The organism is Pedobacter psychroterrae (assembly GCF_004331695.1).
GTDB classification, from domain to species: domain Bacteria; phylum Bacteroidota; class Bacteroidia; order Sphingobacteriales; family Sphingobacteriaceae; genus Pedobacter; species Pedobacter psychroterrae.
In genome coordinates, this window is record NZ_SJSL01000007.1 from 57672 (window position 1) to 232442 (window position 174771).

Genomic DNA, 174771 nt, shown 5'->3' on the forward strand with positions numbered 1-174771 from the left:
GCAAATGGGAAATATAACCTATTCTGAATTTGTCAATACAGGTGAAAAACTAGTTATTGCAGGCTACAACACCGAAAAATACACCTACAAAGACAATTCCGGTACCTCACATGAATTATGGGCTACCAATGACATTAAGCTTTCAGCTGGTGCTTTACCCTACGGCCTTGAGGCCCTTAAAGGCGCTACCCCAATCAAATATTCGAGTGTACAAAATGGGATCAAAACAACAGCCACTATAAAAAATATCAAAGAAGAAAAAGCAGGCCCTTTTTCTTTAGATGTACCTAAAGGATACGAAGAAAAGACTTTGGCAGAACTTCAGGCAATGCAGGGCGGTGGGCAATAAGCTTAGGTAAATGTCTAAAAGCCTGCTGTTTTTTGTTAGGTTCTTCGCATTTTGGATACTTTTCTTCTTCCTCGACCGCCTGACATTTCTGATTATTAATTATAAAAAGATTGCTGTGATTCCGCTAACGGAAATCATGGCAACTTTTTTTCATGCCATCCCCCTTGATATTTCTATGATCGGGTATCTGATGGTCATACCCTTGTTTCGTTACATATTTTACCTTTTTTCTGGTAAACGGGAAGTAAATATAAAGTGGTTGTTCTGGTATAACTCGGTGCTCATAGCGCTCTTTTGCATTATATCTGTAATCAATTTTAACATTTACAGAGAATGGGGAAGTAAAATCAATGCAAGAGCTGTTGGATTTGCTATTCATACCCCAAATGAAGCATTGGCATCGGCTGCATCCTCTCCTATCTTTTTGACTTTATTTGTGCTTGCAATGCTAATAGCAGGTGGACTTTTACTCCAGCGCCACTTCATTCTCAGAAAACTTAATTTTTCAGACAGCTCTGTCTGGCAAAAAGGCATTTTAGTAATATTGCTATTTGGATTAAGTTTCGTCATGATCAGGGGTGGTGTAAGTGGCTCCCCCATCAACCAAAGTATGGCCTATTTTTCGAAGAATCAGTTGCTGAACAATGCGTCCGTCAATACCGAATGGAACCTGATGAGAAGCATTATTTCTTCACGCATGACCAAGGCCAATCCTTACCTGTTTCTTAGCAAAGAGGAAGCTGACAGTTTTGTAAGCAAGCTGTTTCAGGTTGAAAAAGATACCACTATCAGTATCCTAAAGACACCAAGACCAAACGTAGTATTGGTGATTATAGAGAGCTTTACTGCTGATCTAACCATGACATTAGGAGGTACCCCGGATATTACCCCAAATTTTGACAGTTTGATAAATAAAGGGGTGCTGTTTAGTAACATCTATGCCGCCGGAAACCGAACTGATAAAGGATTGATTGGTACTCTCGCAGGCTTTCCTACACTTGCTGTGGGAAGTATTGTAAAATGGCCTGAAAAAATGCAGAAAATACCTGCTATCTCCCAATCATTCTTCAACAATGGGTATCAAACCTCTTTCTATTATGGGGGAGAATCTGAATTTGACAATTACAAAGCCTTTATTTTAAGTCACAATTATCAAAGACTGGTAGACAGAAATAGCTTTGCGGAGGATAAAGGAACAAGTTGGGGCCAATATGACGAGGCTACCTTTGCACGTCAGATAACAGACCTGAACAAGGAAACACAGCCCTTCTTTTCTACTTTACTGACACTCACCAACCATGAACCATATGGGCTGCCGGACAAATACAAATTCGGGAAAGCTGACAACATAGCAAAGTTTAAAAGTACAGCCTACTACACCGATTCATGTATCAATGCTTATTTAAACATTGCAAAAAAGACAGACTGGTATAAAAACACACTGTTCGTATTCATAGCAGATCACGGACACCTGCTGCCAAAGAACAGCCATGACATCTTTGAACCCCAGCGTTACCACATCCCGCTGCTTCTTTATGGTGAGGTAATAAAAGATGAATACAGGGGCGTAAAAATGCCGCAGACTGGCAGTCAGAATGATGTGGCAGCCACAGTTTTAGCTCAGTTGAACATCAGTGCCAAAGAATTTGTATGGAGCAAAAACCTGCTCAACCCATATACTAAACCTTTTGCTTTTTTTAGCTGGGATAATGGAATGGGCTTTATCAATACCAAACAATGTGTTACATTTGATAATGTAGGCAAAACGGTTTTGTATAACAGCAATGCTAAGGACACAGCACAAACTGATGAGATACTTATCAATGCTAAGTCTTACCTTCAAAACGTATATCAGCAATTTATAGAATTTTAAAAAATGAACTTCAGAAACATCTTTTTTAAGCTGGCCCTGGTCTTATTAACAGGCTTTTGTGGACAAGCTGGCGCACAGGAAATTAAATGGGCCAGTGATGGAAATTCTTATTATCAGATCAGCAGCGGAGAGCTGGTTTCGATAAGTTTACCACTAAGTGAGCAGCGAAATGTGATAGACCGAGATGCACTTTATTCAGCCGGAAACAATGCCGGGCTTAGCAATATTAAAGATTTTCAGATTTCCGAAGATGGCACTAAGGTGTTGCTCTATACAAATAGCATGAAGGTATGGCGCTATGAAACGCGCGGCAACTATTACGTAGCTGATCTAAAAACCAATAAGATTGTACAGGTAGGGAAAGACAAGCCTGTATCTTCACTGATGTTTGCCAAGTTCTCTCCTGATGGAAATAAAGTAGCTTATGTAAGTGGCCACAACCTGTATGTGGACGATCTGGCGGCTGGCACCAGCAAAGCATTAACTACCGACGGCACAGACAGGTTGATCAACGGAACTTTTGATTGGGTATACGAAGAAGAATTTGATTGCAGAGATGGCTTCAGATGGAGCCCTGATGGAAAATCTATTGCCTACTGGCAGATTGATGCTTCGAAAATTAAAAACTTTTTAATGATCAATAATACAGATTCCAATTATTCATATACCATTCCTGTAGAATATCCAAAGGTTGGAGAAGATCCTTCTTCCTGTAAAGTTGGCATTGTAGACATCGCAACAGCAAAAACAAACTGGCTGAAGGTACCGGGCGATCAGGTACAAAACTACATCCCTAGATTGGAATGGATACCTGCCAGTAACGAGGTAATTTTACAGCAATTGAACCGCGAACAGAATGTGAGCAAACTTTTCGTGGCCAATGCAGCAACAGGGGCCGTTACAAATATCTACAGTGAAACTGACAAGGCATGGATCGATGCGGCTAAAGGCTGGAAGTGGATAAACCAAGGCAAGGAGTTTTTATGGACCAGCGAAAAAGATGGCTGGAGACATGTTTACCGGATCAGCAGAGATGGAAAAAAGCAGACGCTGGTCACAAAAGGCGATTATGATGTAATAGAACAAACTTTCACCGACGAAAAAGAAGGATGGTTGTATTTTATGGCCTCCCCTGCTAATGCCACTCAAAAATACCTGTACAAAACAAAGTTGAGCGGTGGTGCCAAGGCTGAAATGGTAACACCCTCTATTCTTCCGGGTACCCACTCGTATGATATTTCCCCTAATGGCATTTTTGCACGCCATACTTATCAAAGTGCTTCCATACCTCCGCTGACGGAGTGGATGAAAATGACTACCTTAAATCCCCTGACAATGCAGGGCAGCATTACCAATCAGCTTGGCACCGTAAGGCCTGTAAAAAATAAAGTTGAATTCTTTAAGGTAACTACTGAAGATGGCATTGAACTGGATGGCTGGATGAAGAAACCTGACAATTTTGATCAGACAAAAAAATATCCCGTTGTATTTTATGTGTACGGAGAACCTGCCGCACAAACTGTGACAGACACCTATGGTGCAGGCAGAAATTTTCTGTATGCCGGCGACATGCCTAAAGACGGATATATCTATATATCCATTGAAAACAGGGGTGCTCCTGCGCCTAAAGGCAGAGAATGGCGCAAAAGTATTTTTCAGAACATAGGTACATTAAATATCCGCGATCAGGCGATGGCAGCAAAAAAAATCCTTACATGGCCTTTCGTCGATAAAGACAGGGTTGCGGTATGGGGCTGGAGCGGCGGCGGTTCATCTACTTTAAACCTGATGTTCCAGTATCCTGAAATTTATAAAACAGGAATAGCCATAGCTGCTGTAGGCAATCAGTTGACCTATGACAACATATACCAGGAACGTTATATGGGTTCACCATTAAAAACAAAAGAGGCCTACATTAAGGGCTCACCGGTAACCTATGCCAAGAACCTGATGGGAAATTTACTATATATCCATGGTACAGGGGATGACAATGTACATTATCAGAATGCAGAGATGCTGATCAATGAGCTGATCAAAAACAGAAAAGTATTTCAAATGATGGCTTACCCAAACAGGACACACAGCATCAATGAAGGAATGGGAACTTCTGAACATTTGGCACTGACATATACTCAGTTTTTGCAAAAGAACTGCCCACCAGGAGGTAAATAGTAACAAATACATAGTGAAACATCAACAGAGTTTCACATCAATACCATTTTTGTTAGCGACCAGGTGATTATTTATAAAATGGCGCATAATTTGATGGGGAGTGTTCGCTGTTCATAAACAAACTGGGCCGCAGAGATTATAAACAGACTGTAATGAGATTAAGCCACATAAATGGACACAAAAGCTGAAGACCTGACAATTCAAAAAGAAATTAAAGGTCCGGGAAGGCTATTCAGGATATTTATCACACTGTATGATGTTTTCCAGTTCATAGGGCGTTTTTTTAAGGAAGGTTTTCTGCCACCCTATGAAGGAAAAGAACTGATGAAGCAATGTTATGACATTGGTTACCGCTCGCTTGCCTTAATATCCCTGACAGGTTTTATCACCGGTGTAGTATTCACCAAACAGTCAAGACCCTCTCTTGCAGAATTTGGGGCCACGTCATGGCTCCCTTCTCTGGTAGGAATCGCATTACTCAGAACACTGGCCCCCTTATTGACTTCATTAATCGCTGCCGGAAAGGTAGGATCAAGTATAGGGGCTGAATTGGGATCTATGAGGGTAACAGAGCAAATAGATGCCATGGAAGTATCTGCTACCAATCCATTTAAATTCCTAGTTACCACCAGGGTACTCGCTGCCACGATAACCATCCCAATCCTTACCTTTTACACGGCCCTGGTAGGAATGCTTGGCTCTTTATTAAACGTTTCTATGGGTGAAGGAACCAGTGCTAAACTATTCTTTCAGTCATCTTTAGAATCCATCACATTTCTCGATATTACGGCATCTACGGTCAAAGCAATAATCTTTGGCTTTACCATTGGTATGGTGGGTTGCTATCAGGGTTATAATTCGTCAAAAGGTACAGAGGGTGTAGGAAAAGCTGCCAATGCATCGGTGGTAATCGGTATGTTCCTGATCTTTATAGAAGAGGTGATCTCAGTCCAGTTTTTTGGCTTATTCAGAACTTAAGTTATGGAAAAAAAGAAAGCAACATCAGATCTGGAAAAAGTAATAGAGATCAAAGGGCTGTACAAATCCTTTGGAAACTATCACGTACTAAAAGGTGTGGACCTGGATTTATACAATCGTGAAAACCTGGTAGTACTGGGGAAATCGGGTACCGGTAAATCTGTATTGATCAAAATAGTAGTGGGCCTGCTCACACCTGACAGCGGAGAAGTGAAAGTACTGAATCAAATAGTGGATCAGATTACTTACAAACAGCTGCTGGCACTTAGGCTAAAAGTTGGCTTTTCTTTTCAGAACAGCGCCTTGTATGACAGTATGACTGTAAGAGAAAACCTCAAGTTTCCACTGGTGCGTAATCAGAGAAAACTTACTAAAGGGGAAGTAAACAGTGCTGTAGAAGAAATGCTGGATGCCGTAGGCCTGCTGAGCACCATCAATCAAATGCCTTCCGAACTTTCAGGCGGACAAAGGAAACGGATAGGAATAGCAAGAACATTGATCCTTAGGCCTGAAATTATGCTTTATGACGAACCAACGGCAGGTCTTGACCCCATTACCTGCCTGGAGATCAATAGTCTGATCAACGAGGTACAGGAGCGCTTTAATACCAGTTCCATAATTATCACGCACGATTTAACTTGTGCAAAAGCCGTTGGCAACCGAGTAGCCATGCTACTGGATGGCAAATTTGAACGCCAGGGGACTTTTGACGAGGTATTTAACACAAACGACGAACGGGTAAAACCATTTTACGATTACAATTTTATTCAATAGAAATTATGCAGGTAACAGACAATCGCCGCAAAATAGTAGTAGGAGCATTCATCCTTTTAGGCCTGGCGATCTTTATATTAGGTGTTTTTACATTAGGAAGTCAGAAAAAAGCATTTGTTAAAAGTTTTACAGTAGACGTCATTTTCAATGACATACAAGGACTAAAAACAGGCAATAACGTTTGGTTTTCCGGAGTTAAAATTGGGACTATCAAGAAAATCCAGTTCTATGGAAACTCACAGGTGCAGGTTCTTTTAAATATAGAAGAAGAAGCCCACAAGTATATCCATAAGGATGCTTCAGCAAGCATCAGCTCTGATGGATTGATTGGTAATAAAATTATTGTGATCAATGGAGGAACACCTAAGTTTCCATTTGTAGAGGACGGCGATCGTCTGCGTGTGAATACTACCCTGTCTACAGACGATATCATGAAAACCTTTCAGGTAAACAACAAGAACCTGGTAGACGTAACTTCCGATTTTAAAATACTGGCCAAAAGCCTGGTAGAAGGTAAAGGAACCGTAGGTGCTTTACTAACTGATCAGCAGATTGCTGAAGATTTTAAAGCGATTGTAATAAACCTAAGGAACACTACTGCATCAGCAAACAAGATGGCGACAGAACTGGATGCTTTTACCAAGACATTGAATACAAAAGGCGGATTGGCAGATAAACTATTGACCGACACCGCTGTATTTGCAAAATTGGAAGCATCAGTATCAGAATTGCAGAAAACAGCAAATGCTGCTGCTTTGATGACAGAAAACCTAAACAAGGCCTCTGCTAAATTTAATCAGCCGGACAATGCTGTCGGTATCTTGCTCAATGATCAGAAAACAGGTGAACAAGTAAAAGCAATCATGCAAAACATAGAAACCAGCAGCAAGAAGCTGGATGAAAACCTGGAAGCTTTACAGCATAATTTTCTGCTGAGGGGATTCTTTAAAAAGAAAGCAAAAGAAGAGGAAGCCGCAAAAAAACCTTAAATCGGACTATTTAAAATAGATCATAAATTTGGTTCCCTTAGCAGGGGTACTTTCTACAAGGACTTTACCCCCCATGGCATCTATCTGATTTTTTGAAATAAACAGGCCCACTCCTTTTGAGTCCGGATTTCCATTGAATGTCTTGTACATTCCAAACAATTGATCTCCATGCTTGGCCAGATCTATTCCTACACCATTATCTGCTATCTGAAACACGATTTGTCCCCCATCAATGAATGTACTCAGATCTATTTCCGGAGCCCTGTCAGGATGACTATACCGTATCGCATTAAAAATAAAATTCAATAAAATACTTTCCAGATAGGCAGGATTGTAATTGACCATTATACTATCCTGCACATTATTTTTGATAACTGCCTTTTTCAAAACCACCTGATCATTTAAGATATCCAGTGTTTTTCTGATAAAAACTGACAGGTTTAGGGGTTCAGTGGAGACATCTATGCTTGTCTGAATATTGACTACTTTGTTCAGGTTTAACATGGCATCATTCAACGACCCTGAGACAGTTTTTAACAGATCTACCATTTCCTTTCTCTCCGATTCAGATTCTGTGATCTCTAGTAGATTGGTGATAGCCTGTATGTTACTCGCGTGTGATCTGAGGTTGTGTGATACGATATAGGAAAAGTTCAGCAACCGTTTATTTTGCTCATTAACCAGGTCATCCGCAGCTTTACGGTCTGTTATATCTTCAATGATCAAAATATTGCTTTTTGGCTGTTCGTCTTCATTCCATAAGGGAGTTTCGACTATATTGGCCCATTTTATATGACCTTCTTTATGGATATATCTGGTCTGCATCCTGAACTCAGTAATCAAACCCAGCCTCAGACTGGTTATTTTATCAATTTCCGATGCTATATCATCAGGATAAGTAACGCTTTGCAGGCTCTGATCATTTAATTCATATTCATTATAACCGAGGATTTCGCACAGTTTTTTGTTAACCTGCAAAAAATTGCCATTCCGCGAATTTACCACTGCAATACCAATCGCAGCTTCATCAAATATGGTCTTAAACTTTACTTCTGTTTCCAGCAACTTTACCGCTTGAAGATCTACCAGGCGCTGTAGTTCGGCTGGTTTCTTTAAAAGCTTTGTCACCAGTACAGCACATATCACAGCAAGGAAAAGCCCAAGTAACAAAGGATACAAAACCTGGATAATAGCATTATGGTCATCACTGGAAACAATATACAACCTCCAGTTTCCATCAGGAAAAATTGCCGTTTCATAACTACTATTTTTTAAATCTGTATTCCCTGGCAGATAAAATTCCTCCTTGCCGCTCGTAATGTTAAACTTGGAAAACTGGAAATAAAATCTTTTATCTTTCACATTCAATGCGCCAACATCACTCAGGAATGTATTAAGATTAATGACAACGGCGGAAAAACCCCAAAACTTGTTTTCCATATATACAGGCAGTCTCCCCACGATGCCTATCCCGCCCTGCAATAACTTATCAGGACCCAGGAAGTACATTTTTCGGTTTTTTACTGACGAATATGCCCTGTATTTATTATCTTTTTTTGCAATGAATACATTTGAATTTAATGCGCCTTCATTACCCTTTAGCGGGTAGATGTATTTGATGATTCCATTGGGCACCAGCTGAACAGCCTTAAATTTGGTATTGGTGCTGATTAACTGGGCGGCAACTGCCTCAAAGTTCCTAGGTTCTCCCTTATCATCAATGGTCAAAGCCAAAGTCAGGGCAGCCGTATAACTATTTTTGAGAGATTGTTCAATGTTCTGCTTAACGACATTCAATATGCTGAGCATCTCACGGTGCTCATTTTCTTTAACGATTTTATACCGCTGATTGGTAATAAGGCCGATCAGCAGCAGTAAAAACAAAAAGACAAAAAAACCGGTTAGTTTAGGTCTGCTAAGTAACCATCCTGTTATTTTTGCCAACTTTACATCAAGATTCATAAAAGTCCCTGCAAGGTTGGAGAATTATAAATCCTCAAACAAATTTCCACCTTGTTAATATAAACTTAAACAATTAAATCAACCTAACAAAGCCGACAATTGGTATTCATTGTTTTTATTTAATTTAGCAACTTATAAAGCCATTATGATCACTATTGAAAATGAATATATAAGTGCTGATTTTGCAGCCAAAGGTGCCGAACTTCAAAGCCTTAAAAGCAAAAAACACAACCTGGAATATATGTGGAGCGGAAATCCGGAATTTTGGGGTAAATATAGCCCGGTCCTTTTCCCCGTTATAGGAGCCCTAAAAGATGGTATTTATTATTTTGATGGAAAGGAATATCAACTTCCCAGGCATGGTTTTGCAAGAGACAAAACATTTAAGGTTGAGCAATTGAATCAAACCGAAGTGTTGTTTACATTAAACCAGGACGAAGAAACCCTAAAGAGCTACCCTTTTGAGTTTATACTACAACTGCATTATAAAATTTCAGGTGCAGAACTTACCTGCACCTGCACAGTTATAAACCCTGCCGACAAACACCTTCTATTCTCATATGGCAACCATCCGGCTTTTGCTACGCCCGTTACCGCTGGCTTAAAGTACAATGATTATTACCTTCAGTTCAACAACGATAGTACACTCACTTACCATAAAATCAACAACGATCTTATTGACAATGAAACCCTAACGATAGTTCTTGAAAACAATATCCTGCCACTGCAGCATAAACTTTTCTATGAAGATGCCCTGGTTTTTAAAGCACTCAAAAGTGACCAGATCTCATTGCGCAACACGCAGAATGATCATGGAATACACTATCATTTTAAAGATTTTCCCTATTTTGGGATCTGGGCTGCCAAGCATGCAGACTTTGTATGCCTGGAGGCCTGGTGTGGAATTGCTGACGGAATAAATCACAACCAGCAACTGAAGGACAAGGAAGGTATCATTACTTTGCCTCCAGACGATAGCTGGGAACGGAGCTGGTCGGTAACCTGTTTTTAGTCCGGTATCGTGGCAGTCCTGCGGCTAGAAGTGTAGGCACTGAATACTCCCAATGCACCATTACTGAAGTTTGATGGCGGATTACTTGGCGCTATCGGCGGGCCACCTCCACCCATATTTTGAGACAAACTATAAAAATACCGATATACATTTCGGTCTATACACAAGAATTCCACATCTATCTGATCGTCACGTTCTAAATCGCTGAGGTCATAGAATATCGTATTGGCCACTTCGTTACCATCATTAAACCGGTCCTCACTAACAACATCCTCTTCAATTTTTCCTTTTACTCTGAGTATATACCTGTAATAGTTTGGTGCACCCCGCGGGTCAAGATAATTGACATCGACGAACCTGCTTTTCTCCCCGAAGAAATTATAGTCTTTAAAAGTTAACGAATCTATATGCACTTTATCAGGCATAGTGGAAGTGGCAATATAGGTTTTACCTTCCAGATTAACTGTTAGCGTATATTTTACTCCCGACCTCCCGCGAATTCTCGGACTATTATATATTCCAGGTTCTACTTCCGTATAGTTCACAACATTTCCGGTATTGGATGTTAAAACAACCGTAGCACCAGAAGCCCCGTTAAATTTATTGGGCTGCGTAAAGTCATAGGTCTTGGATAATCTTACTACCTGAATTTCACCCTGATCACTCAATCCTGCATCGATCACTACGGCAGCACCCGCGTTGTCCAGTTCCAGTGTGATTATTTTCTCACAACTTGTGAGCAAAAGCACGGCGGCGAATAAGCCCGTTAAAAATGTATAGGTAAGTCTCATGAATTAAAATTTAAAGTTCCATGTTACGGAAGGTATTATTCCAAATAATGTAGTCTGAGTTACTCTTGTTCTTGTTAAATCATCAGGATCGTCCTCAAAATCAATAGAGAAGGCATTCTGTCTGTTGTACAGGTTGTATATGCCGAAAGACCAGCTCGACTGAAGTTTCTTCCCAGGCTTACCTTCAAGCGTAGCTGCTACGTCCAGTCTGTGGTATGCAGGTGTTCTGTATCCATTCTTTTCTGTATAATAAAACACGGTACGCCCATTGATCTGATACTTCCCACTCGGATATGTCACCGCATTTCCTGTATTGTATACAAAAACCGACGAGAATGTCCAGCGAGGACCAGCTTTGTATATTCCTACCAATGAAAGGTCATGTGTTCTGTCTTGCTTTGCATAAAACCACCTACCATCATTGATTCCATCAAAGAGTCTTTCCGTTTTTGACCAGGTATAACCAATCCAGCCATTGAACTTTCCAAACCTTTTCTTCAGGAACAGCTCCAATCCATATGCGCGCCCGTCTCCATAAAGAAGGTCAGCTTCTACATTTGCGTTTCCTCTCAAATCTGTTCCGCTCCGGTATTCAATCTGGTTCTGCATCCATTTATAGTAAATCTCGGCCGAGAACTCATATTTGTCATCGTTGAAATTACGAAAGTATCCGGTAGCGATCTGATCAGCGATTTCAGGCTTCACATTGTTACTGTTCATGATGTAAAGATCCGTCGGTGAAGTTGAAGTAGAATTAGACATCAGGTGGATATTCTGGATATTCCTGGTGTACGCACTTTTAATAGAGCTGGAAGGTGATAGTTGATAACTAGCGGATATCCTTGGCTCCAGATTAAGATAGGATTTAACAAATTCACCGGACTTGTAGGGCGCGGTAGCGGTGATATTTCCATCCTCGTCATAGGACTTTATATTTCCCGGACCGAGTAAAGAAAAACTACTCAGCCGAAGTCCATAAACGAGGTTCAGCGTTTCGGTCACCGTCCACTCATCAGACAGGTATGTAGCTAGTTCGATGCCTTTGCGATCCTCATAGTTGGTTTGATTTACACTGGACGAACCTGAAGATGTTAGCTTACCAGGTGCAATGGTATGATGTATGGCATTAACACCAAATTTCAGGTTATGCTTATTACTTAAACTATATTCAAAATCTTGTTTGAGATTGAAATCCTTGATCGAGGAGTTGACCTCAAAATTGTTGTCTTCAGACAAATTCTGAATTACATAATTATAATTACTGTAAATCAACGATGTATTAGAAAAAAGTCGGTTGCTGTACAAATGGTTCCAGCGCAGGGTGACAGTTGAATTCCCCCAGTTAAACCCGAAAGAGTCCGCAATGCCAAGTTTGTCCCTTCCAAAGTAACCAGAAAGAAACAGCGTATTCTTTTCATCCAGCTGATAATTTGCTTTGGCATTGAGATCGTAAAAATACAGTGTATTGTTGCTGATTGCACTGTCCGGGGCAAACGCGAGAAATGCATCCAGATAAGTTCTTCTCCCACTGACCATAAAAGAGCCCTTGTCTTTCACAATCGGCCCCTCTACCTTTAGTCTGGAGGAAATCAGGCCTAGCCCACCTTCAGCGGTATATTCCTTGCGGTTTCCATCGTTCATCTTGATATCAAGGACTGATGCCAGCCTGCCCCCATATTGTGCCGGCATACCGCCCTTGTAAACACTGACATCCTTGATGGCATCGGAGTTGAAAGTGGAGAAAAATCCAAGCAGATGTGAGGCATTGTATACAGGCGCTTCGTCTAGGAGAATGAGGTTTTGGTCTGTGGCACCGCCCCTTACATAAAACCCACTATTTCCCTCCCCTGCAGATTTTATACCCGGAAGCAGCTGCAAAGTTTTCAGCACGTCACGTTCGCCGAACAGTACCGGCACGCTATTGATCTCCCGAACATTCACTTTTTGCAGCCCCATTTGTGCACTGCTAATGTTTTCATCCCTTTTAGTAGCCGAAATCACCACCTCATCCAGCTTATTATCTTCGATAAGAATGAAATTCAACTTGGTGTCTTTGGTTATGGATATAGTCTGCCGCACAGTGTTGTAGCCTATAAAGCTTACAGAAAGTTCATAGTCGCCCAATGGCATACTGGCTGAATAAAAGCCATAGGAATTGGTTACTGCTCCCCCGTTAAGCGTTCCGCTGAGCCTGATACTTGCCCCTATCAGCGTCTCCCCTGTTTCAGAGTCGGTTACATTCCCACTAAGGGTAAATTTATTTTGAGCTGATGATGGCTTACAAAAAGATAAAAGAACTACGACAAGAAGTAAAAATCTCAGTATTTTGGGCATGGATAAACATTAGTTTGGTAAAAGTAACAAAGAAATGTTACATGCACACTACCAGATAGTTTTTTAACATATTCCCCAGCCTTCTTTCCTTGCCGATCCTGCTCTGGTTGTACTTTTGTAGATCCTTTCAAGGTATGCAGATCTATAAAAGATTGATCAATGTTCTATCCATTTTCGATTTTTTTATATTAATCCAAAGCTGGCATGCTATCGTTCCATTCTCTATAGTGGATAAAACTTTAGGTAGCTAAAAGATGTTGTTAGGAAATGGCACTCATCACTTTCACCAACAAAGGCATTTATTGCAAACAGGGGGACTTTTATATAGATCCCTGGAAACCTTTAAACCTTGCCGTAACCACACATGGACATGCTGACCATGTAAAGTGGGGAAACAATGCTTATCTATGTCACACGCTGACCAAGCCTGTCCTAGATCAGCGACTAGGCGAAGGCCTGAAAATAGAGACTTTGCCCTATGACAAAGAAATTAGCATCAATGGTGTAAAGATAAGCTTTTTTCCTGCAGGTCACGTCATCGGATCTTCACAGGTCAGATTGGAATATAAGGGTGAGGTATGTGTGATATCAGGAGATTATAAAACTGAAAACGATGGCATCAGTACCCCATTTGAACCAGTAAAATGCCATACTTTTGTGTCTGAAAGCACATTTGGCCTGCCCATTTATAAATGGCAGCCACAGGAAACAGTCTTTGAAAGGATAAAAGACTGGATATCTGGCAATCATGACAACAACAAGACCAGTGTACTGATAGCTTATAGTTTAGGAAAAGCACAGCGCTTAATAAATGGACTTGCTGGGTACAGTGACATTTATGTGCATAATTCAATAGCCAATCTAAATGAAAGGTTTATTGCAGCAGGCGTAAATCTACCAGAAACACATAGAATCACTGCCGATATTAAAAAGGAAACCTTGCAACGTGGAATTGTAATCGTACCACCAGCACTTGCTGAAGGCCGCTGGATAAAAAACTTAAACCATGCAGCCACAGGAATATGTTCGGGTTGGATGCAAGTCCGTGCAGGCAGAAGGTGGAGAAGTGCTGATGCAGGCTTTGCCATGAGTGACCATGCCGACTGGCCTGGTCTGCTATCGGCCATTAAAGCCACTGAAGCCGAAAAAGTATATGTAACGCATGGCTATACTGCTACTTTTTCTAAGTACCTCAATGAAATAGGCATAGCATCGGAAGAGGTAAAAACCCAATACGGAAATGACGAGGAAGATGAAAAGCTGGAGGAAGTGGCATGAGGCGTTTTACCGAACTGATACAGCAGCTTGAAATGAGCAATAAAACAAATGATAAGATCGCTGCGCTGGCAGAATATTTCACCGAAGCTGATGATCTTGACAAGCCATATGTGATCGCTATGTTTACCGGTAAACGGCCCAAAAGACCTGTAAATACAGCACTGGTAAAACAATGGGCTATAGAACTGAGTGGAATCCCTGAATGGTTATTTGCAGAGAGCTATCACAATGTGGGCGACCTGAGTGAAACAATTGCATTGGTGCTGCCTCCCCCGGCACATGTTACCAATCGAAAATTACATGAATGGATCAATGACCTTGTTTCCTTGAATAGCAATGACGAGGCGTACAAAAAAGCTTTTATACTAGATGCCTGGGATAGCCTGAATACCCAGGAACGCTTTATCTTCAATAAGCTTATTTCCGGGAACTTCCGGATCGGGGTTTCCAATAAAATGTTGGTAAACGCCCTTGCTAAACAAAGTGGTACAGAAAGCAACAAGATCATGCACAGCATAATGGGTAAATGGCAGCCTTCAGAGATCAGCTATATAGACCTGATAGCCGGTGCTCATGTCAATACAGACAATTCCTGGCCCTACCCGTTCTGCCTGGCTTATGCGCTGGAAGCAGAACCAAGCTCATTAGGTGCGGTATCTGACTGGCAGGCGGAATGGAAATGGGACGGCATCCGCGGACAGATCGTAAAGCGGAACGGAGAATTGTTTATATGGTCGAGGGGCGAGGAACTGGTCACAGAGCAGTTTCCCGAACTTCATTTCTTGCTGGATGAACTGGAGGATGGTACAGTACTGGACGGAGAGATACTTTCTGTTAAAGACGGCAACGTTCAGGCCTTTAGCATTTTGCAGCAAAGGCTAAACAGGAAGACGATCAATAAGTCCCAATTAAATGATGCACCCATCGGCTTTTATACGTACGACCTGCTAGAACATCAAGGGCATGATCTCAGAGAAGATACGCTGGCAGTTCGCAGGGAGCTATTGGAAAAAGTAATAGCTGCGTTAGCTACTAAAAATGTGGTAGCACTTTCACCTGTTGTTGATTTTAAAAACTGGGATCAGCTTGCTGAGATCAGGCAGGATGCACGAAACATCAATAGTGAAGGTATTATGCTTAAGAAATTGGATTCATTGTATCATTCCGGCAGAAAACGTGGCGACTGGTGGAAATGGAAGATCAATCCGTATACGGTAGATACCGTAATGATTTACGCACAGAAAGGCAGTGGCCGCAGGGCCAGCTTCTTTACTGATTATACATTTGCTGTAAGAGATGGCGATAAGCTGATCACGGTAGCTAAGGCTTATTCCGGCCTTACGGATAAGGAAATTAAAGAAGTCAACTCCTTTGTAGTAAAAAATGCGGTAGAAAAATTCGGGCCTGTACGAACAGTAAAACCTGAACTGGTGTTTGAGATTGCTTTTGAAGGTATTGCAGAAAGTAAGCGGCATAAAGCAGGCCTGGCATTGAGGTTTCCACGCATTGCCCGATGGAGAAAGGATAAGAAAGCTGATGAGATCAATACACTGGATGATCTGAGGCAGTTATTAAATACGACTTTGTTATACGGCCAGCCATGATTTTAAAGTCGAAAGATCAAGTTTCATCTTTTCAATCACTACTTCTTCGGCAATGGTAAGTTTAGTGCTGCCAGATTCTGCACCACCCAAAGGATATTCATAGTGTACTGAAATGGGCCTGGAAATATTGAGTTTTTTTAACAGCTTGAAATAGGCTTTAAAATCTACCATTCCTTCACCCAGGGGTGCATTTATTGCTTCCCATTGCTTTCCTGTATTTTTCCAGTAAAAGTCTTTAATAGCAATTGATGCAATGTAATCTTTAATCAACTCAACACTTACCGGCCATGATTCAGCACCATCGAGGGTGGCATGTCTGATGTCAAACTGGCTTCCTATCCATCTGGGGTTGAGGTCTTTTAAGGCCAGCCATAAGTCCCATATAGGGGCACCAAAACGACCATGATGGTTTTGGTAGCCTCCATGTATCTGATATTCTTCATTTACCGTAGCCAGGGCTTTCAGGTCTTTTTTGATGTTGTCAATATTAACCATGGGTGCAATTGCGGTGTTGTAATTATACCAGCCCATTCTATAATTTGTGATGTCCAACTTGGCAGCCGTCTTCAATATGTCTCTTGTATGCGGATCATCCGCCCGCTTTATGTCTGTAGTAATGGTAAACACATTAATTCCCGCATCCCTGATTGCTTTAACTGCGAGAGGAAGATCCCTTAGTACATTCTCCGGGCTAACATGCCCCCCTTGTCGAACAGTCAGGTCGATTCCATCAAAACCCATTTTAGCTGCCAAAGCAGCCATGTGGTTGAAGTTTGTCCACTGCAGGTTTTTGGAGAAAATACTGATGGTAGTTTTATCTGAATTCAGGTAAGGCTGAGGAAAATTATCTAAAGGAAATGAGGACAGGTCGGGCAGTGCAAATGGTAATGCTGCCATTGCAACACCAGAAGACCGTAAAAAACTTTTGCGTGAAATGGATTTCATAGTTCCAAATTACAACATCTTACTGGAATTATGATATTGATTTTTTTACATAAATACTTTCCAATACCTGAACGGAACGTTTTGGAATTGAATATCGTAAAGCGTTAGGTTGGCTAAAAGCGACAGACATTTTGAATTTAACGAATTATTCACTAAATTCATTATTCAAATCCTATTGATTATGAATTATTTAAAGAACATTTCGTTGGCATTACTGTGCATGTTTTGTCTTTCATTTGCCTGGTTTCATCATGGCTGGTCCGAGTACAATCAAAAGAAAGTACTCAATTTTAAAAGTATGATAGAAGAATCCGTTTATGAAAACCCGCATGCCCTGGCCCGGGTCAAATATAAGGGCAAGTTGTACCTCGTGTACCTGGCGCCTACCTCCCGGATGACGGATCGTGGTCTAACTGCTGAAATGATCCAAAAGGGAACGCCGGTCAGGGTGGTCGCTTATCCCCACAAAACTAAAAAAGATGAAATGCGGGCCGAGCGAATCTTTGTAGCTGATGTAAAATACGAACTACGTTAAGCGTGCCATTGGTACTTTCTGATCTTTTTGCCTGGCTGGAGGACACCTCATTGGCTGCTTTCATCAGGCAGTCAATGTGGCTCTACCCCATACTTGAAATAATCCACATCGTCGGTATTACGGTATTGGTTGGTGCTGCTTTAATGTTTGACCTCAGTCTATTAGGTTCAGCAAAGCAGGTAAGGCTGTCTGGCCTGGCACAGCATTTACTGCCTTGGTCGCAAAGAGGCTTAGTATTAATTCTTCCCTCAGGGATATTGCTTTTTATTACCAATTCGAAAGCACTTGGAGTGGATCCGACTTTCTGGTTAAAGATGATTTTACTGCTTATTGCAGCAATCAATGTATTGGTATTTCACAGGCTGATCTTTCGTAAAGGCAATTTTTCAAACCCGGATATTGATCTGGTACCTGTTTCGGCAAAGATATCAGCTGTTATTTCAATAGCCATATGGTTGGGGATCATTGCCTGCGGTCGTTTGCTAGCTTATTGATTACTGATCAAAATGACATAGCAGCCAGGTATACTACATATTTTTATTCCACATCGTCATTCTAGCTGAAATTGTTCCAAAATAATAGGAAAGAATCGTTGCCTTCGTTGAAGATATATGTGAATGGCCGCTCATTTATTCCGGAAACGGCGGAGTGTACAGCATAGCTTACTTGCACAGTATACATCATTGGGTTTATGGAACACTACTAAATTACAAACTTTCTTCATAAGTCGGCCCATACAAACCCGGTACTTTGTTTCCCGTAGCGCGCAGGTAAACGATCATCTCGCCGCGATGGTGATATATGTGATTGAAAAGAAATCCACGGGCCACAATGCCCCTTGGCATGGGGCCAAGGACTACCTTTTCGCCAACTTTCATTGTCCAGTTGTTTTGCAGGTCATCCTGGGTAAGCGACTCTAATGCAGCTCTGGCTTTCTCTACATTACTTTCAAAAAGTGCCAGGGTAGCCTTGATATCATTTACGTCACCTCGCTCCAGATGGTCGGCCGCCATATCGTAAACATCTTTAGTCAGCGTGCCCACATACCAATAGTAAATGGTGGCAATATGCTGGGCCAGCTGGCCCATCGTCCAGGAAATTTCGGAAGGCTTATAATTGAGGTCTTTTTCAGGAACTGCCTGTAATAATTTACGGGTGCTGTTTGTTTCCTGTTCAAATTCTTGTTTCAGGTATTGCAGTATCATATCTCAATGGCTTATAACTACATAGACAACAAATTAAATAACAGTAAGTTTGGTACTAAGCATCCGGTATTTCAGGTTCTACCAGTTTAATCAGTTTTTCCAGTGACTCCTGCCAGCCCAGATAACACATTTCGGCTGGTATCACATCAGGTATTCCTTCCTGCAATACTTTTAGCTCTGTACCTACTGATGTTTTTTGAAACCAAACAGAAGTGGTCATGACACCAGGCAGGTTTGGGTCGTCAAATTTGTCTGTATACTTCAGAAACTCGCTAGGTTTCACCTCTAGATATTCCCCACCAAATGAATGGCCGTTACCGGTTGTGAAATTTTGAAACGACATCCTAAAACTACCCCCTACTTTAACATCTATGCTGTGCACCGTACAAAGGAAACCATAAGGTGGCAGCCATGAAGCGATCGCCAGGCTTTCTGTGAACGCGCGATACACCTTTTCAGGTGATGCCTTAATAACTCTGTGCAATGAAACTGTGTTGTCTGACATAACATTATTTTTTTAATATTCCTACTCATCTGGCTTTTCGGCTCGCCCGTTTTTGATGTGGTAGCTGCTCCACCGTACATTGATTTACTTTAACAAATATGCAGGTAAAAAAAGCTATTGAACAGGGTCATATACGACAATTTAATAGCCAATTTGCGACAGGCCGCCACAACACAGAATTTCCAGCTATATTACATACGGTAGCGGAGGGACACTGATCTTCCTATTGCTAAGACAAAATTAGCCGATAAAGCAGTCTGCCCGCTCCCTAGTGTCCAGATATTTTTTTCGTTCTTAATCAGTGTAAACTGGTCTCCGTTAAAAAGAATGGTGAACTCAGTTGTGTATTTATTTATCGATTTACCATCTATAATCTCAAATACATAGTCAGTATCCTGATAGGTAATCCGCATTTTTAATCCCATATGTCCAATTTATGCAAATCAATAAGTTTTTGATGTATTACCTGATAGCGCTACTTTATTCAGCATTCTCGTCATTGCAACTATTAAACGACAGATTTGGATTAAAGTTGCGTGAAAATCACCCCTTAAAATAATACAACAATAGATAGGTGATTGCAGCTACGATAATGATTACAAAAAACCTCTTCATTGAGGTAAAGGATTGTTTATCGTTCATACAATAAAGGTATAAAAAATTCGCATTAACTATTCATTAGTCAATAAGCTGTTCAGGTTTTGGAGTTTTTCTCTTTAAGATTAAGGCTGTAATAATGGCTACTAAAAGGCCAACAGGCAATATTTCCATGTAAGTAGCACCTGCAACGCCAAACGGAGTGCTATACCATACTTTAAACATTTCTATTTGTTTACTAATCTCTGCTACCTGTTCTGTGCTCATCTGGTTTATTTTAGTCGGACTCAGCTGGTACGCTGTGAGTCTCTCTAGGAAATCAGGGAAGAAATTATAATAAGCAATCATCCAACCAACAACATACAGGGTTGATGCGATGAGCGCCATGTATATCGACATCAAAAATGCTTTACCAAAGCTAATCACACCACCGCTAAATTTGTCACGGTAGTTTTTTACGCCTACAAATATTAGCGAGAAAGACAGTATCATGGCCGTATAGCCAAGCAGCATACTGCCTTCAAAGGAATTTTTATTATAGCAATACGCAATGGAGGCGGACATAAAGGTAGCCACGCAGATACCCGATATCAATCCGTAAATAAGTACATTTCTTTTCATGTTGATTTTATTTAGAGTTTACACTACAAATTTGAGCTTTCGCTGCATCTTCTTCCTCATACTTTAGGATGATTTTAATAAAAACAGTAATTTTAATACTAAATTGTGAGCTGTATTACGGAATGATGTTTAGCTGCCTTGCCTTTTCGACAGCCTGGGTACGGCGCTGCACCTCTAGCTTTTCAAACACTTTTGACGAATGGGTTTTAATGGTGTTTAACGATAAAAATAACCGCTCTGCAATCTGTTGATTGCTCAGCCCGTCGGCCATCGATTGCAACACTTCCAATTCGCGTTTGCTCAGACTCAGGCGGGCAAGTTCCACTTCGTTCAAGACAAAATCTTTAGTTCTGACCAGTACCTGCTTCTCTATGACTACGGTATTGGTTTTGGGACGGGTTAACTTATTAGCCAGCCAAATGCCCAGCAAGGTAAATAATATGGCAACGACACCTGCATATAACTCAAATGCATGGTCAATAACAACAATACGCCACTCCAGCCATTTCATTGTCAACAACAAAATGGCTAAGGATACCCCATACAGTATAATCGAACGGTTACGCGCAATGAATTTCAAAGTATTTTAATTATTTATTTCAGCCCTAAAAATAACGGAATTTCTTGTATCCTCATCAAACGAACCTATATTCGTGTATGCATCGGGAATTTGAGCTAAATAGCTACTATTTGAAGGAAGAAGAACCAAACAGGAGTTGCCTGCTTGCCTTACGGAGTATTATACTTGGCCAAGACACTAATATCACAGAAACAATAAAGTATGGAATGCCTTGCTTCTGCTATAAGAAAAAGATGTTTTGCTACTTGTGGACAGATAAAAAAACGCGGGAACCCTACATGCTTATGGTAGAAGGCAAGTTCCTTGACCATCCACAACTAGAAATTGGTGAACGTTCGAGAATGAAAATTTTTAGAGTTAACCCCAATAAAGATTTACCTGTAAAAGCCATAATGAGCATTTTGACAACAGCATTGGACTTATACAGGAAAGGGGTAATAAAAATCAAAGACTAAATATTGACCGTATTTCGATCCTACGCAAGTTTTTTTCGCAACCATTTGCGAACAGGCTCATCATACCATTTCAATGTGACATAGGCTAAAATAACGCTCCCTATTAAAATGAGTAAGGCATATGGCCAGGCCTGCACGATCGTTACACCTTTGTTATTGCTGACCCAGGCAACGTAAAAATAGACCAATGGATAATGTACCAGGTAAAGCGGATAAGAGATGTCGCCTAAGAATTTGCATATCCTGTTCTCTCTTTGACTTTGCATCAGGCCACTGGCACCAAGATATACGATAAACGGGAAAACGATGATAATGCAAATAGATTCATATATCCCGTTCATCCAAAGATGCTCAGCGCCGCCAATGCGCGGCATATATAGTACGATAGCTATTAAAAGGCTGCACCATAAAAAAGCATTTTTAATTCGAGTAGGCTTAGCTATGCGTGAAAGTAACAGACCGGCAAAGAAAGGGTACATGGTACGGGTTAACCCTATGTGTACCTGTTCCACATTCAGTGTCCAGCCACCACTGACGTCTCCTCTTGTGATGGCCAGGTGTGCAAGTGCGATAGCAGCGATACCTACAAGGATAGTTAATGCTGTTTTGGAAAATTTCCTGATCCAGATAGCATAAAGAATGTTGGCAATGTATTCAAAGAACAATGACCATCCCACGCTGTTCAGGGGATGCATCTCTTGCCAGCCACGTATGTCAAGCGATAATGGTATGGGCAGGATCGTATAACTGATCAGCAGCACCAGCATCATCTTCCAGACAGGAATAGTATGAATTAGCGGCCAGATCGTTGAATCTGTAAAATAGAATCCGATAGCGCCGAGGGTCATCCCAAAAACCACCATTGGTTGAAGACGTACGATACGGCGTTTGAAGAAATTGCCCACCGTCATTTTATGACATCTGTCGTCATAGGCATAGCCCATCACAAAGCCCGACAATAAAAAGAAAAAGTCTACAGCGAGATAACCGTGATTGACAAGAATATCTAATTTACCGATAGCTAATGGCTCTGCCAGGTGAAAGGTTACGACGATAATTGCTGCGACACCACGAAGGCCATCTAATATGGGGTAATGTGGCTTGGTGGCCAATTCATTGGTTAGGTCAGTTGTCATGTAAAAGGCTGTAAAAATTCATACTGTTTCATCCTGTTTCTCAGGAGCACCGTAGCTTGCTTAACTAAGAAAATTCTCCGAAATGCCAAAGTATCCCTGAAGGATCGTGAAGAAAACATTCCTGTCCCCAGCTTTCTATCCTGATAGGGACAAGTCTGACTTCAGGGTATTTGATGTTTAATTCCATCGAAATCAATGTATCCCAGACCTCCTGTACATTTTCAACCTCTATGAACAACATGGTGTTGTCTACCCATTCCTTTACATAGGCATTCTGCAAATAAAAACCCAGTTCTCCCCATCTGAATAATGACAGCCCCGTGTCTAAAACAGTTTCATTGAAGCCCAAATCGTTATAGAAATTTCTTGACCTTTCAAAGGTTTTACTACCGATGAACGGCCGGATCGACACGGGTTTATTTTGACTAAGATTATTCATTACTTACTGTATTTATATAATAATGCTGCTATCATTAATCCAAATATAAAAAAATCTAGATACCCCTACGCCGAATATGTTAAAATGCAGACCGGTCATATGAATTTAATTACTTTTTATAGTTCACAGAAAACGGGAAAGCAGGTAAATTATCACCATTATACAACTGTACCTGGATGGTATTCCGGTATAGATACCGGACATGTTTCGGCTGGCTGATGGAAGGATGGAATACCTCTAGTTCAGACTTTACTATTTTCGCCTCGGCCTGTACGAATTTGCCATCTGCACCTGCAATATAAACCTCCTCCATTGGCCCATCCTTTATATGCAGACCTTTCGCGTGATCAAAGCCGATGAAAAACCGATTGCCCCGTGCCTTTATATATTTAAAAGCGGGACAAAATGCGGCTATGTTTTTCTTCCCATAAACCTGGTTCAGGGCCATTCCGGCAAATCGCAGGCCATAGGGTTGCTTATTGGTCGGATGCACATCGTCCAGATTCCCCAGATCCATGTTGCATACCACATACACATTATTCAACAGGCTTTGGCGAAGCTGTGCATCTCGAAGCTGGTAGGCTTTTGCTTCATCCTCATAGGTAAATGCCGTAAGCTGGCCAACAATCACTGGGAGGTTTGGCTGATCAAACGCGCCCCGCCAGGAGGTAATCAATGCGGTCAACTGCAGTTCATATTCTTCAGCCCATGCCACACTGCTGGTTCCCTGGTACCAAAGCATTCCTGACAATGCAAATGGCGTCACAGTGGCTGTCATACCATTGTATAAAACGCCATGCTGCCGGTGCGGACGTCTCATCATGTACATACTTTGTGGCACTTTAGGCTTGCTTCCTTTCTTTGTTTTTGCATACTCCTGCACTGCCTTTGTGTACTTGATACTATCAGCTTCGTAAGCCGCCGTCCATTGCTTCCATCTGGCAACACTGTTTTGTAAAACAGGATCTTCGGAAAGCGTAGAGCCCGGCAACCAGCTCTCGATGCTTACTCCGCCCCAGGACACATTGATGATACCTACAGGAACTTTTAGTTTTTTCTGCAATTCTACTGCGAAATAATAGGTCATTGCCGAGAATTCTCCCAAACTTTCCGCTGTGGAAATTTCCCATTTGCTTTCCTTAGCTGAATAACTATGCATTTCTTTCCGGGAGATCGCCCTTTTAGGTTTAAATAACCGGATTTGAGGATGATCTACTTGCAACTGCGTAGTATTCCACTGGGAATCCTGGCGCAATCGAAAGGCCATATTTGATTGCCCGGAGCTAATCCAAACTTCACCAAGCAATACATCTGTCAGTTTTACACTATCTTTTCCAATGATCGTGAGGTCATAAGGTCCTCCGGCTGCCGGTGTATTTACCATCACTTTCCAATTTCCGCCGGCATCGGCAACTGTTTGATAATTCTTTTTATCCCATCCGGTTAAGATGGAAATTTTCCGGCCCGGCTGCTCCATTCCCCAAAGCGGCACAGCACTTTTCTGCTTCAAGACCATGTGACTGGAAATGATATCCGGCAGCACTACCTGGGCATAGCCAGATAATACTACCGAAAAGTTGAGTAATGATATAAATAGCGATATTTTTTTTATACGGGAAGTTTGCATGCGTTATTTATGAGGATGTTGCATTTCAATCATTTTTTCGGCAAACCGACGGCCTAAGCTGTTTGCTGAAGTTGCATCAAGATGGGTGCTGTCACCCTTGTGAACCAAACCTTCTGAACTGACAAGTCCGGTGACCGGAATAAGACCGGGTACTTTTGCCAGTTCCGTATTGATCAATGCGTACTGCGGCCTGTACCTGCCCAATTCTCCAACGACGAAGGGCACATTCGGATCACCAACTTCTTTTCTAACCCTGCTGACGAGCGTGTCCAGTTGCATTAAATAAGTTTTTGATTTCTGTACGGAGCTGTTCCCTTCGCCCTGATGCCAGAGGATGCCTTTAACCGTTCCGGATTTCATGGCCTCTTTGATCCTTGTCAGGGCATCATCATAGGGATGTGTCTTTGTGGCCTTATCATATGCACCCGGCTGCCAAAGCTCGATGGAGGTACCCCCTACCGCGCATGGAACTAATCCGATTGTAACATTAGGGTTGGCCTCAGCCATCGCTACTCCAAAGGCTAGTCCGGGTCCTACACCAGCAGCCTTAGGCTTATCAAAATGTAAAGGATGTTTGGCAAGTATCCAGTGGTAATCCTTGTCCAGCATAAAAACTCTGGGATTCCCCGCAAGTTGCTCTTCTGGGGTAATCACCCCTCTTCCTGCCATATTCGATTGCCCGATGAGGATATAGAGCTCAAAATTTGGATCGATCTTTTCCTGTCCTGCGACGCTGCTAATGATTAGGACTAAAAGACCCATCAGTGTAATTCGGAATTTCATCATTATTTTAATTGAATGCTTACTTTTTTAATGGCATTGGCTTGAACATCTGCTTTAACGTCCACAATGGAATAGGCGCCGCTATCAAACTGCTGATGCACCAGACCACCAGTCACCGTATATACGCCTTTTTTCATAACAAAGCGAACCCTGCAAGAGGGTAGTAATGCCGACAGTTTGTTATCTATAATCGCTTCATTGCTAACGGCGGTACCGGTATTACCTGCTTTAAAGTTTAGTGTTAGGTTTAGTTTGATCTTATCATAGGTTTCAATAGGGTTCGAGCAAAAACGGAGCGGTTCACTGTATTCAAATTTTTCGCCATCAATGCGGATGATCCGGAAAAGTCCGAGGATTTTTTCCCATCGGTGGTTTTCACCGCTTCTTGCCACCACGCCCGGACGGATCCGAATGGTCGGAGTCCTTCCCAAGGTGTCTGCATGCGGTGTGTGGATGTGGCCGTTGACAATCAGTCCAACTTTCTGCTGATTGATGAATGCGGTATCAGCTCTATCATGCCGGTGCTGGGCCATGATCCGGAGCTGTCCTTTTCCATAGGTGTTTAGAAAGTTATGCAGTGCTTTTCCCTGCAGTCCGGACATCGGCTTTTTATTGGGTATGTCATTTACCGGGTCTCCCAGGTAGTCGTCGATAAACATAAACCGGGTGCCTGCGTAGGCAAGTCCGGATACCCGGATACCGCACAGGACATTCCATTGGGCAGCTTTGGCGGGGTGATCATCTTCCTTCATCCCGTAAAAATCATGGTTGCCGGGAACAGAAAACACCGGGGCGTTGATGTACTGAACACCGCGGTATCCTTTGGCGCCTTCAAAATAGTTCCTGTATTTTTCTTCTATTGTAGGCAGTTTGGTGTATCCTTTAATGGTATCGCCTCCCCATCCGCGCGCATCTTTATTGAAGCGGGTATAGTCATGTATCAGGTCCCCGGTAACAACAACCAGATCGGGTGAAATGATATTGGCAACGGTGATAAAGCGATCCAGAAGTTGGAGTTCTTCAGCAAAACCATCGTCTGCCGGCCCGACCCAATTGCGGGAAACATGCGTATCGGTGATGTGTATGAAACTATGTTTGGCAGAGAATTCCCTGAGCAGCTTCACGGAACGGCGCGACACCTCCACCGTTCCCGCAGTGTACACCACCAGGTCATACATGTCCTCCGGGCGACCAGCCGGAACGGCTACCCATATTTTATTGTTGGTGTACATTCTGGTGTAAGAGTCATACTCGAACCTTCCTTTTGAGATAGAATCTACTTTGAGCCTGACCTGGCTATAGGGCCCTTTCAGAACCACCGAGTCTATTGGGTATTGCCCTTTATTGTTGTACAGGATGTGAAACTGGGTGCCTGTTTTTACAATAGCAGGTGATGCCCTGAAGGGATAAACGATGCTGCCTGCCGGAATGAAAGACTGTGCAAAAGCGCTCAGATTTATCAGGCAGAGTACAGTAAAAGATAAATTTTTAACGGTATTGAATACGCTCATGGTTCTATAGTGATTTCGATTTCCTTTACAGCCGTCTTCTTTCCGTCGATCCGATGGTTGGACGTAGCGAATACAGCCTTATATTTCCCTGGCTTGGTGTATACATGACTGTAAACCGGCACTAATGTCTCAGAAATAGATTTAATTGGAACACTTTTATCAGGCCCTAATATTACTGTATTTAAATCAACAGCTTTACTGATGGCCCAGGCCTCGGTCTCTACCAATTTTCCCTCTGTCGTGGCGTTGCCACGAAGGGTAACCAATCCGCTGTTTACATTAACCGTATTTCGCCCTGCTTCCAAAACTGCACCACTTTCTACCAAAGTCCAGGCTCCGGATAGCTGATCAATTGCGGTAGTCTGACCTATATCCGTTAATGTTTTCAGCTCCAACTCTCTCACATCCCAATTTCTCTGTGTTCCGTTCGGGCCGCTTGCAGCTGTCTGGGGCTTCGTGATGTAACGAAACCCTACATAAAGGGGCTTTGCTTTATCTGTTACGAGCGGCGTAAGGTCTACTTCTCCTGAAGAGGTCCACACCGTATTTACCGTGGATAAGGTAACCAGCTGGGTGATGTCTTTAAAATCCCCCGCCCTGACCGATTCAATATCGAACTTCCCATTGAAATCGTTCGATACATGAACGCTGAACTGATTTGGCTGGTTGCCGTTCCTTACACGTGTCTGAAAGGCAAGACTAAAGGATTTGATATCCAAAGTTCTCCCGCCAATGTAGGCATAGTCATTTCCGTATTCACCTGAGTAAAACGAAATGAAATCGGGATTGCCTTCCATATTGAAAACCACCGTGTCACCCACTTTGGCGGTTGGTGTATTGACGGTGGCATTAAATTCGGGTGTTTCTATGTTGTCTTTCTTACAACTGATCATTAACAATGCCACCAGCACCATTAATTTTCCTGTTAGATATTTTGTGTTCATATACAATCTGTTAATAGCCTGGGTTTTGTCTCATTAAACTATTTAAGTTCAATTCTATAGTTGGAATGGGAAGCAGCAGATTACGCGCCTTTACATTGGTGTATCCTGTTGCGCCATATTGAAGATTGGTGGGTGCATTTGATAAAATATCATTTTCCACATCCTTCATTACTCCAATAAATATTCCCCATCTGATCAAATCGAATTTACGGGTTGCTTCATAACAAAGTTCTCTCGACCGTTCATCCTGGATAATTCTTCTAAAACTATCTTTATCTGAAGCATCTGAAGGGGTAAAATCTCTGGCTTTGGCCCTGGCCCTTACCTGATTAAGTGCTGTAAAAGCGGCGGCCGTTGGGCCGTTTATTTCATTTTCTGCTTCTGCATACATCAGCAGCACATCAGCATAACGCAACAGTGGAAAATTAGTGGGACCCGCATTCGAATTCCTGCTGCCCGATATTTCTTCCTGAATGCGCCATTTTCCTGTATCCCTGATGTATATAGCTGTAGCAGGATGAGGGAGCGTATCGTTTAATGACTCGCTTTTAATGTCCGGGAAATAATACGTAGCGATATTCCTGTCCCTGCGCACATCATGCGGATCATCATATCTCCGGTACAATATTCCTGTCGCACCTACTTCGGCATAACCATATAATGGGCCAGACTGATTGCGGACAGATAACTTCTTGGCAAACCAGCCACCTGTTTGTAGTGGATTGCCGATTCCGTTTCCGGCGATCTCTACTTCCCAGATACACTCTGCAATATCATATTTATCCTGGGTGAGGTTGATGAACACCTGCGCATAATTGGGGTTCAAGCTGTGTACACCGCTTTGGATCACCTTGTCTGCCCACATTTTCGCATCCTCAAACTTAGCGACATCGTTTAATGGAGCACCCGCCATTTTAAGGCAAACGCGTGAAAGGATACCCCAAACAGCGGCCTTAGTTACCCTGCCAGAACCATCTTTTCCAATACCGGCATTTACCAGTCCTTCTGCAATGATCATATCGCCAAGGATCTGATCGTAAACCTTAGTTTGCGGAGTACGCGCATTTTTTACGTAGATACCGGATTTTGTGGGTTTTAAGATGAGGGGTACATCACCCCATAGATGTACCAGCTGGAAATAAAGGAATGCCCGTAAAAATAAAGCTTCTCCCCTTATCCTGCCTCTTTCTGTCTCGTCCATTACGGGACGGTTTATATTTTCAAGCAATAAGTTCGCATTGTTAATTCCTTCATATAAGGAACTCCAGGTAGCGGTAATGGTAGAATTAGAGCCGTCGGCATTATACACAATCGGATCTACTTGAGCGGTGGACCGCTTATAAAATGCTTCGTCTGTACCAAAGGCCAGGTCAAATACCAGGTTTCTGCTATAGGTGCCTGTATTGTTAAGGATGCTATATATCCCCGTAAGGGCCTGATCCAGGTCTTTTGGCGACTCAAAAAATGTCTCTGGCGTAGTAAAATCTGTGGGATCTACCGCCAGATACTTTTTACAGGAGCTTACCGTAAGCAGGATAATAAAGATGGGTAGTAAATATTTAGCTTTCATGACTTATATTAAAAAGTAAGATTAAGACCAAGGGTTAATGTTCTGGCGCGGGGATAAACAGACCAGTCGAATCCAGGGGTTAATGCCGAATTATACGCAGAAACCTCAGGATCATATCCTTCATATTTGGTCCAGGTAAACAAATTCTGAGCAGATGCATTGACCCTTAATGAATTAATCCTTAATGATCTTACAAATTTCTGCGGCAACTGGTAGCCTAATGACACTGTTTTTAATCGTAAGAATGAACCATCTTCGATAACCCGGCTGGAATACGCATATGGCCCCCAACCGCCTGTTCTATAGTATTTGTTACTCGGATTTTCCGGCGTCCACCTGTCGGCATAAGTAGCAAACATATTTTGCGACGCACGACCATGACCTTCAAATACCAGCCTGTTTGCGTTGAACACATCGTTTCCAGCCGACCATTGAAAGAATACATTCAGATCGAAGCCTTTGTAAGCGAAATTATTGGAGAAGCCACCGATATAATCAGGGTTGGGATCACCAATAATGGTATAGTCGGCAGAATTGGTAATTCCGTCACCATTCATGTCACGGTACTTGATGTCCCCGGGCTGAATGTCTTCGCGGTCATCGCCGTTTGATGGCTGATCTGCCTTTAGCAGATATTTTCCTGAAGGGAGCAGGTTAAAATCGTTTACCTGGTAATTGCCTTCCCAGATCAAACCATAAAACATCCCAATAGGTTCTCCTATTTTGGCAACAAAGCCTGCGAGGTTTCTGTAATTGGTGTCCCAGTTGATCTGGCTCACAAGCGCCTGCTCATTTTCTGCAAGTTCAAGCACCTTGTTCTTATTGAAGGAAATATTGAAACTGGTGGTCCATGAAAATGCTTTGGTCCTGATGTTCGTGGTTTCTAAAGTAAACTCCAACCCATCATTCCTCACCCTTCCGATATTTTTATAGGAGCTTGAAAATCCCAGCGTTGGTGGCAAACGCGCATCCAACAATAAATCATTGGTAGTCTTACGGTACGCATCTACCGTAAGATTTGCCCGGCTGTCAAAAAAAGAAAGTTCTAAACCGATATCTGTTTGGACAGTAGTTTCCCATTTCAGCTCATCGTTACCCAACTCTACAGGGATAAGCCCCCGGGAAATACCATTGCCGAATGGATAAATGGCGCCATTAGACAAGTTGAGGGTAGACCTCCAGGCATGGTCGTTTACCCGGTTATTACCTGTTGCCCCTATGGTAGCTTTTAGTTTGGCATCTGAGATAACTTTTTGCAGCGGCTTCATAAATTTTTCCTTGCTGAAGCGCCATGCTAAGCCTCCGGCAGGAAAATAACCCCATTTAAGGCCAGGGGCGAACTTGGATGAGCCATCCGAACGCATGGAAAATGTAGCCAGGTACTTCGATCCGTAATTGTACTGTACCCTGCCTAAGAAAGAGGCAAGTGTGGATGAGGTAGACCTCGATGCAATGCTATTTGGAATCCCCTCATCCAAACCGGATACACCAAGTGGTTCGTTTGGAACGAAGATGGCGGTTGCCCCAAAAGCGCTGGAAGTCCTGCCCTGAATGGTAAATCCGGCCACAGCATTTAGCTGGTGATATTTTCCATACTTCTTATTGTAAGTGACGGTATTCTCATTTAAATAATTGTTTACTTCCGAAAACGATACACTACCACTGACACCGGTTGCCTGCCCCTGAGGGGTAATCGGACTGCCGGCGCGGGTATTTGAACCATCAAATGAATTAAATTTTGTCATCTCCCTGGTGATGCCCCCGGACAACCTGAAGGTAAAATCATTTAATTTGTATTCTCCATAGCCATTAGCTGTCAGCACATTCCCCAACCGATCCCTTAGCATATTTTCGTAGTTCTTTAGCGGATTGAAACGCTGATCATTTATCATATCAATAGAAAGATCCATATCCTCCTCCCCTACGTCAATTCCCGGGTTTCCGTTTACTGGCCTGTATCCCCACACACTATACATCAGCGCTTCGGACAAGAATGATCCTTCTCCCGGAATAGGTGAACCTCCGAACTGTTTGGTAGCACTGTAATTTACGTTCCCGCTTACCGTAAAATTATCACTTACCTTTTGCGTTAAACGGAGGCGCCCCTGATAGCGGTTGAAACCAGAGGAGACCATGATCCCCTGCTGATCTAAGAAGTTGCCTGAAAATGCATATCTGGTACCTTTTGTTCCGCCATTAATCGATAAACTGTGGCTTTGCTGCGGTGAATCTTCAAACATACGGTCCTGCCAGTTTACAGCTTGTACGTTACGGTACGCGTCGAGGTTTGGACGTTCATCATTGAAATACAAGGTATCGTACATGATTGGATCCAATCTTTCAGACTGGTACCTGACAAACTCATAGGAGTCAAATACGCTAATTCGCTGAATGACCCTCTGGTTTCCGTAATTTCCATCATAAGAAACAACCGCTGTGCCCTCTTTACCAGATTTGGTGGTCACAATGATGACTCCGTTAGAGCCCCGGGCTCCGTAAATTGCCGTGGCTGCGGCATCCTTCAAGACTTCAATCGATTCCACATCATTCGGATTGATCGAGTTATTGTCGGGATTTTCAATGGGAAATCCGTCAATTACATAAAGCGGGGCATTGGTACCCGTAATGGAGTTAGCCCCTCTAATGATGATATTTATGTTAGATCCAGGCTGCCCATCTACCGAAGTTACCTGGACACCTGCAACACGGCCCGCTAAAGCCTCCTCAAAGGACCTTACCGGTGCCTTTTTCAGGTCATCCATGTTTACTGAACCCACAGAACCTACCAGGTCCCTTTTGGTAGCCCTGCCATAGCCGATCACGACCATCTCTTCAAGCTGCGAGACAGATTCTTTGAGCATCACATCCACAATTCTTCTTCCCGCCAGCGGGATCTCTTTCGTCTCAAAGCCAATGGACTTAAATATCAGTACCTCATTTCCTGCGGGTACGTTTATCACATATTTTCCCTCTCCATCGGTGGTTACGGCAATGGTGCTGCCTTTGACCGTAATGACGACCCCAGGTATGGAACGGCCGATAGTGTCTGTCACCCTGCCCCGGATTTCAGACTGGATTGCTACTATTATTTTCTTTTCTTTGATAATTACTGTTTTTTCCTCGATTATGAAAGTGTATGGCTGATTTTTAAAGCATTGCTCCAATACTTCTGTAACCGACTGATTTTTTACATGGATATCCACCGGACTGGCCTTTTCCAGCATCTTGATGTTATATATGAAATGATATCCTGTTTGTTTTCTGATATCAGTTAAAATCTGAGAGAGCGAAGCCCGTTTGAGGGACAAGGTCACCTTTTGAGCAAAGCCGGCCGCGGTAACCTGCATTAGACAAACCGTTACTAAAACGAAGGTTAATTTAGCGCGCATAATCCATTTTTTTTTGTTTGGCGTTATTGTACCGGGTGAAGCGTCATTGATTCGTACATGAAAATTCATACATTTGTTGTGTTTTGTCTGGTTTAAATTTGTTATGATGGCAATATTTTAGGCTTTCAAAGCATCTGCCGGGGGTGGTTCGAAGCACTCCTGGCTCTTTTTATCCGAAAGCAGGCATAGCTGGTAGCGTTATGGCATAACAGTTATCCTCCTTCCTTTGGCCTTAAAGTGTACAGTTCCGGTATATTCCAGCATCTTCAGCACTTTTGCCGCCTCCTCAAACCTGGATACTGAACCTGTGAAGCGCTGGTTGACAAAGTCTTCCGTATACTCAACTTCAATGTCATACCAGCGGGAGAGTTTACGCATGATACTTTTTACATCTTCATCGTTGAACTGGAAATAACCATGTCTCCAGGCCAGGGCCTCTTCAAGATCTGTATTTTTTACACTGATTTCCTTAGTATGGTTGTTGAACAGCGATTGTTCCCCGGGTTTGATGACCACTGTGCTTTTTCCGAAACTAACTTTAACTGAACCCTCAAACAGCGTAGTTTTGGTTACTCCTTCTTCTGGATAGGTGCTGAGGTTGAAATGCGTGCCCAAAACTTCAATGGTCTGTCCTGAGCTGACTACCTTGAAGGGTTTGTGTTTATTTACTGCTACTTCAAAGTAAACCTCTCCCGACACTTCTACGACTCTTTCCGTTCCATTGAACATTGTTGGAAATTTAAGGAAGGATGCGGCGTTCAGCCAAGCCCGGGTCCCATCTGGCAGCTCAATCTGGTATTGTCCACCTCTTGGGGTTCTCAGTGTATTGAACCTCACTTCCTGGTTGTTTGCAGCGCCGGAAGCTGCATAGCTCAGTCTGCCGTCCCCAAGTTCTGTGATGACAGCCCCGGTTTGCTTAGTCAGCAGCCCGGTGTGATCCTGTGCAAGCGGCATAACCGAACCATCTTCTAAAATCAACTCTGCTTTATTACCCCCCGGTAAGATCTTATTAGTGCTAACCTGGGCTGGCTTTTGCATACCTGTTTGCTGATCGGAATAATAAAAAAAGGTGCAGAGCAGCAGACAAGCCGCGGCAGCAGCAATCAACGGCCAGTGGTTTTTTCTAACCGGTTTGCCCGATTTCTCCAGTTCTTTCCAAATCTCCTGGTCAAGCAGTTCATAATCTATAAGGTCGTTCGCATTGTCGTCAGAGCCTGCTGCCGAATTGTACCAAGACTCCAGCAGCGCACGTTCCTCCGGCGTACAGGTATTGTCGAGGTATTTTTTAATTAACGCTTCTGATTTTCTGCTCATAACTTATCCGCATATCGGGCTTGTATGGTAGAGTAGGTTTACCGGAAGGAAAGTGGTAGAAGAATTATAAAATTATTTTAGAGAATCCAAAAAAACAGGAATAAACATATTCCGCCAAGTTTAGGGCGCAGAATCTTAAGCGCATTATAGATTTGTTTTTTTACTGTTTGATGGGAAATATCCATCTCTGTACTGATTTGCTGATGGCTGAAATGTGATTTGCGGCTGAGCTCAAATACTTCACGCATTTTTGCAGGCAGCATGGAGATTTCACGCTCAATGATCTTGCTCAGCTCATTTTCCCTTATTGTATCATCAGTGGTGTATTCCCCCTGATGGATGAAGCTTTCCAGGGACTGCAAATGCCGGTCCTGAACTTTACGTTTATCAATGAGATCAAAGACCTTATACCTGACCATTCCATATAAGTAAGCAGAGAAGGTAGATTGGATGACCAGATGCCCTGACTTATTCCACAGGATTACAAAAAGGTCTTGCACCAAGTCTTTTGCCTCTTCATCATTTGAAAGCATTTTCCTCGCATGCCGAAACAGGATTGCCCAATAACGGTGATATAATTCCTCATAGGCAGTTCGATCGCTAAATTTCAGCAATTCCAGCAACGCTTCATCAGCGAGATTTTTATAAGCCTTCAAACGATGCTCCATTTTACCTTCCATTTGGTCAACAAAGATAAACTCAGTATGTTAAGTTAGAATTAATAAATTAGTTAGCGAAAATTAATTTAAGAATTTTTTCAGGAGTAAAGCTGAGACGAAAAAGAACGCTATGGAAGGACTGGAACTATTTATTGAACACACGCAGCTGCTTACGGATATAAAGTCCCGCAGGGGTCAGTTGCTCCGGGGTCCAGTTGCCCTTTACACGGGCACCAGGAAACAGCAGCGCTGTTGTCTCCTTTTTATCTGTGATATTCCAGTTTGCTGAGCTCAATTTGTTTTTCTCCATCCAGTTCCACCAGGCTGTAGTTTTCGCAAGGTCAAATACACCGTTACCATTTGCCTCTCCTACTCCCCATTCAGTTACAAATAACGCCAGACCTGCTTGAATAGCTGCATCTGCTTTGGCCATTAGCTTCTCCTGATGATTGGGATCAGATGCATAAAAATGAAAAGAATAGGCAATATTTTTAAAGCCCGTAACCGGATCTTTGGCCGCTATATCCACATCCTGGTCCCATCTTGGTGAACCTACCACTATCACATTTTTCGGGTCGTTTTTCCGGATTTCTGTAATCACCTCTACGGCATAGGTCTTCACAATCTTCCAATCGATCTTTTCCGGTTCGTTCCAAATCTCATAGATCACATTGGGCACACCGGCATATCTTTTACTCATTTTTCTGAAGAAAGCTTTTGATGCTTCGAGATTGACATTGGCATGGTGGTCATGCCAATCGATCAGCACATAAATACCGGCTGCAATAGCCGCATCAACTACCGAGGTTATCATTTTTTCCTGTACTTCAGGTTGCTGAAGGTAGCCGCCCCGAGGCTCGACTGCCATAGAAACACGGATCAGATTGATGTTAAAATCAGCCTTCAGCCAGCGAACTACGTCCGGGTTATAATATTTCTTTCCTCCCCATACACTCCAGGACAGACTGATTCCACGCAATTGGGGTGGCAGACCATGGCGATCAAGCATTTTACCATTCTCAATATGTAAAGCACCATGCTGTTTCAGCGCGTCAGTTTGCGCATCGCACCATACACTAGAGCTTACAAGCAGTATCGTCAGCATGCAACGCGTTACAGCAGTGAAATTGATTACCATAATCTAATAAATTAAATGCTAATTTAGGCATTATCCTATTGTCATTTGCTTAAAAAACCATCCTTAAATGTTAAATTACTATTCTGAAAAACATTGATCTCCATAAAAATGACTTACAACCAAAAAAATCGTTACCTTTAAGTAACCGATCACAACCTTATGAAAGTTCTCACCATAATCATCGCACTAATTACTGGTTTTTCTGTTACAGCACAAATTAAAACAACAACTACTGCGACTGCTGATGGTTCTAAATCCGCTAGTTTTAGTCTTGAATTAGGAAAGCCCAGCACTACTATTACTGCCCAGGTCAATTTTGAATATCCCAATGGCATCACTCCCGAACCTTTAGTTTATAAGAAAGGTGGCAATCGGAAAACCTATATTTTAGTAGCAAATGAGACCGTAGCGGGTATGTCAAAATTTGAGATCGATATTTTCACAGGTAATAAAACACTATCAAAGTCGACACTTTTGGTATGGTTGTCTGCTACTAGTCCTAGTAAAGGAAGTCTAACTAACGGGACATATAATTATAGTACCAAAGGCCCAGCAGAAAGGCAGGAGTATGAATTTTCTGGGACTGTTAAGCTTGGAGATGTTGATGTACCAATAACAGGCGGATCGTTTTCAGTGAGCAGCTGGGATAAACGTATCGCTATCAAGTACAATCTGACCTTGAACAACGGAGTTAAAACTACCGGTGAATATAATTCTGACTATGAAAAAGAAGATAGGCGTAAGTTGTGACATCGATCCAGTTATAACTAAATCGGCGCGAGGTACCAGTCAAACCACTTCCTGATCCAGCCTACCCTTTCTTTGATAAACCTTGGGCCAAAAAAGAAGTTGGACCAGTCATCGAAATTATCATAGTGAAAACCGAAATAAAAGACCCACCAGCAAAAGCCGAAATAGGGAATTGCCTCAAACTCAGCCTCAGATAATGGCCGGACACTTCGGTAGCCCTTTATGAAAACAGCAAATGCACGATCGGCCTCTTCCTGACTGATCTTTTGATGTAAAATCAACAAGAAATAATGCGCATAAAATGATGCAAGGTCATTTACCAGGTATCCCTTTCCGGCGAAGTCAAAATCAAAAAATGTTACTGCTCCATGTTGGTCAAAATGAAAGTTCTTGGGGAGCAGATCGTAGTGGCAATATCCCTTAGCAAAGGAATCAAGATCCATTGCGACAATTTTTTCGGTAACCTGTCCAGCCATTGAGACCAGGTCTTCATATTCTGCTTCCAGGCCTTTGAATGAAGGTTTTATTTGTTTAAGTGGCTCAAAAACCATGGAGTTAAGATCAAAATCCTTTCTGGAATGTGAAAGTTCCAGTTTAGCGCTGATCCCATGAATTATGGCAACCTCACGGCCTAATGTAGTAAGCTGGCCATCGTTCAACTCCTGTATCACCTGCCCATTTGCATAAGTAAAAAGCACACCATGTCTTGTCCCCTCAGCAGCATTAAAAGCCTGTATCAAATTTCCCTTAAGATCCTGAATGGGAATAGCAACCCTCGCCCCACCGCGGTGTAGGGCGTTTAAAAGTTCGAGTTCGCCTTCGATCTCATCAAGCTTACGGTGCGAATCTCTGTAGATCTTAAATATGTATTTTGCCTTCAAAGTTTCCAGCAAATAAGTATCTCCTACATTGTGGATCAGGAGCTTGCAGATAGCGTTGCTTAACCCGTATTTTTCTTCGAGTTCATCTTTTAATGCGACAGCAGAAAGTAAAGAGTATTGGGTAGGAAAGATTTGCATGGCTTAAACCCCAAAGCCTACTGCCATATTATATCGCATACGAACAGGTATATCTTTGTAAATCGCAGGGCCTTCAAAGGACATTTTTTTGATTGCCTCTACAGCTGCTTCATCACATCCTTTTCCTAGTTTCCTTAATACTTTAACATTGGAAATACTGCCATCTAGTTCCACGATGAAGGTAACAAAGACTTTCCCATAATGACCGGTTGCCTTAGCTTCTTTTGGGTATACCACAGTCTTTTGGACTTTTTTCTGAAAAGCCGACATACCGCCTTTGAACGGCGGCATTTTATTCACACTGATAAACTCAATTACAGTTGAGTCAGTTTGGAGATATGATCGCTCTGCAATTGATTCTGTAAGGAAAGGTTGATTTTGTTGATCCTTGACACCTTCTTCTGCCATATTGCTTAGGCAAATCGCGGAGCAAGCGAGCGTTAATAGTAATTTCATAAAATATTTGATTAGATTGATTCCTTAAAATTAAGAATTAAATGCGAATCAACAAAACACTTCCCTAGGCGATTATGGTGTCCAATATATCATACCAGGTGGTTTCGAGAGATTAATTTTGTGTGTCTACCAATAGTAAAAGTGTATGGAATTGACTATTCTGGAGCTGGCATAGCATAAAAAAATGCCTCCGGATATCCCGGAGGCATTTTCTATAATAAATATTGAAGTTTTAATGAGCCTTGGTTGCTACCACCGCCTTTTTCTGCCAGAAGTAGAATATCGTAAACAACACGATCAATATGCATGGGAACCAAAGCATCTTAACCAGTGTATCCTGACCTGCCGCAAGTTGTAACGCATCACCTGTAAGGCCGGCAGCTGTATGCACAGCTGTTGAAGAATCAATCCAGCTACCGATAAAAGGCTGGAAAATAGAAGTAGAAAACATCCCTACACCGCCGACAATTGACATCCCTAATGCACCACTTACCGGAACCCGCTGGGCTACTACTGCGATGATCACCGGCCAGTTGAAACATACTCCAAGCCCGAAGATAACGGCCGCTAAATAAGCAATCGGACCGGTAACTGTACTGAACATGTAAATTCCTATGGCTGCAAGGAAAGCCCCGCCCAGTAAAACACCTGTTTGACCCAGTTTATCCACAACAGGACCTGTGAAAATCCTTCCAATCGTCATGACACCGAAAGTTAACGCCAATATAATCATCGCATCTGCGCCACTGCTGCTCAATACTACCGCTACCCATTGGTTGGGGCCAAACTCTGTAATTGCTGTCATCGCCATACAGCAGAATATAAAGATGTAAAGCGGACTAAGCATGGCTTTGAAATTCTTTGAAATAGAGGTTACCCCTTCCACGTGTGCCTTTGGAAACGCTTTTCCATAAAACAAGATTGCATAAGCCACAGTTGGTATCATTAGAATCCAGATCTGAGTCTGCCAGGTTGAACCGGCATCAGTCATGAACTTGGAAATCAAACTACCCAGCACAATTCCTCCGGGGAACCACATGTGGAACCTGCCAAGCATTTTATTTATTTTTTTGTCGTCATACATATCAGCGATCATCGGATTACAGGCAGCTTCAGTGCAACCGTTTCCAAAACCAATGAAAAATGTAGATATCAGCAAGCCAGTATACCCGCCAGCGTAAATGGTAAGCAAAATACCCAGTGTATGGGTTATCACAGCTACCTGCATAATAATTTTAGGTCCAACAGAGTGATACACAAGACCGCCAATAATCATGGAAATGGGGAATCCGAAAAAGAACATTGAATTGATAAAACCTAATTGTTCGGCTGTAAGGCCAAATTCAGTTCCCAACTGAGGAAGAATACCAGCCCTGATACTAAAAGAAAAGGCCGTTGTAATGATGGCTAGACAACTGCCGTTGAATAAAGCACTTCTGTTAATGTTTTCGTTCATAATTTAATGGTTATTTGGTTTGTAAAATTTCAAAAGAGATTAGATAAAGTATTCACGAAATATACAAATTAATTAGAAATCTATATCTGTTGAACAAATTAAAAGAAATTTCCTTTAAATCATGCATTACTGACTCTGTAATAAAAGCGATACGTATTTATCTGGGCATTTATGAGACAGTTATAAAAACTTTTTTTATAAAAGGCCAGAGAAAACTCGTCTGAACTATTGCCAATGGCCGCCATATACTGGCTACTCTTGCGATAAGCCACTTTCTCTTACCAGTTCCTTCAGCCTGGCCCAGTCAATAGTTCTTGTTTTTCAACAGCTACTTCTATAATGTCGAATCCCAAGTAAAAGGTGATTTCCATTGAAATGTACTTACTCCAAATTGCATAGGTGATAAATAAATATGTAAACTAGATTTGGAAATCAGGTATGCTGATGCGTTTTCCGCCGTTCATTGCAGATTCGTGTGCGCAGATGCCCGCACAAGTGTAATTGGCTGCCAGCGCCGCATCAACAGCGGAGTCCCTGCCTTCGACGATCGCGGCAACGAATTCCTGTACTAAATGCGGATGAGAACCTCCGTGACCAGCGCCTTGTAAAAATGATACGTGGTTAGGATCATCTATTTTTTCTCTCTTTGTAAAATTGGCGATCTCCGGAATCAGCTGCTCATCTGTATCAGGCACACTTATTCTGCGTGCATTTTCGCCGCCATCAAATATGATGTGTTCTTCATCCTGGAGCTGCTCCCATTCAAATGACATTTTGGTACCGTAAACATCATAGCTTTCACGATATTGACGAACTACATCAAATAAAGAACGGGTGGCTTCGGCTACTACATCCGAGTTCTTTAAGGTGAAGGTGGCAGTTTCAACCGCGAAAGGTGAGCCGTATCTGCTGGTAAGGTCTTCGCTTAAGCGTCCTGAACCATGACATACTACCGTTTCTGCTGTGGTATTATTGATTTTTAGAAGTGGTGAGATTGCATGGGTTCCGTTCAGCATTGGGGGATATCCTTTCCAATATTCTCCCCATCCGTCCATACTCATATCTTGAATATGTGAACCACGTACAAACTGTATCCGACCCAGTTCGTCGTTTTCTGCTAATTTCAGTCCGTAAAGAAACTCCCTGGTATACAGGGCGGTCTCCATCATCATATATACCTTGTTCACTCTTCTTTTCGCTTCAACAATGGCGGTACAATCTTCTACAGTCATTGCCATTGGAATGGTACAAGCGGTATGTTTATTAGCATTAAGCGAAGCAAGGGTCATTTTTGCATGTTCGGGAACAGGCGTTACAATGTGGATAGCATCCACGTCGTCACGCTTTGGAACGTCTTCAAAATTTGTAAAACACAGGTTTCTATCCAGGTTAAACTTAGTGGCAAGTTCATCTATAGTGTCCTGGTTGCGTGTACAGATGCCAACTGCTTCAATATCCGGGTGATTCTGATAAATAGGAATAAACTCCTTACCAAATCCCATTCCTACTATTACTACGGTGATTTTTTTCTGGTTCATATTTTTTAAGTTAAAATTAGCGGTTATTAAATTGTATGGATTCTATTTACGGCTTACCCACTTCACAGCATTGCGGAGAAGGGTGTGATAAGCAGGCAGGTCATGGGATGAGGAATCATGCCCCAGGGCTAGGCCAATAATACGGGCTTTGGAATTATTGATCACGAATACCGAAGGATAAACCACATCAGAATCCTGCACACTGGCACTTGCCAAAACTTTTATTCCAGGTCCTTTAGGATCTGCTCTATAATAGTAAAGCTCATCGTTTAAGCTGAATTTTTCAGGTACACCGCTGGTAACCGGATGTTTGGCATCGACAACCGTAACCTTGAAAGGCCCATACTTGTCATGGCCGTTGGAGCCGCCAGCTGCCAGCTGAAGGTTGTATTCCGGCCAGTCTTTCCAGTTGTACCAGAGGCCAGCATGTGCTAAAACCAAGCCTTTGCCTGCTGCTGCAAATGCAAAAATGGCTTTGCGTAGAGCGGGGTCTTCCATCGGCTGGTTATTTGCAAGGATCAGCACATCAAGCTCTGCCAGTTGCGGAAGAATCTCGCTTACGTTACTGGTATATTTAACATCTGCGAATCCGTCCTTTGCCAGTGTGGCTACATCGACTTCCTTATACCATTTATCAAAATTATGCGAGGAACCGCCACCAACAATTAAAGTGCGTATGGCAACAGATTTCTTTTGGGCATTGGCGGGAGATTGCACGCTACAGCCGCTTCCCAGTACAGCAAGCATGAACAGAGTTGCCAGCATAATTCTACCTGAGAGGTACCGGATTAAAAATACATTTGATTTCATATTAATACGTTTTTGATTATATAAATTATTTTGTTACGCTCATTATTCCGTTCATTCAATGCCAGTGCCTCGGAAAGGTACAGATTTCGTAGAATACAGAAGCAGAAACGACATAAAGTATATGGCTACGTTATGAGGAACTATAAAGACACGATAAGCTGTGGAGGTAGCGTCGCTGGTAAGTATATTGAATCTGCCTGCAAGTTGCTAAAAAAAGGAAATATGAATATTGACCAGATCGGTTGTTAATGCGGCTTCCAAACGCTGTAAAATTTTAATAAGCAGTTTAAGACAGTCATGGGGAAACAGCCAAATCAATATAGAAATGAGTTTTTGAAGATAACGATATCTTTTGCCTGCCTTAGATAAGTGTTACGATTGACACCAAAATTTAGTCATGATAAGTAAATAGCTAGTCCAACTATTTTCAGTAATAGTTGGACTATACTTGGACTCAACTTGGACTGAACTTGCATTCAGTCAGAATGCTGTACACACTGCAATCAGACTTAATTAGGTTTAAAGAGACTGTCTGATATTCAGCTTCCAGGGGTTTTCAATTGAGGTGACCGACCTTGTATTAATTAGTTTTGCCATGGTTTCACCCATCAGTTTAAAATCGGTGGATAGTGTTGTGATACCTCCCGCAAGCATTTCTTTAAGCGGGGTATCATTATAAGAGATTATACCAAAGTCGGTACCTGCACTAAGATTCTGAAGGGCAGCCTGCTTGAGCAAATCTACCAGGTCCCGGTCCTTCACCACGATAAACAAATCACCTTTTTCTATTTTCCTCTTACCAGTTGCGGAAATGTAGTCATGGTCAAACGCATTCTGAATGCAGAAAGTTTTCAGCCCGTCATATCTTTCTAGCGGTTCCTTCTCCTCTTTCTGAACCATGAAAATACGCTTATATTTCCTGATTTGCTGAACGGCAGACTGCAAAGCTTCATAGGTGTCTTTCTCAAAATTCTGGGCCACAGATGAATATTTACCATTCAGTTCAGGGTGAAAATGGTCCAGTAAAAATGCCCTGCCAGACAAGCCTGCCAGCAATGGATCAATCCCCTGAAATTTTCCTGACATGATGATATAATCTGTGTACTTATTATTGGCATCATTGATCAATGTTTCAAAAACCTTGCGGTTATAGTTATGAAAATAAAGATCGACCGTAACTGAGTTTCCGGTTGCTGCTGTAAATGAATTGAACAGGTCTTCTTTAAATTCATTGAATTCATTGAAAAGAAGGAAAATATGATGGCCTGTCTGCACCTTAGTGCTCGTCACAAAATAGCCTACACCTTGATTCGAACTAATGATGCCCCTCGACATCAGTTCCCGCAGGCCGGCAAATACCGTATCACGCGATAATCCATACTCAGTCCGGAAGTCGTTGATAGAGGGAATACGGTCACCATTCCTGTACTCTTCTGATGCGATGCGGTTAACCACATGGCTGACAACCAGTTTATATTTTGATTTATTTTCTTTCAAACCTCATAAATTACTCCCAAATATACTGACTCATCAGTCAATTAAACAAGGAATTAAATAAATTAGTCATACCAGTTCGTACCAGTTGAAAATATTTATATATTTGGACGTCTAATCATACACAATGAAAAAGAACCATTTCCTTTTAACCCTGGGCTTGACTGCCCTCATCACGAACAGCATGGGACAAAATTCAGGCAACAGCCAGAAAATCCAGCTCGATCAGTCACTCAAAGCCAATATCAATGATGCTTTTTGGAGTCCAAAAATGGAAATATGGAGCACCACCACTGCCACTGATGTACTGAATAAATTTGAAGGACAGCACCTGCCCTTACAGGAAAGGAAAGCCAACAATGTGTTTGAAAACTTTGATAAGATCGCTGCGGGAAAAAAAGGCACAGGTGGCCATGCTGGTCTCCCCTGGTTTGACGGACTGATCTATGAAAGTATACGCGGCATAGGTGATTTGATCGGACAACGGCCTGACCCCGCGCTGCAAGCAAGACTGGATGCTTATATAGACCGTATTTATGCGGCGCAGAAAGCAGACCCTGAAGGCTATATCAATACCTATACCGACTTGATGGAGCCCACTCATCGCTGGGGAGATAATGGCGGAATGCTTAGGTATCAGCACGATGTTTATAATGCAGGAATGCTGATTGAAGCCGGTGTACATTACTACAAGGCGACGGGCAAGACCAAACTTCTTGAAGTAGCTACCCGTTTTGCCAATTACATGAGTAGCCTGATGGGCCCTGTGCCGAAAAGAAATATTGTACCTGCCCATTCCGGTCCTGAAGAAGCAGTTATGAAATTATACCTGCTTTATAAGGACAACCCTGCCCTTAAAAAGACCATAGGTATTCCGGTAGACGAAAAAGCCTATTTTGACCTCGTAAAATTCTGGATCGAAAACCGTGGTAACCATATGGGCTTTCCGCTTTGGCAGACTTGGGGCAATGACAAAGCCGAAAAGTGGATCAAAGATGTAAAATATAATGAAGGAACAGTAACAAGTGCTACCCGGCCTACCTGGGGAGACTATGCACAGGATTCGATATCTGTTTTTAAGCAGAAAACCATTGAAGGACATGCAGTGCGCGCCACATTGCTGGCTACAGCCATTACTGCAGTAGCCCTGGAAAATCATGACCCTCAATACATTCAAACTGCTGATCAGCTCTGGGACAATATGGTGGGCCGTCGCATGTTCGTAACAGGAGGGGTAGGTGCTATAGCGCACGACGAGAAGTTCGGACCAGACTATTTCCTGCCTACTGATGCCTATCTGGAAACCTGTGCGGCCGTAGGAGCTGGCTTTTTCAGTCAGCGAATGAATGAACTCACCGGAGACGGTAAATATATGGACGAGTTTGAACGGGTACTCTACAACAATGTCCTTACCGGTGTTTCGCTATCGGGAGACAAGTATACCTATCAGAATCCGCTAAACGCGCATGATCATTCACGCTGGGAATGGCACTCCTGCCCTTGCTGTCCGCCGATGTTTCTTAAAATGGTGTCTGAACTACCCAATTATATCTATGCTTCTTCGGGCGATCGCCTGTATGTGAACATGTTTATAGGCAGTGATGCCAATATCTTACTGGCTAAAAAAACCAAAGTAAGCATCTCACAGAAAACCAATTATCCATGGGAAGGTAAGGTAACGATACAGGTGGATCCGGAAAAGCAATCGGCATTCAGCCTAAGCGTCCGTATTCCCGGTTGGGCACGTGGTAGAGAAAACCCTTACGATCTTTACCGTTCAGACCTTGCAGCATCATATACCATCAGCTTGAACGGAAATCCTGTAAACGCTCAGTTGGAAAATGGGTATGCGACAATTAGCAGGAAGTGGAAAAAAGGCGACAAAGTAGAACTGGAACTGCCTGTGAAGCCACGCCTGGTAACGGCGAACAAACAGGTAAAGGACCTGAGAGGGATGGTGACCATTGCCTCCGGCCCCATCGTATACAGCGTGGAAGTTGCTGACAATGAAAATATTGACCAATTACAGATCGACACCAATACCTCATTACAATTGCAACACCGCAAGGATCTGTTGAACGGTGTGAATGTAGTGACCGGCAAATCAGCGGGTGGCAAGACTTTTACCGCCATTCCATATTATGCGGTAGGCAATAGGGAACAAAAGGGTTATAAGGTATGGATACCTGTTCCCCAGACCTCCCGTATCAAGGTAAATGGCAGCCGGATTGAAAATACAGTGAGTCCGCTATTATACGGTTCAAATATTGAAGATGTAAACCACGAGATCTATGGGGGTTTTTACGACCAGCGCATTTTTGGGGAAAGCTTTGAGGAACCATCGACCGGTGTAAATTATAACGACTGGCAAAAATATACTGGCTACTGGACGGCCAAAGATGGTGCAGTGGAGATTATTCCCGGCCGAAATACGCATAGTGATGTGGAGATGAACGGCAACCACAAAATCGGCGTAGAACCTGACCATAGTGCCAAACTGATCTATCAGTCCAGGGGATTTGCCAATGGTACGGTGGAGGCCGAAATGAGGTTCACGGGAAAAGGCGAAAGCGCAGCGCTGCTGGTACGTGTAGCAAACGCAGGTGTTGGTAATGATGTCTTTGACGGATATGAAATCAGCCTTAACCGTGACGGAAAGCGCTTAATGATAGGCAAGCATCTGCAAAACTTTGAACTGCTAAAGGAGGCTTCGGTAAATTTTGATCCGCTGGTCTGGAACAAACTAAAAGTAATACTGAATGGCTCTAAAATAACAGTATCCCTGAATGGTCAGTCTGTACTTTCTTTTACAGACGAGCGCAATCCGTTGCCTGCAGGCAAGATAGGTCTGCGTACCTGGAGATCGGCTGTGGAATTCAGGAATGTGAAAATCCAGGAAGAAGGAAAGACAACATTATTAAAGCTGGTAAACGCGGCAAGCGATCAGATAAGTTATAATTGGGACATCATCCGTTCTGGCAATGTAAAAGCGAGTTTTGCATTGGACAGCACAACTGCGTATAATGGGAAGAAATCGCAGGTGATTACCTTTTCAGCCGGCATTGGGAAGGCGGGTATTGCCAATCGAAGTCTGAACCGCTGGGGCATCGCCCTGCACAGTGGTCAGGTGCTGCAGGGAAGACTTTACCTGAAAGAGGCAAAGTCTGGCGGACAGGCTACTATAGCGCTGGAAAGTGCAGACGGCAGTAAGACGTATGCTGTAAAAAAGATAACAGGGATAGGTACTTCCTGGAAAAAATTTCCCTTCAGCCTTACTGCAAATGCTAACGATCCTCATGCCAGACTGACTGTATATTTAAATACACCGGGCAAACTGTGGGTGGATCAGGTAGTATTGACGGGAACAGGCAGCGAGCAATTTAAAGGTTTGCCTGTCAGGGCTGATATCGGCAATATGCTTGTGGCTCAGGGCCTGACATTTTTGCGCTATGCGGGCACAATGGTAAATTCACCTGAATATAAGTTTAAGAACATGATCGGTGATCCGGATAAGCGCCCCCCGTACCGTGGGCATTGGAACCACTATACCACCAATGGCTTTGGGATTGAAGAGTTTCTGCAGTTTTGTGAGGCTACCGCTATCACCCCTTCTTTTGCAGTCAATATTTATGAAACTCCTCAGGATATGGCCGATATGGTGGAATATATGAACGGCGACGTATCGACCCTATGGGGTGCAAAACGGGCTAAGAACGGGCATCCTAAACCATATGGTGTAAAATACATCGAGATTGGAAACGAAGAAGTCATCTTTAATGGTGACAACAGGAAAGCCTACGAAGACTATGTAACCCGGTTTAACCTGCTCTATCAGGCCATGAAGCAGAAGGACAACTCATTGAGCTTTATCCATGCGGCATGGTGGCGTCCGGAATCGCCCAATATGGAATATGTGTTTCGTGAGCTAAATGGCAAAGCTGACTACTGGGACCTGCATGTAGGCGGAGACGATCCGAAGGCTGGCCTGGAGACTGACAAACAACTGACTGCAATGCTGCGTCAGTTTAAGCAGTGGGACCCGCAGACAACTATGAAGATAGCGGTGTTTGAAGAGAACGGCAGCAAGCACGGCATTCAGCGGGCACTGGGGCATGCGACCAATCTAAATGCCATCAGAAGGCATAGTGAATCGGTACTGACTTCCAGTCCGGCCAATGCTTTGCAGCCCTACCTGCAGAATGACAATGACTGGGACCAGGGGCAGATTTTCTTTACTTCAGACAAGGTATGGGGTATGCCTCCGTTTTATTCACAAAAAATGCAGGCCGAAAATCATCTGCCCCTGCGGGTGCAGGTGGAAGCAGATGGCTTACTTGACGTAACGGCTACCCGTAATGAACCGGGAGATACTTTAGCGCTGCATGTAGTGAACACGGGACCTGAACTATTGAGTACATTGGAAATTGCCGGATTTGAGAACCGCAGTGACGATGCTGAAGTATATGTGCTAGATGGAGACCTGAATGCCAGAAATACCCCACAAGATCCTGAAAGGTATAAGACCAAGTATAATCGGATAATAATAAGTGGCAACACTCCAAAATATGCATTCCCTGCAAATTCCTATACGATATTGAAGTTCAGCAGACGTCGATAATGAAGCTATTTATGTTTGGAAAGGTCATTCTTTACAAAATCGACCCACTTCCATTGCGGCAGGACAGAGAGGTCTACCTCCGGAATAAAACCTGTCTGATCTATCGGAGCTTTATCCGTCCAGCTTGATTTCGTGTCTGGAATTACGAGATGGTAGTCCTTAAACGGCAGGGCTGTCCGTTGCGGCATACCCAAATAGTCCATCATTCCGAATGTGCGGTCGCCATACCTGGTGATTTTGTCACTTTGTCTGGATATGTGGAAAAAATATTCAGCAGAACTGCCGCAGAGGTCATCAAAAATGAGGGCAATCTTTTTAGGGAACTTAGCCACCGAATCAAGCGGTATAGTAATGGAAGGTATCGGATAATAAACCTCTTTGGAAACTGGGATCTCTTCATAAGCCCTGAGTAATGTAAGCATATATGCAGGAGTAAAATACTTTTTCATCTCATCTGATACCGGGTTTTTAACTACAGGCTCCATTTCAGCAAGGTTCCTTTTAATATTGTCGGCCGATAACCGCAAATAACTTTCACCCTGATCGATTGGCCTGGTCATAAAATAAGGAAGCAGGTAGGACCAGCCTGTGTTGCCCCCGCCGTTACCTCTCAGATCCACGATCAGGTACGAAGCCTTTTTGATGCTGGCATCATTGTCAGCTATCAGTTTCTGAACTAAATTATCCCGACTGAACGTAGGTATCTTCAAATAGGCTGTTTTCTGATCCAGCATTTTAAACTGCAGTCCAAAATTATAGTTTCTCCATGTAGTAAGTTCCGTCTGCTCTCCAAGTGTCATCTGACCTGGAAACACCTTACCCCAGAGTTCTATATTCCAAAGCCTTAGCAAACCACCGTGCAACCTGGCTGGATATGCGGCAGTCATGAAATTGTACTTGGTAAAGGAGTATCCTTCCGGTGTTTTCGTTAAGTTAGCATATACAAGACCTATAGGGGTTTCTTTTACAGTGCTCTTTATGACCACGGCCTGGTAGTTATCTTTTCCATTATTCTGAACAGCAATGCTGACCGAAGAATCGGGATTGGTCCAGATGCCTTCAATGCCCCTGGCTGGGTTTTTCTGCAGGGATTTCCGGTAATCACTTTCTGTAAGTTTGGAAAACACCTTGTCACCCTCATTGTGCAATGAAAGGGCAACATCAAAGTGCCTGTCTTTAAAGAAAGTAACGTAGGTACTGATTAGAGAAAAGCAACGTTTAGGATCTGTTTCCTTTGCTGCTTTCTTTTGAAGGTTTGTGACCATAGCCTGGTAAGCGGGCCTTGTTTGTGCAGTTACTTTGTCAGGGAAACCGGCATAATTCGCCTCTGTTTTTTCGAGGGTAAGATTGAAGTTTTCCAGGCAATTGCAAGTATCATTCTGAGAAACCACATTGGATAACAGGCCTGTAAAAAGCAAAAAGAGCATAAAAGTTTGTTTCATAGAATCTAAATTAGCACAAAAAACACTGACTTTAGTGAAATTTTTTTACTGCGAAGATCCCTGAAATTTTTCCCTTTTTGATTTTGATCAATTCAATGCACAAGTTTAAGTAAATTAAATACGTTATTTGTACTTCAAGTTTTAACACTATTTAACACTAAGAGTTTTACGTTTTTTTTGATCTTTATCACATGTTTAAAGAAATTCGCAATAAGTACATTCGTTATCCAAGCATAGCCCTTTTCTGTATCATCATTTTCTTTTGCGCATTACAGCTTAATTTCTTATGGTTATTTGGCTACTCCCCTTCCAAAAAAGATGTTAAATTCCCAACACTCCGGGTGGGTTCGGAACTGTATACTGCCGACGGCAAGTTAATAGGCCGGTATTTTAAAGAAAACCGTACCCCAGTTAATTTCGGGGAAATATCGCCCAGTGCAATCAATGCACTGGTAGCTACCGAAGATGTGCGTTTTTACAGCCATATGGGCATAGATTTTCGTTCCTTATTGTCGAGCGGAATTTCTACAGCTACGGGCGACAGAAGAGGCGCCAGTACTATCACCCAGCAACTGGCTAAAAATCTTTATCGGACACGTTACAACAAATCGCAGGGATTTTTGAGTAAAATACCCCTGTTGAGAACCCTCATTCCTAAACTTAAAGAATGGCTGACTGCTGTAAAACTGGAGGCTAACTACAGCAAAAATGACATCCTCACCATGTACCTGAATACAGTATCGTTTGGAAACAATACCTATGGGATTAAAACCGCTGCAAGGATCTATTTTGATAAAGAAACAAATCAGCTGGATGTTCCTGAATCTGCCTTGCTGATCGGCATGCTAAAAGGCACCTCCCTATATAACCCGATCAAAAATCCTGAAAAGGCGCTGGAACGCCGTAATGTGGCACTGGCCCAAATGAATAAATATGAATACATTACCTCAGAACAGTTAAAAACGCACAAAGCTGCGCCACTGAAGCTCAAAGAAGGAAGGGTGGACGCGGGAAGTGATGGTGATTCTTATTTAAGGGCTGCTGTAGATAAGTACCTGGAAAAATGGTGTAAAGAGAATAATTACGACCTATATGAGGATGGCCTGAAGATCTATACAACCATAGATTCTAAACTGCAGCTTTACGCGGAAGAAGCTGTAGCTGAACAAATGAAGACACTGCAAAGGCGATTTTACAGTGTTTGGGGAAATGAAGACCCCTGGGAAGACTCTGAAAAGAAAAAGGTAGACTATCCAGCCCGTGCTATGAAAAAACTGCCAGTCTATGCCATGCTGGAAAAGAAATACCCGAATAATCCAGATTCGGTAGCGGCTTATTTCAACCGGAAAAAGAAGATGAAGATCTTTACCTGGAAAGGTGATCGGGATACGCTTTTTTCTACACTTGATTCTATCCGCTATTATGGCAAGATTCTAAATACCGGCATGATGACCTTAGATCCTTTCAATGGCAAGATTAAGGTATGGGTAGGCGGTATAGATCATAAATTTTTTAAATATGACCATGTAAATCAGGCTAAGCGTCAAGCAGGCTCTACTTTTAAGCCATTTGCTTACCTGGCTGCGCTTGAATCGGGCATGAGCCCATGCGATAAGTTTACGGATAAACCTGTTAAAATAGAATATCAGGAAAATGGTAAGACGGAATATTGGGAGCCTAAAAATTCAGACTGGAACATTACTTACAGAGAAATGTCGCTGCGCTGGGCCATGGCAAAATCGGTGAATACCATTACCGCTCAGGTAACTGAAAAAGTTGGTGCCGATAATGTGGTAAAATGGGCGTATGAATGTGGCATAGACAGTCGACTTGCATCTGTACCTTCGGTAAGCCTTGGGCCTAATGATGTGTCAGTTTTTGAAATGGTAAAGGCATACGGCACATTTCTGAACGGCGGCCTCCGTACCGAACCGATTTTGGTAGAAAAGATTACGGATCTGGACGACAATATTATCAAGGAATTTACAGCAAAGACTAAAAGGGTACTAACAGAAGAGATCGCGTGGCTAATGCTTTACATGTTTAGGGGTGGAATGGAAGAGCCGGGCGGAACGTCGCAGGCGCTATGGGAATGGGACCTTTGGAAAAACAACAACCAGATCGGCGGCAAGACCGGTACCTCTTCGGATTATGTTGATGCATGGTATATGGGAATCACTAAAGACCTGGTGACGGGTGTATGGGTAGGCTGTGATGAGCGTACCGCACATTTTAAAAATGGTGAAACGGGTGAAGGATCGAGAACTGCCCTTCCAATTTTCGCTAAATTTATGGAGAAGGTGTACAAAGATCCTGAATCGGGATATAAAGAAGGTCGTTTCCCTAAATCGGCAGTCAAAATCACCCGTGACATTGACTGTCCGACACCAAGAATTGAAGTGGATACTACGTTAACAGACAGCCTGGCCGTTGACTCCACCGAATTTGAAATTCCTGTGATAGAAGATCCGCAACCTATTCAGAAGGAGGAAATTCCTCAAAAGCAGGAACAAAACAAAACTACTCCTGATCCTGTTAAACCAACTGTAGTAGCGCCAGAGCTAACCAGAAAAGAAGAGCGTCTACTGAAAAGAAAGCAGCGCCAGGAAGAGAAGGAGAAAGAGAAGGCAGATAAAAAACCGGGAGAATAATTTATGATTGCTTCAAAATCAATAAAAAAGAAAATACTTACTACTGAAAAATTCGTAAATTTAATACTGACTAAAAACTAAATTCATATTATATGATAATGACTGCTACATTTTTAAGGAAACTGATTCCCCTGTTAGTAATCCTAATAGTATCTGTCCTTTCTGTCCAGGCACAATACTTTGGACAAAATAAGGTAAGATACAAGAATGAGAAGTTTAAAGTGCTGCAAACCCCACACTTTGAATTGTATTATTACCTTAAAAATGAAAAGCTGATTGAGAAGTTTGCTCAGGATGCGGAAACCTGGTACAAAATGCACCAGGAAATCTTCAGAGATACATTCCTGACTAAAAATCCGATCATACTGTACAGCAATCATCCAGATTTTCAGCAAACAACTGCGCTTCAGGGTGATATTGGTATCGGTACAGGGGGTGTGACCGAAGCGCTCAAAAACAGGGTAATCATGCCAGTTATGGAACTGAACAACCAGACTAGGCACGTACTTGGGCACGAGCTCGTACACGCATTTCAGTATCATATCCTTCTGGAAAAGGATTCTGTAGGCCTGGAAGGTGTGAGCCAGATACCTTTGTGGATGATCGAGGGTATGGCAGAATACCTGTCTGTAGGAAAGGTCGATGCATTTACCTCTATGTGGATGCGGGACGCCTTGCTAAACAGGGACATTCCCTCTCTTAAAGACCTTACCAATTCAAATAAATACTTCCCATATAGGTACGGACAGGCATTCTGGACCTTTGTAGGATCTGTATATGGCGATACAACGATTGTTCCGCTATTTAAAGCAACAGCAAGATTTGGCTATGAAAATGGCTTGAGGTATACTTTTGGCTATGACGACAATACGCTTTCAGGCCTTTGGAAAAATGCCATTGAGTCTCACTATCGGCCTATGCTAAAACCCGACAGCTCGCAGATCAGGATCAGTGGCACTAAGATCATCGACAATAAAAATGCGGGCAATATGAACGTAGCACCTTCGTTAAGTCCGGATGGTAAGTACGTCGCATTTATGTCTGAAAAGGATCTCTTTGGTATAGACCTCTTTCTGGCAGATGCGAAGACTGGAAAGATTCTCAGGAAGCTGAGCAGCCAGATCTCGAATACGCACATCGATGATTTTAATTTTCTTGAATCTGCCGGCACATGGTCGCCGGATGGTAAGCAATTTGCCTTTAGTATCTTTAGCAAGGGAAAAAACCAGCTGATGATTATTAATATAGACAATGGCAGTGTAGCACTGCGTGCAGATATGGCTCAGGTAGCCCAGTTCGGAAATCTGACCTGGTCACCAAATGGTGAGGAAATAGCGTTCTCAGGCATGGTAGAAGGCCAGAGTGATATCTTTTCGTATAATCTTAAGACTAAGAACATTTCTCAGATCACCAACGACAGCTACTCTGACTATGCACCAAACTTCTCTCCGGATGGAAAGAAAATCGCTTTCTCATCAGACAGGGCTTCAGTATTGAAGAAAGAAAACAATGCAGTTCATCCCATTAACCTAACGATATACGATATAGAAAGCAAATCTTTAAGTGATGTTCCTGTATTTCCAGGCGCCAACAATTTGAACGCCCAGTTTTCTGGCGACAGCAAAAGATTGTTCTTTTTATCAAACCGAGATGGTTTTAGGAATTTGTATGAATATACCCTGGCAGATAATTCCGTGAAACAAATGACTGATTATTTTACCGGCATCAGCGGGATCACAGAATTCTCTCCGGCGATCTCTGTATCCAGAAATGATGACATCGTATATAGCTATTACAGGTATCAGAGATATACACTTTACAATTCGCCGCTCAGCAATTTCAGGTCGAAGTCTGTTGACGCCAACGAGGTAAACTTTGATGCAGCAGTATTACCACCCAAAGAAAGTATTGGGGTCGATATTGTAAATTCAAACCTGGGCAACTTTGAGCGTTTTGAAAAAACGGTTGCCGACTCCATGAAACTGGTTGAGTACAGGCCTAAGTTTAAACTGGATTACCTGGCCAATAGTGGCGTGGGTGTATCAACCAGCAGATTTGGAACAGGTGTTCAAGGCGGTATTGTCGGCATGTTCAGTGATATTCTGGGTAGAAACCAGATCATAGCTAACTTGTCGGTAAATGGCGAGATCTATGATTTTGGAGGCTTGGTAGGATACATCAACCAGGCAAGCAGGATCAATTGGGGCGTAGCAGTATCACACATTCCTTATGTCACAGGTTTTAGAGACCTGGCGATTGAGCAGATCGACAGGGGGGATGGGACCAGCATCAATGTGATTAGCGACCGTACTAATTTAATCCGGACTTTTGAAGATCAGGTTCAGTTGTTCGGTGCATACCCTTTCAGTAAAGTTCACAGGTTTGAAGCGGGGGGTGCTTTCTCGCATTATAGCTATCGCATTGATCAGATAAGCAACTACTATGAGGACCTTGGAGGTTATCCTGGCTACTACCTGGGCTCCGAAAGAAAAAAGGTGTCTAATGCAGAGGCTTCAACTCAACTTAATGCTTCTTTTGAAGCCTTTACCATTTTTCAGCTAAATGCGTCTTTTGTTGGAGATAATTCAATCACAGGAATCACTTCACCACTGGATGGATTTAGATATAGGATAGGTGCCGAACAGTATTTTGGCGACTACAACTTTTCTGCGGTCACAGTAGACGTCAGGAAATATGTACGTGTTAAGCCCTTTACTTTTGCTGCCCGGTCTTACAATTATATCAGAATTGGTAGGGATGGTGAAAACCTATACCCATTGTATGCCGGATATCCATACCTGATAAGGGGTTACGAGGCAAATTCGATGTATAAAAGCACCAATATAGGCTCTGGAAACTTTGATATCAACCAGTTGTCAGGAAGTAAAATAGCGGTGGCAAACTTTGAGGTACGCCTGCCTTTTACCGGCCCTAAAAAACTTTCCCAGATTCCATCAAAATTCTTATTTACGGATTTAAATCTATTCTTTGATGCAGGTCTGGCCTGGGATGAAGACTCCAGCATTGCTTTCAAAAGTCAGCCTAATGGAGAATTACTGGAGAATGGCAAACCTGCCGAGCGTGTACCTGCTTTAAGTGCCGGTATTTCATTGAGAGTAAATGTATTTGGATATTTCATCCTTGAACCTTATTACGCCTTCCCTTTCCAGCGTAAAGATGTAAAAGCCGGAGTGTTTGGCCTGGCTTTCGCACCGGGATGGTAATTGGTGATCATAAAGAAATTAATATTGAACAGTAGAAATTCAGTTTAATACTTAAACTAATATAAAACTTAATAGCACATCGTAACTGGTGTGCTATTTTATTTTGTACTATCTGGTACTGAAATTTTATGACAGCATAAAAGGCAGGTTTACCTGATTGATCATCTTCTTGCTGGAAGTAATGTGCTCAAAATCCAATCCTATAGTAAGATCGATCCAGTCAGGGTTACATGACCTTACCACACGTTCTTTCTGCATTCTTGTAAATTTGCTCATCAGTTTAAAACGGCTTAAAGCCTGTGCCTCCGTCTTGAACTCCTCGAAATACACCAGTCTTGTCAACTGCTGACCGCTGTCAAAAAACAAACAAGGCATTTGCTTATAGAAATCCAGTGTCTTAATCAAATCTGAACTCATCCCAACATGTAAACTGGTCCTGTTTCTGTCTGTAACAATGTAAACGAATTTTTTCATGGCCTTCGGCTTTAAATTTAAACTAATTTAATTAGTAGCACTATTGGATATATCAATAAGTATTACTAACTTTATTGGCACAATAATACTAACTATTTTAGTAAAAACAAATAAATTTTAAAATTTTATTTTATGTCAAACATTTCCTCCAATCTTAAGTACCTAAGAAAGAAAAAAGGCCACACACAACAGCAATTCGCTGATGCTATGGAAATTAAAAGATCACTCATCGGAGCTTATGAAGAAGACAGGGCAGAACCGAAATACGATTTACTAAAAAGAATAGCAGAGTACTTTGACCTGACCATAGATGAATTCATTAATGAAAACATCAACGATAGCTGGAAACCTAAACTAAAAAGCCAGGGTTCCAATCTTAGGGTACTGAGCATATCAGTAGACAAGGATGACAATGAAAATATCGAAATGGTACCAGTAAAGGCAAGCGCAGGTTATCTTAACGGATTCTCGGATCCACAATATATCAAAGACCTCCCTAAATTTCAGCTGCCCCTGCCCTTTTTAAAACAAGGAACGTTCAGGGCTTTTGAAATAATTGGGGATTCGATGCTGCCTATTCAATCCGGAAGCATCATACTGGCGGAATACCTGGACAACTGGAACGACGTAAAGACAGGCGAAACCTATATCATTATTAGCAAAAATGAAGGTGTAGTATACAAAAGGGCTGGAAACAGATTTAAAGACAATAAAGAACTAAAATTGATTTCTGACAATAAAGTATACGATCCTTACTCCGTATCGTCTGAAGATATCCTGGAAATATGGAAAGCCAAAGCCTATATCTCTTCTACACTCCCCGACCCTACACCAGAGCCTACAATAGAAACGCTGACCAATATGATGTCTCAAATGCAGAAGTCAATCTCTCAGTTAAATAAAAACTAGGTGACGTGCACAAAGCAGCGCAATTTATACAAGATAGATTACAAGTCAGAACTGAAAATGGTTCGCTAAGAAAACTATCTAATACGGAAGACCTCATCGATTTTTGCTCAAATGACTACCTCGGATTTGCAAGATCTGCGAAATTAGTAAGTGCAATTGACGAGGCAATATCCAGAATTACCGGTCATTTACATGGTGCGACAGGTTCCCGGCTAATAAGTGGCAACCATCCTTTTACCGAAGCTACTGAAGCATTTATAGCTGATTTTCATCAGGCTGAAAGCGGGTTAATATTTAATTCAGGATATGATGCCAACGTCGGCTTGGTATCAAGTCTGGCGCAGCGGGGCGACACCATTATATCCGATGAACTGATCCATGCCAGTTTAATTGATGGCGCAAGGCTTACCCATGCCAGCCGTTTTACCTTTAAACACAACAGCCTTAAGGACCTGGAGGCCAAACTAAAATCAGCTAATGGGAATATTTATGTACTGGTAGAAAGTGTATACTCTATGGACGGCGACACTGCACCTTTACAAGAGATCAATATGCTGTGTGAACAGTACCAGGCAAACCTTATTGTCGACGAGGCACATGCCCTTGGCATATTTGGCAATAACGGAAAAGGCCTGGTTCAGGAATTAAACCTTGAAAAGAAAGTATTTGCCCGTGTGGTTACTTTCGGCAAGGCTTTAGGTTGTCATGGCGCCATAGTACTGGGCAGCAATTCGCTCCGCGACTATCTGATCAACTTTGCCAGGTCTTTTATTTATACTACAGCGGCCCCTTTGCATACCATTGCCGCCATCAAATGTGCTTATGAGACATTAATCGAACTGGACCATAGCCCATTGATCAGCAAAAAAATCAACTTGTACAGTTCTTTAATGGAACAGACAGGATTAATCCCTTACCCTCTTAGCGTAAGCGCAATACAAACAGTTTTGTATAGTACGAATGCCGCTGCGAAATCAGCTGCCATTGCTTTACAGCAGAAAGGCCTGGACGTACGTGCTATCCTTAGTCCCACCGTTCCCCAAGGACGGGAAAGATTAAGGATCTGCCTTCATTTATTCAATAAAGATGAAGAAATCAGCACCCTTGTCGGCGAACTTAAAAGATTAACATCCATTTCATGAGCAATATCTATTTTATTACAGGCATCGGCACAGGTATAGGCAAAACAGTTGTGAGCGCTATTATAACAGAAAAGCTACAGGCAGACTATTGGAAGCCCATTCAGTCAGGAGACCTGGACATCAGCGACAGTTTATTTATTAAAAATCTTATCAGTAATAAAAAAAGCATTATTCGCCCTGAAAAATATAGATTAAGTCGGCCACTATCCCCTCATTTATCTGCGCGGCTGGACGGTATTGAAATTGATCTTTCATCCATAGTGCTTCCAAAGGCTAACGGAGACCTGGTGATAGAAGGCGCAGGTGGACTAATGGTGCCTTTGAATAATAAAGAACTAATTCTAGACCTGATAAAGAGACTGAACCCGAAAGTTATTGTCGTTTCTCAAAACTACTTGGGCAGTATTAACCATACTTTACTTACGTTGGAAACACTAAAGGCACATCAGATTAAAGTTGCGGGCCTGATATTCAACGGAACGGCCAACGCTGAAAGCGAAAACTATATTGAAAGTTATACTGGTGTTAAGATTATTGGCAGAGTACCTTCCATGAATGTTATTGATAAAGAAACTGTGAGAAAAGCAGGTCAGTATATTTCTTTATAATACAAAAAAAGGGAGCTTTATGGGCTCCCTTTTCTATTAAATAAAGTTTATCTCTATTTTACTGCATCAATTACCGCTTTAAAAGCTTCTGGATGGTTCATAGCTAAATCTGCTAAAACCTTACGGTTTAAACCGATGTTTTTAGTAGCCAATTTACCAATTAACTGAGAGTAAGATATACCGTGCTGACGTGCTCCGGCGTTGATACGCTGAATCCACAATCCACGAAATTCTCTTTTCTTAACTTTACGGTCACGGTATGCATATTGCAAACCTTTTTCTACCGTATTTTTAGCAATGGTGAAAACCTTGCTTCTTGATCCCCAATAGCCTTTGGCTAAATTAAGAACTTTTTTCCTTCTTCTTCTCGAAGCTACTGCGTTTACCGAACGTGGCATGTTTTAATTGTTTTTGATAAACGGTGTTGCGTATTACAGCAAACTTACTACCGGTTACCTGGTTAAAAATTTAATTATTTACCGATTGCAAGCATACGTTTAACGTTGCCCATATCAGCATCAGACACCATCGAAGTCTGACCTAAGTTACGCTTACGTTTAGTCGACATCTTTGTTAAGATGTGACTTTTGTATGCGTTCTTTCTTGCGATTTTACCTGTTCCAGTAAGCGAAAAACGCTTTTTAGCACTGGAATTGGTTTTCATTTTTGGCATAACCTGTTTTTATTTATTTAATTAATATTATTTCTTAGCAACTTTTGGCGCAAGTGTTAAAAACATACGCTTTCCTTCCAGTTTAGGCAGCAATTCTACCTTGCCTATATCTTCAAGAGCCTGGGCAAACTTCAATAACAGGATTTCTCCCTGTTCTTTGTAAACAATAGCCCGGCCTTTAAAGTGAACATAAGCCCTAACTTTCTCACCGTTTTCAAGAAAACTAACCGCATGTTTTAGTTTAAACTGAAAATCGTGGTCATTGGTATTAGGCCCAAATCTGATCTCCTTAATAACAGTTTGTTTAGCATTGGCTTTAATCTCTTTCTGCTTTTTCTTTTGCTCGTAAACAAACTTGCTGTAATCAATTATTCTGCATACAGGTGGCACTGCATTTGGAGAAATCTCTACAAGATCCAGTTCCAACTCATCCGCAAGCGCCAAAGCTTTCGCCAAAGGATAAATCCCCGGTTCTACATTATCCCCAGCTAATCTTACCTCTTGTGCTCTGATAAACTGATTAATATTATGTTCTGCTTCTTTTTTCTTAAAAGGAGGACGTGGTCCCCTATTAAATCCTGGTCTGCCTAATGCCAAATTTGTATCCTGTTAAACTGTTATTTCTTTAATTAATAATTCGCTAAATTCCTGCAGGGTCATTTCACCTAAATCTCCCTCACCATGTTTCCTAACTGATACCTTTCCTTCAGCACTCTCCTTCTCTCCTATGATCAGCATATACGGTATTTTTTTAACCTCTGCATCCCTAATCTTCCTTCCGATCTTTTCATCACGAAAGTCAATCAGCCCGCGAATATCGGAATTATTTAGTTCATCTGAAACTTTTTTTGCATATTCTTCATACTTTTCAGAGATGGGAAGAATAATAAACTGTTCAGGTGAAAGCCATAAAGGAAAGTTACCTGCACAATGCTCTATCAAAACTGCAATAAAACGTTCCAATGAGCCAAATGGTGCCCTGTGGATCATTACCGGTCTATGTTTCTGGTTATCACTTCCGGTATACTCCAGTTCAAAACGCTCCGGCAAATTATAATCCACCTGGATAGTACCCAGCTGCCATTTTCTGCCCAGGGCATCTTTCACCATGAAATCCAGCTTCGGCCCGTAAAATGCCGCCTCACCATATTCAACAACAGTTGGTAAACCTTTTTCCTCAGCAGCTTCAATAATTGCAGCTTCTGCAAGCCTCCAGTTTTCATCATTGCCAATATATTTGGTCTTATTTTCCGGATCCCTTAAAGAAACCTGTGCTGTATAATCATCAAACCCTAAAGATTTAAATACATAAAGTACCAGGTCAATCACCTTTTTAAATTCTTCTTTTACCTGGTCAGGCCTGCAAAACAAATGCGCATCATCCTGCGTAAAGCCACGTACACGGGTTAAACCATGCAGTTCCCCACTTTGCTCATAACGGTAAACCGTTCCGAACTCCGCAAAACGCAAAGGAAGATCCTTATACGAGCGTGGTTTTACTTTATAGATCTCACAGTGGTGCGGACAGTTCATCGGTTTTAAGAAGAACTCCTCTCCTTCCTGAGGTGTTTTAATAGGCTGAAAAGAATCTTTACCGTATTTTTCATAGTGACCTGAAGTAATGTACAGATTTTTGTGCCCGATGTGCGGGGTAACTACCTGCTCATATCCTGCCTTACCTTGTGCTTTAGTCAGAAACTGTACCAGTCGCTCACGCAAAGCGGCTCCTTTTGGCAGCCACAAAGGCAAGCCCATACCTACCTTTTCTGAAAAAGCAAACAACTCCAGTTCTTTACCTAATTTTCTGTGGTCACGTTTCTTAGCCTCTTCAATCATATGAAGGTATTCAGTCAGCTCACTTGCTTTTGGAAAAGTAACACCGTAGATACGGGTCAGCTGTTTCCTTGTTTCATCACCACGCCAGTAAGCCCCGGCCACGTTCATCAGCTTTACAGCCTTTACGAAACCGGTATTAGGAATATGAGGGCCACGACAAAGGTCTGTAAATGCGCCTTGTGTGTAAAAAGTGATCTTTCCATCTTCCAGCCCTTCCAAAAGGTCCAGCTTGTACTCATCGCCTTTTTCATTGAAGTAAGCAACAGCATCAGCTTTTGAAACTGCCTTACGCTCAAATACTTCTTTTTGTTTGGCCAACTCCAGGATCTTGCTTTCTATCGCTTTAAAGTCGTCCGAAGAAAACTCTCTGTCGCCAAAGTCCACATCATAATAAAAACCTGTTTCGATGGCTGGTCCGATACCGAATTTTGTACCTGGATACAGCGCTTCCAGGGCTTCAGCCATGATGTGTGCAGAGGAATGCCAGAAGGTAGCTTTGCCACTGGTATCATTCCAGGTCAATAGCTTTACAGTAGCATCATTGTCAATTGCTCTGGAAGAATCCCAGATCTCTCCGTTAACTTCTGCTGCTAAAACATTGCGGGCCAGGCCCTCCGAAATGGATAATGCAATTTGATGGGCGTTTGTGCCCTTTTCGTACTGACGGACCGAGCCGTCAGGTAATGTAACGTTAATCATCTACAACTATGATTTAAAAAATTAATAGAATATCTGTTTTAATCACCTACAATGTGATTTTCGAATGCAAAGCTAACTAATATTCTGTACTTTCCAGCCATCCGTTTGCCAATACGTCTGCCAAATGCATAGTTTTTAACGGAATATTGTTCTTATCGATGTAACCCTGAAGGTGCATCAGACAGGACAGGTCAGTAGAAATGATATATTCCGCGCCCTGTTCCAAAGCATTATTTACTTTTTGTTCGGCCATTGCCGATGAAATGGCATCAAATTTTACCGCAAAAGTACCTCCAAAACCGCAGCACATATCTGTTTCCTTCATCTCTACCAATTCCAATCCGTGTACTTTAGATAGCAATTGCCTGGGCTCATCTTTGATCTTGCATTCCCTCAATCCGCTGCAGGAATCATGGTATACCGCTTTGCCGTCCAGCTCTGCGCCGAAATAGTCCCGCTTAAGCACATTGACAAGAAAATCGGAAAGCTCGAAAATATTAGCTTGTATATTCCTGCATTTATTATGCACCATTGTATTGGTAAACAAATCATTATAACCCGTTTTGACCATACCTACACAAGATGCGGAGGGTGCGACAATATAGTCTGTTTCAGAAAAATCCGTAAGAAACTTATTTCCAATATCTTTTGCTGCTTCCCAATAGCCTGCATTGTAGGCGGGTTGGCCGCAGCAAGTCTGCGCGGAGTTGTAGTACACTTCACACCCGGCCTTTTCCAATACTTTGATGGTATTAAACGCAGTTTCAGGATACAGCTGATCCACGAAGCATGGCACAAATAGTTCTATTCTCATTAAATCTCCTTAAATATTATAAAGCTGAGTTCAGCTTCCGCTCCACTTTTCTAAGCAGCAGCAAAAATATCAAACCTACGATAAAAAATGATGCCAAAGCTATGATAGAATTTCGCATACTGCCAGTAGCCTCTTCAATAAAAGCAAAACAAAAAAGTCCAATCACAATGGCTACTTTTTCCGTTACGTCATAAAAACTAAAAAAAGAAGTTGTATCTGGTGTATTTTCCGGTAAATACTTGGAATAAGTAGACCTCGACAAGGATTGAATCCCGCCCATGATCAAACCTACCACTGCTGCCAGAACATAAAACTGCAATTCAGTAGAAATAAAATATCCGCAAACACAGGCCCCTATCCAAATAATCACCACGCTAATAAGTACGCGTACATTGCCCAGTTTCTTTGCTAAATAAGACATCATCATCGCTCCCACTATCGCCACCAGTTGAATAATCAAAATTGTGATGATCAGCTTTGAAGTACCCAGCTTTAATGTCTTTTCACCAAATCCGGCAGCGGCAAGCATGATAGTCTGCACGCCCATAGAATAGAAGAAAAATGCAAAAAGAAACAGTTTCAAAAACTTCATGTGCTTGAGTTGTTCCCAAACTTTGGAAAGTTCCTGAAAACCACTCCTGATCACACGTTTATTAATGGAGGAATAATTTGGACTGCCTGCCGGTAATTTCCTGAACGGGATCTGCGCAAAAGCAATCCACCATACACCTACCAGCAAAAATGACAGTCTTGGCGGAAAGGAAGCATCTGAAATGCCAAATAATTCTGGCTTTAATACGAAAACGAAACAGATAACCTGCAAAACAACACTTCCTACATAACCATAAGCATAGCCTTTCGCGCTCACCCTATCCTGTTCATCAGGAGTGGCTATTTCGGGCAAATAGGAATTATTAAACAATACCCCCCCAATATATCCCATAGCGGCGATGACAAAACAGATCATCCCAAACTCTAAAGTATCCAGCTTAAAAAAGTAAAGCCCCATACAGGCAATCCCGCCCATATAGGTAAAGAATTTCATAAAGACCTTTTTATTTCCCCTGTAATCTGCAATGGAAGAAAGGATCGGTAATGCCAGTACCATGACCAGATAGGCAAACGACAATGCGTAATTGGACAATGCAGTATTTGTAAAAGACCACCCAAAAAACGAAACCCTGTCACCAAGCGCAGCATTGGCAGTAATGGCTACATAATAAGCAGGAAAAATAGTTGACGTTATAACAAGGTTGTAAGCGGAATTTGCCCAGTCAAAAAATGCCCAGGAGCGAATGATCTTCTTATCGTTCTTTTGTTCCATATAGTATATTAGCGTGCTAAAGTAGAAAAAAAAGGTTAATTTACTTTTTCCAATTTCGCAGCTCCTGATTTTTTCTCTTTAACGTTCTTAGGGTTACCCTTATAATAAACCTCGCTTGAACCTTCTGTCTTCACACTAAGCTCATTCAGAACGTTTATATTGACCTTTGCGCTTCCAGTAATGTCCAGATTATAAACTCCTGCTGTAAAACCAAATGCCTCAATAGTAGCTGTGCCCTGGGTAGACAACTCATGAACACCTGCTTGTCCTGCCAATGCCAGTTTACCTGCACCATCCATATATGTGCTTAGTTTACCTGCATTGATTACCAAGTTAATATCTGAACTCCCTGAAAAATTTAGTTCCACATCGTTTGCGTAAATGTGCCCGTCTGTACGCAAGCCTACTGCACCAGCCGTTTTTAGCCTCTTCAATTCCCCTATGCCAATCTGGATGACAATGGAATCGCTCCCGCAATAGCTACCCTCTTCCATCTTTATCTGCAGTTCACCGCTGCTAACATCTATTTTAATGGCACTCATTAAATTGGAATCTGTTTCGATCTTCAATGCATAACTACTGTCCTGCCTTAAGATTACTTTAAACGCTCCTGAAATATCCATTTTATCAAAAACTTTTACAACTGTATTTCTTTTGATGTGATTTCCTGAATCTTCAATGCATTTTGACTTACAGCCAGCTAACAGGATTAAGCTGGCAAACAGAGTGATTATTAGTTTGTTCATAGGATCATTGTTAATTTATTAAAGATAATAATTTTTACCGTCTGTTTTTATTTTGCCGGCATCCAGCAATTCCCTTATCCGCTCTATTTTATCACTTTCACTACCTTTTTTGATGGAATTTACAAGCCCGGGCAGCGCATATGACTGGCTTTGCAGCAGCGTTGCTATTTCAAAATCTATCTGATCAGTAAACTGTTCAGCATCATCGTTTTTTTTATCCTCAAGGCAAACATCGCATACGCCACATTTTACTGCGTGAGGCTCATCAAAATAGGTCAATAACTGAATGTTACGGCACTGCTGCCTGCCGGCATAGGCCAATACGGCTTTAATCTGATCTGTTTGGATTTTTTTCCTGAGTTCAACAAATCTGGCATCTATATCCAGGTGCAAAAAATCCACCCTGGCCCTTACATATGTCAGCTGTGGTTCATCGCTCTTTGGCAGATAAGAAAGGATTTCCTGTTCCTGCAAATTACCCAGTAGCCTTACCACATCATTATAAGAAGCCCTGATCTTCTTAGCGATATCTGCTTCATTCACTTTCACATACTGCTCAAAGGCTCCTCCGTAAGATCTTAGAATGGCTTTAATAAGCGGGTCATACCCTGCCTGTTCTATCTGAAAACGATATACATCTTCATTACCCATCAAAAAAAACACCCTGGATGGTAAAAACACATTTTCAGATAAAGCAATATATCCCTCACGTTCCAGAAACTTCAAAGCCGAAAGCGTTTTTATAACACTCAGGCTAAAACGCTTGCAAAACTCTGCAAGGTCAAAGTTAAAACTCAGGCCTTCTCCTGCACCAAAAGCAAGCTGAAAGTAATTGCCAAGGTAATGGTATACTTTTTTTATTTCGTCAACCGAAGGGAAACTGTTTAAATAGCGCGCCTCCAGAGCCATTTGGTCTGATCGGTTGGCCAAAAGCACGGCATAAGCGCGCTTTCCATCCCGACCCGCCCGTCCGGCTTCCTGATAATAGGCCTCTAAGCTTTCCGGCAAATCTAAATGCACCACAAAACGGACATCCGGCTTGTCTATCCCCATACCAAAAGCATTGGTAGCCACCATTACACGCAAAATATTCTGCTTCCAGTCGGCCTGCTTCTTAAAACGTTCTTCCCGTTCTATACCAGCATGATAGAAGTCAGCAGCTATGCCATTCCTTTTCAAAAACAAAGCAATTTCAGTTGTTTCCCTTCGGTTGCGCACATAAACCAGTCCGCTGCCAGGTACATTGTTGACAATCTTCAACAATTTCTTGTGCTTATCCTCATCTGTCTGAACGATATAGCTCAGGTTCTTTCGGGCAAAGCTTTGCACATATATCTGTGGATCTTTAAAGTTTAACTTCTCTGTAATATCTTCCCTGACACTGCGGGTAGCCGTGGCAGTCAATGCCAAGACAGGTACCGCCGGATGTATGTCCCTGATCGCGCTGATTTTTAGATAGGGTGGCCTGAAATCGTAACCCCATTGAGAAATACAATGCGCCTCATCTACAGCGATCAGATTTACATTCATATAAGAAATACGCTCCCGTACCAGTTCTGACAGCAACCGTTCCGGAGACAGGTATAAAAATTTGATGTTTCCGTAGATGCAGTTGTCGAGCAGGATGTCAATTTCACGTTTTCCCATTCCGGAGAAAATGGCGACAGCTTCTATGTTCTTTGATTTGAGTTGCTCCACCTGATCTTTCATTAAGGCAATAAGCGGTGAGATCACGATACATATGCCTTCCATTACCATAGCCGGAACCTGGAAACAGAGTGATTTCCCTCCTCCTGTTGGCAATAAGGCTAACGTATCATTCCCATCCAAAACTGATCTGATAATGTCATCCTGCAGCGGCCTGAAACTGTCATATCCCCAGTAGTGCTTTAATATCTCTGCTTCATTCATAAAAAGGTAGCATCAAAACTAATAAAAATGAACTGATATTATTAAATTGCGGCCTAATTAACTTTGGCTGCTATGAGAACATCATTTTTACTAATATGTTTCCTGTTCATATATCATATTTCCTCTTCTCAGGAAAAAAAATGGGATATCGAAAAGTATCTTGGCCCTACAAAAAAATTTACGATCAATACGGATGAAGGCACCTGGATGAACCTGGATGTAAGTGCTGACGGTAAAGACATTGTTTTTGACCTGTTGGGTGATATCTATACCATGCCCCTGGCAGGCGGAACTGCCGTACTGATAAGCGGCGGAATAGCATGGGACGTTCAACCACGTTTTAGTCCTAACGGTAAGTTTATTTCCTATACCAGCGATAAAAATGGAGCCGATAATATATGGATCATGAACCGGGACGGCTCCAGCAAAAGGCAGGTTACCAACGAGACCTTCAGGTTGCTGAACAATGCCACATGGATGCCAAACAGCGAATACCTTATTGCACGCAAGCACTTTACCGGTACACGTTCTTTAGGTGCCGGAGAAATGTGGATGTACAGCATATATGGTGGCGAAGGGGTGCAGCTCACCAAAAGAAAGAATGACCAGCAGGATGCCGGTGAACCCAATGTTTCTCCAAATGGAAGATACCTGTATTTTAGCGAAGATGTTTCTCCAGGTCCTAATTTTGAATATAGCAAAGACCCTAACGGGTTAATATATGCCATCAGGCAATTGGATATGACTACAGGCAAACTGACAAATCTGATAGCACAGGCAGGTGGAGCCGCACGTCCGCAGGCTTCGCCAGATGGAAAAATGATCGCTTATGTAAAAAGGGTAAGGTTAAAATCAGTCCTTTTTGTGCAAAACCTGAACACAGGCGAGGAATGGCCGCTCACGGAAGACTTATCACATGATCAGCAGGAAACATGGGCCATATTTGGTGTGTATCCCAACTTCGCTTGGACACCAGATGCTAAAAGCATCCTATTTTATGCAAAAGGCAAGATCAAAAAAATCGAATTGAGTTCCCTTGTTATTTCAGAAGTTCCGTTCCAGGTTACCAGCAACCAGGTCATACAGGAAGCATTACACTTCCCTCAGCAGGTCTTTACTGAAGAATTCACCACTAAGATGATCCGGCATTTAACCACCTCTGCGGATGGCAAATTTGTAGTTTTTAATGCTGCAGGATTTTTATACAAAAAGGAATTACCTAATGGTAATGCCGAACGGGTAACCAATGGCATAGATTTCGAATTTGAGCCGGAGATCAGCCCTGATGGAAAGTTTGTAATCTATGCTGCCTGGAGCGATGAATTTAAAGGCGCCATCAAGAAAACCGATCTTAAGACCGGAAAAACCATAGCGCTGACGGAAGAAAAAGGTTTTTATTATTCTCCTAAATTTTCCAGCAAAGGTGATAAAATCCTATTCAGAAAGGGAATAGGCAATGATGTATTGGGCTATGCTTACGGTCGCGGTACCGGGATCTTTATCATGTCGGCAAATGGAGGCCCTAAAACGCTGATCTCTGAAACCGGAATAAGGCCCAAATTTAATACCGATGACAGCCGCATTTATTTTCAGGCCAGTGAGGGTGGCAAAAAGGCCTTTAAAAGTGTAGACCTCAACGGAGGAAATGAGCGCACTCATTATACTTCCACCTATGCCACGCAGTTTTGTCCAAGCCCGGACGGGAAATGGATGGCATTTACAGAACTCTTCAATGCTTACATCACGCCAATGGTCACCACTGGTACACCGCTGGAGTTGTCGGCTTCAAATAATTCAATTCCGCTAAAAAGGGTTACAAAAGATGCAGGAACCTACCTGCACTGGAGCAGTGACAGCCAGAAACTACTCTGGACACTTGGTGAACAATACTTTAGTCGGGAAATCAAAAACACTTTTAACTTTATCGAAGGTGCGCCACAGGAACTTCCAAAACCAGACAGCATTGGCATAGCTATGAACCTGAAACTCAAAACTGACCTTCCAGTAGGATTAACTGCACTAAAAGGGGCAAGGATCATTACAATGAAAGGCGATGAAGTGATTGAGGAGGGTACCATTCTAATTGAGAACAACAAGATCATTGCTATAGGAAAGGCAAGTGAAATGGTCATTCCTGAAGCAGCCAAGCTGATAGATGTAACAGGCAAAACCATTATGCCGGGAATGATTGATGTACACGCGCATTTGCGTACCAGCCCTGACGGCATATCACCACAGCAGGACTGGTCTTACCTTGCCAATCTGGCTTTCGGGATAACTACCTCCCACGATCCTTCCAGCAATACTGAGATGGTATTCAGCCAGTCAGAGATGATCAAAGCAGGTAGAATGGTTGGCCCGAGATTATACTCTACAGGGTCTATTTTATATGGTGCCGATGGTGATTTCAAAGTAGTGATCAATAGCCTCGACGATGCCTTATCACACCTAAGACGGTTAAAGGCGGTAGGTGCATTTTCTGTAAAATCCTACAATCAGCCACGCAGGGATCAGCGCCAGCAAATACTGGAAGCAGCCCGGCAATTGCATATGGAAGTTGTCCCTGAAGGGGGTTCCACTTTCTATCACAACATGAACATGATTGCAGATGGACACACAGGCATAGAGCACAGCATACCTGTTGCACCGGTATATAAGGACGTCAACTCCTTTTGGAACAATACAAAGGTGGCCTATACGCCAACGCTAATCGTTAGTTATGGTGGTCAATGGGGAGAAAACTATTGGTACGACCGTACAAATGTATGGGAGAATGAAAGACTCCTGGCTTTTACGCCGCGTCCGATCATCGATGCGCGTTCAAGAAGAAGGACAACTTCAGAGTATGGGGATTATGGACATATCGAGGTTTCCAGAACTGCCAAACAGATCGCTGATGGAGGTACCAAAGTCAATCTTGGTGCACATGGGCAGATCCAGGGTCTTGGTGCGCATTGGGAACTCTGGATGTTGGTCCAGGGTGGCATGACTCCATTACAGGCCATTCGTGCGGCCACAGTCAATGGCGCTGCCTATCTTGGAATGGAAAGAGAACTAGGATCTATTGAAGCCGGCAAGCTTGCAGATTTGGTAATCATGGACGCAAACCCACTTGAAGACATCAGAAATTCTGAAAAAATTAAATATGTAATGGTGAACGGCAGACTGTACGACAGTTTGTCAATGAATGAGATTGGCGGTCGTGAAAAGCTGCGTGGAAAGCTCTGGTTTGAAATGGGAAAAGGCATGGTATACAGCTTCCCTACAGGCATTGCTGAAACATGGACCTATACCATTCCCAATTGTGAGTAAACCAGAGGTATTTAACAATCTTTAACATTTCTCAATAACTTAATGCTTAGTGTTTTAGTTAGTTTTGATTAACCTAAACCACTAACCATGAAGTATTTTCAAAAGATCAACAACCTCATCGGATTCCTGCTGTTTACCATTGCGGCAACTGTTTACTGGCTTACCATGGAGCCCACCTTAAGTTTTTGGGATTGTGGTGAATTTATTGCAGCTTCCTATAAATTGCAGGTAGGCCACCAGCCGGGCGCCCCATTGTTTTTAATGATAGGCAAGCTCTTCTCCATGTTTGCTATGGGCGATACTTCAAAAATACCTTACTGGATAAATTTCAGCTCTGTACTCTTCAGCGCCGGCACCATAATGTTCCTTTACTGGACAATCACCTTAATCGCGTCAAAATTATACACAGTGACCAGATCGGTAAATGATTCACTCACCATAATTTCCGCAGGCGTCGTAGGGGCGCTCGCCTATACTTTTTCTGATACTTTTTGGTTTTCCGCTGTTGAAGCGGAAGTATATTCACTTTCCACAATGTTTACAGCCGTTGTATTTTGGGCAATATTCAAATGGGAAAGCAACCAAAACGACCGCTGGATCGTATTCATCGCATTTATAGTGGGTCTTTCTATCGGCATCCACTTGCTTAGCCTGCTTTCTATCCCTGCGGTGGTCCTAGTATACTATTTCAAAAAAACGCCCAAACCCAGTTTTATTGGTATACTGAAAGCGCTCGGAATAGCAGGACTGTTGTGGGTAGCGGTACAGTTCGTCATTATACAATACTTTGTCCTTTTTGCTGCAAGAATGGATATCTTTTTTGTAAACACACTGGGTTTTACTTTCGGATCAGGAGCAATATTCTTTCTAGCTGCATTGTCAGGTTCAATTGCTTATGCAATTTATTATTCCATAAAACGCAACAAGTACTACCTAAATCTAGGACTGATATGCCTCAGCTTTGTTCTGCTAGGCTTTAGCTCGTATTTTATGATCATCATAAGAGCTAATGCCAAACCATCGCTCAACTTATCTAATCCCGACAATGCATATTCTCTGTATAACTATCTGGGAAGGACGAACTACGGACAGACTCCATTGCTATACGGACAAACTTTTGATGCACAACGTACAGGCGTTAAAGAAACCGGCACCGAATACAGAAGGGGAAAGGAAAAATATGAGGTCGCAGGAAAATTACTTAAGGCAGAATATGATAAGAACCTGCTATTCCCGCGCACGTACAGCAATAAAGGTCAGCATCCTGATTTCTACAGGCAATGGCTCAATCTTTCTGATGGTGAAACTCCTTCCTTTGCACAAAATTTGAGTTTCTTTACTTCTTATCAAATGGGTTATATGTACTGGCGGTATTTCTTATGGAATTTTGCAGGTAGACAAAATGATGTACAGGGTCAGGGAAGCTATAGCGAAGGCAACTGGATCACAGGCATTAAATGGCTGGACGCAATCCGCTTGGGCAACCAGAACGCACTGCCTCAAAGCATCACAAGCAATGCAGGATACAACAGGTATTTCGGACTGCCCCTTATACTGGGTCTGGCAGGTTTGATTTTCCTTTACCGTAAAAACAAGAAGGATACCCTCGTAGTGACTGTGCTGTTTGTTTTTACCGGACTGGCCATTATTGTTTATCTAAACCAAGACCCGCTCCAGGTTAGGGAAAGGGATTACGCCTATGTAGGGTCATTTTATGCATTTGCCATATTTATTGGTTTCGGTGTATTTGCCATCAGGGAGGGCCTGACTAGGTTCAATGCACCTAAATTAAGTTTAATCGTAGCAGCTCTCACAGGATTAATTGTTGCTCCTGCCATTATGGGCTATCAAGGCTGGGACGACCATAACCGGTCAGGCAAAACTACTGCCATGGAATGGGCGGCAAACTATTTAAACTCCTGTGCTCCAAATGCGATACTGTTTACAAATGCCGACAATGATACCTTTCCATTGTGGTATGCACAGGAAGTCGAAGGTATCCGCACAGATGTCAGGGTAGTAAACCTTCAGTATCTTTCCGACGGGGCTTATATAGCGCAAATGAAAACCCAGTCGGGGAAATCAGCACCGCTCCCAATTAAAACAGCACCTGAGAAATTGGTTAAAGGTTTACGAGAGGGTATGCCTTATGTAAATTATGGATTCACAGACAGCGTGGATCTGAAAGATATATTAGCGATTTTAACATCAGACGATCCTGATGATAAGGTGCAGATGTCAGATGGAAGCTATGAAAACTTCCTGCCAACAAAAAAGCTAAAACTGGCAGTTGACCCTACTGCAGTCATCAAATCTAATACCATTCCCGCTAAATATAAAAACAGCATTGCAACTGAAATGGAATGGACATTTAGTGAGAATTTTGCCAGTAAAGCTAACCTGGCCATGTTCGACATCCTGGTAAACAACAACTGGGAGCGGCCTATATATTTCGGAGCGGGAATTTCTGACGACAGTTACATCGGCCTCGAAAAATATTTGTATCTGGAAGGGTATGCGCACCGGTTGCTGCCCATAAAAGCAAATCCAAAGGACACAAGAGATAAAGATGAAATTACCCATTCTGATGTAATGTTCACCAACATCATGCACAAGTTCGATTTTAGCGGCTTTACTTCCGCTAAATATCTAGATCTTGAAAGCAGAAGAATAGCACGGGGCGCCTGGCGTGCTGTAAACAACCTTAGTACCAATCTGATTATGGAAGGAAAATCCGGCAAAGCGAGGCAGCTCATTACGAAGAGTATTAAGGAACTTCCTATGAGAAACTATTCAGTTGAGGATACGCTGAATAAATTTCAAACGATTCAAAATTTGTACCTCATCCATGATATAAAAACAGCAAATCTGCTGGCTAAAGAAACCGCAGATTACCTGGACCAGGAACTTATCTATATCGCTTCTTTAGATCCTCGCCGTTACAACGCATACCTCAGCGATATTAAAGTAGGTTTATTTGTTTTAAATAACCTGGAAAAAATCACAGCTAACAATAAACAGCCAGCCTTGAATAATGACATTAAAAACATCTATGAAAGACTAAAAAGTAATTTCATATAGCTGCAAACACAAATAAAAAAAGGCCACCCATTGTAGGTGGCCTTTTTCATTAATGTATTTGCTCGTTATTTATTAGGCTGTGGAGTGGTTCTTAAATATGGTTTTATAACCTTATGCCCCTTTGGAAATCTTGCAGGGATATCTTCAGTTTTGATACTATTCATGACTACCACATCCTGTCCGTCTTCCCAGTCTGCAGGAGTAGCTACGCTGTATTTTGCTGTCAGTTGCAGTGAATCAATCACCCTCAGCACTTCGTTAAAATTACGTCCTGTAGATGCAGGATAAGTGAGCATTAGTTTCACTTTTTTATCCGGAGAGACCACAAACAATGAACGTACAGTTAGCGTTTCAGAAGCATTTGGATGGATCATATCGTATAGATCTGCGATGGATTTATCTTCATCAGCAATGATCGGAAATTCAACATTGGTGTTCTGTGTCTCGTTAATGTCGTTTATCCAGCCTCTGTGTGATTCCGCCGAATCCACACTTAAAGCCAGCACTTTAACATTTCTCTTTTCAAATTCACCTTTTAATGAGGCCGTGCGACCAAGTTCAGTAGTACATACCGGCGTATAATCTGCCGGATGTGAAAATAAAACACCCCAGCTGTCGCCAAGGAACTCATAAAAGTCAATTTTACCAATGGATGTATCTGCCTGGAAATTGGGAGCAGCATCCCCTATTCTTAAACTCATAATATGATATTTTAATTGTTAATGATAACGTGATAAATAAAGTCTACAAGTTAACTATACTATTTAAAATAATTCTGTTTCTTTTGTAATAAATTTTACCTCCGGCACTTTTGCACCCAAATGCTTGTTAAATTGCTGAATAGTATAATTTGCCAGAATGGGGGTATCTTTCTCATCATGCTGATGTAAAAAGAAGTAAACCTTCTCCAGTCCGCTATCCAGCCAGGTCTTTATTTTAGCTGTCCACTCATCAATCCGCGCAAAATCTGATTCCTTATGCTTTTCTCCATTTCCTACAAAGCGAATAAATATTTGCGGAATGGTCAGCTCCATGTGTACACAATCCCTTCTGCCGGTTGCATCTGTGATCACAGCCCCTTTTTTGAGCCTTCCGAGCATTTCGAACAATTTCTTCCTGAGCACCGCATCAGCAAACCAGCTTTCATGACGCAATTCTACAAATACTTCAAGATCCTGCGGCAGATGGGTTAAATAGTTCTGCAAAACTTCAAAGCTATTTGGTGAGAAATTATCGCCCAGCTGAAGAAAGCAGGGCCCAAGAAACTTTCCAAATTCAGAAATGCTGGACAAATAAAGATCTGTTGGCACTTCTGCGTCTTTCAGTCTTTTTATGTGACTGATGGTTCTGGAAAATTTAGGACAAAAAACAAAACTACCTATGGCATTTTCTTCTGCTTTTGCCTTCCACTTTTTGATCAGATCAGCGTTAGGGATACTGTAAAAAACTGCGTTTAGTTCAATAGAATTAAAATGCTTTACATACTCATCCAGAAAGTTAGCTTCTTTGGTCTTTAAAGGATAGATCATGTTCAACCACTCTTTTCTGCCCCATTTGGCGCAACCTATATAAAACTCCGGCTTTTTAAACGGTGTGCTGCCCTCCAGGGTTTTGCCAGTCTGCGTTCCGTCAGCCGGCAATGTAAAATTGACCGAAGGAATGAGATGATCTGCAACTTTTCCAAAATCCATATTTAAACGATATAATTAAAAAACCCCGAAACTAACTAGAAGTTTCAGGGTTCTCAAATTTATGTGTTTAAATATAATTACAAACCTTTTACCATAAAAACATATTCCTGGATTTTAGAAACTTGCTTGGAAGGTTCTAACCTGTGCTTCTGAATTTTCTTTGACGAGATCTTTCCTACTACAGAATCCTGTGGAATGGAACTCAAAGCGTCCTGAAGATACTTGGCCTTTACCGCAAAGGTAGCTCCGTCAGTATGGCTTTCTTTAGCATTGATAATACCAATAATATTTCCGCTATTATCCAGTAATGGGCCACCGCTGTTTCCCGGATTTACATCTATTGCCACCTGGTAAGCCAGCGTATCGCCATTAAAACCGCTCTGAGAACTTAAATACCCTTTGCCAAATACAATGTCTTCCTTCGGATATCCAAGCGTATATACACTTTCACCCATCCCTACTGCACTTCTTTTTAAGGAATAAGGTAATGCACTAAGGGAGAATTTTTTATCAATTATTTTCAGGATCGCAATATCATTAACAGGGTCCTTATAAGTAATTTCCACTTTATATTGTTCGCCCTTATTGTTCTGAACATATACCGTATCTGATTTCTCGATTACATGATAACTGGTCAGGATATAGCCATTAGAAGAGATCGCGAAACCAGTGCCTCCAAATTTAACAGGCTTTACTGGGGCTGTGCTATGATGCTGGTTGGATTTTACATTTCTGATCAGACTATTCGTAGAACTTTTAAGCCTGTTGAGCTCTACACTCATTTTTTCATAGCCAGTTGTCTGCTGGGTTGTTAGTTGAATAGAATAGATCATCACTGTAGTCAGCAGTATAAATGAAGCAGCAACAGCGATAGCAGCGCGGTTTTTACGCCAGATATTTACAATAATCGACGGATGCGGGCCCAGTTTCCGGCTCAATTGATCTACATCAATCATAGCATGTGCAGCATCCATTTTGTTCTTTAATTCAAGTGTATTTGCATAGGATGCTAAAGACTCCACAAACGTCTTGTGTGTCACTACCCGGTGATCTACCGAAGGATCATTACGGCGCAACTCTTCAAAAGCATTTTTCTCCCCTTCTGTAAGTTTATCGTTTAGATAATCTTCAATTATACCTTCTAATTCAATCTCGTTCCTCATGTCAACTATACTTGAAAAAATAATTTCTTTAACCTTTGCAGACATTTATACTTTTGCGTTTTGGCATTATCAGTGTTGGTATAGCCAAACTTTTCACAAATATCCTGCATAGACAGGTTGTTAATATAAAAGTCCTGAATAATGGTCTTGCAGGGTTCTCCAAGAAGCAGTAAAGCAGATTGCATTTTATCAAACTGCCTGTCTTTCTCTTCATGATGCTCTACATCCTCATCCACCACCAGTACATCTTCAAAATCTGCAATGTTATTGGTTTTCTTACGCTGCTGGGTAAGCTTCTTTAACCAAATACGCCTGCAGACTGAATATATATAGGTCTTTAGTTTACTGCTTAACTCGAAATCCCCGCCTTTAATTTTATTATATAAAACGATTATGCCTTCCTGATACACATCTTTTGCATCATCTTCATTACCATTGTTATTTAATATAAACTGTAAAACCATCGGAAAATACCCTGTATACAATTTATTTAGCGCTTCCTCCGAGTTATTTAAGATCCCTAAAACTACCTCTCTATCTGTTGGAACTGAACTGCTTAACTTATTACTCACCAATTAATACATTTAAACGTGAATGGTAACCCAATGATAGTAAAAAAAGATTAAAAATATTTTTCATTTTTTTTAGGTTACCTGGGTTACCTTTTGAACTTTGTGGTATTAACCTGTAAAATTAATTAATTTATTTAAAACAGAATTAGAATGAAAAACGCATTTAAATTTGGCTTTTTAGCTTTAGCAATTTCTTTATCAGTAGCAGCTTGTAACTCAGAAAAAACTGGTGATTCAGCAGATACTACTTTAACTGACTCTTCTACAGTTGTTACTGAAGTTGATACTACAGTTACTGATTCAACTGTACAAGATACTACAGTTACTACTACAACTACTACTACTGATTCAGCTGCTCACTAGTCAAAATTTATTACCAATAAAAAAGGCCTTGGGTATTCCCAAGGCCTTTTTTATTGGTAATAAATGCTACATTTGTGACTGTAAAAAAGTCAAACCCATGAATTTATCTTCGCTTCAAGCCATTTCTCCAGTAGATGGCCGCTACAGAAACACCACTGAAAACCTTGCCAAATATTTCTCCGAATCTGCATTAATTAAGTACAGGGTCTTCGTAGAAATAGAATACTTCATTGCGCTTTGCGAAACAGAACTACCCGGTTTGACCACATTCGACAAATCCAGTTACAACAAGCTTCGCGCTATCCATGAGCAATTTGATGACACCCATGCTCAGGAAGTAAAGGACACAGAAAAAATCACCAACCATGATGTTAAAGCGGTAGAATACTTTATCAAAAAACAGTTTGACCTTCTTGGACTACAGGAATACAAAGAATTTATTCATTTCGGACTAACCTCTCAGGACATTAACAATACCGCCATTCCATTTACGTTTAAACTTGCCCTGGAAGAAGTGTATTATCCTAACCTGCAGAAATTGATAGGTCACATCCAGTCGCTTGCTACAGAATGGAAAGATGTGCCTTTACTAGCACATACGCATGGTCAACCTGCCTCTCCTACCAAACTGGGCAAAGAATTTACTGTATTTGCAGAGCGTTTGGAAATACAGCTAAACAACCTGAAAAACATCCCTAACAGCGCTAAATTTGGTGGTGCCACAGGCAATTTCAACGCACACCATATTGCTTATCCAGGTATCAACTGGGTAGACTTTTCAAATATTTTTGTAAATCAGATACTGGGACTTACGCGCGCGCAACACACCACCCAAATTGAACATTATGATCAGTTCGCTGCACAATGCGATGCGCTGAAAAGAATAAATAACATTATTATTGATATGGACCGTGATATATGGGCCTATATATCTAAAAATTATTTCAAGCAAAAAATAAAAGAAGGCGAAGTAGGCTCTTCTGCAATGCCTCATAAAGTAAATCCTATTGATTTTGAAAATGCCGAAGGAAATGCAGGTATAGCAAATGCTCTGTTCGAATTCTTTGCCGCAAAACTTCCCATAAGCCGTTTGCAAAGAGACCTTACAGACTCTACTGTCTTAAGAAATGTTGGCGTACCTATGGCACATACTACCATAGCTATTGCCTCAACACTAAAAGGATTAGGCAAATTATTGTTAAACAAAGAAGCAATTGATGCCGACCTGGAAAACAACTGGGCTGTTGTGGCGGAAGCCATCCAAACTGTGCTCAGGAGAGAAGCCTATCCCAATCCCTATGAAGCACTAAAAGACCTGACACGCACCAACCAAAAGATCACCGCCACTACCATGGCTGATTTTATAGACAGCCTGGATGTCAGCGATTGCATAAAAGCAGAATTAAAAAACATAACTCCTTTTACTTATACGGGCGTATTTTAGATATAATGACCTAAAACAGACATCAAACCCTGAATAGCATCTGTGAATTATTTATTTTTGCATAAAAAAAGAAGACAATGACTATCAACGTATATACAGAACAAACGCCAAATCCTGCAACGATGAAGTTTATGGTCAATAAATTATTGATCAACGGCAGTGAAGATTTTGCCACCAAAGCGTCGGCAGAACATTCTCCTTTTGCAAAGGAACTCTTTAAGTTCAACTTTGTAAATGGTGTTTTTTTTGCAAGTAATTTTGTCACCGTAACAAAAACAGAAGATGCAGACTGGGCAGATATAGAGCCGATCTTAAAAGAGTTTGTTAAAGGTGCCGTAGAGTCTGAATACAAAATAAAAGAAGAGACTACTGATGAAGCTCCTGCATTTGAAGGTTCAGATTTGGAGATTAAAATTCAGCAGATCCTGCATGATTATGTACGCCCGGCTGTAGAACAGGACGGCGGCGCCATCAGCTATAAATCATTTGATGAAGGTGTGGTAACTGTAGAGCTTAGAGGTTCTTGCAGTGGATGTCCATCTTCTACCATCACCTTAAAATCAGGCATTCAGAACTTGTTGCAAAGAATGGTCCCTGAAGTTAAAGAAGTGGTTTCAGAAGCATTGTAGTTTAGACAATATTATAAAAACCTTTGTACTTTTCAGACCCAAAATCTTTTGAAGGAAAGATTTTACATGTCCTCAAAATACAAAGGTTTTTTTATGCGCTTAGTTTTGTGTGCCTGCTTCCGAAAGAACTATAGATTAAAGTGCCTGTCAATAGTCTCAAGCAATTCCTTATCAACCTTAGCATTCGTGGCTAAAATCTCCCTTTTTTCAATAAACTCGTCCCCTCCTCCAAAATTCAAAATGTTTCCACCGGCCTGTTGTACCAAATAGGCTCCTGCAGCTACATCCCAGGCATTAAGATTATACTCAAAGAAAGCGTCAAACCGGCCACAGGCCACATAAGCCAGGTCTACAGCAGCAGAACCGATGCGCCTTAACCCATGGCATTTCTGCATCATTTCCGAAAGCAACGCCATATAGTTAGCTTGCTTATCAAACTGATAGTATGGAAATCCGGTGGCCAATAAACAATCTGATAGAGATTTTCTCTCTGAAACCTGTATTTCGCGGTTATTTAGGAAGGCTGGGCCTCCCTTATAAGTATAAAACATTTCACCTCTGTTGATCTCGTACACCACACCCAGCACCGGCTGGTCATCCTCATACAAAGCAATGCTGATGGAATAGGTCGGAACACCATGAATAAAATTAGTTGTCCCATCCAGGGGGTCTATGATCCAGTTAAATACCGCTCCCCTGCTATTAATGGTTTCTTCCTCAGTAGTAAAACCTGCGTCAGGCAGCAATTTACTCAAGTTCCTTACCAATTGTTTCTCTGCTGTTTTATCAACATAAGAAACCAGATCGTTCAATCCTTTAAATTCGATAGCCTTGGCATCAAAACCAATTGATTCCTTTCTTATAAAATTGCCTGTTAACCGTGTAACAGCAATTACTTTTGAGCATAACAGTTCGTAATCCAAATCATTAAGATTTTAGTAGTTGGCCAGCTTTTCTTTATTTTTAACGGCATTTATCACCAATGCCAGGCCTGATAAAAATAACAATAGAGAGATCAGTTCCGCTTGTGTGAACTGGATACCGGCAACGGTATATTTCGTATTTACCCTAATCAGCTCAATAAAGAAACGCTCCGTACCATTCATCATTAAATATACCCCAAATAGCATGCCCGGTAATTTAATCTGGTGACGGATGCGCCACAGTATCAAAAACAGGATAAAGCATACAATTGTTTCATAGATTGGGGTTGGATATACCGGCATTGGCAGTTCATTGCAAAACCTGCCCACGCAACCGACTATGCGCTCTCCTTCATTTGCTACGTTGTTTGGATAAGTATACCCCCACAACCAGTCAGGAAACCAGGCAAAAGGTTTTGGATGTACATTTACAATACCCCAGTCGCCATCGCCCGACATATGACAGCCTATACGGCCTACACTATATGCCAGCATCATGCCCGGGCCACCAATATCCAACATATGAAGTGGCTTAATACCATTCTTTCTGGCAATATATAGTACCGCTGCCCCGCCGCAGATGAGTCCGCCATAAAAGGTCAGCCCGCTGAAGGAAAGCAAACTTCCTATTGGGTCTTTTACAAAAGTATCCCAGTGCTCCAGGTTGTCAAATATTTTGGCGCCAAGAAAACCCCATACTGCTGCCCACACAATGAGCGTACCCATTAGCTCATGCGGATGCTGCACTACTTCAACCGTTTTTGGTTTCGGTAATTTATTGGCATTCTTTTCTTTGTAATCCCAGTACGCAAATAATCCCGCAAAGAACAACCCGCCTATGAAATTTCCCTGCAGGGAAAGTAATACCGTCTGTGCATCACTTACAAAAAGCTGGTAATTCAGCAATGCGTAGACTAGCTTATAGCCTATTAAAAACCCAAAAACACCATTTAATATCAGTTCATTGGTGCTGGCCGGCTTTCCGGTAACGATAGACTTCTTTACAGTTTGCAGCTTCCCTAAAGCTTCTTTTCGCTTTGCTTCCTGACTAAACGCCCAGTACCCGGCTACGAAAGCCAGGGCTACAAAAACACCAAAAGTATTAAAAGGAAGCGGGACCTGAATACCGAAAAGATATTCTATAAAATGAGATACTGTAGGAAACATATAAAAAATAAAAGTTTAATGCGAATATAGGATTAATGTGCTAAAATTGCTCCTGTTTCCTCAACTTCTACCTCGCCGTCTGCAGAAAGTTCAACCAGCCTTACGCTTTTGATCTCATTGACCATTACCGGATCATATTTGGCTTTTACTTTAACGTAATTTTTGGTAAAACCGTGCATGAAACCATTCTTCTGATCATCTTCAAAAAGCACTTCGCCTATGCTGCCTATCTGCGACTGGTAAAAAGCACGTCTTTTCTTATCAGAAAGGATGTGCAGCATTTTACTGCGGTCTGCTCGTGTGCTGCCTGCCACTACCCCCTTCATTTCCGCAGCAGCGGTCTGCTCACGTTCAGAATAGGTAAACACATGTAAATAAGATACATCCATCTCATTCAGAAACTGATAGGTCTCTAAAAAATCCTCCTGCGTTTCGCCTGGAAAACCAACTATTACATCCACGCCTATGCAGCAGTTTGGCATTACTTCTTTGATCTTTGCTACCCGTTCAGTATACAAATCCCGCTGGTAGCGCCTGCGCATCAGGCCCAGTATTTTGTCAGATCCTGACTGCAAAGGAATATGAAAATGAGGAACAAACCTTTTCGACGAAGCAACAAATTCAATGATCTCATTGCTCAGCAGATTGGGTTCTATGGAAGATATACGAATGCGTTCTATGCCTTCTACTTCATCCAATGCCCTTACCAGGTCAAAGAACTTATCCTCACGCTGACCGTTCCGTATTCCAAAATCACCCAGGTTCACACCTGTCAGTACGATTTCCTTCACCCCGCTTTCGGCGATCTGCCGTGCACGGTTCAGCACATTCTCTATCGTATCACTCCTGCTCCCCCCTCTTGCCAACGGAATGGTACAATAAGTACAAGGATAATCACAACCGTCCTGCACCTTAAGAAAGGTACGGGTCCTGTCGCCTATAGAATAAGCGGCTATAAAATTATGGTTTACTTTTTCAATGTTCTGCTGATGAATGACTGCTTTAGGCTGTTTGGTCAGGTCAGAGATGAATTCCACAATGCGAAATTTCTCTGCTGCACCAAGCACCATATCAACCCCCTCTATTTCAGCGATCTCTGCAGGCTTTAACTGTGCGTAGCATCCTACTATGGTCACATACGCATTGGGTGAATATTTCAATGCCTCTTTCACCACCTTGCGGCATTTTTTATCCGCATGCTCTGTAACGGAGCAGGTATTGATTACATACACATCCGCACCAGCTGTAAATTCCACAACCCCATATCCGGCATCGGTAAATAACCTGCCGATTGTTGAAGTTTCAGAGAAGTTCAACTTACAACCTAGTGTATAAAATGCAACTGTTTTCATTGAATTCGCAAAGATAGCAAAAACTATTCATTCCAGCGGTAGCTTTCCTGCTCCAGTCCGGCCAGATCAATCACCCTGCTTATTACCGTCTGTGCTACCTCCTCAATGCTTTTGGGTAATGAATAAAAAGAAGGATTCGCCGGACAGATAATCCCACCTGCTTCGGTCACCGTTTTCATATTATTGATGTGGATCAGACTAAACGGTGTATCGCGAACCACCGCAATCAGCTTTCTGCGTTCTTTCAATATTACATCTGCCGCCCTTGAAATCAAATCATTCGAAATGCCATGCGCAATTCTGCCCAATGTGCCCATAGAACAGGGAACAATGATCATCGTGTCAAATTTGGCAGATCCTGAGGCAAAAGGTGCATTAAAATCCATTTTCTGATAAAAATCAAAGGGATATTTTTCATATCCGTTGTGCTCCAACTCAAAACGCCACACCTCTTTGGCATTGTCAGACATGACCACCCCTATCTTTTCTATCTGATCAGACAGTTTCACCAGATTGTCCAGCAATAATTTGGCATACACAGCACCACTCGCACCGGTGATCGCAACAATGATTTTTTTCTTATTCATAGCTATTTTCAAAGGTACATAACCTTATCAAAAAAAAAGGGCCGAAAAATTAATTTCGACCCTACATCTACCTATGAAAAACATACCCCCGAAAGGGTAAGCTCAAATGTAATTATCTTTTTGAATAAATGAAAGTTTAAACATACTTTTTTACAGTAGAATATTAAACCTGACATTAAAATAATCTATTTTGTATGTTATTAAAAAAATTCCAATTCTGCCAACTGCATGTATCCTACAATTCTCAGGGCAAGTTTGATAAAACCTTTGTGCATTTTTCATTGTTATCAATTAAATAAAATCAGTATGGAAACGTCAGAAAATAAGAAATTCACAGTAAATATTAATAAAGATGGCTCAAATGCCCAATCCACTGAAGTTACCCATAAAGAAACAACAGATGGCCTGTCCTATTATATATGTAAAATAGGTGAAAATGAAGTCCAGCTTCGTAAAGATGATCACTGGGAAGTAATATGGGGCGAACTAGACCCGGAAAAAGTAGCCACACTTGGTGCAGAAATAGACAAACACATCCTTAAACATTCATAATAACACAAGTTTCAATATATTATTAAACGAATTTGGCAATATTTCATCAGAAATATAAAGATTGGGGTATTTATAAAAGATTTTTATACTTTTATGTATTAATATCTAACCAATACACATAAACTGATGAAACCACAATTACTTAAAGTCACCAGCAATCCTGTGGGCTCTTTTAATGTACGAAGGGACAACATACCCTACCTCAATAACCGCTGGCATTATCACGCAGAAGTGGAACTGATCTTTTTCAAAGAAGGCAATGGCACGCAATTTATTGGCGACAGCATCAAACGCTTCAGATCGGGCGATGTAGTGTTGGTAGGTGCGCAACTGCCACATTATTGGAGATTTGATGACGCTTATTTCAACGGAGAAAAGACGCAGGCTGATATTGCGGTTGTACATTTTTGTGAAGATTTCTGGGGAAGTTCTTTTTTAAATTTACCGGAAAACAAATCTATCAAAATGATCCTGGAAAAGGCACAGCGCGGCATTCAGGTTCAGGGCAGCAGCAAGGAAAATATAGGCAAACTCATAGAATCACTGTTGACCGCAGAAGGCCCTAAAAGGATTATGCTGCTGATGGAAGCATTAATGGAAATAGAGAAATCGGCCAGTAACGTAACACTTTCTTCTATGGGCTTTCACCATGATTATGCCGAAACTGAAAACGACAGGATCAACGCGATCTACAATTATTCCCTTGCAAATTTTAAACGTAAAATCCAAATGGAAGAGATGGCCTCAGTGGCAAACATCAGTCCCAATTCATTTTGCCGGTATTTTAAATCCAGAACAAGAAAAACCTATACCCAGTTTATCAGTGAAATAAGGGTAGGCCATGCCTGCAAGCTGCTCATAGAAGACAGTATGAATGTCAAACAGATCTGTTATGAAAGCGGGTTCCATAACTTTGCAAGTTTCCATAAGCATTTTAAAATGATTACCGGAAAGAGCCCGCTTTCATATCAGAAATCTTTTCTGCAGAAATAAAACCTATTTTACACTTCTTACCGTGGTATTGCCACCACCTTCCAGTGTCAGGCCAACAGGTTTATTTTTTTGCCAGCTTCCTCTGGTAAAATCAGGGATATCTACACTTGAAGATCTCTTGGACACAGATTTCTTGCTCAGCGGAACGATGCAGCTCCATGAAGCAGCATCATATACATCCTGATCTAAAGGAAGCCCGTTGCGCAGGCAGTCAATCAGTCGCCAGTCCATGATAAAGTCCATTCCACCATGTCCGCCTATTTTCTTTGCTATTTCACCTACGTGTTTTATGATCGGCGGACTATAAGTATCATATAATTTCTTCAATTCTTCCTCTTTAACCCATTCTTCTCCAAAAGAGATACGTGCAGGGTCAGGCCATTTACTTGCAAAACCTTTGGTTCCGCTCAGCAAATGGATTCTTGAGTAAGGTCTAGGTGATGTTACATCATGCTGCAGCATCATGGTTTTACCATTGGCAGTCCTGATGGTCGTGGTATTCATATTGCCACGGTATTTTTTACCAACAAATTCATTGTAAAAAGCATCCGTTTTAGCTTTCTCCACCGCTTCCGGCCCCATCTGAAAATCATTGGTAGACATAGATACCAGATAGTCCATTTTATCACCCCTGTTGATGTTCAGACACTGTGCTATCGGGCCAAGGCCATGTGTAGGATATAAATTTCCGTTGTAGTCAATGTTCTCTTTTAGCCTCCACATGCTTTCATACCCTTTTTTATTGAAGTTAAGGCCCAAAAGGTTGTGGATATATGCCCCTTCTGCATGCAGCAATTCTCCAAACATACCATTGCGGGCCATGTTTAAAGTCAGCATCTCAAAAAAGTCGTAACAGCAGTTTTCCAGCATCATGCAATGCTTGCGGGTCTTTTCAGAAGTTTCTACCAGTTTCCAGCAATCGTCGATGGTCAGTGCAGCGGGCACTTCCGTGGCCACATGCTTACCACTTTCCATTGCATAAACTGCCATCGGAGTGTGCAGGTGCCATGGTGTACAGATATAAATAAGATCAAGGTCTTCCTTATCGATCATGTCTTTCCAGCCATTCTCACCGGAATATTCTGTCGCTTTAGGCAGTCCTTTAGCGGTCAGGCTTTTCTGGGCAGCAGTAGCTCTTTCTGGTAATTTATCACACAGTGCTTTTATTTCTACACCTTCTATAAACGACATCCTTCCTACAGCACCCGGTCCGCGCATTCCCAGACCAATAAAACCAATCCTGACTTTGTCAATTTTCGGAGCTGCATAGCCGCTCATATTAAATCGCTGAGCACCAGTTATGTTACTTAGGTCTGAAAGCAAATGATCATTATCTGATCCATTTTCTTTGGCAAATGATGGAATGCCGATAGCCATTGCTCCGGTTCCTACTGCAAGCTGTTGTAAAAATTTTCTTCGGTTAGGTTTCATTTTATTTTTGTTTATCTACCAGACCAATATACAGCGCTTCAGCTCCGCTTTAAAAAGTTTTCTTTACACAAACGGTTGCGTAATACGAATATTTCATTACTACCTTCCCATCCATCCTCCGTCTACCGTCATCACGGTACCGTGCATATAGGCTGAAGCATCAGAAGCTAAAAAAACTACAGGCCCTTTAAAGTCCGCAGGTTCGCCCCATCGGTTTGCTGGAATCCGTTCCATAATAGAGCGGCTGCGGTTTTCATCAGCCCTAAGGGCCGTAGTATTGTCTGTAGAGATGTATCCGGGTGCAATGGCATTTACGTTTACGCCCTTCGCGGCCCATTCATTGGCAAATGCTTTGGTCAGCTGTCCCACTGCCCCCTTGCTCGCTGCGTATCCAGGCACGGTAATCCCGCCCTGAAAGGTGAGCAGGGATGCTGTAAAAATGATTTTACCGCTTCCGCGCTGAACCATCTCACGTCCTATTTCCCTTGTCAGGATAAAGGGCGCAGTCTGGTTTACAGCTACCACCTCATCCCAATATTCATCAGGGTGCTCAGCTATGGGATTGCGTAATATCGTTCCTGCATTGTTCACCAGTATATCTATTACAGGATGGTCTTTTTTTAACTGCTCACAAAAACTCTTAAGTGATGTTCTGTCGCTAAAATCGCACTGATAGGCATAGAATTTTTTTCCTAACCTGTTGACAGACTGCTCCACCTCACTGCCTGAAAGCTCCAGGTTTGCGGATACACCGATGATATCGGCACCTGCCTCTGCAAGGGCCTCGGCCATCGCTTTTCCTATCCCCCTCTTACACCCTGTAACCAGGGCCAGTTTGCCCTTTAAATTAAATAAATCAAGTACTGCCATTATTTTTATTATATCTGTAATTACTGTACGCTAACCACCAGGGGCTGCAGCAGTTTTTGTTTATAGTTATTTAAGTAATCGAACCAGACCGTGGCACTGGTGACTTCATTGGCTTTGTCCCAGGCTGCCCCATTGTAGTAAACAATTGGCTGCCCGCTTTTTATAGCGGTATGGCTTAGTAAATGCATACGGTCGGTATTCATGACCAATGCATCACCCGGTACGATCGTACCTACCCCGGTAATGCCATCTGCACCATGTTTCGGCTCCCAATACCCCATCACTCCCTGCAGCTCGTTCATCAGAACGGTACCGGGTTCTTTCCGCTTCACAATACCGATCACCACCGGCAATGCTTCCTCACCTGCATACGTATAACTTACTTCCACCCTATTCAACCGTGAGCCGGCGTCCAGTGAGATGGTTTTTGTTACCTTCACAGCCTTGCCTGCCACGTTCCAGTCATCATATCCCAGTTGAAAGGTACTGCGCAAAGGCCCGTTGTCAAGCACTTTCCAGTGATGGTAGTTTTTGGAAAAGTAAATAGAATCCTTCACAAAAGGAGCAATATCACCCGCACCCAGCGTAAGTCCCACACTATAATAGTCCATTCCTTCACCATGATCGGTATGATAATCACCTGATTTATACCAATTGTTTATCACTAGTTTGGTAGTCCTTTTCCCCCATACATCAGTACCGAAAGCATTGTCCTTCCTCGTTTCCAATGCTTTCCCATACATCCTGAAGGCTACTTTATCATTTTCCCAGGCAAAATCATCAAAACGCTCGGGTACAAAACGGGCATAGGTTTTTTTAACAGGGGCGACCGGTTTGCCGGGCACTAATGAGAGTTTAACTATGCCACTTGCTGCTACATTAACCTGCACCAGCAGATTCTGAACCGTCTTTTGTCCTAGGTATTCCAGTTGAAAGGAAAGCTCTTCCTTGGTAGTGAGGTCTGTTACTTTAAAATTAGCGGTATCTATACCCGGGTATTTAGCGGTTATGTCAGCCCATTTAATAGCTACCACTGCACCTGGCCGCTGTAGTTTTGAAGAATTACTGATAGTAATCGTAGCTTTTGAAACTGTCTGGGCAGCTGCCAGAGCCGAAAGCCCGCAAAACATCAAAAGAAAAAAGCTTGTTTTGTTCATCGGAGGTTTTATTTGTCTTTAAAACTATTTTAATTCGTTGATGGCACAATGATCCATATCCCCATAGTCGAGGTTCTCCCCTGCCATGCCCCATATAAATGTATAGTTGCTGGTTCCGGCACCTGCATGTATGGACCAATTTGGAGAGATGACCGCCTGCTCATTCTGCATCCAGATATGTCTGGTCTCTTGTGGTTGTCCCATAAAGTGGCAAACGCTCTGCCCTTTAGGCACTTCAAAATAAAAATACACTTCCATCCTCCTGTCGTGCGTATGTGCAGGCATGGTGTTCCATACGCTACCGCTTTTCAATTCTGTCATACCCATTTGAAGCTGGCAGGTAGGAAGCACACTGTTTACCAATAATTTATTGATCACACGGTGATTCGCTGTTTCCGCCGAACCCAGTTCTACGATCTCAGCTTCGGCTTTTGAAACTTTTTTAGCGGGATAAGTATGGTGTGCCGGTGCAGAATTGATATAAAACTTAGCCGGGTTTTGAGGATCTGCAGATATAAAGCTGACTTCCTTGGTGCCTTTTCCAATATAAAGTGCTTCTTTGAAATCCAGTTCATAACTGGTACCATCCGCCACAACAGTTCCTTTTGCCCCTACATTAATGATCCCCAGTTCTCTCCTTTCCAGGAAATAATCCGCTTTCAATGCATCTGGATTGGGCAATACCAGCGTATTGTTAACAGGCATTGCACCGCCGGCAATATATCTGTCATAATGTGTCAGCGTAAGGCTTACTGTATCGGCATCAAATATGCGTTCTATCAAAAAATTATCCCTCAGCCGGGTCGTATCCATTTGTTTGGTTTCGTCCGGACTAAGGGCATACCTGCTTTCAAAAAGTGTTTGTATCATGTAGACATTCGTTTTATTAGTTGTACGGGTGTTATAATCGGAGGTGTAACCACGCTGATCCCCTCTTCTTTATTTCTTAAAAGATCTATCAGTACCCTTACTATGGTATCTCCTACCAATTTAGGGAATTGTTCTATCGTGGTAATAGAAGGGGTAATGATGGCTGTACGCGGGTCATTCGAGTAACCCACTATTTTAAGATCTTCAGGTACTTTTATGCCCTGCTCTTTTGTAAACTGCAGCACGGCTATTGCGCTTGAATCGTTGTCTGTACAGATACCATCAGGAACTGTCCCGGACTGAAACAATTTAGCAATAGCAGAAAGGGCATTGTCATGAGTCAGCTCCTGATGAAAAATCCAATCGCGGTTGACTTCAATGCCATTCGTTTCCATCGCTTTAAAAAATCCCGCTGAACGGTTCTGGTACAGATTGGATGTAAGGGGGCCAGAGATGTGCGCTATGCGCTTGCAGCCTGACTCTATCAGATGTAATGCCGAAAGATATCCCCCATTAAAATCATCGCCCTTAATGATCGTTGCACCGTGATCGGTCATCGGTGCACGATCATAAAAGATCACAGGCTTGCCATCTTCAATCAGTTTGTCAAAGTGGCCAAAATCGGTGGTAAACAAAGTACATGCTGCAATCAGTGCATCTACCCTGGATGAAAAAAGTATTTCTGTTAGCGCCGTTTCCATCGTCAGCGAATCGTTTGACTGGCAAATGATCAGGTTAAAGCCATGTTTGTGCAGGTTATTCTGAATGGTGGTGATCACCTCGGCATGGAAAAACATAGAGATCCTCGGTACAATCAAGCCTATCGTATGTGTCTTATTGCTTCTCAATCCGGAAGCCATCTGATTTCGGCGATAGTTTAACTGGGCAGCCATATCAAGTACGGCAGTCTTCGTTTTTTCCCGTACATACGGATGATTGTTGAGGGCACGCGAAATAGTTGCTGGTGAAAGCTTCAATGCTTCCGCAATATCAAGTATGGTATTTTGCTGCGACTTCTTTTCCTTGGCCATATATGCAAGCTAGTAAATTATTTGCAATACTATGAAAACGTTTTCATAATAGATACACATCATACTTAAAAAAGCTGTTTTACTGTGCTAAAATCGCTTACTTTTTTGCCAATATACTAGAATATGAGGTATACTAATCTACTATATTTACCCCCCTTGAACAATGATTATATGACCGTAGGACTATTTATACCTTGCTATATTGACCAGTTTTATCCAAATGCTGCCATCGCCACTTTAAATCTATTGAAGAAATTGGGTGTCGACGTGGTGTACCCTACCCGGCAGACCTGCTGCGGACAGCCCATGGCAAATTCTGGTTTTGAGCACCTCACCCAGGGCTGCAATGATCTTTTTATTGACAATTTTTCTCAATTCGACTATATCGTATCCCCATCAGGAAGCTGCGTACTTCATATAAAAGACCATCTTCATGCCGAAAACAATGAGGAGAAAGCTACAGAAGTAAGAAAAAAAGTGTATGAACTGACGGAATTCTTAACAGATGTACTTAAAGTTGAGCAGCTTACAGCAAGTTTTCCACATAAGGTGGGGGTGCATCAGAGCTGCCACGGACAACGCGGCCTGATGCTGGCGCAAATGACCGAGCTGGTGGCCGCCCCCTATTCCAAACCCATGCATTTGCTAAATATGGTAGCGGGCTTGGAAATTGTGACGCTTAACCGTCCTGACGAATGCTGTGGCTTTGGTGGTACCTTTTGCGTGGCGGAAGAAGCCGTGTCTGTAAAGATGGGCAAAGACCGGGTATCCGATCATCTGCACAATGGTGCGGAGTTTATTACCGCAGCAGATATGTCCTGTCTGATGCATATGGAAGGGATTTTACGGAGACAAAAAAGCAATGTTAAGGTAATGCACATTGCAGAGATCCTTAATGCACAGGAATTTAATTAAATACAGATCAGCCAAATGAATACAGGAACTAAAGACCATGCGCAACTATCAGATGCCTTTAACGCTGATGAAGCACGTGTAAACTGGCATGATGAGACCTTGTGGTTTGTCCGCGCCAAGCGCGATAAGGCGGCGCACAATATTCCGGAATGGGAAGCACTGCGGGAAAACGCTTCGCAGATAAAGGACAATGTGCTGTCCAACCTGCACGATTATCTGGTAGCATTCGAAGCCAATGCCCAGGCCAATGGCATCAAAGTTCATTGGGCTGCAAATGGAGCAGAGCACAATCAGATAGTATATTCAATTTTACAGGAACAGGGTGTGGACCGCATCGTAAAAAGTAAGTCTATGCTTACCGAAGAGTGCCACTTAAACGAATACTTGGAGGAAAAAGGAATAGATGTGGTCGATACTGACCTTGGGGAAAGGATTGTACAGCTGGCTAAAGAACCGCCCAGCCACATTGTACTTCCCTGTATCCACAAGAAGAAGGAAGAAATAGGTGAGCTTTTTCACGAACACCTGGGTACTCCCGAAGGGATGTCAGACCCGGTGTTTTTAACCGCAGCGGCGCGTGTGCACCTGCGCGAAAAATTCATCACCCGCAAAGCGGCCATCACCGGTGTAAACTTCGCCGTAGCAGAAACAGGAGAATTTGTAGTGTGCACCAATGAAGGAAATGCCGATATGGGCGCGCACCTGGCTGATGTACACATTGCCTGCATGGGTATCGAAAAGATCGTACCCGAGCGCAGTCAGCTATCGGTGTTTTTAAGGCTGCTGGCCCGAAGTGCCACGGGACAACCCATCACCACTTACTCCAGTCATTTCAAAAAACCAAGACCTGGACAGGCTATGCACATCATCCTGGTAGACAATGGCAGGACCACACAGTTGGGAAGACCTGATTTCAGAAATTCCTTAAAGTGCATCCGCTGTGGCGCATGTATGAACACCTGTCCGGTATACCGCAGAAGCGGTGGCCATAGTTACCATACCGCCATTGCCGGCCCTATTGGTTCTATACTGGCCCCCAATCTGGATATGAAGCAATATGCAGATCTTCCATTTGCCTCTACCCTATGCGGATCATGTACCAATGTATGCCCGGTGAAGATCAATATTCACGAGCAACTGTACAAATGGAGGCAGGTAATTGTAAAAGAGGGTTATGCAGACCCTAAAAAAACGGTGGCAATGAAGGCAATGGATTTTACTTTATCCAATCCTTCGGTGTATAAAACAGCGGGTAAAGCAGGTCGTTTTGTCTTGAAACACCTTCCTTTTGTCGTAAGCAATAAACTCAATCTTTGGTACAAGCAGCGTGATATGCCCCAGCCCCCAACACAATCATTTGGAGAATGGTACCAACAGAATGAGCTAAAAAACATAAAAAAACATAACAATGACCAGTAGGGAACAGATATTAGCAAAGGTTAAAAGCAGTCAGCCTGACTGGAGGCCGCTACCACCAGCATTAACAAACGTACAAAATGCACTAAGCAACCCCGTTGAGGAATTTCGTACGGTACTGACCAATATCGGCGGGGCAGTTATTGAAGTTGACAGCTATGAGGCGATTGCAGCTTATATTCAGCAGGAGTTTAAAGATAAAAAACGGATCATAGCTACGATTCCGGAACTCTCCATGATGCCGGAGCTGTCAGGAACTATAGAAACCGGCTGGGAGAACCAGGACCCGCATAGTTATGAGAACGTAGACCTGGCCATTATCGGCGCGCACTTTGGTGTAGCAGAAAATGCTGCGCTATGGATCACAGAAGCCCTGATGCACCAGCGTGTGATTCCTTTTATCTGCCAGCAACTGGCGGTCGTAATCAGAAAAACTGAAATTATACCTACCATGCATGAAGCTTATGCAAGAATAGGAAACGATGAGTACGGCTTTGGGGCCTTTATAGCAGGGCCCTCAAAAACCGCAGACATTGAACAGTCCTTAGTTCTTGGTGCGCACGGACCAAAAAGCATGACTGTATTTTTATTGGCTTAGCCATTAGGCTAGACCTTGCGGTCTAGCCTAAATTAAAATACGCTTCTGCATTGTAATAACAGATATCACTCACAATCTTTCCTATCCATTTTTCATCATCCGGCAGTTGCCCATTTTCCATCTCGGCACCAAACATATTACAGAGGATCCTTCTGAAATACTCATGTCTCGAGTACGAAAGGAAGCTGCGTGAGTCGGTCAGCATGCCCACAAAATTACTCACCATACCCATATTTGAAAGTGCATTTAGCTGTCTTTCTATTCCTTCTTTCTGATCCAGGAACCACCATCCCGAGCCATATTGCATTTTACCTTTCATCCCACCACCACCAAAATTGCCGATCATGGCAGCAAACATCTCATTGTCTGCCGGATTGAGGTTATAAATGATCGTCTTTGTCAGTTCATCCGTCAGGCTCAGGTTTCCAAAAAAGCCTGATAATCTTTCGGCATGTTTAAAGTCGCCTATAGAGTCAAAACCTGTATCCGGCCCCAGCTTGTTGAACATCCCAAGGTTATTGTTTCTTAAAGCACCGAGGTGAAACTGCTGTACCCAACCCAGTTCGTTATAGACCTTGCAGAGTTCAGTCAGCACATATCCTGCAAAAGCATCCGGATTAGAGAACACCCCATCAGGTGATTTAAGGAACGCAGCAAATTCCCTTTTCTCAGCATCCGTAAGGCTATATACCGCAGGCAAGGCCGACAGGCCGTGATCTGAAATGCTGCAATTGTGCGCTGCAAAAAAGTCTACCCTGCTTCTTAGGGCAGCCAGCAACGATTCAATGTCCGTAATCTCAATTCCTGATACCGAAGAAAGCTGCTTCATATAGGCTTTAAACTGACCGGTCTTGTCGATCAGCAATGCCTTATCAGGTCTGAATGAAGGCTTTACCTTAGTAGCAAAACTACTTTCGCCAATTTGCTTATGGTATTTCAGGTCATCACAGGGATCGTCTGTAGTACCTACCATTTTCACTTTATAGTGGGTCAACAGGCCTTGCGTGGAGAATCCGTCTTGTTGCAGCAGCTCATTGCAATGTGCATAAATCTCCGCTCCTGAATCTGCATTGAGATAAGAATTGATACCGAAAGGATCTTTCAGCTCCATATGTGTCCAGTGAAACAATGGGTTTCTTACCGTAGCCGGAACAATTTTGGCCCAGGTCATAAACTTATCTTCATCAGAAGCAGCACCTGTGATCAGGTCTTCATCTACTCCAAGTGCACGCATGCCCCGCCATTTATAGTGATCGCCCTTCAGCCAGATCTCTGTTAAGTTTACAAATTTCTTATTCTCAGCAATCTCCTGCGGAGGCAGGTGATTGTGGTAGTCAACTATGGGCAGGTCCCTGGCATAATCATTAAAAAGTTTTTTAGCAGTCTCATTATTGAGCAAAAAATCTTCAGGTATAACTGATCCTTGTTTCATCTTATTTTTTTAAATATTCATTAACTATACCATATTCCAGTCCGCGCAGTTCAGCCAAACCTTTTAGTCTGCCGATAGCCGAATATCCGGGATTGGTCTTTTTATTCAGATCGTCGAGCATCTGGTGACCATGATCTGGTCTCATCGGGATGCTTATCTTACGTTCCTGCTGAATGGTTACCAATTGCTTTACCACTCCATACATATCCACATCCCCTTCCAGGTGGTTGTCCTCGTAAAAGTCGCCGGCCTCATTCCTTTTCGTACTCCTCAGGTGTACAAAATGTATCCTTTCTGCAAAGATCTTCACCATTGCTACCAGGTCGTTATCAGCCCTTACACCAAAAGAACCTGTACAGAAACAAAGTCCGTTGTTTAATGAAGGTACCGCTGAAAATAGCTTTTGTACCAGCGTGGCAGTACTTACTACCCTGGGCAGGCCAAATATCGCATAAGGCGGATCATCGGGATGGATGGCCAGCTTAATCCCTGCTTCATCAGCTACCGGAACGATCTGAGAAAGGAAATAGATCAGGTTGGCCGAAAGCTTTTCCTCATCAATGTCTTTATATTTATCCAGTGCCTGCTGAAACTGGGCCAGTGTAAAACTCTCCTCACTACCCGGTAATCCGGCGATGATGTTTCTCTGCAGCACTAGTCTGTCGGCTTCGCTCATTTGATCAAACCGGATTTTTCCTGCTTTTAGCTCTTCGGCTGAATAATCAGCTGAAGCATTTGGCCTGTTCAGCATATGCACATCAAAAGCTATCAGCGCTGCCTTCTCAAACTTTAGCGCTCTGGCTCCATTTGGCAGTTCGAAGGCCAGATTGGTCCTTGTCCAATCCAGCACCGGCATGAAATTATAGGTGACGACATATACACCACAAGCAGCCAGATTTCTTAATGAAACCTGATAATTGTCTATATATTGTTCATATCCAGCATCCTGGGTTTTGATAGCCTCATGTACTGGTACACTCTCTACCACGTCCCAGGTCAGTCCGGCGTTTTCAATTAAAGATTTATGTTTGGATATCTCGGCTACTGTCCAGATTTCCCCATTGGGAATGTGGTGCAATGCACTAACGATACCAGTGCAACCAGCCTGCCTGATATCTAACAGGCTAACAGGGTCTTTAGGGCCAAACCAGCGCATGGTCTGTGTCATTCTATATATATCGCTCATATTTATATTTAGTGTCTACACCCTGAAAGCTTAAAAGCCAACCTCGCATAAACACTAAATATATAGGATGTTTATAACAATAAATGCATGTTTAACACCATTTATTATCGAAAACGTTTGCGCCAAAAGAATTTGGCATCGATCTCATTATTTAACTTCGTAACGGTAAACTTGTCTGCCCAGCAAACCATCGGCATTGATACCCTCTACCACTACTCGGTATTTTCCTTTGCTATCGCCGTTAAAGAAATTGAGCTTAACTTTTCCGTCCTGAGCTACAGCTACACCTGGATTCCAGTAGATAGTTGTCCTAAGGTCAGGAACTCTCGGGTCGTTTCCGTTATTATTGTATTTCGGAGCGTAAAATTCTTTTGCAGAATCAAATCCTCTAGGATTAAAGAAAGCCAATGAAGGATTGTAAGTGGTGCGCAACTGGCCAATTCCTCTTTTTGTGATGATAGAAATAGCTGGTCCGCCAGCCATACTCATCAGCGCAAGGTTAGAACGGATCATATCCACACGCTCCACGTCGAGGGGATCAATATGCCATAAGTCCTGCGTTTCGCAAGGTGTTAACTTTCTACCGTCTACAAATACGACCATCTTTTCATTCCTGCTAAAAGGCATCATGATCTGGTAGCATTCCGCATCACTGGTCTCCTTAAATATAACGCCTACTAGTTTAAATTTAAGCCAGTCCAGCAGGTTAAGATAGTTGTCTGTCTTGTCATTACGAAGTGTCAGATCGGCATGGCCATCCAGTATATTCAAGCCTGTGTACACCCGCTTACGCTTTTCTGCACGGATTACCACTTCTTTCAACTGCTGTGTCCTGCCCAGTTGCCCGTTCTTTGTCAGTTCCTGATCCTGTCTTCTGCTGTTCTCAAACGAAGCCTGCATCACCATTCTCATATCCGAAGACAGATCAGGTATGTTCGGATTCGGAGAAACATCTTCCTCGCGGATCTTGTCCATTTTAACTTCCACTTTATCACTTTTCCCTCTCCTTCCCTGAACAGAGAACTTAATTTCACTGGTAACCAGAAGATTACTAAACTTGAATCTACCATTTGCATCAGTAACCGTGTCCATGGGCAAGGCATCAAGCTTGTTGGTTAAGAGCAAGATGTTTCCTCCCGCAATCGGAACCGGTTTATTAGCAAGGTTAACCAATGTCCCTGTGATGTCCATTGTCAGTTTTTCAGGTTTAAATTTAGGATGAAAAGGTATTTCTCCGATTAGGTCTTTCCACACAAATCTTCTGTAACCTTGTGTCATCATCAGCAGATCAAGATTTGCTTCTGTATCGGGCGTAGGATTGGTAAAATAGTAGTTTGGCTGTTCAATATAACCTTTGATGTCTGAGCTGAGCAGAATATGTGATAAAATAGTACTTTCTTTAGCTTCATCTATCGGAACGGCATCTTCACTGATTACTGAAACTGAAAAATTACCCCTGATCGGCTTACCTTCAAAGTCAGCAGCTTGCAGATCCAGCTCCACCTTCTCTCTCGCAGCATATACTTTTTTAGCGGTCGACAGTTTTAAATCCATCTGATCCTTGTTTTGAATAAAGATGATCCGCTCATTAATTGGTGTTCCTGTAGCAGAAAAAAGTGTGAACTGAACAATTCCAGACGGGAGATCAAGCGCCGGAATAGAGAAAGATACAGCTGTTTTATTCACAGGCATAGTTGTAGCGAAGAATACCGCACCGCCCGATTGTACCACCAGGCTCAACTGCTGCGCACCGTTTTTAAGGGCGGCCTCACTTGCATTAATCCTAACGAGCACCGTATCGGTTTCGGCATCATTAAACACACCCAATACATACCCATTATCTATCGCTGAAGGGAGCTTAACTATGTTTTCTGAACCATCCGGATAAGTCACTTTAGCCTGATAGCTTTTACCGGCTTCTGGTAGCAGTCTGAAAGAGCCCATTCCCAGGTGCAGCGCTTCGAAAATTGCCACCTCTTTATTTTCGTTATCCAAAACAACGCCCTTAACAGGCACTCCCAATCCATTCGTACCTGTTGCCTTGAAGGCAACCCTGGTGCGAAGGCCATTGACCATCGAGCCGCTTTCCGGGAAAAACTGTACATCTGTTTGTGTTGACACCAGCTTTACAGCAAATTTCTTTAAGGTAAGGTCTTTTGGCGCTGTTTCAATTTTCGTCACCAAGTTTATGTCACCCAGCTTTCCGGATTTGCCCAACTGCAGTGGTATTTTAATCTGTCCGCTGGCATCGGTAGTCTTCTTATCCAGGTGAAGGGAATTGTATCCCTCTCTGATGTCATAATTGACAGGCTTATTCATTAGCGGCTCACCTTTTTCATTGGTATAGGTGATCACTGCAAGAGTGCTTACTTTATCACCTACCTTTGCATACTCATAGTCAATTTTAGCGAATACAGGATCTACTATGGAGTTACCTATCGTGATCACTTTATCAAAATAGTATTCGGGCCCAGCATTGCGCATCCATTGGGTATAGCCTCTCAAGCGGTAATTACCTTCCTTGAAGCTACTGTCGGGCAGCACAAAATTTCCTTTACTCATACCTGATATAACCGGCAATTTTATGGATCTGGTCAGTGAGTCTGTCTCAGAGATCAGGTCTACATACAACGCGCCGCTCAATGCAGAGAGCTGATGCTTACTACCTATCGTTACATAACCTTTAAACCAGATCGTATCGCCTACTATATAGTAAGGCTTGTCTGTATGCAGGTAAACTTTTTCCTGTGGATTGGTATCTGCCCAGCGCTGTAATGCCGCAGCAATCTTCTCTACAGGATCTGCATTTTTTGGCACAAAAGAAAGTGTAAGGATAAATACCCCGAAGAGCAAAGAAAGGGCAATAACTGAACGTTTTGAAGCGCGTTTAAAAGATCGCTTAAGAGCGCTTTTGAGAGACTGTGTTAATTTCATAATGGGATATTATTTGGTTATAAGTTATTTATAAATCCCAGAGGGATTTGCCCGGCCATTCAAGCCCTTAAATATAGTAAAAATTACATATATCAAAATATTGGTGTGGTTATCATTCAAAAAAAGCAATCCTGATCCATGAACTATTCTTTTAATTAAATGAACTATTCCACTATTTTATAAAATAAAAAAATATAAAATAACAGCGAATAGACAGTTTAAATCATCACAAATGAAATATTTATCAATAAAGCATAAACTATCCGACAAATATCATGCTTTGAATTCAACCTAAAAAATACTATCATTGACCGTCAAATAAAACTCATGAATATGCCATATCACCGTTTAGTTGCCATAATGATTTTACTACTCTGCTGTCATAGACTTGCATCCCAGAGCCTCGATAGACCAATTTCAGCTTTTGACATTGCAGGAAATCATGGAATTACCTACCAAAAGCCCGCACCAGGCTTTTTTGAAGGCGGACTACTCGGCAATGGAGGAATGGGCGTAGTAGTCACTACACGTCCTGATGCGGTAGTGCTTTATTTTGGGCACAACAATGTTTGGGATATCAGGATCGCCGAAAACAACTTGGCCAAACTTGGCACTTTCGCAGAAGTTTTTGACAAAGTGAAAAAGATCCCTACTACATTGAAAAACCTTACCGACGATCTCTGGTACAATGAGTATAATAAAATGTCGGGCGAGAACTATAGTAAACCTTATCCGAGGCCTTTTCCCTGTGGCTCGGTTGTCTTAAGTTTCGACAGGAGAAAACTTCAGCTAACTGGTCATCAACTTGACATTGCCAAAGGCGTATGCACCGTAAATTTGCTTACGCAAGACAAGAAGAAACTTCAATTAAAGCTATTCACAGATATGGTGCAAGACCGGCTTATGATGGAACTGACTGATCTGCAAGGAAAACCTCACATAAACATGTTCGACAGGATTAAAGTAATCCCGGATCCATCCACCCCGCAGGAATTTCCTGTCAGACAGGAAGCTGAAGACCTCAATGCAGGGACTCTCTCCTTTCGTCAGACCCTTCCGCATCAAACGGGTGAACGCGATGATAATTCCAAAGCTAAAGACAAAGCCTTTCGCCTGCTGGTACAGACCAACAGCCGGATGACTAAGAAACCGAGAATAAACTGGGATGGCAACACGCAGCAAATGCCCACTCTGGAGGCTGCACTGGATCAGACGACTAATTTCCATGCCGTGATCAGCCTGTCAGAAGGATTGAATTCAGTAATTCCAGATCAATTATCGGCAAAACCAATGCCCGCAGGTAGCCTTATTAACGAGGTATTTACCGCCAACCTTAAGGTATGGAAGGAATATTGGAGCAAATCTGCTGTTCAGCTAAGTGATCCCTTTCTGGAGCAGATCTGGTACAGGAATCTTTACTTTTTTAATTGTGCAGCCAAAGCCGGGGTTACATGTCCGGGTTTATTTGCCAACTGGAGTTACAACAACATCGGCACCGCCTGGCATGGCGACTATCACATGAATTACAATACACAGCAGCCTTTCTGGATGACCTTTTCCAGCAACCACCTGGACAAAAACTTACCCTACGTGAGCCTCGTCGAATCCCTGATACCTGTCAGCAGAAAATGGGCAAAAGAGTATTATGGCCTGCCAGGTGCTTATTTTCCTCATTCCGGCTATCCTGTTGAAATGACGATGAACCCCTATCCCATTCCCGATTGGGGCTGGGAAGTAAGTGAAACACCGTGGACGGTTCAGGGTTTGTGGTGGCATTACCTGTATTCAGGGGATAAGTCATTTTTAACGGAACGTGCATACGAACCGATCAAAGCAGCCGTGGAATTTTTGGTGGCCTATATGAAAAGACCGGATGCACATGGCGGCGATAGATGGAAAGACGACCGCTACCACATATTCCCTACTGTCCCGCCTGAACTTTACGGACTAAGGCCGGGATTCAAATACAACTACGACTGTGCCGTAGACCTTACGCTGACTAAATTCATATTCAAAGCGTTCCAGGAGGCGACGAAGATCATCGGTACTAGCCCTGAAGAACGTACGCTTCTTAAGGGCGTCAGCGATATACTGGCCCGGTTCCCGGAATACCCCACAGCACAGTCTGAAACCTATGGAAAGGTATTTGTGTCTGTTCCGGAAGAGCACGACCAGGTAGTTTATAATGTACCTAACCCACTGATCGCTGTTTTTCCTGGTGAAGATTACGGCCTTCATTCAGACAAGGAAACCTATGAAATCATTAAAAACACTTATAAAAACCAGCAAAATGAAGGTGGAAATGATTTGGTATTCATCAATCTGCAAGCAGCTCGCGCCGGATTACTGGATCTCGAAGAATTTAAAAGACAGGTAAACTATTGCTTACTCCCCAATGGGACTGCAACCGATATGGTGATGCAAACTCGTGGCAGGTATAGTGAACAAACAGACTATGCCTACATGGCTGGCATGGGAGTTTGGTTTGAAAATTTTGCACTCCCCGCAGTTGTCAACGAATGCCTGATGCAAAGCAATAAAGGCACAATCCACTTGTTTCCAAACTGGCCTAAAGATCAGGATGCCGCCTTTCAAAACCTGCGCGGTGCGGGTGCCTTCCTGATCAGCGCCAAACAACAAAAAGGCAATGTTACATCCCTCACCGTCTACAGTGAGAAGGGCAATGACCTTAAACTAATTGTTCCCTGGGGTGCGCGGGGAACAATTACTAATAAATCAGGCAAGAAAGCGATCAGCACCAGCATCGTGACCCTAAAGACCACGCCAGGTGAACTGATCAGCTTCTCGCCATTCTAACCAGATCTTGCTATTTAAGTTCTAAGCTGTAAGTAGCTCCTTTCCAGGTAGCTTTATAATCTTTGCCATGGTGCTGACCAGGCGTTTTATCCATGTCGCTCACCTCTACTACATAACGGCCGGGCCAGAGTGGTGTAAATTCGAAAGCACCATTTTCGTCCGTATAAAATTCTTTAGACCAACCAGTTGGGGAGAAAACTGTCACTGCCTTTTTACCCGCAGCAACATCCTTTAGTAAAGCTGTCATTTTTATTGGCTGTTTCAACTTTAATGAACTCACATCATCCACATGCAATCTAAGTGCGTTGGTATTTTGTGATACGACAGCTGCACTCTTCCCAACACTTACGCTTGCACTAGAAAGGAAATGATACTTGGTGGTACCACCCAACTCCTTTGCCTCATGGCTTACCATAACGGTATACGAACCATTTTGTGCCGGAATAAAGCTAGCTTCAAAATAGTTTAATCCTTGCGTAACCGCCAACTGGGTTTTCTTTTGGTCAGGACCTACCAGCCAAAGCGTAAATTCCTTTACATCTGAATACCAGGTAGACACGCTATCGCGACCTAAATCCGCATATTCGCCATAAAAAACTTTGACGGTTTGTTTCTGGCCCACCTTGCCGGTAGCAGCTGTTTCAATCCACAAGGCGTGGGCAAATAGGCTTGAAACGCTAAATAGCAGGCCGAGCATTATAAAAATTGTCTTTTTCATTATTTAAAGAATATAATTTAAACTGATAATTGTCTTTTAACAGATCACTGTAACGGGGCATTAGCGGCCAAAACAGGATCTTCTTCTTTTTTGACCGCTTTAAATCTTGGCTTTGCAGGAGGGCCGGCACTACGCTTCACCTCAGGCTCCAAGGAGATTTTACTGGTCTTTTTCTTTTTAAATTTACGGCCGTACCAGATAAGGAATCCTGTAATGGGCAACGAAGCACCTATCAGCGAAGCCAAAAAGGCCAGTACTTTGCCCGGAAAACCCAGGATACTGCCCACATGTATGTCATAATTCATTTTGCGTAGTTTCTGACCAAATGTAGCTTTGGTATATTCCACAGAGTAAGCATCCTGGCGTTTCAACTCCTTAAGTGTATGCTGATCGAAAGTATAGCCCTGACTGTTGTAAAACTGACCGGCACTCGGATAAACGGTAATATCAATGGTAGCTGCTGCACGTTTGCTGTCTGGAAATGAATAGTAAAAACCGGTAGACCTAGGGTGTTTAGCCACCACCTTTGCCCATGCTGCATCCATTGCCTGCACAGGTGTGTAAAACTTGCCTGCCTGCAACGAATCCGATTTCATGCGCCTGAATTCGCCCAATTGCTCACCCCCGCTGGTTACCCAATACAAGCCTTCACTGTACCATTTAATTCCATACACCATCCCTGTAAGCGCGATTGCGGCCAGCAATAAGAGCGAATAAAAACCCAGTACATTATGCAAATCAAGGTTAACCCGCTTAAACGAAGCCCCCCATTTGATCTTGAAGCTTTTATCTGTAGTAGATTTATTCCACTTCTTAGGATACCACCAGATCAGTCCGGTGATCAGCAGCACCACAAATACCAGTGTACCATAGTTTACGATTGGTCTCCCGATCTCAAAAGGCATCCACAGAAACCTATGCCCATTCAGGATAAAACGGAAAAAGTCTGTTTCGCCAGGCTTACGTACTACATTACTGATCACTTCTCCGCTGTAAGGATTAACCTTTAGTTGCACTCCCCCACCACGCCTTCCGCCACCCCCACGACCGCCTTTTTCCACCTTGTTTCTCAGGCTGAGGTTGATCACCTCTCCCTGATGATAATTAGCATAGGCAGGCACCCTATCAGGATACAGATTAGCAGCAATTGCTGTCAGTTGCGATGGACTCAGCACTGGTTTGTTCTGCCATTCTACTTTATTCTCAGGATGCATCAAACCGTCTATCTCTTCATTAAACACCCAGATACAGCCCGTAAGGCAAACAATTAAGACAATGATGCCAGAGCCTAAACCCAACCAGAGATGCAGCCAATTATTGATCCTCTTAAAAAGAGAATCCTTCTGTTTCTTTTTAGGGGCCGGAGTTTTGTTTGAGATCATTGTCTTAATATTTTATGGTTATGTCTGGTTTTACTAATTATTATTGCAAGTGCTGAATAGCAGTGATCACACCACCTTCAACTTTAATTCCCTGTGTAGCGGTAGCAGTAGATGCATCAATCTTATACACATAAGTAGCTCCGCTTGCAAGATTCACACCTACATATCCTGTTTTACCATCCTTAGGGCTGTAGTTAGTAGTGGTTACGCTGGAAATGTCTTTTACTTCAGGAAAACCAGTTACTGCTTTTACAGTTTTGGCGACTACGTCGACAATAGCCAATCGCTTACCTGTAACGTACTGTCCTTTAGTAAGTTTAGGCTCGATATTGGCGATAAATTTGTTCTGGCCAATGTTCAACCAGTTGGTGATCACATATCCGTTTGAAGCTTCTTCAAAATTGAAGAAATAGCTCATATCAAACTCTGTGGTACCTGCTTTAATGCGGGTGATAGCAGAAGGTTTAGTTGAAGTCATTTTAGCATCTACAGCAGTTGTTGCAGGATCATCGTCTGCAGCCACTGATGATGAAAATGCATAACAATCACCATTTTCTACCAAACCTAAACCATCGACAAAGTACCGGCCAATGAAGCTTGTTCTTGTGTCCCTAATGGTTTTTTCATATTGCATTTGCGGATAAGAGAATACAGCAATTCCTGCCTGATCCGGAAACTTGGTAAAGAAACTATTGTATATGCTAAAATAAGGTGCAAACACTTTATTTCCTACCTGCTTGATCCAGCTCAGGTGAGCGATCTCGCCATTACCACTTGGCATGATGGCGTCAACGGTTCCTTTAGCAACTTCTGCATTGGTCGCTGTACTTACACGGTACCATTCGTAAACGGTAGGCGTACCTGCTGCAGCAATTCTTCTTGGTACCCTTACCGTCAGGATATCATCACCAACCGGTGCAAAAGCATGCACAGTAGCAGATGTATAGTCATTCAGCTTGTTCAATTTCCCATCGGTCACGCCATAAACGGTTACCGCACCGGGGCTACCCTGGCCATACAGCATACTGAATAATTTATTGTTGGCAGTCACATAATACCTGTATGTACCATCCTGCTCCACGCCGTTACCGATGATAGAGGCGGCGCCACTTTCCAGACTGCTTGCTGTAAGCAGGTAATCAGCCTTACCAGCAATAGCGGTAGGCGTAACTGCAATGATATAATTTCCTGGATTTTCAGGGATCACTTCCCTGTCAGCTTTCTTTTCGCAAGAAGATAAGACTCCTGCAAATGCCAATGCCAGGAGCGTTTTGGTAACCAATGTTTTCATATTGTTGTTTTAAAATTAATATTGATATGATTATTTAGACTGATTTATGAAGTACCTGAAGTTCAGATAGAATCCCCGACCGGGTTTCTGAAGGGCAAAATTGTCAAACACCGGTTTATCCGCCAGGTTCCTTGCTTCCAGAGAAATGTTATAGCGGCCATTTTTCATGCTATAGACAAAATTCACATCATGCGAAAGTTGCAGGGGAATGGCATTTTTGTCGGCCTCCGTAGGATTACCGAAACTTGGCCAATCCAGCCAGAACCGGTTTACATACAGAAGATTGTACCCAACGGTCAGGTTATTTCCCTTTGCAAATACATTGCGGAACGAGCCCGATACATCTGCATTACCGAACAGGTAAGGAATATTTGGCATTTGGTCAAGATAGACAAGGCTTTCATCAGGATAGTAATCCCTTGTACTGGCATTGTAGTCATGCTTCTGCATGTTTCTCAACATCTGGTAGGTTAACGTTGCCCCTACACTCAACCAGCTTTTGTATGAATACCGGATCTCACTGTCAAAACCCGTGGTACGTACACCATCGCGGTTGTCTGAAGTGGTATAGTCCCTCAGCTGACCAGTTCCACCCACCAATCTACTGTAAATGAAGTCGGTAGAATACCTGTAAATAGCATTAGTAGTGATGGAAAAGCGGTTAACCTCGTTTATTTTGAACCCGTAAATCACACCCAGATTGAAGTTATCACTCTTCTCCGGCTTCAATAAAGGATTGGCGGCCTCATTTTCCAGGTTACCAAAAATCTCGTTTGCTTCAGGCATCCGGTTGGTCAGTTCATAAGAACCACGGATTTGCACATCTGGGTTGATGTAATAAGCCAGGGCAGTGCCATATCCCAATTTATGGTCCATATTTTTCTGGCTGAAGCTATTTACCACGCTTTTTAGCAAAATGTATTTACCAAAAAGGTTCAGGCTCCATTTATTGTCCACATCATATGAATATCCAAAACCGAGCACATTCTTGTCCATTTTCTTTGGAACATTTAATGCATTACGGTCAGGAAATAATAGGTTATCCGATTTCCTGTCAAAAGTAGAAAATACGTTATTGACGGCTACCGCTTGGTGCTCACTGAGCCTGTAGCTGACCATGGTTGTAGCAAGGCCATTGTTATTTTTATACTTAACATGCTGCCCGTTCTCCGTCTCTCCCATACTTACCTTAGGATCACGAATTCCGTCCCAGTCATAATCTGCCTTGGCCGTATCAATGGTGATCTCATATCCCAAATTATAGTTGGCATTGATGGTCACATCCAGTCCCGGGAGTAAGTCTGCTTTTTTGTATTTCAGCGAGGGCATCACAATGTTTCCGCGTCTGTGTAGCTGGCCATAAACAGCCTCAGGCCTGGCCGCAGTCTGCATTTCCTTGTAATTCTGACCCATAGTCATCCCAAGCAAAAGATTATCTGCCCATGACTTACCAACCACGCCCACATTAGCAATCAAGGTTTCATTGTGGTAGACATCATGAAACCTCCTTACCTGCGCCGCCCTTTTATCGTCCTGCATATTGTTCTGCAGCAAGGTCCTGAGGTTGATCTTATAATCATTGTCAGAGTAATTTTGGAAAGCACTCAACTGTACCGTCAATCCGCTCTGGGAAGTAGCGGCAGCATTCAACACACTGCGGTGCGTATTGAATGACCCGTACGAATAGGAAGCATCCACATAGTTGCGGTGCCTGTTGCCCGTAACAATGTTTATGGCTCCGCCCAATGCATCAGAACCCAGCCACATCGGCACGACGCCTTTGTAAACCTCTACACGCTCTGCCACATTGATGGGGATGTTATTTACCTGAAAGGATGAACCAAAGTTGTCCATGGGGATGCCGTCTATAAAATAACGAACATGCCTGCCGGAAAAACCATTCAGGGAAACATTAAAATTAGAACCCACACCTCCTGATTCCCTTACCCTCACGCCGGCAACCCTATCGAGCGCACCGGCAATATCCAGTGTGGTATTATACAATTTGGTAGCATCAATAGCAGTCACATTAAATGCCTGCCTGTTTACTTCTTGTGCTTTGGTACGGCCAATTACATTAACCATTTCCATTTGCTCAGCGCTTTCCGCCAATACAAAATTTAGGCTGCCGCTTTCTCCTGCTGCTAATTTAATCTGTTTATTCTGGGATTTATAACCCATTGCGCTGACCTGTACAATATAATTTGCCGGTTTTACGTTGCTGATTTTATAGTAACCGTTCTGATCAGAAACTACTCCATATCTGGTATTTTGTAGTTTCACGGTAGCGGCAGGGATGGGTTCTCCTGCGCTCCCGGTAAGTCTTCCGCTCAGGCTGGCTTGCCGATCCTGGGCTTTTGTAAAAATTACATAGGTACATAGTACACCTAATAGCAAAAATTTCTTAATTTGCATTGCTTTTAACTGAGATTAAAGGTAAGCCGGTTTATTCCGGCGTTTAGCCGTGCGGGTGCGAACCGTGCGGCTATTTTTTTATGCCAGCAAATATAGGTCTATTTAGAATAAATCCAAATAAATTTAAGGTGTTATTTTATTTTTTTTTCTGATTAGAGAACGGTGACTTCTCCGAGGTACTGACTTGTGCTCTGATTACTCATGTCACTATCTACGAAAGCGAGGTAAACATGATATTTTTTACTCTCAAATTGAGCAGGTAGTATCCACTCGAAGATTTTATTTTGGCGCCAGGCAGCTGAAGTATCTATCAGCGCAGCTCCTGCAGCTATATCATATAAAAGGATCATTGCCTTTTGCATGTTGCCTACGTCTCCACCTGCCCATTTGACAGTGATGGTGAGCGGCTTTTCAGCAGTTACTGAAGCTGTTTCGGCCTGACTAAGCGTTCCGAAACTTACCAATGCGAGTGCAGGGTCAATTCCAAAATCGGGATAAGCACCTGTTACCGCATTTTTAAAGTTATATGATTTTGCTCCGGAAAAGCCCTCAAACCGGGGGTTGTAATGTTATTATTTGGATTTATACCTGTTATGTCCCTATAATGTCCCTATAAAGCCCCTGTTTAAACCCTGTTTAATTAAAACGAAGTCATGACATTATACCAGTGCTTTTGCACTCTTGGTTATTTGAAAGAAATGGAGCTTTGAAAAATTTATTTGCCTTATAAGTTTATGACAGGAGCTGAAATCAGGTTTACCATACGCTGGACAATTACCGGATCGGTGTAATTAATACGATTAAAGGCGGCAATGGAAACCGGAGGATATCTGTTTTTTATGCGATAGAAGAGTTAAAAAATATCAGAACAAGAGACATAAAATAGAAATTATGAAAATTCAATTTACTGAAATATAACCGCTTAAAATATAAATGGCAGGAAATTTCAAAAATATTTGAATAGATTGTTAAAAAACGTACTTTTGTAGCGTTGAAAACACATGGTGGTTTTAGCTCAGTTGGTTAGAGCATCGGTTTGTGGTACCGAGGGTCGTGGGTTCGAGCCCCATATTCCACCCCGTGAGCCCTTTAAGATATCTTAAAGGGCTTTTTTATTTTTAACGGATTTTCAAATCGTTGAATAGAGAAAGTAGAGACCGATTTTTGGTTCGAGCCAATTAAGGGTACCCTGACGGTACAAAAGCTAGTTGCCTTTCGAAAATATCACGTAACTGATTGTCAGTTAGTAATCTATAATTTAAATTCTTTAACTTCTTGGTTCGATGCCCTTAATTTTTGCAGTATTGCAGATTTTCTAGATATAATCCTTGTATAAAGGAGGGATTATGGATTATCCAAAAAGTGTCTTTCATTTTTCCTTTTCTGCTTCAAGCCATGCGGATACAATGCAATAGGATTTCCTATGAGAATCTTCGTGAAATAATATAGCAGTTGATGAGCTATGTTTTGTATAAAAACAAGGGTGGTTCGTATAATAAGCAAAGTAGGGATTGTACTATCTTTTACTTTAGCCCCATCTAATGTAAAACCTTCATTAAAGGGAGGTATCAAGTAAGAAGATCATATGCGTATAAAAATTATTGTATTCCTGCTGTTCAGTTCCTGGCTAAATGCCCAGGCCCAGGAGAATTGGAAATTAAAACAGTGTATCGAATACGGGCTAAAGAATAACCGTAACAATACCATCTATGCCAACCAAAAACTGGCTGCAGATGCAAAGGCCAAGGAGGTGCTGGCTGATTACCTGCCAAAAGTGAGTCTGACATCGACACTAGACAACAACCTTAAGCTCCAACAGAGCGTAATTCCCGCTGGAATATTTGGTCCCGACGAACGCCGGATATCCCTAACCCAGAAATATAACGCCGGTGCCGTTGCTCAATTGGATCAGGTTATTTTCGACCAATCTATGCTCACAGGTCTGAAAGCCAATAAGTATAATAAAATGCAGGCAGATCTCAATATCGAGCAGAGCCAGGAAGCGATAATCTATAATATTAGTACAGCCTATTTCCAAATCTTTGTATACAACCAACAGTTGGATCTTTTGGAATACAATAAAAGTACTTATGAAAAGCAAATGGAAATATATCGGTTGCAGGTAAACAAGGGGACTACACTTCAGAAGGATCTTGATAAGGTAAGTGTCGACTATAACAACACGCTGTCTCAAATCCGTGTTACCCAAAGTAACAGGCAATTGGCAGAAAATGAGCTGAAGTTTGAAATGGGCTTTCCAATAAATGATCGACTACATGTAGATGTTTTTACAAAAATGGAAGTCTCGGTTCCTACCAATGACAGTATCGGGTCATTTTCTCCTGCATCGAGGATCGATTATAAATTAGCGGAACTCAATATAAAGGTTTTAGAAATCGAACAGGCACGTATCAAGGCAGGGGGACTTCCCAAATTGACGGGATATGCTCGTTACGGTGCGGTTGGTTTTGGGAACACACTTAGTGGCGCTTATGATGAACTTCTTCCGTATTCGGCTGTAGGTTTAAAGTTAAGTATTCCAATTCTTGATTTCTATAAGCGTGGCGCCCAGTCCAAACAGGCAAAGTTGAACCGTATGAATGCTGAGGAGAATTTGAAACTGTCAGAAGGTCGATTTAAGGTCGACTATGAGAACGCCCATACGAAACTAGTACAGGCACAGGCAAATGTAGAAAATGATCAGCGAAACGTGACCTTGGCAGAATCGGTACTTAAGGTTACTGACCTGCAGTTTCAGAAAGGCATCACCAACCTTACAGATTGGCTGAACACCCAGAACTCATTAAAGGAAGCCCAGAGCAGTTACCTAAACTCATTATACAGCTATTACCAAGCCCGAATTGACCTTGAAAAAGCAACGGGTACATTAAAAACCTTTTATAATTCACTCTAAAGAACGATGAAACCATCATGAGTTTTATAATCATAAAACTCATGATAGCTTCATCTCAATTGAAAACAACTTTATACGGATGAAAAAAAAACTTATAATAAGCCTGATCTGCATTGCCATCATCGGTTTTATTGCCTACAAATTGGTCACCAACAAAAAGAAAATTGATGAGAAGAACCAACCTGCCAAGGTTAGGAACGTGCTTATACCTGTAACTACCACTATCGTTAAGGAAGAAATACAAGATGTTGGCTTGGTGAAAACAGGTATGTTTGCTCCATTTAAGGAGGCAAAAGTACGCTCTTTAAGCAGCGGAAATGTACAGCGATTGTTGTTCAACCTCGGAGATAACGTAAGACAGGGGCAGACCCTCGCTATCATTGAGACACGGTTGTTGGAACTTGATCTACAGAAATCCGAATCCAATGTGTTTAAACTGAAGCATGACCTGCAGACCTACACAGAACTGTTGGAAGGAAATGCGGCCACACAGGAAAAGGTCAACGATATTCGTCAGACCTATAACGATGCCATGAACCTTTCACAGCAGTTGCGCAGACAGATAGCTAATGCGACCATCAAGGCACCGACCAGTGGTGTCATTGGCTCAAAGACGGTTGAAGAAGGGATGTTTGTCAGTACCAGTGCAGAGATCACTTCGATTGTCAATCTTTCACAGCTTAAGGTGCAAGTATATCTTACCGAAGCCGAAGTATACCAGATCGTACCTGGCCAAAAGATCAAACTGACGACCGATGTGTACCCCGACAGGTCATTTATCGGCACCGTTACCTTTATAAGCCCACAAGCCAATCAGGCCTATAACTATCTGGTAGAGATTGCCGCTGCTAATGAAAAGGACGCCCCTTTACATTCTGGTACGTTCGCATATGCCGATTTTTCAAAGAAAACAGCACAGAAAATCCTGATGATTCCCCGCGAGGCACTCAACTCAAGTACTCAGGATGCTTCCGTTTATGTGGTAAGGGATGGAAAAGCAGTATTGCGCAGCATCAAGGTCGGCGTTGAATATGGCAGTAACATACAGGTGGCAGCCGGGTTGCAAGCGGGAGACCAAATCATTACATCCGGACAGATTAATTTGAAGGATGGTACATTAATTAACATTTCTAAATAAAGAACGGGACTATGTCAATAACCGGAATAGCCATTAAAAGGCCCTTATTACTTATCGTTATCTTTACGGTACTGGTACTTTTCGGGGTACAGTCGTACCTGAGCTTAAACTACAACCTGCTTCCCAAGATCGAAGTTCCGACTGTTACCATTAGTACCTTATATCCGGGTGGCTCGGCAGCTGAGGTACAGACCACAGTGACCAAGAAACTGGAAGATGCTTTTTCTTCTGTAGAGGGGCTTGACCAAATCAATTCAACTTCACAAGAAAGTGTTTCCATCATAGTCATATCCTTCAAGAGCGGAACAGATGTAGACAAAGCGGAACGTGACGTACAGCGTAAAGCTGACCAAGCTATGAATGATTTGCCTGACGATGCTAAGCGGCCACAGGTAAATAAAGTAAACTTAGAAGAAACACCAGTAATCAAGGCAGGAGTTACAGCCAATATGGCATCACGTAATCTGTACGATCTTGTAGACAACCAATTGAAACCTATATTGCAGAATGTGGCCGGTGTCGGTCAGGTAAATATAATTGGCGGGGATAAGCGTGAAATACAAATTAATATCAATCAGAACAAACTGCTGACCTATGGGCTTTCCATTTCGCAAGTTACGCAGGCTATTAATAATGCCAATATTTCTTTCCCTGCCGGTAGTATAAAGACACAGAACCAGCAGCTTTCTATCCGATATGATGCCAATGTAAAGTCGTTGGATCAATTGCGGGAACTAATTGTACTGCAACAGCCCGGACAGGGAGTAGTTTATCTAAAAGATATCGCCGAGGTGGTGGATGCGACAGCCGAGACGACGGCTATCAATCACATTGACGGTATTCCTTCAATTGGGGTTCAGATTGTTAAACAGAGTGACGCTAATGCCGTTGATGTTAGTGAACTGGTGAAGAAGGCGTTCGAAAAAATTGAAAACCAATATAAGGGACAAAAATTGAATTTTAATATTTCTACAGATCAGAGTGTGTACACACTGCACGCGGCTGACTCAGTAATGTTCGATTTAATGCTTGCGGTAATTATCGTGGGTATCGTAATGCTGGCATTCTTGCACAGTTTCCGGAGCTCAATGTTTGTATTGGTAGCATTGCCTGCGTCCATTATTCCAACGTTTATTGCAATGTATTTTCTTGGGTTTTCGCTGAACCTAATGACCCTTATGGCATTATCATTAGTTGTGGGCATCCTTGTAGATGACTCTATCGTGGTATTAGAAAATATCTATCGCCACATGGAGATGGGATCTGATCGACGTAAGGCGGCCCTTGAAGGCCGTAACGAGATCGGGTTTACTGCACTTTCCATTACCCTGGTAGATGTGGTGGTATTTCTTCCGCTGGCTATGGCCGGAGGAATGATTGGTTCAATACTACGTGAATTCTCGCTAGTGGTAGTGATCTCTACACTGATGAGTTTATTTGTTTCATTTACTATCACGCCACTTTTGGCAAGCCGTTTTGGTAAATTGGAACATTTGAGAGGAGATACGCTTTGGGGAAGAATTAATGTTGGCTTTGAACGTTTTATTGACAATATTAAAGAAGTTTATGGAGAACTGCTACAAAAGGTACTCCGTAAAAAAAGATGGCTTTTATCAGGTACAATATTATTAATCATAGGAGCCGTTGCATTGGTTCCAATGGGCTTTATTGGTGCTGCTTTCATTCCAAAGGCAGATCAGAGTAACCTAATTCTAAATATGGAACTTGAACCAACAGCAACCATATACAAAACTAATATGCTGGTACAGCAGGCCGAAAAAATCCTTCTAGAACAGACTGAAGTGCAAAAGGTATTTTCCAGTATAGGTTTTGTAAGCGGTAGCGTATCGGGAACCAGCAGTAATGCCAATCTGGCGGAGCTGACCCTGTCATTGGTAGATAAGAAAAAACGCACAATGACTGCCGAAGAATACGGAACATTTATTCAACAAAAGCTTAGCAGTGCAATTACCGGGGCTAAGTTTACGGTATCATCAACATCTATTACCGGAAATATCAGCAGTGCTCCAATACAAATTGCAGTGAAAGGTGTAGATCTTAATCAAGTTCGTCAGATTGCAGAGGCCTATAAAAAAGTTGTAGAAGAAGTGCCAGGTACCCAATTTGTAAAATTTTCTGTAAAGGATAGAAAACCTGAGGTGGACATCAAACTGAACAGGGAAAAGATGAGTATGTTGAGATTGAATGCTGGTACAGTAGGAGCCACGTTACAGAATTCTTTCAGTGGAAGCGATAAAAGCCAGTTCAAGCAGGAAGGTAATGAGTACAATATCATGGTAAGTCTGGATAAGTTCAATCGTTCCGATATCAAATATGTACGTAATCTGCCTTTTATAAATTCGCAGGGACAAACGATATTGCTGAACCAATTTGCTGAGGTTAGCGAGGCTCTTGGAGAAACAACCTTGCAACGTATCGACCGTTTGGGTTCTATTACTGTTCAGTCGAATGTAACTGGTAGGCCTACAGGAACGGTGAGTGATGAGATCAAGAAAAAAGTGGAGTCTATCAAGGTTCCTGAGGGTATCAACATTGAATTTCTCGGTGATTCTAAAAACCAGGGAGATGCCTTCGGAAGCCTTGGACTGGCATTGATTACTGCAATACTGTTGGTTTACCTGATTATGGTGGCCCTTTATGAAAATGCCGTATATCCTTTTGTGGTATTGTTTTCTATACCGGTTGCACTGGTTGGTGCATTTCTGATCCTAGCCATTACCATGGAAACGTTGAACATATTTACCATTATCGGGATGATCATGCTCCTGGGGCTTGTGTCAAAGAATGCTATCCTTATCGTGGATTTTACCAATAACCTAAAAGCCGAAGGTTATGCGGTGAAAGATGCTTTGATAGAAGCAGGAAAGGAAAGGCTACGACCGATATTGATGACCACCCTAGCGATGATTTTTGGGATGCTTCCCATAGCTATTGCCAGTGGTGCTGCGTCTGAAATAAAAAACGGAATGGCTTGGGTTATTATCGGTGGATTGACCAGTTCCATGATCTTGACGCTATTCGTGGTGCCAAGTATGTACCTTATTATCGAAAACCTCATTTCCAGGTTCTCGAAAGGGAAGGAAGAAAAAGAACATAATCTGCCAGAACCCAAAGCGAATCTAAGCTAATACAACTTATAGCTATTATTGACTAAAAGCATCAGCTCAAAATAGCTGATGCTTTTTAACTGTCTAAGGCGTCTCGGAATTGAGGGTTCCTCCCGAATATAATTTAAAGAAGTCTTTTTTGTATACATCGCCTAGTGGGATTTCTGTTTCGCCGAGGTAGATGTTGTGGTGATCAAATGAATCCACAAGATTGATATTGATGACGTACGATTTGCTGACCCTTAAAAATAGATGTTGGGGAATTTTTTGGTGAATAGTCTTTAGGTTCATGGCTGTAATCAGTTTCTGAGTGCCAACATATATAACCACATAATCTTTCAGCCCCTCTATAAAGCGGATATCTAAGAAATTGATCTTGTAAAATCTCCGATCTGCCTTTATCAATAAAAAATCTCCGGCATTGGCTTCCAGTGTATTTTTTATAGTATCATCAGATAGCAATCCCTTATATAATTTCGCTTTGTTGATGGCTTTCTCCAGTCTAGATTTTACGATAGGCTTCAACAGATAGTCAATCGCATCCAGTTCGTAGCTTTCCAATGCATACTTCGGATAGGCGGTAGTGAAAATGATCAATGAGTCTTTAGGAAGTTGCGCTGCAAATTCCAGTCCAGAAACCATGGGCATTTCAATATCCAGAAAAATAAGGTCTACAGAATTTGTTTTTAAAAAAATAATTGCCGTTAGGGCATTAGTGAATGTACCAAGTATTTCCAAATCGGATACATCCGCTATCAAGGCCTGCATTTCTTGTCTTGCTAGAGGCTCGTCATCTATTATGATACAGTTCATAATGGTATTGTTAATTTAATTTCATATTTGGTCTGGGTCGATTTGAAATCAAGAATATGATTATCCCCATATAAAAGTTCGAGTCGGCGTTTTATATTTCCCAATCCCAATCCGCCGCTTTTTATATTAGAAGAGGGCTTGTAAATAGGATCTTTTGAATTTACACAATCGAAAAAAAGCTGATTTCCAACTACCTCAATGTCGATATGTATGAATGATTCTGAGCCATTGATATCTACACTATGCTTTACCGCATTTTCTACAAAAGTGGTAAAAAGGTTTGGTGGAAGAAAAACACTGTTGATTATTTTAGCTTCTGTCTTACTTGTAATCTTAACCGAGAGATTATCTCTCCTCAATTTTTCCAGGTCTAGAAAGTTGGATAGAAAATTTATTTCAGACTTTAGCAATGTCCTTTCCTCATTGTTCTCATAAAGTTGATAGCGAAGAAACTCGGATAGTTTCATGATAACGGTCGTCGCTTTTTCCGGATCTACACGAACCAAAGACTTGATCCCATTAAGCATGTTGAAAAGAAAATGTGGATTGATCTGGTTTCTAAGTTCATTCAATTCCATTTTGAACGTAACATTGTTCAACTCACGGATCCTTTCATTATCCCTCATCCATCGCTGAAAAAGCTTGATCATTGTGGTTACAAGTATGATCGGGATCAATATCACCATTCCCTCATAGAACCCTCTTTCGGGATCGGGGTCAATTCCTTTGTTTATGAAGTCCTTATGTGGAAAATACACTTGCATAACATTAGAAATGGTTGCGAGGGAAATAAAGACCAATATAAAAAGAGATACAAAATACATCACATATCTGCCCTTAAAGAAAAGTATTGGGACTAGGATATTCATATTGATATAGCACATGGCTACTAAAGGGATGTATATGAACAAAACTTTTAGATACCTAATCGATCCCCTATATTCCGTTGCCTGTTTTGAAAAGAATATGATAGCCAAGATGCCAAGTAAAAGTACAACATGGCGCAGGAGCCTATAATTATCTTCAGTTATAAATCTGATAACCTTTGTGTCCTGAACCTCTTGTTTGCCGTATCCCATAGCCTTTTTGTGAAAAATTAAACGCTAAACAAATATAGGACTAACTAAGCCACGATAATAAGAAATTATACCAACCATACCTTTCTTTATACTAAACCGTTCGGAGCTGGCATTTAGTATAAATTGTAAGTCGGTTGGTATAATAACGAAAATTGCCTTTCCTTTTATTACGTCTTTTGTCCTGTTCATATTTTTAAGCAACGATGAATCTATCATACATGTTTCAGGAATTTATCACACAGATAATGGATGATGGTCTTTTATCAGAAGTCCAGCAAGAGGAAAAGATCATCCAGGTCTTTGACCTGTTCCGTTTTATTCGCATCTACAAGCAGCCATTGACGGTAAACGATTACCGGGATACGATTAATATTGTAGATGAGAATGGTGTTCAAAAGGGAATTTATTTCTGTGACCTTCTTTGTAATACTAGGTATTCTTTTGACAGACTTTTATACATGCCAAGTGAGCTAATCTCTTTGAGAAAAATATTAAAGATCAAAGAATTATGGTTTGTTATTATCGAGGAAAGCTTTTATGCTGGCGATCTAAAGGCTTCAAAAGAATTTATCAAAAACAATAAGGTGGCTAACTTATATGATAAGATCTTTTACTTTAATTCTTCTCAGTCAACAATTAAAATTTTAAAATAGATAAAATGAAAATGATAAAAAAAGCAACATTAATATTAGGTATTTTATTCTTCTCGATGGAATGTTTTGCTCAGGATAGTGTCAGTGTCCCAAAAAGAGCAGTTGTATATGCAGCTGATAAATTTGCAATCGCCCGTCCTTTAAACATCGAGTTCTCAAACGCAGCACCCTATAGTTTTACTTCTAAAAGGGGAGGTACCTCTTTACAAGAAAGTAAAGTCAACAACTTTACTCAAGCAAAGATCAGTGCTAACTTCAACTTTATCAAAAGAAAGACATGGTTATTGGGTGCCACTGTAGGATACAGATATACCAGCGCAGAAGCTGACATGACCGATCCTTTTACGGGAAAATCCACAGTGCTTGATGAAGATTTTCACTACCTTTTTTCATCCTTGAACCTTACTTATTTCTCGAAACTTTTTGGAAAAAGAACGATCTACTCTTCTAGTGTTGTAGTAGATGGTAGCGATAAGCATTTTGAGCGGGTTAGGGGGGTAATAACAGTTGTGATGGTTTTAAAAGCCAATGAACGTACAAAAATGACTTTAGGGTTAGCGGCCAATATTGACCCTACTGCGCAGACTCCTGTAATACCTATATTTACCTATGAACACAAATTCAATAATGGTTTGATTGCCGATATTACGCTGCCAAGAAGTATCTATCTTAGGAAATATGCTTTCAATAATACCGGACGCGTTTCTTTAGGTACTGAATTGGACCAAACCTCATTTTACCTATATAACATAGATGGCACAGATCAGAGATATCAATATAGACAGTTAGATATTAATAGTGGGGTAATCTATGAACATGCAATAGGTAATTTTGTAATCACCGGAAAAACAGGGTTTAAGATGACTCCTTCCGGAAGATTATTTAGAAAACAAGATTCATTCAAGGATGCGATATTTGAAACTAAGCCTGATCCGACATTCTACTTTAACGTTGGGGTTTCCTTCAATCCGTTTACGCTTCTTAAAAAGAACAAATAGAAGTTTTATCAAATAGTCAATGATTATTAGATTTCATTGGTTATTTTAATGTTTGATTGGGAATGTGGATATATGCCCCATTGAGACTTATATATATTGCGACGGTATGGGTAGAATGATTGAAGTAGATTTGCTTATCTTTACGAGCTGAAGACTCTTATGAAAGAAAATCTCTTGCAAACCTCTTTAGAGCCATTATTGGATTATTTCAATGGCTTCATCCCCCTTAGTGGAGAGGAAAAACAATTGGTTACAAAGTTATTCAAACCACGCTTGTACAGGAAAAGACAGTATGTTTTGCAAGAGGGGGATATCTGCGCACAGTTTAATTTTGTGGTTCGTGGATGTTTGAGGATGTATAAGGTTGATGAGAAAGGCAATACCCATATTATACAATTCACTGCAGAGAATTGGTGGCTAATGGACATTGGTAGTTTTCACTTAAAGACACCATCTGAACTCAATATCGATGCACTAGAAGATACTATGGTTTTTCAGGTTAGCCATGAAAATCTGATAGACCTTTACACCAGGGCTCCAAAATTCAATCTCATATTCCGTGTACTGATAGAAAACAGTTTCGTTTCGCTTCAAAAAAGACTGCTGCAGAATATCAGTTCTACAGCAGAAGAACGCTACCTTTCCTTCATGCAAAGCTATTCGCATCTTACCAATCGGCTGCCACAGGTGCAGATGGCGGCATTTATTGGCATTACGCCAGAGTTCTTGAGCCGACTGCGCAATAAGCAGGTAAAGGCAAAATCTTAAACCAGATCAATGTTATTTCTTGATGCAGTTCATTGGAGGAAGCTCTGATGAAACCGCAACTTTGTGTTATTAAATTAATCATTAACGATAAATAGAAATAACATGAAAACATTATTGAAAGTAGCCATCATCGGCTTGGGAAACATTGGCAAAGTAGTTGCCAAAAATTTAGTGAATGGAAATCAACCTGTAATTATAGCCAGTAGAAACTTAGCAGATGCAAATGCATTGGCCAAAGAATTGGGAAGTCTTGCAACTGCTACAGAAACAGCCGAGGCTATTAAGCAGGCAGATGTTGTAATCCTTTCTGTTTGGTTCAATACGATACAAGAGTTCTTCACTACCTACGCAACAGAACTTCAGGGCAAGATTATCATCGATCCATCAAATCCTATCGCTCCAGACGAAAACGGAGGTTTTAAGAAAATTATAGGGGAGAATGAATCTGCCGGACAACTGAATGCAGCAATTCTACCACAAGGAGCAAAATTGGCAAAAGCATTCGGAACATTAGGTGCAGCCTCTTTAGAAACAGCCTCTTCACAAACACCAGAAAAAGCAGTTTTATTTTATGCAACAGACGATAGTACTATTGATACTGTTGTAGAAGAATTGATAGCCGAAAGCGGATTTGATGCGTTGAAAGTTGGCGGTTTAGCGCAGTCTATTCGCATAGAGGTTTTTGGTGATCTACACGAGTTTGGAGCTATAGGCAAACCAGTGAATGTTGCAGATGCAGAAGCAAAATTATAGTAAAAAAGATTAATCATTTAATAAAAAAATCAACATGAAAAAATCAATAACAGGCCTTATGGCCATCCTAGCAGTTGTATTCTTTGCAACAACTGTTAATGCCCAGTCTAAAGATCAAGCCGCGGTTAAAACAGTAGTTCAAAATTACTTTGGTGCCTTAAATGCATCGGACGTTAACAAAGTAGCATCCTATTTCATCACTGATGGAGTTTTATTAGCTCCCGGTGCTCCCACGGCCACAGGCACCGATCAATTGAAAGGTACATTTAAGTATGTGTTCGACAATTTCACGTACATTCTTGCGGTTGCCATCGCCGACGTAACCGTAGAGGGCGACTATGCATTTGTAGCATCGACTTCAAACGGTTCATTTGTAATAAAGTCAAGTAATCAAAAAATCGAAGATGATTTTAGGGAAACCTTCATCCTTAAAAGGGTAAATGGGCAATGGAAAATTGCACGTTACATGTACAATAAATCTAAATAAGAAATCTTAAACTCTATAATATGACAGCAGACCAAATCCTTTCCCATCACCTCGTTGCCTTTGGTAATAATGACCTTGATGAAATCATGAAAGACTACACCGAAGAATCAATCGTCTTTGCCGAAAAGGGAGTTGTTTCAGGTATCGAAGCCATCCGCGAGTTTTTTACGGAAATGTTTCTAATGATTCCGTCGGGATCAGAATTTGAAATGATGCACATGAATGTTGTTCTTAATGTATCGCACATCATCTGGTCGAGCAAATCTAGTACGGCAGATATCCCGTTCGGTACTGATACATTTGTTTTTGAGCAAGATAAAATAAGGTTTCATACGGTATCTGCCTACTTAAAATAGGCATAAATGGACTATCAGTAATTACTCTTCCAAAATTTTCGAAAAACCGCCTATTTCAATCAATTCGTCCACAAAATGGTTCGAATTTCGCACCGTTACTGACCCGTATCTGGGGAAAAGAGTCTTTTAAAGATACTTTTCCCCTTTTTTATGTCCTTGTAACGCCTTGTTTTTCATGTAGGTTGTGGCTGCAATACTTTTGAGATTCGTGGTTCGATACCCATCTTTGTCATAAATTAACATCCCATTAAAAATTGTCTCTACTAGGTATCTCTTGTCCTCAATAGGGGCTGTTTGATAAAGACAAGGAAGATTACATAGTGTTTTTATTGCATTGATAACCATAGGCTGAATATTAATTTTATCCTTAGATCGCTCTTTAAGTGCTGTTAACCGAAGATTTATTGAATTTACTTTATTATGGTAAGCCATTTTCAAGATTTTAAAATCAGATGGTTCGATCTTTCCAGCGAGCAAAAGTTCTCTAGCATTAATAATCTGATCATCTAGTATATGCAATTCATCTATACAGCCCTGTCTCATTGAAGAAGCCGTTTTTCTCACTTCGTTATAAGTGCTTATAATTTCTTGCAAGAATTTTGGCTGATCCCTTTTTGCAATCCTAAAGAGTTTTAGTTCTTCGATAAAATCCTGATTTTCCTGATTGGCGTTAAACCTGACTTTGCATGGCGATTTACAATATGAATAACCTCTCAATGCTTGCTCGTCCGTACTTACACCGAGGTATAAAGTTGCTGTTTTCATAATTTGATTTTTTTATCAATGTTTATACAGCGACGGCCGTGTAGGTCTCGATTGTCTTGCGGGAGGGCACCTTGTCTACGTCGAAAGACATGCCAGCCATCTTGGAGACATCCGTAATATAATACCACTGTAGCTTTTTCCTCAAGGGCTCGTTTTTGGTAACTCCCGTAGTCAGGTTAGTCTCTCCTTCCTGATAGAATATCTTGATCGGTTCAAGAACAAGGTTGTTCCTGACGAGCATGCTGTCGCCCCTGTCCTCGACACCTCCGGGTACCCAAAGCCTCATGCTGCGGACAATAGTGGCATCCGGCCTAGAGCCGCTGTCCGGTATCTTGTCCTGTGCGACGCTTCCGAATGATGCCACTGCCAGCAAAAATGCTAATCTGCGTGTCGCTTTCATATTATTGTCTGTTTTTTATACTGTTGGTGGAATCCTCTGCAAGTAGTTCGAGTATGCCCTCATTCTGAATAATAAGCATCCCCTGCCGGTCTGAAGTAATGCCAGGTTCGAGCTTGTAGGTATATTTTGGTGTATTGCCGGATATTAGGGTTGGCAGATAGACCGCCCGCAACTTTTCATTTTCGATAAGTTTTTCACCTACCTCGATAATATGCGTAGAGATGATAAAGAAACTTTTCTTGTACTCAGAAAATGCTTTAGTCACTTCCAGCGTAGCGTCAAACGCATCCTTCACATTTGTGCCTTTAAACAATTCGTCAAACAGGACAACAAGTCGCAGGCCGTTGCTAACTTGTTCGGCCACGGTTTTGACCCGCAATACTTCAGCATAAAAATGGCTATAGCCGCTGTTTAGGTTATCCGAAACATTGATAGATGAATACAAACCTTGCATTACCGAAAACCGTAGCTTGCCTGCCGGCACAGGAAATCCCATATGAGCAAGGTACACAACGATTCCGAATGCCTTCATTAAGGTTGACTTTCCGGCCATATTGGCGCCGGTAAGGAAAAGCATATTTTTATTCCGATCGAAGTCCAGCACATTCGCGACCCCTTTTATCAGCGACGGGTGCCATAAGCCTGACGTCTCAAAGCAATTTTCGGATGCGGCAAGTGCCTCCGCATAGCTGAAGTTGCGCTGGGCCGCTACAGTTGCCACTGAAGTATAGACATCGAGCCTGTACACGCTTTCCAAAACTACTTTCATTTCTTCTGCCAGTCCTTGCCTCAGCAGATAATCGTACCGGCAGACTTCCATAAAAGAGCATTGCTGAATAGCTTGCTTAGACATTAACCACTGAAGTCGTTCATCATCGAAAATTCTGGAAAGAATTGCCCGTTCATTTTCAAAATGAAGCTTGCCGATTCCATCTCCAGCCCGTTCCATTTTTCCGATGAAACTGACGCAATCTCTTAAAAATTGAATGGCGGCCATCAATCCCTCATATGTCTGGTTGAACTGATAATCATGAAAAAAAGATCCTTTCAGTTTTTTCAAAGCAATATCTGCCACTGTAAATGGGAAACTAGCTGGTCCCGCGCTTTCCAGATAGTTTTCCGCCTTGCTGAACAAAACAGGATCAAAAGGGAAATCGACGTCAAGCTGGTGAATAAAGCTGAACAGCGAACTCCTTTTATTGATCTCTTCAGGGGCCTGAAGTGGGCTTTGAAACCATTGCTCCAGCAGCCGCTCGCCGCCTCTTGTTTTTGTTTTGTTAAAAATGCTGTAGACGGAACCATGTCTATGCTTCCCAAGCATATTCAGGTCCTCCAGTGTTTGCCGGTCTGCTATAAAACTCACCTTATTGTTGATTATTGTGACTAATTCCTGCCTTCAGTATTGCTAAAATACCCTCGTTATTAATGATGACCATGCCATGCCTGTCCTCCGTGATCCCCGCCTCTAACTTGTATTTATAAACAGGCTTATTCCCCACCATGCGTGTCGGCAGGAAAATAAAGCTGATGTTGGTACAACGCTTTTTTAGCTCTTCACCCGCCTCAATAATGTGCGTTGACAACACAAATATGCTGTGTGGCTTTTTCGCAAAGGCTTGCGTGACTGCAACAGTTGCCTCGGCAGCATCCTTAACATTTGTACCCCTGAACAGCTCGTCAAACAACACAAACAAGTGCTTATGCCTTAGTTCCGACGCAATCTTTTTTACCCGCAGCACCTCGGAATAGAAATGACTTGCACCCATCCCCAGATTGTCAGGCAGATTAATGGTCGTATACATTCCATCAAGTACAGAAAACCGCATGCTCGCGGCCGGAACGGGAAAACCCATATGCGCCAGATACATCGCTATGCTCAGCGATTTCATGAAAGTAGATTTTCCCGCCATGTTAGCACCGGTAAGAAAAATTACATTTCCTTCAGCCGTGATCCGGATATCGTTGGACACAGCATGGTCTACCTGAGGGTGATAAACGCCGATAATATCAGCGATGCGCTGGTCTTTAGGTAACGCAGTCGGAAACACAAATCCGCGCTCTTTCGCCACTTTTCCAATCGCAATGTAAGCGTCTAGTTGATGGACATGATGTAGTAATTTACGGATCAATTCTCTGTGCCGGAAACGAAGCAGTACATCAAACTGCGCCATAACAGAAGGCGATAGCTTGCCTTTCGCAGCGACAATTGCTGACAGATCAGACTCACCGACCAGCGAGTAGAGCTCCGCCTTATCACTCTCATAGGGATGACCTGCTGAAAGTTTAAAAGAGTCTAAAAACGCCCTGGCATCTTTCAGTAGCGCTACAATTGAGTGAACACCTTTGTAGACCTGGGCTGTGTGCACATCTACAGCGATCAGGTTATTGAGCTTTTTACCGATGGAGTCCGGTTCCACGTTTAGCTTTGTGCGCTCATCTGTATTGTCGAGATAAAGCTCAATAGAATCAAAGAGCCCACTTTGAAACGGGAATTCAATGCCAGACGCCGCAAAATATTGGATGGTGTTACTGCGCTTGTTGATTGCATCTGCATTTGCTAAAGGATACCGGAACATCTGCTCCAGTACCGCAGCACCACCTCGCGTAGTGCTGCGGTCGAAGATATGATAGATTGACTCAGCACCATGTTTGCCAAAAATATTTAAATCGTCTAAGGTCTGTTTGTCAGTTGAAAACATATGCTGTGAATTGATTATTTTCTTTTACGGCGGATTAGAAATATGGTACTGGCCAGCGCTAGCAAAGCGGGAAGGATCCATACATAGAGCAGCCGGAGGAATTTGGCTTCAGCCAAGTCTACAGTTACTCGTTTGTCCTTCGTCATAGGACGTGAGGTATCCACAGGAAACTCGCCGTTGCTAAGCCATTTGAATAGCGCAGTATTGAAGTCAAAGTTGGCCGACCGCATATTGAGACGGCCCAGTTCAGCATTGCTCATAAAGTCTGCATCGCCGGTTACAATGATGCGCTGCTCTTTGTTATTGATCTTCCGGCTCAGCGATAATGCAGTGACAAAAGAACCCTGTTCATCGCCCTCCTCTGGTAGGAACTTTAATGTTCCTATTTCCGCTTTCTTATCGGTACCCTGTTCATCCTCCTCGATAGCCTTCGCTTTCGAGCGTGTATAGCCGTTAGCATCCGAATTGATGATCAACTCCAGGTCCAGTTTTCCTTTCTTGTTCCAGGATAAATCAGCATTGGTAACAAGCAGTGGCTGCATTGTAAAACCTGCTGTGGGTGTACATTTTAATCTTGCAACGCCAGGCATCGCTATTTTCATGCTGTCAGCCCGGTTCTTCTCCAGCGAGCGGCTCAAGTTTAAAGTAAAGCGGGTAAGATCGGGCGTGACTAAATTTGGTGCATAATCGCGGCTTTTTTGTACAATTTGACCTTCCATTAACTCTACACCCAACTGCATCAGCAATGGTGTCACTTGAGTTTGTCTTTCCGGCTCGCAAGCTAACAAAAGGTTACCGCCTTCGTCTATGTACTTATGCAATCTGCCAAGAGCCTCTTCGCTCATGGAAATTTTGGGGTCTGCCACTACCAGCGTGGAAATATCCGCAGGTATAGTTTGACTGTCAAGCGTCACCGTATCCACATCGAAGCCCTGGTTGATGAATGACTGCCTGAATGTTTTCAGCGAAGTCAGATTCTTGTAGTCCCGGTCTCCGGAACGGTTTACGCTCCGCTCCAGGTTTCCCGTAAGGAAACCGATTTTCGGTAGTTTTGCCTGTAAAAGTCGTTTGAAAGCAGCTGAGACTTCTGTCTCGGATGGCCACATCATCTGATCATCAAACACCCGCAGCCAGGTTGTCCTGCCTTTCCACTTCAGTTGCATCACATACCTATTCATTTCTGGACTAAGGTCCACTTGCTTACGGATCTCTGCAGGCTTAACGAACATGTCTGCATCAAGGTTCCTGCTTTTTATGAATTGATCGGCCACCTGCTCCAATGTCTTACCCGGATAGCTTCGCATCATTCCCGGGTCATCCAATGGATCGTCATAGTAATACACAGTGTTGAGGACTATATTTGGCTTAAAACGCATGTATGGTTCCCATCTTGACAGGTTATCATTATAGGCCTTGGGGGTCCCCAAAAACCAAAACCGGCTAAGTAAGTTGTTATACACGGTGATCTCAAGGGGTTCCTCTCCCAACTGAGCCAATATCTTTTGCGCATTAGGCGTTAAGGTTCTCGCTTTGGTAGAGGTAACATCCAAATAGCCGATATAGCCCGGCCGGGAACTGAAATATCCGATCAGCAAGGCGGTGAACAACACGACAGCGTACCGCATAGCTTTTACCGTCCATGGCTTCGATTCCATGCCGGCTTTCAATCTTAGTATACTGAATCCTAAAAATATGTATACCACTACAAAAAAGTATATCACATCATTGGTAGTGATGAGACCTGAAAGCATCTTACCGGCCCGTCCGTTAATGGAAAGAAAATAGGTGAGGTCCCGCACAAAGGGGATGTCCTGCCAGAGATTTCCTACGTAAGATAAGGCACCGATCATCACGAAGGTGCTTATCGCAGCGACTACCTGATAGGTAGTAAGCGTAGACATAAACAAGCCAATAGCCGAGTATGCGAGGAGCACCAGATAAAAGCCCAGGAAGGCAGAAAAAAGCATAGAAATTTCTGCATGCTGGATGTGGATCATGCCGGAAAAAACAAACACACTCACTATTGCCAGCATAACAAGGCTATATGCCATCATGGCCACATATTTTCCAAGTACAATATACCATACTTTTATCGGTGAGGAATACAATAGTTTTATGGTACCACTGCTCATTTCACGGCTTATCAGGCTCATGGTAAGTAAGGGAATGTACAGGTAAAGATTCTGCATCACACTGCCGAACAAACCACTACTACCCAGAAAAAACCTTTCTGTCAGATTATAGAGGTACATTAGGTTATATCCTCCTAATTCTTGGACCCGGGCATTTCCCTCCAGGATATTCGAGTACAAATACCCGCACTGGATGAAGAACACGATCATCAAAAACCAGGCGATCGGAGAGAAGAATAGCATCATGAGCTCGGTCTTCGCAATCTTATATATCATTTTCATTTGTAAGAAATTGTTGTTTTAGTAGTTGAAAGTTTAGCTTGATAACTGTTTGAAGATTTCGTCGAGGGAACTTTTATCCAGGGTAATCTCCCGCATCCGCCAGCCTTTCTCTACTCCTGCAGTAATCATCCGCTCAGCTATTTCCTGGTCGCCAGAAAAATATATCCGCAATTGCCTGTCAGTGAGATATTCGACTCTGGTCACGCCCTGCACCTGCAACAAATCCGCTTCCGCCGGTGGGTTTTCCATCTTCACCAACATACTGTGCGGTTCTACGTAGTTATTAAAGGCATCCATGGTGTCCGCAAAAACGATCTTCCCACTTTCTATCATTACTATATCACGGCAGAGGATCTGCACTTCAGATAAAATATGAGACGAGAAAATCACCACCCTTTCACGTGCGATCTCCTTTATTAGACTTCTCACCTCAATAATCTGGTTAGGGTCAAGACCATTAGTAGGTTCATCCAGCACTACTACTTTGGGTTTGTGAACAATGGCCTGGGCAATGCCTACTCTTTGTCTGTAACCACCCGAAAGGTTTCTGATTAGCCGCTTGGAGTAGTGGTCGATACCGCAGCGTTCCTTTGCTTCCTTTATAAATGCCTTCATATTGAACGAGGGTATCCAACGGAGTGTGGCACAATAGTCAAGATATTCATCAACTGTAAGGTCCATATAAAGCGGTGGATTCTGCGGCAGGAAGCCGATATCCCGCTTTGCCTCCTCAGGTGACTCGCGCATGCTGATTCCATTTATAAAAACATCTCCTTCTGTTTGGTTTAGCGCCCCGCAGAGGATGTTCATGGTGGTACTTTTGCCGGCTCCGTTGGAGCCCAGCAGCCCAACGATGCCTGCCTGGTTCACCTCCATATTAATGTCGCGGATCGCCCAGGAACTGGAGTATTTGTGTGATAAATTTTTTAGTTGTACGATAGGTGCAGCCATTCTTATAATTTGATTAGATAAAGGAGTTCCCTGCCGCCATGTAAACATGCCAGCTGAGAACATCCTGAAGTATTTTTAGTATCCCGGGTTTTGGGTCATATTGATATTGGTATTGATCTCATTTAACGGGATAGGGAACAGCGCGTCGGTCGCCGTGAATCCCGTTTTCCTTGCACCTAATACCGAAGTAATCTTGCCAATCCGCTTTAGGTCGTACCAGCGATTGCCCTGCTCGGCAAAAAGCTCGGTAAAGCGCTCTTTTTCGATTGCCGCCAGCACCTCTTCCTGCGAAACAGCAGTCGTATTTAGAAGCCCTGCGCGGTTACGTACTTTATTGAGACTTAAACGCGCGGCATCCAGCTGATTTAGTTTTGCCAGTGCTTCTGCATTAATCAGGTATTGCTCGCTTAGCCTGAAAAACATATAGCCTTCTAATGGAGTAGCATAAACGTCTGTTTTTTTATACTTACCCGGATAGTAATAAGGAGTAGTCGTTGTTCCGGAAACTACATTATTAAGACTCAGCCAGGCTTGCTTACGTAGATCGTTAGCCTCGAAAGCATCCGTCAGGTAACTGGACAAATAATAGTTAGGCGCAATGGTATTGCTCCATGGAACTAGGCTCATCGCATCTACAATCCCCGCAAAGGTACTCAGACTGGGCATCTGCCAGAGGGCTTCTTTGCTGCCGTCCAAGAACGTTTTGGAGGGCTCAACTAGTTCATATGTGCCCGACTGGATAATCTGTCCGGATAGATCCGCTGCCTGCTGCCATGCACCTCTGTAGAGGTATACTTTGGCCAGCAGCGCCCTCACAACATGGAGGTTTGGCCGCATCCTGCCTGGCGAGGGGTATTGGACTTTTAGCATGCCAGCAGCCGATGTGAGATCTTTTAGAATGAACCCGTAAACAGAATCTGCAGGCATCCGCTTTTCAAGGGCATTTACCTTAAAATCTGTCCCGGTGATGATCGGTACATCCCCAAATTGGTTTACCAGATGGAAATAATAAAGGGAGCGTGCAGTCAGTACTTCCCCTGTCACCTGCTGTCGGAAAGAAGCGCTAACACTGTTGCTTGCTGCAAGGCCTTCTATAAAAGCATTACACTGATAAATACCTGCGTAGGCACTTCTCCATATCTGACTTACTGTACCGCTTGTCACTTGAATAGCGTTTGTGTTAAACTCGTCCGGGTTGAGTGCTACCAGCTCATCACTTGCAAGAGAGGTGTAAATACTTGTATATCCAGTATTTATACTTCCTCCGAAGCCACCAGTGCCGAACGTGGCATAGATGCCGGTCAATGCCCCAAGCACGTTCAAACTATCTGAAAACACCCTTGGCGTGGAGACCTTATCGTTTGGGTTTGCTGGGATCTCAATAAGTTTCTTGCAGGAGCTAAACGTGATGGCCAACGGCAGAATTAATACCTGCGCCAGCGTGATATATCTTTGATGAATTGTAAATTTCATGATGCGAACTTTAAAAGTTAATAGATAAACCACCAGTAATGGTGCGTTGAATTGGAAAATTATAGATTGAACCAGCCGATTCAGGATCTCCCAGCTTATAATTGGTAAAAGTAAGCAGGTTCTGTGCATTCACATTCAGACGGCATTCCCTTATTCCCAGCACCTTGATAAATTGTGAAGGGAGTGACCAGGAAACTGCCAGTGTTTTCAGTCTCACATAATAGGTGTTGCTGTATGCAGCGTCGGAAGTCGCGAATGCTGTACCCACATTGGATACACTACCAAAACTGGTTGCCAACCGTTGCATCTCCGTTTTGTCTCCAGGGTTCTTCCACCACTTGTCATACATAATAGCAGGCAGATTTTCCATTCTTCCCGGTACGCCAAAAGAATAGAGTCCTCCCAAGTAGTTTTTCGTCATCTGCTCCGCAAACTGCATGAAGATCGACAAGCTAAATCCTTTGTACGTCAGCGTATTGTCCATACCTCCAGTATATTTAGGATCAAGATCAAACAATGGCTGTGCGTCACCGCCAGCAGATATGTGATTGCTGTTTACGCTGGACGTTGCCGTACCATCCTTTTTATAAAACTCATACAGTCCAGTCGTTTCGTTCAGGCCCTTAAAGCGGTAACCCTGGAAAATAGTGGTACTCTTACCAATCTCATATACAGTGGTGTAAGGCGACGTATCCAATTTAGGGAATGCGATTAACTTGTTGTTACCAAAGGAGATGTTGAAGCTGGTAGTCCATCTGAGGTTTCCGCTGCTTAAATTGGTAGAACGAACACTCAATTCCACACCGCTATTCTCCACGACGGCAGGAAAGTTTCCTGTCACACTTGTGAATCCGGTAATGGCTGGTAGCGTATATGGCACCAGCTGGTCGCTCATCCGGCTTCTGTACCATGTTGCGTTGGTCACAATTTTATCGTCCAGGAATCCCAGTTCCAATGTGGTATTCAAGCTCTTCTTCAAGCTCCAGCTGTATCCTGAGTTGAACAAATTGGAGGGAGTATACGCTCTTACACCCTGGAATGACGAATACTGACCGTCGATGGCGTAAAATGGCTGGTAAAGATAAGGAGCAACTCCATCAGAGCCAGTAGTTCCATAGTTCGCTGATAGCTTACCAAAGCTCAGGAAAGGAAGTGTTTCCATCACACCCTTTTCTTCAGAAAAGATCCATCCCAAACCTGCTGAGGCAAAATTACCAAACTGCTTTCCGGGACCAAAGTTGCTTGACCCATCCCTTCTACCAGAGAAGGTAGCGATGTATTTGCGGTCGTAGATGTAGTTGATCCGGCCAAATCCTGCAACATATTTATAGATACTATTACTGGCAAATGCTCTGATTGTTGCGGGGTCAGCTCCGTTGATGGATCCCAGCAAGTCGTCATTAGCATAACGTGAGCCACTGAGTAAGTCAGAATTGCTCAGTGACTTTTTGTAAGTCCCTCCCAGAAGCAGTGAAAGTTCGCCCCTTCCGATTACCAGCTTATAGTCAGCCTGCGGCTCAATGTTTATAGTCTGAAAAACAGTATTATCAAATGTCGCACTTGCAACTGATTGAAGGCCACCTGGCTCCTGCACAGAAAGAGGTCTTGCGCCGTAGCGGGAACCGTTTGTACGGCTATAGCCTACAAGGGTGCCTAAGGTAAGATCTGGTAATACCTGGAACGATACTTTCAGATAATCGTTGAGGTTGTGAGACTGTATATTTGCCGGCTGGCGCAAAAAGCTATATTGTTGGAAGCTACTTAGCCCGTAACTCTTATATCTCCATGTTAATCCTCCATTCTCATCCATCAGCGCTGGAAAGTTTGGCGCCATGGTCATTGCATTCAATACGTTTGGTCTGGAGCTTGCGGTATTTTTAGTGTACGAATAATCGGCACCAAACTGTGCGGTGAGCTTATTGTTCGGGCTCTTGTAAGTATAGTTGCTATGCAGTGAAATGCGGTCATCAGCAAAGTCGCCCGGGAAGTTGTAGGAGTTAGTAGTGTATCCGCCCGACAGATAAAACGAGGAATTTTGTTGTCCGCCGCTCAATGAGGCATGCACATTGGTAAAGCCAGATGAGTTATTAAAGAACTCATCATACCAATCTGTATAACGGCCAACTGTATCGAACACTAAAAGATCTGGATAGCTGTTTACGTTAGTAGCAGGAGTGATTATTACGTTGCTGGACAGTAGCGACTGTCGCCGCATTTCAAGATACTGTTGTGAATTCATCATCTCGAGCGGTCGCGCTACCGCATTCACGCCGGTATTGCTGGTTATGCTTAGACCGGGTTTCCCTTGCTTTCCTTTTTTGGTGGTGATAAGGATCACACCGTTTGCACCCTGGGAACCATAGATGGAGGTAGCATCGGCATCTCTAAGCACCGAGATGCTCTCAATGTCTGCAGGATTGATATTGCCAATGGCACTAATTCCATTTCCGGGGATAACGTTCTCCTGGTTGGAGCTGAGGCCAAGCGTAAGGAGATTTCCAAGACTGCCGTTCTGAGGGGCAAAGGGTACGCCATCTATGATGAACAAAGGCTCGTCTAGTGGCTTCATTGCAAACCTAGAAGGCGTGCGTGCCAGGCTATTCTGTCCCCTGATCTGGGCCTTCACCACTGACCCTGGTGCACCGTTTGTAGGCGTAATCACCAACCCTGCCACCTGTCCCTGTAAGGCAAGCAGTAGGTTTGTTACTGGTTGCCGTTCTATAATCGCTGCGTCAATTGTCGTGACAGATCCGACGCTGAATCTCCGGGTGTTGGTACCATACCCAATCACCTGGAGCTGATCGAGTTCAGAGGTAGCCTGTAGCAGCATGAATCTAAGTTCAGGTGTTCCCGCTGCAATGTCTAGCGTCCGCTCCATTCTTTGATATCCAATATAAGTGATGATCGCCTTATAAGTTCCTGTAGGAATAGCAGAAAATTTAAACTTTCCGGAGTTGTCGGTAAGTACATGGTAAGTTTTTGTCCCTTTCAAGGTTACAGATGCTCCTGGAAGGGCCAGACCCAGACTATCTGTTACGATACCTGTTACATCAACATTAACAGCCTGAAACCGGGCGATGATATTATCTATCATTGAAGGCTGCTCCTTCTTTTTGATGGTGACAATCTTATTCGTTATTTCATAGATCAGATCAAGTCCGTTCAGGGTACTCGCCAATGCCTCTTCCAGACTGGCATCGTTTAACACCACAGTTACCTTTTGATTGTTCATTATTGCTTTGGTATCTGAGAGGATATCATAGCCACTTTGCTTTCTGATCTCCCTGAGTACCTCTCTTAGCGGAGCATTCCGCTGATTCAAATTGATTAGCTGGCCAAACGACGATGCGCTGACTTGCATAAGTGATGCTATTATGATTACGGTGGCTAATCGCATAATAAGCAGGAGTTTATGGTACAATTTCAAGGCTGTACCAGTTTTTTTGGTATAAATTAAATACATTTACGTTTAGTTTGGTTCTATACAGTCAGCTTTGGGCCTGAGAAACTTTCGGCTTTCTGTGGGTTAAACATTTGATTTTATTGAATGTCCAAATTCAAACCAGGGGTGCTTCACTTCTGGTTTGCTTATTTATAAGTTAATTTTTCCTGCTTCTCCTTTCATTTTTTTGATTTTATTTTGAGTACCTCATATGATTTTGCCATAGGTAGACATGGTTATTTTACTACATATATTTTCCTGCCTTCTACGCGGAAATGAACTCTTCCCAACGATTGGATGGATTGCAGAACTACGGACAGTTTCTTGTTTCTTGATATCCATCCGACGGTCTGGAAGTCTGTATTAACATCTTCATCATAAACCACTTCTACGTCATACCAGCGCGAAATTTCTCGCATCGCCTGCCTGAAGTTTAATTCGTTTAAGTTGAAGTCTCCTTTTTTCCAGTCTGTGATCTGATCGATGTCCGCCTTCTTTACAACAATATCTGCGGCAGTCGTGACTGCCTGTTCACCAGGCTTTATTAACCGATAGCTCTCTCCTGAGCGAACCTTTACGGAACCCTCGATAAGTGTAGTAGCCACGACTGCCTCATCGCGGTAGCTGCTCACGTTAAATTGTGTTCCTAGAACTTCGATGTCTTGTTTACTTGTTTGCACAATGAAGGGGTGCACCTTGTCTTTCGCCACCTGAAAGTATGCTTCCCCATGGAGCGCCACCATGCGCTTGCCGCTTTTCATAAGACCTGCAGAATAGGTTAAGCTTGACCCTGAATTGAGCCATACCGTCGACCCGTCAGGCAATTTCAATTGGTAGGTCTCACGATTGGCAGTCGACAAGGTATTAATAGCAGAACTGCTGTCTGCAGACTTAATTTCGTAGATTAACTCGCCATTTGGAGCTTTAGAGATGACCACACCAGCTTCATTGGCAATTTCGCCTTCCGCAGCAGCTGTCAGTCTGACTTTTTTACCGCTGGCTAAAGTTAGTGTTGCGCCTACACGTCCGGGGGCTATGTCGTGTCTACTCAGCATCTCGAGACTACTTTTGTGTTTTTGGTAATTAATGAAATAAACACCGATAACTATAAAAGCAACGGCAGCAGCAGCGGCCACGACCTTTGGCCACAATCTTACCGGCTTGGAAAACTTTTCTGAGTGGTTAAGAATCTGCTCGTAGGCTATATCAAACCTTTCCGGATCAAGCATCGTCAAGTCCTGATCGGTAAAATCAGACCATCTACCGTCGAGTTCCACTCCAAGAATGTCGTAGGATTCAGGATTTTTCAGTTCCGCCTGCAGTTCCCGCCATTCGCTGGTAGTAATGCTTTGGTCTTTGAATTTCCTGTAAAGCAGAATTAGTCTTTCTATGTTCATCCGTAATTAAGGTTTTGATAACGATGATTTAATATCCCCCCTTAACTAAGAGACAGCTGAGAATGTGCAGCTAGGTAACGGTTGTTAAAATAAATTGAAAAGCTCTGTTTTATATTATACTGTTGTATCGTGATACCAAGCGGGAAGGAGCATCAGTTCTATTGCGGAATTAAGGGATGATTTTTGCCGAAACCCCCATTGATGAGCGCTACCTGGTGATGATTTCAAAAACGACCCCATCTATGCACTATTACCGTTGGCCTATTGCTAAGACGAGGGGTCTCTGTAATTAACGTTTCTTGAGAAAAACTAAAAATGAAAATACTGCGCCCAAAAAGGGGAAACTTTATAAATGATGAGCAAAACAGCTAAATCCGTATGAGCAGACACATAGGCGCGAAGAAAGCGCACAGCGAGTTTCATGTGAGTCTGGACCGTTGATGGCGCTAAATCGAGCTTCAATGCAATCTCACCATATTTCAAACCTTGCTCCTGATAAAGCTGGTAAACCAGTTTCTGCTGAGCCGGCAAAGCAGCAATCCCGCTTTCCAAAACCTTACGTATGTCATTGAGCATGATCTCCTCCTCTGTTCCATTATCAATATCCAGAAATGACTCCGCACGTTCGGCATTTGTCTTAAACTCCAACTTGATTCTAGAAAGCACATTCAGTGAACGATTCCTCGTCAATTTTAGCAGGTAGGCATCCAAATTATTGATGTTTTCCAGCTCCGGACCCAAAAGCCACAATTTGAGCATGGTTTCCTGCATCACCTCCTCCGCATGCTCTTCAGAATTTAAAATGCTTTGTGAGAATAAAAATACGCGCCTTGCATACCTATCATAAATAATTTTAAATGCACGTTGATCACAGGCTGCTATTTTTGAAAGCAAATCCCTTTCCTCGGCAATTGTCTTTTCATCTTTCAGGTGCATGGAAAATCAGTTAGTTAAGATTTCAAAAGCAGGTCATGGATACTAAATGTACAAAATCAATGGCAATATCAATAAATTTATAGAGAAAAAGCAAGGTCGTGTTACAAAAAACTTTCTACATGATAATCAGGCACCCACACGAATCCCGATCTGCTTAAAATATTCCTGCATCGCACTGACTAGGGCAGTTTTGTTGTAAGGTTAAAGCTGATGACTACTTTTCCGAAATTAAGATAACGGCTTAGATAAGTTTTTCTCGTGCATAAATTAAGATCCCGCCGGTCTTGACTGGAAAGCAGGGTTAAAAATTAAAATTTTAAATATGATTTTAGACATTATGTTTCAAATAACCTGAGTTTAAATTATGGTGTAAATTCAATTTACAATTTTAATCCAGGAACAATCCGACAGTTTCGAGCGAGTTCGGCTGTCAATCCAGACTAGTTGGCCATAAAATATGATTTTGAAAATGCCGGACTCATAAATCAAGCGTCCGTTGGATAGCAGGGGTCTTTAGCGAACGCAGATAAATCTCGTCAATAGCTTTAATATTGAACTGTTTGACCTCTTGAAAAAGTAAAAATAATTTATTAATTGCTTTCTTCTAAAATTCTCGAAAAGCCCCTAACTGAGCCGGCGATGATTAAATCTATTGCCTCAAACTCATCCGCCGATTCTATAGCTTAATTACAGTCCATTGAAAGTACTCCGACAATATTGATCGTATTGGACGTTCCATTATAGGTGGTCACCACACTAAAATTCTCAGCAGCAGCAGGTATATCCATGCTGGCCTTTTTGATCGGGAATGTTCCGGTACTGTAAGCCTTACCCTGGTAAGTGGCGCTGATCTTATACTGATGGCCGACAATTAATTTCATTACCCCACCCGGCTGATCTATGGCACCGCTTTTTACATATACATAAATATATTTTTTATCTGTAATATCATTAATCGTCACCCAGGAATTCAAAGGCGCAACTATGTTCTTACCAATGCATTTTCCTGTAAACTCTGCGCTTATGTTGATGTATTCTGGGGGTCCGGTTGGTCCGGGCGGAACAGTAGGCACAACAGGATCCGGAACAGTTATATTTACATTGATACTGCTGGCCGTACGAGGGTCAAATACTGCACTTTCGCCAAGAGTTTTTCCCTTAGCATCAATTACGACAACTTTCGCATTACCAATATCAGGTACTGTGACAAGCCCAAAACCATATTTGCCGGTCACACTGGTATATGTTGTAGTTCCGTTTAAAATCTTTCCTTGTCTGAAAAACTCCTTTTCTGGTGTGTACCTGGGTAAATTAGTCAGATAAGTCCCTTTAGAGGTCTGCAACTGAACAGTATGTAAACCTGTCCAGCTGGCTTTATTAGGTAAAAAATTAATGGCCAGGTCGCGGTTGATGAATCCAAGAACTGCAGATTTACGCCAGGCAAGATTCCAGGTAGAAGTATATGGGATGCTGTAGTTCGCTACAAGTTTGCCGTTGGCGCTCGTTGCTACTATGGCTGTATATGTAGTCGGCTTGTACGAACCTGAGGCACCCTCCCAAAGCGGGATTACATCGCCTGCTTTAACGGGCGATTTGGTATCCGGATTTGTGATATTAATGGCCAGTTCCTGGCTAACCTGCAAGGGCTGCGAGAAATGCCTCACGGCTGTTTCCCCTGCCAGCATTGCGGTTCTCACCAGGCCAGCAGTGGTATAGCTCACGCCGCCCGGAATTGCGTTGCCATCTTTGTCAACTCCGTTGATGTCTGTAAGCCCTTTAGGAAAAGTTGCAGCCAGAGAGGTGGCTGAAAGGCCATATAAGGTCAGGGTAGATTTCAACAGATTGGCATCAATTATTTTTTTACTTGCATCCAGCATTTCTGTACCCAATGGAATGTTTACGGATACAGTCTGTGCCAGTTTTAAATTCACGGGTGTGGATAAAGTTAATTGCTCAGTGGTTACGCCGTGGCTTAGCAGTGTTTCTATCTCGAATGTCGAGGTGCCGTCTACCGGTTTTACATATTTACTTAGCGGTATCCTGTACATCAAGGCTGAATCTGTAGTGATGACAATTTTTTTATTTACTTGTGCATAACCTGTTATGTCAGCGTTAACAATAAATACGATGGGGTTTTGTTCAGTCGGTTTGGCATCTGACTTTAATGCCAGGCTCATCATGCCTTCTACTGCTTTAAATTTAGTACCTCCGGTACCCATCTGCACCAATGCAGAGTCTTTTCCTGAAATGCTGACCTCAAAATCACCCAGAGGAGCCCCACCGGAATTGTCAAAATGCACCAGCAAGGGTGATTTGAACAGGGTGCTTGTATTTATGTTAATGATTATATCCTGAGCTGGGTTTTTACATCCGGATACAGCTAAAACAAACAAGGAAAGTATGGGAAGGAAGAATCTATACATATTAATACAAACTTAGTAAAAGGGTTTTAAGTTTTAGTTATTTTAAAATCAACAACTTATGAATTCTTAAATAGTTCCGCTTATTAACTAGTTATACGGAAAAAAGAATATTTTAGTATGTTTAACCATGATTGAAATTTACACCGATGGGGCAGCAAGCGGAAATCCCGGACCCGGAGGATATGGAGTGATCTTGCGGTCAGGCGCTCATTATAAAGAATTGAGTGGTGGTTTTCGCATGACAACAAACAACAGAATGGAGCTTTTGGCTGTGATAACAGGCCTGAATGCAATTAAGGCCCCCGGTCAACAGGTAACCGTTTTTTCTGATTCTAAATATGTGATTGATTCGGTAGATAAGAAATGGGTGTTCGGATGGGTAAAAACAGGATTTAAAGGCAAAAAAAACAAAGATCTCTGGATGCGTTTTCTTAACGTCTATAAATTGCACATTGTGAAATTTGTTTGGATCAAAGGACACAACAATCATCCTGAAAATGAGCGCTGCGATGAACTTGCTGTAGCTGCGTCAAAAAACAGGTCGGCCCTTGCCATTGATGCGGAATTTGAAGCAGAACAAAATAAGGCGGGCTTTCTGTAAAGTCTCATCAGGATGTACTAAGCCTATAAATTTAGTAGTGGCATTAATTTTTTGATAAATTTCGTTATCATGTTTGTACATATTCAAACAAATTAGTTAAATTTATCTAATTATGTATAGACATACTATTAACTTAGCGGTCCTTGTACTGCTCTTGCCGGCTTGTAGCCTAAAGCGCGAAAATGTGCTTAAATATGTAGACCCCAATATCGGCACAGCACATAGCAGATGGTTTTTTTATACCCCGGCAGCCCTGCCGCATGGTATGGCAAAGCTTGCTCCCTCTACCAATGGTCACTATGGAAACCCTACGGGCTGGGAGGCGGTGGGCTATGATACCAGACACAACTCAATTGAAGGGTTTGTTCATTTTCATGAATGGCAGATCGGCGGGGTATCTGTAATGCCCGCTAACGGTCTGTTGAAATTAAGACCAGGAAAGTTGGAAGATGAAAAACGAGGTACTGAAAAAACGGGCTACAGGTCTATGTTCGACAGAAAAAACGAGATTGCAGAGCCAGGTTATTACAGCGTACTGCTGGATGACTACCACATTAAAGCCGAACTGACTGCTACCGAAAGGGTGGGCTTCCACAGGTATACTTTTCCTAAAAAAGAACAGTCGAGGATTATTCTTGATATCGGAAATAAGCAGGGTGAAAGTGCTGAAGTAACGGATGCTTCAGTAAAAATGACCGATGACACCCATTTTGAAGGGTTTGTGACCACCTACCCAAGCTATATCCGCAAGTACGACCCAAAAGGTCAGATCTCGATGTATTTCTATGGCGAGATTAGCAAAAAGCCCAAACATGTAGGTGCATTTAAAGCGAAAACTGTAACAGCTGAAAGTAATGTAAAAGGCGAGCTAACAATTAACCCAAACTCCAGTTCCGCTACAGGAAAGGGTGCCGGATTATACCTGGAATACAGCACTGCAGAGCAGGAAACCATCGAACTAAAAATAGGCCTTTCTTACACTTCTGTTGAAAACGCAAAGATCAATTTGGAAACGGAAAGCAAAGGACTTTCCTTTGATAAAGCCCGGCAGCAGGCGCAGGAGATCTGGCAAAGGGAGCTTAGCAAACTGTATGTCAGCGGACCTGACCATAAGCAAAAAGTTAAATTCTATACAGGCCTTTATCATGCATTACTGGGCCGCGGTATTGCCAGCGATGTGAACGGCTACTTCCCTAAATATGATAATGCCATTGGTCGGCTGCCTTTAAATAAAGAAGGCAAGCCTAACTATAATTTTTACAACACTGATGCCATATGGGGTGCATTCTGGAACCTTACGCAGCTATGGGCGCTGTCCTATCCGGATAGGTACAAAGATTACGTACAGACCCAACTTGAAGTATACAAAAACAGGGGTTGGTTTGGCGACGGCATCTCAAACGGGCAGTTCACCTCCGGGGTGGGGACAAACTTTGTGGGGCTGGCCGTTGCAGCTGCTTACAATTCCGGCATCCGTGATTATGACATTAACCTTGCCTACAAAGCCATCAGGGAAAATGAAGTGGAAGGCACTAACAGGCCTGAAGGATCTGGTAAGATAGACGTTGAAGCATTTATGAAGAATGGATACGTGCCTTTTCTGGAGCAGGACATTACTGATACTACCGGCTCCCGCTTTTCCGCTTCACATACACTGGAATACAGCTACAGTGCCTTTGCCGCTGCGCAAATGGCTAAATCGCTTGGCAAAATGGACGACTACCAGTTGTTCAGTAAAAAATCTGAGGGCTGGAAACTACTGTTCAATACAGAAAATAAACTGATACAGCCTAAAAATGCGGATGGTTCGTTTATTGATAAATTTGACCAGCTGCAGCCATGGAGAGGTTTTCAGGAAGGCAATGCAGTACAATATACATTTTATGTACCGCATGATCCTGCCGGTTTGATTGCGAAAATGGGTAAAGAAGAATTTAACAACAGGCTGGATGGCATCTTCCAGACGGCTCAAAAGAATGGTTTTGGCGGCGGTAAAACGATTGATGCTTTTGCTGGCATACGGTCCAATTATAACCATGGCAACCAGCCTAACCTGCACGTAAGCTGGCTGTTTAATTTTTCAGGCAAGCCCTGGCTGACACAGAAATGGACACGGGCGATCTGTGATGAATTTTACGGTACCGAAAGCATTCATGGCTATGGCTATGGTCAGGATGAAGATCAGGGCCAGCTGGGTTCCTGGTATGTGATGGCTTCCTTAGGATTATTTGACGTCAAAGGATTTACAGATCTGAGGCCGATTGTGGAATTTGGCAGCCCGGTGTTTGCCGAAGCCGAGATCAGGCTGGGCGATGGAAAAACACTGTTGATTAAGACAGTTAACGGTTCTGCTGATAACGTTTATGTGCAATCAGCTACCTTTAATGGCAAGGCACTGGAAAATTGCTGGATGTACCGCGATGAACTGATGAAAGGCGGGAGACTGGAATTTGTAATGGCTGGAACACCAAATGTAAAATGGGGGATTAAAGATCCTCCCCCATCTACGCAATAATTTAATATAACTTTTACTTCTTCTCGTTCCAGAAGGTTTCGATCTCTTCAAGAGATTTACCTTTGGTTTCGGGAAGTAATTTATAAACTGTTAGGAATGCAACCAGGCAGAAGAATGCGAAAACCCAAAAGGTCGCGGCAGTACCCGCTTCTCTTAGCAGTATGGGAGTTACCTGACCCATGACGGTATCCGCTACCCACATTACCATAATGCTCAGCCCTAAGGCCTTGCCCCTGATTCTTGTAGGAAAAATCTCTGAAGCGACTACAAATTTCAATGGCCCTATAGAAAAGGCAAAACAAGCCAGGAATACAGTGACACTGATGATCAGAAATATGCTGCTGGTAAGACCCAGGTAGAATAGCAGTCCGGTGATAAACAAACTGATGGTGGCGCCGACAGTACCAATCAGATAAAGTGGTCTGCGGCCCCATTGGTCAACTTTCCAGATTGCAATAAAAGTAAACACAAGGTTGGCCAGTCCAAATATGATCTGTCCTAAAAAAGAATTGCTCAGGTCTATCCCGGCATCATGTAAAATAGATGGGCCATAGTAAATGATGGCATTGATACCGCTCAGTTGGGAAAATAAAGGCAGCAAAATGCCCAGGAGCAATGCCTTACGCAATTTAGGGGTAAAGAGCTCTTTGTAAGATCCGTTTTCGTTATGTTCAGCTTCTGTACTGATGGCTTCTTCCCTGCCGTCATTGATCTTTTTAAGGATGTCCTGCCCTTCTTTCAAGCGACCCTTCTTGATCAGCCACCTCGGACTTTCGGGCACAAAAAACAAGCCTAAAACAAACAGCAGCGCTAAAACAGTTCCAATACTAAACATACCCCGCCATACTTCCGCAATATATACCAGATCAAAGATTCCCGCTCCTGCAGTACCTGCATACTGTTCTGAATAGCCCAACAGCAGTGAATTGGTAACGTATGCGAGTAAAATACCTACGGTGATGGCCAACTGATAAAAGGTAACCAACCTGCCCCTTATGGCTGCAGGCGAGATTTCTGAAAGATAAAGCGGCACCACAATAGAAGCAATACCCACACCGATGCCACCAACCAGCCTGGCGGCTATCAGGAGGTTTAGTTCTGCTACAAGAGAACATCCTATCGCAGAGATCAGGAATAAAAATGCGGATAGAAAAAGCAGCATTTTGCGGCCCAACCTATCACTTAGGTCGCCAGAAAACGAAACACCGATGATGCATCCTACCAATGCAGAAGACACAAACCAGCCCTCCTGCAAAGGCGTTAAGCTAAACTGCTTTTCTACAAAAGGCAATACACCGGATATGACCGCCATGTCAAACCCAAAAAGCAATCCGCCCAAAGACGCCACCATAGTAATCAAACCAAGGTAAATCTTGTAATTGTTCATATTTTTATATTTGGTTAATAGTTAATTCCGGTTTATTACAATTCAAAGCTGTCCTTTACAAAGGACTTTATAACCCTGGCACGACCATGGCCATGATTGATTAGGGTATACCTCTCTGTGGCAGCGGGTACGATAAAGGTCTCGGCATAGTTAAAATGCGTATCCTCCTCATTGATCCTCACTGAAATAGATGAACCCTCTACCAACATCAGCACATGGCATACATTATGGGTATCTATCTCTACCTCTGTATCAAACTCTACCCTTTGCACATCATAAAAATGATCCCTGTGAGTAGGCAGGTGGATCAGTTCCCAATCCATGCCACTTTCAATCACCCGCTCTTTCGAAATATGCTCCTCGCTCACCACTTTCCCTTTTCGCTCAAACCTCAGGTTGTTGAACGCATGATTGATATTGATAGGCCTTGGATTACCGTTGAGGTCCAGTGACAACCAGTCGTACATTTTAAACGTAAAAATATATGGGGTAGCACTGATTTCCAGCACCATATTATTGATCCCTGAGCTATGGACGGTGCCATTAGGTATCAGATACAGTGCGTGTTTGCGCGACTGGAAACTCTGCACAAACTTTTCTACTTCGATAGGCATGTTCTCTGCCTGACTTTCTTCCAGCGCCTGCTTAAAGCTTGCAGGATCAATATCTTCCTGAAAACCGAGGTAGACTTTGGCATCATCCCTGCAATCTAGTATGTAATAAGTCTCATCCTGGGTGATTTCTTCACCAAACTGTTCCTTGATGTATTTCCTGGATGGATGGCATTGTATGGAAAGATTGCCTCCGTCATAAGTATCCAAAAAGTCAAACCTGATCGGGAAATAGGTGCCGAACTGCGCTGCATGCTTACCCAAAACCGCTTGGTGACGGAACAGCATTAAAAAGTCGAACGATACCTCCAGCAAGTTACCTTCACTTTCAAAAAGCAAACCATTTTCCGGTGTAATCAGTTCGAATGACCAGGCATAATTAACCTCCTCGTTGTTTAACCGGCTAATGTGCTTTTTCATCCATTGCCCCCCCCAAGATCCCCTCTCAAACCATGGGCGCACACGAAAAACAGTCTCGCTAAGCTTTTTCAGTCCTTCAGCCAAATCCTCTTTAAACATCCAGGTTACCTCGTCAAAATGCTGTCCGTCGGCCACAATGACCATACGCTGAAGCAATTCTTCTTTATGTGCATTCAATACCACCCAGTCTACGAAGTAAAACCGTTTGTACATATTGAACGAACGCTCAGTACCGCTCTTTCCAAGGTTACTGATCGATTTTGCACGCATGCGGTATTGAATTTCGTTTTTTGGTATATCGAAATAAACAACCGGTGCATTCCAGCCGGCAAGTGATGCGCCTGTGCCGATAATGATGTTGATGTCTCTATTTGGGTTAATAACAGCAGTAGCCAGCCTATCCTGATCAAAAAAGTCATTTAATGACAAACTCGTCTTAAAGCCCCATACATCGTCAGTCCCCCCTAAAAAGGGTTTAACCATGGCCTCAATATCCGCTTCAGATTTTAAAAGATCTGAAGTTCGCTGCCACGCTACTGTGTATCCGGATTTTTCTATTTCGGCATGGATATGCTGTTGGATGTTGTCAAAAAAGACCCCTCCATATCCATCAATCACTACTGTTTGCTGCTCGATGATCCATTGGGCTAAAGAAATGTATCCACTAAATATCTTCGAATCGCCTAAAGAATGGAATGGTACGGTATTGTAATTTTTACCAGTAGATTCTTCTTCGGTGAGCACATTAACAGGCAACAAAGGTTGTGTACTATTTCGCCATATATGTCCATCAGTATTCCCGTTCATTTGTGTTTTACTATTTTCTTTATTCCCTAAAACTTCAGTCATGTGCTTATCAGTCATTCGACCATTAAAAAATTATATATATGTATAAACATACTAAAACAGTATAAAAAGTAATTTAAAGCAATAAAAATAAGATAAATACCTAATAATTTTAAACCCTGTTTAGCATGAAAGAACAAACATGTACAAACATAATGATTTAATCATCCATTACAAATATATTTTCATAATTTTGCATGTATCATTTTACGCAAAAAACAAACTAAAAGGATCCTCATAATGAAGATGTCACTCAATCATAAAAGCCCTGTTCCACTTCACATTCAGGCAGAAGAATTGTTGCGCAAGATGATTAAGGACCCGCAGTTTCAAAACGGAAAGTTACTTCCCAATGAGATTGACATAGCGAGCCAACTGGCGATCTCGCGTACTACATTGAGACAGGCGCTGAACAAGCTGGTATATGAAGGACTGCTAATCCGCAAAAAGGGTGTAGGAACCAAAGTGGCCGATGCACTGATCAGTTCCAAATCCGTCAACTGGTTAAGCTTCTCGCAGGAGATGAAGGCACGGGGTATCCCTATTAAAAACTTTGAGCTGCATGTGAGCTGGATCTATCCGGAAGAACACATCGCTAACTTCCTTAATATCAAGACTGATCAGAAAATACTAAAACTGGAGCGTTTAAGAGGCAGACCTGAAGGCCCTTTTGTATACTTCGTCTCTTATTTTCATCCGCGTACCGGACTGACCGGAGAGGAGGATTTTAAAAGGCCCTTGTATGATATACTGGAGATGGATTACAACATTGTGAGTGAGCTTTCTAAAGAAGAGATCAGCGCCAGATCGGCTGATAAATTCATAGCAGGAAAACTGGAAACTGAGGTAGGAAGCCCCATCTTGTTCCGTAAACGTTTTGTCTATGATCAGGCGGAGCGTCCTATAGAATATAATCTTGGCTATTACAAAGCAGATAGCTTTGTATATACCGTAGAAAGCAGAAGGGGATAAATTAATTTATCCCCCATTGCATATTGGGTTTATCACCCATTTCCAATACTATTTTACCCCCTTTAAGCAACTCACTTGCAGGGAATTTGAATGAGTGTAGCGCTTTTCCGTTCAATGTTGCTTTTTGCACGTATTTATTTGCCCTCGATGCATTTAAAGCCTCTATCGTAAAGGATTTACCCCTTCCGTACTGTCCGCCAAGATCAATGCTTACTTTGGGAAAAATAGGGCTGCCGATCTCATATACCGGCTCAGTACTGCAACCGCCATCTGTCTGAAACAGTCCCAAAGCTGCCATCACAAACCAGGCACTCATCTGCCCCTGGTCTTCATCACCCAAATAAGCATTTGCCAGTTCATAGCCATAGTAACGGTCTATAATTGAACGGCTCCATTGTTGTGTCAGCCATGGCTTTTTAACATAATTGAACAAGAAAGCAAAATGCATAGACTGCTGATTTCCCTGTATTACGGGATAATCCCAATACTGGTCGCCCGGTGCATTATAACGCAGTTTATTGCTTTCGCCAAAACCCCATGACAGTCTGTCGATGAATTTATCTATACCAATTGCATTGGCCAGACCTGTTACATCCTGTGGCACGAAATAGGTCAGCTGCCAGGCATTTCCTTCTACATAATGTTCATTGGCGCCTGATTTAAAAGGATCAAAATCCTTCATCCAGGTACCATCAGAATGTCGCAAACGCGCATAACCTGTCTCTTTGTCGATCACATTCTTCCAATAATTTGATCTTACAGCAAACTCTTCTGCCAGTGTAGTTTTACCCAAAGACTTCGCAAATTGCGATACTGTCCAGTCGTCATATGCATACTCGAGGGTATTAGAAAACCTGCCTTTATCATATGGCACATACTTGTATTTGAGGTAAGGCTCCAGGTCTCTGTTGCCCGCAAAACCAAGCCCCACCTTTTGTGCAGGTGTAGTCTGCATTTTGTGTACCGCCTCAAACGCTTTCTGTGCATCAAAGTCGCGGATTCCCATTTGATAAGCACCTACAATTAATGGAATTTCATGCTCCGCCACCATCACCGGCACATAGTTCATACCAGCAGGACCTTTTGCGAGCCAGCCATTGGCATCGTACATTGCCAATTGCGATTTCACCCATTTAGAGGACCACTCAGGCGTTACCAGGTTCCAAAATTGGTTGAGGTTCCAAAATGTATTCCAAAAAGCATCACAACCAAGTGCAAGCGCCTGGGGATCTTTCAGCTGCTGAATCTTTTGCGTAGCGTCTACCCATCTGCCGTCTACATCACTCCAGGTATTTCTGCTGGCTAATGCACGGTACATATTGCTGTAAAACCTGACCTTCTCTCTTCTGTCGTTGCTGCTAATCGCTACCCTGCCGATCAGCTTGTTCCATTCTGTACGCTGACCATTGCGTACTTTATCAAAGCTCCAGCCATAGGGCTTTGTTATTTCTTCCTGCAAGTTTAGTGCAGCATTTTCCAGACTCACCAAGGAAATACCGGTACGCACCTGCACTACCTGGTTGCTTCTCGTATCAAACTCTACATAGGCTCCTGCATCTTTAACAGATCCTGAGTTTACAATATCCTGATCACCGATCTTTTCATCCGTCCATGTCCCGAACTTCCTGATGGGCTGGTCGAATTCTATCACAAAGTGAACGATATAATCCTGGTTTACATCACCCGACCAGGCATTGGGTGTAAACTGCCTGCTAAATCCTTCTATCCGGCGGTCGCCAACTTTTCTAAGCGAAACATCTTTTAGCTGATACCGGTATTCTGCCGGGATCTGCAGATCGATCATCACCCTCGAATCGGTAGCCTTCGGGTAAGTATACCGCTGAAACCCACACCTACTGGTTGCCGTTAGCTCTGCTTTTACCCCATAATCTTTCAATATTACTTTATAATAGCCAAGTGGCGCTTCTTCAGTAGATTTATCTATCTGAGAACGATAGCCACCATCCTCTTTACGCTGGTCCCCTCCTTTTATTTTCAAAGGTCCGTTTACAGGCAGCATGCCCAGTCCCGCCATCGTCCATTCGTGGATGTGACTAAACAAACCTACACTCTCAAAACTGGGATCATAGCCACTTTGCCATCCGGGATTCTGATTGTCCGGACTCAGTTTCACCATACTAAATGGCATCCAGGGCCCAGGTGCGATCATCCACCTCGAATGTGCTGTTCCCATCTTGGTATCTACATAATCTGCAGGTGTAAATTGCTGTTTGGCAGCACGTTTTACCGTACCCCTTTCCAGCAATACGCCATTATCAAAGATCTCATATTTACTTTGTTTGGAAGCGACAACTGCAGGCATAGGCACCTCAAACTGGTATCGGGCACTATCCAGCTGATCTTTGAAGATCTCCACACCGTCCAGTTTTACAGTTAGTACCGGTTTACCGGAAAGGTGCTGCGCATCTACAAGCAAGGGCTGAAAACGCTTTCCATTCTCTACTATTTCATAATCAGCAGCTTTTACGCTTCTTAAAAAAACACTTTTGTTGGCAATCAGCCGCACAGCTTGGGGGCCTTCCAGTTTCAACTGGTCAAACACCATCCAGGAGCCATCGAGCGTAGTAAGCAGGATTTCATTCCCCCCTTTTTTCAACAGGCCATTGGGTATCGGGATTTCAATTTTATGTTCCTGTGCTGCACTATAGTCACCCACAACTGCATTATTTGATTTTTGCTTTGGCAACTGATTGACAAAACCTTTACCATTCACTGTTGCTTTAAATAATGGAGGCCCATCGCCATGATAACCTGCCAGGTCTACGGTAAACTTCCAGTCGCCCTGCGCAGGCAATTCCCGAAGACCAAACAGGATGTTTGCATGGTGTGTACGGATACCTGAAGTGGGGCCTGTACCTCCCCAGCCGTCGCTCGGACCAGGCAATACATATGGCCAGTCGGTCTCTGTTTTGGAATGTCCGATGATAAAAAAGCGATCTTCCCAACCAAAATCTTTGTTCAGAAAGTCCTGATAACCAGACGGGGCAAGCGCCATTCCGTCGCTTCTATTATCGGCCTTGCCAATTTCCCAAACCGTCTTTTTCTGTGCAGCTGCCTTCCATACATTCAGGCAGAGCAGCACGACCAATATGATTTTAACGTACTTCATCTATTTCTTCAATTTTGCTTCCAGTTCATTTACTGCAGTCCATAACACGCCCGCTTCTCCTCTAAAACTGGAAGAGCCCTGGGGTTTGTTGTCGGGTGTATACCATTCATAAAAACCCTTGTTCTTTAGCACCCTGGCCAGCATAGGCTCAACCGCCTCACATGCTTCACTGATCAATCCATAGCGGATCAGTTGTGAGATCATCCTTCCGCCAAACCAGGTCCAGTCGCCCCCGTTCTGATAAGAATAAGGCCCCATCCCTGAATTTTTAAATGAACCTTTAGGATAAACAGGATAAAGCGTCAAACCAATGCTTGACGCATTTGCTTTTTTTAAGTTGTCCTGCATCTTATGATACGCTGCCAGTACCTCTGCTTTACTGAGCAGACCGGCTTCAATGGCTACTGTAGTACCTCCATGATAATAGATTTCGGACTCATCAAAGCCTGAAAACGGGGAACCGTTTAAATATACATGAGGGATGTATTTTTGCTTAGCCTTGTCCCACAGATGCTTGCGGATGTTCTTTTTAAGTCCATCCCGCACCTTTGTCCATTGCTTGCGTTCCATAGCAGAGATCTCAGCAAAACCCAGGTAATCATTGATAGCAATGATAAACATCGCATTGTCATAGATATCTATCGCTTTATGCGTGTCCTTATTTATCTCTACACCCCACTCATGTTCGGGCTGTACATCACCCCAATCGGCCGTGGTTGCGCCCCAGATTAGCCCATGCGGCTCACTAAACCTTTGGGTCAGTAAAAACTGCATAGCCTTTTCCAGCAGCTTCTGCACGTTACTGCCAGCCACGGTGTCTTTTAGAATAGTTTTATCGCCGGTCGCTTTAATATATTTAGCCACGGCCTGAACCAATGAGGATTCCTGGTCGGTTTCCACCGTATTTTTATGGCCTGCATAGTCAGGTGCAAGTACCGAATGATAATATTTGTATGGCACACCTGAGCCTTTCGGGTTGGGCACGTAACCGTCCAAAATACCCCCATCAGGTTGTTGGAACTGCAGGAAGCGGATCAGGTGTTTTTTGATCACTGCTTTGTCATTGACCTTGCATGAAACTTCTATAAAAGTGTTCATGTCCCTGATCCATACTTCGCCATAGCCATCCCCGGCGGTAAAACCGGTCTTTATCAGCCTTTCGGCCATTTTCTTAACTGAATCTGCCAGCGGCAGAACAGATTCATTTTTTTTATATGCATCAGCAGATAACAGTTTTTGCGCATAAGACACATTTAAACCAGGTATCAGCAAACAAACTATCAAAACTTTTCTTATACTCATTAATCAGGATCTATCTTTAAAATTTAAATATACTATAACTTACAAACGTTCTTTGGTAAAGAAGGTGAATTCGCCCATTGCCTGGAAGGAGCCATTACCCCAGTTGGAAAGTACCTTGATCCGGATATAACGGGTACGTGGAACAGTGGTTGGCAAGATAAAATCATGACCCGCCTCAGCCGCCGCAATATCAGCAGCAGTAGTGGTCCCCACCGGTGATCCGGACGGTTTAGGAACTTCACAGGTACTCAATAAAGTCCAGCTGGCCCAACTGCCGTCAGATGCAGGATTGTCGCTACCCCAAATTTCAAACGATTTAACAGCCTCCAATCTGTAAATCCGGTCTTGCGGCATCCAGAACCTGACTTTGCTCAACTTATTTAATACACCTGTATCAAAAGTAAACCATACAGGCAAGGGCTTGTTTGGCTGTGTAGCAAAGCCATTACCTGTATATACGCCGTTCCAGAGGGCCGGCATTAGCCAGCCGAAGCCACCTTCTTTCACATCAGTAGGCAGGATCAGTTCTGCAAATCCGCTCTTCGCCAATTGCCTTTCATAAGCAGGCAGGGTAATGTTGACATAGTCCTTCGAAAAAGTATCGTAAGCATTGCTGTCAGGCAAAAATACTGAACGGTAAGACAAAACTGTTTCCCCCTGGTAATCACCTATTGAGGTGGTTAATGCCCCTTCAGGCGTTTTTATTATTTTCTCTGCACCACTGTTGTCCCTGTATTTAATTTCTATAAATTTCTCTCCAGCCAGCGGCGAAAGCCAGGTGATCACAATATTACCTGCCACATCCTGAGTAATAGATTTTACCAAACGGTTGGCAATGGTACTCGCATAGCTGTCACCATATACACTGCCCGTGGCATGTGCTACAACAGAAATATTGTTATTGGCATTGAAAGTATACACGTCAAAATTGTACACACCCTCGTTCAGGTTGCTGATCAGCATATTGACAGTGTCTCTCGCATAGCCTCCTGCTCTGCTTACCGGAATCTCAAGCGAATCTGCACGGTTGTTCCAGTAAGCCTTGATTCTGGTAATAGAAGGATCACTGCCCAGGGCCAGCCTGAGCTGCACACGTTTATTTCCAGATTTTACAATTACCGAGTCTACCCTGGCAGGATAGGTAACCTCACCACCTGCTATAAATTTTTTAAAATCATCTTCTTTTGTACAGGATGCAACGCATAAACCTGCAGCAATTATAAAGAGACAAGCAAGATATTTATTCATCTTCATCATCATATTTTTTTTAAGGCTATAAAGGCCATCATTGATTTCTTCTTTTAATTCTATCTCCGTTACAACCGTTTATTCCGGCGCACCCCACATCATAATTTCATTGAAATTAACATAGGTTCCGTCAGACCAGTTCCTTACTGTCTTAAACCTGATGTACCTTACTTTTGGCACATCAAGTGGGAATGTTATGGTCTCCCCTGCTGCTGCTGCGTCATTATCGGCATTAGACAATTGCCCGGCAGGCAATCCTGAAGGCTTGATCTGTTCGTGGGTAGCCAGCAATGTCCAGTTGGTAAAGCTTCCGTCGGAACCGGGATTATTACTACCCCAGATCTCCACTTTCCTAGGATTGTGCAGGTTAAAATAAAACCCCTGCCGCATATACCAGGTCATGCGGCTCAGCTTAACGGATAGTCCCATATCATAAGTAAACCATTGCGGCATTTTTGCGGCATCCCCTGTATGGTAATAGCCCCCATTGCCAACGTCGCCGTTAAACAAGTGAGAAATGGCACCACTATAGCCCAGCGGGGCATCAGTTGGCAAATTGACACCCACCATTTTAGTACGGTCTAATTTTACTTCAAACAGCGGCTTTAGTGTAGTGATCAGTGTATCTGATATATTGCCCCACCTGTCGCGGATATAGATCCCAAACTTGGTATCTACCGATGGCAAGTCCCTGGTACTAAAATTACCTGCTTTTAAATTTGTGTAATTGGTATTGATCGGAACAAAGTTACCCAATGAATCATTGGCCAGAATCACTATGGCAATGTTATCTTCAGTGGAATTTCCAAAAGCTACATTAATACCGCCAAAATCGGGGATCACTGTAATTCCCTCGCGAACAAGTAAAAATGGTGCTTTTAATGGATGAACAGTTACTGACAATGGTGATGACTCATTGCCACCCCTGTCTACCGCATACAGCTTTACCTCATACTCGTCTGTATCACCAAAACCCAGTACAGTGAGGTTATTGTTATAATAGCTAACTTTTGTTTCGCGTACATCACCTTGTTTGGAGGTGTAGACGGCCTTTACATACAGCACATCCTTATCAGCCGGCAGCGTATAGGTTATTTTTGCGGCACCGGCCATATTTTCTACAGAAGCGTTGCTGACTGGCCCCGGAGCTCCTCCATCATTCACGAGCGACACCACCTCGCTTTGTTTACAGGCTTGTGTTGCTGTCAGTATTACCGCTATACACAAGATATATGTTAGTCTTTTCATTATCTTTTATTTATAATTTAAACAGATCATAATTACCATCCCAGATTTTGCACCAGTTTAGGATTTGCCAGGAAGTTACCTTCGCTAATCGGCCAGAAATAGTCTCTCGGACTAACGAACGACTGATTAAACAGCAATACCCTTCTGTTATAGTCTGCATAACTAGCTCTGATGATATCCCATCCATAGATCGGCTGGTTCAATACCTGGCTGGCTTTCTTCCATCTTTTCAGGTCCCAGAATCTGCTAGCCTCAAATGCCATTTCGATCAGACGCTCTTGCTGAATGATGTCCCTAAGACCTGCTTTAGTGGTATATTTATCAGGGCTGGTAGAAAAATTAGTCCATGAACTCTCTACAGTGTTCAGACCAGCGCGCTCCCTGATCTGATTTAGATAATTTAGCGCGGTAGCACCATCACCAGCCTCATTTGCAGCTTCTGCATAGAGCATATACAGATCTCCCAGGCGCATTACCGGCCATGGATAAGATTCTACTGTAAGGGAAGTCTGGGTCTCTACCAGGTTCCAGTTTACCAATTTCTTTGCATAGTACCCGGTTACAGAATACAACCTGCTTTGTTTTTTACCCGCAGGCTGCTCAGATTTACTTTGGATATCATGGTTGCCATCAGCCATGAAGAACTTCGATCCGTCAAATGCCAGATCTGCATAAAAGCGGGGCTCTCGGTCGAAATGCAGCCCAACAGTCTGGTAGTTGGCCTGCAGCTGTTTATCGGCTGCTGTGGTGCTTCTCAGGTTAAACCTGTTCGCATAGTCCCATGTTTTGTCTTCCGTGATCGGCACTCCGTTTTTGGTGTAGAACAGCTCTGCCATTTTCATTGTTGGTGCAAGCTGGCCTTTTAGGCCAAGGTTGACAAAAGTGGTCTGCAATTGTGGACAGGCGTACACCTGCAAAGCATTTGTGGGGGCACCATAAGCAGTATTTCCAAAGATCAGCTCAGTGTTCCATTTCTGACACACTGCATTTCTGATGTTCATCTCTATCTTTACTTCATCAGTCACCGCTACTGCACCAGGAACAAACTTGTAGAGCGTATGGCCAGCCGCAACTGCAGCTTCAACGGCTTCTTTACAAGCCTGCGCAGCTTTATCCCATTTTGTCTGGTCGAAGGTAGAATTGAACAACAAGGTTCCGTCAGGATTCTTGAAATTGCCGTAATCCGGATTTCCGTTAAACAGCGGACTTGCAGCCGTAACCAGTAATCTTGCCTTGATGGCGAGTGCAGCGGGTCTGGTCACTCTGCCCAATTCAGTAGCCAAACTAGTAATCTTATCAGGCAGGCCTGTATTTCCATCTCCCGCTGCCTCATCCAATAATCTTGCAATATAATTCACTACCGAATCTACCGGCTGCCTGCTTACTTTCACTTCATCAATATTAGCCGTGATGGGCAGGTTGGTGTCAATGATGGGAATTGGCCCGTACATTCTCAGCAAGTACCAGTGAAAATATGCTTTCATAAATTTGGCCTCAGCAATCCATCTGGTTTTTACGTAAGGTTCCAGATCTATCGGTCTGTCGATGTTTTCTAGGAATATATTACAGTTCCTGATACCTTGCCACATGGATTTACCGTCAAAACTATCCCAATAGTTCATCCTCGGAGAAACTTTGTTTTGCAAGCCACGTGCTATGTTGTAGGGATCGAGCGACCAGAAGTCTTCACCACTGATCGGCCAATAGATCCAGAATTCATCGCCTGCGTTAAAACCGGGATTTGTTTCAGGATGCCCTTCCTGTGGCAGGTTGTTGTAGAGCGTAAACAAGAACTTTTCAGCCTCGTTCCTGTTGGCAAAAGCGTTGTCAATTGTGGCCACATTATCAGGCACTACATCCAGAAAGCTTTTTTTGCATGATGAGAGCAGCGTCATCAAGCCCGCGACTGACAAAATAAGGTATGTATTAAATATTTTCATATCGATAATCTATTTAAAATTGTACGTTCATTCCGAAGTTGAAGACCTTCTGAACCGGGTATCCCAGTCCGTTACTGCCCTGCTCAGGATCCCAAAGCTTAAAGCTGCTCTTCACAAACAAGTTGGTTCCATTGGCATATAGCCTGATACTGCCGATGTGCAGTCTGCGCAATGCTTTCTCAGAAATATTGTAGCCTAACTCCACATTTTTCAACCTCAGGAACGACCCGTTGCGCATCCACCAGTTGGATGTTTGCGTGTTATTGGAACTTACATTCTGATCCAGACGTGGCCAGAAAGCGGTAACATTGCGGTTATCCTCCGACCAATGGTCATTGGCAATCACCTCCAGCAAACCATTCTGTGATCCGCCACTAAAGGCAAATGGAGTGATGGCTCCGGGGCTTATCCAGAAAGATGACCTGCCCGAACCCTGAAAGAACCCGCTCACATCAAAATTTTTATAGCCCATCGACAAGCCAAACCCGTAAACAATTTCTGGGGTTGTAGGCAAACCAAGCGGCACTACATCCAGGGAAGTAATCTGTCCGTCCCCGTTTACATCACGGTATTTGATGTCCCCACCCCTTACTTCACCAAAATTTTGATAAGGAGAATTTCTCACTTCCTCGTCGTCCACAAACAGACGTTCTGCAATCAGTCCGTAAGTTTGCTGCAAGGGGTTGCCTACGCGTGACAAATAATATAAGCTGCTGGCATATTCCGGTTCCTCATTGACCAGAAATTTATTGGTGGCGTAGGTAAAAGTACTTCTGCCCTGTATCCACATATCACCAAAACTCTTATTATAATCCAGCGAAAGATCTATACCTTTGCCTTCTGCCTCGCCCACATTGGCCTGAATGCCTGCAGCCAATCCCATGGTATTAGGAATGTAAGCCCTATTCATCAAAATATTTCTACGATGCTGTCTGTAGACATCTACAATCAGGTTCATACTACCAAACAAGCTGAGGTCCATACCGATATTGGTGGTTTGCGCCTTTTCCCAGGTAATGTCTTCATTGGAATACCTGGATATGGAAACGCCGTTCCTAACGAAACTATAGTCGGTACCAAACCTGGCGGCACGGTTGGCGTCGCTGAGGTTTACATTTGATAAGTAGAAGAAACGGTCGTTTGAATTACCAATCTGATCATTACCCACCAGACCGTAAGTAGCCCTGAACTTCAGTTTAGACACTACTCCCGCAAGCGGCTGCATAAATTTCTCATTGGATACATTCCAGGCAACACCTACTGAAGGAAAGAAGCCATACCGGTGATTTTCGGCGAACCGCTCCGATCCGTTGTAGCCAAAATTGGCTTCCAGCAAATACCTGTTGTCGTAGCCATAGGTAAACCTGCCAGAAAGTCCCTGATTTCTAAAAGGGAGAGACAATTGCAAAGTGCCCGCATTCGCATTGAGGTAATTTCTAAGCAATGTCACCAGGAGCCCGCTGAAACTATGTTTTTCGCCAAAGGTGCGGTTATAATTTACAGCCGCCTCCATATAGGTAGTGGTGTTCTGTACCTTGGCGCCTTGTGTATAATTCAGATATTCCGTAGCATTCAATTCATTTAGCAGATTCAAGCTATAGTTTTTACCATCTGCTGAAGTAGGAGTGGCAGAATAATAGTAAGGCGTATACGCCCGGCTCAGGTCAAAATAAGAATAACGCTGTGTGTAAGCCATGACCCTTGCGTTAAGACCCTCTGTAATAAACTTAAAATCCTGCTTTACTTCCAGCTGTACATTTAAGGTGGAGGTATTGTATTGCTGAAATCCTGAAACCATCCGTGCATATGGATTGGTATATCCAGGTCCGTCTCCGGCAAGGGTAGCATTTCCAAACAATGGATGTGTTACTTTCGACAATGCCGAGGCCGGATAAGTGGCCGGAAAGTTTACCGGATTAGACGAAAGCGCACTTGCGAATACCAGGGCACCGCCATTGATCCTGTTGCCATTCCCATCATAACCCCCTACAGGCCCATTATAATCATCAAAACTTCCTGAAGTCCTGACAATACCTTCAGTAGTAGGTGTCAGTTTTACATTTACATTAGAGCGGATCTCATAACTTTTCAGGTTGACATTGTTGTCAAAATTATTGCCTGCTTCAGATTTCAGCACCCCATTGTCCTGGTTAAATGTACCAGCTATGTAATATTGCGCTACATTACCCCCACCAGTCATGTTCATATTAAACCGCTGGTTCATCGTATAGTCCTTTATCAGCATATCTATCCAGTTATTGCTGGGATAAAGCATAGGATTTGCTCCAGCAGCTGTACGATCGATCTTGGTCTGCGAATAAGGCAGCAAACCAAGTGGGTTTCTTGTCAGTACCGCTTCGTTGGCCAGCTTCATATAAGTGATGTTATCGGCCAACTGAAAATTCTGGGTATTAGAAGAAACTGAGTTCTCAAACCGCACATTGAATTTCGTTTTTCCGCTCACACCCGATTTGGTAGTTACCAGAACTACACCATTTGCACCTCTTGCACCATATAATGAAGATGCAGCTGCATCTTTTAATACAGAGAATCCAGAAATATCATCAGGCTGCAACCTAGCAAGCGCATTAGAAGTGGATTCCATACCATCAATCAAAATCAGCGGATCAACCTTACCGGAGCCAAATGACGTAATTCCACGGATAAAGAACTGCGCGTTGTCTGCACCCGGTTCGCCGCTTCTTTGATATGCCACTACACCAGACAAGCGGCCTGCCAGCATCGTAGTCAGGTTACTGGTGGGCCCCTTCAGCTCTTTTGGATTGATGGTAGTAATAGAACTGACCATACTTTCCTTCTTTTGCTGTCCGTAGGCAACTACCACTACATCGTCCAGCAGATTGTCTTCTTCATTTAGTGACACATCGACCGTCTTACGCCCACTGATGTTCAGCTCCTGTTTCTGATAGCCCACAAAAGAAAATACCAGCACACCCTGGGCGTCTGGTACATTCAGTACGTATTTTCCATCGTTGCTGGTAGTGACACCGTTTGCTGTGCCTTTTAGTGTTACACTTACTCCCGGTAGCGGAAGCCCCTTAACATCAGTTACAACTCCTGAAACGGAAACCGCAGTCTGGGCTTTAATTCCGACAGCAGCGAATAGTAACGGTAAAAGGTAACAGAGGTATTTCACCTTTAGATAAGTAAAATTTCTTCGATACATAGTGGTTTAAATTGGTTATAAGTATTTGGTTAAATTGTTCTCAACGATAATTTGTACATACATAGATACATAATAATTTTATAATCGCAAATTATTTTTTAATTTAATTATAATGGACGTAACATATTGATTTAAATCCTGGTATCGGACAATATTGTAGCCGAAAAAAAAAATCATTACTAAATAACATGTTAATACATATTATTTATATACAAAAAAACCCGTGAGCAGAAGTCACGGGTTTTTTGGAAACCACAGATGAAACAGGCTTCCTATGCCTGCTTAAATAATACTAATCGGCACCTCCAATAACACTCAATTGCTTAAACTGAGTTTCAGATAATTTAGCATCCCTGTTTTGCTCTGCAGAATATTCTGCCATTAAACCTTGCGCTACTTTAACCATCTCAGGCGAGCCAATAAATATAGCTGTACGTTGGTGCAGTTCTGAAGGCTCAATGTCCAGAATCCTGTTGAAGCCATCGGAAGCAATCCCTCCGGCCTGTTCAATAATAAATGCCATGGGATTGCACTCATATAGCAGACGCAATTTGCCATTTGGTGAACTTGCAGTAGTCGGATAGATATAAATACCACCTTTTATCAGGTTTCTGTGGATATCGCCTACCATTGATCCGATGTACCTGGATGTATAAGGTCTGTTTGTTTCTTTATCCTCTACCTGAGCATACTTGATGTATTTTTTAACCCCTGTTGGGAAATGCACATAATTACCTTCATTAATAGAGTAAATATTACCAGTTGAAGGCACCTTCATGTCAGGATGCGAAAGACAGAACTCCCCTATTGACGGATCCAGGGTAAATCCGTTTACTCCCTTGCCTGTTGTATACACCAGCATGGTAGAGGAACCGTATATTACATAACCGGCAGCAACTTGCTCAGTTCCTTTTTGAAGTACATCTTTCAGTGTAGCTACACCATTGGTAGATTTTCTTCTGTAAATAGAGAAAATTGTTCCTACCGCTACATTACAGTCTATATTAGAGGATCCATCAAGCGGATCGATGCAAACTATATACTTGGCGTTTTTTGACACAGGTGAATCGATCGGCACAAACTCATCCTCCTCTTCTGTAGCTACGATACAACACTCGCCTCCGCTGGTGAGGGCACTGATAAACTGCGTATTGGCAAATACATCCAATTTCTGTTGCCCCTCACCCTGAATATTAACGGTACCCGCTGCGCCAAGTATATCTACCAGACCTGCCTTGTTCACCTCCCGGTTGACTATTTTTGAGGCAATTCCAATATCGCGCAGCAGCCTTGACAGCTCGCCTTTTGCGTAGGGAAAATCTGCCTGTTTCTCTATGATAAACTGACCCAGTGTAGTGATACCTGACATATACTTAGTGTAATTAATACGTTATCTGTTACCTATTTCTATGGCGACTAAGTTATGTACTTTTCCAGCTGTAACACAAAATTTAATTAAAGTTTTTATTCTATGCCAGCCCGAATTTCCGGCCGAACCTGGGTTTATATGCAGACAATCGATTTTTTTATCATATATCACCTTCAGAATATGAGAATGCCCGCAAATAAATAATTTTGGAGGCTTAGTGTATATTTCACTCCTTACCTGAGGCGCATATTTTCCCGGGTATCCGCCAATATGAGTCATCCAAACGTCCAAATTCTCTATGCTAAATCGTATATGCTCCGGAAATTCATTCCTGATCTCTTTGTCGTCTATGTTCCCATATACGCCTCTTAAAGGTTTAAATGCGACGAGCTTTTCTGCTACATCCGGACCAAAATCGCCTGCATGCCAGATTTCGTCGCAATCCGCAAAATGTTTAAATACAGCATCATCCAGGAAGCCATGTGTATCAGAAAGTAAACCTATTTTAATCAAAATATCGATTTTTATCTAGCACAAAGCTATTGATATAATCAAAATGCAAGGAAAAAATCTTTTAGCAATTCCTTATAAGCATGCGTATAAACACCTTCCGCTTCATAAATATAGAGACGCTCCTCTTCTGCAGCACGCGTTGTACGTCCTAGTGCAATGACCTTTCTGATCACCGGTTTGGTAACATCAGAGCAAATACTGACCTCCTTGTGAAGCACCAATCCAGCTGTTTTCCCTATACTTACCACCTGATCTGCTGACTTAACCGGAAGGATCAGCCACAATACACCCACTTCACTTAGCAAAGTGGCAGCTTTTAATACCAGTGTTTCAAAAAAATCCTCAGCAGCATGACGCGCCAGGCTCTTCCTGCTTTCGGGATTTTTCAGGTCATTTACAAAAAAAGGCGGATTGGAAATGATCAGGTCATATCTGTTTTCTGGTTCATACGCTGCAATATCTGTTTGAAATGCACTGACCCTGTCGGCAAAGGGAGATGACCTGAAGTTGCCGGCCGCGGCAAGTGCTGCAGAACCGTCTATTTCTACTGCATCTATCAGCGCCGTTGGAAAACGCTGTGCCATCATCAGCGCAATCACCCCTGTACCAGTACCGATATCCAGGATGCGGGACGGCTTTACATGTGCTGCTATTGCAGCCAAAAGGACTCCATCGGTATTGATCCGCATGGCGCAACCTTCCTGGTCTACCTCAAATTGCTTAAACCTGAAAACATTTCCCATACCTGATAAAGCAGCTGCATCTAAAATAGCAACAAATGTAAGATATATTACAATCTAACCTTATCCATTTAAAATTTAAAAGCTAAATTTGCACTTTCAAAAAAAGAGAGCATGATCTATTTCTTCCTAAGCCAGTCTACCACGGTTTTCGCTTTACAAATTGAACGCGAACTAAACGCAACTGATGTTACAAAACTTGAATGGCTGTTTGGCGGCGCCAAACTACAACAGGAGAACACCTTAACCGGATTTCATATTGGCCCGCGTGCCGCAATGATCACCCCCTGGAGCACCAATGCGGTAGAGATTACACAAAACATGGCCATTGAAGGAATCATCAGAATCGAAGAGTTTGGAAAGGTAGCTGAAGATTTCGCAGGGTACGACCCCATGCTTTCGCAGAAATACGACGAACTTAACCAGGAAATTTACACCATTAATATACTGCCAGAGCCCATCTTGCAGATCACTGATGTGGCAGCATACAATAAGCGGGAAGGACTTTCACTGAGTGATGATGAGGTGGAATACCTGGAAGGGCTGGCAGAAAGATTGGGCAGACCACTTACAGATTCAGAAGTATTTGGTTTCTCGCAGGTTAATTCAGAACATTGCCGCCATAAGATCTTCAATGGCAAATTTGTGATCGATGGAGAAGAAAAGCCAACTTCACTCTTTAAACTGATTCGCATGACCTCTGACGCACACCCCAACGATATTGTTTCTGCCTATAAAGACAATGTTGCGTTCATAAAAGGACCGGTAGTTCAGCAGTTTGCACCTAAGCGTGCGGACATACCTGATTATTATACGCTGAGTGATTTTGAATCTGTGATCTCGCTAAAAGCGGAAACCCATAACTTCCCTACTACGGTAGAGCCATTTAATGGTGCTGCTACAGGTTCTGGTGGAGAAATCAGGGACAGGCTGGCAGGCGGACAGGGTTCGCTACCCCTGGCAGGTACTGCCGTATATATGACAGCCTTATCCCGCCTGGAAGAGGGCCGTGCATGGGAAAACGGCGTAGCCGAAAGACAATGGTTGTATCAAACACCCATGGATATCCTTATCAAGGCCTCTAACGGCGCTACTGATTTCGGAAATAAGTTTGGTCAGCCACTCATCACAGGATCAGTACTGACCTTTGAACACGAAGAGAATTCAAGAATACTTGGCTTTGACAAGGTGATCATGCTGGCAGGTGGCATTGGTTATGGTAAAGCAAGCCAGGCCCAAAAACTTAAACCGGCTGAGGGCGACAAGATCGTGATACTGGGTGGTGAAAACTACCGCATCGGTATGGGTGGCGCAGCAGTATCATCGGCTGATACCGGCCAACTGGGCACAGGCATTGAACTAAATGCTGTTCAAAGATCCAATCCCGAAATGCAAAAACGTGCGGCAAATGCAGTGCGCGGGATGGTGGAATCTGATCACAACCCGATTATCTCGATACATGATCATGGTGCAGGCGGTCACCTCAACTGTCTTTCTGAACTGGTTGAAGAAACAGGTGGAAAAATCGACCTGGATAAGCTTCCTGTAGGTGACCCTACCCTGTCTTCCAAAGAAATTATTGGCAACGAATCGCAGGAACGCATGGGTCTTGTGATTGGCCAGAAAGACATAGATACCCTGCAGAAGATTGCAGACCGGGAGCGCTCTCCAATGTACACCGTAGGTACGGTAACAGGAGATCACCGCTTTACGTTTGAATCTGCTACTACAGGCGTAAAGCCAATGGACCTCGAGCTGAAAGACATGTTTGGCAGTTCTCCAAAGGTAGTTATGGACGATAAAACCATCGACAGAAAGTACCAGCCTGTTGTTTATGATATTGCACAACTCAGTACTTATCTGGAGCAAGTATTGCAGCTTGAAGCTGTGGCTTGTAAGGATTGGCTTACGAATAAAGTAGACCGCTGTGTAGGCGGGCGCGTGGCCAAGCAGCAATGTGCCGGGCCATTACAATTGCCACTAAACAACTGCGGGGTAATGGCACTTGATTTTCAGGGAAAAGAAGGTATAGCAACTTCCGTAGGGCATGCACCACTTTCTGCCCTGATCGATCCGGCCGCCGGAAGCCGCATAGCTATTGCTGAATCCCTTTCCAACATTGTATGGGCACCTTTAAAAGACGGACTGAAAAGCGTATCGCTATCGGCCAACTGGATGTGGGCCTGTAAAAACGAAGGTGAAGATGCAAGGCTTTATGAAGCAGTGAAAGCCTGTTCAGATTTTGCGATCTCTTTAGGCATCAACATCCCGACAGGAAAAGATTCCCTGTCAATGAAGCAGAAATACAAAGACGGTGATGTAATTGCCCCGGGTACAGTAATCATTTCAGCAGGTGGTAACTGCAACGACATTACCAAGGCAGTGGAACCTGTATTGCAAAAGAACGGGGGCTCCATTTATTACATCAACCTTTCCAATGACAGCTACAAACTGGGAGGTTCATCCTTTGCCCAGATATTAAATAAAATAGGGAATGAAACACCGGATGTAAAAGATGCGGCTCAGTTCAGCAATGTATTCAATACCATCCAGCAGTTAATTTCTGATGAAAAAATACAGGCCGGACACGATATAGGCAGCGGTGGTTTGATCACTACCCTTTTAGAAATGTGCTTTGCCGACCGTGATCTGGGTGCAACGTTTGACTTATCTTCGCTAGCTGAAGAGGACAATATTAAACTGCTTTTCGCAGAAAATATAGGTATCGTTTTCCAGGCGGATGAAGCTGTTGAAGTTACGCTTAAAACAAATGGCATTACTTACCATAAAATTGGTGAAGTAAGCAATACAGCGACGCTAACTATTAAAAATGGTTCATCAGAAAGTCTGAACTTTGACATCGATCACCTGCGGGATGTGTGGTTCAAAACATCCTACCTGCTTGACAAAAAACAAAGCGGACCGGTAAAAGCCAAAGAACGCTTTGACAACTACAAAAACCATTTACTGAAATACAGCTTCCCTGCTGGTTTTGATGGCAGAAAACCTGCAATAGACATTAGCAAACCACGTCCTAAAGCAGCCATCATCCGCGAAAAAGGAAGCAACTCTGAGCGCGAGCTTGCTAATGCGATGTACCTGGCAGGATTTGACGTAAAAGATGTGCACATGACCGACCTGATCACCGGCCGCGAAACATTGGAAGACATCCAGTTCATCGGCGCTGTAGGCGGATTCTCCAACTCAGACGTACTAGGCTCGGCCAAGGGATGGGCGGGTGCCTTTATGTATAATGAAAAAGCACGTGTAGCACTGGAAAACTTCTTCAGCCGTCCAGACACCCTTTCTGTAGGTGTTTGTAATGGCTGTCAACTCTTCATTGAGCTCGGCATGATCAATAAAGACCATGCTGAAAAACCTAAAATGCTCCATAACAAAAGTGGTAAGCACGAAAGCATCTTTACTTCGCTCACCATTGCAGAAAACAATTCAGTAATGCTGTCCACCCTCGCAGGAAGTACGCTGGGTGTCTGGGTATCGCATGGCGAAGGCCGTTTCCAACTGCCATATGAAGAATCAAAGTACCGCATCGTAGCGAAATATGCCTATGAGACCTACCCTGCCTCACCGAACGATTCTGACTATAACACAGCAATGATGTGTGACGAAAGTGGCCGCCACCTGGTTATGATGCCGCATATTGAGCGTTCATTGTTCCAGTGGCATTGGGCAAACTATCCGCAAGGACGTAAAGATGAAGTTTCCCCATGGATGGAGGCTTTTGTCAACGCACGGAAGTGGGTAGAAGCTCAGGTTTAACTTTTGGCTTTTTAGTGTAGATCAGGATCACTCCGTTCCTGCCTCTTTCGCCGTAAGCGGCTATGGCCTGCCCGTCTTTAAGGACATGAATGGATTCTATATTGTTCTGGTCTACATCTTCCATTACTGGCGGTATTTCTACTCCATCCAGAAGATATAGTGGCTTTTCCTTACCCTGTTCCTTTTGCACACGTACGCTTGATTTCACTAACTGCTGCTGCACGGTAAATTCAGGCTTGGCAAAAGCCCATAAAAATACCGCCAGGGCAGGCAGCACTGCTAAAACGGCTATTTTCTTAACCGGTCCGGAAGCAGGCTTTGCCAGCATTTTTATCCTGCTCAACTGGTACTGATAAAATGAACTCGAAAACGAAAATACACGCGTACCAACACAATGGTTTACCAATACCGCGCGATATATTGCGGGGGAGTTTCCTTGTTGCAGTACCGCCTCATCTGCAAGAAACTCATGGTTCTGCCTGATGGCCTGTAAGTAGAGCCAGGCAACCGGATTGAACCATTGCAGTGCACACACCACCTGCGCAAGCAACAGGTCTGCCCAGTGCTGCTGCTTTACATGCGCCCGCTCATGTTCCATCACCAGTTTTCTTTCAGTGGCCGACAGCTCGTCGGAACCGTCTAGAATAATGTAATTAAAAAAGGAGAAAGACGATTTAAAATCATCAGCTTGCACCAATCTATACCCATCCCCGCTGCTGTAGCCCGTTCTGCTGATAACCTTTTTGATCTTTAACAGACCAACGAAATGGCGCAGTAGTAAAATACACACACCCAGTCCGTATGCACCCATCAGGCCATAGATCCAAGCATTGCTACTTTCTTTAGCGTTTTCCAAACCTCCGCCTGTATTGTTTGCCGGTACATTCGTCACAGGTATAATTACCTCATAGGTATAAGTATACAAAGGCAAAATAAGCGAGCAGAACAGTCCTGTCAGCATAAAAAACCTGTTGAACCGATAAAAGGTCTCGTTTCTAAAGAAAAACCAGTAAACACCAAAAAACAATGTGCTGCAAAGTGCCGATTTCAGCAGATATAACCCAAATTCTTCCATCGTTATTTCTTTTTATCCTTATTCAATTCTTCTTTGGTATCCCTGATCAGCAGATCAAGCTCTTCAATGGTATAGTTGTTTTCCCTGGCAAAAAAAGAGGCCATGGCAGCAAAAGAGTTGTTGAAATAATTCTTTAGTAAACCCGACAACTGAGATTTAGAGTAACCCTCCTTGCTGATCAGCGGACGGTATACATTAATCCTACCCTGGCTGCTGTGTGCGGCAAAACCCTTATTTTCCAGGATAGTCAATACCGTTGCCACTGTAGTTCTTGCAGGTACCGGTTGCGGAAGCTTATCACGGATGTCCTGGACCGTACCTTCTCCCAGATCCCATAATACCTGCATGATCTGCTCTTCAGCCTTCGTCAGCTGTGCTGTAACCATTTTATCCATAGCGTATTAAATATATGACTAATTTTATAGACCTGCAAAATAACTATTTAATTTTAAACCTTACCTTCATCAATACCTGCGTGGGCCTTAGGTCGTAACTGGAATAATATGACCCTATACCGTTATAAGCAGCAGCTATGTAGCGCCTGGTATTGAAGATATTGTTATACTCCAGTTTAAACTCCAGCTTTTTGAGGTTGTATCTAACACCCGCGTCCGCAAAGTTCATCCTCCTGCCATCACCTGTTACCGCACTATTAAAGCTATACTCATATTTCAGGTTGATGACCAGCCCATTTACAGGAAAAAGATTGAAACCCGCCGATTGAGCGGCCGAACTGATGGGAATAAAACTCCTTGCATCATTTTTTATGATATTTTCACTTCTTCCATAGCGCAGCCCGTAATCAAAATCTGCCCATTCACCTAATTTTCCGTTGATACTTGCACCTGCAGAATACGACTCGTTAAGAAATGCTACGATCTCTGTCTGATTGAGCTGTGTATTCTCAGAATTATTGTAACCAGCATTCAGGCTGATCTTCTGAAAAATACCTTCCAGTCCCTTGTCTGCACTGAATGAAAAATTATACCCATTGGCTGTATTGGGAATATCCAGCGTCCGTCTTACCGCCAGGAAGCCCTGAAATTCATTGCCATAAAGCAGGTTCATCTTTGAGCGGTAATAGCTTCCGGACCACGAAGCAAAAAGCATTTTTATAGGGTGGCCATACTTGATGCTCATGTTGTAAGATTGCGTACTCCGTTCAGGCAACTGTCCAATATTTTGAACCAGGTAGCGGTAGGACTGCATGATGTAGCCTGTATATCCATTCTCTGCGCCGTCAATACTTTGCGCATAACCTGCTTGTCCGTACAGCTCCCAAAGCAAATTGAGCTTATACCTGGCAGACAGCGAAGGCGTAAAAAAAATACGTGCCTGATGCTTGTGGTTGCCCGCAACCTGGTCATTGCTGTACTGACTGATATTACTAAGCGGCAGTTTAAGTGTCAGGTTTGATTTCTTATCCGCATAACTGTATTCAGGTGTTAAATAAATATCGTATCTGTCCCAGTTCAGATTATTGCTCAGGGAATCTGCCGTGTTACCTGTAGTCCCATCCTGGGTCAGGCTCTGCAGTTCAGAATTTAACCTAAGCAGACTGGCATTTGCTCCTGCCACGTAATTTTGCCTGAACCTTCCGTGCTGCATCCCAAAACCAATATTGGTGTTCGATACAAACAGGTTCTGTCTCAGTGATTGCCTCGTCCCGCTGAGGGTACCCGGATCGCTGAACAGTGCGGGATACAACACTGGCCGCACTTCAAGGCCATCATCGAGCCTGCCATAACCATTATACGAATTGATCCGGATGGTGCTTTTCTTATAATTCCTGATGACACTCAGGTTATTGCTGACTTTGAAATAAGGTGCGCTCCTATCCTGTTCAATAAACTGAGCATTTTCTACACTACCATATTCATTCCGATGGAGGTCGCCGCTGAACCTGACCGAATTATCAAAATAGAGGTATTCCTTATTGGCATTGAGCTTTACCGTCGCATCCATATAGTGAAAGCCTTCTATAGCCTTCATCCGCTCTTCTATCACCAGCGTACTGTCCCCCGGCAGGTAATTTTCTAAGCGGGAATAGCTATCCTTTATCTGCCTGTCGTTGAGGTAACTGATATTAGCAGTAAGCTTATAATCCTTACCAATTGTACGCAGGTTATTCAATGAAACAGCGTTGTCCCGGTTTAGCAGGTAGCGTTTCCTGCCTACTCCGGGGCCTGAGGGCGACTGGATACCCAAGGAAACCGGGAAGCCGAGGCTATTGTCGCCACCATAAAAATTCTGCAGATCAGTAGCCGAATCATCACCTGTATTATTTCCCTTGTAGGTAGCCATGAACTGCTTTCCCTTGCCAAAGTACATGCCAAATAGCTCATTGTTCCACAGTACTGGCGCCAGGCCTGCGCCCAACTGGGTATTGGCTACGAGGACATTCTTTGCGCCTTCTTTAAGTTTGAGATTGATAGCACCCTGATCGCTGAACTCTTTGTTCTTCAAAGCCTTTACCGGCTGATGGTTTTCCAGTACCTGTACCGTCTCCACATCCTGCGCTTCCACATTGTTGGTGGCAATGTTGTAGCGTCCCTCCAGCATGTCCTGGCCTTCAATATAGAATTTACTGATCGGTTTATCATGGTAACTAATGGCACCATCCTCGGCCACCTTAATTCCTGGCATCTTTTTCAGCACCTCGCCTATTGTCCTATCATTTTTTCCTGTAAACTGGCCGACATCATAGTTGAGCGTATCATCCAGTCTGCGGATCTTTGGCGGCTTTACTTTTAATTCTTTCAGCACGATGCTTTCATAGGCCACATTAAAATTTAGCAAGCTGCTTTTATTGGGATGGGTAATCGTTTGTTTTTTTACGCTCATACCCGAAACTGTGATCACAACACTGTCTGATGACGTCTTAAAGCTCAGCTGATAAGCACCTTTGTCATCTGTAAGGGCATAGGTCAGCAGCAATCCAGTGTCTTTAGTATTAACCGTAACGTTTATTCCTGCCGCAAGCTTGTTATCCGCACTGTTTTTTACGCTTCCGCTGATCCTGGTCTGCCCATAAGTAAGGGAGCAGGAACAAACAAGAAAAACCATTGAGAGCGCTGAGAGCGTTGAGAGCGTCGAGAGCGTTGATCTAAACTTCATTCCAATTCCATTGAAACAGGTTCGTATTTACCGGATATTTCGGCAATGCTCATATCACCATTCATAAGATTGATCTGCATACCCATTCCACGCTTCATCACCTGCTTATCAAACTCGGCCCTGGTACATTTTAAATAGTCTGATTTGCTTATGAACAAGGGAAATGGCGTTTTAGGCTGTGTTAATCCGATCAGGCTAAAGGAAAACAGCTGATCGGCATCTTCCACTTTCAGGATCAGCCCGGGCAGACCGGAGAACTTCCAGGGCCCATCACTTACAGGGATCTCTGTAGTAAACCATGCAGCATAATTTCGGCCCCTAAATTTCAATATAGCCTTCTGACAGGGATAACCAGCGATCGTATCCGTAACTTCTACCAGCTCCCAGTTGAGCTTACCAACTTTATCTTCATATTGCAATTTCGTGGTCCCAGTTGCCCCAACATAGTCAAACACCGTAATGACACCGGCATGCTTATCTTTTACGATCTGATAGCTCTCCCCTTCCATCGTATTGGACATGACGGTGCCAGGCATTTTAGAAAAATCCTTTGCCTCAGCACCTTTATAAATGTTTATGGATTTAATATTTTGCTGATTGGCACTTCCAAATAGCTGGTGAATTGCAGAATCCCGGCTCAACCGGGCAGGATCATAAAACCTCGAAATCTTAGCACCTACATCCAGCAACATAGTGTCGGTACGATAAGGCTTTTCAGCCGTTGTGTTCCTTTTCGACAGTACATAATAGCATCGCAGATTTACGACATCCCGGATCTCCTTGTCAGATTTCTGTGCGAAAGCGCAAATGCTGAAACAGCAAAAGACAGCAGCAATTGAAATTATTTTCATAGTATGAGTAATTGATTAGCAGCACAATATAAGTCTATGTTTTTAGACAAACAAGAAAAATGACACATTTGTCTAAAAATATAGACGCACCATCAGGAATCCAACTATAAGCCACTCTGATCGGGCACTATACTACCTGATCAGCATTAAACTGCCATTTATTAAATATTTCTGATGCTTAGTCTTTATTGTATAATAATAAAGCCCTGCCGGGGCATCGCCATTCTGATATTTGCCATTCCATATCGGATTCTTGCCGGTACATTCAAAAACAAGCAATCCCTCTTTACTAAATACCTGTATTGCTGCATCAGGATCGTTTTCAAATCCGATAAATGTCCAGTAGTCATTTATGCCATCTCCATTGGGACTGAAAGCCTTGGTAGTCATGATTTGCTTTTTACTACAGGCAAGTGCGGAGAGCATAAAAAATACTGCAACAAGTTTATTCTTCATTTTGACTTTTATGTTTGGCAAAACTATGTAAGTATTGAAGTTTTAACAACGAAATACCAACCAAATATTTGACAAAATTTGAATGGTTTTGATAAATTAGCTTGCTAATTATGAAATTATGAAAGCAGTTGTGATTAATGAATTTGGGAGTCCTGACACCCTTACGCTGGCCCAAACAGATCAACCTTCCTTTAGTGATGATCAGGTGCTCATAAGAGTTAGTGCAGCAGGTATCAATCCGGTCGATGCCAAGATCAGGTCGGGCAAACACATATCCAGCGACACACTTAAACTGCCTGCCATATTAGGTAAAGACATGAGCGGTATAGTGGAAGCAGTGGGTAAAAACGTAACAGATTTTAAAGCCGGAGACGAAGTATTTGGCTGTATCAACAACAGCTATGCCGAATATACAGTATGCAGTCCATACCTAATTGTTAAAAAACCTGAAAATATTTCATTTGAAGAAGCCGCAGCAGTCTCACTGGCAGGTTTAACTGCATATCAGGCCATCCATGACCACTTGAAGCTTCTTTCAGGGCAAAGTATCCTGATACAATCAGCAGCAGGTGGAGTTGGCCATTTGGCCGTCCAGTTCGCCAAACTGAGCGGTGCTTTTGTATACGGCACTGCATCTGGCAAGAATGCAGCATTTTTGAGGGAAATTGGGGTAGATCAGCCCATCGACTATCGCACAGAAAAGTTTGAGGATATGGTACAGGATTTGGACGCCGTACTGGAAACAATGGGTGGTGAAGCGCTTTATCGCTCTATCGCCTGCGTAAAGCCCGGCGGCACAGTAGTATGCCTTCCCTCTTCTACCATGAACGATCCAAAAGCCCTGGAACTTGCAGCCAAGAAAAACGTGCAATTGATCTGGTTTATGATGCAGCCAAAAAAGGAAACTTTACAGCTAATTGCAGACCTTATGGGCGAAAAGAAGCTGAAAGTATCCGTTGATCAGATTTTACCTATTGAAAAAATTGCTCAGGCCCATAAAGCAATAGAAGCTCTTGGAGTGAGGGGAAAGATGGTAGTAAGGCTCTAGTACTTATTATTTTACTCAGCCTCGCATACAAGCAGGTTAGACTGTCCCAATCTCTGGCATCCCCTACTTGCCGGTACAGCTACATCCCCTACCGGCAAGTATTTAACAGTACCTGCTTTTTGTGGTACATATATCACTACTTCAGTACGGCTGTAAGAATGTGGTAGATATTTAACATAGTAGCCGTCAGGATGCAAACCCCATACTCCACCAGGGAAATTCGGATCTGCCGGAGCAATCCCGCCAAGCATTGCCAGGCTTTCAATTTGGTCAAAAGAAGCATTGGCTTGATACATCAGTCCGCGGATCTTATTTTCAATTTCAATAATGGTCTTTGCAGGTTCAGGCAGGTTGGCGGTCAATTTAGACATAGCCTCGCCCGACAGATAATCGATCATGGTACTGCCCAGAGAAGAAAGATCGTTCTTGTTGAGCAGCTTAGCCGCAGTCAACTGTAAATCCGGCGATAACTTGCTGAAATTTGTCTTGGCCACAATAGCCCATAGGAGCAGTTGTACTTTACGTTGTTCGATTTCCGGATGTTGCTCCCAGTTTGCGATCAGCATATTGGCTATTTTTTCTTTCGGCCCTACTAACGGGGCGTACAAGTATCCGTTTCCTTTGTCAGGGCCGGATGTTCCAGCTTGCAAGCAGAAACTTTTGAATGTTCCTGTATAAAACCCCGGCTTCAGGGTAAATCCCTCTTCTGCTGAATATTGTGATTTGATGGAGCAAAGCTGCTTTTTTACAGAATCTGCACCAAAACTCGGGGGCATGATGTCGGCTTTATTACAATCGTCAAAATTGGTCGTAATCGGATTGTTTTGCAATAATTTCAGCTGCTTGTTATTGATTAACGATGCAGCACCAGTATTGAGTGCATCTTTAAGTTTTCCAAACTGCGCAGAAGTTTTGGTGGTAGTAAAAAGGCATAGTAATGCCAAAGCGGGGATGATTTTTTTCATGGTAGAACCAAAGTTAAAGGTTTTTACTGGGATTTCAGTTTTGATTTCAGCCATTAAATAATTTATTCCTTTTGATCGGTTTACCCCGTCTAATCAATATCGCATGATACAGACTCGGCACATCATTCTCCCATTTTTCGATGATGATGAGTATTGCAATGATCTCTATTCTGGTAATTATTCCCACATAGAAACAAGTAGCAAACAGCCAACTTGAATCACAGGTATTGATAATCTGTACCAATGTAGCAAGGATGGTCAGCGTCCATACTTTTGAAAGAATGGCATGGGTAGCCACTTCCTTTTTAAATTTCAGGTAACTAACGATGTAAGTCAAAGCCTCCGCACCGAGCAATACCCCCAGTAAAAGGGTATTTTCTTTGAAGAATTCTTTACAAATCAAATATGAACCGACTAGGGCGCTTAACCAGAAAATCTGATCTATGAATGAATCCAATCGGCGGAGCTTAACGGTTGAGACGCCGAGCTTCCTGGCTATAATCCCATCAAAAACATCTGTTATCAGACCGGTTACTAGCAAAGTACTGATAATAACCCGGTAATACTGGGGTTGTGTTAAACTGAGCAGCAGAATGATTGCGCTGAACAATAAGCGGCTATATATTAACAGGATCGGAATATGGATGTAATACTTTCTCACAAAGATGATTACAGAAAAACAAATTAACTTATTTATTTAACTATTGTTATTGCTCTAATGCCGTTGTTATCCCAAACCAATTTGCCGTTCAACCATACTTTTTTAACAAGATCCTGATTATTCGTTTTATGATATTCACACCTGATCGTATCAGTTCCCAGGTCGCCAAATTCCACCAAGGTTTCCGTAAACTTATCCTTATTTAGGGTAGGAAATAAAGTTAATTTCTCCTGGCCATCAGAATGTTTATGTATAAGAACTCCTTTGGAAGCATTCAAATGACGCTCAAAATAAAGCATCTTAACACCGTCCTTCATATAGTAGACATTTATATCGGCCAGCGTAAGGCCATTCGGAGGAGCCAAGAGGTTTTCTGAAGATTTACTGACTAAACTTATTGTAATGTTGGCATCAATGTTCGTGCAGCAATTTTTCTTGCAGGACAAGCCAATTGATGCTACAAGTAACAAGATATATAATGGGAGCGCTTTCATTAACATACTAAAATACTATTTTTACCACAATATAGATATAAATCATCAAAAAGCTATTGGTTCAACTTCTTTCCCGCATCAATGACTGCCTGGTTAACTTCTCTTACCCGCTCTACGTCCATTTTCTCGACAGCACGATCGTAGGTTAGCAGCCCGTTCACTTCATGTTCCACATCAGTGGTTTGCGTATAGACCGCCACGCTCAGCCCCTTATACTTCATCAACTGCTCTACCTGGTCCATCAGGAGCACATATTTATCAGTCAGGGCGCTTTTAGTCGGTTCATAGCCATAGGCATTATTTTCTACCGGCCACATATGTCCCCTTACAAACAGGCCCACCCCTCCAAATTCACCTAAAGATGCTGCACGCTTATCATCGGGTTGTGAAGCATCATTGGGGCCAATATAAATATGTGTATCTACAAAATCTCCATTGCCGGGATCTCCGGCTGCTTTCTGGTAACCTGGATTGTTATTAAAGCCGGAGTTGCCGTTAACCAGCCTTGAAGGGTCATACTGCTTTACCCAGTCGGTAATTTCTTTGACATCAAATGCACCCCAGTTTTCATTGAACGGAACCCAGGCGATGATGGAAGGAGAATTGTACTGATCGTCCATCATGGCTTTGAGTTCCTTGCGAAAGGTTGTCCTGTTTTTAGCCGTGTCTTCATGTTGGTACCAAATGGCCGGCATGTCCTGCCAAACCATTACACCGAGCTTGTCTGCCCAGTAATAGAAACGCTTAGGCTCGGTTTTCATGTGTTTCCTGATGAGGTTAAATCCCGCCTTTTTGGTGAATTCTACATCATATTTTAAGGCTTCTTCAGTTGGTGCGGTCAAAATGCCGTCAGGCCAGTAGCCCTGATCAAGCAGGCCCACCTGCATCACGAATTTACCGTTTAGCAGCGGTCTAACTACGCCGTCAACTTTACCCAATTTGATGTCGCGCATGCCAAAATAGCTGTTTACTTCGTCGGTAACATTGCCGCTTTTATCCTTCAGCGTAAGTTTCAGATCGTACAGAAAAGGATCCTCAGGGCTCCAGAGTTTAGGGTTCTTGATAGGAATATAAAAAGCCGTTCCGGATGCGCCTGTCGCTTCAGCAACGACTTTTTTTCCATCAAGCGCAGCGGCTGATACGTGAGAGGCACCTGCGTTTACCATCAGTTTAAGTCGGCTGTTTGCCAGATCGGGAGTTACCCGGATATTTTTGATGTAATTTTTGCTGACTGGTTCCATCCATACCGTCTGCCAGATTCCCGATGTGAAGGTATAATCTCCGCGGGGACCGTTTTTACCTGAAGGCGTCCGTCCATCATTCGGATCATGTGCCGCAACAATAAGAGTATTACTACCCTGTTTTAAAAACGGAGTGATGTCCAGGCTGAAGGCATCATAACCACCAGCATGACTTCCTGCTTTTTCTCCGTTCACAAATATGGTGGCGTCATGGTCGACTGCATCAAAATGAAGCAGTACCTGCTTGTTCTTCCAGGTCGATGGGATCTCAAAACTCCTTTTGTACCACATATTGATTTCCTGTTTTCGCTCGATGCCTGAGAGTACGGCCTCAGGACAATAAGGCACAAGGATTTGTTCCGTCTTTTCGCCAAAACTGATTGGCTTTGAAGGGTTCAATGCGTTTGCCACTGCTTTACCTCCAATATAATCCCATTTTCCGTTCAGGTTCATCCAATCTTTGCGCTCCAGTTGCGGGCGCGGATATTCCGGAAAAGGAATGGGGGCTTCTATTGCAGCTTTTGTCCATCTGGTAGGTAATTTGGGAATCTGGGCCTTTGATATTTGTGCAGAAAAACTGCAAAACAATAGCATAGCATAAGCAGTCAGTTTAGTGGCGATCTTCATTGTCTGTTTGAGAAAAAGAATAAGTAACGTTAGTTTTCTGCTAATATAAACAAGTTAACTTTAATTCACTAATTTTGACACCATGAAGTTCAAGCGATTGCCATCCATCAAGCTGCCCAGGTACTTTACCATTTTACTTTTGGTACTAAGCTTCTTCACAATTGGCAGTAGCACGGTGTTGTCCACCACACTTCCCTATAGAGCACCTACTGAATGGGTCGCAGGACAACATGTTCAGCAAGATGCCGCAGTGGTTACTGCAGAAAAAACCAGGTATCCCATTCCAGGAAGTGATGAAGTCTATCATTCGAAATTCAATGAATTTAAGTCCGTACTAATTTTTCTTCAACTATCACCACAATTGCATGCAGCGCATTTAGAATAGCTACCGGTTCCTGAAACGGTCTATTTTCAAATCTCAAATTTTCATGAATGAAAAGTTTAAAAAAAACGCTGCGTTTTTTGTGTGTTGTCTTGCTATGTATTTTAGGATCGCTGGGTATTGGCCTTGCTGGAGGAGTTGTTGTGCCCGTTATCCGTCGGCGCGAGGACAAAGCAGTCCAGCAAATTGAACTCGTAGAAGCAGAATCGGGTGTGAAGAGGTAAACAGGAATATATTATTCTGTTTTACAACCTGATCACCTCTAGCGTTTCATCCTTAGATATCTCTTTACTTACACAAGCGAGTATAAGGTTAGGATATCCAGCCATAAATTTCTTGTATTTTGTTGGTTTAAACTGCACATCATTGTATTTTACTTCGTATTTATCCATTCTATTTTCGAGTTTAGAGAAATTATCTTTTATCCACAAAAATTGATAATTTTAAAATACTAACCCAGTATTATCCGATAATATTAAAACATAATCTAAATATTATCGGATAATATTGAAATATTTTCTGTTTAAATGACTTTTACAGCCTAAGTCCAGGAGCCTAGGATAGCCGTTCCTCAAGCAGAAGCCACCCTACGGTATTATTCCAACCAGGCTTTCCCTTATCTGATTCTTATCTGCCTCCTATCTGCATACCTTCCGCTTACGGATGAGCGACCAATGGTTAACGGGCCAGCTTCGGCTGCCAGTCGGGTTTTTCCGAACCTGGCCCGAACCTGAGCCGAAGCTGGCCCGAAGCTGGCCCGAAGCTGAAAGGGTGTCAGATCAAACGCAAATCAAAACGCAAAAAACTGTCTTATACTGAATTGTCCTTACAAAAATCGGATAGTTAAACGGTTAAATCCTTACAATTATAAAAAGATATACTGATATATCCTTACATCAAATTTTCATCATACAGATATGCCCTTACACTGTTTTTTTGGTATTGGCTAAATTCCTGGTTGTGTCTTTTGTCGGGTGTCATCATTTCACAGCTCATGTGGGGTCTTACGTTGTTATATTTTTCTATTGCCTTGCAGACCGGTCCCACCGCCTTGGAATAAGATTGGAATGTCTGATACAGGCCAAATTCTGTTTTTAAGATGC

The 174771-nt window shown here is 42.7% G+C and carries 136 protein-coding genes, 1 tRNA gene and 2 pseudogenes (1 of these 139 cut by a window edge); 47 read left to right on the forward strand and 92 right to left on the reverse strand.

The genetic code is table 11. The annotated features are described in order from the left end of the window. The 6 genes from EZ437_RS18475 to EZ437_RS18500 form a co-directional block, all read left to right on the forward strand. On the forward strand, positions 1 to 349 hold the 3' portion of the coding sequence (locus tag EZ437_RS18475; protein WP_131597556.1) for a hypothetical protein. Its footprint begins 335 nt before the window's first position; the window shows 349 of its 684 coding nt (coding positions 336-684); its start codon lies off the left edge, out of view; it ends in the stop codon at positions 347 to 349. A 10-nt stretch (positions 350 to 359) separates the two neighbouring features. Beyond that, positions 360 to 2222 carry an LTA synthase family protein gene (locus tag EZ437_RS18480; RefSeq protein WP_131597557.1) on the forward strand — a complete coding sequence of 621 codons (1863 nt, stop codon included), beginning with the start codon at positions 360 to 362 and terminating at the stop codon, positions 2220 to 2222. Between the two features lie 3 nt (positions 2223 to 2225). Beyond that, positions 2226 to 4394, forward strand: coding sequence for a S9 family peptidase (locus tag EZ437_RS18485; RefSeq protein ID WP_131597558.1), 2169 nt, complete (start codon positions 2226 to 2228; stop codon positions 4392 to 4394). A 171-nt stretch (positions 4395 to 4565) separates the two neighbouring features. Continuing rightward, positions 4566 to 5372, forward strand: a complete 807-nt coding sequence (locus EZ437_RS18490; protein ID WP_131597559.1) for an MlaE family ABC transporter permease — start codon at positions 4566 to 4568, stop codon at positions 5370 to 5372. A gap of 3 nt (positions 5373 to 5375) precedes the next feature. Further along, positions 5376 to 6146 (forward strand): ABC transporter ATP-binding protein, encoded by a 771-nt coding sequence (locus tag EZ437_RS18495; RefSeq protein WP_131597560.1) that lies wholly within the window; start codon positions 5376 to 5378, stop codon positions 6144 to 6146. A 5-nt stretch (positions 6147 to 6151) separates the two neighbouring features. Continuing rightward, positions 6152 to 7135: an MlaD family protein gene (locus EZ437_RS18500; RefSeq protein WP_131597561.1), complete on the forward strand. Its 984-nt coding sequence runs from the start codon at positions 6152 to 6154 to the stop codon at positions 7133 to 7135. Positions 7136 to 7141: 6 nt separating this feature from the next. Here the strand turns inward: EZ437_RS18500 and EZ437_RS18505 are convergent, their stop codons facing one another. Beyond that, positions 7142 to 9097 carry a PAS domain S-box protein gene (locus EZ437_RS18505; protein WP_131597562.1) on the reverse strand — a complete coding sequence of 652 codons (1956 nt, stop codon included), beginning with the start codon at positions 9095 to 9097 and terminating at the stop codon, positions 7142 to 7144. Between the two features lie 145 nt (positions 9098 to 9242). On the opposite strand from EZ437_RS18505, the gene EZ437_RS18510 reads away from it, so the two are divergent. Then, positions 9243 to 10109 (forward strand): aldose 1-epimerase family protein, encoded by an 867-nt coding sequence (locus tag EZ437_RS18510; protein WP_131597563.1) that lies wholly within the window; start codon positions 9243 to 9245, stop codon positions 10107 to 10109. Here the strand turns inward: EZ437_RS18510 and EZ437_RS18515 are convergent. Then, entirely contained in the window at positions 10106 to 10900 is a 795-nt protein-coding gene (locus tag EZ437_RS18515) for a DUF4249 domain-containing protein (RefSeq protein ID WP_131597564.1), read from the reverse strand. The genes EZ437_RS18510 and EZ437_RS18515 overlap by 4 nt on opposite strands. Positions 10901 to 10903: 3 nt before the next feature. Further along, positions 10904 to 13234, reverse strand: a complete 2331-nt coding sequence (locus EZ437_RS18520) for a TonB-dependent receptor (RefSeq protein WP_131597565.1) — start codon at positions 13232 to 13234, stop codon at positions 10904 to 10906. Between the two features lie 267 nt (positions 13235 to 13501). Here EZ437_RS18520 and EZ437_RS18525 point away from each other — a divergent pair, with 267 nt between their 5' ends. Beyond that, a complete protein-coding gene (locus EZ437_RS18525) occupies positions 13502 to 14512 on the forward strand; it encodes a ligase-associated DNA damage response exonuclease (protein WP_131597566.1) in 1011 nt (336 codons plus the stop codon). Continuing rightward, positions 14509 to 16116 (forward strand): ATP-dependent DNA ligase, encoded by a 1608-nt coding sequence (locus EZ437_RS18530; protein ID WP_131597567.1) that lies wholly within the window; start codon positions 14509 to 14511, stop codon positions 16114 to 16116. The genes EZ437_RS18525 and EZ437_RS18530 overlap by 4 nt, the downstream gene beginning before the upstream one ends. Here the strand turns inward: EZ437_RS18530 and EZ437_RS18535 are convergent. After that, positions 16099 to 17061: a sugar phosphate isomerase/epimerase family protein gene (locus EZ437_RS18535; RefSeq protein ID WP_131597568.1), complete on the reverse strand. Its 963-nt coding sequence runs from the start codon at positions 17059 to 17061 to the stop codon at positions 16099 to 16101. The genes EZ437_RS18530 and EZ437_RS18535 overlap by 18 nt on opposite strands. Before the next feature lie 181 nt (positions 17062 to 17242). Between EZ437_RS18535 and EZ437_RS18540 the strand changes: the two genes are divergently transcribed. Continuing rightward, positions 17243 to 17596, forward strand: coding sequence for a DUF6152 family protein (locus EZ437_RS18540; RefSeq protein ID WP_131597569.1), 354 nt, complete (start codon positions 17243 to 17245; stop codon positions 17594 to 17596). Positions 17597 to 17598: 2 nt separating this feature from the next. Beyond that, positions 17599 to 18090, forward strand: coding sequence for a DUF6644 family protein (locus EZ437_RS18545; protein ID WP_205942750.1), 492 nt, complete (start codon positions 17599 to 17601; stop codon positions 18088 to 18090). Positions 18091 to 18303: 213 nt separating this feature from the next. On the opposite strand, the gene EZ437_RS18550 is transcribed toward EZ437_RS18545, so the two are convergent. The 5 genes from EZ437_RS18550 to EZ437_RS21980 all read right to left on the reverse strand — a co-directional run bounded on the left by EZ437_RS18550 (position 18304) and on the right by EZ437_RS21980 (position 21104). Beyond that, positions 18304 to 18801: a DinB family protein gene (locus EZ437_RS18550; RefSeq protein ID WP_131597570.1), complete on the reverse strand. Its 498-nt coding sequence runs from the start codon at positions 18799 to 18801 to the stop codon at positions 18304 to 18306. Between the two features lie 55 nt (positions 18802 to 18856). Continuing rightward, entirely contained in the window at positions 18857 to 19306 is a 450-nt protein-coding gene (locus tag EZ437_RS18555; RefSeq protein ID WP_131597571.1) for an SRPBCC family protein, read from the reverse strand. Between the two features lie 191 nt (positions 19307 to 19497). Next, the gene (locus tag EZ437_RS18560; RefSeq protein WP_131597572.1) at positions 19498 to 19731 is read right to left on the reverse strand and encodes a hypothetical protein; all 234 of its coding nucleotides are present in this window, start codon (positions 19729 to 19731) and stop codon (positions 19498 to 19500) included. Positions 19732 to 19984: 253 nt separating this feature from the next. Next, the gene (locus EZ437_RS18565) at positions 19985 to 20524 is read right to left on the reverse strand and encodes a DUF4199 domain-containing protein (RefSeq protein ID WP_131597573.1); all 540 of its coding nucleotides are present in this window, start codon (positions 20522 to 20524) and stop codon (positions 19985 to 19987) included. Between the two features lie 115 nt (positions 20525 to 20639). Then, positions 20640 to 21104: a response regulator transcription factor gene (locus tag EZ437_RS21980; RefSeq protein ID WP_205942751.1), complete on the reverse strand. Its 465-nt coding sequence runs from the start codon at positions 21102 to 21104 to the stop codon at positions 20640 to 20642. A 110-nt stretch (positions 21105 to 21214) separates the two neighbouring features. Between EZ437_RS21980 and EZ437_RS18575 the strand changes: the two genes are divergently transcribed. Further along, on the forward strand, positions 21215 to 21559 hold the full coding sequence (locus EZ437_RS18575) for a DUF1801 domain-containing protein (protein ID WP_225869621.1): 345 nt from the start codon (positions 21215 to 21217) through the stop codon (positions 21557 to 21559). A gap of 20 nt (positions 21560 to 21579) precedes the next feature. On the opposite strand, the gene EZ437_RS18580 is transcribed toward EZ437_RS18575, so the two are convergent. From EZ437_RS18580 to EZ437_RS18630, 11 genes are all read right to left on the reverse strand, one after another. Continuing rightward, complete coding sequence (locus EZ437_RS18580; protein WP_131597575.1) at positions 21580 to 22695, reverse strand: acyltransferase family protein; 1116 nt, start codon at positions 22693 to 22695, stop codon at positions 21580 to 21582. Between the two features lie 64 nt (positions 22696 to 22759). Further along, positions 22760 to 23134, reverse strand: coding sequence for a VOC family protein (locus EZ437_RS18585; RefSeq protein WP_131597576.1), 375 nt, complete (start codon positions 23132 to 23134; stop codon positions 22760 to 22762). Positions 23135 to 23243: 109 nt separating this feature from the next. Then, complete coding sequence (locus EZ437_RS18590; RefSeq protein WP_131597577.1) at positions 23244 to 24761, reverse strand: sialate O-acetylesterase; 1518 nt, start codon at positions 24759 to 24761, stop codon at positions 23244 to 23246. Between the two features lie 3 nt (positions 24762 to 24764). Next, positions 24765 to 25547: a sialate O-acetylesterase gene (locus EZ437_RS18595; RefSeq protein WP_205942752.1), complete on the reverse strand. Its 783-nt coding sequence runs from the start codon at positions 25545 to 25547 to the stop codon at positions 24765 to 24767. Further along, the gene (locus EZ437_RS18600; RefSeq protein WP_131597578.1) at positions 25547 to 27055 is read right to left on the reverse strand and encodes a metallophosphoesterase family protein; all 1509 of its coding nucleotides are present in this window, start codon (positions 27053 to 27055) and stop codon (positions 25547 to 25549) included. The genes EZ437_RS18595 and EZ437_RS18600 overlap by 1 nt, the downstream gene beginning before the upstream one ends. Then, complete coding sequence (locus EZ437_RS18605) at positions 27052 to 27999, reverse strand: DUF5017 domain-containing protein (RefSeq protein WP_131597579.1); 948 nt, start codon at positions 27997 to 27999, stop codon at positions 27052 to 27054. Before EZ437_RS18605 ends, EZ437_RS18600 begins: the two co-directional genes overlap by 4 nt. 10 nt (positions 28000 to 28009) lie before the next feature. Next, complete coding sequence (locus tag EZ437_RS18610) at positions 28010 to 29569, reverse strand: RagB/SusD family nutrient uptake outer membrane protein (protein ID WP_131597580.1); 1560 nt, start codon at positions 29567 to 29569, stop codon at positions 28010 to 28012. A gap of 8 nt (positions 29570 to 29577) precedes the next feature. After that, positions 29578 to 32958, reverse strand: coding sequence for a TonB-dependent receptor (locus EZ437_RS18615; RefSeq protein WP_225869622.1), 3381 nt, complete (start codon positions 32956 to 32958; stop codon positions 29578 to 29580). Between the two features lie 198 nt (positions 32959 to 33156). After that, positions 33157 to 34272, reverse strand: a complete 1116-nt coding sequence (locus EZ437_RS18620) for a FecR family protein (protein WP_131597582.1) — start codon at positions 34270 to 34272, stop codon at positions 33157 to 33159. 77 nt (positions 34273 to 34349) lie between these two features. Next, the gene (locus tag EZ437_RS18625) at positions 34350 to 34952 is read right to left on the reverse strand and encodes an RNA polymerase sigma factor (RefSeq protein WP_225869623.1); all 603 of its coding nucleotides are present in this window, start codon (positions 34950 to 34952) and stop codon (positions 34350 to 34352) included. A 124-nt stretch (positions 34953 to 35076) separates the two neighbouring features. Then, positions 35077 to 36069 (reverse strand): glycoside hydrolase family 5 protein, encoded by a 993-nt coding sequence (locus EZ437_RS18630; protein ID WP_131597583.1) that lies wholly within the window; start codon positions 36067 to 36069, stop codon positions 35077 to 35079. A gap of 159 nt (positions 36070 to 36228) precedes the next feature. On the opposite strand from EZ437_RS18630, the gene EZ437_RS18635 reads away from it, so the two are divergent. Then, entirely contained in the window at positions 36229 to 36819 is a 591-nt protein-coding gene (locus EZ437_RS18635) for a hypothetical protein (protein ID WP_131597584.1), read from the forward strand. A gap of 17 nt (positions 36820 to 36836) precedes the next feature. Here EZ437_RS18635 and EZ437_RS18640 read toward each other — a convergent pair whose 3' ends face one another. The 6 genes from EZ437_RS18640 to EZ437_RS18665 form a co-directional block, all read right to left on the reverse strand. Then, positions 36837 to 37838 (reverse strand): phosphotransferase enzyme family protein, encoded by a 1002-nt coding sequence (locus EZ437_RS18640; protein WP_131597585.1) that lies wholly within the window; start codon positions 37836 to 37838, stop codon positions 36837 to 36839. Between the two features lie 3 nt (positions 37839 to 37841). Further along, the gene (locus EZ437_RS18645) at positions 37842 to 38294 is read right to left on the reverse strand and encodes an energy transducer TonB (protein WP_131597586.1); all 453 of its coding nucleotides are present in this window, start codon (positions 38292 to 38294) and stop codon (positions 37842 to 37844) included. 232 nt (positions 38295 to 38526) lie between these two features. Continuing rightward, positions 38527 to 39750, reverse strand: coding sequence for an MFS transporter (locus EZ437_RS18650; RefSeq protein ID WP_131597587.1), 1224 nt, complete (start codon positions 39748 to 39750; stop codon positions 38527 to 38529). Positions 39751 to 40169: 419 nt separating this feature from the next. After that, complete coding sequence (locus EZ437_RS18655; protein WP_131597588.1) at positions 40170 to 41288, reverse strand: Gfo/Idh/MocA family protein; 1119 nt, start codon at positions 41286 to 41288, stop codon at positions 40170 to 40172. A 42-nt stretch (positions 41289 to 41330) separates the two neighbouring features. Continuing rightward, complete coding sequence (locus EZ437_RS18660) at positions 41331 to 42098, reverse strand: ThuA domain-containing protein (protein ID WP_131597589.1); 768 nt, start codon at positions 42096 to 42098, stop codon at positions 41331 to 41333. A 519-nt stretch (positions 42099 to 42617) separates the two neighbouring features. Further along, a complete protein-coding gene (locus EZ437_RS18665) occupies positions 42618 to 43595 on the reverse strand; it encodes a GntR family transcriptional regulator (protein WP_131597590.1) in 978 nt (325 codons plus the stop codon). Between the two features lie 124 nt (positions 43596 to 43719). Between EZ437_RS18665 and EZ437_RS18670 the strand changes: the two genes are divergently transcribed. Further along, a complete protein-coding gene (locus EZ437_RS18670) occupies positions 43720 to 48210 on the forward strand; it encodes a beta-L-arabinofuranosidase domain-containing protein (protein WP_131597591.1) in 4491 nt (1496 codons plus the stop codon). A gap of 5 nt (positions 48211 to 48215) precedes the next feature. Here the strand turns inward: EZ437_RS18670 and EZ437_RS18675 are convergent, their stop codons facing one another. Further along, positions 48216 to 49652: a S41 family peptidase gene (locus EZ437_RS18675; RefSeq protein ID WP_131597592.1), complete on the reverse strand. Its 1437-nt coding sequence runs from the start codon at positions 49650 to 49652 to the stop codon at positions 48216 to 48218. 191 nt (positions 49653 to 49843) lie between these two features. Here EZ437_RS18675 and EZ437_RS18680 point away from each other — a divergent pair, with 191 nt between their 5' ends. After that, on the forward strand, positions 49844 to 52303 hold the full coding sequence (locus EZ437_RS18680; protein WP_131597593.1) for a penicillin-binding protein 1A: 2460 nt from the start codon (positions 49844 to 49846) through the stop codon (positions 52301 to 52303). 92 nt (positions 52304 to 52395) lie between these two features. Next, positions 52396 to 55527: a basic secretory protein-like protein gene (locus EZ437_RS18685; protein WP_131597594.1), complete on the forward strand. Its 3132-nt coding sequence runs from the start codon at positions 52396 to 52398 to the stop codon at positions 55525 to 55527. A 126-nt stretch (positions 55528 to 55653) separates the two neighbouring features. Here the strand turns inward: EZ437_RS18685 and EZ437_RS18690 are convergent, their stop codons facing one another. Next, positions 55654 to 56001 carry a GIY-YIG nuclease family protein gene (locus tag EZ437_RS18690; protein ID WP_131597595.1) on the reverse strand — a complete coding sequence of 116 codons (348 nt, stop codon included), beginning with the start codon at positions 55999 to 56001 and terminating at the stop codon, positions 55654 to 55656. Positions 56002 to 56133: 132 nt separating this feature from the next. On the opposite strand from EZ437_RS18690, the gene EZ437_RS18695 reads away from it, so the two are divergent. The 3 genes from EZ437_RS18695 to bioD are packed head-to-tail and all read left to right on the forward strand — an operon-like array spanning position 56134 to position 58660. Next, the gene (locus tag EZ437_RS18695; protein ID WP_131597596.1) at positions 56134 to 56910 is read left to right on the forward strand and encodes an XRE family transcriptional regulator; all 777 of its coding nucleotides are present in this window, start codon (positions 56134 to 56136) and stop codon (positions 56908 to 56910) included. Positions 56911 to 56915: 5 nt separating this feature from the next. Beyond that, positions 56916 to 58052, forward strand: a complete 1137-nt coding sequence (locus tag EZ437_RS18700; protein WP_131597597.1) for an aminotransferase class I/II-fold pyridoxal phosphate-dependent enzyme — start codon at positions 56916 to 56918, stop codon at positions 58050 to 58052. Then, positions 58049 to 58660 carry a dethiobiotin synthase gene (gene bioD / locus EZ437_RS18705; protein ID WP_131597598.1) on the forward strand — a complete coding sequence of 204 codons (612 nt, stop codon included), beginning with the start codon at positions 58049 to 58051 and terminating at the stop codon, positions 58658 to 58660. Before EZ437_RS18700 ends, bioD begins: the two co-directional genes overlap by 4 nt. Before the next feature lie 53 nt (positions 58661 to 58713). Here the strand turns inward: bioD and rplT are convergent, their stop codons facing one another. From rplT to EZ437_RS18745, 8 genes are all read right to left on the reverse strand, one after another. Further along, positions 58714 to 59058 (reverse strand): 50S ribosomal protein L20, encoded by a 345-nt coding sequence (gene rplT, locus EZ437_RS18710; protein WP_048905003.1) that lies wholly within the window; start codon positions 59056 to 59058, stop codon positions 58714 to 58716. Positions 59059 to 59132: 74 nt separating this feature from the next. Next, positions 59133 to 59333: a 50S ribosomal protein L35 gene (rpmI, locus tag EZ437_RS18715; RefSeq protein WP_048905002.1), complete on the reverse strand. Its 201-nt coding sequence runs from the start codon at positions 59331 to 59333 to the stop codon at positions 59133 to 59135. 27 nt (positions 59334 to 59360) lie between these two features. Then, positions 59361 to 59930 (reverse strand): translation initiation factor IF-3, encoded by a 570-nt coding sequence (gene infC / locus EZ437_RS18720; RefSeq protein WP_008238148.1) that lies wholly within the window; start codon positions 59928 to 59930, stop codon positions 59361 to 59363. A 12-nt stretch (positions 59931 to 59942) separates the two neighbouring features. Continuing rightward, positions 59943 to 61868 (reverse strand): threonine--tRNA ligase, encoded by a 1926-nt coding sequence (gene thrS, locus EZ437_RS18725; protein WP_131597599.1) that lies wholly within the window; start codon positions 61866 to 61868, stop codon positions 59943 to 59945. 76 nt (positions 61869 to 61944) lie between these two features. Next, a complete protein-coding gene (locus EZ437_RS18730; protein ID WP_131597600.1) occupies positions 61945 to 62682 on the reverse strand; it encodes a (Fe-S)-binding protein in 738 nt (245 codons plus the stop codon). A gap of 16 nt (positions 62683 to 62698) precedes the next feature. Then, positions 62699 to 64006 carry an MFS transporter gene (locus tag EZ437_RS18735; protein ID WP_131597601.1) on the reverse strand — a complete coding sequence of 436 codons (1308 nt, stop codon included), beginning with the start codon at positions 64004 to 64006 and terminating at the stop codon, positions 62699 to 62701. A gap of 35 nt (positions 64007 to 64041) precedes the next feature. Continuing rightward, positions 64042 to 64752 (reverse strand): head GIN domain-containing protein, encoded by a 711-nt coding sequence (locus tag EZ437_RS18740; protein WP_131597602.1) that lies wholly within the window; start codon positions 64750 to 64752, stop codon positions 64042 to 64044. 18 nt (positions 64753 to 64770) lie between these two features. Beyond that, positions 64771 to 66663: a RecQ family ATP-dependent DNA helicase gene (locus EZ437_RS18745; RefSeq protein ID WP_131597603.1), complete on the reverse strand. Its 1893-nt coding sequence runs from the start codon at positions 66661 to 66663 to the stop codon at positions 64771 to 64773. A gap of 72 nt (positions 66664 to 66735) precedes the next feature. Between EZ437_RS18745 and EZ437_RS18750 the strand changes: the two genes are divergently transcribed. Next, positions 66736 to 69975 carry an amidohydrolase family protein gene (locus EZ437_RS18750; RefSeq protein ID WP_131597604.1) on the forward strand — a complete coding sequence of 1080 codons (3240 nt, stop codon included), beginning with the start codon at positions 66736 to 66738 and terminating at the stop codon, positions 69973 to 69975. A gap of 87 nt (positions 69976 to 70062) precedes the next feature. Beyond that, the gene (locus EZ437_RS18755) at positions 70063 to 73056 is read left to right on the forward strand and encodes a glycosyltransferase family 117 protein (RefSeq protein ID WP_131597605.1); all 2994 of its coding nucleotides are present in this window, start codon (positions 70063 to 70065) and stop codon (positions 73054 to 73056) included. A gap of 65 nt (positions 73057 to 73121) precedes the next feature. Here the strand turns inward: EZ437_RS18755 and EZ437_RS18760 are convergent, their stop codons facing one another. From EZ437_RS18760 to EZ437_RS18775, 4 genes are all read right to left on the reverse strand, one after another. Continuing rightward, the gene (locus tag EZ437_RS18760; RefSeq protein WP_131597606.1) at positions 73122 to 73757 is read right to left on the reverse strand and encodes a peroxiredoxin; all 636 of its coding nucleotides are present in this window, start codon (positions 73755 to 73757) and stop codon (positions 73122 to 73124) included. Between the two features lie 63 nt (positions 73758 to 73820). Further along, positions 73821 to 74747: a DUF72 domain-containing protein gene (locus EZ437_RS18765; protein ID WP_131597607.1), complete on the reverse strand. Its 927-nt coding sequence runs from the start codon at positions 74745 to 74747 to the stop codon at positions 73821 to 73823. A 77-nt stretch (positions 74748 to 74824) separates the two neighbouring features. Beyond that, positions 74825 to 75910, reverse strand: a complete 1086-nt coding sequence (locus EZ437_RS18770; RefSeq protein ID WP_131597608.1) for a S1C family serine protease — start codon at positions 75908 to 75910, stop codon at positions 74825 to 74827. Positions 75911 to 75915: 5 nt separating this feature from the next. Beyond that, positions 75916 to 76482, reverse strand: coding sequence for an RNA polymerase sigma factor (locus EZ437_RS18775; protein ID WP_131597609.1), 567 nt, complete (start codon positions 76480 to 76482; stop codon positions 75916 to 75918). Positions 76483 to 76632: 150 nt separating this feature from the next. Between EZ437_RS18775 and EZ437_RS18780 the strand changes: the two genes are divergently transcribed. The 3 genes from EZ437_RS18780 to EZ437_RS18790 all read left to right on the forward strand — a co-directional run bounded on the left by EZ437_RS18780 (position 76633) and on the right by EZ437_RS18790 (position 78918). Then, the gene (locus tag EZ437_RS18780) at positions 76633 to 76845 is read left to right on the forward strand and encodes a hypothetical protein (protein ID WP_131597610.1); all 213 of its coding nucleotides are present in this window, start codon (positions 76633 to 76635) and stop codon (positions 76843 to 76845) included. A 97-nt stretch (positions 76846 to 76942) separates the two neighbouring features. Beyond that, positions 76943 to 78289, forward strand: a complete 1347-nt coding sequence (purB, locus tag EZ437_RS18785; protein WP_131597611.1) for an adenylosuccinate lyase — start codon at positions 76943 to 76945, stop codon at positions 78287 to 78289. A gap of 77 nt (positions 78290 to 78366) precedes the next feature. After that, on the forward strand, positions 78367 to 78918 hold the full coding sequence (locus EZ437_RS18790; protein WP_131597612.1) for a NifU family protein: 552 nt from the start codon (positions 78367 to 78369) through the stop codon (positions 78916 to 78918). A 128-nt stretch (positions 78919 to 79046) separates the two neighbouring features. Here EZ437_RS18790 and EZ437_RS18795 read toward each other — a convergent pair whose 3' ends face one another. Genes EZ437_RS18795 through EZ437_RS18810 form a run of 4 tightly spaced genes read right to left on the reverse strand, consistent with a single transcriptional unit; the run spans position 79047 to position 82947 of the window. After that, positions 79047 to 79841, reverse strand: coding sequence for an inositol monophosphatase family protein (locus EZ437_RS18795; protein ID WP_131597613.1), 795 nt, complete (start codon positions 79839 to 79841; stop codon positions 79047 to 79049). 12 nt (positions 79842 to 79853) lie between these two features. After that, complete coding sequence (locus EZ437_RS18800) at positions 79854 to 81008, reverse strand: prolipoprotein diacylglyceryl transferase (RefSeq protein WP_131597614.1); 1155 nt, start codon at positions 81006 to 81008, stop codon at positions 79854 to 79856. Between the two features lie 32 nt (positions 81009 to 81040). Beyond that, on the reverse strand, positions 81041 to 82360 hold the full coding sequence (gene mtaB / locus EZ437_RS18805; protein WP_131597615.1) for a tRNA (N(6)-L-threonylcarbamoyladenosine(37)-C(2))-methylthiotransferase MtaB: 1320 nt from the start codon (positions 82358 to 82360) through the stop codon (positions 81041 to 81043). Positions 82361 to 82383: 23 nt separating this feature from the next. Continuing rightward, complete coding sequence (locus EZ437_RS18810) at positions 82384 to 82947, reverse strand: UbiX family flavin prenyltransferase (RefSeq protein WP_131597616.1); 564 nt, start codon at positions 82945 to 82947, stop codon at positions 82384 to 82386. Between the two features lie 306 nt (positions 82948 to 83253). Between EZ437_RS18810 and EZ437_RS18815 the strand changes: the two genes are divergently transcribed. Both EZ437_RS18815 and EZ437_RS18820 read left to right on the forward strand, forming a co-directional pair. Beyond that, positions 83254 to 83499 carry a hypothetical protein gene (locus EZ437_RS18815; protein WP_131597617.1) on the forward strand — a complete coding sequence of 82 codons (246 nt, stop codon included), beginning with the start codon at positions 83254 to 83256 and terminating at the stop codon, positions 83497 to 83499. A 126-nt stretch (positions 83500 to 83625) separates the two neighbouring features. Further along, positions 83626 to 84492, forward strand: a complete 867-nt coding sequence (locus EZ437_RS18820) for an AraC family transcriptional regulator (protein ID WP_131597618.1) — start codon at positions 83626 to 83628, stop codon at positions 84490 to 84492. A gap of 3 nt (positions 84493 to 84495) precedes the next feature. Here EZ437_RS18820 and EZ437_RS18825 read toward each other — a convergent pair whose 3' ends face one another. From EZ437_RS18825 to EZ437_RS18845, 5 genes are all read right to left on the reverse strand, one after another. Further along, positions 84496 to 85923: a Gfo/Idh/MocA family protein gene (locus tag EZ437_RS18825; protein WP_131597619.1), complete on the reverse strand. Its 1428-nt coding sequence runs from the start codon at positions 85921 to 85923 to the stop codon at positions 84496 to 84498. Positions 85924 to 86022: 99 nt separating this feature from the next. Then, complete coding sequence (locus EZ437_RS18830; RefSeq protein ID WP_205942753.1) at positions 86023 to 86793, reverse strand: SDR family oxidoreductase; 771 nt, start codon at positions 86791 to 86793, stop codon at positions 86023 to 86025. 20 nt (positions 86794 to 86813) lie between these two features. Continuing rightward, positions 86814 to 87950 carry a DUF4861 family protein gene (locus EZ437_RS18835; RefSeq protein ID WP_131597621.1) on the reverse strand — a complete coding sequence of 379 codons (1137 nt, stop codon included), beginning with the start codon at positions 87948 to 87950 and terminating at the stop codon, positions 86814 to 86816. Between the two features lie 24 nt (positions 87951 to 87974). Further along, complete coding sequence (gene kduI, locus EZ437_RS18840) at positions 87975 to 88820, reverse strand: 5-dehydro-4-deoxy-D-glucuronate isomerase (RefSeq protein WP_131597622.1); 846 nt, start codon at positions 88818 to 88820, stop codon at positions 87975 to 87977. Further along, on the reverse strand, positions 88817 to 89851 hold the full coding sequence (locus EZ437_RS18845; RefSeq protein WP_131597623.1) for a LacI family DNA-binding transcriptional regulator: 1035 nt from the start codon (positions 89849 to 89851) through the stop codon (positions 88817 to 88819). The genes kduI and EZ437_RS18845 overlap by 4 nt, the downstream gene beginning before the upstream one ends. Before the next feature lie 171 nt (positions 89852 to 90022). Here EZ437_RS18845 and EZ437_RS18850 point away from each other — a divergent pair, with 171 nt between their 5' ends. From EZ437_RS18850 to EZ437_RS18860, 3 genes are read left to right on the forward strand one after another with little or no spacing between them, the layout of a single operon-like run. Next, positions 90023 to 90766, forward strand: a complete 744-nt coding sequence (locus EZ437_RS18850; RefSeq protein ID WP_131597624.1) for a (Fe-S)-binding protein — start codon at positions 90023 to 90025, stop codon at positions 90764 to 90766. Between the two features lie 15 nt (positions 90767 to 90781). Then, positions 90782 to 92185, forward strand: a complete 1404-nt coding sequence (locus EZ437_RS18855; RefSeq protein WP_131597625.1) for a lactate utilization protein B — start codon at positions 90782 to 90784, stop codon at positions 92183 to 92185. After that, positions 92175 to 92780 (forward strand): LutC/YkgG family protein, encoded by a 606-nt coding sequence (locus EZ437_RS18860; RefSeq protein ID WP_131597626.1) that lies wholly within the window; start codon positions 92175 to 92177, stop codon positions 92778 to 92780. The genes EZ437_RS18855 and EZ437_RS18860 overlap by 11 nt, the downstream gene beginning before the upstream one ends. A 22-nt stretch (positions 92781 to 92802) precedes the next feature. Here the strand turns inward: EZ437_RS18860 and uxaC are convergent, their stop codons facing one another. The 3 genes from uxaC to EZ437_RS18875 all read right to left on the reverse strand — a co-directional run bounded on the left by uxaC (position 92803) and on the right by EZ437_RS18875 (position 98332). Further along, a complete protein-coding gene (uxaC, locus tag EZ437_RS18865; RefSeq protein ID WP_131597627.1) occupies positions 92803 to 94212 on the reverse strand; it encodes a glucuronate isomerase in 1410 nt (469 codons plus the stop codon). 1 nt (position 94213) lies between these two features. Then, a complete protein-coding gene (gene uxuA, locus EZ437_RS18870) occupies positions 94214 to 95398 on the reverse strand; it encodes a mannonate dehydratase (protein WP_205942754.1) in 1185 nt (394 codons plus the stop codon). Positions 95399 to 95545: 147 nt separating this feature from the next. Beyond that, positions 95546 to 98332, reverse strand: coding sequence for a carboxypeptidase-like regulatory domain-containing protein (locus EZ437_RS18875; protein WP_131597628.1), 2787 nt, complete (start codon positions 98330 to 98332; stop codon positions 95546 to 95548). Positions 98333 to 98692: 360 nt separating this feature from the next. Here EZ437_RS18875 and EZ437_RS18880 point away from each other — a divergent pair, with 360 nt between their 5' ends. Further along, positions 98693 to 101149, forward strand: coding sequence for a glycosyl hydrolase family 95 catalytic domain-containing protein (locus EZ437_RS18880; RefSeq protein WP_131597629.1), 2457 nt, complete (start codon positions 98693 to 98695; stop codon positions 101147 to 101149). Between the two features lie 10 nt (positions 101150 to 101159). Here EZ437_RS18880 and EZ437_RS18885 read toward each other — a convergent pair whose 3' ends face one another. The 5 genes and pseudogenes from EZ437_RS18885 to EZ437_RS18905 all read right to left on the reverse strand — a co-directional run. After that, complete coding sequence (locus EZ437_RS18885; RefSeq protein WP_131597630.1) at positions 101160 to 101867, reverse strand: DUF4198 domain-containing protein; 708 nt, start codon at positions 101865 to 101867, stop codon at positions 101160 to 101162. Between the two features lie 44 nt (positions 101868 to 101911). Beyond that, positions 101912 to 103249: a PepSY-associated TM helix domain-containing protein gene (locus tag EZ437_RS18890; RefSeq protein ID WP_131597631.1), complete on the reverse strand. Its 1338-nt coding sequence runs from the start codon at positions 103247 to 103249 to the stop codon at positions 101912 to 101914. A gap of 40 nt (positions 103250 to 103289) precedes the next feature. Continuing rightward, positions 103290 to 104540: a DUF4374 domain-containing protein gene (locus EZ437_RS18895; protein WP_131597632.1), complete on the reverse strand. Its 1251-nt coding sequence runs from the start codon at positions 104538 to 104540 to the stop codon at positions 103290 to 103292. A gap of 30 nt (positions 104541 to 104570) precedes the next feature. Then, the gene (locus EZ437_RS18900) at positions 104571 to 106955 is read right to left on the reverse strand and encodes a TonB-dependent receptor (RefSeq protein WP_131597633.1); all 2385 of its coding nucleotides are present in this window, start codon (positions 106953 to 106955) and stop codon (positions 104571 to 104573) included. Positions 106956 to 107107: 152 nt separating this feature from the next. Continuing rightward, positions 107108 to 107494: pseudogene (locus tag EZ437_RS18905) on the reverse strand (DUF6266 family protein); the annotation flags it as partial. Between the two features lie 464 nt (positions 107495 to 107958). Here EZ437_RS18905 and EZ437_RS18910 point away from each other — a divergent pair. From EZ437_RS18910 to EZ437_RS18925, 4 genes are all read left to right on the forward strand, one after another. Next, positions 107959 to 108034, forward strand: a tRNA-His gene (locus EZ437_RS18910). Positions 108035 to 108540: 506 nt separating this feature from the next. Further along, on the forward strand, positions 108541 to 109869 hold the full coding sequence (locus EZ437_RS18915; RefSeq protein WP_131597635.1) for a TolC family protein: 1329 nt from the start codon (positions 108541 to 108543) through the stop codon (positions 109867 to 109869). Between the two features lie 79 nt (positions 109870 to 109948). Further along, positions 109949 to 111007 (forward strand): efflux RND transporter periplasmic adaptor subunit, encoded by a 1059-nt coding sequence (locus EZ437_RS18920; RefSeq protein WP_131597636.1) that lies wholly within the window; start codon positions 109949 to 109951, stop codon positions 111005 to 111007. An 11-nt stretch (positions 111008 to 111018) separates the two neighbouring features. Beyond that, a complete protein-coding gene (locus tag EZ437_RS18925; protein WP_131597637.1) occupies positions 111019 to 114156 on the forward strand; it encodes an efflux RND transporter permease subunit in 3138 nt (1045 codons plus the stop codon). 63 nt (positions 114157 to 114219) lie between these two features. Here EZ437_RS18925 and EZ437_RS18930 read toward each other — a convergent pair whose 3' ends face one another. Both EZ437_RS18930 and EZ437_RS18935 read right to left on the reverse strand, forming a co-directional pair. Further along, complete coding sequence (locus tag EZ437_RS18930) at positions 114220 to 114948, reverse strand: LytR/AlgR family response regulator transcription factor (protein WP_131597638.1); 729 nt, start codon at positions 114946 to 114948, stop codon at positions 114220 to 114222. Further along, on the reverse strand, positions 114945 to 115817 hold the full coding sequence (locus EZ437_RS18935; protein ID WP_225869624.1) for a sensor histidine kinase: 873 nt from the start codon (positions 115815 to 115817) through the stop codon (positions 114945 to 114947). Before EZ437_RS18935 ends, EZ437_RS18930 begins: the two co-directional genes overlap by 4 nt. Before the next feature lie 413 nt (positions 115818 to 116230). Between EZ437_RS18935 and EZ437_RS18940 the strand changes: the two genes are divergently transcribed. The 6 genes from EZ437_RS18940 (at position 116231) to EZ437_RS18965 (ending at position 120042) form a co-directional block, all read left to right on the forward strand. Continuing rightward, entirely contained in the window at positions 116231 to 116680 is a 450-nt protein-coding gene (locus EZ437_RS18940) for a hypothetical protein (protein WP_165500474.1), read from the forward strand. A gap of 5 nt (positions 116681 to 116685) precedes the next feature. Next, a complete protein-coding gene (locus tag EZ437_RS18945; protein WP_131597641.1) occupies positions 116686 to 117678 on the forward strand; it encodes a hypothetical protein in 993 nt (330 codons plus the stop codon). 159 nt (positions 117679 to 117837) lie between these two features. Next, positions 117838 to 118446, forward strand: a complete 609-nt coding sequence (locus EZ437_RS18950; protein ID WP_205942756.1) for a Crp/Fnr family transcriptional regulator — start codon at positions 117838 to 117840, stop codon at positions 118444 to 118446. Positions 118447 to 118548: 102 nt separating this feature from the next. Further along, on the forward strand, positions 118549 to 119199 hold the full coding sequence (locus EZ437_RS18955) for an NADPH-dependent F420 reductase (RefSeq protein ID WP_131597642.1): 651 nt from the start codon (positions 118549 to 118551) through the stop codon (positions 119197 to 119199). 34 nt (positions 119200 to 119233) lie between these two features. Beyond that, positions 119234 to 119686: a YybH family protein gene (locus tag EZ437_RS18960; protein ID WP_205942757.1), complete on the forward strand. Its 453-nt coding sequence runs from the start codon at positions 119234 to 119236 to the stop codon at positions 119684 to 119686. 20 nt (positions 119687 to 119706) lie between these two features. Next, complete coding sequence (locus EZ437_RS18965) at positions 119707 to 120042, forward strand: nuclear transport factor 2 family protein (RefSeq protein WP_131597643.1); 336 nt, start codon at positions 119707 to 119709, stop codon at positions 120040 to 120042. 126 nt (positions 120043 to 120168) lie between these two features. On the opposite strand, the gene EZ437_RS18970 is transcribed toward EZ437_RS18965, so the two are convergent. The 11 genes from EZ437_RS18970 to EZ437_RS19020 form a co-directional block, all read right to left on the reverse strand. Further along, a complete protein-coding gene (locus EZ437_RS18970; protein WP_131597644.1) occupies positions 120169 to 120807 on the reverse strand; it encodes a hypothetical protein in 639 nt (212 codons plus the stop codon). Between the two features lie 22 nt (positions 120808 to 120829). Beyond that, complete coding sequence (locus EZ437_RS18975) at positions 120830 to 121207, reverse strand: hypothetical protein (protein WP_131597645.1); 378 nt, start codon at positions 121205 to 121207, stop codon at positions 120830 to 120832. A 1-nt stretch (position 121208) separates the two neighbouring features. After that, on the reverse strand, positions 121209 to 122570 hold the full coding sequence (locus tag EZ437_RS18980; RefSeq protein ID WP_131597646.1) for a MutS-related protein: 1362 nt from the start codon (positions 122568 to 122570) through the stop codon (positions 121209 to 121211). A gap of 1 nt (position 122571) precedes the next feature. Next, positions 122572 to 123906, reverse strand: a complete 1335-nt coding sequence (locus EZ437_RS18985) for a MutS-related protein (RefSeq protein ID WP_131597647.1) — start codon at positions 123904 to 123906, stop codon at positions 122572 to 122574. A gap of 14 nt (positions 123907 to 123920) precedes the next feature. Then, entirely contained in the window at positions 123921 to 126314 is a 2394-nt protein-coding gene (locus EZ437_RS18990; RefSeq protein WP_225869625.1) for a Gldg family protein, read from the reverse strand. Positions 126315 to 126353: 39 nt separating this feature from the next. Beyond that, on the reverse strand, positions 126354 to 127271 hold the full coding sequence (locus EZ437_RS18995) for an ABC transporter ATP-binding protein (RefSeq protein ID WP_131597649.1): 918 nt from the start codon (positions 127269 to 127271) through the stop codon (positions 126354 to 126356). 75 nt (positions 127272 to 127346) lie between these two features. Further along, positions 127347 to 128744: a RagB/SusD family nutrient uptake outer membrane protein gene (locus EZ437_RS19000; RefSeq protein ID WP_165500475.1), complete on the reverse strand. Its 1398-nt coding sequence runs from the start codon at positions 128742 to 128744 to the stop codon at positions 127347 to 127349. A gap of 10 nt (positions 128745 to 128754) precedes the next feature. After that, a complete protein-coding gene (locus EZ437_RS19005; RefSeq protein ID WP_205942758.1) occupies positions 128755 to 132105 on the reverse strand; it encodes a SusC/RagA family TonB-linked outer membrane protein in 3351 nt (1116 codons plus the stop codon). Between the two features lie 317 nt (positions 132106 to 132422). Beyond that, positions 132423 to 133583: a FecR family protein gene (locus EZ437_RS19010; protein ID WP_131597652.1), complete on the reverse strand. Its 1161-nt coding sequence runs from the start codon at positions 133581 to 133583 to the stop codon at positions 132423 to 132425. Positions 133584 to 133892: 309 nt separating this feature from the next. Next, positions 133893 to 134519 (reverse strand): RNA polymerase sigma factor, encoded by a 627-nt coding sequence (locus EZ437_RS19015; protein WP_131597653.1) that lies wholly within the window; start codon positions 134517 to 134519, stop codon positions 133893 to 133895. A gap of 683 nt (positions 134520 to 135202) precedes the next feature. Continuing rightward, positions 135203 to 136942, reverse strand: a complete 1740-nt coding sequence (locus EZ437_RS19020; RefSeq protein WP_131597654.1) for a hypothetical protein — start codon at positions 136940 to 136942, stop codon at positions 135203 to 135205. A gap of 127 nt (positions 136943 to 137069) precedes the next feature. Here EZ437_RS19020 and rnhA point away from each other — a divergent pair, with 127 nt between their 5' ends. Together rnhA and EZ437_RS19030 are read left to right on the forward strand one after the other, a co-directional pair. Continuing rightward, a complete protein-coding gene (rnhA, locus tag EZ437_RS19025; RefSeq protein ID WP_131597655.1) occupies positions 137070 to 137543 on the forward strand; it encodes a ribonuclease HI in 474 nt (157 codons plus the stop codon). Between the two features lie 112 nt (positions 137544 to 137655). Beyond that, positions 137656 to 140058, forward strand: a complete 2403-nt coding sequence (locus EZ437_RS19030; protein WP_131597656.1) for a GH92 family glycosyl hydrolase — start codon at positions 137656 to 137658, stop codon at positions 140056 to 140058. 13 nt (positions 140059 to 140071) lie between these two features. Here the strand turns inward: EZ437_RS19030 and EZ437_RS19035 are convergent, their stop codons facing one another. Beyond that, positions 140072 to 141445: a sugar porter family MFS transporter gene (locus EZ437_RS19035; RefSeq protein ID WP_131597657.1), complete on the reverse strand. Its 1374-nt coding sequence runs from the start codon at positions 141443 to 141445 to the stop codon at positions 140072 to 140074. Positions 141446 to 141480: 35 nt separating this feature from the next. Continuing rightward, positions 141481 to 143340, reverse strand: coding sequence for a class I mannose-6-phosphate isomerase (locus tag EZ437_RS19040; RefSeq protein ID WP_205942759.1), 1860 nt, complete (start codon positions 143338 to 143340; stop codon positions 141481 to 141483). A 222-nt stretch (positions 143341 to 143562) separates the two neighbouring features. Here EZ437_RS19040 and EZ437_RS19045 point away from each other — a divergent pair, with 222 nt between their 5' ends. After that, positions 143563 to 144294: a GntR family transcriptional regulator gene (locus EZ437_RS19045; RefSeq protein ID WP_131597658.1), complete on the forward strand. Its 732-nt coding sequence runs from the start codon at positions 143563 to 143565 to the stop codon at positions 144292 to 144294. Position 144295: 1 nt separating this feature from the next. Here the strand turns inward: EZ437_RS19045 and EZ437_RS19050 are convergent, their stop codons facing one another. The 9 genes from EZ437_RS19050 to EZ437_RS19085 all read right to left on the reverse strand — a co-directional run bounded on the left by EZ437_RS19050 (position 144296) and on the right by EZ437_RS19085 (position 158974). Continuing rightward, positions 144296 to 147424: a GH92 family glycosyl hydrolase gene (locus EZ437_RS19050; protein WP_205942760.1), complete on the reverse strand. Its 3129-nt coding sequence runs from the start codon at positions 147422 to 147424 to the stop codon at positions 144296 to 144298. Further along, positions 147425 to 148726 carry a GH36-type glycosyl hydrolase domain-containing protein gene (locus tag EZ437_RS21775; RefSeq protein WP_205942761.1) on the reverse strand — a complete coding sequence of 434 codons (1302 nt, stop codon included), beginning with the start codon at positions 148724 to 148726 and terminating at the stop codon, positions 147425 to 147427. Between the two features lie 39 nt (positions 148727 to 148765). Then, the gene (locus EZ437_RS19055; RefSeq protein WP_165500477.1) at positions 148766 to 149974 is read right to left on the reverse strand and encodes a DUF4998 domain-containing protein; all 1209 of its coding nucleotides are present in this window, start codon (positions 149972 to 149974) and stop codon (positions 148766 to 148768) included. A gap of 78 nt (positions 149975 to 150052) precedes the next feature. Beyond that, entirely contained in the window at positions 150053 to 151222 is a 1170-nt protein-coding gene (locus tag EZ437_RS19060) for a DUF5000 domain-containing lipoprotein (RefSeq protein WP_131597660.1), read from the reverse strand. 32 nt (positions 151223 to 151254) lie between these two features. Continuing rightward, entirely contained in the window at positions 151255 to 153162 is a 1908-nt protein-coding gene (locus EZ437_RS19065) for a RagB/SusD family nutrient uptake outer membrane protein (RefSeq protein WP_131597661.1), read from the reverse strand. A 13-nt stretch (positions 153163 to 153175) separates the two neighbouring features. After that, positions 153176 to 156349, reverse strand: coding sequence for a SusC/RagA family TonB-linked outer membrane protein (locus EZ437_RS19070; protein ID WP_131597662.1), 3174 nt, complete (start codon positions 156347 to 156349; stop codon positions 153176 to 153178). Positions 156350 to 156641: 292 nt separating this feature from the next. Next, positions 156642 to 157718 (reverse strand): class 1 fructose-bisphosphatase, encoded by a 1077-nt coding sequence (gene fbp, locus EZ437_RS19075; protein ID WP_131597663.1) that lies wholly within the window; start codon positions 157716 to 157718, stop codon positions 156642 to 156644. A gap of 21 nt (positions 157719 to 157739) precedes the next feature. After that, positions 157740 to 158231, reverse strand: coding sequence for a metallophosphoesterase family protein (locus tag EZ437_RS19080; RefSeq protein WP_131597664.1), 492 nt, complete (start codon positions 158229 to 158231; stop codon positions 157740 to 157742). Positions 158232 to 158269: 38 nt separating this feature from the next. Next, positions 158270 to 158974 carry a tRNA1(Val) (adenine(37)-N6)-methyltransferase gene (locus EZ437_RS19085; protein ID WP_131597665.1) on the reverse strand — a complete coding sequence of 235 codons (705 nt, stop codon included), beginning with the start codon at positions 158972 to 158974 and terminating at the stop codon, positions 158270 to 158272. A 111-nt stretch (positions 158975 to 159085) separates the two neighbouring features. Between EZ437_RS19085 and purL the strand changes: the two genes are divergently transcribed. Beyond that, the gene (gene purL, locus EZ437_RS19090; RefSeq protein ID WP_131597666.1) at positions 159086 to 162751 is read left to right on the forward strand and encodes a phosphoribosylformylglycinamidine synthase; all 3666 of its coding nucleotides are present in this window, start codon (positions 159086 to 159088) and stop codon (positions 162749 to 162751) included. On the opposite strand, the gene EZ437_RS19095 is transcribed toward purL, so the two are convergent. From EZ437_RS19095 to EZ437_RS19115, 5 genes are all read right to left on the reverse strand, one after another. Further along, a complete protein-coding gene (locus EZ437_RS19095) occupies positions 162717 to 163826 on the reverse strand; it encodes a M56 family metallopeptidase (RefSeq protein ID WP_131597667.1) in 1110 nt (369 codons plus the stop codon). The two genes, purL and EZ437_RS19095, sit on opposite strands and share 35 nt — an antisense overlap. A gap of 2 nt (positions 163827 to 163828) precedes the next feature. Next, complete coding sequence (locus tag EZ437_RS19100) at positions 163829 to 164221, reverse strand: BlaI/MecI/CopY family transcriptional regulator (protein WP_205942762.1); 393 nt, start codon at positions 164219 to 164221, stop codon at positions 163829 to 163831. 43 nt (positions 164222 to 164264) lie between these two features. Continuing rightward, positions 164265 to 166943, reverse strand: a complete 2679-nt coding sequence (locus EZ437_RS19105) for a TonB-dependent receptor (RefSeq protein ID WP_131597668.1) — start codon at positions 166941 to 166943, stop codon at positions 164265 to 164267. Further along, positions 166940 to 167794 (reverse strand): GLPGLI family protein, encoded by an 855-nt coding sequence (locus EZ437_RS19110; RefSeq protein WP_131597669.1) that lies wholly within the window; start codon positions 167792 to 167794, stop codon positions 166940 to 166942. Before EZ437_RS19110 ends, EZ437_RS19105 begins: the two co-directional genes overlap by 4 nt. 132 nt (positions 167795 to 167926) lie before the next feature. Continuing rightward, a complete protein-coding gene (locus tag EZ437_RS19115) occupies positions 167927 to 168250 on the reverse strand; it encodes a T9SS type B sorting domain-containing protein (protein WP_131597670.1) in 324 nt (107 codons plus the stop codon). A 118-nt stretch (positions 168251 to 168368) separates the two neighbouring features. On the opposite strand from EZ437_RS19115, the gene EZ437_RS19120 reads away from it, so the two are divergent. Continuing rightward, the gene (locus tag EZ437_RS19120) at positions 168369 to 169298 is read left to right on the forward strand and encodes an NADP-dependent oxidoreductase (protein WP_131597671.1); all 930 of its coding nucleotides are present in this window, start codon (positions 168369 to 168371) and stop codon (positions 169296 to 169298) included. Positions 169299 to 169309: 11 nt separating this feature from the next. Here EZ437_RS19120 and EZ437_RS19125 read toward each other — a convergent pair whose 3' ends face one another. From EZ437_RS19125 to EZ437_RS19140, 4 genes are read right to left on the reverse strand one after another with little or no spacing between them, the layout of a single operon-like run. Then, entirely contained in the window at positions 169310 to 170317 is a 1008-nt protein-coding gene (locus EZ437_RS19125; protein ID WP_225869626.1) for a hypothetical protein, read from the reverse strand. After that, positions 170310 to 170924 carry a CDP-alcohol phosphatidyltransferase family protein gene (locus tag EZ437_RS19130; protein WP_225869627.1) on the reverse strand — a complete coding sequence of 205 codons (615 nt, stop codon included), beginning with the start codon at positions 170922 to 170924 and terminating at the stop codon, positions 170310 to 170312. The genes EZ437_RS19125 and EZ437_RS19130 overlap by 8 nt, the downstream gene beginning before the upstream one ends. A 32-nt stretch (positions 170925 to 170956) precedes the next feature. Further along, positions 170957 to 171418, reverse strand: coding sequence for a hypothetical protein (locus EZ437_RS19135; protein ID WP_131597673.1), 462 nt, complete (start codon positions 171416 to 171418; stop codon positions 170957 to 170959). Between the two features lie 53 nt (positions 171419 to 171471). Continuing rightward, complete coding sequence (locus tag EZ437_RS19140; protein WP_131597674.1) at positions 171472 to 173286, reverse strand: glycoside hydrolase family 2 protein; 1815 nt, start codon at positions 173284 to 173286, stop codon at positions 171472 to 171474. A gap of 82 nt (positions 173287 to 173368) precedes the next feature. On the opposite strand from EZ437_RS19140, the gene EZ437_RS19145 reads away from it, so the two are divergent. Together EZ437_RS19145 and EZ437_RS21685 are read left to right on the forward strand one after the other, a co-directional pair. Then, a complete protein-coding gene (locus EZ437_RS19145; RefSeq protein WP_131597675.1) occupies positions 173369 to 173671 on the forward strand; it encodes a hypothetical protein in 303 nt (100 codons plus the stop codon). 47 nt (positions 173672 to 173718) lie between these two features. Continuing rightward, entirely contained in the window at positions 173719 to 173892 is a 174-nt protein-coding gene (locus tag EZ437_RS21685) for a hypothetical protein (RefSeq protein ID WP_165500478.1), read from the forward strand. A gap of 21 nt (positions 173893 to 173913) precedes the next feature. Here the strand turns inward: EZ437_RS21685 and EZ437_RS21690 are convergent, their stop codons facing one another. Both EZ437_RS21690 and EZ437_RS21780 read right to left on the reverse strand, forming a co-directional pair. Beyond that, entirely contained in the window at positions 173914 to 174060 is a 147-nt protein-coding gene (locus EZ437_RS21690; RefSeq protein ID WP_165500479.1) for a hypothetical protein, read from the reverse strand. 499 nt (positions 174061 to 174559) lie between these two features. Continuing rightward, positions 174560 to 174771, reverse strand: a pseudogene (locus EZ437_RS21780) (hypothetical protein); the annotation flags it as partial.

Excerpts from the sequence above, each read along its gene's own strand:
- EZ437_RS19065 (WP_131597661.1), bottom strand. The coding sequence starts at position 153,162 with ATGAAAATATTTAATACATACCTTATTTTGTCAGTCGCGGGCTTGATG.
- EZ437_RS19105 (WP_131597668.1), bottom strand. The coding sequence starts at position 166,943 with ATGAAGTTTAGATCAACGCTCTCGACGCTCTCAACGCTCTCAGCGCTC.
- EZ437_RS18875 (WP_131597628.1), bottom strand. The coding sequence starts at position 98,332 with ATGAAATTAACACAGTCTCTCAAAAGCGCTCTTAAGCGATCTTTTAAA.
- EZ437_RS18630 (WP_131597583.1), bottom strand. The coding sequence starts at position 36,069 with ATGGTAATCAATTTCACTGCTGTAACGCGTTGCATGCTGACGATACTG.
- EZ437_RS19020 (WP_131597654.1), bottom strand. The coding sequence starts at position 136,942 with ATGTATAGATTCTTCCTTCCCATACTTTCCTTGTTTGTTTTAGCTGTA.
- EZ437_RS18740 (WP_131597602.1), bottom strand. The coding sequence starts at position 64,752 with ATGAACAAACTAATAATCACTCTGTTTGCCAGCTTAATCCTGTTAGCT.
- EZ437_RS19135 (WP_131597673.1), bottom strand. The coding sequence starts at position 171,418 with ATGAAAGCGCTCCCATTATATATCTTGTTACTTGTAGCATCAATTGGC.
- EZ437_RS19100 (WP_205942762.1), bottom strand. The coding sequence starts at position 164,221 with ATGGATAAAATGGTTACAGCACAGCTGACGAAGGCTGAAGAGCAGATC.
- EZ437_RS18500 (WP_131597561.1), top strand. The coding sequence starts at position 6,152 with ATGCAGGTAACAGACAATCGCCGCAAAATAGTAGTAGGAGCATTCATC.
- EZ437_RS18540 (WP_131597569.1), top strand. The coding sequence starts at position 17,243 with ATGAATTATTTAAAGAACATTTCGTTGGCATTACTGTGCATGTTTTGT.
- EZ437_RS18780 (WP_131597610.1), top strand. The coding sequence starts at position 76,633 with ATGAAAAACGCATTTAAATTTGGCTTTTTAGCTTTAGCAATTTCTTTA.
- EZ437_RS18615 (WP_225869622.1), bottom strand. The coding sequence starts at position 32,958 with ATGCGCGCTAAATTAACCTTCGTTTTAGTAACGGTTTGTCTAATGCAG.
- EZ437_RS18850 (WP_131597624.1), top strand. The coding sequence starts at position 90,023 with ATGACCGTAGGACTATTTATACCTTGCTATATTGACCAGTTTTATCCA.
- uxuA (WP_205942754.1), bottom strand. The coding sequence starts at position 95,398 with ATGAGCGATATATATAGAATGACACAGACCATGCGCTGGTTTGGCCCT.
- EZ437_RS18675 (WP_131597592.1), bottom strand. The coding sequence starts at position 49,652 with ATGAAACAAACTTTTATGCTCTTTTTGCTTTTTACAGGCCTGTTATCC.
- EZ437_RS18880 (WP_131597629.1), top strand. The coding sequence starts at position 98,693 with ATGATTTTACTACTCTGCTGTCATAGACTTGCATCCCAGAGCCTCGAT.
- EZ437_RS19145 (WP_131597675.1), top strand. The coding sequence starts at position 173,369 with ATGAAGTTCAAGCGATTGCCATCCATCAAGCTGCCCAGGTACTTTACC.
- EZ437_RS21685 (WP_165500478.1), top strand. The coding sequence starts at position 173,719 with ATGAAAAGTTTAAAAAAAACGCTGCGTTTTTTGTGTGTTGTCTTGCTA.
- EZ437_RS19015 (WP_131597653.1), bottom strand. The coding sequence starts at position 134,519 with ATGCACCTGAAAGATGAAAAGACAATTGCCGAGGAAAGGGATTTGCTT.
- EZ437_RS18680 (WP_131597593.1), top strand. The coding sequence starts at position 49,844 with ATGTTTAAAGAAATTCGCAATAAGTACATTCGTTATCCAAGCATAGCC.
- EZ437_RS19055 (WP_165500477.1), bottom strand. The coding sequence starts at position 149,974 with ATGAATAAATATCTTGCTTGTCTCTTTATAATTGCTGCAGGTTTATGC.
- EZ437_RS18755 (WP_131597605.1), top strand. The coding sequence starts at position 70,063 with ATGAAGTATTTTCAAAAGATCAACAACCTCATCGGATTCCTGCTGTTT.
- EZ437_RS18555 (WP_131597571.1), bottom strand. The coding sequence starts at position 19,306 with ATGTCAGACAACACAGTTTCATTGCACAGAGTTATTAAGGCATCACCT.
- EZ437_RS18495 (WP_131597560.1), top strand. The coding sequence starts at position 5,376 with ATGGAAAAAAAGAAAGCAACATCAGATCTGGAAAAAGTAATAGAGATC.
- EZ437_RS18935 (WP_225869624.1), bottom strand. The coding sequence starts at position 115,817 with ATGAATATCCTAGTCCCAATACTTTTCTTTAAGGGCAGATATGTGATG.
- thrS (WP_131597599.1), bottom strand. The coding sequence starts at position 61,868 with ATGATTAACGTTACATTACCTGACGGCTCGGTCCGTCAGTACGAAAAG.
- EZ437_RS18790 (WP_131597612.1), top strand. The coding sequence starts at position 78,367 with ATGACTATCAACGTATATACAGAACAAACGCCAAATCCTGCAACGATG.
- EZ437_RS18825 (WP_131597619.1), bottom strand. The coding sequence starts at position 85,923 with ATGAAACCTAACCGAAGAAAATTTTTACAACAGCTTGCAGTAGGAACC.
- EZ437_RS19095 (WP_131597667.1), bottom strand. The coding sequence starts at position 163,826 with ATGGAAGAATTTGGGTTATATCTGCTGAAATCGGCACTTTGCAGCACA.
- EZ437_RS18960 (WP_205942757.1), top strand. The coding sequence starts at position 119,234 with ATGAAAAAATCAATAACAGGCCTTATGGCCATCCTAGCAGTTGTATTC.
- bioD (WP_131597598.1), top strand. The coding sequence starts at position 58,049 with ATGAGCAATATCTATTTTATTACAGGCATCGGCACAGGTATAGGCAAA.
- EZ437_RS18560 (WP_131597572.1), bottom strand. The coding sequence starts at position 19,731 with ATGGGATTAAAAATGCGGATTACCTATCAGGATACTGACTATGTATTT.
- EZ437_RS18860 (WP_131597626.1), top strand. The coding sequence starts at position 92,175 with ATGACCAGTAGGGAACAGATATTAGCAAAGGTTAAAAGCAGTCAGCCT.
- EZ437_RS18855 (WP_131597625.1), top strand. The coding sequence starts at position 90,782 with ATGAATACAGGAACTAAAGACCATGCGCAACTATCAGATGCCTTTAAC.
- EZ437_RS18600 (WP_131597578.1), bottom strand. The coding sequence starts at position 27,055 with ATGAGCGTATTCAATACCGTTAAAAATTTATCTTTTACTGTACTCTGC.
- EZ437_RS18580 (WP_131597575.1), bottom strand. The coding sequence starts at position 22,695 with ATGACAACTGACCTAACCAATGAATTGGCCACCAAGCCACATTACCCC.
- EZ437_RS19050 (WP_205942760.1), bottom strand. The coding sequence starts at position 147,424 with ATGAAGTACGTTAAAATCATATTGGTCGTGCTGCTCTGCCTGAATGTA.
- EZ437_RS18800 (WP_131597614.1), bottom strand. The coding sequence starts at position 81,008 with ATGTTTCCTACAGTATCTCATTTTATAGAATATCTTTTCGGTATTCAG.
- EZ437_RS19085 (WP_131597665.1), bottom strand. The coding sequence starts at position 158,974 with ATGGGAAATGTTTTCAGGTTTAAGCAATTTGAGGTAGACCAGGAAGGT.
- EZ437_RS18945 (WP_131597641.1), top strand. The coding sequence starts at position 116,686 with ATGAAAATGATAAAAAAAGCAACATTAATATTAGGTATTTTATTCTTC.
- EZ437_RS18670 (WP_131597591.1), top strand. The coding sequence starts at position 43,720 with ATGAAAAAGAACCATTTCCTTTTAACCCTGGGCTTGACTGCCCTCATC.
- EZ437_RS18995 (WP_131597649.1), bottom strand. The coding sequence starts at position 127,271 with ATGGCTGCACCTATCGTACAACTAAAAAATTTATCACACAAATACTCC.
- EZ437_RS18985 (WP_131597647.1), bottom strand. The coding sequence starts at position 123,906 with ATGTTTTCAACTGACAAACAGACCTTAGACGATTTAAATATTTTTGGC.
- EZ437_RS18605 (WP_131597579.1), bottom strand. The coding sequence starts at position 27,999 with ATGAACACAAAATATCTAACAGGAAAATTAATGGTGCTGGTGGCATTG.
- EZ437_RS18765 (WP_131597607.1), bottom strand. The coding sequence starts at position 74,747 with ATGGATTTTGGAAAAGTTGCAGATCATCTCATTCCTTCGGTCAATTTT.
- EZ437_RS18830 (WP_205942753.1), bottom strand. The coding sequence starts at position 86,793 with ATGGCAGTACTTGATTTATTTAATTTAAAGGGCAAACTGGCCCTGGTT.
- EZ437_RS19030 (WP_131597656.1), top strand. The coding sequence starts at position 137,656 with ATGTATAGACATACTATTAACTTAGCGGTCCTTGTACTGCTCTTGCCG.
- EZ437_RS19110 (WP_131597669.1), bottom strand. The coding sequence starts at position 167,794 with ATGAAAATAATTTCAATTGCTGCTGTCTTTTGCTGTTTCAGCATTTGC.
- EZ437_RS18690 (WP_131597595.1), bottom strand. The coding sequence starts at position 56,001 with ATGAAAAAATTCGTTTACATTGTTACAGACAGAAACAGGACCAGTTTA.
- EZ437_RS18620 (WP_131597582.1), bottom strand. The coding sequence starts at position 34,272 with ATGAGCAGAAAATCAGAAGCGTTAATTAAAAAATACCTCGACAATACC.
- rplT (WP_048905003.1), bottom strand. The coding sequence starts at position 59,058 with ATGCCACGTTCGGTAAACGCAGTAGCTTCGAGAAGAAGAAGGAAAAAA.
- EZ437_RS18930 (WP_131597638.1), bottom strand. The coding sequence starts at position 114,948 with ATGAACTGTATCATAATAGATGACGAGCCTCTAGCAAGACAAGAAATG.
- EZ437_RS18835 (WP_131597621.1), bottom strand. The coding sequence starts at position 87,950 with ATGAACAAAACAAGCTTTTTTCTTTTGATGTTTTGCGGGCTTTCGGCT.
- EZ437_RS18625 (WP_225869623.1), bottom strand. The coding sequence starts at position 34,952 with ATGGAAGGTAAAATGGAGCATCGTTTGAAGGCTTATAAAAATCTCGCT.
- EZ437_RS19120 (WP_131597671.1), top strand. The coding sequence starts at position 168,369 with ATGAAAGCAGTTGTGATTAATGAATTTGGGAGTCCTGACACCCTTACG.
- EZ437_RS18745 (WP_131597603.1), bottom strand. The coding sequence starts at position 66,663 with ATGAATGAAGCAGAGATATTAAAGCACTACTGGGGATATGACAGTTTC.
- EZ437_RS18730 (WP_131597600.1), bottom strand. The coding sequence starts at position 62,682 with ATGAGAATAGAACTATTTGTGCCATGCTTCGTGGATCAGCTGTATCCT.
- EZ437_RS19010 (WP_131597652.1), bottom strand. The coding sequence starts at position 133,583 with ATGAACATAGAAAGACTAATTCTGCTTTACAGGAAATTCAAAGACCAA.
- EZ437_RS18565 (WP_131597573.1), bottom strand. The coding sequence starts at position 20,524 with ATGAAAAGAAATGTACTTATTTACGGATTGATATCGGGTATCTGCGTG.
- EZ437_RS19005 (WP_205942758.1), bottom strand. The coding sequence starts at position 132,105 with ATGCAAGTCAGCGCATCGTCGTTTGGCCAGCTAATCAATTTGAATCAG.
- rnhA (WP_131597655.1), top strand. The coding sequence starts at position 137,070 with ATGATTGAAATTTACACCGATGGGGCAGCAAGCGGAAATCCCGGACCC.
- EZ437_RS18735 (WP_131597601.1), bottom strand. The coding sequence starts at position 64,006 with ATGGAACAAAAGAACGATAAGAAGATCATTCGCTCCTGGGCATTTTTT.
- EZ437_RS19035 (WP_131597657.1), bottom strand. The coding sequence starts at position 141,445 with ATGAACAATTACAAGATTTACCTTGGTTTGATTACTATGGTGGCGTCT.
- EZ437_RS18845 (WP_131597623.1), bottom strand. The coding sequence starts at position 89,851 with ATGGCCAAGGAAAAGAAGTCGCAGCAAAATACCATACTTGATATTGCG.
- EZ437_RS18815 (WP_131597617.1), top strand. The coding sequence starts at position 83,254 with ATGGAAACGTCAGAAAATAAGAAATTCACAGTAAATATTAATAAAGAT.
- mtaB (WP_131597615.1), bottom strand. The coding sequence starts at position 82,360 with ATGAAAACAGTTGCATTTTATACACTAGGTTGTAAGTTGAACTTCTCT.
- EZ437_RS18685 (WP_131597594.1), top strand. The coding sequence starts at position 52,396 with ATGATAATGACTGCTACATTTTTAAGGAAACTGATTCCCCTGTTAGTA.
- EZ437_RS18515 (WP_131597564.1), bottom strand. The coding sequence starts at position 10,900 with ATGAGACTTACCTATACATTTTTAACGGGCTTATTCGCCGCCGTGCTT.
- EZ437_RS18510 (WP_131597563.1), top strand. The coding sequence starts at position 9,243 with ATGATCACTATTGAAAATGAATATATAAGTGCTGATTTTGCAGCCAAA.
- purB (WP_131597611.1), top strand. The coding sequence starts at position 76,943 with ATGAATTTATCTTCGCTTCAAGCCATTTCTCCAGTAGATGGCCGCTAC.
- EZ437_RS18505 (WP_131597562.1), bottom strand. The coding sequence starts at position 9,097 with ATGAATCTTGATGTAAAGTTGGCAAAAATAACAGGATGGTTACTTAGC.
- EZ437_RS21690 (WP_165500479.1), bottom strand. The coding sequence starts at position 174,060 with ATGGATAAATACGAAGTAAAATACAATGATGTGCAGTTTAAACCAACA.
- EZ437_RS18950 (WP_205942756.1), top strand. The coding sequence starts at position 117,838 with ATGAAAGAAAATCTCTTGCAAACCTCTTTAGAGCCATTATTGGATTAT.
- EZ437_RS18610 (WP_131597580.1), bottom strand. The coding sequence starts at position 29,569 with ATGAAAGCTAAATATTTACTACCCATCTTTATTATCCTGCTTACGGTA.
- EZ437_RS18890 (WP_131597631.1), bottom strand. The coding sequence starts at position 103,249 with ATGATCTCAAACAAAACTCCGGCCCCTAAAAAGAAACAGAAGGATTCT.
- EZ437_RS18535 (WP_131597568.1), bottom strand. The coding sequence starts at position 17,061 with ATGAAATCCATTTCACGCAAAAGTTTTTTACGGTCTTCTGGTGTTGCA.
- EZ437_RS18770 (WP_131597608.1), bottom strand. The coding sequence starts at position 75,910 with ATGAGGAACGAGATTGAATTAGAAGGTATAATTGAAGATTATCTAAAC.
- EZ437_RS18490 (WP_131597559.1), top strand. The coding sequence starts at position 4,566 with ATGGACACAAAAGCTGAAGACCTGACAATTCAAAAAGAAATTAAAGGT.
- EZ437_RS18590 (WP_131597577.1), bottom strand. The coding sequence starts at position 24,761 with ATGCAAACTTCCCGTATAAAAAAAATATCGCTATTTATATCATTACTC.
- EZ437_RS18975 (WP_131597645.1), bottom strand. The coding sequence starts at position 121,207 with ATGAAAGCGACACGCAGATTAGCATTTTTGCTGGCAGTGGCATCATTC.
- EZ437_RS18895 (WP_131597632.1), bottom strand. The coding sequence starts at position 104,540 with ATGAAAACATTGGTTACCAAAACGCTCCTGGCATTGGCATTTGCAGGA.
- EZ437_RS18485 (WP_131597558.1), top strand. The coding sequence starts at position 2,226 with ATGAACTTCAGAAACATCTTTTTTAAGCTGGCCCTGGTCTTATTAACA.
- EZ437_RS18990 (WP_225869625.1), bottom strand. The coding sequence starts at position 126,314 with ATGATATATAAGATTGCGAAGACCGAGCTCATGATGCTATTCTTCTCT.
- kduI (WP_131597622.1), bottom strand. The coding sequence starts at position 88,820 with ATGATACAAACACTTTTTGAAAGCAGGTATGCCCTTAGTCCGGACGAA.
- EZ437_RS18595 (WP_205942752.1), bottom strand. The coding sequence starts at position 25,547 with ATGATGAAATTCCGAATTACACTGATGGGTCTTTTAGTCCTAATCATT.
- EZ437_RS18810 (WP_131597616.1), bottom strand. The coding sequence starts at position 82,947 with ATGAATAAGAAAAAAATCATTGTTGCGATCACCGGTGCGAGTGGTGCT.
- uxaC (WP_131597627.1), bottom strand. The coding sequence starts at position 94,212 with ATGAAACAAGGATCAGTTATACCTGAAGATTTTTTGCTCAATAATGAG.
- EZ437_RS18650 (WP_131597587.1), bottom strand. The coding sequence starts at position 39,750 with ATGAACGAAAACATTAACAGAAGTGCTTTATTCAACGGCAGTTGTCTA.
- EZ437_RS19070 (WP_131597662.1), bottom strand. The coding sequence starts at position 156,349 with ATGTATCGAAGAAATTTTACTTATCTAAAGGTGAAATACCTCTGTTAC.
- EZ437_RS19040 (WP_205942759.1), bottom strand. The coding sequence starts at position 143,340 with ATGACTGATAAGCACATGACTGAAGTTTTAGGGAATAAAGAAAATAGT.
- EZ437_RS18760 (WP_131597606.1), bottom strand. The coding sequence starts at position 73,757 with ATGAGTTTAAGAATAGGGGATGCTGCTCCCAATTTCCAGGCAGATACA.
- EZ437_RS19060 (WP_131597660.1), bottom strand. The coding sequence starts at position 151,222 with ATGAAAAGACTAACATATATCTTGTGTATAGCGGTAATACTGACAGCA.
- EZ437_RS18900 (WP_131597633.1), bottom strand. The coding sequence starts at position 106,955 with ATGCAAATTAAGAAATTTTTGCTATTAGGTGTACTATGTACCTATGTA.
- EZ437_RS18750 (WP_131597604.1), top strand. The coding sequence starts at position 66,736 with ATGAGAACATCATTTTTACTAATATGTTTCCTGTTCATATATCATATT.
- EZ437_RS18640 (WP_131597585.1), bottom strand. The coding sequence starts at position 37,838 with ATGCAAATCTTTCCTACCCAATACTCTTTACTTTCTGCTGTCGCATTA.
- EZ437_RS18585 (WP_131597576.1), bottom strand. The coding sequence starts at position 23,134 with ATGAATAATCTTAGTCAAAATAAACCCGTGTCGATCCGGCCGTTCATC.
- EZ437_RS18480 (WP_131597557.1), top strand. The coding sequence starts at position 360 with ATGTCTAAAAGCCTGCTGTTTTTTGTTAGGTTCTTCGCATTTTGGATA.
- EZ437_RS18955 (WP_131597642.1), top strand. The coding sequence starts at position 118,549 with ATGAAAACATTATTGAAAGTAGCCATCATCGGCTTGGGAAACATTGGC.
- EZ437_RS18660 (WP_131597589.1), bottom strand. The coding sequence starts at position 42,098 with ATGAAATCAAATGTATTTTTAATCCGGTACCTCTCAGGTAGAATTATG.
- EZ437_RS19125 (WP_225869626.1), bottom strand. The coding sequence starts at position 170,317 with ATGGCTGAAATCAAAACTGAAATCCCAGTAAAAACCTTTAACTTTGGT.
- EZ437_RS19115 (WP_131597670.1), bottom strand. The coding sequence starts at position 168,250 with ATGAAGAATAAACTTGTTGCAGTATTTTTTATGCTCTCCGCACTTGCC.
- purL (WP_131597666.1), top strand. The coding sequence starts at position 159,086 with ATGATCTATTTCTTCCTAAGCCAGTCTACCACGGTTTTCGCTTTACAA.
- rpmI (WP_048905002.1), bottom strand. The coding sequence starts at position 59,333 with ATGCCAAAAATGAAAACCAATTCCAGTGCTAAAAAGCGTTTTTCGCTT.
- EZ437_RS18695 (WP_131597596.1), top strand. The coding sequence starts at position 56,134 with ATGTCAAACATTTCCTCCAATCTTAAGTACCTAAGAAAGAAAAAAGGC.
- EZ437_RS18915 (WP_131597635.1), top strand. The coding sequence starts at position 108,541 with ATGCGTATAAAAATTATTGTATTCCTGCTGTTCAGTTCCTGGCTAAAT.
- EZ437_RS18925 (WP_131597637.1), top strand. The coding sequence starts at position 111,019 with ATGTCAATAACCGGAATAGCCATTAAAAGGCCCTTATTACTTATCGTT.
- EZ437_RS18635 (WP_131597584.1), top strand. The coding sequence starts at position 36,229 with ATGAAAGTTCTCACCATAATCATCGCACTAATTACTGGTTTTTCTGTT.
- EZ437_RS18820 (WP_131597618.1), top strand. The coding sequence starts at position 83,626 with ATGAAACCACAATTACTTAAAGTCACCAGCAATCCTGTGGGCTCTTTT.
- EZ437_RS18520 (WP_131597565.1), bottom strand. The coding sequence starts at position 13,234 with ATGCCCAAAATACTGAGATTTTTACTTCTTGTCGTAGTTCTTTTATCT.
- EZ437_RS18645 (WP_131597586.1), bottom strand. The coding sequence starts at position 38,294 with ATGAAATTACTATTAACGCTCGCTTGCTCCGCGATTTGCCTAAGCAAT.
- EZ437_RS19045 (WP_131597658.1), top strand. The coding sequence starts at position 143,563 with ATGAAGATGTCACTCAATCATAAAAGCCCTGTTCCACTTCACATTCAG.
- EZ437_RS18655 (WP_131597588.1), bottom strand. The coding sequence starts at position 41,288 with ATGAACCAGAAAAAAATCACCGTAGTAATAGTAGGAATGGGATTTGGT.
- EZ437_RS18885 (WP_131597630.1), bottom strand. The coding sequence starts at position 101,867 with ATGAAAAAGACAATTTTTATAATGCTCGGCCTGCTATTTAGCGTTTCA.
- EZ437_RS21775 (WP_205942761.1), bottom strand. The coding sequence starts at position 148,726 with ATGAGTATAAGAAAAGTTTTGATAGTTTGTTTGCTGATACCTGGTTTA.
- EZ437_RS18525 (WP_131597566.1), top strand. The coding sequence starts at position 13,502 with ATGGCACTCATCACTTTCACCAACAAAGGCATTTATTGCAAACAGGGG.
- EZ437_RS18530 (WP_131597567.1), top strand. The coding sequence starts at position 14,509 with ATGAGGCGTTTTACCGAACTGATACAGCAGCTTGAAATGAGCAATAAA.
- EZ437_RS18920 (WP_131597636.1), top strand. The coding sequence starts at position 109,949 with ATGAAAAAAAAACTTATAATAAGCCTGATCTGCATTGCCATCATCGGT.
- fbp (WP_131597663.1), bottom strand. The coding sequence starts at position 157,718 with ATGTCAGGTATCACTACACTGGGTCAGTTTATCATAGAGAAACAGGCA.
- EZ437_RS18970 (WP_131597644.1), bottom strand. The coding sequence starts at position 120,807 with ATGAAAACAGCAACTTTATACCTCGGTGTAAGTACGGACGAGCAAGCA.
- EZ437_RS18940 (WP_165500474.1), top strand. The coding sequence starts at position 116,231 with ATGAATCTATCATACATGTTTCAGGAATTTATCACACAGATAATGGAT.
- EZ437_RS18550 (WP_131597570.1), bottom strand. The coding sequence starts at position 18,801 with ATGATACTGCAATACCTGAAACAAGAATTTGAACAGGAAACAAACAGC.
- EZ437_RS19000 (WP_165500475.1), bottom strand. The coding sequence starts at position 128,744 with ATGAAATTTACAATTCATCAAAGATATATCACGCTGGCGCAGGTATTA.
- EZ437_RS19140 (WP_131597674.1), bottom strand. The coding sequence starts at position 173,286 with ATGAAGATCGCCACTAAACTGACTGCTTATGCTATGCTATTGTTTTGC.
- EZ437_RS18965 (WP_131597643.1), top strand. The coding sequence starts at position 119,707 with ATGACAGCAGACCAAATCCTTTCCCATCACCTCGTTGCCTTTGGTAAT.